The organism is Saprospiraceae bacterium (genome assembly GCA_026129545.1).
GTDB lineage: Bacteria > Bacteroidota > Bacteroidia > Chitinophagales > Saprospiraceae > M3007.
Genome location: JAHCHX010000001.1, coordinates 1,573,439 through 1,804,124, shown reverse-complemented (window position 1 = coordinate 1,804,124; position 230,686 = coordinate 1,573,439). Strand labels below are relative to the sequence as shown.

Annotated in this window: 195 protein-coding genes and 9 pseudogenes (2 of these 204 cut by a window edge); 89 read left to right on the top strand and 115 right to left on the bottom strand. The window is 51.7% G+C overall.

The genetic code is table 11. The features are described 5' to 3' along the window. Positions 1-5,172, bottom strand: partial view of a gliding motility-associated C-terminal domain-containing protein gene (locus KIS77_06890; GenBank protein ID MCW5922047.1) — the 5' portion only. Its footprint begins 2,367 nt before the window's first position; 5,172 of the gene's 7,539 nt are visible here — the first part of the coding sequence; its start codon is at positions 5,170-5,172; the stop codon falls past the left edge of the window. Positions 5,173-5,550: 378 nt separating this feature from the next. Between KIS77_06890 and KIS77_06885 the strand changes: the two genes are divergently transcribed. Next, a complete protein-coding gene (locus KIS77_06885) occupies positions 5,551-6,207 on the top strand; it encodes a YggS family pyridoxal phosphate-dependent enzyme (protein ID MCW5922046.1) in 657 nt (218 codons plus the stop codon). A gap of 82 nt (positions 6,208-6,289) precedes the next feature. Next, a complete protein-coding gene (locus tag KIS77_06880; protein MCW5922045.1) occupies positions 6,290-7,327 on the top strand; it encodes an SMP-30/gluconolactonase/LRE family protein in 1,038 nt (345 codons plus the stop codon). A 69-nt stretch (positions 7,328-7,396) separates the two neighbouring features. Here the strand turns inward: KIS77_06880 and KIS77_06875 are convergent, their stop codons facing one another. The 7 genes from KIS77_06875 to mtgA all read right to left on the bottom strand — a co-directional run bounded on the left by KIS77_06875 (position 7,397) and on the right by mtgA (position 15,811). Further along, a complete protein-coding gene (locus tag KIS77_06875; GenBank protein ID MCW5922044.1) occupies positions 7,397-7,600 on the bottom strand; it encodes a hypothetical protein in 204 nt (67 codons plus the stop codon). 105 nt (positions 7,601-7,705) lie between these two features. Next, on the bottom strand, positions 7,706-8,281 hold the full coding sequence (gene maf, locus KIS77_06870; protein MCW5922043.1) for a septum formation protein Maf: 576 nt from the start codon (positions 8,279-8,281) through the stop codon (positions 7,706-7,708). Between the two features lie 22 nt (positions 8,282-8,303). Beyond that, the gene (locus KIS77_06865) at positions 8,304-10,202 is read right to left on the bottom strand and encodes a TlpA family protein disulfide reductase (GenBank protein ID MCW5922042.1); all 1,899 of its coding nucleotides are present in this window, start codon (positions 10,200-10,202) and stop codon (positions 8,304-8,306) included. 13 nt (positions 10,203-10,215) lie between these two features. Further along, positions 10,216-11,271, bottom strand: coding sequence for a PorP/SprF family type IX secretion system membrane protein (locus KIS77_06860; GenBank protein ID MCW5922041.1), 1,056 nt, complete (start codon positions 11,269-11,271; stop codon positions 10,216-10,218). A 210-nt stretch (positions 11,272-11,481) separates the two neighbouring features. Continuing rightward, complete coding sequence (locus tag KIS77_06855; GenBank protein MCW5922040.1) at positions 11,482-12,717, bottom strand: amidohydrolase family protein; 1,236 nt, start codon at positions 12,715-12,717, stop codon at positions 11,482-11,484. A 268-nt stretch (positions 12,718-12,985) separates the two neighbouring features. Continuing rightward, the gene (locus tag KIS77_06850) at positions 12,986-14,995 is read right to left on the bottom strand and encodes a tetratricopeptide repeat protein (GenBank protein ID MCW5922039.1); all 2,010 of its coding nucleotides are present in this window, start codon (positions 14,993-14,995) and stop codon (positions 12,986-12,988) included. A gap of 21 nt (positions 14,996-15,016) precedes the next feature. Further along, positions 15,017-15,811: a monofunctional biosynthetic peptidoglycan transglycosylase gene (mtgA, locus tag KIS77_06845; GenBank protein ID MCW5922038.1), complete on the bottom strand. Its 795-nt coding sequence runs from the start codon at positions 15,809-15,811 to the stop codon at positions 15,017-15,019. A gap of 113 nt (positions 15,812-15,924) precedes the next feature. Between mtgA and KIS77_06840 the strand changes: the two genes are divergently transcribed. Then, positions 15,925-16,680 (top strand): pirin family protein, encoded by a 756-nt coding sequence (locus tag KIS77_06840; protein ID MCW5922037.1) that lies wholly within the window; start codon positions 15,925-15,927, stop codon positions 16,678-16,680. 94 nt (positions 16,681-16,774) lie between these two features. Here the strand turns inward: KIS77_06840 and KIS77_06835 are convergent, their stop codons facing one another. Further along, complete coding sequence (locus KIS77_06835) at positions 16,775-17,377, bottom strand: glutathione peroxidase (protein ID MCW5922036.1); 603 nt, start codon at positions 17,375-17,377, stop codon at positions 16,775-16,777. Between the two features lie 106 nt (positions 17,378-17,483). On the opposite strand from KIS77_06835, the gene KIS77_06830 reads away from it, so the two are divergent. After that, positions 17,484-19,058, top strand: coding sequence for a DUF4139 domain-containing protein (locus KIS77_06830; GenBank protein MCW5922035.1), 1,575 nt, complete (start codon positions 17,484-17,486; stop codon positions 19,056-19,058). A 145-nt stretch (positions 19,059-19,203) separates the two neighbouring features. Here KIS77_06830 and KIS77_06825 read toward each other — a convergent pair whose 3' ends face one another. From KIS77_06825 to KIS77_06815, 3 genes are read right to left on the bottom strand one after another with little or no spacing between them, the layout of a single operon-like run. Next, on the bottom strand, positions 19,204-19,635 hold the full coding sequence (locus KIS77_06825; protein ID MCW5922034.1) for a PIN domain-containing protein: 432 nt from the start codon (positions 19,633-19,635) through the stop codon (positions 19,204-19,206). Then, positions 19,632-19,913, bottom strand: a complete 282-nt coding sequence (locus KIS77_06820) for a hypothetical protein (GenBank protein MCW5922033.1) — start codon at positions 19,911-19,913, stop codon at positions 19,632-19,634. Before KIS77_06820 ends, KIS77_06825 begins: the two co-directional genes overlap by 4 nt. A gap of 54 nt (positions 19,914-19,967) precedes the next feature. Beyond that, positions 19,968-21,551, bottom strand: coding sequence for a peptide chain release factor 3 (locus tag KIS77_06815; GenBank protein ID MCW5922032.1), 1,584 nt, complete (start codon positions 21,549-21,551; stop codon positions 19,968-19,970). A gap of 195 nt (positions 21,552-21,746) precedes the next feature. Between KIS77_06815 and KIS77_06810 the strand changes: the two genes are divergently transcribed. The 6 genes from KIS77_06810 to KIS77_06785 all read left to right on the top strand — a co-directional run bounded on the left by KIS77_06810 (position 21,747) and on the right by KIS77_06785 (position 27,939). After that, on the top strand, positions 21,747-22,538 hold the full coding sequence (locus KIS77_06810; protein MCW5922031.1) for a hypothetical protein: 792 nt from the start codon (positions 21,747-21,749) through the stop codon (positions 22,536-22,538). Beyond that, complete coding sequence (locus tag KIS77_06805; GenBank protein MCW5922030.1) at positions 22,531-23,454, top strand: Dam family site-specific DNA-(adenine-N6)-methyltransferase; 924 nt, start codon at positions 22,531-22,533, stop codon at positions 23,452-23,454. Before KIS77_06810 ends, KIS77_06805 begins: the two co-directional genes overlap by 8 nt. 60 nt (positions 23,455-23,514) lie before the next feature. Further along, the gene (locus KIS77_06800) at positions 23,515-23,664 is read left to right on the top strand and encodes a hypothetical protein (GenBank protein ID MCW5922029.1); all 150 of its coding nucleotides are present in this window, start codon (positions 23,515-23,517) and stop codon (positions 23,662-23,664) included. 192 nt (positions 23,665-23,856) lie between these two features. Further along, positions 23,857-25,125: a hypothetical protein gene (locus tag KIS77_06795; GenBank protein ID MCW5922028.1), complete on the top strand. Its 1,269-nt coding sequence runs from the start codon at positions 23,857-23,859 to the stop codon at positions 25,123-25,125. Positions 25,126-25,233: 108 nt separating this feature from the next. Next, the gene (locus tag KIS77_06790; GenBank protein ID MCW5922027.1) at positions 25,234-26,703 is read left to right on the top strand and encodes an acetyl-CoA carboxylase biotin carboxylase subunit; all 1,470 of its coding nucleotides are present in this window, start codon (positions 25,234-25,236) and stop codon (positions 26,701-26,703) included. Positions 26,704-26,820: 117 nt separating this feature from the next. Next, positions 26,821-27,939 (top strand): DUF4407 domain-containing protein, encoded by a 1,119-nt coding sequence (locus KIS77_06785; protein ID MCW5922026.1) that lies wholly within the window; start codon positions 26,821-26,823, stop codon positions 27,937-27,939. Between the two features lie 50 nt (positions 27,940-27,989). On the opposite strand, the gene KIS77_06780 is transcribed toward KIS77_06785, so the two are convergent. Continuing rightward, on the bottom strand, positions 27,990-28,490 hold the full coding sequence (locus tag KIS77_06780) for a DUF1761 domain-containing protein (GenBank protein MCW5922025.1): 501 nt from the start codon (positions 28,488-28,490) through the stop codon (positions 27,990-27,992). A 66-nt stretch (positions 28,491-28,556) separates the two neighbouring features. On the opposite strand from KIS77_06780, the gene KIS77_06775 reads away from it, so the two are divergent. Both KIS77_06775 and KIS77_06770 read left to right on the top strand, forming a co-directional pair. Further along, positions 28,557-29,870 (top strand): AAA family ATPase, encoded by a 1,314-nt coding sequence (locus KIS77_06775; protein ID MCW5922024.1) that lies wholly within the window; start codon positions 28,557-28,559, stop codon positions 29,868-29,870. A 193-nt stretch (positions 29,871-30,063) separates the two neighbouring features. Further along, positions 30,064-31,422, top strand: coding sequence for a pyridoxal-phosphate dependent enzyme (locus KIS77_06770; GenBank protein MCW5922023.1), 1,359 nt, complete (start codon positions 30,064-30,066; stop codon positions 31,420-31,422). 248 nt (positions 31,423-31,670) lie between these two features. Here the strand turns inward: KIS77_06770 and KIS77_06765 are convergent, their stop codons facing one another. Continuing rightward, positions 31,671-35,486, bottom strand: coding sequence for a TraB/GumN family protein (locus KIS77_06765; protein MCW5922022.1), 3,816 nt, complete (start codon positions 35,484-35,486; stop codon positions 31,671-31,673). A 119-nt stretch (positions 35,487-35,605) separates the two neighbouring features. Further along, positions 35,606-37,624, bottom strand: a complete 2,019-nt coding sequence (locus KIS77_06760) for a S9 family peptidase (protein MCW5922021.1) — start codon at positions 37,622-37,624, stop codon at positions 35,606-35,608. Between the two features lie 72 nt (positions 37,625-37,696). Here KIS77_06760 and KIS77_06755 point away from each other — a divergent pair, with 72 nt between their 5' ends. The 4 genes from KIS77_06755 to KIS77_06740 all read left to right on the top strand — a co-directional run bounded on the left by KIS77_06755 (position 37,697) and on the right by KIS77_06740 (position 42,315). Beyond that, on the top strand, positions 37,697-38,320 hold the full coding sequence (locus tag KIS77_06755) for an aquaporin (GenBank protein MCW5922020.1): 624 nt from the start codon (positions 37,697-37,699) through the stop codon (positions 38,318-38,320). Positions 38,321-38,404: 84 nt separating this feature from the next. Next, on the top strand, positions 38,405-38,686 hold the full coding sequence (locus KIS77_06750) for a hypothetical protein (GenBank protein MCW5922019.1): 282 nt from the start codon (positions 38,405-38,407) through the stop codon (positions 38,684-38,686). 258 nt (positions 38,687-38,944) lie between these two features. Further along, entirely contained in the window at positions 38,945-40,558 is a 1,614-nt protein-coding gene (locus tag KIS77_06745; protein MCW5922018.1) for a CotH kinase family protein, read from the top strand. A 158-nt stretch (positions 40,559-40,716) separates the two neighbouring features. Beyond that, a complete protein-coding gene (locus tag KIS77_06740) occupies positions 40,717-42,315 on the top strand; it encodes a CotH kinase family protein (protein MCW5922017.1) in 1,599 nt (532 codons plus the stop codon). A gap of 14 nt (positions 42,316-42,329) precedes the next feature. Here KIS77_06740 and KIS77_06735 read toward each other — a convergent pair whose 3' ends face one another. Genes KIS77_06735 through KIS77_06720 form a run of 4 tightly spaced genes read right to left on the bottom strand, consistent with a single transcriptional unit; the run spans position 42,330 to position 45,391 of the window. Further along, a complete protein-coding gene (locus KIS77_06735; GenBank protein MCW5922016.1) occupies positions 42,330-43,184 on the bottom strand; it encodes an MBL fold metallo-hydrolase in 855 nt (284 codons plus the stop codon). A gap of 2 nt (positions 43,185-43,186) precedes the next feature. Then, on the bottom strand, positions 43,187-43,702 hold the full coding sequence (locus KIS77_06730) for a 6,7-dimethyl-8-ribityllumazine synthase (protein MCW5922015.1): 516 nt from the start codon (positions 43,700-43,702) through the stop codon (positions 43,187-43,189). 24 nt (positions 43,703-43,726) lie between these two features. Then, positions 43,727-44,545 carry a hypothetical protein gene (locus tag KIS77_06725; protein ID MCW5922014.1) on the bottom strand — a complete coding sequence of 273 codons (819 nt, stop codon included), beginning with the start codon at positions 44,543-44,545 and terminating at the stop codon, positions 43,727-43,729. Between the two features lie 39 nt (positions 44,546-44,584). Then, positions 44,585-45,391 (bottom strand): LysM peptidoglycan-binding domain-containing protein, encoded by an 807-nt coding sequence (locus tag KIS77_06720; GenBank protein ID MCW5922013.1) that lies wholly within the window; start codon positions 45,389-45,391, stop codon positions 44,585-44,587. 101 nt (positions 45,392-45,492) lie between these two features. Here KIS77_06720 and kdsB point away from each other — a divergent pair, with 101 nt between their 5' ends. Continuing rightward, positions 45,493-46,215 carry a 3-deoxy-manno-octulosonate cytidylyltransferase gene (gene kdsB / locus KIS77_06715; GenBank protein MCW5922012.1) on the top strand — a complete coding sequence of 241 codons (723 nt, stop codon included), beginning with the start codon at positions 45,493-45,495 and terminating at the stop codon, positions 46,213-46,215. 9 nt (positions 46,216-46,224) lie between these two features. On the opposite strand, the gene KIS77_06710 is transcribed toward kdsB, so the two are convergent. The 8 genes from KIS77_06710 to KIS77_06675 all read right to left on the bottom strand — a co-directional run bounded on the left by KIS77_06710 (position 46,225) and on the right by KIS77_06675 (position 54,574). After that, positions 46,225-47,160, bottom strand: a complete 936-nt coding sequence (locus KIS77_06710; protein ID MCW5922011.1) for a glycosyltransferase family 2 protein — start codon at positions 47,158-47,160, stop codon at positions 46,225-46,227. Positions 47,161-47,468: 308 nt separating this feature from the next. Beyond that, the gene (locus KIS77_06705; GenBank protein MCW5922010.1) at positions 47,469-48,203 is read right to left on the bottom strand and encodes an RNA methyltransferase; all 735 of its coding nucleotides are present in this window, start codon (positions 48,201-48,203) and stop codon (positions 47,469-47,471) included. 42 nt (positions 48,204-48,245) lie between these two features. After that, positions 48,246-49,559, bottom strand: a complete 1,314-nt coding sequence (locus tag KIS77_06700; GenBank protein ID MCW5922009.1) for an amino acid ABC transporter substrate-binding protein — start codon at positions 49,557-49,559, stop codon at positions 48,246-48,248. A gap of 139 nt (positions 49,560-49,698) precedes the next feature. Then, positions 49,699-50,040 (bottom strand): translation initiation factor, encoded by a 342-nt coding sequence (locus tag KIS77_06695; GenBank protein MCW5922008.1) that lies wholly within the window; start codon positions 50,038-50,040, stop codon positions 49,699-49,701. Between the two features lie 92 nt (positions 50,041-50,132). Beyond that, positions 50,133-51,077, bottom strand: a complete 945-nt coding sequence (locus tag KIS77_06690) for a diacylglycerol kinase family lipid kinase (GenBank protein MCW5922007.1) — start codon at positions 51,075-51,077, stop codon at positions 50,133-50,135. A gap of 12 nt (positions 51,078-51,089) precedes the next feature. After that, positions 51,090-52,226 (bottom strand): RluA family pseudouridine synthase, encoded by a 1,137-nt coding sequence (locus tag KIS77_06685; GenBank protein MCW5922006.1) that lies wholly within the window; start codon positions 52,224-52,226, stop codon positions 51,090-51,092. A 374-nt stretch (positions 52,227-52,600) separates the two neighbouring features. After that, complete coding sequence (locus KIS77_06680) at positions 52,601-53,476, bottom strand: carbon-nitrogen hydrolase (protein ID MCW5922005.1); 876 nt, start codon at positions 53,474-53,476, stop codon at positions 52,601-52,603. Positions 53,477-53,542: 66 nt separating this feature from the next. Continuing rightward, positions 53,543-54,574 (bottom strand): agmatine deiminase family protein, encoded by a 1,032-nt coding sequence (locus KIS77_06675; GenBank protein MCW5922004.1) that lies wholly within the window; start codon positions 54,572-54,574, stop codon positions 53,543-53,545. A 403-nt stretch (positions 54,575-54,977) separates the two neighbouring features. Between KIS77_06675 and KIS77_06670 the strand changes: the two genes are divergently transcribed. The 4 genes from KIS77_06670 (at position 54,978) to KIS77_06655 (ending at position 66,753) form a co-directional block, all read left to right on the top strand. Next, positions 54,978-57,974: a TonB-dependent receptor gene (locus KIS77_06670; GenBank protein MCW5922003.1), complete on the top strand. Its 2,997-nt coding sequence runs from the start codon at positions 54,978-54,980 to the stop codon at positions 57,972-57,974. A gap of 18 nt (positions 57,975-57,992) precedes the next feature. Next, the gene (locus KIS77_06665; GenBank protein MCW5922002.1) at positions 57,993-59,498 is read left to right on the top strand and encodes a RagB/SusD family nutrient uptake outer membrane protein; all 1,506 of its coding nucleotides are present in this window, start codon (positions 57,993-57,995) and stop codon (positions 59,496-59,498) included. 327 nt (positions 59,499-59,825) lie between these two features. Then, entirely contained in the window at positions 59,826-63,203 is a 3,378-nt protein-coding gene (locus KIS77_06660; GenBank protein MCW5922001.1) for a VCBS repeat-containing protein, read from the top strand. Positions 63,204-63,354: 151 nt separating this feature from the next. Then, positions 63,355-66,753: a VCBS repeat-containing protein gene (locus tag KIS77_06655; GenBank protein MCW5922000.1), complete on the top strand. Its 3,399-nt coding sequence runs from the start codon at positions 63,355-63,357 to the stop codon at positions 66,751-66,753. A gap of 4 nt (positions 66,754-66,757) precedes the next feature. Here the strand turns inward: KIS77_06655 and KIS77_06650 are convergent, their stop codons facing one another. Both KIS77_06650 and KIS77_06645 read right to left on the bottom strand, forming a co-directional pair. Further along, positions 66,758-67,147, bottom strand: a complete 390-nt coding sequence (locus KIS77_06650; GenBank protein ID MCW5921999.1) for a hypothetical protein — start codon at positions 67,145-67,147, stop codon at positions 66,758-66,760. A gap of 52 nt (positions 67,148-67,199) precedes the next feature. After that, positions 67,200-68,891, bottom strand: coding sequence for a hypothetical protein (locus tag KIS77_06645; GenBank protein MCW5921998.1), 1,692 nt, complete (start codon positions 68,889-68,891; stop codon positions 67,200-67,202). 108 nt (positions 68,892-68,999) lie between these two features. Between KIS77_06645 and KIS77_06640 the strand changes: the two genes are divergently transcribed. Then, positions 69,000-69,245, top strand: a complete 246-nt coding sequence (locus tag KIS77_06640) for a hypothetical protein (GenBank protein MCW5921997.1) — start codon at positions 69,000-69,002, stop codon at positions 69,243-69,245. 152 nt (positions 69,246-69,397) lie between these two features. On the opposite strand, the gene KIS77_06635 is transcribed toward KIS77_06640, so the two are convergent. Together KIS77_06635 and KIS77_06630 are read right to left on the bottom strand one after the other, a co-directional pair. Next, positions 69,398-69,895, bottom strand: a complete 498-nt coding sequence (locus tag KIS77_06635; GenBank protein ID MCW5921996.1) for a hypothetical protein — start codon at positions 69,893-69,895, stop codon at positions 69,398-69,400. Between the two features lie 21 nt (positions 69,896-69,916). Then, positions 69,917-70,360: a hypothetical protein gene (locus tag KIS77_06630; protein ID MCW5921995.1), complete on the bottom strand. Its 444-nt coding sequence runs from the start codon at positions 70,358-70,360 to the stop codon at positions 69,917-69,919. Positions 70,361-70,439: 79 nt separating this feature from the next. Here KIS77_06630 and KIS77_06625 point away from each other — a divergent pair, with 79 nt between their 5' ends. Together KIS77_06625 and KIS77_06620 are read left to right on the top strand one after the other, a co-directional pair. Beyond that, the gene (locus tag KIS77_06625; protein MCW5921994.1) at positions 70,440-70,898 is read left to right on the top strand and encodes a GNAT family N-acetyltransferase; all 459 of its coding nucleotides are present in this window, start codon (positions 70,440-70,442) and stop codon (positions 70,896-70,898) included. Positions 70,899-71,359: 461 nt separating this feature from the next. Then, complete coding sequence (locus KIS77_06620; protein MCW5921993.1) at positions 71,360-71,548, top strand: hypothetical protein; 189 nt, start codon at positions 71,360-71,362, stop codon at positions 71,546-71,548. A 12-nt stretch (positions 71,549-71,560) separates the two neighbouring features. On the opposite strand, the gene KIS77_06615 is transcribed toward KIS77_06620, so the two are convergent. Continuing rightward, positions 71,561-72,985: a DASH family cryptochrome gene (locus KIS77_06615; protein ID MCW5921992.1), complete on the bottom strand. Its 1,425-nt coding sequence runs from the start codon at positions 72,983-72,985 to the stop codon at positions 71,561-71,563. A gap of 161 nt (positions 72,986-73,146) precedes the next feature. On the opposite strand from KIS77_06615, the gene KIS77_06610 reads away from it, so the two are divergent. Both KIS77_06610 and KIS77_06605 read left to right on the top strand, forming a co-directional pair. Next, positions 73,147-73,731 (top strand): NAD(P)H-dependent oxidoreductase, encoded by a 585-nt coding sequence (locus KIS77_06610; GenBank protein MCW5921991.1) that lies wholly within the window; start codon positions 73,147-73,149, stop codon positions 73,729-73,731. Positions 73,732-73,736: 5 nt separating this feature from the next. Next, positions 73,737-75,614 carry a monovalent cation:proton antiporter-2 (CPA2) family protein gene (locus KIS77_06605; GenBank protein MCW5921990.1) on the top strand — a complete coding sequence of 626 codons (1,878 nt, stop codon included), beginning with the start codon at positions 73,737-73,739 and terminating at the stop codon, positions 75,612-75,614. A gap of 10 nt (positions 75,615-75,624) precedes the next feature. Here the strand turns inward: KIS77_06605 and KIS77_06600 are convergent, their stop codons facing one another. After that, positions 75,625-77,772, bottom strand: coding sequence for a gliding motility-associated C-terminal domain-containing protein (locus KIS77_06600; GenBank protein ID MCW5921989.1), 2,148 nt, complete (start codon positions 77,770-77,772; stop codon positions 75,625-75,627). A 100-nt stretch (positions 77,773-77,872) separates the two neighbouring features. After that, complete coding sequence (locus KIS77_06595; protein MCW5921988.1) at positions 77,873-78,799, bottom strand: alpha/beta fold hydrolase; 927 nt, start codon at positions 78,797-78,799, stop codon at positions 77,873-77,875. Between the two features lie 271 nt (positions 78,800-79,070). Here KIS77_06595 and KIS77_06590 point away from each other — a divergent pair, with 271 nt between their 5' ends. Then, positions 79,071-79,928: an SMP-30/gluconolactonase/LRE family protein gene (locus tag KIS77_06590; protein MCW5921987.1), complete on the top strand. Its 858-nt coding sequence runs from the start codon at positions 79,071-79,073 to the stop codon at positions 79,926-79,928. A gap of 55 nt (positions 79,929-79,983) precedes the next feature. Here KIS77_06590 and KIS77_06585 read toward each other — a convergent pair whose 3' ends face one another. After that, positions 79,984-80,541, bottom strand: coding sequence for an NUDIX hydrolase (locus KIS77_06585; protein MCW5921986.1), 558 nt, complete (start codon positions 80,539-80,541; stop codon positions 79,984-79,986). A gap of 185 nt (positions 80,542-80,726) precedes the next feature. Here KIS77_06585 and KIS77_06580 point away from each other — a divergent pair, with 185 nt between their 5' ends. Together KIS77_06580 and KIS77_06575 are read left to right on the top strand one after the other, a co-directional pair. Beyond that, complete coding sequence (locus KIS77_06580; protein ID MCW5921985.1) at positions 80,727-82,037, top strand: dicarboxylate/amino acid:cation symporter; 1,311 nt, start codon at positions 80,727-80,729, stop codon at positions 82,035-82,037. Positions 82,038-82,073: 36 nt separating this feature from the next. Beyond that, a complete protein-coding gene (locus KIS77_06575) occupies positions 82,074-83,324 on the top strand; it encodes an MFS transporter (protein MCW5921984.1) in 1,251 nt (416 codons plus the stop codon). 1 nt (position 83,325) lies between these two features. On the opposite strand, the gene KIS77_06570 is transcribed toward KIS77_06575, so the two are convergent. After that, positions 83,326-83,862 carry a GNAT family N-acetyltransferase gene (locus KIS77_06570; protein ID MCW5921983.1) on the bottom strand — a complete coding sequence of 179 codons (537 nt, stop codon included), beginning with the start codon at positions 83,860-83,862 and terminating at the stop codon, positions 83,326-83,328. 278 nt (positions 83,863-84,140) lie between these two features. Next, positions 84,141-85,205, bottom strand: coding sequence for an isoaspartyl peptidase/L-asparaginase (locus KIS77_06565; protein ID MCW5921982.1), 1,065 nt, complete (start codon positions 85,203-85,205; stop codon positions 84,141-84,143). A 91-nt stretch (positions 85,206-85,296) separates the two neighbouring features. Here KIS77_06565 and proC point away from each other — a divergent pair, with 91 nt between their 5' ends. The 3 genes from proC (at position 85,297) to KIS77_06550 (ending at position 87,373) form a co-directional block, all read left to right on the top strand. Continuing rightward, positions 85,297-86,097: a pyrroline-5-carboxylate reductase gene (gene proC, locus KIS77_06560; protein MCW5921981.1), complete on the top strand. Its 801-nt coding sequence runs from the start codon at positions 85,297-85,299 to the stop codon at positions 86,095-86,097. Between the two features lie 145 nt (positions 86,098-86,242). After that, positions 86,243-86,671, top strand: a complete 429-nt coding sequence (locus KIS77_06555) for a CBS domain-containing protein (protein ID MCW5921980.1) — start codon at positions 86,243-86,245, stop codon at positions 86,669-86,671. Between the two features lie 228 nt (positions 86,672-86,899). Beyond that, positions 86,900-87,373: an SRPBCC family protein gene (locus tag KIS77_06550; protein MCW5921979.1), complete on the top strand. Its 474-nt coding sequence runs from the start codon at positions 86,900-86,902 to the stop codon at positions 87,371-87,373. Between the two features lie 18 nt (positions 87,374-87,391). Here the strand turns inward: KIS77_06550 and KIS77_06545 are convergent, their stop codons facing one another. Both KIS77_06545 and KIS77_06540 read right to left on the bottom strand, forming a co-directional pair. Then, entirely contained in the window at positions 87,392-88,174 is a 783-nt protein-coding gene (locus tag KIS77_06545) for a superoxide dismutase (GenBank protein MCW5921978.1), read from the bottom strand. A gap of 588 nt (positions 88,175-88,762) precedes the next feature. After that, a complete protein-coding gene (locus tag KIS77_06540; protein ID MCW5921977.1) occupies positions 88,763-89,551 on the bottom strand; it encodes a DUF3667 domain-containing protein in 789 nt (262 codons plus the stop codon). 216 nt (positions 89,552-89,767) lie between these two features. Here KIS77_06540 and KIS77_06535 point away from each other — a divergent pair, with 216 nt between their 5' ends. From KIS77_06535 to KIS77_06525, 3 genes are all read left to right on the top strand, one after another. Beyond that, positions 89,768-91,411: an acyl-CoA carboxylase subunit beta gene (locus KIS77_06535; GenBank protein ID MCW5921976.1), complete on the top strand. Its 1,644-nt coding sequence runs from the start codon at positions 89,768-89,770 to the stop codon at positions 91,409-91,411. A gap of 72 nt (positions 91,412-91,483) precedes the next feature. Then, complete coding sequence (locus KIS77_06530; GenBank protein ID MCW5921975.1) at positions 91,484-91,717, top strand: DUF433 domain-containing protein; 234 nt, start codon at positions 91,484-91,486, stop codon at positions 91,715-91,717. Beyond that, positions 91,714-91,998, top strand: a complete 285-nt coding sequence (locus KIS77_06525; protein ID MCW5921974.1) for a DUF5615 family PIN-like protein — start codon at positions 91,714-91,716, stop codon at positions 91,996-91,998. The genes KIS77_06530 and KIS77_06525 overlap by 4 nt, the downstream gene beginning before the upstream one ends. A gap of 191 nt (positions 91,999-92,189) precedes the next feature. Here KIS77_06525 and KIS77_06520 read toward each other — a convergent pair whose 3' ends face one another. Then, entirely contained in the window at positions 92,190-92,705 is a 516-nt protein-coding gene (locus KIS77_06520) for a hypothetical protein (protein MCW5921973.1), read from the bottom strand. A gap of 105 nt (positions 92,706-92,810) precedes the next feature. On the opposite strand from KIS77_06520, the gene KIS77_06515 reads away from it, so the two are divergent. After that, on the top strand, positions 92,811-93,344 hold the full coding sequence (locus KIS77_06515; protein MCW5921972.1) for a GNAT family N-acetyltransferase: 534 nt from the start codon (positions 92,811-92,813) through the stop codon (positions 93,342-93,344). A 39-nt stretch (positions 93,345-93,383) separates the two neighbouring features. Next, the gene (locus KIS77_06510; GenBank protein MCW5921971.1) at positions 93,384-93,713 is read left to right on the top strand and encodes a hypothetical protein; all 330 of its coding nucleotides are present in this window, start codon (positions 93,384-93,386) and stop codon (positions 93,711-93,713) included. A 27-nt stretch (positions 93,714-93,740) separates the two neighbouring features. On the opposite strand, the gene KIS77_06505 is transcribed toward KIS77_06510, so the two are convergent. After that, positions 93,741-94,220: a DUF4442 domain-containing protein gene (locus tag KIS77_06505; protein MCW5921970.1), complete on the bottom strand. Its 480-nt coding sequence runs from the start codon at positions 94,218-94,220 to the stop codon at positions 93,741-93,743. 181 nt (positions 94,221-94,401) lie between these two features. On the opposite strand from KIS77_06505, the gene KIS77_06500 reads away from it, so the two are divergent. From KIS77_06500 to KIS77_06475, 6 genes are all read left to right on the top strand, one after another. After that, positions 94,402-94,872, top strand: coding sequence for a hypothetical protein (locus KIS77_06500; GenBank protein MCW5921969.1), 471 nt, complete (start codon positions 94,402-94,404; stop codon positions 94,870-94,872). A gap of 292 nt (positions 94,873-95,164) precedes the next feature. After that, positions 95,165-95,611, top strand: a complete 447-nt coding sequence (locus tag KIS77_06495) for a Uma2 family endonuclease (protein ID MCW5921968.1) — start codon at positions 95,165-95,167, stop codon at positions 95,609-95,611. Positions 95,612-95,754: 143 nt separating this feature from the next. Further along, positions 95,755-97,074, top strand: coding sequence for an insulinase family protein (locus tag KIS77_06490; GenBank protein ID MCW5921967.1), 1,320 nt, complete (start codon positions 95,755-95,757; stop codon positions 97,072-97,074). 79 nt (positions 97,075-97,153) lie between these two features. Then, positions 97,154-99,289 (top strand): insulinase family protein, encoded by a 2,136-nt coding sequence (locus tag KIS77_06485; GenBank protein ID MCW5921966.1) that lies wholly within the window; start codon positions 97,154-97,156, stop codon positions 99,287-99,289. 98 nt (positions 99,290-99,387) lie between these two features. Next, positions 99,388-99,687 (top strand): preprotein translocase subunit YajC, encoded by a 300-nt coding sequence (gene yajC / locus KIS77_06480; protein MCW5921965.1) that lies wholly within the window; start codon positions 99,388-99,390, stop codon positions 99,685-99,687. A 135-nt stretch (positions 99,688-99,822) separates the two neighbouring features. Further along, positions 99,823-100,689, top strand: a complete 867-nt coding sequence (locus KIS77_06475; protein ID MCW5921964.1) for a hypothetical protein — start codon at positions 99,823-99,825, stop codon at positions 100,687-100,689. 138 nt (positions 100,690-100,827) lie between these two features. Here KIS77_06475 and hemL read toward each other — a convergent pair whose 3' ends face one another. Continuing rightward, positions 100,828-102,150, bottom strand: coding sequence for a glutamate-1-semialdehyde 2,1-aminomutase (gene hemL, locus KIS77_06470; protein MCW5921963.1), 1,323 nt, complete (start codon positions 102,148-102,150; stop codon positions 100,828-100,830). Positions 102,151-102,327: 177 nt separating this feature from the next. Here hemL and KIS77_06465 point away from each other — a divergent pair, with 177 nt between their 5' ends. Then, entirely contained in the window at positions 102,328-103,953 is a 1,626-nt protein-coding gene (locus KIS77_06465; GenBank protein MCW5921962.1) for a hypothetical protein, read from the top strand. 80 nt (positions 103,954-104,033) lie between these two features. Here the strand turns inward: KIS77_06465 and KIS77_06460 are convergent, their stop codons facing one another. The 29 genes from KIS77_06460 to KIS77_06320 form a co-directional block, all read right to left on the bottom strand. After that, positions 104,034-105,029, bottom strand: a complete 996-nt coding sequence (locus KIS77_06460) for a hypothetical protein (GenBank protein MCW5921961.1) — start codon at positions 105,027-105,029, stop codon at positions 104,034-104,036. After that, a complete protein-coding gene (locus KIS77_06455) occupies positions 105,022-105,747 on the bottom strand; it encodes a hypothetical protein (protein ID MCW5921960.1) in 726 nt (241 codons plus the stop codon). Before KIS77_06455 ends, KIS77_06460 begins: the two co-directional genes overlap by 8 nt. A gap of 4 nt (positions 105,748-105,751) precedes the next feature. After that, positions 105,752-106,864 carry a sugar transferase gene (locus KIS77_06450; protein MCW5921959.1) on the bottom strand — a complete coding sequence of 371 codons (1,113 nt, stop codon included), beginning with the start codon at positions 106,862-106,864 and terminating at the stop codon, positions 105,752-105,754. Between the two features lie 162 nt (positions 106,865-107,026). Then, positions 107,027-107,818 (bottom strand): hypothetical protein, encoded by a 792-nt coding sequence (locus KIS77_06445; protein MCW5921958.1) that lies wholly within the window; start codon positions 107,816-107,818, stop codon positions 107,027-107,029. Between the two features lie 162 nt (positions 107,819-107,980). Beyond that, positions 107,981-108,964, bottom strand: a complete 984-nt coding sequence (locus tag KIS77_06440) for an SDR family oxidoreductase (protein MCW5921957.1) — start codon at positions 108,962-108,964, stop codon at positions 107,981-107,983. Further along, entirely contained in the window at positions 108,954-109,709 is a 756-nt protein-coding gene (locus KIS77_06435) for a polysaccharide deacetylase family protein (GenBank protein ID MCW5921956.1), read from the bottom strand. Before KIS77_06435 ends, KIS77_06440 begins: the two co-directional genes overlap by 11 nt. Beyond that, the gene (locus tag KIS77_06430; GenBank protein ID MCW5921955.1) at positions 109,702-110,646 is read right to left on the bottom strand and encodes a hypothetical protein; all 945 of its coding nucleotides are present in this window, start codon (positions 110,644-110,646) and stop codon (positions 109,702-109,704) included. The genes KIS77_06435 and KIS77_06430 overlap by 8 nt, the downstream gene beginning before the upstream one ends. 1 nt (position 110,647) lies before the next feature. Continuing rightward, complete coding sequence (locus KIS77_06425) at positions 110,648-112,057, bottom strand: MBOAT family protein (protein ID MCW5921954.1); 1,410 nt, start codon at positions 112,055-112,057, stop codon at positions 110,648-110,650. A gap of 81 nt (positions 112,058-112,138) precedes the next feature. Then, complete coding sequence (locus tag KIS77_06420; GenBank protein MCW5921953.1) at positions 112,139-113,158, bottom strand: DUF354 domain-containing protein; 1,020 nt, start codon at positions 113,156-113,158, stop codon at positions 112,139-112,141. A 47-nt stretch (positions 113,159-113,205) separates the two neighbouring features. Further along, positions 113,206-114,237: a GNAT family N-acetyltransferase gene (locus tag KIS77_06415; protein MCW5921952.1), complete on the bottom strand. Its 1,032-nt coding sequence runs from the start codon at positions 114,235-114,237 to the stop codon at positions 113,206-113,208. A 3-nt stretch (positions 114,238-114,240) separates the two neighbouring features. Further along, positions 114,241-115,257, bottom strand: coding sequence for a glycosyltransferase family 4 protein (locus KIS77_06410; GenBank protein MCW5921951.1), 1,017 nt, complete (start codon positions 115,255-115,257; stop codon positions 114,241-114,243). A gap of 42 nt (positions 115,258-115,299) precedes the next feature. Continuing rightward, positions 115,300-116,190, bottom strand: a complete 891-nt coding sequence (locus tag KIS77_06405; protein MCW5921950.1) for a polysaccharide deacetylase family protein — start codon at positions 116,188-116,190, stop codon at positions 115,300-115,302. Between the two features lie 7 nt (positions 116,191-116,197). Beyond that, complete coding sequence (locus KIS77_06400) at positions 116,198-117,220, bottom strand: glycosyltransferase family 4 protein (GenBank protein ID MCW5921949.1); 1,023 nt, start codon at positions 117,218-117,220, stop codon at positions 116,198-116,200. Beyond that, positions 117,217-118,293 carry a hypothetical protein gene (locus KIS77_06395; protein MCW5921948.1) on the bottom strand — a complete coding sequence of 359 codons (1,077 nt, stop codon included), beginning with the start codon at positions 118,291-118,293 and terminating at the stop codon, positions 117,217-117,219. Before KIS77_06395 ends, KIS77_06400 begins: the two co-directional genes overlap by 4 nt. A 30-nt stretch (positions 118,294-118,323) precedes the next feature. After that, a complete protein-coding gene (locus tag KIS77_06390; protein ID MCW5921947.1) occupies positions 118,324-119,532 on the bottom strand; it encodes a GNAT family N-acetyltransferase in 1,209 nt (402 codons plus the stop codon). Further along, a complete protein-coding gene (locus tag KIS77_06385) occupies positions 119,529-121,325 on the bottom strand; it encodes a hypothetical protein (protein ID MCW5921946.1) in 1,797 nt (598 codons plus the stop codon). Before KIS77_06385 ends, KIS77_06390 begins: the two co-directional genes overlap by 4 nt. Before the next feature lie 19 nt (positions 121,326-121,344). After that, positions 121,345-122,499: a polysaccharide deacetylase family protein gene (locus KIS77_06380; GenBank protein MCW5921945.1), complete on the bottom strand. Its 1,155-nt coding sequence runs from the start codon at positions 122,497-122,499 to the stop codon at positions 121,345-121,347. Continuing rightward, entirely contained in the window at positions 122,486-123,550 is a 1,065-nt protein-coding gene (locus KIS77_06375) for a glycosyltransferase family 4 protein (GenBank protein ID MCW5921944.1), read from the bottom strand. The genes KIS77_06380 and KIS77_06375 overlap by 14 nt, the downstream gene beginning before the upstream one ends. A 3-nt stretch (positions 123,551-123,553) precedes the next feature. Continuing rightward, entirely contained in the window at positions 123,554-125,035 is a 1,482-nt protein-coding gene (locus tag KIS77_06370) for a hypothetical protein (protein ID MCW5921943.1), read from the bottom strand. Further along, positions 124,998-126,053, bottom strand: a complete 1,056-nt coding sequence (locus tag KIS77_06365) for a hypothetical protein (protein ID MCW5921942.1) — start codon at positions 126,051-126,053, stop codon at positions 124,998-125,000. The genes KIS77_06370 and KIS77_06365 overlap by 38 nt, the downstream gene beginning before the upstream one ends. A gap of 139 nt (positions 126,054-126,192) precedes the next feature. Beyond that, on the bottom strand, positions 126,193-127,377 hold the full coding sequence (locus KIS77_06360) for a DegT/DnrJ/EryC1/StrS aminotransferase family protein (protein ID MCW5921941.1): 1,185 nt from the start codon (positions 127,375-127,377) through the stop codon (positions 126,193-126,195). A gap of 194 nt (positions 127,378-127,571) precedes the next feature. Next, on the bottom strand, positions 127,572-128,486 hold the full coding sequence (locus KIS77_06355) for an NAD-dependent epimerase/dehydratase family protein (protein ID MCW5921940.1): 915 nt from the start codon (positions 128,484-128,486) through the stop codon (positions 127,572-127,574). A gap of 190 nt (positions 128,487-128,676) precedes the next feature. Further along, entirely contained in the window at positions 128,677-129,603 is a 927-nt protein-coding gene (locus KIS77_06350) for a glycosyltransferase family 2 protein (GenBank protein MCW5921939.1), read from the bottom strand. Between the two features lie 270 nt (positions 129,604-129,873). Next, complete coding sequence (locus KIS77_06345) at positions 129,874-131,325, bottom strand: lipopolysaccharide biosynthesis protein (GenBank protein ID MCW5921938.1); 1,452 nt, start codon at positions 131,323-131,325, stop codon at positions 129,874-129,876. 22 nt (positions 131,326-131,347) lie between these two features. Next, a complete protein-coding gene (locus KIS77_06340; protein MCW5921937.1) occupies positions 131,348-133,621 on the bottom strand; it encodes a polysaccharide biosynthesis tyrosine autokinase in 2,274 nt (757 codons plus the stop codon). Between the two features lie 91 nt (positions 133,622-133,712). Beyond that, on the bottom strand, positions 133,713-134,510 hold the full coding sequence (locus KIS77_06335) for a polysaccharide biosynthesis/export family protein (GenBank protein ID MCW5921936.1): 798 nt from the start codon (positions 134,508-134,510) through the stop codon (positions 133,713-133,715). 149 nt (positions 134,511-134,659) lie between these two features. Continuing rightward, positions 134,660-135,448, bottom strand: coding sequence for a hypothetical protein (locus KIS77_06330; GenBank protein ID MCW5921935.1), 789 nt, complete (start codon positions 135,446-135,448; stop codon positions 134,660-134,662). A 119-nt stretch (positions 135,449-135,567) separates the two neighbouring features. After that, positions 135,568-136,554: a Gfo/Idh/MocA family oxidoreductase gene (locus KIS77_06325; GenBank protein ID MCW5921934.1), complete on the bottom strand. Its 987-nt coding sequence runs from the start codon at positions 136,552-136,554 to the stop codon at positions 135,568-135,570. 199 nt (positions 136,555-136,753) lie between these two features. Further along, positions 136,754-137,311 (bottom strand): UpxY family transcription antiterminator, encoded by a 558-nt coding sequence (locus KIS77_06320; protein MCW5921933.1) that lies wholly within the window; start codon positions 137,309-137,311, stop codon positions 136,754-136,756. 438 nt (positions 137,312-137,749) lie between these two features. On the opposite strand from KIS77_06320, the gene KIS77_06315 reads away from it, so the two are divergent. The 7 genes from KIS77_06315 (at position 137,750) to KIS77_06285 (ending at position 144,364) form a co-directional block, all read left to right on the top strand. Continuing rightward, positions 137,750-138,520: a CBM9 family sugar-binding protein gene (locus KIS77_06315; GenBank protein ID MCW5921932.1), complete on the top strand. Its 771-nt coding sequence runs from the start codon at positions 137,750-137,752 to the stop codon at positions 138,518-138,520. A gap of 1 nt (position 138,521) precedes the next feature. Beyond that, positions 138,522-138,860 carry an MmcQ/YjbR family DNA-binding protein gene (locus KIS77_06310; protein ID MCW5921931.1) on the top strand — a complete coding sequence of 113 codons (339 nt, stop codon included), beginning with the start codon at positions 138,522-138,524 and terminating at the stop codon, positions 138,858-138,860. A 128-nt stretch (positions 138,861-138,988) separates the two neighbouring features. Beyond that, positions 138,989-139,888: a decarboxylating 6-phosphogluconate dehydrogenase gene (gene gnd, locus KIS77_06305; protein MCW5921930.1), complete on the top strand. Its 900-nt coding sequence runs from the start codon at positions 138,989-138,991 to the stop codon at positions 139,886-139,888. Between the two features lie 67 nt (positions 139,889-139,955). Continuing rightward, positions 139,956-141,353: a gluconokinase gene (locus tag KIS77_06300; protein ID MCW5921929.1), complete on the top strand. Its 1,398-nt coding sequence runs from the start codon at positions 139,956-139,958 to the stop codon at positions 141,351-141,353. A gap of 51 nt (positions 141,354-141,404) precedes the next feature. Further along, a complete protein-coding gene (locus KIS77_06295; protein ID MCW5921928.1) occupies positions 141,405-142,286 on the top strand; it encodes a bifunctional 5,10-methylene-tetrahydrofolate dehydrogenase/5,10-methylene-tetrahydrofolate cyclohydrolase in 882 nt (293 codons plus the stop codon). 342 nt (positions 142,287-142,628) lie between these two features. Beyond that, positions 142,629-143,054: an SUF system NifU family Fe-S cluster assembly protein gene (locus KIS77_06290; GenBank protein ID MCW5921927.1), complete on the top strand. Its 426-nt coding sequence runs from the start codon at positions 142,629-142,631 to the stop codon at positions 143,052-143,054. An 80-nt stretch (positions 143,055-143,134) separates the two neighbouring features. Continuing rightward, the gene (locus KIS77_06285) at positions 143,135-144,364 is read left to right on the top strand and encodes a SufS family cysteine desulfurase (protein MCW5921926.1); all 1,230 of its coding nucleotides are present in this window, start codon (positions 143,135-143,137) and stop codon (positions 144,362-144,364) included. Positions 144,365-144,371: 7 nt separating this feature from the next. Here KIS77_06285 and KIS77_06280 read toward each other — a convergent pair whose 3' ends face one another. The 3 genes from KIS77_06280 to KIS77_06270 all read right to left on the bottom strand — a co-directional run bounded on the left by KIS77_06280 (position 144,372) and on the right by KIS77_06270 (position 147,604). Further along, a complete protein-coding gene (locus tag KIS77_06280) occupies positions 144,372-145,694 on the bottom strand; it encodes a gluconate:H+ symporter (protein MCW5921925.1) in 1,323 nt (440 codons plus the stop codon). 221 nt (positions 145,695-145,915) lie between these two features. Next, entirely contained in the window at positions 145,916-146,974 is a 1,059-nt protein-coding gene (locus KIS77_06275; protein MCW5921924.1) for a class I fructose-bisphosphate aldolase, read from the bottom strand. A 45-nt stretch (positions 146,975-147,019) separates the two neighbouring features. After that, the gene (locus KIS77_06270) at positions 147,020-147,604 is read right to left on the bottom strand and encodes a hypothetical protein (GenBank protein MCW5921923.1); all 585 of its coding nucleotides are present in this window, start codon (positions 147,602-147,604) and stop codon (positions 147,020-147,022) included. A gap of 341 nt (positions 147,605-147,945) precedes the next feature. On the opposite strand from KIS77_06270, the pseudogene KIS77_06265 reads away from it, so the two are divergent. The 11 genes and pseudogenes from KIS77_06265 to KIS77_06215 all read left to right on the top strand — a co-directional run bounded on the left by KIS77_06265 (position 147,946) and on the right by KIS77_06215 (position 153,324). Beyond that, positions 147,946-149,139: pseudogene (locus tag KIS77_06265) on the top strand (hypothetical protein). Between the two features lie 99 nt (positions 149,140-149,238). Continuing rightward, positions 149,239-149,598, top strand: a pseudogene (locus KIS77_06260) (PKD domain-containing protein). Between the two features lie 240 nt (positions 149,599-149,838). Then, positions 149,839-150,069, top strand: a pseudogene (locus tag KIS77_06255) (PKD domain-containing protein). A gap of 177 nt (positions 150,070-150,246) precedes the next feature. After that, positions 150,247-150,537: pseudogene (locus tag KIS77_06250) on the top strand (PKD domain-containing protein). A gap of 186 nt (positions 150,538-150,723) precedes the next feature. After that, positions 150,724-151,014: pseudogene (locus KIS77_06245) on the top strand (PKD domain-containing protein). Positions 151,015-151,200: 186 nt separating this feature from the next. Further along, a pseudogene (locus KIS77_06240) lies at positions 151,201-151,473 on the top strand (PKD domain-containing protein). A gap of 75 nt (positions 151,474-151,548) precedes the next feature. Beyond that, a pseudogene (locus KIS77_06235) lies at positions 151,549-151,749 on the top strand (PKD domain-containing protein). Between the two features lie 105 nt (positions 151,750-151,854). Next, positions 151,855-152,220: pseudogene (locus KIS77_06230) on the top strand (PKD domain-containing protein). Between the two features lie 96 nt (positions 152,221-152,316). Next, positions 152,317-152,424, top strand: a pseudogene (locus tag KIS77_06225) (PKD domain-containing protein). Then, positions 152,404-152,757, top strand: a complete 354-nt coding sequence (locus tag KIS77_06220) for a T9SS type A sorting domain-containing protein (GenBank protein ID MCW5921922.1) — start codon at positions 152,404-152,406, stop codon at positions 152,755-152,757. The pseudogene KIS77_06225 and the gene KIS77_06220 overlap by 21 nt, the downstream one beginning before the upstream one ends. A 132-nt stretch (positions 152,758-152,889) precedes the next feature. Then, the gene (locus tag KIS77_06215; protein ID MCW5921921.1) at positions 152,890-153,324 is read left to right on the top strand and encodes a DUF1573 domain-containing protein; all 435 of its coding nucleotides are present in this window, start codon (positions 152,890-152,892) and stop codon (positions 153,322-153,324) included. Between the two features lie 519 nt (positions 153,325-153,843). Here the strand turns inward: KIS77_06215 and KIS77_06210 are convergent. The 3 genes from KIS77_06210 to KIS77_06200 all read right to left on the bottom strand — a co-directional run bounded on the left by KIS77_06210 (position 153,844) and on the right by KIS77_06200 (position 156,763). Further along, a complete protein-coding gene (locus tag KIS77_06210) occupies positions 153,844-154,929 on the bottom strand; it encodes an acyltransferase (GenBank protein MCW5921920.1) in 1,086 nt (361 codons plus the stop codon). 134 nt (positions 154,930-155,063) lie between these two features. Then, positions 155,064-155,600, bottom strand: coding sequence for a VOC family protein (locus KIS77_06205; protein MCW5921919.1), 537 nt, complete (start codon positions 155,598-155,600; stop codon positions 155,064-155,066). A 23-nt stretch (positions 155,601-155,623) separates the two neighbouring features. After that, positions 155,624-156,763, bottom strand: a complete 1,140-nt coding sequence (locus KIS77_06200; protein ID MCW5921918.1) for a hypothetical protein — start codon at positions 156,761-156,763, stop codon at positions 155,624-155,626. A 228-nt stretch (positions 156,764-156,991) separates the two neighbouring features. Between KIS77_06200 and KIS77_06195 the strand changes: the two genes are divergently transcribed. Continuing rightward, positions 156,992-158,362: a redoxin domain-containing protein gene (locus KIS77_06195; protein MCW5921917.1), complete on the top strand. Its 1,371-nt coding sequence runs from the start codon at positions 156,992-156,994 to the stop codon at positions 158,360-158,362. 26 nt (positions 158,363-158,388) lie between these two features. Here the strand turns inward: KIS77_06195 and ruvB are convergent, their stop codons facing one another. Beyond that, positions 158,389-159,408 (bottom strand): Holliday junction branch migration DNA helicase RuvB, encoded by a 1,020-nt coding sequence (gene ruvB / locus KIS77_06190; GenBank protein MCW5921916.1) that lies wholly within the window; start codon positions 159,406-159,408, stop codon positions 158,389-158,391. Between the two features lie 331 nt (positions 159,409-159,739). Here ruvB and KIS77_06185 point away from each other — a divergent pair, with 331 nt between their 5' ends. Beyond that, entirely contained in the window at positions 159,740-160,429 is a 690-nt protein-coding gene (locus tag KIS77_06185; GenBank protein ID MCW5921915.1) for a hypothetical protein, read from the top strand. A 3-nt stretch (positions 160,430-160,432) separates the two neighbouring features. Here KIS77_06185 and KIS77_06180 read toward each other — a convergent pair whose 3' ends face one another. Together KIS77_06180 and folK are read right to left on the bottom strand one after the other, a co-directional pair. Next, on the bottom strand, positions 160,433-161,113 hold the full coding sequence (locus KIS77_06180; protein ID MCW5921914.1) for a deoxynucleoside kinase: 681 nt from the start codon (positions 161,111-161,113) through the stop codon (positions 160,433-160,435). 78 nt (positions 161,114-161,191) lie between these two features. Continuing rightward, positions 161,192-161,713, bottom strand: a complete 522-nt coding sequence (folK, locus tag KIS77_06175) for a 2-amino-4-hydroxy-6-hydroxymethyldihydropteridine diphosphokinase (protein ID MCW5921913.1) — start codon at positions 161,711-161,713, stop codon at positions 161,192-161,194. Positions 161,714-161,882: 169 nt separating this feature from the next. Between folK and KIS77_06170 the strand changes: the two genes are divergently transcribed. The 3 genes from KIS77_06170 to KIS77_06160 all read left to right on the top strand — a co-directional run bounded on the left by KIS77_06170 (position 161,883) and on the right by KIS77_06160 (position 166,826). Then, positions 161,883-162,383, top strand: a complete 501-nt coding sequence (locus KIS77_06170) for a hypothetical protein (GenBank protein ID MCW5921912.1) — start codon at positions 161,883-161,885, stop codon at positions 162,381-162,383. Between the two features lie 126 nt (positions 162,384-162,509). Beyond that, positions 162,510-165,926: a gliding motility-associated C-terminal domain-containing protein gene (locus tag KIS77_06165; GenBank protein ID MCW5921911.1), complete on the top strand. Its 3,417-nt coding sequence runs from the start codon at positions 162,510-162,512 to the stop codon at positions 165,924-165,926. Between the two features lie 84 nt (positions 165,927-166,010). After that, on the top strand, positions 166,011-166,826 hold the full coding sequence (locus tag KIS77_06160) for a DUF4261 domain-containing protein (protein MCW5921910.1): 816 nt from the start codon (positions 166,011-166,013) through the stop codon (positions 166,824-166,826). A 56-nt stretch (positions 166,827-166,882) separates the two neighbouring features. Here KIS77_06160 and KIS77_06155 read toward each other — a convergent pair whose 3' ends face one another. Together KIS77_06155 and KIS77_06150 are read right to left on the bottom strand one after the other, a co-directional pair. After that, a complete protein-coding gene (locus tag KIS77_06155; protein MCW5921909.1) occupies positions 166,883-167,734 on the bottom strand; it encodes a gliding motility-associated C-terminal domain-containing protein in 852 nt (283 codons plus the stop codon). Positions 167,735-167,814: 80 nt separating this feature from the next. Beyond that, positions 167,815-168,897 carry a Rieske 2Fe-2S domain-containing protein gene (locus tag KIS77_06150; GenBank protein MCW5921908.1) on the bottom strand — a complete coding sequence of 361 codons (1,083 nt, stop codon included), beginning with the start codon at positions 168,895-168,897 and terminating at the stop codon, positions 167,815-167,817. A 395-nt stretch (positions 168,898-169,292) separates the two neighbouring features. On the opposite strand from KIS77_06150, the gene KIS77_06145 reads away from it, so the two are divergent. Continuing rightward, on the top strand, positions 169,293-170,486 hold the full coding sequence (locus tag KIS77_06145) for an anhydro-N-acetylmuramic acid kinase (GenBank protein ID MCW5921907.1): 1,194 nt from the start codon (positions 169,293-169,295) through the stop codon (positions 170,484-170,486). 102 nt (positions 170,487-170,588) lie between these two features. Continuing rightward, positions 170,589-171,734: a redoxin family protein gene (locus KIS77_06140; GenBank protein ID MCW5921906.1), complete on the top strand. Its 1,146-nt coding sequence runs from the start codon at positions 170,589-170,591 to the stop codon at positions 171,732-171,734. A 161-nt stretch (positions 171,735-171,895) separates the two neighbouring features. Here the strand turns inward: KIS77_06140 and KIS77_06135 are convergent, their stop codons facing one another. Beyond that, positions 171,896-175,390, bottom strand: a complete 3,495-nt coding sequence (locus KIS77_06135) for a T9SS type A sorting domain-containing protein (GenBank protein ID MCW5921905.1) — start codon at positions 175,388-175,390, stop codon at positions 171,896-171,898. Between the two features lie 278 nt (positions 175,391-175,668). Between KIS77_06135 and KIS77_06130 the strand changes: the two genes are divergently transcribed. The 4 genes from KIS77_06130 (at position 175,669) to KIS77_06115 (ending at position 178,790) form a co-directional block, all read left to right on the top strand. Then, positions 175,669-176,625, top strand: a complete 957-nt coding sequence (locus tag KIS77_06130) for a calcium/sodium antiporter (protein ID MCW5921904.1) — start codon at positions 175,669-175,671, stop codon at positions 176,623-176,625. A gap of 97 nt (positions 176,626-176,722) precedes the next feature. Then, positions 176,723-177,730 (top strand): zinc-binding dehydrogenase, encoded by a 1,008-nt coding sequence (locus KIS77_06125; GenBank protein ID MCW5921903.1) that lies wholly within the window; start codon positions 176,723-176,725, stop codon positions 177,728-177,730. A gap of 61 nt (positions 177,731-177,791) precedes the next feature. Then, positions 177,792-178,010: a hypothetical protein gene (locus KIS77_06120; GenBank protein ID MCW5921902.1), complete on the top strand. Its 219-nt coding sequence runs from the start codon at positions 177,792-177,794 to the stop codon at positions 178,008-178,010. Between the two features lie 27 nt (positions 178,011-178,037). Continuing rightward, positions 178,038-178,790: a 4'-phosphopantetheinyl transferase superfamily protein gene (locus KIS77_06115; GenBank protein MCW5921901.1), complete on the top strand. Its 753-nt coding sequence runs from the start codon at positions 178,038-178,040 to the stop codon at positions 178,788-178,790. On the opposite strand, the gene KIS77_06110 is transcribed toward KIS77_06115, so the two are convergent. Beyond that, positions 178,762-179,295 carry a hypothetical protein gene (locus KIS77_06110; protein MCW5921900.1) on the bottom strand — a complete coding sequence of 178 codons (534 nt, stop codon included), beginning with the start codon at positions 179,293-179,295 and terminating at the stop codon, positions 178,762-178,764. The genes KIS77_06115 and KIS77_06110 overlap by 29 nt on opposite strands. A 156-nt stretch (positions 179,296-179,451) precedes the next feature. Here KIS77_06110 and KIS77_06105 point away from each other — a divergent pair, with 156 nt between their 5' ends. Next, entirely contained in the window at positions 179,452-180,801 is a 1,350-nt protein-coding gene (locus tag KIS77_06105; protein ID MCW5921899.1) for an rRNA cytosine-C5-methyltransferase, read from the top strand. 73 nt (positions 180,802-180,874) lie between these two features. On the opposite strand, the gene KIS77_06100 is transcribed toward KIS77_06105, so the two are convergent. After that, complete coding sequence (locus KIS77_06100) at positions 180,875-183,460, bottom strand: ATP-dependent Clp protease ATP-binding subunit (GenBank protein ID MCW5921898.1); 2,586 nt, start codon at positions 183,458-183,460, stop codon at positions 180,875-180,877. Positions 183,461-183,866: 406 nt separating this feature from the next. Here KIS77_06100 and KIS77_06095 point away from each other — a divergent pair, with 406 nt between their 5' ends. The 3 genes from KIS77_06095 (at position 183,867) to KIS77_06085 (ending at position 185,546) form a co-directional block, all read left to right on the top strand. Next, the gene (locus tag KIS77_06095) at positions 183,867-184,241 is read left to right on the top strand and encodes an STAS domain-containing protein (GenBank protein MCW5921897.1); all 375 of its coding nucleotides are present in this window, start codon (positions 183,867-183,869) and stop codon (positions 184,239-184,241) included. Positions 184,242-184,487: 246 nt separating this feature from the next. Continuing rightward, the gene (locus tag KIS77_06090) at positions 184,488-184,949 is read left to right on the top strand and encodes a methylglyoxal synthase (GenBank protein MCW5921896.1); all 462 of its coding nucleotides are present in this window, start codon (positions 184,488-184,490) and stop codon (positions 184,947-184,949) included. 81 nt (positions 184,950-185,030) lie between these two features. After that, a complete protein-coding gene (locus KIS77_06085; protein MCW5921895.1) occupies positions 185,031-185,546 on the top strand; it encodes a GNAT family N-acetyltransferase in 516 nt (171 codons plus the stop codon). 34 nt (positions 185,547-185,580) lie between these two features. On the opposite strand, the gene KIS77_06080 is transcribed toward KIS77_06085, so the two are convergent. Both KIS77_06080 and KIS77_06075 read right to left on the bottom strand, forming a co-directional pair. Then, positions 185,581-187,098, bottom strand: coding sequence for a DoxX family membrane protein (locus KIS77_06080; GenBank protein ID MCW5921894.1), 1,518 nt, complete (start codon positions 187,096-187,098; stop codon positions 185,581-185,583). A gap of 42 nt (positions 187,099-187,140) precedes the next feature. After that, the gene (locus KIS77_06075; GenBank protein MCW5921893.1) at positions 187,141-187,689 is read right to left on the bottom strand and encodes a DUF1599 domain-containing protein; all 549 of its coding nucleotides are present in this window, start codon (positions 187,687-187,689) and stop codon (positions 187,141-187,143) included. 184 nt (positions 187,690-187,873) lie between these two features. On the opposite strand from KIS77_06075, the gene KIS77_06070 reads away from it, so the two are divergent. After that, on the top strand, positions 187,874-188,251 hold the full coding sequence (locus tag KIS77_06070) for a VOC family protein (protein ID MCW5921892.1): 378 nt from the start codon (positions 187,874-187,876) through the stop codon (positions 188,249-188,251). 118 nt (positions 188,252-188,369) lie between these two features. Next, the gene (locus KIS77_06065) at positions 188,370-189,188 is read left to right on the top strand and encodes an ion transporter (GenBank protein ID MCW5921891.1); all 819 of its coding nucleotides are present in this window, start codon (positions 188,370-188,372) and stop codon (positions 189,186-189,188) included. Here the strand turns inward: KIS77_06065 and KIS77_06060 are convergent, their stop codons facing one another. The 4 genes from KIS77_06060 to KIS77_06045 all read right to left on the bottom strand — a co-directional run bounded on the left by KIS77_06060 (position 189,189) and on the right by KIS77_06045 (position 192,989). Further along, positions 189,189-190,157 carry a zinc-binding dehydrogenase gene (locus KIS77_06060; protein ID MCW5921890.1) on the bottom strand — a complete coding sequence of 323 codons (969 nt, stop codon included), beginning with the start codon at positions 190,155-190,157 and terminating at the stop codon, positions 189,189-189,191. Positions 190,158-190,529: 372 nt separating this feature from the next. After that, on the bottom strand, positions 190,530-191,819 hold the full coding sequence (locus tag KIS77_06055; GenBank protein ID MCW5921889.1) for a peptidoglycan DD-metalloendopeptidase family protein: 1,290 nt from the start codon (positions 191,817-191,819) through the stop codon (positions 190,530-190,532). Beyond that, positions 191,803-192,654, bottom strand: coding sequence for a DUF4292 domain-containing protein (locus KIS77_06050; protein MCW5921888.1), 852 nt, complete (start codon positions 192,652-192,654; stop codon positions 191,803-191,805). The genes KIS77_06055 and KIS77_06050 overlap by 17 nt, the downstream gene beginning before the upstream one ends. Before the next feature lie 11 nt (positions 192,655-192,665). Further along, positions 192,666-192,989, bottom strand: coding sequence for a tetratricopeptide repeat protein (locus KIS77_06045; GenBank protein MCW5921887.1), 324 nt, complete (start codon positions 192,987-192,989; stop codon positions 192,666-192,668). Positions 192,990-193,150: 161 nt separating this feature from the next. Between KIS77_06045 and KIS77_06040 the strand changes: the two genes are divergently transcribed. From KIS77_06040 to sucD, 4 genes are all read left to right on the top strand, one after another. Next, positions 193,151-193,891: an electron transfer flavoprotein subunit beta/FixA family protein gene (locus KIS77_06040; protein MCW5921886.1), complete on the top strand. Its 741-nt coding sequence runs from the start codon at positions 193,151-193,153 to the stop codon at positions 193,889-193,891. Positions 193,892-193,960: 69 nt separating this feature from the next. After that, positions 193,961-194,926 (top strand): electron transfer flavoprotein subunit alpha/FixB family protein, encoded by a 966-nt coding sequence (locus KIS77_06035; protein MCW5921885.1) that lies wholly within the window; start codon positions 193,961-193,963, stop codon positions 194,924-194,926. A gap of 186 nt (positions 194,927-195,112) precedes the next feature. Further along, positions 195,113-195,709 (top strand): bifunctional nuclease family protein, encoded by a 597-nt coding sequence (locus KIS77_06030; GenBank protein ID MCW5921884.1) that lies wholly within the window; start codon positions 195,113-195,115, stop codon positions 195,707-195,709. Between the two features lie 153 nt (positions 195,710-195,862). Then, positions 195,863-196,738 carry a succinate--CoA ligase subunit alpha gene (sucD, locus tag KIS77_06025; protein MCW5921883.1) on the top strand — a complete coding sequence of 292 codons (876 nt, stop codon included), beginning with the start codon at positions 195,863-195,865 and terminating at the stop codon, positions 196,736-196,738. Positions 196,739-196,943: 205 nt separating this feature from the next. Here the strand turns inward: sucD and KIS77_06020 are convergent, their stop codons facing one another. Continuing rightward, complete coding sequence (locus KIS77_06020) at positions 196,944-197,138, bottom strand: helix-turn-helix transcriptional regulator (GenBank protein MCW5921882.1); 195 nt, start codon at positions 197,136-197,138, stop codon at positions 196,944-196,946. 13 nt (positions 197,139-197,151) lie between these two features. On the opposite strand from KIS77_06020, the gene KIS77_06015 reads away from it, so the two are divergent. Further along, on the top strand, positions 197,152-197,595 hold the full coding sequence (locus KIS77_06015; GenBank protein MCW5921881.1) for a hypothetical protein: 444 nt from the start codon (positions 197,152-197,154) through the stop codon (positions 197,593-197,595). A gap of 608 nt (positions 197,596-198,203) precedes the next feature. Here KIS77_06015 and prmA read toward each other — a convergent pair. The 7 genes from prmA to KIS77_05980 form a co-directional block, all read right to left on the bottom strand. After that, positions 198,204-199,052 (bottom strand): 50S ribosomal protein L11 methyltransferase, encoded by an 849-nt coding sequence (prmA, locus tag KIS77_06010; protein MCW5921880.1) that lies wholly within the window; start codon positions 199,050-199,052, stop codon positions 198,204-198,206. Positions 199,053-199,165: 113 nt separating this feature from the next. Next, positions 199,166-200,221 carry a histidine kinase gene (locus KIS77_06005; protein ID MCW5921879.1) on the bottom strand — a complete coding sequence of 352 codons (1,056 nt, stop codon included), beginning with the start codon at positions 200,219-200,221 and terminating at the stop codon, positions 199,166-199,168. A 108-nt stretch (positions 200,222-200,329) separates the two neighbouring features. Continuing rightward, positions 200,330-200,755: a hypothetical protein gene (locus tag KIS77_06000; protein MCW5921878.1), complete on the bottom strand. Its 426-nt coding sequence runs from the start codon at positions 200,753-200,755 to the stop codon at positions 200,330-200,332. 91 nt (positions 200,756-200,846) lie between these two features. Next, on the bottom strand, positions 200,847-201,617 hold the full coding sequence (locus tag KIS77_05995) for a 7-carboxy-7-deazaguanine synthase QueE (GenBank protein ID MCW5921877.1): 771 nt from the start codon (positions 201,615-201,617) through the stop codon (positions 200,847-200,849). Between the two features lie 56 nt (positions 201,618-201,673). Beyond that, positions 201,674-202,531 carry a C40 family peptidase gene (locus KIS77_05990; protein MCW5921876.1) on the bottom strand — a complete coding sequence of 286 codons (858 nt, stop codon included), beginning with the start codon at positions 202,529-202,531 and terminating at the stop codon, positions 201,674-201,676. A gap of 4 nt (positions 202,532-202,535) precedes the next feature. Next, the gene (locus KIS77_05985) at positions 202,536-203,627 is read right to left on the bottom strand and encodes a M42 family metallopeptidase (protein MCW5921875.1); all 1,092 of its coding nucleotides are present in this window, start codon (positions 203,625-203,627) and stop codon (positions 202,536-202,538) included. Positions 203,628-203,630: 3 nt separating this feature from the next. Continuing rightward, on the bottom strand, positions 203,631-204,260 hold the full coding sequence (locus KIS77_05980; protein ID MCW5921874.1) for an orotate phosphoribosyltransferase: 630 nt from the start codon (positions 204,258-204,260) through the stop codon (positions 203,631-203,633). 95 nt (positions 204,261-204,355) lie between these two features. On the opposite strand from KIS77_05980, the gene KIS77_05975 reads away from it, so the two are divergent. Genes KIS77_05975 through KIS77_05965 form a run of 3 tightly spaced genes read left to right on the top strand, consistent with a single transcriptional unit; the run spans position 204,356 to position 206,888 of the window. Beyond that, on the top strand, positions 204,356-204,985 hold the full coding sequence (locus KIS77_05975) for an NUDIX domain-containing protein (protein ID MCW5921873.1): 630 nt from the start codon (positions 204,356-204,358) through the stop codon (positions 204,983-204,985). Then, entirely contained in the window at positions 204,982-205,890 is a 909-nt protein-coding gene (locus KIS77_05970) for a sugar phosphate isomerase/epimerase (protein MCW5921872.1), read from the top strand. Before KIS77_05975 ends, KIS77_05970 begins: the two co-directional genes overlap by 4 nt. After that, positions 205,887-206,888 carry a hypothetical protein gene (locus KIS77_05965; GenBank protein MCW5921871.1) on the top strand — a complete coding sequence of 334 codons (1,002 nt, stop codon included), beginning with the start codon at positions 205,887-205,889 and terminating at the stop codon, positions 206,886-206,888. Before KIS77_05970 ends, KIS77_05965 begins: the two co-directional genes overlap by 4 nt. Before the next feature lie 200 nt (positions 206,889-207,088). Here the strand turns inward: KIS77_05965 and KIS77_05960 are convergent, their stop codons facing one another. From KIS77_05960 to KIS77_05915, 10 genes are all read right to left on the bottom strand, one after another. Next, entirely contained in the window at positions 207,089-207,691 is a 603-nt protein-coding gene (locus KIS77_05960; GenBank protein ID MCW5921870.1) for a carboxymuconolactone decarboxylase family protein, read from the bottom strand. 3 nt (positions 207,692-207,694) lie between these two features. Further along, entirely contained in the window at positions 207,695-208,525 is an 831-nt protein-coding gene (locus KIS77_05955; protein ID MCW5921869.1) for a hypothetical protein, read from the bottom strand. A 177-nt stretch (positions 208,526-208,702) separates the two neighbouring features. Further along, complete coding sequence (locus KIS77_05950) at positions 208,703-209,626, bottom strand: OmpA family protein (protein ID MCW5921868.1); 924 nt, start codon at positions 209,624-209,626, stop codon at positions 208,703-208,705. 86 nt (positions 209,627-209,712) lie between these two features. Continuing rightward, positions 209,713-210,363: an acetoacetate decarboxylase family protein gene (locus KIS77_05945; protein ID MCW5921867.1), complete on the bottom strand. Its 651-nt coding sequence runs from the start codon at positions 210,361-210,363 to the stop codon at positions 209,713-209,715. Positions 210,364-210,454: 91 nt separating this feature from the next. Further along, positions 210,455-210,706 carry a hypothetical protein gene (locus KIS77_05940; GenBank protein ID MCW5921866.1) on the bottom strand — a complete coding sequence of 84 codons (252 nt, stop codon included), beginning with the start codon at positions 210,704-210,706 and terminating at the stop codon, positions 210,455-210,457. A 206-nt stretch (positions 210,707-210,912) separates the two neighbouring features. Beyond that, entirely contained in the window at positions 210,913-211,338 is a 426-nt protein-coding gene (locus KIS77_05935) for a DUF1573 domain-containing protein (GenBank protein ID MCW5921865.1), read from the bottom strand. A 198-nt stretch (positions 211,339-211,536) separates the two neighbouring features. Then, positions 211,537-212,856 (bottom strand): HlyD family efflux transporter periplasmic adaptor subunit, encoded by a 1,320-nt coding sequence (locus KIS77_05930; protein MCW5921864.1) that lies wholly within the window; start codon positions 212,854-212,856, stop codon positions 211,537-211,539. Positions 212,857-213,083: 227 nt separating this feature from the next. Beyond that, positions 213,084-215,513, bottom strand: a complete 2,430-nt coding sequence (locus KIS77_05925; GenBank protein ID MCW5921863.1) for a DUF5060 domain-containing protein — start codon at positions 215,511-215,513, stop codon at positions 213,084-213,086. A 131-nt stretch (positions 215,514-215,644) separates the two neighbouring features. Continuing rightward, positions 215,645-215,899, bottom strand: a complete 255-nt coding sequence (locus KIS77_05920) for a hypothetical protein (GenBank protein ID MCW5921862.1) — start codon at positions 215,897-215,899, stop codon at positions 215,645-215,647. A 46-nt stretch (positions 215,900-215,945) separates the two neighbouring features. Beyond that, positions 215,946-217,379 carry an NADP-dependent isocitrate dehydrogenase gene (locus KIS77_05915; protein ID MCW5921861.1) on the bottom strand — a complete coding sequence of 478 codons (1,434 nt, stop codon included), beginning with the start codon at positions 217,377-217,379 and terminating at the stop codon, positions 215,946-215,948. Positions 217,380-217,557: 178 nt separating this feature from the next. Between KIS77_05915 and KIS77_05910 the strand changes: the two genes are divergently transcribed. After that, positions 217,558-218,451, top strand: coding sequence for a LysR family transcriptional regulator (locus KIS77_05910; protein MCW5921860.1), 894 nt, complete (start codon positions 217,558-217,560; stop codon positions 218,449-218,451). Positions 218,452-218,978: 527 nt separating this feature from the next. Here the strand turns inward: KIS77_05910 and KIS77_05905 are convergent. Next, the gene (locus KIS77_05905; GenBank protein ID MCW5921859.1) at positions 218,979-220,508 is read right to left on the bottom strand and encodes a hypothetical protein; all 1,530 of its coding nucleotides are present in this window, start codon (positions 220,506-220,508) and stop codon (positions 218,979-218,981) included. A gap of 59 nt (positions 220,509-220,567) precedes the next feature. Further along, a complete protein-coding gene (locus KIS77_05900) occupies positions 220,568-222,388 on the bottom strand; it encodes a right-handed parallel beta-helix repeat-containing protein (protein MCW5921858.1) in 1,821 nt (606 codons plus the stop codon). Between the two features lie 40 nt (positions 222,389-222,428). Here KIS77_05900 and KIS77_05895 point away from each other — a divergent pair, with 40 nt between their 5' ends. Beyond that, positions 222,429-222,629, top strand: a complete 201-nt coding sequence (locus KIS77_05895) for a hypothetical protein (GenBank protein ID MCW5921857.1) — start codon at positions 222,429-222,431, stop codon at positions 222,627-222,629. Between the two features lie 387 nt (positions 222,630-223,016). On the opposite strand, the gene KIS77_05890 is transcribed toward KIS77_05895, so the two are convergent. The 4 genes from KIS77_05890 to KIS77_05875 form a co-directional block, all read right to left on the bottom strand. Then, entirely contained in the window at positions 223,017-223,739 is a 723-nt protein-coding gene (locus tag KIS77_05890; protein ID MCW5921856.1) for a hypothetical protein, read from the bottom strand. Between the two features lie 60 nt (positions 223,740-223,799). Beyond that, a complete protein-coding gene (locus tag KIS77_05885; protein ID MCW5921855.1) occupies positions 223,800-226,016 on the bottom strand; it encodes a trypsin-like peptidase domain-containing protein in 2,217 nt (738 codons plus the stop codon). Between the two features lie 110 nt (positions 226,017-226,126). Continuing rightward, positions 226,127-227,635 carry a T9SS type A sorting domain-containing protein gene (locus KIS77_05880; GenBank protein ID MCW5921854.1) on the bottom strand — a complete coding sequence of 503 codons (1,509 nt, stop codon included), beginning with the start codon at positions 227,633-227,635 and terminating at the stop codon, positions 226,127-226,129. Positions 227,636-227,697: 62 nt separating this feature from the next. Continuing rightward, a protein-coding gene (locus KIS77_05875) for a zinc-dependent metalloprotease (protein MCW5921853.1) crosses the window boundary here: on the bottom strand, positions 227,698-230,686 show its 3' portion. The gene runs 29 nt beyond the window's last position; the window shows 2,989 of its 3,018 coding nt (coding positions 30-3,018); its start codon lies beyond the right edge, outside the window; its stop codon occupies positions 227,698-227,700.

Below are 230,686 nucleotides of genomic sequence, written 5' to 3'. Positions count from 1 at the left end.
TCGCCAAGTCACCGTTGGCCCCACAGCGACGGAGAGACATATATCGGTCAAATCAACACCGCTGCCTGTGCTATTCCCAGCCACCGCGACAATAAAGTAAGGTGTGTTTGGAGACATGATGGCCGCGTTAAAACTGAAGGTGGGTGTGTTGTTGGATGCCAAAATCGTCCAAGTGCTTGGATTCGTTGTGGTGACGAGCAGGTATATCAAGGCATCGTTGCCGTCCAGCACAGTGCCCGTAGCAGCAGGTAGCGCCGCCACGTCTTGCGAGCAAAGCGTGAGCGGTGTTTGTATCAAAGTGCCAGCCATAGTGGAGCAATCGCAAGAGTATGAACCGACAAGGAAGGTCACGCCACAGATATTTGCATCGCTCAGGTTAATCGAATACGGGTTGCCAGACGGAATCGGGGCGCTCTCAAATTGATTGCCTGTCACCGTGCCCATGACCCCTGTCACGCTGTACGGCGGCTCACCTCCTTGAATAGTGAAACTTACCGTGTAATTATTGCCAGTGGCATCGCAAATGGTCTGCACATTGGTTATCAACGGGATGCCCTCAATAGTGATATTTACCTCACCTTGCACGATACCCTCGGAGCAGAACTGGTCGCTGACGCTCACCAAGCGGATTTGTGTGTTTTGAGAATAGGTAGTAGTGAAGGAAAAAGTATTTACGTTGATACCCGTCACGGCAGGTTGGGGCACATTATTGACGGAATACACAAACGAAAACGGGGCTGTTCCCGTGAAATTGACAGTGATGGTCACCAATCTATTTTCACAAATGCCCGTGTCCAAAGCTACCAAATCGGCAGTCGGCTGCGCATAGAAAATGACAGGAGTGCCCTGCGCGATGGAAACACATGGGTCGTTCAAATCAATCTGGCCGGGTGCGCCAGGGTTGCCCGCAATCGCCGACACATAGTAGGTGGTGTTGGTCAACATACCCGGTTGAAAATTGAACTGTGGGATATTGTTCCAAGCGAGAATCGTCCCGGGCGGGCTTCCGGGTGTGGTGTGCAGGATGTAGAGCAATTCGTCGTCTGCTTCCAAGGTCTCGCCGGCGGTAGGAGGTACGTTTAAAGTGGCGTTTTCGCAAACACCGACTTGGGTTTGGCTCATGGTGCCGGCGTTTGTGGGGCAGTTGCAATTGGCAGTGCCACTCACCGTCGCTTGGCTGCACATATTGGCATCCGCTATGGTGAGCAAATAATTGGGGCTGCTCACCGGGATGGGGTTGCTAGTGAACACATTGCCCACAAAACTGCCACCGATGCCCCCGCTCACAGTGTAAGGTGGCGCACCTGCCACGTCGAGCGTCAAGGTGTAAGTCTGCGTCTGAAAATCGCAGGTTACGAGCAGATTGGACACCTGCGGCGGCGTGTTGACCACCACGATGGCGGTATCGGCAATAGAGGCGACACACCGAGCATCACCCACCGAAATCAAAGTAATCGTAACGTCGTCCACTGGTGTGATGGCAATTTGGTAGGTCGAATTGGTGATGTTGTTCACGGTGGGTTGGGGCACTCCGTTTATGGCCCAAGTGAGCGAAAATGGCGAGATGCCCGTCAGCGTTACAGGGATGATGGCCTGATTGCCAGCACATATTGTGTCGCCCTGCCCCATGTTGGCAGTAGGTGGTTGGAAGAATGTGACGGGTGTGCCTTGCGAAACGGAGCGACAAGGGTCATTCAAATCCACATTACCCGTACCGTCATTGTTTCCGGCAATAGCCGAAATATAATATGTGACACCTGCCGTCATGTTGGCTCCAAAAGTGAATGATGGCGTGGTGTTCCAGCCAAGAATGGTTCCGATGGGCAAAGCCGGATTGGTGTGCAGAATGAACCTCAAGATGTCATCCCCGTCGTTCACAAAATTGCCATTGTGCGTGGCAGTAGCCGTCTCGCCCACGCAAACTTCGATGGGGGTCAAGTTCATCGTGCCGGCGTTCGTCTGGCAATTGCAATTGGAAGGCCCACTAACAGTTACGTTGCCGCAGTCATTGGCATCTCGAAAAACAAAATTGTAGGGCTGACCAATGGGAATAGGGTTGCTGGTGAATTGTGTCCCCGTGAAAGTGCCGGAGCCGCTCAGTAGTGTCAGCGGAAGCGTAGCCCCCAACACATTGAAGGAAATAGTGTAAGTGCCCGCTACAAAATTGCAATTCGTGGTCAAGTTGGTGTAGGAAGGGGCGTAGTTCACGGTTATGGTGGCAGAGCCCATGGGTATGCCATCACATCCCGGCGACTTGATGCTATCCAACGTGATGGTAGTCGTCACCGTCGTCACGATTGGGATAAAATAAGGGTCGTCGAAGGTCGTGTCTGGAATTTGCGCTATGCCATTGATGGAATAATAGACAGAAAACGGCCCGGTGCCGGTAAAGTCTATCATGACATTTGTGTTGGCCGAATCGCAGAAGGTCTGGTCTCCGCTCAAAATGGCTGTAGGCGGAGTGAACACAAACACCACCGCTTGGCCCGAAACCGTCCCGTTGCAAAAACCATTGCTTACACTCAACAAGCGGTAAATCGTGCCGTTTGGTGGGTTTACGGGTATCGAATAAAAAGTCGTATCCGTCGTGATGGTATCAATCGGTACATTGTTGGCAGTCAGAATAAAAGTATACGGCCCTGGTCCCGTGAAATTGATGAAGACATTCGTGCCGCTGCCACCAGTGCAAATCTGTCCGCCCCCTGAAATGGTCGCGGAAATGGCTGGGGCCAAGCTCACCGTAGCCATGCCTGACACCGTGCCGGAACAGCCGTTGGAAGCAACGCTGTCCAGCATATATGCTGTAAGCGTTGAAGGCGCTACTTGAAGGATGTAAGGGTTGTTTGAGGTTGTAACAGCTGGTTGGTTGATGCCGTTCGCTTTGTAAACAAAAGTGAAGGGAGCCGTTCCGGTAAAATTGACAAGCAAATTAGCCGTGTCCCCTGGGCAAATAATCGTGTCGCCGCTAATGCTCGCTGTGGGCGGTGTCCCTACCGTCACGGTATAAGTTCCATTCACGGCACCGTTGCATCCGCCGCCCGTCACGCTGACCAATGTGTAAGTGCTGTTGATAGTCGGGTTTACCGTCAAGGTGTAGGTGCTTTGTGAGGTGTTGATAGCGGGCTGGTTGACGTTGTTGACCGAATAGACAAAATTGTAAGGACTTGGGCCAGTAAAGTTGAACGTCAGCACGACAGGCTCCCCGTTACATATAGCACTGTTCCCACTAACCAACGTGCCCGACGGACTGGGATTCACGTTCACGATGGCGATGCCTTGCACGGTGCCCGGACATCCATTGGCGGTCACGTCCGTAAGTTCATAAGTGGTTGAGGTGGCTGGCGCGACACTAAAAAGATATGTGTTGCTGGAAGTCGTGATGGGAGGTTGCGGGTCGCCATTCGCGGTGTAATTGACGGTGTAGGGCCCCCCGCCCGTAAACGTGATGGTCAGTGTGATGGGTTGCCCAGCACAGACGGTGCCGCCACCTATGAGCGTTGCGGTGGGCGATTGGGCTACGGTAAGCGAATAAGAGCCGCCTACTGTGCCTGTGCAGCCGTTGCTGGTCACGCTGGCCAAAGTGTAGTTGAACGTGCCGGGTGTATTGGGCGTTACCGTGAGTGTATAATTTGGCCCTGTCGTGGTGATGGGCGGTTGGTTGACACCATTTATTCTATACACAAACGTGTATGTTCCATTGCCCCCATCAAAGTTGATTTCCAAATTAGTGCCCTGCCCCGTACAGGCGGTGCTGTTTCCGCTAGTCAGGGTTGCGGTGGGGGTGGGGGTCACCGTGATGTTGGCGCTGCCAGTGCCATTTCCTTCACAGGTATTGCTGGCCGTCACGCTTACCAAACTCACATTGGCGCTGCTCGTGATGGGGAAATTCCAAGTGAACGGCGTATTGTTTGCGGTCACGGGAGGTTGGGGCGCCCCGTCAAGTGCATAAACAAAGGTGAATGGAGCACTGCCGTTGGTCATGCTGACCGAAAACACCGCGTTCTGCCCTTGACAGATATTGGCCGGGCCGGTCAAAGTCAAATTGCCGCTTGGGTTGGGAAAACCCGAAACCGTGAAGACTTGGGGCGGCCCGGTGCAACCGCCGAACGAAGCAGTCACGGTCACGGTAGCCGTTATCGGGAATGGAATGATGGGCACATTCGGAATAATAATGTTCCCTTGACCGCTGCCACCTGCGCCAGGTATAGGCAGGCTTGCCGTCCAGTTGTAGGTGGCACCCGGAGTATCGCCCGAAAAAAGGATATTCACAGCATCACCGGGGCAAACGGTAAGGTTGGCCACAGGGTCTACTGTTGGGCCGGGGTTCACGGTGATGTTGAATGTTTCGGGTGTGCCCGTGCAACCGGCCGAGGTGGGTGTCACGGTTATCGTGGCAGACTGCGGGCTACCCAAACCTGCCGGAGTCGTGAAATTGATGTTTCCGGTGCCGGCAGCACCCAAGCCAATGGCCGTGTTGCTGTTCGTCCAAGAGAAAGTCGGCGGCGGGGTGCCCATCCCGCTAAAAGTCACGCCAACCTGCTGCCCAGAACAAGCAGTGATGTCGTTTACCGGGTTGACCGTGGGGCGCGGAATGCCAGAAACAGTAACATTGTCGAACCAATAGGTCTCCGCAATGGCTTTATTGGCGGGCCTTATTCTGATTCGGATAGAATTGCAGGTGAGGTTATTGACAACTGCCGTGCCCGCTTGACCGCCACAGATGTAGGCGAACTGTACCCACGTTCCGTTGTTGTCGAGTTCATATTCAAACACCATCTGGTCGTGGCCGTTGTCCACAAATGGGTCGCCGGAGCAAGCGAAATAAGGGCCTCCCGGCGAGCACTCAAACGTCCCAATAAATCCATATTGAACCGAAATGCCGATGTTGCAAAAATTCTCCGTGTTGATGGCATTGGTGAGCCACTCGTTGTTGTTGGCGCCACCCGTGGTGGCACCAGTGGGGCAGCATGGAGAGCCTTCCATGTCAATTACTTCGAAGCGGCCATTCTGCACGCCCGCAGAGCCAGAGCCGTCGCAATCGGTAAAGTCTTGGGTCCAACCTTGGTTGGCACCACTAAAGTTTTCTTGCCAAATCGTGACTTGGGAAAATGACTTTTGGGAAGAAAAGCAGAGCGCAAAAAATGCAAATGGGAGTAAAAAGCGGGATGACATAATTGAAATTCGGACTTCAATAATTGGATGAAACACGGGATTTTTTGTCAAAAAACAGCTTTGGGTAATTAGGGCGGCTAAGGTATGGCAAAAAGCCGCAAAGCATCTCAACGATAACACGCGATGGGTAAGGCTTTGCAAAAAATTCACACGCGAACCTTTCCGTTTTTTCCAAAAGTTGACTTTCACCCTACTTTTACTGCCTGCTTTTCATTTCTAGTCAACGCAAGTCAGCCCCGTCCGCTTCCCTTGGCCGGGCAAGCCCCTGAGTACAGGGTCTGACAAGGTGGTTATGAACGAGCGGCGCTCGCAATCCTTTGAAAATCATACAAATCAATCAAGGAAATCTTCAAACCCTCTTCAATTTGGGTATCAAAAATGATGCTAAACGAACTACTCCGCGAACTTGCTGCCAAAAATGTTACCCTGGTTGCGGTTTCCAAAACTCATCCACCCGAACGAGTGATGGAAATCTATCGGCAAGGCCATCGCATCTTCGGCGAGAACCGCGTACAGGAGATGCTTGCAAAACAAGCCGCGCTGCCCGCCGACATCGAATGGCACTTGATTGGCCATTTGCAGACAAACAAAGTGAAATTCATCGCGCCTTTTGTGCGGATGATTCATTCGGTGGACAGCCTGAAACTGCTCCAAGAAATTGACAAACAAGCAAGCAAGGTGCATCGCGTCGTGGATTGTCTGCTACAGTTTCACATCGCTAAGGAAGAGACCAAGTTCGGTCTCGACGAAGCGGAAGCCAGCACATTGCTCGCCAGCGAGACATTCCAGCAAATGAAAAACGTACGGGTTTGCGGTGTGATGGGCATGGCTACCTTCACCGATGATGCGGGACAGGTGCGCCGCGAATTCCGACATTTGAAATCTATTTTTCAAAACCTCAAAACGAATTACTTCTCCTCAAGCCTACATTTCCGCGAAATCTCGATGGGAATGTCGGACGATTGGCGCATTGCCGTGGAAGAGGGGAGCACGATAGTGCGCATCGGGAGTTTGATTTTTGGCGAGCGACATTGACCCCCATTTTACAAATGTTACGACCAAGCGGGCCGTCCGAACGGCTCAACCATGCGGATAATCGAATCAATCGAACTCTATTATGACACCACATTTCTCCTTGCTACCTTTCTGCTTTGCTGCCCTGTTGTTGGTAGCCTGCAAACAAGAAGCTTCTCAAAAAACGTCCCCGACGCAATCTCGTTATGCCACTACTGGCAAAATCGAGCGCTTCCACCCTTTGCTTGACAGCATCATCGCCTTCGATGCCAACATCGAAATACTGGCTGAAGGATTTGAATGGGCAGAAGGCCCGATTTGGATAAAGGATGGTGCCTTTCTCCTGTTCACCGATATTCCGCCCAACCGAATCATGCGCTGGAAAGAAGGGGAGGGGACGAGCATCTATTTGACACCTTCCGGCTATACTGGCAAGCAAACTCGCACGGGCGAGCCGGGCGCCAACGGATTGCTGCTTGACGGCAATGGCCTGCTCGTGCTTTGCCAACATGGCGACCGCCGCGTCGCTCGCATGAACGCGCCGCTCCAACAACCCCAACCCGAATTCACGACCCTCGCCGACCGATGGGATGGCAAGCGGCTCAACAGCCCTAACGATGCTGTCTTTGACAGTAAAGGCCGATTGTATTTCACCGACCCGCCTTATGGTTTGGAAAAACAAATGGATGACCCGTTCAAAGAAATCCCTTTTCAAGGGGTTTACCTGCTTCAACCCGATGGCACGCTGAACCTCTTGGTTGATTCGCTCACTCGCCCCAACGGTATCGCTTTTTCGCCTGACGAAAGGACGCTGTACGTCGCCAATTCCGACCCGAACAAAGCCATCTGGGTGGCTTACGATGTGCAGCCCGACGGGATGCTGGGCCATGGCCGCTTGTTTCACGATGCCACCTCCAAAGTGTCGAAGGAGATGCCCGGTCTGCCAGATGGCCTCAAGGTCAATGCACAAGGAATCATATTCGCCACAGGGCCGGGAGGTGTGTGGGTTTTTCATCCAGACGGAACGATACTCGGCAGGATAGACACTGGGCAGGCAACTTCCAACTGCGCTTTTGGCAATGAGGGGAAGGCGCTTTACCTCACGGCGGACGACTACCTGATGCGGGTTTGGCTAAAATAAAAAAAGTCGCACCTGTGGGATAGGTGCGACTTCTGTTCTCTTGTTTTCCCCTTGGGTTGGTACAGGGGCTTATGGCAGATTGACAGCCTTTGCTTGCGGCTGTGGTCGTTCTTTTTCGAGCTTGACTGGTTCGGGGATGCGCGGTTGGTTCGAGGACTCCTCGCTCGTGTAGAGGTACAAAAGGGCTGCAAGAGCAAGGTGGAGGGCGATGGCCAGCACCAAAGCGTGGCGTCGGCTTTGGCGCTCGTTGCGTTCTGCGAGGTAGTGTGACATGATAGAAAAAAAGTTTAACTGGTTAATTGTTGGGAAAAACAAAGCGTGAACGATGGAACTCATAAAATTAGTTCATCGCCAGGTGGGTGACATCTGTTAAAAGTATCATAAAAAGTCACGCAAGGCCGCATACACCAAGTCAACGGGTAGTCCCATCACATTCTGAAATGTGCCTTCAATCCGGGTGATTTTACAGTGGCCAATCCAATCCTGCGCGCCATAAGAGCCTGCCTTGTCGAAAGGCTGCCAGATGCGGATGTAGTAGTCAATTTCCTCGTCGCTCAGTTCGGCGAACCAGACTTTTGTGATGCCTGCAAATACCTTTTCCCTTTCTTTTGCCAACAAGCAGACACCCGTGACGACGGTGTGTTGCTTGCCAGAAAGCTGCCGAATCATGCGAAAAGCATCGCCATAATCGCTGGGTTTGTTGAAAATGGCATTGTCCAAAATGACGACCGAATCGGCGGCCAACACAACTTCGCGTGCTTTTATCAGATGTGCCGCCGCGTGGGCTTTGCGTTGGGCCAGCCACGGGGCCACCTCCGTCGGAGGCATTTCCGGGGGGAAACTTTCATCCACATCAAACGCTTGCACCGAAAAATCAAAGCCCGCCTCCTGCAACAGTTGCTTGCGACGCGGGCTTTGAGAAGCGAGAATAAGGGGGCGGGAAAAATTGAGCATCAAAAAATTCAACCTTTATGGCTTATGGCGCTGCTTTGGCGGCTTCAATCATCAGGCTCAACTCCTCCACCAGTGCATCGGCGCTGCCGCTGTAGCCGATGCTTTTGAAGCGGATTTTACCCTTTCCGTCCACCACAAACTTGGTGGGGATGCCTGACACGCCAAACGAAGTGACCACTTTGTTGTCGTTGTCCATCAACACATTGAAAGTGTATCCGTTGTTCTTGATAAATTCATTGGCGTTTTTCTCTTTTTCCGCGACGTTTTCCCAAGTGTCCACAAAAACGAAGGCCACGTTGGGGTCGCTCTGATATTTGTCCACAGCCTGCTGCATACCGGGGAAAGACGCTTTGCATGGGCCGCACCATGTTGCCCAAAAGTCAACGACGACCACCTTGCCACGCAGTTTTTCGAGGCTGACCGTTTCGCCTTTCAAGTTTTTCAGCGTGAAGGATGGGGCAGGCTCGTCGAGCATTTTTTTCAATAACTCTTCCCTGCGATTGTTGTGCGCGATGCGCTCCAACGATGCCAGATAGACCGCATAGCCGGTGCTGGATTTGTCTTCGGCGAGATATGCTTTCTGGAACTGTGCTTTCATCTTCGCGCTGGCCGCGCCTTTTAGGATGAATCCTTCGAGTTGATGACGGAGGTCGGGCGAGCCTGCGCGTTCGAGGTAACCCGTGAAACGCTCATTGAAGTCCATGTTGCCGTACTCGTTGATGGCCACTGCCTCTGCTTGATATTCGGAGGCTTTGAGCGGGTCGCCAGTCTTGTCGAGTATGTAGGCGTAGGTGTCGGCGTACATGGCGTAAGTATTCTTGCGCCTGTCGTCCCATGCTTTTTTGGTCAAAACCGCGGGCTTGGCATCGGTAGGGGCTGTGATTTCTCGCTTTGCCCATGTGGCGGCTTCGGCGGCCAATTTTTGAGCCATTGCCAAATCCTCGCCCTTTTCAGCCAATTCCCATGCGATGTTGTTGTAAACGTTGGCACGCTGCGCGGCAGAAGTCTTGGCTGCTACGGCGCTGAATGCTTGCCAGCTTTTTTGTTCGCCCAACTGACCCAGTATTTGTGCGTACTGCTGTTCCAGCGCGTTTTTTTCCTCGTCGTTTTTTGGCGGAAAATCTTTCTTGAACGCATCCAGCAATGCTTCTCGCTTGCTCAGGTCGGACTCCGTGCTGGCCGCTCGGAATCGGTCTTGGCGGGCGGCAGCGTCTGGGAATTTTGACTTGAATTTTTCTCGCGCCGCGGTAGCTCTGCTCGTTTCTTTAAGACGGTTGTAGGTGTTGATGAGCGAGTTCAGGTCGTTTTCCGATAGGCCGGGGTTGTTTTCCATTTCTTCCAACACTGCCAGCGCCTCTTTCTTGCCGTCGTCGCCGCGTTTGGCTCGCAGTGTGGCGTTGACGTATGTATTGAAATACTTTTTCTTCAAGTCGGGGCGTGCGACGAAGGCTTGATTGAGCCAGTCGAGCGCCCATTCGGGTTGGTTTTCCAAGTCGAGCAAGCGTCCCCAATCGGAAAACAGAACGGCCTGTGCGGCAAGTGCCTCCGGCATCGGATGCTTCGAGGCATCGCACATTTGAATGAAATAGCCTTTGCGCTGGTTGTTGTCGCGCCGTTCGCCAGCCTGTATCACGATGCCCGCCACCAATGCTTGAGGGTGTGAGGTGTAGGTGCCAACGACGCGATTCCCCTCGCTGCGCAAGTCCAACTCTTTCAATTCGGGGGTCTTTTCCACATATTCCAACACCAGCATTTCAATCTTTTCCGCGTCTTTCAACGGGCCTCCGAGCCAGTTGTACTCAATGCGGATCGCTTCTCCGGGCTTGGGTTGCGCGGGCGTGATTTTTAAGTTTGCCCAGTTTGATTGAGCTGCGAGCGAGCAGGGTAGCAGGAACGCGAAAAGAAGGAGGGGGTTTCTCATAGCAAAGGAAATTTTAAAAATTCGGACAGACGATGCGTGCCCGGCGCTCGCCGGGATGGAAGTAGCTCAGCGAAATCTCAAACGCACCGCGAGAGTTGTTCGCTGCCGTGAGGCTGGAAGTGGTGATGTCGTAGCTGAGGCCAAGTGTCCATCGGTTGAGTTCGAGCATACCGACGATGGTGATGGCATCCATTTGCAGGCCGCTGTCCAATTTGTTGCCAAGCCTTGCCCACGCGCCCGCACGGAGTGCCAGCTCGTTCAAGTCATTGTTGGAATAGCGAAAGTTTACCCCAAAATCAGTTTCAAAGGCAGGGCCTTGTTTCATCACAAGCACTCCGGGCAGGGCGCTAAAATTGTCGGTGAGCGGAAATTGCCCCCCTGCGTGACCCGACCAGCGCGAATAGAGGGTTTCTTGGTCGTCGTCGTTGAGCGAGATGGCTGGGGAGTTGATGTGGTGCAAGGCGCCTCCGGCATAGAGGAAGCCGTCGGTGCCAAACAACACATACCACAGTAGCCCCGCATTGAAATCAAGGTATGCTTTAGAGTTGGCGTTGGCGTTAGGCTCGCCGTTGGAGAGGTCGGTGTTGGGGCGTTCGTTGGCGCTGTCAAATTGACGGCTGAACCACAAACGACTCCAGTCAATCGAGTTTTGCCCTAACCCCAGTTGGGCACCTGCCGATAGGTAGTTTTGCGCGCGATAACGCCCGCCCGTGAGCTGCTTGAGAAACGCGCCCCCGATTTGTGCCTTGTTTTGCACGAAGCGTGCCGTGCCGGCCTCGTCGTGCATGGCACCGATGCCAAAGGCTGCGTAGTCGTCGCGCCCTACTTCAAAACGCGCGTCAAAGGCTGCCGCGTAGGTACGGAACGGCACGGGGTTGAGAAAACTGCTCCATTGGTCGCGGTAGTTGGCTGTGACGCGCCAGCGGCCGTTGAAAAGCCCTGTCATGGCAGGGTTGAGGTTCCAAGGGGAAGCGTAGAACTGGGAGAAACGAGGGTCTTGGGCGGATGATTGGTCGAGGAGCAGAATTAGGAAGGCGAACAGCAGAATCGGTTTGGAAAATTGCCTCATGGTGGATGATGTGTAAGTGTGATTAGAATTTCGAGGCGAAAAAAACGGATTATTTTTTGATTCGCCTTCATCCAAATTGTTTTTGTCAAAAGGAGGCACTCTTTGGAGGAATGTGTGCTCGTCTCGCACAACTGTTTTTGACGGGATTGGCAGGTTTTTTCACGCCCGTTTTGAATCGGGGTGCCCTGTCAATCCCGTCAAAAGTCCTCTTTATTTCACCCACTGCCCGTTTTTCATTTTGAAAGCGGAGGCGCGCACCTTGAGGATATTGGTCAGCGGGTTGTCGTTGAGCACTAGAAAACTGGCTTCGTAGCCCTCCTCGATTTTGCCGATTTTTCGCTTGGGAAAAATGGCTCGCGGGGTGTTTTCGCAGAGGGTTTTCAAGACACTTGCCTCATCGAGGCCGCCAAGTAGGTGCCAGTAGTTGAGTTCGGCTCTGCCGCCGCGTTGCGGGTCGTCGGAGCCAAGCACCACGTTCACTTTGTTGCTGAAAAGGCGCTTGAGGGTGTTGGTGTGGAAATTCTGCACGGCTGGGCGCGGTGTGGCTGATTGCGCGTGAGAGAACAAAGTGGCTACGGCCGTTTTTTTCTTTGCCAAGAGTTGTAAGTCGGCATCAGTGAGCTCGTATTGCTTTACGTCGCCGGTGCCGTCCCAATTGTGGCCGGGAAGATTGGCGAAGCCATCCACACCGAGTTTGAGGCCGAGTCGAACGTCCTCGACGGTCTCCACATGGGCCCACACGGGCAGTTTGGCCTTGTGGGCTTTTTTGACGACGGCCTTGGCCACATCGGGGGTAAGCCCCCTGTTTTCTTTGCCGCCACTACGCTGGCTATCAAGCAGGTATATTGAAATGACACCGGGTTTTTGGGTCATTATTTTTTCCCAGTTCTTGTCGAGGGTTTGTTTGCTGTCAATGAACCAATACCCATCGCCGAGCATCTTGCTGGAGGCGCGGAGCGATTCGTAATTCTGAGCGATGGCCTCTGGGTTGCGGAAACCCTGCGCGGGAGCCTCGTATTTGACGAAAGGGAAACCCAGGGTGCAAGTGATGCCGCCGTTGGCAAAAACCGCATCGGGTGCGCCGGGTTTGTTGAGCAAGGTCTGTGTTTTGGCGCGTCCCTCTTGCGTGTTGGAAAGGATTTGAAGATAGAAAGAGCCTTCATCGGTGTAGATTTTTACCATGTTGGCTGCCGAAGGGTTGTCGGCCACGTTTGAGCAGAACACGTCGCCCATGGGTGGTATGACATAACGATTGAGCAAATCAACGACCGAATCAACTTTTGCGGGTGCTTTTTTGCTGAGCAAGCCATTTGTCACATACCAAGTGCCGGGCGTAAAATCTTTGCCGTTGTACCAGCTGCCGTTTGTCAACTCGTAGTTTTTTTGAGCGTAAACAGTGGGCAAAATCAGGGCAAAAAACAAGAAGGGAAGTAGCGCTTTCTTCATGAGAAAAAGTCAGGGCAGAGCCGATTTTTTTTGAAAATGAGCGGCAAAAATAGCAATGCACCCCACACCCATTGGTAGGTTAACAAACTATTCAATGCCGAAAGTACACCTTGATTTGTCGATACTAGTCAGATGTCCGTGATTGATGTCGTGGTTTTGAACAGATTGCGCTTTTCACCGTGCTCAAAACTTGGCGGTGCGAAGTGTGAAAGCCCAAATGCGTGAGGCGGTTGAGTGCCTATCGCTTTTTGTTTTCCAACCGACCCGCTCAACGTCCCGTCATTTGTTGCGCTACCTGCAAGTCTGCCTGTGCCTTGGCTGGTTGGCCGAGTTTGTTGTAAACAGCGCTTCGAGTCTGATAGGCCCTCGGGTATTGGGGATTGACGGCCAACGCCCTGTTCACGTCGTCGAGTGCTTCGTTGAGTTGGCCCGCTTGCAGATAGGCGTTGGCCCGGTTGTTCAGAATCATCGGTTGCACCTGTTGGGCAGCCGTTTTCAACGCCTCCGAATAATCGGTGATGGCCTCTTTGAGTTGGCCTGCGGTGTATCGCAGCAGGCCACGATTGACCAATGCTTCCACATAGTTGGGGTTCAGTTGAATGGCGCTGCCGTAATCGCGTATCGCGTTTTCCGGGTCGCCGGTTTTTTCGCGGGCAAACGCGCGGAAATAGTGCGCCTCCGCAGATTTTGGCTCCAGTTCGAGACTGCGTGTCAAATCGGGGATGGCCTCTTTCGGGCGATTGAGCATCACATGGCATTTGCCGCGATTGAGGAAGAGCTTCGGAGACGACAGCCCGGCCTTGATGGCATTGTTGAAGTCTTCGAATGCTTCGGGTATTTGCCGCATCTGAAAATACGCTTGCCCGCGGCCGTTGTAGGCCTCTATGGTGGTAGGGTCGTATTTCAGCGCCTCGGAGTAGTGCCGGATGGCCCCCTGAAAATCGAGACCGAGCAGTTGGTTGTAGGCCAAATTGCACTGGCAAAGCGCCGATTCGGGTGTTTTTTCCGTGCAATTATTGAATAGGGCCACGCCATTTTCCCAGACGGCTGTTTGTTTGAACGCAAGAAAGCCTAACACGGCGGCCAGCGCCACCATGATGCCATTGCGGATTTGCGCTTTTGTTTTTTCCAAAAAAACACCTGCTATGAAGAACAGGCCCACGCAGGAAAGGTAAACGTATCGGTCGGAGCGGAGTTCGAAGCTGCCCACCGTTCGGAAGGGCAGCATCACCGCAAGCGGCAACAGATAAAGCCCCACGCCAAGCAGCAGATTGGGTTGGTCGCGCCATTTTTTCCAAACAAAAAAAGCAAGCGCAATGAGCACAAGCGGCGCAGCATAGTACGTCCAATCCCATGCGCCGCCTATTTTGACAAAGGGGTATGAAATGGAAAACCCAAAAGGCAAAAGCATTTTCACGGGGTAGAACAAAAGGGTTTGGCACACCATGAAAAAACGGTCGAGCGCGGTGAAAGCTGCTGAGGTGGCCTCAATGTCGTGACCTTCTTGCTCCCGCGTCACAAAAGTGTAGAGGCCGAAAGCAAGTGCGATGGCAAAATACGGGACTTTACTTAGCCAAGATTTCCCCAATTGGTTTTTCCAGCTCAAATAATAATCTATCGCAACGAGTACGAGTGGCAACGTGACGGCGGCGGATTTCGACAAACAGGCAGCCGCAAACGCCAGGAGCGACAAGCCAATCCAGGTTGTGGCGGAGGAGCGTCGCCAGTGCAGATATGCCAGCACGCTACAGAGATAAAACGTGGAAAACAGGACGGTGCTCAGCGCGGCGGCCCAGCTCACGGCTTCCACTTGCACGGGATGCACGGCAAACAACAATGCCGCGAAAAACGCTGCCCAGTGTTTGTTGGTCAGTTGCTTGAGTAGGGTGAATACCAGCGTCGCGTTGAGTGCATGAAGGACGAGGCTGAGCAAGTGATAGCCCCACGCCTCTTGCCCCGAAATGAGGCTGCCGACCCAATAGGCCATCCACGAAAGCGGGGCGTACATGCCGAGATTTTGGCCAGAGAAGAACTTGGCGAGTGATGGATTTTGCAGGGTGTGGTTGTAAAGAATGGCCTTGTCGTCGTCGAAAAAAACCAGCCCATTGTCAAGCGAGGCGGCATAGACCGCCACGACTGCGGCTACCAATATCAATTGTGGCAACCACGGGCGCTCGAACAAGGAGGTTCCGACCGCGACGGTGGCTTTGGCCACAGCGGGTGTTTTTACCGACGGAGGAGCAGGCGCAGAGGCTGCTTTCTTATTTTTCTTTGCCATAATTTCTGGTAGGGAGCGCGTCTATTTGTTTCCCGGTTTTTTGGGCGTGTTGGGTTCTTCGTAGTCAATTTTGCCGCCCCACATACGCATTTGCCCAAGCACCCAAAGCTGACGCTCGCGCACTTCCGCGGAAGGTTTTTCCACCTTTCTGACAATAGGGTTGGGCAGCACGGCTGCGAGCAGGGCGGATTCTTGGCGGTTGAGTTGTGCGGCATTTTTACCAAAAAAATATTTGGCCGCAGCCTCCGCGCCGTAGATGCCATCGCCGAATTCAATACTGTTGAGATACACGGTCATGATGCGTTGTTTGCTCCACAAGGTCTCTATGAGGAAAGTGAAATACACTTCCAATCCCTTTCGCAGCCAAGAGCGTTTGGGCCAGAGGAACACGTTTTTGGCTGTTTGTTGGCTTATGGTGCTAGCGCCGCGCTTGCGTTTGTGGGTTTTATTGTGGGTGTACGCTTTTTCGATTGCTTGAAAGTCAAAACCCGTGTGTTCAAGAAAATACTGGTCTTCAGAGCAAACAACGGCGAGCTGGAGATGGGGCGATAGCGCATCGAGCGGAACCCATTGGTGGCGCAGGCGCACGCTGCGGTCGCCGTCCCAAGCTTGTTCCCAGCATCGAATAAGCATCAAGGGCGTGAGCGGCACCGGCACGACGGCGTAGAGCAGCGTGAATCCAATAGTGAGGCCGAAAAACCACAGCGTCAGCCGGAGCAACAAGCGTCGGAAGTATTTGCCCCACAGGAGTTTGCCGCTTTCATCTCGAGGGATGGAGCGGTACCAGCGTCGGAGCATTCGGGCAATGAAATTCACAGGCAAAGTGGTGATGTGGCGGGCAAAAGTAAGGATTCGTTCGGAACAGAATTTTTTGAAAAACCAAACATTGATTTAAGTGTTTTAATCCTAAATTTTTAAACAACAAAGTCATGCCTGTCCGAATCATTCCGAAAGAACAACAAGGCTACGGCGCTTTCAATGGCGGCGAGATTGTTGAGAACAAACCCATTGGCTTCCCGCAAGACCATTCGAGTGTGCGGCCTTATTCCAACCTTTTTTATTGGGCGCACGCAAAAGCCGTGACCGACAGCACCATCGGGCTGCACCCGCACCAGGGTTTCGAAATCTGTTCCTTTGTCCTGAAAGGCGAAATCCGCCACTACGACACCAAACTGAAAGAATGGCGACCTTTGAAAGCAGGCGATGTGCAAATCATCCGAGCCGGTAACGGCATCAGTCATTCTGAATTTCTTGCCAAAGACGGCGAGATTTTCCAAATCTGGTTCGACCCAGATTTGAGCAAAACCCTCGAAAAACCCGCCACCTACGATGACTACAAATCTGCTGATTTTCCAGTGAAAACGGTGAACGACGCGACGGTAAAAACGCTCGTCGGCGCTGGCAGCCCGTTTCGCATGGACACGCCGGGCGTAGAGGTTCTTCAAATTGAAATGGAAAACGGCTCCTATTCACTGCCTGCCGAAAAAGGGAAAATCTACTCGGCCTACGTCATTGAAGGCGAGGCTTTGTTCAACGGTGAGGATGCCAAAGAGTCGGATTTTGTGCAAATCACGGATGCTTCGAACATCGAACTTCAGACCCTCTCAGGTGCCAAAGTCTTCATCATCGCTTCGCCCGAAAACCCCGGCTACCGGACGTATGGGCAGTTGAGGAGAGTAGGGTAATCAGGGGTCATTAGGGGTCATTGAGGGTCATTAAGGGTCATTTTTGCTATTTTTCAATGACCCCTAATGACCCTTAATGACCCCTAACACCCCTTCACATCCCCATGGCTTTCAGAAATTCCTCGCTACTGGGCTTTATTTTGGAAGCGAAAAAATGGGTGAGATTGCCCTGCTCATCGAGGACGTATTTGCAAAAGTTCCACGACGGCTCCTGGCTGTTCCAGCCGTTTTGCGCGGGGTCGGTCAGCCACTGATAGACGGGCGATTTGTCCGCGCCTTTCACTGCTACTTTTTCAAACATCGGGAACGTCACCCCATAGTTTTTTTGACAGAAACTTTTGATGTCCTCCGCCGAGCCGGGTTCCTGACCGCCAAAGTCGTTGCATGGGAAACCCAGCACCACGACTTGGTCTTTGCTTTCGGCATAAAATTTCTCCCAATCGGCGTACTGAGGCGTGTAGCCGCACTCGGAGGCTGTGTTCAGCACAATAATTTTTTTTCCGCGAAATTGCTCGAAGGAGACGGGCTGACCGTCCAACGAGTTGACGGTGAAACTGTAGAAAGAAGTTTTGGTAGAATCTGCAACGGTTGTTTGCATGGGACGGGCGAGGGTTTTGCTGCGAATGGAGTTGTAGGTGAAGGCGGCTGCGCCAAGAAGCAACAGCGCGGCTGCGAGTATCCAAAGCATTTTGCGCATGGCTTGAATTTTTTTTGCAGGACAAACAAGCGGCGTGGCGAAGTGTTCGCTCGGAAACACGATTCCCCCTTTTTGAACGTTTTTTCCCTCAAACAACCTTCCTTTTATGAAAAAACATCTTTGCACCCTCCTCTTGTTCAGCCTTGCCGTTGGCCTGAATGCACAAAATCTCCCCATCAAACACGTCACCATTTTCAAAAACGGAAAATCCCTGCTCTTTAAGTCAGGCAAAGTTCAGGCGAAGAATGGTCGCCACTCCATGGCTGAACTACCCGACGCCCTGTTCGGCACTTATTGGGTGGCTGGCGACGAGTTGTCGTCGGTGTTCACCGTGCAGGACTCGGTAAATATTTCCGACCCAATCGTCAACACAGGCGATATTCTTCGCAAAAACCTCGGCAAAAAAGCGGTTTTTTATGTCGCAGGAAGTCACGAGCGGGGCGATATGACCATCATAGGCGTTGGGGAGCGGTTGATGAGAGGGCAAAACGGGGCGGAATACCTCGTGGTGAAAACAGAGTCTGGCGCTTGGGCGACGATTCAAACGAACCAAATTCGGCGCTTCGATTTTTCCGATGCCCCAGATTTCAATATTTCGGCCAAGAAAGCCCAAAAACGCCTCGATTTGAATTTTAAAACCCAAAAGGCCGAGCAAGAAATCGGCCTCTCGTATCTGGTGAACAATCTCGGCTGGATGCCGGTGTATCGCCTCGAACTGCTCGACAAGACGAAAGGCCGCCTGTCGCTTCGCGCCGAAATCGCCAACGACGCGGAGGACTTGGGCGATGCCGAGCTCAGGCTGGCCGTTGGTATTCCGAATTTTACGTTCGCCAACAAAAAATCGCTCTTGTTCGACTTCGGCCCTGAGACAACGAGAGAAGATTTTGACCCTTACAGGGGAAACGCGATGTCAAGAATTTCCAGCCAATATTCTAATGCTTACCAAATCGCTTTTGACGCCGAGACCTATGAAGAGCGCGTCGTTCCGATGGAGGGTAGGCTTGACGGCTCGCAGGCGGAGGATTTTTATTTTTACTCCATCCGCCCCGGCAATTTCCCCAAAAACAGCCGCTATCAGTTCCCGATTTTTGAAACGGACGTTCAGCCGACGCATTTCTACGAGTGTAACCTGCCATCTTCCAACACGCAGCGCCCTTATTATTATCAGGAAAAAAGAAGCGGCCCGGAGGAGAAAATCCCCGTAACGCACTACGTCGAGTTCAAAAACATGACCAACTACCCGTGGACGACCGGCGCGGCCAATTTGCTCTCACAAAGCAAAGCGGGGCTGCAACCTCTGAGTCAGGATATGCTGCCATACACCGTGCCCGGCGCCACCTGCAAAGTGAAAATCGCGCAAACCCCCGAAATAAAAATCACCCACGGCGAAGGCGACGTGGACCGCGTGGAGAACGCTAAAAAGTTTTTCAGCACGACCTATGACAAGGTGAAAATAGAGGCGCAAGTGCTTGTCGTGAACTACAAAACCGAGCCGGTGACGCTCAAAATCTGCCGCAGCATCGAAGGCACGCCATTGAAATCCGAGCAAAAATGGACGCTCAAACAAGAGCAGGCGACGCTTCGGGTGAATCCTTCGTACAACCTCGAATGGGTCGTCGAACTCAAACCCGGCGAGGAGCGCAAATGGACATATTCCTACGAGGTGTTCGTGAATATGTGATTGAGTTTTTGACAGGATTTACATGATTCACAGGAAAAACGACTTGTAAAAATCATGTAAATCCTGTCAAACAAACCTACCCCTCGCTCGTAAACGAAAACCTGATTTTGGGAAAATTTTCTTGCGTCGTTTGCCAAGACTCTGTTCACACTTTTCCAACATTCAGAAACACGCCGTTCAAATGGTCGAAATCAAAATCGGTAGTGAGTAATTGGGCGTCAAGTATGGAAGCGGTGGCAGCAATCCACAAGTCGTTTTTGCCCATGTTGCGAGCTGTGAGACTGAGTGGTTGGGTGGGCAATTTGTTCTGACTGAAAGCGTCTATTTCGGCATAGCGGTCGAGAATGTCTTCTGCGTCAATCGGGTTGAGAATATCCAACAGGGTCTCTAACTGTCGCAGTCTTTTTGCGCCCCACTTGGCTTGAATGGCCATAGACTTTAATTCGCCGAGCGAAACCACGCAAATCCAAATTTCATTGGCAGGATTGAAAGGGTCGAACATCTGCTCGACGCGGTACATCACTTCCGATTCGCGCAGATAGTGGACGACGATGTTGGTGTCGAATTGGTAAATCATTTGGTCAGCATGGCAAGCAGTTCTTCAACGGGTTCTTGGACATTCATTTCTCGTATGAGGTGCATGAAGGCTTCTTTGTCATGTCCTTTGAATCCACGTTGCCGTTTTATGGCTTCGGGGTCGGTCTTTTTCGGCATGGGTCTGCGATATTTTCGGATGCGTTCCTGTCGCGCCTTGATTTTGCGAAGCGTCTCTTCCAATTGAGCAAATTCCTGCTCGTCGCTGATTTGCGACACCTCTTGGATAAGTTCTTGTTTGCGTTCGGCCAAGTTGTGCATAAGCACCTCCTTTTTTAAATCTTTGTGCAAATATAGGGCATCTTGTCGAGCCTTTCACCCTTCACTCGTAAACGAAAACCTGATTTTCGGAAAGTTCTCCTGCGCCGTTTGCAGAATCCACGGGGTTTCGGCAAGGAAAACCAACTGCCCCTCGCTGTCTTTGGCGATGTCGCGTTTGCGGCGCTCGAGGAATTCTTCGAGCGCCTTCGGGTCGGTCGCGCTCACCCAGCAGGCTTTGTGCAGATTCACGGGTTCGTAGCGGCATTTCGCGCCGTACTCGCTTTCGAGGCGGTGCTGGATGACCTCGAATTGCAGTTGACCCACCGTGCCGATGATGCGCCGACCGTCGCTCTGGCGAGTGAACATTTGCGCCACGCCCTCGTCCATGAGTTGGTCGAGACCTTTGGCAAATTGCTTCTGTTTCATCGGGTCGGCGTTCTCGACATAGCGGAACTGTTCGGGCGAAAAAGAGGGAATCCCTTTGAAATGCAGCATTTCGCCCTCCGTCAGCGTGTCGCCGATTTTGAAATTGCCCGAATCGTAGAGACCCACCACGTCGCCGGGGTAGGCCTCTTCCAGCAAAGTCTTTTTCGAGGCCATGAACATCGTAGGGTTGGGAAATTTCATGTCGCGCCCCAGCCGGATGTGGCGGTAGTTTTTGTTTCGTTCAAACTTGCCGGAGCAGATGCGCAGGAAAGCGATGCGGTCGCGGTGGCGTGGGTCCATGTTGGCAAAAATCTTGAACACGAAGCCGCTCATTTTCGGCTCTTCCGGCTCCACGAGGCGTTCTTCGGCCTCGCGCGGGAGTGGGGTAGGGGCGATTTCGACGAAACAATCCAAAAGTTCTTTCACGCCAAAATTATTCACCGCCGAGCCGAAAAACACGGGGCAAATCGCGCCCGATTGGTAGTCCTTGATTTTGAAAGGCGGATAGACGGTTTCGATGACTTCCACGTCGTGGCGCAGTTCGCGGGCGGCGCTTTCGCCGATGTGTTTTTCCAAATCGGGGTTTGCGAGGTCTTCAAACACAATGATTTCCTCGTCCTCCTGCTTGCCGTGCGGGTTGAACAGCACGAGTTTCCGCTCGTACAAATTATACACGCCTTTGAACCTTTGCCCCATGCCAATCGGCCACGAAAGAGGACGCACTTTCACATCTAATTTTTGCTCGATTTCGTCCAGCAAGTCGAACGCATCTTTGCCCTCGCGGTCCATTTTATTGACAAAGAAGATGAGCGGCGTGTCGCGCATCCGGCAGACTTTGGTAAGTTTTTCGGTCTGCTTTTCCACGCCGTTCGCCACGTCCACCACCACGATGGCCGAGTCAACGGCAGTCAAAGTCCGGTAAGTGTCTTCAGCAAAATCCTCGTGGCCCGGCGTGTCCAAGATGTTGATTTGCAAGTCTCTGTACTCGAAACCCATGACCGAGGTACTCACGGAAATACCGCGTTGCCGCTCGATTTCCATAAAGTCCGACACGGTGCTTTTTTTGATTTTGTTGCTTTTCACCGCGCCGGCGGTCTGGATGGCGCCGCCAAACAGGAGCAGTTTTTCGGTCAAAGTCGTTTTGCCCGCGTCGGGGTGGGCGACGATGGCGAAGGTGCGGCGGCGATGGAGTTCTGAAAGGAAATTGGACATGAACGAAATGGTCAATAAGGGTCATTAAGGTCATTCGGAGTCATTATTTTGAAATCAATTTTTGAAAAAAGACTTCAATGACTTCTTCGAATGACTGATAATGACCTTTTCAAAAACGGGCGCAAAAGTAGGCAGAAGCCGGAAGTTTCATTTGATACCACGAACTATTCTGAGAGAACTTTACTTTTGCCTCCAATGAAAGATAAATTCAAGGAATCGTTGGAAACCTGCTTTACAGAGTTCTTCTCTCTTGTCTCGACAGATACTGGCGAGTGGACAGTCAAAGGTTTCATTGACCTTTACAAAAACATTTACACGATTTCGATTGACACGAAGGTTGTTTCCAAGATTATCGAGTTGATGATTTTCCCTGTGATTGTCAAGTTTGCTAAGGAAAATGACTACGAACTTGTTCTTTCTGCGCATCAAAATCATTACCCCGATTTGACCTTCATTCATGGAAAAAACCGAGAAAAAATCGCCGTTGACCTGAAAAGCACTTACCGGGTCAACAGCGAAAAAGTGAACGGAATGACTTTGGGGGCTTTCACAGGCTACTTTCGCAATCGGAATTCGAGCAAAAACATCTCGTTCCCGTACAATGATTATTCGAAGCATTACATTCTGGGGGTGCTATATTCTGCTTCGGAAAACGAAATTGATGAGCGCATACACTATTCGATTGATGACTTGCCAAACATTGCCTCCGTCGTGAGGGACTTTGACTTTTTCATTCAGGAAAAATGGAAAATTGCCATAGACCGCCCCGGTAGCGGCAATACCAAAAACATCGGCTCCACAACCAGCATCAAAGAGTTGAAAAACGGCACAGCGCTTTTCACAAAAATAAAAAACGGCCAGCAGGTCTTTGATGATTACTGGATGAACTACCTAACGACTGACATGGCAAAAGCCATTGGGCTGGAAAAACCGCATTACAACAACCTCAAATCGTACTTGACTTATAAAGGAATCAACCATGAGTAAACTGCCCCGTCATATCGAAAAAGTAGGAGTTCCGCCGGTGAAGTGCCAAGGCATCAAGACAAAATTGGTCAACTTCATCGCGGAAAATATTGAGTGGGACGGAATGGGCAAATGGATTGAGCCGTTTCTCGGTTCGGGCGTGGTGTTGTTCAACATTCAACCCGAACGCGCATTGGTTTCTGACACCAACAAACACATAATCAATCTGTACCAGCAGATTCAAAGCGGTCAAGTTGACGAAGTTTTGGTAAAAGAATATTTGAAAGAAGCAGATGAAAAATTGAAAAACGGCGGGCAAGACTACTACATGGAAGTTCGGAAAAGATTCAATCAAACAGGCTCACCGTTGGATTTTTTGTTCCTCAATCGCAGTTGCTTCAACGGCATGATGCGCTTCAATTCAAAGGGTGAATACAACGTCCCTTTCGGCCACAAACCCGAACGTTTCGCCCAAGCCTACATCACAAAAATAGTCCACCAAATCTCTTGGGTCAAAAAGATGATGAAAGGCCGGGATTGGACATTTGAAGTTGCTGATTGGCGAATGACCCTTTTAAAAGCCAGAGCAAATGACTTCGTTTATCTCGACCCTCCCTACATCGGGCGACATACCGACTATTTCAACCAATGGACAGAAAAAGATGCCGTCGAACTGGCAGAACTGGCGCAAAAACTGCCTTGCGGATTTGCCCTTTCCATGTGGCTCGAAAACAAATACCGCAGAAACGACCACATTGACAACTTTTGGAACGGCCTCGAAATCAGAACTTTCAACCATTTTTACCACCTCGGCTCATCCGAAGATTTGAGAAATGAAATGCAAGAGGCCTTAGTTTTGCCGGCCGCTCATTTGCGCAATAATGACCAGCTGCTAAAGCGGAAAACGACGATGGTTCAATTTCAACTGTTCGAGTAAACGGTTCTAAATGGGTATAAAGGGGTGACCGTTCTAAACTCCCTGTAACTTCGCCCCAACATGAACTTCCTCTCCATCGGCCACACTTGTCACGACCGCCTCGACGCTCGGAATATTTTGGGCGGCACGGCCTCCTATTCCAGTTTGGTAGCCCAAAAACAGTTAGGCTTGAAAACCAGCATCCTCACGAGCGTCGGCAATGCATTCTGATGTTTCAAATTGAGACCGAAAATTAGGTATTGGCTCATAGACGGGGTGACAATTGAGTTTGTCTTCAAATGGAATAAAAAATTATCTGTCTCGAACGAATGTCAATTCAAACCAACGCAATGACAGGCTGACTTTTGTCTCAGTTTTTAAACAAGACCCAGCAAACATTGCTGAACAAAATTGGTAAACACTATGAAAAGGACATTTTTGTTTTTCGTCATTGCATCCATCATACTGTCTTCCTGCGCCGACGACGGACGCCGATTGCTGCTGAAAGCTGTTTTCCCTGAGGTCGAAATCACCTGCGACACCACAGGCAAAATCTCCCCTGCGGGTTTTTCGGCACTTGAACCCGGCTGGATGCTGTCGTCTGTGCGCTTAACCAATGGTTCCTGCGCACTCTTCACCACCCCCGATGGGGTAGCGTGGTATGATGTGCAGACTGGCACCACGTTGGGACGGGCAAACTCCACCAATGCCCGGAGGGTTTTTTCCAGCGCCACCCGATTGTATTCAAACGGCGATTTGGCCTGTGCCGCCTCAAGCGCCGCTGTCGTTGCCATGAACACGAGCACAGGCCGCTTGGCTTGGGAACTCAATTTGCCCGATTGCACCCTCGACGGCAAATCTCTCACGGGAATAGGTTCAAGTTTTTTTGTGGCAGGCAAAATCATGGATGCCAACGGCAGACATTTTGAGACGCTTTATAAAGGCTCGCTTGCCTCGTCGGCGGATTTCGGCGAATACATCACCCCAAAATATAGCCGTCAAGTGTATACGCATTGGTGCGGTTATGGAAGAGTGGCCAAGTTGGCCACATGGGCGGATTCCGACAACAAAGAATACCTGATTGTGATTTTCATGGAGCCAACAGACGAATACAAGACGTTGACTTTCATGGGGCTTTACGACATCGCCCATCAGAAGTGGGTGTACGAACGCAAGCAACTCAATGCGCAGCCCTCCCATTATTCCGTCAATGATGTGGCGGTGGCGAATAGTGGCCTTTCCTACATCCTTTTGCTTGATGAAATTTTGGCGTTGGATATACTAACAGGGACGATTAAGGCATCCGCCAAACTGCCTGTTGGTGAGTATGGAGCCTTTGTGCATGGCGAAAAGGTCTGGGCAAATCAACAACTGATGCTGGTAAAAACGAGTGGGCAAGACATTGTTGCCTACGATATGGCCACGCTTTCTCGACGGTACAGATTGCGACAGGCCGCAAGTCCATACACTCACACGGATTTCCAACTTGGCCTGCTCGTTACTTCAAAATACAATGAATGCACCGTATTCGATATTCACACCGGGCAGTTGCGAATGTTGGTTTCGCCCCCTTGCGAAGGCAACCAGCCTGCTCGTTTGAACGATGCCGCTGTTTGCTGGAAGAACGCATCGGGGGACACTCAACTCGCCCTGACGAGTGATTCTAATATCTACAGGTACCAACTTCCTTAGCGGTACTTTGAACAAGTCGTTGCATCGGTGGCGGTGGGGATATGGCAATTCTTTTCCGAGAACTCCTACTTTTGCCGCGAGTTGGCCCAATTTCAACTGTTCGACTAAATGCAAAAAATTCTTGTCGCCAATCGGGGCGAAATCGCCCTTCGCATCATGCGCACCGCCCGCCGCATGGGCATCCGCACGGTCGCCGTGTATTCGGAAGCCGACCGCAATGCGCCACACGTCCGCTTCGCCGACGAGGCCGTGTTGCTCGGCCCCGCGCCCTCAGCCCAGAGTTATTTGCGAGCGGAAAAAATCATTGAAGCAGCCAAAAAACTCGGCGTGGACGGCATTCACCCCGGCTATGGTTTTTTGAGCGAAAATGCCGCCTTCGCCCAAATGGTGACGGATGCAAGCATCACTTTCATCGGGCCACGCCCCTCCAGCATAGAGATGATGGGCAGCAAACTTGCCGCCAAGGAAGCCGCCAAAAAATTCAACGTGCCGATGGTGCCGGGCATAGAGGAAGCCATCACCGATGTGGAAATGGCAAAGGAAATCGGACGGCGCGTCGGCTACCCGATTTTAATCAAGGCCTCCGCGGGTGGGGGCGGCAAAGGAATGCGAATCGTGGAACGCGAGCAGGATTTGAAAGAGCAGATGGAACGCGCCATTTCCGAAGCAGTCTCCGCCTTTGGCGACGGCTCGGTTTTCATCGAAAAATACGTCACTGGGCCGCGTCACGTCGAAGTGCAAGTCATGGGCGACACGCATGGCAACATCGTCTATCTCTTTGAACGCGAGTGCAGTATCCAACGTCGCCACCAAAAAGTCGTGGAAGAAGCGCCCTCTGCCATCCTGACCCCAGTGTTGCGCAAGGCAATGGGCGAGGCCGCTGTTCGGGTGGCTCAGGCCTGCGATTATGTGGGGGCTGGCACGGTTGAGTTTCTCGTGGATGCCGAGCGCAATTTCTATTTTTTGGAAATGAACACCCGTCTCCAAGTGGAGCATCCCGTGACGGAGATGATTACGGGTCTCGATTTGGTGGAATGGCAAATCCGTGTGGCGCGTGGCGAGAAACTACCTTTCTCGCAGGATGATTTGCGCATCAATGGTCACGCGCTCGAGCTGCGCGTCTATGCCGAAGACCCCCTCAACAATTTCCTTCCGTCAGTCGGCACACTTGTCAAATACCGCATCCCGACTGGCCCCGACATCCGGGTGGACGGGGGCTACGAGGAAGGCATGGAGGTGCCGATTTATTACGACCCGATGCTTGCCAAACTGGTGGCGCATGGGGCCACCCGCGACGAGGCAATTCAGAAAATGAAAGAAGCCATAGCCGCTTACGAGGTGGAAGGCGTGGCCACCACTTTGCCTTTCGGCCAGTTTGTGCTCGACCACCCCGCATTCGTTTCCGCCGACTTCGACACGCATTTCGTGCAGCAGTATTTTTCGCCGGAAAAGCTTATTGAAAGCCAACAAGGCGCAGCAGAGGCAGCAGCCCTTATAGCGTTGAGGCTGCATTTGGAACACAAGCGGCAATTGAAGGTAGTGGAGCCGACAGAGAGCAGGTGGCGGGAGCGGGTGTGACGTGTCGTTTTTGGCCAAAGCAGGTATTTTGTCTCGCCAAGTACCTTTTTTATCGAAAATACTTTTTCCCTCGCAGCGTTTACGAGTTGCTTTGAACAACTTGTCATCGCTCTTGCTATGAAAACACTACAAGACTTTTTCCTTTTTTGCTCCGGTGTGGAGGTCTCCGTTTTGGAAAAATGCCCCACCGACCGCAACAAGTATGCTGGCATCGGCGCCACCGTTTTTTTCACGGGGGTGCTCGCGTTTTTCTCCTCCGGCTATGCGCTTTTCACCGTTTTCGATTCATATCCATTGTCCATTGCGTTTGGGTTGGTGTGGGGGCTGATGATTTTCAACCTCGACCGCTACATCGTGATGAGCATGAAAAGCAATGGCCAATGGTGGCGCGACCTGTTTGTGGCTTTTCCGCGTCTCGTGTTGGCTATCCTGTTGGCCATCGTGATTTCAAAACCGCTTGAACTGAAAATTTTTGAAAAAGAAATCCGCGCGGAGATGGTGCAGATGGAGCAAGAGGTTTTTAAACAACAAGAAGACCGCGTGCAGGAACGCTACCGTGCTCAGATAGAAGATTTGCGCACCCAAATCGCCGCGCTCAAAGGAGAAATCGCGGCAAAGTCCGCCGCCCGCGATTCGCTTGCTCAAGCAGCCGTGCAGGAAGCCGATGGCACAGGTGGCTCGCGCCAGCGCAATCTTGGCCCCATCTACCGCGCCAAAAAGGCCGAGGCGGAGCAGGCACAGGCAGAACTTGCCTACACCCTCACCGAAAATCAGCCACTTATCCGCGAGAAAGAACTGGCAGTACAGGCGTTGGAAGCAGCTGCGCAGCGCGATGTCGCCACACTTGACCGCTCCAAATACGATGGTCTTGCGGCTCGAATTGATGCGCTGTCGAGGTTGTCGGCAAAAAGCCTCGCCATCTTTTACGCCAGCATCTTCATCACCCTCTTGTTCGTCGCCGTTGAGACCGCCCCCATCGTGGTCAAGCTCATCTCTTACCGCAGCCCCTACGATTTTGTGTTGCATCAACAGGAGCACGTCTTTCAAATGGCCAACCTCGAACAAACAACCTTGCTGAGCAATCAAGTGAAAAACAAACTCAAGTTCGATACCGAGACGGGGATACATCGCGTGCAAGCCAACATCGCTGCCGAGAAGGCAGCAATTGACCAAAAACTGAAGGAAACTTTGGAAGGACTAAAAAATCGAGGGCTTGAATGGGAAGGGCAACCCTAAACTCGACCCCCCGTCCGCTGCGCTTGGCCGGGCAAGCCCTCAAACAACCCTCACGCCCAAGCGCACACCATCCCGCCCATGATGGCAAAGCAGACCATCCAAAAGCCTACATTCACAGCGATGTAGGCAAAGCTCCTTCGTTCGTGGAGCGCGATGGTGCCGCTCACGGGCAAGGCTAAAAAAATGCCCGCAATTAGCCCATGAAACGCGCCGTGGCGGAAAGTGCGAAAGTTGTGGCCGTATTTGTCCATGAATCCACTCGCAAATTGGGCTATTTCCGACTGTGGGTCCCGAAACCCCGGCTCATCCGCCAAGATGGAATAAAAACCAAGTTGGTGGATGGTGAGAGGCATCAAGGCGCTGGCCGCGAGCAGCCCAAACAAGTAAGTCAGCCCAAGCAACTTCACCATGTTGGCGCCCCGGGCGGGAGCCTCAGTCATGCTAGCGGCAGCCATCCATGTTCTTCCAAAAACTTTTGGGTGAAACCACGCGAAGCCTACCACAAGGGGTACCAATGCAGCGATAAAAAGGACATGCCAATTGAATTGCATAGAGAATTAGATTTTTGAATAGGGCGCAATATAAGAACCCCATCGGCAATTCGCATCTTTGCCCCCATGCTTGACCAATCGCCATTGCTCCTCAACGACGATTTTCGCTACGCGCTCGACGTGTTGGAAAAAACGGACAACTCTTTGTTCGTCACAGGCAAGGCAGGCACGGGCAAAAGCACCTTGCTCCAACTTTTTCGCAACACCACTAAAAAAAACTGTGCCGTGCTCGCCCCGACGGGCGTGGCGGCGCTCAATGTGCAGGGGCAGACTATTCATTCGTTTTTTGGATTCCCGCCCCGTATCGTCACGCCCAAAGAAGCAGGGCAAAAAGTCACGCGCAAGGACAAATTGCGAATCTACAACAACCTCGAAGTGCTCATCGTGGACGAAATCTCGATGGTACGGGCCGATATGCTTGACGGAATGGACAAATTCCTGCGTGTCAACCGCGAAAATTTCCGCCCATTCGGCGGTGTGCAAGTAGTTTTTTTCGGCGACCTGTTCCAACTGCCTCCGGTGGTGACGCGCGACCCCATAGAGGCAGCCTATTTTCGGGACTACTACGACTCTCCTTATTTTTTTTCGGCAAAAATTTTCAATGAACCTGATTTCCAATTAGAAACACTCGAACTGCGCAAAGTCTATCGCCAAGAGTCACGGCATTTTCTGCGGTTGCTTGAAGCAGTGCGCGTCAACGAAATTGACCGCGACGACTTGGAAGACCTCAACGAGCGACATCTGCCGAATTTCAAGGACACGGACGGATACATCACGCTCTGCTCGCGCAACAACACGGCTGATGCCATCAACCGCCGCGAACTCAGCCTCCTTCAGACCCCCGAATTTGAATTTCTGGCGGATGTGAGAGGCCATTTCGACCCGATGCTTTATCCCACCGAAGCAGTTCTCCGGCTGAAAAAAGGCGCACAGGTCATGTTTGTGCGCAACGACGTGGAAGAACGACAGTTCGTCAATGGCACCATCGGCAAAATCACCGAGTTGGACAAAGAAACCATCGTGGTGCAGACAGAGGAGCAAGGTGGCAAAAAGCGAAAAATAGAAGTGCCAAAATCCGAATGGGAAATCATTCGATACAAAAGTGGGGCTGCGGGTGGCATCGAGACCGAGAGCATCGGCTCGTTCATCCAATACCCGATAAAATTGGCTTGGGCCATCACTATTCACAAAAGCCAAGGAAAGACCTTCGACCGGGTGCTGATTGACCTCGGCGGCGGCGCTTTCGAGCACGGACAGCTCTATGTGGCCCTCAGCCGTTGTCGCACCTTGGAAGGCATCGTGCTACGGCAACGCATTAGGCCACAAGATGTGATTACGGATGAACGAGTGGTGTCGTTTTATGGAGAGCGGTTCGGGTAGGCGTTTGGAAGGGTGCAATCTCTTCCCGCGAACGATGCCCACAACGCTGTTCAAAAAACAACGCTCTGATTCTCAATGAACAAACTCATAAATGGCACAATTTTTTGAGCCGCCTCAAACCCCGTCCGCCCCGCTTGGCCGGGCAATCCCTCAAACCCTCGAACCCTCAGACCATCCAAACTACTTTACAAACATGAACTACCGTAACAACATCCTCGAAACCATCGGCGACACGCCGCTTGTGAAACTCAACCGAATCGCTGCCGACATCCCGGCCCTCGTGTTGGCGAAGGTCGAAACCTTCAACCCCGGCCACAGCATCAAAGACCGAATGGCCGTCAAGATGATTGACGATGCCGAAAAACGCGGCGACCTCAAGCCCGGCGGCACCATCATCGAATGCACGTCGGGCAACACTGGCATGGGCCTCGCGCTCGTGGGCTGTGTGCGTGGCTATCGCTGCATTTTCACCACGACCGACAAGCAGAGCAAAGAAAAAGTGGATATGCTCAAAGCCCTCGGCGCGGAGGTCATCGTGTGCCCCACCAATGTAGAGCCGGAAGACCCGCGCTCCTACTACTCGGTGGCTCGGCGCTTGAGTCAGGAGATTCCCAACTCCTTCTGGTGCAATCAGTACGACAACCTCTCCAATCGCCAGGCACATTACGAAAGCACCGGGCCTGAGATTTGGGAACAAACCGACGGCAAAGTCACCCATTTGGTGGTGGGTGTCGGCACGGGCGGTACGGTGAGTGGTGTGGCGAAGTATTTGAAAGAGAAAAATCCGAACATTCAAATTTGGGGTGCCGACACTTATGGCTCAGTGTTCAAAAAATACCACGAGACGGGCGTGTTCGACCCGAAGGAAATTTACCCCTATATCACGGAAGGCATCGGCGAGGACATCCTGCCCGCCAACGTGGATTTCAGCCTGATTTCAACCTTTGAAAAAGTGAGCGACAAGGACGCGGCTTTGTGGGCGCGGCGGCTGGCGCGTGAAGAAGGTTTGCTGCTCGGCTATTCGGCGGGCAGCGCGATGGGGGCGTTGTGGCAACTGCGCAATCAGTTGAAAAAAGACGATGTCGTCGTCGTTATTTTTCACGACCACGGCAGCCGCTATGTGGGCAAAATCTACAACGACGACTGGATGCGCGAGCGTGGCTTTTTGGAAGATGAATTGAAAATCAGCGACTTGATTGCCCGCAAAAAAGACCGCCACTTCTTCGCCGTGCAGGTGAACGACACGGTGCGCAATGCTTTCAACTTGATGAAATCGCACGACATCAGCCAGATGCCGGTGCAGGATGGCGAGCAAATCGTCGGCTCCATCACCGAGACGCAGGTGTTGCATTTCCTCTTGGAAAACCCGATGCAAAATTCGGAAAAAACGGTGGGCGACATCATGGGCAAAGCGTTTCCCGTCGTGCGCGATGATTTGCCTATCAGCCAACTCAACCGATACATCAGCAAATCCATTCCGGCGGTCATCGCCACCGACCGCTCCGGTGGGCTGCATGTGCTCACACAGTATGACGTGATTCAGAGTTTGTGAATCCTCCTCGTGTTTTGAAGTTTGCCACAAAGTCACGAAGGCGCAAAGATGCTTCACTCAACTTCCATGCGTCTTTGCGACTTTGTGGCAAACCCAACAATTTATCTACATTTCGCGCAGCCAATTTTTGGGCATGGCCAAAAGTGCAATCTGTTCAAAACCAAGGGCATCAATCATGCTCGTCTGACCAATCCTAGCGAATTGCGGTATAAAAAGGCAAGCAGCACAAACCTCGACCGTCGCCGCCTTCAATACCCGCTATCATAGTAGTACCGCCCATCTGAGCTGGTGCTGATGTATCGCTCGCGGTTGGCAAACCGCATCTCGCCGATTTTCTTGCTTATATATTCCTCTTTTTCCTTGCCGTAGAGGTCGAGCATGAATTGTACGGAGGGGCCTCTATTATTGTAGTTGTAGCCATCGTAGTAGTAGGCAGGCTCGGTGTAATCCGAGTATTCACCTTCCTCATAAATGACTTCCTCCTCGCCGTCGCTCGTTTCCTGCTCTTTGAGCAAGTAGCCAAAATCTCTTGGGATGACCACGCTGGCCAACCCCCATTCTTTATCGCCTTCGCGTTTTACGTCGAAGAAATAAAGCGTGGCTGGCTTGTTGTTTTGAACTGTTCGGTGTCCGCTGATGAACTGCACGGAATCCACCCCCCGTTGTTGGCCTTTGCCCACGATGTAAGAGCGGGCCAATGCGGTCGTGTCTTTGAACCACGCGGCGTACCCACGCACTTTTTTCATTTTGACCAGTTTTTCAAAAAGCAAATAGCGGGTTTGGTCGTCCTCGCTGAATGGCTTGAGTTTTTCGGGCGCGACGGGCATGTTGTTTTGCAGATAAAAACCGTAGGCCAGCAGCTGGGTGGGCTTGTTGCCAAAGCGCACGGCGCGTTCCACAATGGCCTGTACCTCCTTGTCCTTTTGGTAGAAAGGGCCCAGAAGGTTGAAATTGCGCTCGATGGTGGCTTCCACGGTAGATGAGCCGTAGGCGTAGTACTCGTAGCGACTGTAGTCGTTGCTACCTTTTTTCGAGGAGCGTTTTTCTTCTTCCTGCACCTGCAATTGAGAAAGGTGCCAAGCCGTTTCGCGCAAAAGAGTGCCTTTGAGGTGGGCGTAAGTTTTAGGCTTCACCAATCCTTTTTTCACTGCGGCGTTCAACAAATCCAGCACTTGTTCGCGGTTGGTTTCTATGTCGGCAAATTTCAACAAATCAGGGAACAGCTGGGCTGTGAGCGCCAAGGTGTCGCGCAGGTTGTGAAACACCTGTGTCCGGCTGTTGCGCATATACACCGGATGTTCGAGCCACAGGTCGAGCAGCGTCCTGAACGCTTCTTTGGTTTTCAAGTTGGAGAGCGACTGCAACACGGTTGCCTGATACCGCACTGAGTCGGGGTTTTTGCGATAAAAATCGCGTAGCCATGTTATCGCGGCGGGCGATTTGGTGCGCCCGATGGCGTCCAGAAGTTTGTAACGGTCGCTGAATTTCAGGGAGTCAAAGGCCGGATGTTCCACTGTGGCTTTGAGAGTCGAGAAATCGGTGGCTTTGTAGCGAGAGGGCCAGAACTTGCGCATTTCCGATAAAGCGGCGTTGCGGGTGAGGGTGTCGGGGGAATAAATGTTGTTCAAAAACGCGGTGCTGTAGCCTTCCCCAAATCGCACAGGGCCTTCTATCGTATCGGTGGGGGTGAAAGAGGAAAACACCGATTGCACGAACTCGCTTTCGGGCGCTTGCAAGTTCACGGTGGCCAACAGGGTATATTGACGTTTGCCAGCCACCACTACTTTTGCGCGAATGCCGCGTGTGCTGTTGGTGTCTTCCAGCAGAAAATGACCTAAGAGCATGGAGTCTCGCGTTTCCCATCGGCTTTCTTTAATTGTCATCTTTTGTTCGCGGGAGAATCTTTTTTGGATTTCCATCTCAAAAGAGTCTCGCGTGGGTGGGGCCATGTTAGCCCTGAACTCGAAAGAGCGCACCGACACTTCTTCGCCCGTGAGGGGCGATTTGAAAATGCGTGTGCCATTCTTGGACCATTCATAGGGGTCGTCGGGTTCTTCGCCGTAGTAGCCACGGCTGCGTTTGCGGTAGCCTTCCTCGAAGATTTTTTTCAAATTGTCCAGATAGGCTTGGCGGTTGCGTTCTGGCACGGGTAGTGCTTTCACCTCGAAGCTGAGCGTGGTGTCTTTCGTCTCTTTCCAGCCTTCGGGATATTTTGTGGTTTCTATGGAAAACGACTCAAAAAATGCTGTGGGCGTGTTGCCGGTTTTGTTGCGGCTGCCGAGCAAGTAATAGTGAGGGCCGTCTATCACCAAGCGGGCAAAGTAAAAGCTGCTATCCCGGTCGGAGCGGAATGTCACATCCTGCGTGGGGTAGGGCGATTCGGAGACGAGCGTCATTCGCGGAGGTGTCTTCGTGAATTGCTCTGCTATTTTTTCTCCAATTATGTTGAGTTCGAAGGAGTCCTCTTCGATAAAACTCCAATCGTGATATTCGGTGCGGTACAGAAAATACCATGCGCTATCCGAAGGGGTCTGGGTGGCGGCGAAGTGTTGGGCTGCTTTCTTGTCTTCGGTCGTGTTGAGCAGCAGGGTAGCGGGAAACGTGACCCGATAGCCGCCATGTGTGGGGCGCAGCGTGGTGGGCTGGTTTTTCACCGACAAAAGTTTTTCGGAGAACCGGATGTTGTTCAAAAAACGGTCGGCTTCCGGGCCAAAGGCGTAGTCGCCATTGCCGCCTGTGGTGAACATAACTACCTCGAAGGGGGTCACGAAAATTTTGTATCGCTGCACGTCGCCCCGACGGGTGCGAGTGGTGATTTCATGTCCTGGGAAAGGAGTTTCGATGCGTTTGCGCTCTTGAATTTTCCCGGGTATTTTTTCGTAAATAAGGCTATCAAGACGCTCTGCAATGTAGGCTTGGCTTTGCCCTGTCCACCAACCGTTGGTGCTCATGCGATAGACGGCATAGAAAACCCCGTTGTTCATGTCGGCACTGAGGTGTTGGGTAAAGCCTTGATAGTTGGCTGTGGGGTAAAATTTGCCGGGCGCGTCTGTTGACCAGAGCGAATCGTGCGCCCATTGGGTGGAGAGTTGCGCGGGGAAGCGAATTTTGTCAATTTGTTCCTTGTCCTTTTTGTCGGGAGTGGCGGTGAAACGCACAGGACGCACGGTGTATCCTTTGTTTCGGAGCAGGATGATGACGCCCATTTCGCCCGGCAGGTGCGCTGCGCCTACGGCGGAAAAGAGCGAGGTGCCAGATTGCAAAATAGAATCTATCCGATTGGCCATCACGATGTTGCGCTCGTCGAGCATCCAGCGTTGAAAATTTTTCCCCGGGCTGCTTATTTTGTTCAGCGAATCGAGCAGGCTGAGGTCTTGGTTGCGGTAGGCTTCTTCCATTTTGGATGCGTCAAAGTAGGCTCGATAAGGGCGGTTGTTGCGTTTTTCCTCCTCGTCGTCTGGGATTTGGGCACGCATCGCCGCTTCGTAGCTGCCCTCGATGGTTTCAAGCCCAATGACCTTTTTGCCTAGTTTGCGGCCGGCCTGAAATATGAAAAGGTCGAGGTAGGTGTCTTCCTCGTATTCCTGCCGGTAAGAGTTGGAGCGATAGAGGAATTCATTGGTCATCATGGGTTTCGACGACAAGATGGCACCCAGCAAATCGGTCTCGGGCGCTGCAAATTTGAACGACTCGTTGTAGAGGTTTTGGTAGTTGCGGCGGCCACCGAAGATGCCTTGGAAAAAAACCGTTTCGTCGTCGCTGCTATTGATGTCCTCCGTGAATTGTTGCCATTCGTCGTGGTCGGTCTCCAAGGCGACCATGTCCACGTCGCGCAGGGCGATGAAAAAAGAGTCGCTGAGGTTGAACACCAGTTTCTCGGAGACGTGCATGGTGCCGTAGAGATAGCCCGGCTTGGCAGCGCCGTTGCCTGAAATTTGCCACAGCAGGCCCGTCATTTTTTCGGTGTTGTTTTGGGCGGAAAGCGCGGGCGCGACAGAGCACAGCGCAAACAAAAGGGCAGAGCGGAACATCATTTGAAACGAGGAAATCAAGTAGGTGAACATTTTTTGGTGGGTCTGGCTTGGGTGTAAAGATGCGGGGCTGGCGAGTTGTGACGCAATCGGCGTTAAGAAAATTTTAGGGCAGAAAACGGCAGATATTGCAATTTGTTATGCGGTTTTTTTCACTCTTTCAAATACTTGTCGAGCCAATCAAAAAAGGTGCGCTGCCACAAAATACTGTTTTGCGCTTTTTGCATCCAATGCCCTTCGTCGGGGAAATACAGCAAGCGAGAGGGGATGCCGCGCAGTTGCGCAGCGGTGAACGCTTGCATGCCCTGCGTCACTGGAATGCGAAAATCCAGTTCGTTGTGAATGACTAGAATAGGGGTGTCCCAATTTTGCACATAGAGGTGCGGGCTGAACTGTGTGTAGCTTTTAGGCTTGGGGGCTTTCCAATACGGGCCTTCGAGGTCGTTGTTGACAAACCAGATTTCCTCCGTCTCGCCGTAAAAACTCTCCAGGTTGAATATGCCGCAGTGCGCGATGAAGGTTTTGAATCGCTTTTGGTGGTTGCCGGCCAGCCAAAACACCGAATAGCCGCCAAAACTGGCTCCTGCCGCGCCTAAGCGGTTGCCGTCAATGTATGGCTCCTTGGCGGCATAGTCAGCCGCGGCGAGCAAATCCTGCATGGCCCCGCCGCCCCAGTCGCCCGAAATCGCGTCGTTCCAAGCCGAGCCGGAGCCGGGCATCCCGCGTCGGCAGGGTGCCACCACGACGTATCCGTTGGCGGCCATGAGCTGCATGTTCCAACGGTACGAAAAAAACTGGCTGAGCGGGGATTGGGGGCCGCCTTGGCAATAGAGCAACGCCGGATACCGTCTCGAAGGGTCGAAATCAGGAGGCAATATGAACCACACGTTCATGTCTTTGCCATCTGCGGTTTTCACGCTGCGGTGCTCCACCTTTCCTTTCGAGATGTTTTTCCAAGGGTCGTCGGTGACGGTGGTCAGCCGCCGCGCCGCGCCGGATTTTGCACTCACCGCAAAAATCTCCGCAGGGTCGGCCATGGAGACCCTTGTGCCGAGCAGCTCGCTGCCAGCCACTTTGAGCGATTGGTAGTCGTGTTGGCCATCGGTGATGCGGCGTATCTTCTTGTCGGACAGGTTTATCTGATAGTATTGGTAGGTGAAGTTTTCGGCGCTCATAAAATAGAGCGATTTGCTGTCGGCGGCCCATTGGGGGTGGTTGGCCTCAAAATCCCAGCCATCGGTCAGCTCTTGGCGCTGTTGGGTGCGGGTGTCGAGCACGAACAATCGGGTTCGGTCGGATTCGTTGCCAGCGCGAGCCATACTGGTCCACGCGAGGTAGCGCCCGTCGGGCGAAAACACAGGCTCAAGGTCGTAGCCGGGCAAATCGGCGGTGAAGTTGAGCGTTTGCCCAGTGGCCAATTCGTAGGCATACAGGTCGGAATTGGTGCTTTGGGCTTCTGCGGTGCCGTGAAGCTTGCGGCAGGTATAAACGATGAAGCGGCTGTCGGGACTCCAAGTGATTTGCTCCATGCCTCCCATCGGCTTGAGGGGGCTATCGAAGCGCTCGTTCATGATGTTGAGCGGCCGCGAGGTCAGTTTGCCATCGGCATAGTTGGCGTAGAAGATATTGCTGTACTTGTAGTCGTGCCAGCTTTTCCAATGGCGGAAAAACAGCCCATCAATGACGCGCCCGGAGGTATTGGGCAAGTCCGGGTTGTTTTCTGCGGCAGTGTTGTCCAGTTTTACCTCTTGGGCGAAAAGCACATATTGGCCGTTGGGCGAATAGTGAAAACCACTGATTTCCAAATCGCTAACTTGCTGAACGGCAGAGCCTTCCGGCGACACCTCGCACATCTTGCCATCGCGGAGGAAGCCTATGCGCTTGCCGTCGGGGCGAAATTCGGCACTGTTGGCCGTCTCGTCGGGGCTGGTGAGCGCCCGTGTGTCGCCAGTTTGAATGTTCAAAATGTAGAGGGTGCGCGTGCTTTTGTTCTTGGGCACGTCGTAACGTTGCACGCCGTAAACAGCGAATTTGCCATCGGGAGAAACACAGTCAAGCGTGACGCGGCCAATTTTCCAGAGTAGTTCGGGGGTGAGGCGCTGATTTTGAGCGATGGTTGCTGAAGCTATGAGCATAAGGGTGGAAACAAAAACAAGCGAAATGCGAATCATGGTTTTGAAATACTTTTGAGCGAAAAGTTTGCGGCAAATTCGCGTTTTTCAACAAATTCAAGCGAAAGACTTATGAAAAAGTACCTTGTGGAAGCCATCGGCACCCTTTTTCTCGTGCTGACGGTAGTGATGACCTCCAATAATGACACGTCTCAAATGGCACCGTTGGCGATTGGTTTGGTGCTTGTGGGGATGGTGTATGCTGGTTGGCATGTTTCCAGAGCTCACTTCAATCCTGCGGTCACGATAGCGGTGCTAGTGCGCGGGCACATTGACCGCACCGATGCGCTATATTATATTGTGGCGCAGATGACGGGGGCGGTGTTGGCTTCATTGTTTGCGGTGTTTCTACTTAATTGCAGCGAAGCAGCCACCGTCAGCGCGCACGTGAACAAGAACGGGTTGTGTTCTTTTGTGAGCGAGTTTTTGGGCGCCTTCGCATGGGCATACGTTGCGTTGAGCGTGTCGTACGCACGAACGAATCACTCGCACTATGGGGTCGCCATTGGCCTTGCCCTTGCCGGCATGATATGGGCGTTTGGTGGTATTTCGGGCGGTGTTTTTAGCCCAGCGACTGCCTTTGGTGCCTCCATCGCGGGCATGTTCGATTGGGGCGACTTTTGGCTTTATCTGCTCGCCACGCCGCTCGGTGCCGCGGCGGCGGCCTCTGCGTTTCAACTGACACAAGAGCATTGACCACATTGGCCTTTCGCGGTTTTTCTCATTTTTGCCGCTCAAACCCTCCTCCATCTTTCACCTTGTTTATTATTGGCTCGTCTCATGCGCATCATTGGTTACATTGAGCATCCTCACCTGAAAATCACCGTGTTCAGAATGGACGAGCGCGTGAGCGTCAAGTTTGAGAACGCTTTGTATGAATTGACTTTCAAACTGGGGCAGGACGAACGCCTCGCCACGCTGGAAAACGTGCGACAATGGGTGGATGCCGCATTTGTCGAACAGGTGCTCGACCATTTTCAGCAGATGCACAAAACCCGCATGGGCGCGATGGCGCGCGCTTTCCCGCTCGAAGAGCACGACGTTTTTGAGGAAATAATCTGACAATCCCGATGTCTCGGCGCGGGTTGTGCTAATTTTTGGAGAAGGTCATTGCGCTCAAAGCCCCACAGCCCGGCTATTTCATCGTAAGGATGAACCGTCTCTACTCCTCAATCTCTTAAAAATTTTCAAACCCCGTTCGCTGCGCTTGGCCGGGCAAGCCCTCAAACTCCTCAAACCTTTCAATTAACTTATATTTCCGTATCATTGCCCCCACATTTAAAGACATCAATTTCAAAACCCGTCAGCAGTCAGTTTAACATGAAAAAAACGCTTTTTGCCTTGCTCGCAATTTTGCCCTTAGCCGCGTCGGCGCAAAGTGGCAAGTCGGTCAGGCCGCTTTTCGACAAAAAATCAATTGGTGAAATTCGACTCACGTTGCCAGCTACCAATTGGGTGGACGCGCTCGACTCCATGCGTATCTACGGAATGGGTATGCTAGGTGGGTCGGCTACCGTGGATGGGGTGAAGTATGACGGCGTGGGTGTGCGCTTTCGCGGCGACAAGTCGTATCAAATGGGGCTTAAAAGAAACCCATACACCATCAGACTCAACCACGCCGACCCAGAGCAAAACCATCAGGGCTACACCTCGCTCAAACTTTCCTCCTCTTTGCGCGACCCTAGCATGGTGCGCGAGATTTTGTTTTATGAAATCGCGGCCAAGTATATGCCTGCCTCGCAGGCTTGCTACACCAAACTGTATGTGAACGACGAGTATGTCGGCATATTCGTCAACGTGGAGAATCCCGAGAAGCAGATGCTGCAAACCCACTTTGGCTCCAGCGGCAATGCTTTTTTCAAAGCCGGGGTTGACTACAAACCCGAGGTGCCAGCCACCTGCAAACAAAATATCTTCGGCTCGCTCGAATACGAGGAAGACCTCGAATGTTACAAAGGCAACTTTGAGATGAACTCCTCCAGCGGCTGGTCGGAACTGCAAGAACTCACGCGCATCCTGAACAAGGAACCGAGCAAAATCGAGCGAATCCTCGACGTGGACCGCACCCTTTGGATGCTCGCGCTCAACAACGTGATGGTCAATCTCAGCAGCTACTCTGGCAGCCAAAGCATCAACTACTATCTCTACCGCGACCAACACGGACGCTTTCAACCGCTTCACTGGGACCTGAACCTGTCTTTCGGCAGCTTCAAAAACACCGGGAAGGGCAGCGACCTCGACCTCAAAGGGCTGCAAAACCTCGACCCGCTGCTCCATGCCGACAACCCGTACAAACCGCTGATTCGCCAACTGCTTGCCGACCCGCTCTACAAGAAAATCTACTTGGCGCACATCCGTCAAATCGTGGACGAAAACTTCGCCAACGGCGCCTACGAGAAACGCGCTCAGGAATTGCAGGGCATGATAGTGGTGCCTTTCAACGACGACAAGAACAAACTGTACAGCCTTGATGATTTTCAGCGCAGCCTTCGTGAGACGATAGGCAAAAAAAGCCGGATACCGGGCATCTCGGAATTGATGGCGCGCCGCGCACGCTACCTCAAATCGCACCCCGAACTCACCCCTTTGCCTTCGGCTATCAGCCAAGTGAACGTGGTGGGGCGCGGCAAGTTTGAGAATCAGCGCGTCAATTCGTTCCACATCACTGCCCGTGCCGACCGTTTCCCGCAGCGGGTGTCGGTGTACTATCGCTTCTCGGACAACGACCCATACTCTATGGTGCCCATGAGCGAGGAGGCGGCGGGCAATTTGCCTTCCGGCACCAAAGCATATTTCGCCACCATCGAGGCCAAAGACCCAGACGCGAAATTGACCTACTACATTCTTTCCGAAAATGCCGGTACGGTCGCTTTTGCCCCGCTCGACTATGTGAACCACCCATACACCGTGAAACTCGCCGATTTGAACAAATAAAGTTGCCGAATCTTTCGGATGACCCATGTTCACAATAAAAACCACCGGGCGGATGTTTTGCCGCCCGGTGGTTTGTTGTTTTTTTGCGCAAACTTGTTACCCATCCGATATTGCCATTTGGCAAGGATTGAATCGTAAACTTAGCACACCGTTTTTTTATGAAAAACCTCCCACTTCTACTGCCTTTCGTATTATCCATCGCGCTCCAGACCCATGCACAACAAAGAGCAAAATCCACCGATTTCTACGGCCCGGGCATTCAGGAAGTGCGCGTCGAGTTGCCCTACCCAGACTGGGACTTCAAACTCGATTCCATCAAACGGAAAAACCCCGACGCTCGACTTACCGGTATGGCTTCGATAAACGGTATCCGATTCGATAGCACGGGCATCCGATTCAAGGGCAATAGCTCATATCACCGCACCCGCAACGAAACCTACAAGAAGTTGCCCTTCAACATCAAACTTGACTACAAAATAAAAACCCAGAAACTGCCGGGCGGCCACACCAGCGTCAAACTGTCCAATGCCTTTCTGGACCCTAGTTTCATCCGCGACCCGCTGGCTTACGAGATTATTCGCGACTATATGCCTGCGCCTCAGTGCAACTTTACCAAAATGTATGTCAACAACAAATTCTATGGCCTCTATGTCAACACCGAGTCCATTGATTCCAAATTTCTGGAAAAGCACTTTGGCACCACCGAGGGTTTTCTCATCAAATGTGACCCTGACAACTGGCAACGAGTGCGCAGCCAAAGTGGTTGCCCCAAAGGCGAAAACGCTTCCCTCGTCTATCTGAACGACAACATCGGTTGCTACGACGCATTCTACGAGGTGGACGACCCCGCCGCTTGGAAACCCCTGCTCAACCTCATTCGGGTGCTGAATAAAACCCCCGAGAAAATAGAGACCGTGCTCAACGTGGACCAGACCCTGTGGATGCTCGCGCTCAACAACTCCACCGTCAACCTTGACAGCTACAACGGCTCGCTTTCGCACAATTATTATCTGTGGGCAGACACGACGGGAGTGTGCCATCCGCTGATATGGGACCTCAACATGGCCTTTGGCGGCTGGCGCCGCAATTTTTCTTTTGAGGAAATGAAAGACGAGGAGCTGGTCAAATACCACCCGTTGGCGGAAATCAACAACACGCGCCGGCCGCTCATCTACAAACTTTTGCGCAACCCGCTCTACCAAAAAATCTATCTCGCTCACTTCCGCACCATTATGAAAGATTGGCTGACCAGCGGCAAATGGCTCACCCGCTCTCAGGAAATGATGAAAGAAATAGACCCATGGGTGAAGGCCGACTCGCTCAAACTTTACTCTTACGCAGACTTCCAAAATTCTTTGGACAAAACGATGAAGAGCGGTCCCGACAACGTCATCGGTCTGCGCCAACTGCTCGACAAACGCACTCAATGGCTCAACCAATTGCCGCTGCTCAATCGCACCCAACCCGTCATCGGTGAGGTGAAACACACCAAAGAAGGTGACAAAGTGAAAGTGACGGCGCAATTCACCGGTGCCGAAAAAGGCTGGCTCATGCACCGCTCACACAAGATGTTTGCCTTTACCCGTGTGGAAATGTACGACGATGGCACCCACGGCGATGCAAAGGCAGACGACGGCATTTTCACGGCGACCGTCTCGGCCGATTTGGCGAAACACTATTATGTGGTGGCGGAGGGCGACGACGCGGCTGCCGTGATGCCCGAACGGGCCTCTTTCGTGTTCTATGAAGTGAAGTAGGGGTGGGGTGGGGGCTATTGCAGAAAATCTGATAACCGCCCTGCTTTTTCGAGCACGATTCTGCCAGATTCATCGCGTTGGACGGTGCCACACTCCACAGTAGGGTCGTGCTCGAAAAACAGCAGGTGCCTGTGCTGCGCCGCATCGGCCAATATGCGGGCTTTTTCTTCCAACGTGACCAATGGGCGCACATCGTAGGCCATGACGTAGGGCATGCCGATGTGCCACCGAGACGGCATGGCATCGGCGCAGTAGAGCACGGTGCCATGCTCGGTGTGTAGCAGTGGCGCCATCATGGCTTCCGTGTGGCCATTGTAAAAGCGGACATGGAACCCCTTGGCGAACTCAACTTCTTCTTTCACTTCCAAAAACCGAAGTTTCCCTTGTTCGTGCAGCGGAAGAAAATTTTCCTTCAAAAAAGAAGCTTTCTCGCGGGCATTGGGCTGCATCGCCCAGTCGAAGTGGCGCTGATTGGACCAATAAGTGGCGTTGGGAAACGACACTTCAACTTCTCCGGTGGTTTCATTTTTCCACAATGCGCCACCGCAGTGGTCGAAATGCAAATGCGTGAGAAACACATCGGTAATGTCGTGGCGGCTTAGCCCTGCTGCCGCGACGGAGGCAAACATGGCCGCTTCGTCGCGTGGCTCGAAATGTGAGCGAAACTTGTCGTCCTGCTTGTTGCCTATGCCCGTGTCAATCAGAATGTTGCGGTCGGCTGTTTGCACCAGCAAAGCCCTCATTGCCCAAGTGCAGAGGTTGTGCTCGTCGGGTGGGTTTAGTTTTTCCCACAAACGCCGGGGCACGATGCCGAACATAGCCCCGCCGTCCAGTTTTAAAAAGCCGCAGTGTATGGAAGTGAGTTTCATGTCTAAAAACCGATTTTCCGCTTGCCTTCCTTATCGTCTCGCTTGAGCGCCGCCATGCGAATGGCGGTCACTGCGGCTTCCACTCCTTTGTTGCCATGCTGCCCTCCCGCACGGTCGAGGGCCTGCTGCTCATTGTCGGTGGTGAGCAATCCAAAAATGTGGGGACGTCCCGTAGCGATGCTAAGATTGACCAAGCCGTTTGCGACGGCATGGTTGATATACTCGTTGTGGCTTGTTTCGCCCTTGATGACACAACCCAAGCAAATCACCGCATCCACATTGTGTTTGGCGACCAACAATCGCGCTCCGGCGGGTAGTTCGAAGGAGCCCGGCACCTGCATGGTATGTATGTTTTCTGTTTTTGCGCCGTGTTTGAGCAGGGTGTCGTAGCATCCCTCATAAAGCGCGTGGGTGATGCGGGGGTTCCAGTCTGCCACTACGATGCCAAAGAGCATTTCGTCGGCTGCCGGAAGGGAGCTGTCGTCGTAAGCAGAGAGATTTTTTAGCGCGGATGCCATAGAGTGAAATAAGTGAACGGGTTTTTAACCTTCTTTTTTCTTCCTTGTCAGCGTGTAAGCCTTGGAGCCTACTTTGTGCGCATCTTTTTCTTCGGGATTGGCATTCACAAGGTTGAAGATGGAAAGCGTGTCGTTTTGGGCGCTGTAGCGGTAGCCAAAGAATTTGGCCGAATTTGCCACTTTTGAATTGGAAAGCGTCACCACGTCAATATCCTGACCTGCCACGAAGCAGTCTCCGCCGGCACAAATCTCATAGCGGTCATAATCTTTCAGGCCTTGAATGAACCCCCCGGGTGTGAATTGGATGTCGCCCGTAGCGCCTTTGCCTTGCAATATGAAAAGACCTCCGAAGACATTGTGGTTGAGTGCCACTTGGAATGAAGCGTAGCCATCCTTGGCTCCAGCCTTCGATTTGATGAATTTGTCGAGGTTGACTTGTCCGGTGGTGGCATCGAACATGGTGAGGTCTTTGTCGTGTTGGGAGTCATAGACAAGGAAGACTGATTTGCCTGGGCGTGCGCCGACGAGTTCGAGGGTGTCGGCGTTGTATTTCACTTGCAATTTCCAAGACTCGAATCCATTGTAGCAGGTCACGCTGTCTGGTTCGCCGGGGTTGAAGGTGATGGCATATGCATAAGGGATGTGCGCGTTGTTCATGGCTTCCAACACGGAGCCGTATTGGTGGGCGCGTGAACAAAAGTCAATGGCTATCCAGTCGCCACCCAACAGGTCGGAATTGGCGGTCAGGGGCGCATTGGGCGTATCGTTTGATTTTGAGTCGCGTTTGCAGGCAGCAACGCAAATAAGGCTGAGCAGCAGCGTCGTAAAGAGTAGTTTTTGCATTTTTAATGAAGTGACTCGGTTAAATCGCCGCAAAAGTAGTCATTTCAGAAACTTTACTTTTACGAAGAACTTGGGGTCGAGTGCGCCGATGTTGCGAGCGGCTTCGGGCGAAAGCACCACTTCGATGTTGCGCTCGTACCCATTGGGGATGCGGCCAATCACCTTGGCGTACACGGAGCGTTCGCCCATGGGGTTGATGACGCAAATAGGGGTGCCAATAGCGGCCTCGCGGTGCAGGGCGTAGAGGTCGCCTTTTTCTTTGCTGTCTTTTTGCCAGAAACAGACTCCTTGCGAGGCGACTTCCTTGCGTTTCGTTTTTTCCAAATCGTATTTTTCTTTGAGAGCGGAAGACTTGGTGTGCTGGCGGACCGGGCGCCATTCGGGCAACACGCCTTCGGTGCCGAGCCAAGCGACCAATAGGGTCTGGCCGGGTCGTATGCTGCTTCCTTTCAGGTTGTTGCGCTTCACGATGCTGTCCACCGGCATATTAAAATTGCGTTTGCAGATGCCGTACAGATTGTCGCCTTCCTGCACCACATAGTAAATGGGTGCGTTTTTGCTGGCCACGAACTTTGTGTTTTTGTATCGTTTGATGGCCATGTTGGGTATCGGGATTTTGAGCCTCGTCCCAGCCGATAGGGTAGGGTTGGTGCTTAGCGACGGATTGTTGGCGTACAGCTCCTCCATGCTCAGGCTGTAATACTTCGATATGGTGTAGAGCGTCTGCTTGGCCTTGACCGGATGCTGGATGAACTTTTTGCCGTTCTCGATGAGGAGGAAAAGCGAGTCTTGTGGGGTAAGCAGTGGAACGGGTTCTTTTGATTCGCCGTTCTGTGCAGGGGCCATGTTTGGCAACCAAAATAGGCAAAATAAAAAAAGGGGTAGTCGGCTCATAGTAAACAGGTTTTTTTGTTCCTTCTTTGCGCAAATATACATCAATCTGCCCAATGCTACTTGCTGTTATCCCGGCCCGTTGGGCCTCTACTCGTTTCCCCGGAAAACCGCTTGCCGACATTGGCGGCAAGACCATGATTCAGCGTGTGTGTGAGCAGGTCGCCCGCTGTGGGCGTGTGGACAAGGCCGTTGTCGCTACCGACGACGAGCGCATTTTCGAGCATGTTCGTTCGTTTGGCGGCGAGGTGATGATGACTCGCGCCGCTCATCCCAGTGGCACCGACCGCTGCGCGGAGGTGGCCGGGTATTTTCCGCAGGCTCGGTGGGTGCTCAATGTGCAGGGCGACGAGCCTTTCATCCAGCCGGAACAAATTGATTTGCTCGCTGAGATACTTGCGTCAAGCGCTCGTTTCCCGATCGCGACGTTGGCAAAAAAGATAGAGACGCAGGAGGCATTGCTCAATCCGAATGTGGTGAAGGTGGTTTTTTCCGAAAAAAATGGCGCGCTCTATTTCAGCCGTCATCCCATCCCATTTTTGCGCGGTGTGGAGGAGCGGGATTGGCTGGAGCATCATGTTTTTTACAAACACATCGGATTGTACGGGTTTCGTCGTGCCACATTGTTGCGTCTTGCTCGCCTTGCGCCCACGTCTCTCGAACGCGCTGAATCGCTGGAGCAGCTGCGTTGGCTTGAGCATGGGATTCGCATTGCCGTCGGTATTACGGAATTGGAGACGAGGGGGGTGGACACCCCCGCGGATTTGGTGGGCCTTTGAAAGAGCGGGTCAGATTTCCTTTTCGATTAGGTAGTTGTTTCGAGTGGCCGAATTGCGGTTTATCATCTCCCCCACGAAGCCGGTGAGAAAAAGTTGGCTGCCAATGATGAGCGCCAAAATGCCGAAATAGAACAATGGCCTGTCAGCGATGCCATATTCCTTGAAAATTGTTTTGGCGATGCTCAGGTAAACCAAAATGACGAAACCGATAAAAAATGAGAGCAAGCCCAGCGTGCCGAAAAAGTGCATGGGGCGTTTGCCAAATTTGCCCACGAAGGAAATGCTCATCAAATCGAGCGGGCCGTTGATGAAGCGTTCCCACCCGCCGAATTTGGTGTGACCAAATTTTCGGGCGCGGTGTTCGACCACTTTTTCGCCGATTTTCGTGAATCCTGCCCATTTGGCCAGCACCGGGATGTAGCGATGCATCTCGCCATAGACTTCGATGGCTTTCACCACGTCGCCGCGATATGCCTTGAGGCCGCAGTTGAAGTCGTGGAGGCGTATGCCGCTCATCCAGCGCGTCGCGGCGTTGAAAAGCTTGGTCGGGAGCGTCTTGCTGAGCGGGTCGTAACGCTTTTTTTTCCAGCCTGACACGAGGTCGTACCCTTCTTCTTTTATCATTCGGTATAGTTCGGGAATCTCGTCGGGGCTGTCCTGCAAGTCGGCATCCATCGTGATGACGACTTCCCCCCGCGTGGCTTGGAAGCCAGTGTGCAGTGCGGCGGACTTGCCGTAGTTGCGGCGGAATTTGATGCCGCGCACACGATGGTCGCTGGCCTGCAATGCTTCAATCACCTTCCACGAGCCGTCGGTGCTGCCGTCGTCCACCATGATGATTTCGTAGGAAAGATTGTTGGTGTCGCACACGCGGCGAATCCATGCTTCGAGTTCGGGCAGGCTCTCGACTTCGTTTTTGAGCGGGATGACGATGGAAATGTTCATTTCAAAAATCTCAACGGCGGGAGTGGTCTGAAAGAATTTTGGAGGCGAGTTGTTCTAGTTCTTCTAAGCTTAAATTTTTGTGTTCATCGAACACTTCTTTTGTCATTTGGGCAAAGTGGCTTTGAGTACCTATACTATCAAGATACTTGAAGTTATCAATTCTTCGGCGAAGAGAAGTTTTTTTTCTCAATTTGCATTGTCTTACGAATCTCTTCTGCCTTCGCAGAACTTGTTTTTATACCTGCTCGGTAGAGGTAAAATGTAATGATGTCTTGTTCTTTTGTCCAAGTCATATAAAAATCGTTATCTTATAGTTCAAATTTCGTCAATGGCATTATCTGAATCTTCGACCTCGGCACTTCGTCTTTCCGCCGAATGTAAACAGGCAGTAGCGGTTCGCTGTCCTTGCTGACTATCGAGGGTTTTTGGTGGTCTTTATTGCTTTTTAACATGGAGGCCCAACGCTCAAAAAGCTGCTCTTGCTGCACCAGTGAGAGGCGCGGGTTGTCGTCGTAAAAGCCTTTTTCAGCCCTTTGTCGCTTTGCCTCGAACAAGGTGACGGCGCAGGCCACCGAGATGTTCAGACTTTCGGCAAAGCCCGATTGCGGAATGGTGAAGCTGCCATCCGCCAGTGCCAGCGCTTCTGCGCTAACGCCCTCATCCTCGTTGCCAAAGAGCAGCGCGGTGGGCTGGGCGAGGTCGTGTGCGTACAACGATGGCACGCCTTCTCCGGGCGGCAAAGTTGCCAAAATTCGCCCGTATCGTTCTTTCACACGTTTGAAACATTCCTCCATGTCTTCAAAGAAATACACGTCGAGCCATTTGAACGTGCCGCCCGAGGTGCGCTTGCCCAACACAAGCCCGCGTTTGTCCAAGTATTTTTTGGTGTAAATCACGAACACCTCGCGCACCCCCACTGCGTCGCAGGAGCGCAGCACCGCCGATATGTTCAGCGGGTCGAAAATGTTCTCCAGCACCACCGTCAGGTCGGGTTGCGACTGTCGGATGACGGCGCGGAGCTTTTGTTCGCGGGTAGGGTTCATTTTTTGCGTGGGTTGTTGGTCGCAGGGGGCAAGCCGACAGATTTATTCCGCTGGTGCGAATCCGAATGTTCCGAACTTCAAGATGTGGACAAAGGTGTTTTCCAGATAGTCGGGTTGGTTGCGCCCGTCGTCCACATTGCCTGAAACGAATATTCTTGAAAACCGGAAATCGCTGCGCAATCCTCTGAAGGTCTCGTAGTGGAGTTTTTCGGGGAACGACAGGCCGTATCGGCGCAGCATTTTGCCTGTGAACAGCGTCACGTCGTAGCCATTGAACGCCTCCTCGTCGGGGAGGGTGCCGGTGGCCTCATAAAATTTTTGCTGAAATGTCTTGATTTGTGGCAGCGAGTAGTCGAGGTAAGAGGCCGAACTGATATGGACGTTCATGCTCGCCAGATATTCGGGGTCGATGCCATCGTAGTTTTTCCATTGCGGCATGCCGTACACTTCCACCTTGGCGCTGCCTTTCACGTCTTTCAATTTTCGCAAAAAGGCCATCACGAAATCTTGGCTCGCCCAAGTGGGCAGTATGAATACCGAAGTGCGGCCTGGCTTTAAGTGTTTTTTCAAATCAACTTTGTCGAAATTCAGGGCTGCATCTGGCACCATAAGTTCGGTGAACAGGGTGCCGCTCCTATTTGCGTGATGAAAATAGGGCAGGCGGTCGGCCTCTTTTTCTTTGCAGACGAGTGTGACGGCATCGGCGCGGTGGCTGTTGAGCACATACTGCGTGATGGCTTCGCAGTGCGCCCGCAAGGAAGGGTTGGTTTGGATGAAGTCGGGGTTCTGGGTGGTCAGTTCGGAGGTGGGTGTTTCTGGGGAGACGAGGATTTTTCGATTGCGCTTGGTCCAATTCGCAAAGGCCTCCACGTGCGAGTTGCGCACTGGCCCGATGAACACGTCGGCTTTTTGCAAGCGTGGGGTGTTCATCACTTGAAGGAAATCGGCATCGTTGCTCTGTGTGTCGTACACATCCACGACGAGGTTGATTTGCTCCGTCTCGGATATTTCCTGCAAGGCGATTTTGGCGCCTGCGTAGAACTGTAGCGCGAGGCGGCTTCTGTCTGGCACCGTGTTGCCGCTTGCTTGGCTAGTGAGGAAGGGCATCAGAAGGCCTATGGTGTAGGTGTCGCCAAGTCCGCTGGAGGGTGGGCGCGTCGGTTGGGTGGGTTGAGTGCCGATGGGTGGTTTGGGGTTGGTTGGGGCAGCCCATCGAATGGTGTCTATCGGTGTGTTTTGGGCGGGCCGTTGGGCAGGTGGTCTGGCGGTTTGGTTGGGGCGAATGGTGGGCGCTGCCTTGGGGGTGCAGGCGAGCATGAAGGGTGAGAGCAGGAGAGGGAGAAAGTATTTATTCACGATGTATTTCTTTGAAAAACGCTTCAAAATCAGGTCGATGCTGAGCAGAATTGGTAGGGCTTAGAGTTGAAAAGTTGGGTTGTTGGAGGTGTAAATACGAGCCATGAGCGGGAAGTCGTATATCGCGAGTGAAAAAATTTTACCCCCCTGCTTTCTTCACATTCTTGAACCCCTGCTCTGTCAGCAATTTTAGCACTTTGTCGCGGTGGTCGCCTTGTATGATGATAACGCCGTCTTTGGCATTGCCTCCGGCTGCGCATTTGTTTTTCAGCAGTTTCGCCAATTCTTCCAGCTGTCCGCTGGGGCCGATGTAGCCTTTGACGACGGTGGCTTCCTTGCCGCCTTTGCCGCGTTCGAGCCAGATACGGAGCACTTGCTTGTCGGGGGGCAACGAAGTGTCTGGTTCGTCGTCGTCCTGTTGAGGCTTGAAATGTGGGTCGGTGGAAAAAACAAGGCCACCGAGGGTGTTTTTTTTGCTCATTGCTCGATGTGAATGTGTGTTGATATCAGGTGTGTGGCAGGGGTCGGTGCCCCAGAATAGGTTTCGGGGCGCTGACCCTGCCTTAGGGCTGTTTATGAATCAATCTTTTGTTTCGGCACCAATATTTTGAGTGCCTTTGGTTTTATTTCAAATTCTAAGTCGCCTTCGAGCACCATTCCTTCGCCGTCGAGGTGAACGTAGTTTTTGCCCGGTGCGGAAATTTTGACCCGCTTTGTGGTAAAATGCTCGACAAACTCTGCGTCATAGATTTTTCCGTTCAAAGTGGAGGGAACGGCGGCGAAATACTGCCATTTGGGCGCTTCTTTGAGGATGACCACTTCAAAAAAACCATCATCGAGGCGAGCGTCGGGCGCGATTTGGAAGTGATAGCCCCACATGGGGCCGTTGGCAATGGAAATGATGAAACATTTTTCTGTCAGCACCCGGTCTTCCAGCTCGATGCGACATTCTCTGGGGGTGTATTTCAAGCCTGCTTCGACTGATTTTAAAAAGTACGGCAAGAAGCCTCGCCAATTGCTGCCTTTCATCATGTTGCTCACCAATCCGTCGAAACCGATGCCTGCGATGTTGATGAAAGGATGGCCGTTCATCAGGCCGATGTCAATGAGGCGTTCCTCTGCGGTGTTTATTTTTCTGACAGCCTCGTCAATGTCACGGCCATAGCCCAAGTGCATGGCAAGACCATTGCCAGAGCCTGCCGGCACGATGCCCAGCACTGCATCGGTACCCAAGAGCGCCGACGCCACTTCGTTGACGGAGCCATCGCCTCCTACCGCCACGATGATTTCGTAGCCTTCGGCGATGCCTTCTTTTGTTATTTCTTTTGCGTGTTCCGACCTTTCGGTGAAGCGAAAACCATATTCAAACTTCCGGTGATTGAGGTGTTTGTTCACACTTTCGCGGATGTGTTTGTGCAAATGGGTGCCCGCTTTGGGGTTGACGATGAAGAGGATGCGTTTGGGGCGGAGCAGGCCAGCCAAAAACTCGTTTTTTATGTAAGGATGGGATTCTTCCATTGTTCGTAGTTGTTACAAGGACTCCTTTCGGGCGTTCACATAGACCCGCCATCTGTCAATCACCGTTTGCATGTCCTCCGGCAGCTCGGATTCGAAGCGAATGTGCTCGCCTGTTCGTGGGTGCTTGAAGCCGAGCACTTTGGCATGAAGTGCCTGACGTGGCAGCAGGGCAAGCTGGTTTTCAACAAACTGCTTGTACTTTGAATAGAGGGTGCCTTTTAAAATTTGGTTGCCACCGTAGCGAGGGTCGCCGAAAAGCGTGTGTCCGATGGATTTCATGTGGACGCGAATTTGGTGGGTGCGGCCTGTTTCCAACTGACACTCGATGAGCGTGACGTAATAAAATCGCTCAAGTACGCGCCAGTGTGTTTTGGCCCATTTGCCGTCTTCGCCTTCTGGGAACACCATGAACAATCGGCGGTCGTTTGGGTTGCGCCCGATGTTTCCTTCAATGGTGCCACTATCTTTCTCCATGTCGCCCCACACTAAAGCCCAGTAGCGCCGCTCAATCGTGTGGTAGTAGAATTGGCTTGCAAGGTGGGTCATGGCCAAATCGTTTTTGGCCACTACCATTAGGCCGGTTGTGTCCTTGTCAATGCGATGCACGATGCCTGCACGGTCGGGCTCGTTGCCTTCTTTGACGGGCAATTCTTTCATTTGTGCTTGCAAATGCCAAGCGACGGCGTTCACCAGCGTGCCATTGGGTATGCCTACGCCGGGATGCACGGCCAAACCAAAAGGCTTGTTGATGACCAGCACATCCTCGTCTTCGTACACTATTTGCAGCGGGATGTTTTGTGGGTTGATGTCGTACACCTCTTCCAGCGCTTTGGGCAATACGATGGTGATGACATTGCCGGGCTTCACTTTGTAGTTGGGCTTTACCTCGCGGTCGTTCACTTTCACAGAGCCAGCCCGAATCGCGTTTTGCACTTTGTTGCGGGAGCGGTTGGAAAGCCGGTCGTTCAGAAACTTGTCGAGCCTGATGACACCTTGCTTAGGGTCGGCCACAATTTCGTGGCGCTCATACAAATCTTCGACAGCAGGTATGTCCTCGCCATTGTCCGTATCCGAGATTTCGGGCAAGGGAGTGCGTCCTTGCAAGTCTTCCAATGGGATGTCTTCCTCGATGTGGCGTTTCTGGTTCATTTCGGTGCCTATTTGAAATATCAGTAGATGGTTGCGCAAAAATAGGGCTTTCTACGGCATTTCCAGACCCAAACTGTCATTCCTCTCCTCCTATCGGTGGAGAGGAATGAAGGCCAGCAGGGTGGTGGGGGGTGAATCTTGCTATCAGAAAATTATTCTAAGGGCGAATCTTTATGACGCACGACACAAAAGTTTACGATTTGGCTATCCTCTGAGCTTCTATCGGGAGAAAAAGAAACGGGCAAGAAAGGGATGAGTTTTAACCCGGAATGTGGGCTTGGGGGAGGGTAAAACCCGACTTAGATAAGCCGCTGTCAGCTGCCCGGATAAAGCACTGGGGCCGTCAAAAGCATAAGTTGTTTGTTGGGCGAGACTTAGTCAATATACCGCTTCGTCAAGTTGCCATAAGCATCAATCCTGCGGTCGCGGAAAAAAGGCCAGATGCGGCGCACGTCCTCGGTGCGTTGTTTGTCAATTTCCACCACGACATTTTCCTCTTGGTCGGCGCTCGAAAGGTGGAGGATTTCGCCTTGTGGCCCGGCCACAAAACTTTGCCCCCAGAACTGTATGCCGCCTGTCACGCCCGTCCAGTCGAGTTCATGGCCGACCCTGTTGACGGTGACGACGGGCAGGCCGTTTGCTACGGCATGGCCGCGCTGGATGGTGAACCATGCGCCGTGTTGGCGGTCTTTTTCAGGCTGCGGGTCGCTGCTTTCCCAACCAATGGCGGTGGGGTAAATCAACATTTCCGCTCCAGCCAGCGCCATTAGGCGGGCGGCTTCGGGGTACCATTGGTCCCAGCAGACGAGCAGGCCGAGTTTGCCGGCGGAGGTTTGGATGGGGGCGAAGCCCAAGTCGCCGGGCGTGAAGTAGAATTTTTCGTAGTAGGCCGGGTCGTCGGGGATGTGCATTTTGCGGTATTTGCCCGCCAATGAGCCATCTTTTTCAAACACGACAGCAGTGTTGTGGTATATGCCCGGGGCGCGTTTTTCAAAAAGGGAGGTGACGAGCACCACGTTGTGCTTTTTTGCGGCAGCGGAAAAAATCTCCGTGTCGGTGCCGGGTATCGGTTCGGCGAGGTCGAACATCCGTGTGTCTTCGGCCTGACAGAAATAGATGCCGCAGTGGAGCTCTTGCAGCACGACGAGTTCGGCCCCTTTGGCGGCGCATTCGGCGATGCCGCGCAGGGATTTGGCGATGTTCGATTTTTTGTCTTCGGAGCAGGATTGTTGGACGAGGCCTATTTTCATGGGACAATGAATGATGAGTTAAGAATGCGAACGTTTGCGAAACCTGCGAGGGTGCACCAACGAGTGTCAAACCACTCCCGCAGGGTATTGCATGGTGACACAATGCAGCGAGCCGTGTTGCAAAATTAGCGGGCGGCAATCAATCCCGATGATTTGGTGAGCGGGGAAAACCGTTTTTAGGACTTCCAGTGCCTCTGCGTCTTGAGCGACGCGGTAGGTGGGCACAAGCACGGCACCGTTGATGAGCAGGAAATTGGCATAGGTGGCCGGCAAGCGTTGCCCCTGTTCGTCATAGCAGGCATCGGGCCAAGGGAGCGCGACGAGGCGGTAGGGGGAGCCGTCGGTTTTTCGGAAGGTTTGGAGTTCGGCCTCCATTTTTTGTAGTTCCTCAAAATGCTCGTCCTTAGGGTCGGGGCATTTGATGTAGGCAATCGTGTCGGGAGTGCAGAAGCGGGCAAGGGTGTCAACGTGCGAGTCCGTGTCGTCGCCGGCAAGGTAGCCGTGATGGAGCCAAAGCACGCGGGCGAGGCCAAACAGGTCTTTGAGTTGGGCTTCAATTTGGCTTTTCGAGAGGTGAGGGTTTCGGTTGGGCGAGAGCATGCATTCCGCTGTGGTGAGGAGGGTGCCCTGCCCGTCGCTTTCGATGCCGCCACCTTCGAGCACGATGCCGCCGTGTTGGATGTCGGCATTGAAAACACCACTGTTGTATAGGTGTCGGGTAATTAGGTTGTCCTTGTCTGCCGCAAATTTCAGTCCCCAGCCGTTGAAGACGAAATCCAGCACGATGGTTTTCCCATTTTCAAATACCGTGATGCCGCCGTGGTCGCGTGCCCAAGTGTCGTTGGAGTCGCATTCGACGAGGAGCAAATTTTCTTGAACGGCATTTTTCAAAAGCCTTTTCGTGGATGCCATGTTTTCACAGACTATGAGCACTTTTTGAAATTGGCTGATGGTCTCGGCGATGCTTACGAAACACGGCAGCACCTCGTCGAGCACATCGGCCCAGTCGGTGTTGGCATGAGGGAAGGTGAGCTGGACGGCGCTTTGCGGTTCCCATTCGGCAGGGAGGCGGCGGGTAGAGAAAGGCGAGATGGGCATTTTTTCGAGCGTTGGGGGGCAAAAGTAAAATTTGGGCAAAGAAAAATTTTATTTCAAAAGGAGAAATGAAAACAACGGCGTTGTAGGATGGCAGTGGGCTTTCTAAGGACAATCTAAGCCTTTTCTAAGGATAATCTAATTTGGATTTTTTGGAAAAATAAAAAATTAAAAAAAAGGCGTTGCGTGTATCACGAACGTATCACTACCTTAGCCCCGCTTTAAAGGTGCACCACACACCTGCTACCCTTCCCTTAACGAGCCTTCGCCTTTCCGAATAAAATCCTGTTTCGCAGCACGCTTAGCTGGCAGTTTTAATCCGCGTCTTGGCATATTCCCCAGACGTAGCGAAGGATTTTCACCTCAAGTGACACATACTTTTCACTAAACTAAACTCAATTTTCGTATGAATTTTTTGCACACCTTTACCAAGGGCGGATTGCTGGCAGCAGTTTTTCTGCTGTTGGGCAATGCCGCACTGGCACAGCGCACCGTGACTGGCAAAGTCACCGATGCCGAGAACGGCGAGCCGCTTATTGGCGCTACCGTTTCTGTGGTCGGCACGACGCGAGGCGCCGTCACTGACATTGACGGCAATTATTCCGTCGGTGTTCCTGATGGCAGCACGCAACTGCGATTCGCCTACACTGGCTACAAAGAGGAAGTGGTGGAAATCGGGGCTTCCAACACGGTTGATATCGCCATGAAACCTGGCAGCGTGTTGGACGAAATTGTGGTGATAGGGTATGGGGCTGTAAGGAAAGACGATGTAACAGGTGCCGTCTCTACCATTTCGAGCAAAGATTTCAATAGAGGTGTCATCGTTGCTCCTGAGCAGCTGATGCAGGGCCGTGTGGCCGGGGTTCAGGTCACTACTTCGAGCGGCGAACCGGGTGCTGGCATCAATGTCCGTATTCGCGGCACATCCTCTGTCCGAAGTGGCAACAACCCGCTTTTTGTGTTGGATGGCATTCCACTTAGTGGGGATGATACCCAAGCAGGTGGGCCGGACGCGGGTTTTGGTACCAGCTCTCCGCGAAACCCGCTCAATTTCATCAATCCTGATGACATTGCCAGCATTGACATTTTGAAAGATGCGTCTGCCACGGCTATTTACGGCGCACGGGGGGCCAATGGTGTTGTCATCATCACCACTAAAAGAGGTCAGCAAGGAAAAGGCGCACTCAACTATAACTACTCTCTGGGTATTGGAAAAATTGCCAATCGGTATGATTTGCTTGCTCGTGACGCATTCTTGAATGCTTATGAAGAGTTCAACGGTGCGGATGCTCGTGCGGCGCTTGATGGAGGAGCCAATACAGACTGGCAAGATGAAGTGTTTCGTACCGCACTCACCCACACACACAATGTCTCTTTTGGAGGCGCCACCCCCGGTTCAGACTACCGGTTCTCCTTTGGATTTCAAGATCAGGATGGTATCGTGAAGACCAGCGGCATGAAAAAGTACAATGCCCGATTCAACGGCTCAAAGAAATTCATCAATGACCGATTGAAACTTGGTGCGAACATCATGATTGCCAACATAGATGATGACAACGCACCTATTTCCAACAATTCTGGCTTCGAGGGCGACCTACTGGGCGCTATGTTGAAGGCTAATCCAAGCCAAGCGGTAAGGGGTCCAGATGGCAAATTCGTTCAACCCAGCAACACAGAGCCCAACCCTGCTGCCATGTTGGAGTATACAAGGGATTTCACCAAAACACTTCGTACTTTGGGTGGTGTTACGGCTGAAATTGACATTTTTGAGGGGCTTTCTTTCAAAACCATTTTAGGCTTTGACCGTTCCCTATCTAACCGCAAGTCAGCCTTTTCAAAGGATTTGAACGTCACTTCTATCTCTAACATTGGCCGGTTGTTCATCAATGACGTTGAAATTGACAACCGATTGTGGGAGAACTACTTCACCTACAACAAAGGTTTTGGCAGAACAGTGTTCACGGGTATTTTGGGCTACTCCTATCAAAGTTTCGACATTGCATCAAGAGGCGTTGAATATGCCAATTTTGCCACGAGCGATCTGGATTTGATGATAAACAACATTGCTTCTGCCAATCAAGGCCAATTGGGAAGCGCCGCAGGCCGCAACTCTACAAAGGCCTTCGACGAGATTCAATCTTATTTTGGCCGCCTCAATTTTGACATTGCTGACAAATATGTGTTTACGGGTACCCTCCGTGCAGACGGTTCTACTCGTTTTGGAGGTGACAACAAGTACGGTTATTTCCCATCCTTTGCGGCCAAGTGGCGGATAGGTACAGAATCCTTTATGCCGGAAGCCCTTTCTTCTATGGGGATTCGATTGGGATGGGGTATCACGGGCAACCAAGAGATACCGCACAACCTTCATCAGCCCCGTCAGCGGTATGGCGATTGGGATATTAACAATGGTGGCGACAATCTTAGTGGTGGAGGTTTGGGCGATGTAACTTTTGCCAACCCCGGCCTTAAGTGGGAGACCACAAAACAATGGAACTTCGGTGTTGACTATGCTTTCGGACAGGGTCGCGTGGCTGGTTCGTTGGATTTTTACAAGAAAAACACAGACGACCTGTTGATTCAAGTCACGAGCGCACAACCAGCGGTATCGCCTTTTGTGTGGAGAAACTTGGATGCCGACGTTGAAAACAAAGGGGTAGAACTCGGCCTTAACATTGTGGCCGTGAGCACCCCTTCGTTTGGTTGGAACATCAATTTCAATATCGCGTATAATAAGAACGAGGTGAAAGACTTCAATGGCTTGATTAACACGGGTGCCATCAACGGCCAAGGTTTGTCGGGTGCATTCGCTCAGCGCATTGCTCAGGGACAACCATTGTACGCATTTTTTGTCCGTGACTTCGCTGGCTACGACGACAATGGTATCTCTGTTTACAACGACGGCGACTTCCAACAATTCATCGGTAGCCCATTGCCTACGATATATTCGGGTTTGGGGAGCAGCTTCAACTTTGGCAACTTTGATGCAGGATTCAACCTGTACGGTCAGTTCGGCAACAAAATTTACAACAACACAGCCAACGCATTCTTTACTGCTGGCTCGTTAGCCAATGGGCGAAATGTTACCACTGATGTTCCTGGCAATGGCGAATCCAACCTGAACGCACCGGATGTTTCCACTCGCTTCCTCGAAGATGGCGGCTTTGTGCGTATTCAAGACATGACCATAGGCTATTCATTAAAGCCTCGCACTACCAGTGCAATTTCTTCGCTTCGCTTATATGTGACTGGCCAAAACCTTGCTGTGTTTACAAACTACAGCGGTCAGGATCCTGAAGTAAACATCAACAAAGCCATTGACGGTGTGCCATCTGCGGGCATTGATTACACCGCATACCCCCGTCCAAGAACCATCATCATTGGCGCAAGTGTTTCTTTCTAACTGCAAAACTTTATAAACATGAATAACACAAGAATTTCAACATCACTATTGCTTGGTGCGCTGAGCGTATTCTTGTTCTCGGCTTGCACTGACTTGGAGCCTAATGCAAAGGACTCCATTGTGCTCGTAGATGCAGGTGGCGGTTTTGTTCCAGGCGACCCGGGTGAGCTGCTCATTTCAGCATACAAAGATTTGAGCGCTTTTACTGACCAGAATAATATCTACGCGCTTTACAATCACACTTCCGATGAGATGATTCCACCAACGCGCGGAGTGGATTGGGGGGACAATGGAGTGTGGCGCACACTGCACCAACATACATGGGATGCTACTCACCCCGCAGTATTGGGCGCATGGAATCAGCTCAACCAGCGTGCGTTCAAATGCAACCAAATCTTGGCATCCAATCCAAATCCGCAACAAGCTGCTGAAGCTAAGTTCTTGCGTGCATTCTATCGCTATCACGTCATGGATCTTTTTGGCCAAGTGCCCAATCGTGAAGTTGATGAAGGCGTTGATGTGAATCCACGTGTGTTTACACGCTCTGAAGCGTATGACCTCATCGTGAAGGATTTGGAGGAGGCGCTGCCTCTCTTGCCCAATACTGGCCCAATCGCTACTAATTCCTCGGCCACACAGGCTGCTGCCAATACTTTGCTGGCTCGCCTGTATCTGAACAAAGCGGTTTACAAAGCAACTCGCCCAGAGGGGCCCTACCAGTTTGATGCAGCCGACATGAACAAGGTCATTCAATACTGCGAAGCCGTTGAAGCCGCAGGTTATAGCTTGGAAACAGAGTACTTTGCCAATTTTAGCACAAGTGCTTCTAAAGAGATTATCTTTACCAGCATAGAGGGCACTCCACAGAATCGTTGGTTCATGACTCTACACTATAATCAGAATCCGAGTGGTTGGAATGGATTCACGACTTTGGCAGATTTCTATGCCAAGTTTGAAGACAATGACCAGCGTAAAGGGAACTATCCTCCGCCAGACGGCTCTAATTTCTCCGGTATAGGTCGTGGATTCCTTTTTGGCCAACAATACAAAGACGACGGTTCTATTTTGATTGACACGCGCACACAAAAGCCGCTCTTTTTTACTCAAGATGTGCCACTTAGCGGTGCTGGCACCGATAAAGGTATTCGTGTCATCAAATATCACCCAGCAAACGCAGGACAGTATATTTTCTTCCGTTATGCCGATGTGTTGCTGATGAAAGCAGAAGCCATCCACCGTGGCGGAACCGCCTCTGGTGGCCAAACAGCACTATCTTTGGTCAATAGCTTGCGTCAAACACGTGGCGCGTCTCCTTTATCTTCCATAAGCGACGCAAGTTTGCTTGATGAACGTGGCCGTGAGCTCTATTGGGAAGGCATCCGAAGAGTTGACCAAGTACGGTTTGGCACATTCGACGACGAGTGGTCATTCAAAACCGTGGCCGACCCGACAAAAGTTTTGTTCCCGATTCCACAGCAGGCGCTGGATTCCAACCCGAATCTGCAACAGAATGCCGGGTACTAATTGCTTTGCTTGTTACTTCCTTGAAGTGGAAGAATAAAATGACAACAGGCCGCCCATAGAGGTGGCCTGTTGTTTTTCACCTAAAACTGACGAGTAGTTTCATTAGACATGTTGCGGTGGAGGGTTTTGAGTGAAAGGGATTGTCATTTTTTCGACTGACAAGGCAAATTTTGCAGTCGAAATCGGGCATATTCGGCGAAATATTTAACGATGCCAGTTGGAAAAGGATCTTCCCCTTCGCCAAAGGCCTCCAACGCAACAAGTCCATTTTTTACTGTAAGCCACATCTCGTACGTTTGACGCAATTCATTTTTTAAAAACACAGATTTGAGACCGATTCTACTTTCCGTTGGGTTTATTTTGGGCTTGATTGGCTGCACCTCCAAACAACCTGATTCAATCCTTTTTGAAAAAATAGACGCTACGCATTCCAATATCCACTTCATCAACAAAGTCGAAAACACCGAAGACTTCAACATCTTCAATTACCGCAATTTCTACAACGGCGGCGGCGTGGCCATCGGTGATGTCAACGGCGACGGGTGGGCGGATATATTCCTCACCTCGAACATGGGCGAAAACAAGTTGTACCTGAACAAGGGCAGCTTCCAGTTTGAGGACGTGACCGAACAAGCAGGCGTGGGCGGCTCCAAATTCTGGAGCACTGGCGTGGTCATGGTAGATATCAACGCCGATGGCTTGCTCGACATATACGTTTGCAATGCGGGCTACGACAAAGGGGAAAAACCTGAAAACGAACTCTTTATCAATCAAGGCAACAAAGACGCCATCCCAACATTCATCGAAAAAGCCGCCGAATACGGACTGAACGACGACGGCTACACCACCCACGCAGCCTTTTTCGATTACGACCTCGACGGCGATTTGGACTGTTACATCCTCAACAACAGCTTCATGCCCGTCAATACGCTCAACTACAGCAACAACCGCGAACTCTACGCCGAAGACTGGCCTGTGAGAGACTTCTTGAAAGGTGGCGGCGACAAACTGCTTCGCAACGACGCTATCCCCCCTCTTGGAGGCGCCAAGGGGGGCTTCATCAACGTCACCAAGGAAGCCGGCATTTTCGGCAGCCTCATCGGCTTCGGTCTCGGCATCACGGTCGGCGATGTCAATGGCGACCATTGGCCCGACCTGTTTGTGTCAAACGACTTTTACGAGCGCGACTATCTTTATATCAACCAAAAGGATGGAACCTTCAAGGAAGAAATCGAAAATTGGATGATGCACCTCAGCCATGCCTCTATGGGAGCAGACATGGCCGATATCAACAACGACGGCTTTCCCGATATTTTCACCACCGAAATGTTGCCAGGAGATGAAACCCGCCTCAAAACGACCACCCTGTTTGAGAACTATAACATTTATCAACTTAAACAAGAGCGCGGTTTCTATCACCAGTACATGCAAAACACGCTGCAACTCAATAACAAAGACAAAACATTCAGCGAGATAGCCTACTATGCTGGCGTTGCCGCCACCGATTGGAGCTGGGGCGCCCTTATGTTCGACATGGACAGCGACGGCTGGCGCGATATCTATGTCTGCAACGGCATCTACAAAGATGTGATTGACCAAGATTTCATTGATTTCTTTGCCGACGAGGTGGTGCAGCGCATGGCCTTGACCGGGAAAAAAGAGCAACTCAACGAAGTACTGAACAGGATGCCCTCCGTCCCCATTCTCAACAAAGCCTTTCGCAATCGCGGCGACCTTACATTTGAGGACATCGGCGAAAAATGGGGCTTCGTCACCCCCTCCTTTTCAAACGGTGCCGCTTATGGCGACCTCGACAACGACGGCGACCTTGACTTGATCATCAACAACGTCAACCAGCCCATCTTTCTCTATAAAAACCGCTCGAAAGAAATACTGAAGCCTCATCATCTGACCATCGAACTTAAAGGCAAAGAACAAAACACATACGCTATTGGCTCCACCGTTTCCGTCCACGTTGGCAAAGAAATTCAGCACTTCCAACTCATACCCTCTCGCGGCTTCCAATCATCTGTGGACTACAAGATGGTGTTTGGCCTTGGGCAAAAAACATCTGTGGACTCGGTCGTCGTCGTTTGGCCAGACAGAGCCCAATCAGTCCTCCTCAATCCTGCCATTGACACAACGCTCTCCATCTCTTGGGAAAAATCCTCCAACAACTTGGCGGGCAACACCTTCGACTTTTTTCCAGAAAATGCATTTTTCCAAGAAATTAACCACAGCTTCGAGAAGCACCGTGAAGACGATTTTATAGATTTTTATCAAGAAGGATTGAGCTACCGAATGCTTTCGCGGGAAGGGCCACGCGCTGCCGTCGCCGATGTGAATAGCGACGGGCGCGACGACATCTACATAGGAGGCGCCACAGGCCAGCCCGGACAACTTTACTTGCAAACTGGCAGTGGCGCCTTCATCCGGCATAGTCGCGCCACATTTGACCCCGACTCGCTTTTCGAGGATACCGCCGTGGTGTTTTTCGATGCCGACGGCGATGGCGACATGGATTTGTTCGTTGGTTCGGGCGGCAACGCCCAGCCGCTTAATTCGAGATTTATGCAGAGCCGCATTTACCTCAACGATGGCAAGGGGCATTTCACCCACCAACAACGCGCCCTGCCACTCAATGGCTTCAATGCCGCAGTGGCCGTGCCGCTTGATTTTGATGGCGATGGCGACCTTGACCTGTTTGTGGGCAGCAGAAGTATGCCAGCGCAGTATGGGGTGCCGCCACGACATTTTTTATATGAAAATGACGGGCATGGAAATTTCCGCGATGCCTCAAAAACCGCAGCGCCCGATTTCCCACGCCTCGGCATGGTGACTGACGCAAAACTGGTCAATCTGTTAGGTGATGCCACCCCAGAGCTGGTGATTGTGGGGGAGTGGCGCAACCCAAAAATCTTTGAAATCAAAAACAAACAACTCATCCCCGTCCAATCCAACTTAGACAACTATTCCGGCTGGTGGTATGCGCTTGAAGCCGACGACGTGGACGGCGACGGCGACATGGACTTGATACTCGGCAACCGAGGAGAAAATTTCTATTTTACGGGAAGTCAACAATCTCCCGCAAAAATCTGGGTCGGCGACTTCGACCAAAACGGGACCATTGACAAAATACTCACCCGGCAAATTGATGGCGAGGATATGCCAGTGGCGATGAAGAAGGAACTGACGGGACAAATACCCAGCCTCAAAAAGTCGAGCCTCAAACACGCCGACTATGCCAAAAAGTCCATTCAAGATTTATTTGAGCCGGAAATGTTGAAAAAAAGCATCGTCATGGAGGGGAACTATTTTCAATCAGTGGTGGCGCTCAACGACGGCCAGGGGCAATTTACGCTTGTGCCTCTGCCACGCGAAGTTCAGTTCTCCAGTGTCTGTGCTATATGGTGCGGCGATTTGGACGGAGACGGGAGAAACGACCTCGTGTTGGGCGGCAATGACATAGGCTTCATGCCCCAGTTTTCGAGGCTCGATGCCAGTTTTGGTCATGTACTTTTGAATAAAGGTGGCGGGCAGTACGCATGGGTGGAAAATCGCACTTCAGGCTTCTTCGTGAAAGGCGAAATAAAATCGCTTATTCCGTTGAATACCGAGGGGAAAAAATATCTGCTGGCGACGGTGAACAACGAGAAGCCTCGACTTTTTGAGATAAAGATGCAGGAGAAGGCAGAAGTTCAATGAATTGGGTGAAAAACATGGCGCAAAAAGGGACACATAGACCTTGGAAGTCACAAAAGAAGGCAAGAAGGCCACGCCTGGCGTGACCGCAATGGAACGCTCCGAAAAATCGTCGAACAAGGCGGCATTCCCTTGCTTCGATATAATCTGAATTATGACCATGCTCAAATATAGCCTCGCGCTAATTATCTGTTTTTCATTCGCTTGCAACCGCAGCGAGCAAGCCCCTCCCCTTTTTCAACTCCTCCGAAAAGACGCGACCGGACTCGAATTTGAAAACGTGCTGCGCCAAAGCAGCGAGTTCAACGTGTTCAACTACATGTATTTTTTCAACGGCGGTGGCGTGGGCGCGGGCGATTTCAACAACGACGGTCTCGTGGATTTGTATTTCACAAACAACATGGGGCCGAACAAGATGTTCCTCAACGAAGGCAACATGAAATTCAAAGATGTGACTGAGCAAGCAGGCGTGGCAGGTCAAGATGGTTGGACATCCGGCATTTGCGTAGTGGATATCAACAACGATGGCCTACTTGACCTTTATGTTGGTCAACTAGGTGAGTATCAGAGCATTAAAGGACGAAACCAACTCTTCATTTGTAAAGAAATCAAGGACGGAATACCGATTTATGAAGATGAAGCGATTTACTATGGACTTGATTTGACGGGCTTTTCCACGCAAGCTGTATTCTTTGATTACGACCTTGATGGCGACTTGGATATGTTTCAACTTAATCACACGCTTCATCAAAATGGCACTTTTGGGCCGCGCAAAAATTTTGTAGGAAAAATACATCAGATGGCGGGGGATAAACTCTTTCGAAACGACAACGGAAAATTTATTGACGTAACGCAACAGGCTGGCATTCACTCTACTGTCATCGGTTACGGCCTCGGCATCATCACCGGCGATGTTAACAACGACGGTTGGCCCGACATCTACATCGGCAATGATTTCCATGAAAACGACTACCTATACATCAATCAAGGCGATGGTACCTTTCGTGAGTCAATGGCCGATGCCATGATGCACACCAGCCAATTCTCAATGGGCGTGGATATGGCCGACGTGAACAATGACGGCTGGACGGATATCATCTCGCTTGATATGTTGCCGGAAGACCCCTATATACTTAAAACCTCACTTGGTGAGGATGATTACAATGTGTTCCAGTACAAAATTGGATTCGGCTATTATTACCAATACACACGCAATAACCTGCAACTTAACAACGGTATCGCCTCCCTCCCATTCGGGAAGAGGGGTGAAAGTGGGGGCACTTTCAGCGAAATCGGGTTGTACACAGGTATCGCCGCCACCGATTGGTCATGGTCGCCGCTGTTCATGGATTTTGACTGCGACGGCTACAAAGACCTCTTCGTGAGCAACGGCATACCCCGCCGCATGAACGACATAGACTACGTTAAGTTTCAGGAAAACAGAGAGTTGGGGTTGAAACAAGGAACTACCCGCGATGTGAAGGAAGAAGAACTCAGCGTCGTGGATAAAATGCCTAAAATCAAACTGCCTAACAAATTCTACCGAAATACTGGCCGTCTTACCTTCGACGACTTGGCTGTGCAGGTGAAAAACAACCTCCCCACTTTTTCCAACGGTGCCATTTACGCTGACCTCGACAACGACGGCGACCTCGACCTCGTGGTGAACAACCTCGAAGACGAGCCTTATATCTACAAAAACCTGCTTCAAGAAAATGCCACTGCTACTTCTTCCTCTGCCGTTGCTGCTATCCGCGCCAGCAACTCCTTCCTGTCCTTCATCTTCAAAGGCCAGCCCGGAAATATTCACGGTATCGGCACTAAAATATTGATTTACAGGAAAAACGGCGAGCGGCAAGTTGAAGAATTCTACCCCGTTCGAGGCTATCAATCCAGCGCGCACATTCCCTTGCACATCGGCATCGGTGACCAAAACGCGATAGATTCAGTCGTCGTGATTTGGCCTGACCGAAGCTGCAATAGGGTGTTAGATTTGAAATTCAACACCTTGCAAACGCTCGCTTGGCGTGCCGGTTTGCCAATCTTTGATTTCAATAGTTTACAAAAACCAGCGCCGCTTTATGCTTTCAGCAACGCGACAGCCACGACAAATTTGAATTTCCAACACGCCGAAAACCCTTTTGTTGAATTCAACCGCGAGCGACTCATCCCCCACATGGTCTCTTCCGAAGGCCCCGCGTTGGCTATCGGCGACATAAACGGCGACGGATTGGAAGACGTTTTTTTTGGTTCGTCCAAGCGAAAGAAAAGCGCTTTGTTCCTACAGCGCCCTAATGGCACTTTCCACGAAAACACCCCTTTGACTATCCAGCAAGACAGTCTTTTTGAGGACGTGGATGCCTGTTTTGTGGACATAGACAACGATGGCGACCTCGACCTCGTCATCGCCGCAGGAGGCAACGAATACCGAGGCAAGGAAGAAGCCATGAAACAACGCGCCTACCTCAACGACGGCAAAGGGAACTTCACCCGCGCCGACCCCTTCCCCAGCCTCTTCATGACCGCCTCCTGCGTACTCCCTGCCGACTTCAATGGCGACGGGTTGATGGACTTCTTTTTCGGCGGGCGGGCTATTCCTTGGAACTATGGTTTCACCCCCAACTCATACTTGATGCTAAACAAAGGCAACGGTGTGTTCGAGGAAGTCACCCAACAAATCGCGCCGGGTTTGCAAGATGTTGGCTTGGTGAAAAACGGTGCCTGGGCCGATTTGGATGGCGACGGCGATTTGGATTTGTTGCTGGCTATGGAGTGGGAACCGCTCACGGTATTTCTCAACAACCGTGGGCGTTTTGAGAAAAAAGTGCTTGAAACAGGTAAAGGTTGGTGGAATTTCGTGCTTGCGCACGACTTCGACGGCGACGGCGACGTGGATATTTTGGCTGGCAACCTAGGTGAAAACGCCAAGTTCAAACCCTCACCCAACGAGCCGGTGAGGATGTACGTCAATGACTTTGACGATAACGGGCAGGTGGAACAAATACTAACATACTACCTCAAAGGCCGGGAAATCCCCTTTGCCAACCACGCCGAAATCACCAAACAACTGCCCAACCTGAAGAAGAAATATCTATATGCCGCCAATTTCGCCAAGGCAACCGTGCCAGAGCTGTTGGGCAAAGAAAAATTAGCCAAATCTGTCGTGCGTGAAGCCGACCATTTCAAAAGCACTTATTTTGAAAACACTGGCAATTTCACGTTCAAGGCGCACCCCTTGCCCGACGTGCTCCAATTCAGCACTCTAAACGCCGCTGCGCTCCACGACTTCGACGGCGACGGCAAAGCGGAAGTGATGCTGGGAGGAAATTTTTACGATTGCAACATAGAAATGGGGCGCTACGATGCCAACTATGGCAACGTACTTACCATCGGCAAAAACGGCATGATGGAAGCATTCCCTATGGGCGATTTGATAGTGAAGGGTCAGGTGCGGCGCATCAGACCGATAACAATCAGAGGCGAGACGTTTTTTGTGTTGGCGCGAAACAACATGGCAACAATGGTCGTACAGCCCAAACGCCCAACGCAATAACCCTTTATCTGCTTTTTCTCAACAGCACCAAAAACGCCTCATATTCGGGCAAATAAGCCTTCAACTCCTCAGGCTTTTCTGGGTCGAAGATGAACAAGGAAAGTTTGTCAAAAATGACCTGCATGGAGGCGAGCCGTTCGCCGTCGGAAGCCTGTCTCGCCTCCTGCTCAACCGTGGCACGAACATCGCCCAGCAAGTCGGCATGGTGGCGCACCATGGAAGAAACATTGATGTCGTCTATGGCAGCGCGAAGGTTTCCCAGCCGCCCCTGAAAACGTTCGACAGCCACGGCAGCCCATTCTTCGGAAGTTTGAGGCGAGGTGCGGCGGCTCGATTCTTGGGCGAAGACAAGCTGCAACGAAAAACTTAGCAGGAAAAGAAAAAGATACTTCATCGGAAAATGAGTTGAGCAAGTTGAGTAAAACGAATGTGCAAAGATGCGCGATTCACCGCGATTTCAATGACAGCACCCAAAAATACACCGTCTCCTCCAACCGTATTCCCTGCTCCATCACCTCGTGGGTCAGGCGCATCTCTGGGTCGCTTTTGATTTTCTCCGCGTATGTTTTTTCAACAAACAATACTGGTTCGTTTTCTTTTAAATTTTTCAAAACCAGTGCGTCGTTCTGCCCCATTTCTCGCTCCACGACCCAATCAAGTGGGAGCCGAGGGCGAGTGCGTGTCAGAAAATTGGCCTGCGGAAATGCCGGGAGAGTTTTAAAACTTGGATAACGCACCGCCAAATTTTTCAAATCACGGTAAAGCAGCATTTTCTCTTGCGTGGTATAGATGCCGTGAAGCGCCGGAAAAACATCGCCCAAGTGAGCAGTCATTTCGCCGCGCCGTCCGTCGCGATAAACAAACTCATAAGCAAGGCGAAAACAACCCAGCAGCGCCAATACCACGACGACTCCCGGCCAATGCCTGTGCCAGCTACCATCACGCACAGGATGGCCCTTTGTCCAGAACAACCTCGAAATGTCCATAGCCGCGAAAACCCACGGCACCGCAAACAAAATGGGCAGATTGTAGCCCCAACTGACAGAAGCGCACCAAGAAACCGCGAGCAAAGCAAGCAAACGGGTGTTCAACGCCGCGAAGAACGCAACCGCGTTCATACGGATGGATACGGATGCCGCTCGCGCTTTTGCGAAGTTGGCAACAGGCCACAACACATATACCACCCCAACCCAAAACAACAACCTCGACTGCGCAAAAGGAGCCACAAAGCGCCGTTCGCTCAACAATTCGTAGGCATAAAAAGCACCGAGAAAAAACAGCCAGAGCACCCAAGCCCACTTGGCTATGCGCAGATTTTTTTCTTTCCAAAAATACCAAACAACGGCTGGCAAACACGCGAGACTTGCAAGTACCAAAATGGGCTTCACGCGAAAATAGTCGAGCAAGCCATGCTGGAACGCCTGCGAACCCGAAGCCGCGCCACCCGTCCATTGCAAATAGTTGAGCAGCAAATCGTTGTGTTTCAAATAAGCAAAAAAGCAAAGAAAAACTAAACAAAAAGCCGCCACGCCCCAGCTCAACCGGCCCCATCTTTTATCAAGCAGCAACATCCACAGAAAGACCACCGCCATAGGGTAAAACGACTGCTTGCACAGCAGCGAAGCAGCCATCGCGATGCCCGCCAAAGCCGCTCCCCAACCCGCCGAAATCTTGCTCCAAAGCCAAATCCCCCACACGGCGAACAATATCCCATCCACGGTGTGCCAAGCCATCGGGGGGTAACAATGCGCGGAAACCACAAAACCCAATGTGGCAAGCATCCAGCGCCGCTCCCCAACAGCCAACACCGAGGCGCCAAGCCACGAGTACGCCCCCACTTTCAGATAAAAAATCCATCGCTCCCACAGCACCGCGCCGTGTTCCGGCAACAGGCTCATCTCCAGCGCGCGCCACCAAACGGTCAGCGGAGGACGCACATAGATGACCTCATCGTACAGCGTCTTTCCGCTCAGCACTTGCCACGCCAACCCAGTGACGAAGCCCCCATCGGTTTCGTTGATGCCATAAGGCGAATAGGCAAGGCAGTAGGCAAGCACTGCCGCCCCAAACAAGAACTTCCAAATCCAGGCAGTGCCGGAAGTTCCGATACCCGCATTTTTTCCAAAAATGAAATTCAAGTAACTTTCTGTTTAAATTACCGCGAGGCGGGTATTGGCAGGCAAGGCTTTTAACCTACTTTTGTGCCACATAATCCGCCTTCTCTTTGAACAGCAAATTATAATCCTATGAATAGACTTGTTGCGGTGGGTGCCTTTGGCGAAGGGAAAGCCCTTTTTCCGACTGGCTTCGTTAAATTTTTCGGCGAATATGCCCGATTTCGACTGCAAAATTTGCCTTGCCAGTCGAAAAAATGGCAATCACCTTCACTCAAAGCCCTCCACCGCGACAAGTCTAATGCCGTTCAGCCATCCTGCCTCCCCCCGCCGCAGGCACTCTCGTGCGGCCTCTTCAGATTGCTGACTATGGGCTGACAAGTTTTGAAGTTTGATGCGATGCACGGACGCGCCCAATGTGGGGCGGGTCGGTCATTCTTTTCAATAAAGATGTAATCGGTTTTTGGGATGTCCTCTCCGGCAGCAATGTCGGGGGGGATTTTTTTTCGGTAAGCGATATGCGCCCACTCTCAAAAGCCTGTCCCCATCCTCGTGGCATTCAAGATGCTACCTGCCGCGATGATGCCTATGATATACAACACAATGGACACAATGGTGAAGATGCCATTGATTCTGAAATAATTGCGAAGGTTGCGCCATGCCGACTCAAAAGCTTGCTGACTATCGTACTGCATCGCCCGCTGTATGTTGCTGGCAAAACGAAGGTGAAAAAGGCTGATGAGAAAAATGACGGCAACTGCCAACAAGAACAACAGCATTATCCATACGCCTGCTGAGTCAATCAATCTTGCCATGGCATCCTGTCCGCTCATTGACATAATTGTTTGCAGCATCGGCATCAGGGCAAACGACACGATGAGCATCAAGGCAACATAGATGAAACCCAGAACGGAGAAAAAAATCGCCCATTTGGAGGTGGTGAGCCAATTGAGGCGCATGTTGCGCGTCACCTGCAAACCTTGTTCGCTATGAGGCGCTTGAGAGAATTGATTGTCAAAGACTTCCATGTCAGTTTGAGTTTTTGAAAGTTAGAAATTACGGAACAGATTGCCTGCCGTGAACAGGCCGAAAACAAGTATCAGCAGGTAAAAGCTGAGCAAAACGATAACGAGAATGCCGACAAAGTTGTAAAAGCGCCGCAGATAGGCAAAACCCTCGTCGAGTATCTGATTGTTCTCGAAATCAACCCCTTGGCGGGTAAGGCTGGCAAATTTGTAGTAGTACCACGCCGGAAAAAACAAAAGCACCCCATATAGCCCCAATAGCACAACGCCCACAAAAAAGCCGCTTGGCCCACTCAACATGGCGAAGAGAGCGCCAAAGGCAATAAAGCCCAGCACAATGAATAGCAGCACGGCAAAAAACATCGCCCATTTGGAGGTTTCGATGAGGTCGGCGCGTACCGATTCGGTGAATTGAAGCCGCTGTTCAGGCACATTCGATGCTATGCCCGAATCTAAAGGTTGGTTCATGTCTTCCATTTTGATGTGTTTTTTGTTAAAAAATTTGATTGTTCGGCAGCGAAGGTAGTCAGGCTTTTTTGCACAAAACGTGACATTTGCAGAAAATTTCTCTGACATGAACATCGCTCAAATCGAGTTTGCCACGCCTGAATACGACGAAGCCGTGCGCCTGCGCTACGAAGTGCTGCGCCGCCCATTGGGGCTGGAATTCACACCCGAACAACTCGCCGCTGAATACTCGGACATCCATCTTGCCGCCTACGACCCTTCCGGCCAATTGATTGGCTATCTGTGCCTGACCCCACTCGATGAATCAAAAGTGAAAATGCGGCAGGTGGCGGTTCATCCAGATTGGCAAGGCAAAGGAGTGGGGAGGAAATTGGTGGAGGCATCGGAAACATTGGCCAGGCACTCAGGCTTCAAGACAATGCTCCTTCACGCCCGCGACATCGCCGTGCCATTCTACCTGAGGCTCGATTATCGCACCGTTGGCGAACAATTCGAAGAGGTCACGATACCGCATTTCAAAATGGAAAAAACACTGTGAATGTTGGGCGCATTTCAAATTGCCACTTTTGTGTGTCGGAACGCCGTGCCCGCATATACCGGAACGGCGTTCCGATTTAGTTACGGCAATTTGAGAAGTTGAATATCAAACGCCAAGAAATTTCAACCCCTCATTCGCATTTTTTGTGTTAAAATATTTTGCAAACTCACGCCAAACACTACTTTTGCAGCAATCGCTTGCGAAATATCCCTGCGCCTACATACAAACTTGGGTCATATTTTAATCCGCCTATCACTTGAACAAGTGAATCCCGCTTTTCTTTAATCCTGTAGCCAATTCAGTGTTCCCAAATGCTGATGCCGATAGCCTCGACACAGCTTTACGACACATCATGCGGACGGATGCAAGATTCCGCCCGCATTTTTATTTGAGGTTCGTTGCGGGAGTTCGTCGCATCAAATTGAGCAAAAACTTTCTACCCTCATTCATGTTTCCCAGCCATGTTGTCCGATGAAGAAATCAAACAAACAGCAACACCAATGCCTTTGGTGGAGGGAGTGGACTACTACATAGAGAAGGGCTTGTTTGTGCTGACGGAGCATTTTCTTCTGAAACGCGGCCATTGTTGTGGCAGCGGCTGTCGGCACTGCCCATATCGCAAGAAAAAAGGGAAAAAAGTCGAGTCCTGAGGCGATAGGGGCTTAACTCACCCACTTTTCGATGCGCACCAAAGCTTTTGGATAGCCATTCACGCCGAACTCCTGACGGTCGGCAGGCGTGAGCAAATCGGGCCGGTGAATTTTGTCTATCGGCACCTGACAAAGCTCCGGGCACCACAAACGCACGAATTCACCGCGCGGGTCATAATTTTTAGCTTGGGTGAGAATATTGAAATATCGGTCTTCGCGGGGGTCGCTTCCCACGCCCGCCACATAGTTCCAGTTGCCCCAATTGCTGCATGGGTCGTAGTCGAGCAATTGGCTTTCAAAATACTCTGCGCCCATTTGCCAATTCACTTTGAGGTCTTTGACAAGGAAGGAAGCCACATTCTGGCGCCCGCGGTTGCTCATCCAGCCAGTGGCGTTGAGCTCGCGCATATTGGCATCCACAAACGGCACCCCCGTTTTGCCCTCGGCCCAAGGCTTGAAGGTTTCCCAACTATTTTTCCAACATTTTTGAGTTTTGTTCTGAATGCCACCTTTTAGGAAAATATGGTTGCCGTGTTTTTTTCCCATAAGCCGGAAGAAGTCGCGCCATAGCAACTCAAAAAACAGCCAGTAGGTGCTTTCATTGCTGACGCGCTCACGTTCGTATCGCTTGAGCTCATGGTAAACCAGTTTGGGCGACAAGCAGCCTTGCGAAAGCCACGGGGAGAATTTGGAAGAATAGTCGCCTCCGAGTAGCCCATTGCGCGTCTCCTTATAGGTCGAAACGAGGTCTTTTTCCCAAAAATAGTATCTCAGACGACGCAGGCCTTCGGTTTCCCCGCCCTTGAACGGCAACACGGCTCGCGGGTCCGTTTCAAAAGGCTCATGTCCAAAGTCGGTCAGTGAGGGAAGTTCGCCCGGTTCCAAGCTAGCGGGCAAAGGCGGCATGGCCGACGGGGTGGGCAGAGGCTCCCGAACCGGGGTGATATGCTCGTTGTCTTTGCGAAACTGGGTAAAAATATCGGGCGTGTGATGCACCGGCACGGGAAGGTCTTGTGTGTGATAGAGCATTTTGCCGCGCACATAGAGCAACTCGATGCCGCCAGCCCAGAGTTTTTGCTCCAGCGCATCCTGCACGAACACTTCCTCTTGCGTGCGCTCTCGATTGCACAGCACCCACGAGGCTTTGAGGTCGCGGGCGAAATCGGAGAGGATACATTCGGGTTTGCCGACACGAATCAAAAGGTCAGCGCCGAGCTTGCGCAAATTTTGCCGCAAGTCGGCCACGCTTTCGATGATGAACTGTGTGCGAAATTTTCCCGTCTTCGGAAAGCCAAAGCGCGTCTTGCCCATAAAAGTCCGTTCGTCAAACACATAGACGGGGATGACTTCTTCTGCCATTCTGAGCGCTGTACTGATTGCCTCGTTGTCGTGGAGGCGCAAATCCTGCCGGAACCAAACAATTGCACGACGTTTCATCTTTCTGCTGGCGTGGTTTCTTGTTAAAGAAAATTCCTTTGAAACACGAGTGGTAAAACTTTGAAGGCAGTCTTTTGTTTGCCCGAACTGTTCCTTTTTTCCTGTTGGGCAATTAAGCCTAATTTAGGTTTTGCCCTTTAAATATCCCTAATTTGCCCCCCATGTCGCGCATCCTTGTCCTTTTTGCACACCCAGCCTTGGAAAAATCGCGGGTCAACATTCGTCTGGCGCAAGCAGCCAAGTCCGTCAATAGCCTGACATTCTGCGATTTGTATGAATCGTACCCTGATTTTTTCATTGACGTGGCCGCTGAACAACAATTGCTCACCCAACACGACATCATCGTGTGGCATCACCCCATGTACTGGTACAGCTGCCCTCCTTTGCTTAAACAATGGATTGATTTGGTGCTCACGCATGGCTGGGCCTACGGCTCTGGTGGGCGGGCGTTGGAGGGCAAATATGTCCTGAATGCTATCACCACGGGTGGCGGGGAAATGGCTTATCATCCGAACGGATTCAATCGTTTTCCCTTGCGGCAGTTCCTCATCCCTTTCGAGCAAACGGTTCGGCTGTGCCGAATGAGCTACTTGCCGCCTTTTGTGGTGCAAGGCACGCACCGCATGAACGACGCGGAAATAGAGGCGCAGGCAGAGCGGTACGCGACGCTTCTAAGAGATTTGCGCGACGACAAGTTCGACCTTGATGCGGTCGGGCGCGTCGAATTCTTCAATCAATTGCTTTAAAACCTATGCAGTCTGGCTCTTTTTTCTATATTGCTTTCGTATATCTCGCCGCTGCCGTCGTGATGGTGCCGCTCGCCAAACGCTTCGGGCTTGGCTCCGTGCTCGGCTATTTGTTGGCAGGTCTTATCATAGGCCCCGAAGTGTTGGGCTTGGTCGGCGAGGAACGTCAGGAAATCATGCACTTTGCGGAGTTTGGCGTGGTGATGATGCTTTTCGTCATTGGCCTTGAGCTGGAGCCTTCCGTCTTGTGGCGGCTGCGCGTCAATATACTTGGCATGGGTGGGGTGCAGGTGGTGGCGACAAGTTTAGTGTTTTTCACAATCGGTCTTGCGTTTGGGCTGCCGTGGAAGGCGGCGATTGCGGTAGGCTTGCTGCTTTCCTTGTCCTCCACCGCCATCATATTGCAGACCTTGCAAGAGAAAGGACTGATTCGAACACCCGCAGGGCAAAGTTCTTTTGCGGTATTGTTGTTTCAGGACATTGCCGTCATCCCTATTCTGGCCCTGTTCCCCCTGCTCGCCGACGCATCTTTCGTGCAGCCAGTGGGAGAAGATGCGCCTTTTGAACAACAGGGCTGGATGAACACGCTACTTGGCATCGGTGCCATAGCCGCCATCATCGTGGGCGGCAAGTATCTGGTTCGCCCGATTTTCCACGCGGTGGCAAAGACCAAATTGCGGGAGTTGTTCACGGCCACGGCATTGTTGTTGGTCATCGCAATAGAATTAGTCACGAGTTCGGTGGGATTAAGCCCTGCTTTGGGTGCGTTTTTGGGCGGTGTGGTGTTGGCCAATAGTGAATATCGGCACGAATTGGAAAGTGATATCGAGCCATTCAAGGGGCTGCTATTGGGTACTTTTTTCATCTCCATCGGGGCATCCATCAACTTGGGATTCGTCGCCGAGCAGCCTGTTTTCATTTTTGGTGCGGTGTTGGGGGTCATGCTTATCAAAGGGGTGATTCTTTTTGCTATAGGGAGAGCGTTTCGCATGGGCATTGACCAAAACAGCACTTTTGCCTTTGCGCTCTGCCAAATGGGAGAGTTTGCATTCGTCCTGCTCACCTTTGCCTCGCGCTATGGCATTTTCCCTGAGGAGCTATCCGGCTTGCTGCTAGTCGTCACCGCGCTCAGCATGGCGCTCACCCCGTTGTTTTTTCTTGTCAATGAAAAGGTGGTGCAGCCGCGCATCACTGCTGCCTTAGCCAAGGATATAGCACCCGATGTCATAGAGGAAAAAAACCCTGTCATCATCGCGGGTTTTGGCCGTTTTGGGAGTGTGGTGGGCCGCCTATTGAAAGCTAAAGACGTGGGCACGACAGTGCTTGATAACGATGCCGACCGGGTGGAGTTGTTGCGCAAATTGGGTCTTAAAGTATATTACGGGGATGCCTCAAGGCTTGATTTGCTGCAAGCAGCAGGTGCCAAGGAGGCAAAATTGCTCATCATCGCACTTGATGACCCCGAACAAACCCTGCGCTTGGTGGAGGAGGCCCAAAAACATTTTCCGCATCTGGCGCTGTTGGTGCGAGCTACCGACCGCCCCGACGCCTACGACCTGCTTAGCATGGGGGTGAAACACGTCTATCGGGAAACGCTCGACACCTCGCTGCGCATGGGTGCCGACGCAATGCAAATGTTGGGCTTCCGCGCATACAACGCTCGCAACGTCGCTCAAAAATTCTACGAGCACGATGAAAAAGCCTTGCGCGACTTGGCCGACACTTGGGCCGACCGAAACCTCTACATCAGCGCAGCTCGGGAACGCATCGCCGAACTGGAACAACTTCTGCGAGCGGACGGCTTCGACAACGACCTCAATTTTGACAAGGAATGGGATTCCGACTCTTTGCGGGAGGATGTTTTGAAAGGAACTTTCAAGTAAAATCCACTTGCTATCGCAATAGGGTCACGTTCCCCTTTTTTTCCAGTACCTCCCCTCCGATGCAGCCGACGCGCAGGTAATAACCGTAGGTCTCGGCTGGCTGAGGTTTCCCGCGAAAAGAGCCGTCCCACGCGTCGTCAAGCGAGCTGGCCTCGAATAGTTTTTCTCCCCAGCGGTTGAAAATGACCCAATATACTTCTGTGGCTATGCTGCTTTCCAACTTGAGCGCGTCATTTTGATTGTCGCCGTTGGGAGAAAAGCCTGTCGGAAAAAACACATAAGGCTCGTCGCATACGATGGAGCGCACCACCACACGAACCGTGTCGCGCAACACACAGGAAGCCGATACCGGCACGGTGACGACATAGTCAGTCGTCACACTGGGCGTGGCAATCGGGTTCTGAATGTTTGGGTTGGAAAGCGAGCCAGAAGGCTGCCACAAATACTGAAACGCGCCAGAGGCTACTGCATTTAGTTGAGTGCTTTCCCCTTGAAAAATCGTATCTGGCGATGCCGAGGCTTGCAACACGCCCGGGTCGGTCACCATGACCAGCACATTCTTTTCCACCAAACAAGGGCCGTTGCCACTTATGGTCACTGTATAGTTGGTGGTGGTGTTGGGGAAAGCCAATGGGTTGGGAGCGGCAGCGTCGGAAAGTGCCGTTTCGGGCATCCACGAATAATTGTACGAAACATCGGCACCGGGAAACAACGGGACGCTATCGCCGGGGCAAATGAGCAGGTTGGGCGGGAGCATATCGGTCGGCGGAATTGGAGCGACAAACGGCAGCACGAGCGTGGATGTGCATCCATTCCCGGAAGTGGCTACCAGACTTAGCGCGTATGTCCCAGATTTTTCCACTGTGAAAAGCGGGTTTTGCTCCATGGATTGCACTGAAAGCCCGCCGGGGCCACTGAGCGTCCATCTCCAAGCCGTCACGCCATAAAGAGTATCGGTGCTGAGGTCAGTGACCTGTACATACAATCCTGTTTCATCACAATCAGGATAGCCGACATCAAGCCCCGCCTCGACATAGCCATTGGTCAGATGAATGGTTTTGACCGTCGTGTCGCGGCAGGTGGGTTTTGATTCCGCAATCAACATGACCGTGTAAAGCCCCGTGTCTGGATAAACCCAGGTAGGCGAATAGGCCGATGAGGTCAGATTGGGGTTGCCATCCAAGTCGAAAAACCATTGGTACCCGTGGGTTTGCAAACCTTGATTGAGAAATCGAACCCCCAAGGTATCGCACACCACTTCCGGCACAAAAAACGCGGCGATAGGCTGCCCACAGTCAGACACGTTGTATTGGAAGTCGCGTCGTGTCGTTGAAATCAACGAGCCATCGCGGTATTCGTCCACGCAGACACCCACCACAAAGTTGCCAATCAGATTGGGCACGCCCGTCAGAAAACCCGTCACGGGGTCAATGGTGAGCGGGTCGCCTCCCAACACGTTCGACAGATTGTAAGGCGGGTCGCGCCACTCTACTTCCAAATAGGGGCCGGGGAGGGGCGGCTGGGGAATGGGTGCCAGCGAATCGGCCCCTTGCAAGGGTGTGCAAAGCCGATAGACCAAAGAATCGCCATCCGGGTCAGTGGCCGAGTGGTCGAAATCAATCGGCTGATGGATACAGATAGCCACGGGAGGCCATTGATTGAAAGTGGCGCTGTTGTTGCAGCCCAGCAATGCCTGTTCGGAGATGTTGGTGATGATAGTGATGCCCGTGCGCAAGGGGCGAATGATGTTGCGAATCAATTGGTTGCGACAGCACCGCTGATAGACGAGCGAATAACCGCCCGCGGCAAAAGGCAACTCCACAATGCCTTTGTAGCGAGTGCCATGCGCACAGACATCGGGCGGAACCGATAAGCAAGGGTCGTTGAGAATGATGGGCAACGTGTCGTTGGAGGTAGCGTCGTAAGGTATCTTTAGCTCGCCTTTCAGTTTCCAGCCCGCGTCATAAATGCCTATCGAAGCGGGGCTGTCGAACCACGGGACACCCGTGTAACAGTCCCGAAATACTGTCAGGGTGATTTCATATCGGTTATTGCCGAGGCACTTGTAAGTGAGCTCGCCGCCCACAATATGGGTGGCAAAAAGTGATGTTTGTAATGAAAAAAAGAAGAAAATGAGATAATAAAGACGATTCATCATGCACTAAGGAAGGTACAGCAGCGAAAGTATGGAAACTTCCGAAAGCACATTGCCGCGTTTTGTCAAATGGGCAATAAAGAAAGAGAGAAGCGAATAATCGCTATTGCCACTTGCGCTGCTCCAAAAATGCCCCCACTTCCCGGCTCAACCGTTCCCCTTGCAAGCGCCAAAGATTGCTGTGCCCTCCGCCCTCCACCGTCACCCAATGTTTGTCAGCCGATGGGACGGCCTCAAAGTTGCGGCGATTGAACTCAAAGGGAATTTTGTCGTCCGCGTCGCCATGTATGAAAAGCATCGGGCGAGCGATGGTAGCGGCGGCCTCCACTGGCTTCACCGCGCGAGGGTCAAACTGGGCAATCTGCGCAGACTTGCTTATCACACGCTGCACAAGATATTTGCTGCGAAGCCCGAGCATATAATCAGCGCCATATTCCTCCGCTACTTTTTCAAATTCGTCAAAAGTGCTTTCAATGATGCCAAATCCTATGCGCTCATCCATTGCCATCGTTTGTAAGGCGATGGCGGCCCCCAGCGAAGCCCCCCAGATGCCCACGGGTTTCTCATTCGTCCACCTCAACACCGAGTCCACAGCTGCCGCAATGTCGTGCTTTTCATAAAAACCAAAAGTGCAATAGTCACCCCCGCTTTCCCCATGTGCCCGCAAGTCGAGAGCAAGGCTGTTGAACCCTCTTTCAGCCAATATCTTGGCTCGCCCGAACTGGGTTTCCTTGCAGCTGCTGATGCCATGCAGGATGATGACCGTGCCTCGCACGGTGTCGCGCTGGGTTTTCAAAAACCACCCTTTGAGCAAAATACTGTCGGGGGTAGTGATGAAAACTTCCTTGCCGCGCAAGTCGTAGTTTTGGGGCAAAAATCCGTTGGGGAAACGCCAAGTGTTATGTGCCGCTACCATCCGGTAAGGCTTGATGCCCGTATAAGGCAGCACTTTTTCCACCACCAAAAAGCCAGCGGTGGCAAGCAAGCCAAATACGACGGAGAAAATTTTCAAAAGTCTTTTTAATCGCATGGAGGGCACTGTATTTTGAATGTAGGACAAATTTTCGTTTTAAAAGGTTGTATTCTCTGCGCAAATGTCTTGCAAATGGCACCAGAAAGTAAGGCTCAAGGGAGCACTTCGAATTGTACCGAAACATATCGCGGAATGTTGTTTCGCGCGTTCCGGAATGGTATTCTGGGTTACAATTGAAATATATCCAGCCTCACTTATGTCGTTCAACGATGAAACTGCTCAATATATGCTTTGAATAGCCATGACACACCAACCGACAACATTGCTAGTGTTTTTGCTTCTTGCCAACTTTTGCTGCAAGACTGCTTTGCCTCTTTTCGCCCCCCAGGACTTCACCGCCGAAAACCTGTTTTCGGAAAACATCGAAGGCCCCGCTTTCGACAAAATAGGCCAACTCTACGTCGTGAATTTTCAACGCGACGGCACGATTGGCAAGGTGCATGCCGACGGCTCTTGCGAGCTGTTCGTGCAGCTGCCTCAGGGAAGCATCGCCAACAGCATCCAGTTCAATAGCCGAGGCGAAATGCTGCTGGCGGATTTCTCGCAACACAACATTTTGAAAGTAGATATGCAGACCAAACGGGTCAGCGTGTTTTGCCACGACGAACGGTTCAACCAGCCCAACGATTTGTGCATCAATGCCAAAGACCAGATTTTTGCATCCGACCCAAAATGGGCAGATGGCACCGGTCAACTTTGGCGCATCGGGCCGAACGGGCGGGCAACGTTGCTCGAATCGGGCATGGGCACGACCAATGGCATCGAACTCAGTCCCGACGAGAAATTCTTGTACGTGAACGAGAGCGTTCAGCGCAAGGTGTGGCGATACGAAGTGGATGCCGTTGGCAATGTGTCGAACAAAAGCCTGTTCATCGAATTTCCTGATTTTGGCCTTGATGGAATGAAATGCGACAAGGCTGGCAATCTCTACATCGCACGATGGGGGAAGGGGGCCGTTGCGATAGTATCGCCGGAAGGAGTGTTGCTGAGAGAAATTGGTTTGAAAGGCAAAAGATGCAGCAACCTCGTCTTTGGTGGCAAAGACGGGCGCACGGTGTACGTCACCTTGCAGGATAGAAAAGGCATGGAGATGTTTCGCAGCGACACACCGGGAAAGCAGTATTAGACCTTGATTTGCTAGGCTCTGTACGGCGCGAAGTATAGGCCGCGATGCCAAGAGCCTACTCTGGCAGGCCGAATTCCGCGAAAAAGCGCCACAGGGCTGCCGCGTGGAGCGCCTGCGACACCCCACCGCTTTTCAACATTTCAAGAGCATCATGAGGCGAAAGGAGCCGCACCGCTATGTCTTCCGTGTCGTCCAATTGTTGATTGTTCAGTCGCCGCACACCAGTCGCCAGAAAAATGTGGCAGTTGTTCGTGTGGGTCGCTGGATTAGGCGACAGCGTCACCCAATGCTGCCATTCTCCTCCCCCATAGCCTGTCTCCTCCAACAACTCGCGCTGAGCGCCAAGCAAATGCGGTTCGCCGGGGTCTGCCACGCCGCCGGGCAACTCGTAGTGAATGCCCTCGTTGCCATGACGGTATTGGCGCACCAACACAAATTGATGGTCGTCGGTCAGTGCCAACGCATTGACCCAATCTGGATATTCAAACACGAAATAATCATGGATAAGGGTGCCGTTGGGCAATTGTACCGTGTCTTCTCGCAGCGTCATGTAAGGTTGGCGGTCGAGCACATAACGGCGAGCGAGCACCTGCCAGGGTTGTGGGTCTTTCACGGAAGATGGATGTTTTTCTTTGCCTCCCTCGCACAAAAATCGCGTTCGGGAAGAATGTGGTGAATTGCTGTATTTTGGCCGCTCAAACAGCCGCATTTTCAAAACAATGTAAAAGACTTGTTGCGGTGAGGGCCTTCCCTTCGCCAAAGGCCTTCACCGCAACAAGTCTAAAAAAAAGAGCTTGTATGAGAAATCTCGCGTTGCATTGGAAAATCATTATCGGCATGGTGCTGGGGGTTGCATTTGGCACGATGGCCGCTTGGGCAGGTTGGAACGACTTCGTTCGGGACTGGGTAAAACCTTTCGGCAATGTCTTTCTCAATCTGCTGAAACTAATTGCGGTGCCGCTCATCATCGGTTCGCTCATCAAGGGCGTGACCGATTTGAAAGATATTTCCAAGCTTTCCTCCATGGGAGCGCGAACGTTGGGCATATACATCGTCACCACAGCCATTGCGGTATCCATCGGGCTAATCGCGGTCAATATCACGCAGCCGGGTCATTTTGTCAGCAAAGAAACGCAAGAACGTTTGAACAGCACCTATGCAAGTGCCGCTACCGCCAAAATTTCCGATGCCGAGAAGCAAAAAAGCAAATCGCCTTTGCAGCCCTTGGTGGATATGGTGCCGGAAAACGTGTTCGGAGCCGCGTCGTCGAACGGCAACATGTTGCAGGTGATATTCTTCGTCATCTTCTTCGGCATAGGGCTGATACTTATACCTGAAGAAAGTGCGCGACCGGTCGTCGCGTTTTTTAGCGGCCTGAACGACGTGGTGATGAAAATGGTGGACCTTATCATGCTGGCTGCTCCGTTTGGCGTATTTGCGTTGCTGGCCGCCTTAATAGTGGAATCTCCCACACCCGATATTTTCGTGGCTTTGTTGGGATACATGGGGACGGTGGTGGCAGGGTTGGTATTTATGGTATTGGTGTTTTACCCGACGCTGGTGCGCATTTTTGCCAAAAAGAGTCCGGGATTTTTCCTCAAAGGCTTTGCGCCGGCGCAGTTGTTGGCGTTCTCCACCAGTTCCAGCGCGGCCACCTTGCCTGTGAGCATGGAGCGCGTGAAAGAGCATCTCGGCGTGCATGAAGATGTGGCCAGTTTTGTGATGCCCATCGGGGCGACGGTCAATATGGATGGCACGGCGCTTTATCAGGCGGTGGCGGCGGTTTTCATCGCCCAAGCTTACGGCATGGATTTGTCGCTAGGTGCGCAGCTTGGCATCATCCTGACGGCTACCTTGGCCTCTATCGGTTCGGCGGCAGTGCCGGGTGCAGGCATGGTGATGTTGGTCATTGTGTTGTCTCAGGCTGGCATCCCGGAAGCGGGGTTGGCACTCATTCTCGCGGTGGATAGGCCATTGGATATGTGCCGCACGGTGGCAAACGTGACGAGTGATGCTACTGCCTCCATGATAGTGGCCAGCAGTTTGGGCAAGCTGGGAGAGCCGAAGCCGGAAAACTGGGATGATTCTTACAGGGGGGGTGAGGGTTAAGGCATTATTCTGAAAAGATTGGGTACAACCAGTAATATGCAAACCAAAAACTTCAGTCAGACTTCTTCTGATAAAATCCTTAACGCCGCCGTCATCGTCGCCGCGCTTGGTTACTTTGTGGACATCTACGACCTGCTGTTGTTTGGCTTTGTGCGCATCAAAAGTCTGACAGACTTGGGGTTCTCAGGCCAAGAACTGACCGACCACGGTCTTTCGCTTCAAAACTGGCAAATGGGCGGCATGCTTATTGGCGGTATCCTTTGGGGCGTGTTGGGCGACAAATTGGGGCGGGTGCGCGTGCTGTATTTTTCCATCGCGCTCTACTCTATCGCCAACCTGCTCAACGGCTTTGTCACGGGGTATGGCGACTATTCATTTTATCGCCTCATCGCGGGCATTGGCTTGGCTGGCGAATTGGGCGCGGGCATCACGTTGGTGGCAGAAGTGTTGCCCAAGGAAAAACGCGGCATTGGCACAATGGTGGTGGCAAGCATTGGTCTTTCAGGGGCGTTGTTGGCTTGGGTAATTGAGTATTTTTTCCCGTGGCGCGTGTGCTACTTTATCGGCGGTGGGTTGGGGGTTTTGTTGCTCATCGTGCGCATCAGCGTGTCCGAGTCGGGCATTTTCCGCAATGTGCAGGCACAATCGCACATTAGCAGAGGTAATTTTTTCGCTTTGTTCAACGATTGGGACCGCTTCACACGCTTTTTGCGCTGCATTTTCATTGGCACCACTACTTGGTTTGTGGTGGGCATTTTGGTCATGTTGGCACCGGAGTTTGGGAAAGCCAAAGGGCTGGAAGGCATTTCTGCCCCCAACGCCATTGCCATTTGCTATTCCGGCCTTATCTTGGGTGATTTGGTGTCGGGTGCCCTCAGTCAGCTGCTCCGAAGCCGGGTCAAGGTGATGGCCATTTTTCTTGCGTTAGATGCCATCGCTATCGCGGTTTACTTGATATTGCCGTTCAGCAGCCCTTTGATGTTTTATGCCAGCCATTTTTTGCTGGGGTTCTCGGTTGGTTTTTGGGTCATTTTTGTCACCATTGGCGCGGAGCAGTTTGGCACAAACCTTCGCTCTACGGTCGCCACCTCGGTCCCTAATTTTGCCAGAGGCATGCAAGTGCCCATCAACGAGTCTTTCAAGTACCTTAAAGGCGCTGCGGTGACGGGCAGTGTAATCACGGCGGGCTATATCGTGGGAGCGGCTTGTCTGGGCATTGCGTTCGTCGCGTTGTGGGGCATGAAGGAGACCTTTAGCAAGGACTTGGACTATGTGGAGGAAATCTGAATCAGTCTTTGATTTTGGCCAATAGAATCGCGTCCATGTACTGCTCGCCTTTCTTCGCGAATTTTCGGGCAAAGCCCTCGCGCTGAAACCCTGTTTTTTCCAGCAATCTCGCAGAAGCGGGATTGTGCGCAAACACCCATGCCTCTATGCGCACCAAGGGCCGAGTTTGGAACATATACGCGGTCATCTCGGCTACCACCGCTGTCATGATGCCTTGCCCCCGAAATGGCTCGGCCAACCAATAGCCGATTTCATCCCGATGCCCTTCTATGCCCGTGTGCACGAAAGTGCCGATGCCGCCTATCAGCCCTGCCTCTCGGTGGCGAATGGCCCAGTTGGTCAGCTGTCCATATTTTTCGAGATTGACCCGTGTTTTTTCGAGCCATTCGCCTGCGTCGAGCTCGGTGTAGGGGTTGGGAATGGTCAGCGTGTTTTGGAACACCAAAGGGTCATTCAGGTAGCGCACCAAATTGGGTTTGTCTTCTTCCCTGAACTCTGTGAGCGAGACCCAATCGCTGACAACGATTTTTTCTTTCATGTGCAAAATTTATACCTTGATTCACTATGATTTGTCGGATGGCCATGATTGTTCACCCTGATTTTGAGCAGATTGCGTTTTTAGCCATGCTCAACACATGGCGGTGCCAAGTATATTTGGGTTTTGGCGCTATCGAGTTCGGGTTTCCCAAACTCGTTCCCCTTTATCGTAGTGATTTGAAACTACTGCCTGAACGGAAATCAACGAGCATTTTTTCGCAAACCGCTTTCCCATGCGTATGGTTTCCACAACGGAGTCAAGGCATTCGGCTTAATTGCCTATTCGTTGTAAATAGCCACGCCACGCGCTCCCGGCTTGGCAAATCCTCGGTACATTCCCTCGGAATTGAACGGCATGGCAATGTTTCCGTCCTTGTCCACCGCGATGAGGCCGCCCTCGCCGCCTTTTTCCACCAGTTTTTTATTTACCACAAAATCGGCGGCTTCAGCCAGCGCAAGTCCTTTATAGGCCATGAGCGCCCACACGTCGTGCGCTACGGCATATCGAATGAAAAACTCGCCATGCCCCGTGCAAGAAACCGCGCAGGCATCGCCGGAGGCGTAAGTGCCAGCGCCAATCACGGGCGCATCGCCTATGCGGTTCCAGCGTTTGTTGGTCATGCCGCCCGTGCTGGTGCCTGCGGCGAGGTGACCGTTTTTGTCGAGCGCGACGCATCCGACGGTGCCGAATTTTTCATCGGTAGTTGGTTCGGACGGGCGATGCTGCGAAAGCTTGAGGTGTCCTTGTTTGCCGGTTTTCTCTTTTTCTTCTCTCAAAAGTTTTTGCAAGACATCCCACCGCTCTTCCGTGTAAAACCACGCTGGGTCAACGAGTTCGAGGCCGCGTTCGGCGGCAAATTGTTCCGCGCCGCGCCCGCTGAGAAAAACGTGGGGCGATTGTTCCATGACCGCACGCGCCAATCGAATGGGGTTTTTGACCGTCGTCACCCCTCCGATGGCCCCTGCTTTTTGTGTGGTGCCGTCCATGATGCTGGCATCCAACTCGTTTTTTCCATCGTGCGTGAAAACGGCGCCGCGACCCGCATTGAACAGTGGGTTGTTTTCCAAAAAAACGATGGTTTGCTCCACCGCGTCGAGTGCCGAGCCTCCATTCCGCAGTATGTTTTCCCCGATGGTAAGTGCCGAATCGAGTGCCGCACGATATTCCGCCTCTTTTTCGGGCGACATGGCTGCGCGTCTGAGCGCGCCTGCTCCGCCGTGTATGGCAAGTGCGTATTCGGGGCGATTGGCTGTCGGCTGTTGGCTTTCAACGTGTTGCATTTTGTTTTTACAACTGATGATGAACAGGGCCGTGATAGCTACCGAAAAGGCGATTTTTTTCATAAGCCAGAAAGATTGAATTTTGCCCAAAATCGAACACTCACAAAAGTCATCAAAATCATCGCATCTGCGGACAAACATTTCGACATAAAAAATGAAAATCCTCATTCTTGGCGGCGGCAATATGGGCATGACTTACGCCCAAAGTTTCTTGCGCAGCCGCATCGTGACTGCCGACAACTTGATGGTGCTTTGCCGCACCTACGAAAAGGCCAACCAACTGAGCGAAACGCACGAAGGCCGCTTTTTCAGCGACCCTCGCCTTTGTGTCCCTGATGCCGACTTGCTCATTTTGGCTGTAAAACCGCAAGATTCCCCCAAACTTTTTGAGGAAATCGGCGACCTCGCACAACCCGGGCAGGTTTACTTGAGCATTATGGCCGGTGTGCGCATCGCGACCATCGGAGAAGCACTCCGCGCCGACAAAATCATTCGCGCCATGCCCAACCTGCCTGCGCAAATCGGCGCAGGCGCGACGGCTTTTACCTCCACTGACGCGGTGACGCGCATAGAGTTGGTGATGGTGCAAAACCTGCTCAGCACCACCGGGAAGACCATCTATGTGGAACGGGAAGAAATGATTGATGCCTCCACGGCTATTTCGGGTTCTGGTCCGGCGTACATCTATTATTTCATGAACGCGCTGATGGAGGCGGCCAGACAGATGGGATTTTCGGATTCGGAGGCTGAGCTGTTGGTCAGTCAGACTTTTACTGGCGCGGTGGATTTGTACAACAAAACCGACTTGAGTTGTCAAGATTGGATAGCGAAGGTCGCCTCAAAAGGCGGCACGACGGAAGCAGCATTGCGCGTGTGGGGCAACACTGGTTTGCACGAAGGCATCATGGCTGGTGCAAGAGCAGCGTTTGAGCGGGCAAAGGAGTTGGGCAAGTGAGTGCGGCCTCAAGCCGAATGCGCAAGGCAATTAACACATTTTTGTACTTTTTTGAGTTTACTCAAATTTTCTTTTGGCAATTTCAGATTGCCCCCCTACTTTCGGGACGAACTTGAACCGTTTCACAAATAAATTTTCACGGCCTATGATGAACGAACCTATACGCCAACACATGACGACCAACGTCATCACCCTCAAACCAGACAGTACGCTCGGGGAGGCACGCGATATTTTGCTGAAAAAACGCATCCATCACATTCCCATCGTGGAAAACAAGATGCTGGTGGGCATGGTGACATCATGGGATTTGTTCAAACTCGGCAAAGCAGCCGACGACTACCAGTCCATGAAGGTCAGCGAAATCATGACGACCAAAATTGCCACGTTGGAACCCGACCAGCATCTCGGCGCGGTGGCTGACGTGCTCACTCGCCACCTTTTTCACGCGGTGCCGATTGTGAATGACAAACGCGAACTGCTTGGCATCGTGACCTCTACCGACATCATCCGCTACGAACACTCGAAGGAGTATCCAGAGAATCTGGATAAGTTCGTGCACGAGAACATGGTGTGACGAGCGATTGGTTGGCATCGGCCCTCGTCTCTATGAGGCTGCGCCACAAGCCCGGTTCGGGATGGCCTGAATTTCATGCCGCCTGGAACTGGGCTTTGTGCCGCAGCCTTTTTGTTTGAGTGACTTCCCCTGTTGTATCGCAGTGTTTGAACAATCTGACCATGTGCTGGTTATGAGGGCCAAAAACAAACACTCACCCCGACATCTCGGGAACAACACCTTGTTTTCATGGCCGTTTATTCGTTGAAGCGCGTTCAGCGCCTCCCCATCTCGTTGGACGAAGCATGGGATTTTTTCTCCTCTCCTCTGAATTTGAAGGAAATAACGCCCCCCTACATGGGTTTTCAAGTCACGTCCGACCCAGCCTTTTTGGAAAAGATGTATGCCGGGCAAATCATTTCTTATACGGTGAAACCCTTGTTGGGCATCCCGCTTTTTTGGATGACGGAAATCACGCACGTCGAAGACAAAAAGTTCTTCGTGGACGAGCAGCGCGTAGGCCCATACTCCATCTGGCACCATCAACATCATTTCAAATCCGTCCCGGGTGGGGTGGAAATGACGGACTTGGTGCATTACAAAATCCCCTTGGGCTTTTTGGGCGATTTTGCCAACTGGCTTTTCATTCGCCGCCAACTCAACGAGATTTTTGACTACCGATGGAGAAAGTTGGAGGAGATGTTCGGAGTCAACACCCCTTGATTCCACGCGGGCACATTCTTATCCGAACAATGCCTTTTCATATCGCAGCCCTACCTCTTTCCAATGGATGAGGTTCCAGAAGGCCGTCACATAGTCGGGGCGCTTGTTTTGATACTTGAGATAGTAGGCGTGTTCCCACACATCAAGGCCAAGAATGGGGGTGCCTGTTTGCTTCACGATGCTGAGCATCAACGGGTTGTCCTGATTGGGTGTCGTGCTGATGAATAGGCCTTTGTCTTTCCCCACACATAGCCAAGCCCAACCAGAGCCAAACACGCTTTTGGCTGCGTTGCCAAATTCTTCCTGAAATTTTTCAAACGAGCCGAATTGGCTATTGATGGCGGTGGCCAATTGCCCAAAAGGAAGGCCTCCGCCTCCGTTGGATGGAGGGGCCATGATTTGCCAGAAAAATGTGTGGTTCCAGTGGCCGCCCGCGTTGTTGCGGATTTTTTTGTCCTCGTCGCTGGAGGTAACGCGCGTCACGATGTCTTCCAACTCGTATTCAGCATACACGGTGTTCTTGACGGCCTCGTTGAGGTTGGAGACGTAGGCGTTGTGGTGGCGGCCATGATGGATTTCCATCGTCATTTTGTCAATGTGCGGCTCCAGTGCGGCGATGTCGTAGGGAAGTTTGGGCAATTCGAAGGGGGTGGTGCGCCGCATTTTTGGAGGCGGAATGACCGGGTAGCCTGTGGTGGCGCTTGGATTTTTTGACGAGCCTTTGCAAGCTTTTAGAATGGGGGCAGCCGCAGCGGCAATGCCAAGAACAAGGCTTGTTTTTAGAAAGGTTCTTTTTTCCATAGAAGTTGTGAATTAACGGATGGTGAGTAGTGAGTTGGGTTCGGAATCGTCAAGGATGGGGCAAACTTACACGATTGATGCTTGTTCAGTTCGACTGAGCCAAAAATAGGGCATTCCCTAAAATCAACGACACTTGTTGAGCGCCCGATTAGGACTCATCAAAATATCCGGCGTTTCATTTGACGATAGGTATTAGACTTGTTGCGGTAGATGCCTTTGGGTGAAGGGAAAGCCCTTTTTCCGACTGGCTTCGTTAAATTTTTCGCCGAATATGCCGGATTTCGACTGCAAAATTTGCCTTGCCAGTCGAAAAAATGACAATCCCCTTCTCTCAAAGCCCTCCACCGCAACAAGTCTATTCGAATAATGGGTTGAAGCGGGGTGTTGAAAATGTGTGGTGATTTCAAATCATCGCCTGAACAAGAGATTGATGTCAAACGCCAAAACAGTCAACTTCTATACCTCGAACTCTCAAGTTTTGGGTATGGCAATAAGCGCAACCTGCTCAAAATCAAGAAGAGCAACCATGGTGAACTGGCAAATCGTAACGAATCAATGTATGGTTTGCCTGAATGCCTAACGCGGTCATCAACTCGCCAGCCAAGCCTCCATTTGAGGCCTGAAAAAGATGATGACGATGACCACAAAAATCGTGATGACCATTATCAAAAAGATGTATCCCAGCAAAATAGACAAGCCTCCCTTCAGCCAGACCCCAATTTTGCGATGCTGCAACAATTGACTGTAAGCCCAGCCAAAATATACCACCCAAAGCATGAGCGAGAACAACGTCATCGGCCAAGCAGTAGTCGAAACGCTGCTCAAAAACTTTGAGATGGGCAAGGTGACGACGCTTGCCATCGTTAGTTCGCCCATCAAAAAGGTGTTGAGCACAAAATGTTCGGCGTAGTTGTAGCCTCTCCGTCGAAACAAAAGCCACGACCAAAAGGCAATGAAAGGAATCATGCAAAAAAGCATGAGGGCAGGGTGGTCGCTGAGCACCTGAAAAACTTTTTGCGACAATCGCTGGCCGATGGGGTGACTGCCTTGTTGTTGGTCCGACAACTTTTGCATCAACTCCTTGTCAAGGCCGATGTAATGGAAAATCAAGAAATTGATAGCCGCTGACCAAAACAAAAATTTGAGTGGCTTGAAATGTCGCACCCTTTTGCCCTCCAGATACTCTCTCACGCTATGGCCGGGGCGCACCAACATTTCCTTCATCGTGTAAAAGAAGCCTTGGTCGTAGTGGAAGAGCCGTTCCCGCGCCTCTTTGAATACCTGCTTGGTGGTGATGCGTTTCGTCTTTGCTTTCTGCCCGCATTGAGGGCAGAATTTTCCCTCGAACTCGTGTGCGCAGTTTTTACAAGTTGCCATGGTCTGATATGCGATTTACGATTTACGATTTACGATTTACGATTGATTGGTCGGATTTTGTCGGAAACATACAAGTTTCCCTATTCCCAAACCTGCCGTACATTTCGGTTTCATGAATTTTCCACAGACTTTTGCTCGCCCAAATCATCAATCGCAAAGTCTTGCTCGGCAATCGTACATCCAAAATCGTAAATCGTAAATCGAACCAGTCCGACCATGTCCACCACAAACACTCTCAGCCTTGAAGCCGAAAAAAACACCGATGCTTTCAAACTCGCTGTCTCCAACCTGAATCGCCGACTCGAAAAAATCCACGAAGGCGGCGGCCCAAAGCGCATCGAAAAACTTCACCAACAGGGCAAAATGACCGCCCGCGAACGCATCGAATATCTGCTGGATAAAGACAAACCCCGCATCGAAGTCGGCGCGTTCGCAGGCTACGAGATGTACCAGGAACACGGCGGCTGCCCGGCGGGTGGGGTAGTGGTCGTCATCGGTTACGTGCGCGGGCGGCAAGTCATCGTCGTCGCCAACGATGCGACCGTGAAGGCCGGGGCGTGGTTTCCCATCACGGGCAAAAAGAATTTGCGGGCGCAGGAAATCGCGATGGAAAACCGTCTGCCCATCATTTACCTCGTGGACTCAGCGGGCGTTTACCTACCCATGCAGGACGAAATTTTCCCTGATAAAGAACATTTCGGACGGATTTTCCGCAACAACGCGAAGATGTCGTCCGCCGGAATTCCTCAAATCGCCGCCATCATGGGCGCTTGCGTGGCGGGCGGCGCGTACCTCCCCATCATGTCCGACGAGGCTTTGATTGTGGAAAAAACCGGCTCCGTTTTTCTCGCCGGCCCCTACCTCGTGAAAGCCGCCATCGGCGAAAATGCCGACCAGGAAACCCTCGGCGGCGCGGCCACGCACTCCGAAATCTCTGGCGTGACCGACTACAAAATGCCTGACGACAAAACCTGCCTCGACACGGTGAAGGATTTGGTGGATAAATTTGGCCGATTTGAAAATGCCGGGTTCGACCGCATCGAGCCGCAACCTGCCTTTGGCAAACCCGACGATATTTTTGAAATTTACCCTGAAAACGGCGCAAAACCCTACGACACGGTCGAACTTCTGCGCCGCCTCGTGGACGAGGGCAAACTCACGCAGTATAAAGAACATTACGGCAAAACCATCATCACCGCTTACGCCCGCATAGATGGCTGGGCGGTGGGCATTGTGGCGAACAACCGTTTGGTCAGCAAAAATGCGAAAGGCGAAATCCAGTTTGGCGGCGTCATTTATTCGGATTCGGCGGACAAGGCCACGCGATTTATCCTGAATTGCAACCAGAAAAAAATCCCCCTCGTGTTCCTCCACGACGTGACGGGCTTCATGGTCGGCACGCGCTCCGAACACGGCGGCATCATCAAAGACGGCGCGAAAATGGTGAACGCCGTGTCCAACTCGACCGTGCCGAAATTCAGCATCGTCATCGGCAACTCCTATGGCGCGGGCAATTACGCCATGTGCGGCAAAGCCTACGACCCGCGCCTCATCGCCGCTTGGCCGACCGCCAAAATCGCCGTCATGGGCGGCGAACAGGCCGCCAAAGTCTTGACACAGATACAAGTAGAGACTCTAAAAGGCAAAGGCGAAGCCCCCGACCCGGCTGCGGAAAAAGAACTTTTTGAAAAAATAAAAGCCCGCTACATCGCCCAGACCTCACCCTACTACGCCGCCGCCCGCCTCTGGGTGGATGCCATCATTGACCCGCGCGACACTCGCCAATGGATTTCGATGGGCATCGAAGCGGCGAACAACGCGCCGGTGGAGAAGTTTAATGTGGGGGTGATTCAAGTGTAATTGAGGTCATTTAGGGTCGTTGTTTGCTGAGTGGATGGTTTTTTTGATAACTTTGTAAAAATTTTCAAAAATATGCGCTTGCAAGAACGAATCACGGTCAACCCGGAAATATGTCACGGCAAACCCACCATTCGCGGCTCGCGGATGCTGGTAGCGACCATTCTGGAATTGTTGTCGGCGGGTATGACCCATGAAGAGATTTTGGCCGACTATCCCGGCTTGGAGGAAAATGACATATTGGCCAGCCTCGAATTTGCCGCCCGGCTCGCCCAATTCAAAACTTTTGACCTTCAATCGGCGGCATGAAGTTTTTTGTGGATGAACAGTTGCCGGAATCGCTCTGTCGCTTCCTTTTGGCAAAAGGATTCGACGCTGTTCATGTCAACACTTTGCGGGCGGGGCAGCAAATGCCCGACCTTGATATCTGCAAGAAAAGCGTAAAAGAAAGCCGGGTGGTAATTTCCAAAGATTCTGATTTCCTGAAACGATTTTTGCTCTTGCGCGTGCCTCACAAACTTCTTTTCCTCACCACCGGAAATATCAGAACAGTGATTTACTTCTTCTCTTCGAGGCTAATTTTTCCCTGATTATGAGAGAATTGACACACAACGACGTGGTTGAAATGAACCAGCGGGCGATTGTGGTGACTGCGTAAATTTTTGCTACTTCCCTTTTTGTCATCCTTGTAAGGATCTGTCCGCTCTACGGGCGGTTTTCACGCGGTTTTCCCCTCGTAGAGCGGACAGATGTTTCCAACATGACAAAAAAGGGAGGCTCGTTATTTTTGAATGGCCTTTAGGACCAACGCGATTATGTACCCTACAAAAGATGTTGCCCCAGCAATAAGCAGGTAAATACCAGTCTCCCTAAACAGATAAATAATTTCTTGATTTTCAATAGAAGCGTCATTGTCATGGGTTTTGTAATACCACCAACCCAAAAGAAATACAACAGAGCCAGCCCCAAGCAAAGAGAAAGCAATTGTTTTTAGAGTAGAGGTGGCTGTGTTCTTTTTAACAGATGCACTCCCCGGCAGCACCCTCCCCGCACTATCAAAAGCCCCCAACGCAACAAGAATTTTATCGTGAATGACATTCAGCCGCCGGGTGGCTTCGCTGTTGTCAATTGTGCCTTTGAGTCGTTGCGAAGTCAGGTCGTTGAACTCGGCCAACACGATGTGGATGGCGTCATGGAGTTGCTTGTTCCTTTGCGTGAGTTCGAGCAGGCGGGAGAGCGCATCGCTCGTGCGGTTTTCGGCGACGGCCTGTTTGATTGCTTCGATGGGTGAATTCATGCGGCGGGCGATTTTTGCGCTGGCAAACGAAATTGTTTCTTCAAAATGACAAGACCGAATTGGGCGGTTTTTTCAACATTTGCCGGGTCAAACCGAGTGTCGAACATGACCATCAAAAAAGTCCAACCAGCCGATGCGGAAACCCTCCGCACCCTCGCCGAGCGCACCTTCCGCGACGCGTGGCAGACCCAAAATGACCCAGTCGCATTTGAAGCATATTGCAGTGAGAATTTTTCATTGGAAAATATGCGAGCCGAACTCGCCGCATCCAGCTCAGAGTTTTATTTTGCGATGAAAAACGGCGAGCCAATAGCCTATTTGAAATTGAATATTGACAAAAGCCCCCCAGCAGATGATGCCCCCCAGCCATCGGGCCAATTTTTTGGCAAGGCACTTCAACTCGAACGCATCTATGTACGCCAAGATGTTCAAAGCCAAGGGCTTGGAGCGGAATTGCTGCAATTTGTGGAACAACGCGCCCGCGAAACCAGCGCGACTTGGGTGTGGCTCAGCGTGTGGCAAAAATCGCCGCGCACCATACAATTCTACGAGCGACACGGATACACTATCTTTGGCATCGAAACCTTTTGGGTGGGCGACGACCCGCAGCCTGACTGGCTCATGCGAAAACCGCTTTAGGGAAAGTTCGGCAAAGCATTGAAAATGACTACTCAAACATTGAAATCCAACTTGTTCTTTTGGCTACACCTGCTCGTCACCCTGCTGGCGTGGGTAGCCCCGTTCTTATTTAGTTGGCAGTGGTCGCTGCCAGTGTATGCGGCTGTCATGATACAATTTGCCATTTTTGGCCGCTGCTTGGTGAACAAGGAGCACAACCTGAGCGAGGAAGAACACACGACTTTTTATTCTCACCTTTTTGAAAAAATGGGCTTCAGGCCCAACCGCCGTAGGCTCAAGTTCTATGTGCGCAATGTTTATTATCCTGTTTTGGCGACGGTAGCGGTGGTTTGGCAAGAAATTTTGGACATGAGGCCGTTGCTTTTCTGAACAGTCTCCATCCATCTTCTACCCAAGTTATGTCCCTTTTCTTTTGAACGACCAAGTAATCCATATCCTCGCTGCTTCCGTCCCGTCGGGTAGTGTGCCAATAGAAGTTGCCTTGAAAACCTGCGGTTCGCCCGTCTCCAAGGCCTGCTGAATCGAAGCCTCCAAAGCCTTCCCATCCTCACAGGTAAACAGCAATGTTGCAGATGCTTTTTTTAAAAACTCGGCCTCCACTTTGGTCACAAGCATCGAAACGGCAGCCTTGCCTTGCAGGTGCATGAGCGCCAACATCCCGGTTGACATTTCTCCCGCAGCACATTGTGCCGCAAAGTAGATGGAGCGAAAAGGATTCTGTGAGCGCCACCGATAAGGCAAGCGCACCACCGCTCGCTCCCCGTCGCAATGCCGGATGCTTATACCCATAAACCATGCTGCGGGAAGTTTCCACAACATAAAAAGGCGCATGCGCCACGGCGTGTTGACCAATTGTTGGAAAGATGCTGGTGTCATGCTGTCTGGGAAACTTGGCGGGCAAATGTATTGTTTAACGGAACATTAAATTTTGTCGAGGCGTAAAACTTTTTAGGGGAAAAGTGCCATTTTTGGCCGTGCAAATTTTGCGCAGCCCTTTTTGGCCAGCATATTCGAGATTTAAAGTGCCATCATTTTTCATAACCAATCAGTAAACACCATGGAGTGGAGAAGGCTCAACGGCCAACGCATCGAATTGCCGCTGCTCTCGGCAGTGGAAGAGACCATCCGGCGTGAAAAAGCGGCTGGTCACAAACTCAAAGTGTGCATCGGCACCGATTCTCAAGTCATCGGCGACGAGGTGCATTACGCGACCGTCATCGTGTTTTTGCGCGAGAAACGCGGTGGTTTTATGTTCATCTCAAACGACAAAACGACCCGCAAGACAACCCTGCGCGAGCGCATGATATTGGAAGTGGGGCGCTCGGTGGAGGTTGCCTACGCGCTCTGCCACCTGCTCGACGAGCACGATGTGGCGCTTGAGGTGCACGCCGACATCAACACCGACCCGTCGTTCGAGAGCAACACGGCACTAAAAGAGGCAATGGGCTACATCCTGAGCATGGGCTTCGTGTTCAAGGCCAAGCCCGATGCTTTTGCCTCGTCGTCGTGCGCCGACAAGGTGATTTGACGGTACACGGCACACTGTTTTTATTTTGGAAAACTCTTATGCACGATAAGGGGCGGCCACAAGTCGCCCCTGTTTTTTTGAAAAATCGAGAGTGTTCAGAAAAGTGTGTCAAACCATACCGGATGTTTTCTTTTTACGCAATACACACCGTGCTTAAAGGAATGTAAATTATTGAAAACCAAAACTCTGTGTCCTTCGTGCCTCTGTGTTATCTCATCGTCTCCCTTGGGATGACACAGTTTTCTGAACACTCTCGAAAAAACCTTATTTTTGCCCAAAACTTCTCAATCTTATGCTGGAGGCAGAAAGTGCGACGGCGACAAGACCATATACTGCCGAGGAATACTTCGAGTTGGAAAAACGCTTGGAAGAGTGCCATGAATTTGTTTGCGAGAAGATTGAACTGGTGGTCGTGCCAACGGCCTCCATCCGACACACAAATGAGGTGAAAGATGCTGAATTGATTATCGAAGTAGACTCGGAAGACTCGTACAATCGTGACCACAAAGCCAAGCCCAAGGAATACACCGAGCATTTCCCCACCCTGCGCTATTACTTGATTGTGAACCAATATGAACCCTTAGTGGCTGTTTACAGCCGTCAGAACGCTAATGAAAAGTGGAGTTATGAGACGTTCGGTCATTTGGAAGACGAGATTTCACTCGATTTTTTTTTAGGCAAAACTTCCCCTTCGCATCATTCACAAAAAATCACTTTTGGCGAAGCCAAAGCTAACTAAGAGAAACCTAAAGCCCGGCTGTTTTGACCGGGCTTGTTTGTTTTTTGCCGAACGGCGACAAACATTCATCTAAACCCCTGCGTTTTCGCCAGCAATTGGCCCACCTTCGCGGGCATTTTTTCACATTAACACAATAACAGGCTATGAAGAGTCTCTCTCTGTCCCTTTTTCTTTGTGCTTTCTTGCTCCAAGCCGCCGTTGCCCAGAACATCAAGTTCGTGGAATACGAGCTGCCCAACGGTCTGAAAGTCATCCTTCACGAAGACCATTCTACCCCCATCGTGGCGGTGTCCGTCATGTATCATGTAGGCTCCAAAAATGAAAAACCCAAGCGTTCGGGCTTCGCGCACTTCTTTGAGCACTTGCTTTTCGAGGGTTCTGAAAACATCAAGCGCGGCGAATTCGACGACTACATCAACAATGCCGGTGGCAGCAACAATGCCAACACTTGGTACGACCGCACCTACTACTTTGAGGTGTTGCCCAGCAACCAACTCGCGCTCGGCCTTTGGCTCGAAAGCGAGCGCATGCTCCACGCAAAAGTCGAGAACATCGGCATCGAAACCCAGCGCCAGGTGGTGAAAGAGGAGCGCCGCCAACGGGTGGACAATCAGCCCTATGGCCGCCTGCTCGAAGAGACCATGAAGCGGCTCTACAAGGTGCATCCCTACAAGAGCTCCGTCATCGGCTCCATGGAAGACCTCGATGCGGCGGAAGAAGCCGACTATCAACAATTCTATAAAGACTTCTATCGTCCTGACAACGCCATTCTATCCATCGCTGGCGATATAGACATAGAGCAGACGAAAAAGCTTATAGATGCTTTCTTCAAAGACATCCCGCGTGGCAAAGGGGAAATACAACGCAAATTTCCGCAGGAACCACCCATGACTCGTGAGTTGCGCGACACGGTGTACGACAACGTGCAGCTGCCAGCCGTGGTGCTAGGCTACCACATCCCTGCGCAAGGCACCAAAGACTTCTATGCCGTGAAGATGCTCGGCATGCTGCTCAGCCAAGGCGAAAGCAGCCGGATGCAAAAAATCATCGTGGACGAGCAGCAAAAGGCCGTGTTCGCAGGCTCATTCCCGCTCGAGCTCGAAGACCCCGGCGTGAACATCTGCTTTGCCATCGGCAACATGGGCGTGGACCCCTCCGATTTGGAAAAATCAATGGATGCCGTCATCTCTGACGTGCAGACCAATCTGATACCGGAGACGGAGTTTCAAAAACTTCAAAATCAGGTTGAAACAGATTTCGTGACGGCCAACAACACGGTGGCCGGCATCGCGGAAAGCCTCGCCAACTACAAAATGTACTACGGCGATGCCAACCTCATCAACACGGAACTCGAACGCTATCGCAAAGTGACCCGCGAAGACATTCGCAATGCGGCCAACAAGTATTTCAACAAGAATGCCCGCGTGGTGCTCTACTGGCTGCCCAAAACAAGACAACCCTGATGAACCCGATGAACCCGCTTTTTCTGCCATTCATCAGCAACAAACAATTTACAATCAATCATTTGCCATATAGCACACCATGAAGTATTTTTCAAAAATAACAGCCGTCACAGCTTTTTTGCTGGCGGCAGCATTTTGTTCCACCGTTGTAGCCCAACAAACGCCCAGCGGCGCACCTGCCATACCCATGCCAAGCGGCAATGTTCGTCAGGCTGCTCCCGCTCCCGGCTCTGCTCCCAAAATTCAAATCGGGAAAGCGGAGACGTTCAAACTCGACAACGGCCTCACGGTCATCGTGGTCGAAAACCATAAGTTGCCCAGAGCTTCATTTCAAATTTTTGTGGACAATGACCCCGTGCAAGAGAAAGACGCAGCGGGCTATGTCCAAATGATGGGCGAATTGCTTTCCAAAGGCACCAAGACCCGCACCAAATCGCAGATAGATGAAGCGGTGGATTTTATTGGCGCCACGCTTTCTTCCAGCCAAAATGGGGTGAATGGCTCATGCCTGTCCAAACATTCCGAAAAGCTGTTGGAAATCATGTCCGACGTGTTGCTCAACCCAAGCTTTCCGGCAGAAGAGTTGGAAAAAGCAAAGCGTCGCCAAGAGAGCGGTCTCGCGGCCAACAAAGATGATGCGAACGCGATTGCCAACAATGTAGGCTCGGTGTTGCGCTACGGCAAAAACCATCCTTATGGCGAAATCATGACCGAAGAGTCGTTGGCAAAAATCAACCTCGACCAGATTCGAGGCCACTACAACACTTATTTCAAGCCCAATATCGCCTATTTCGTGGTGGTGGGCGATGTGACCAAAGCGCAAGCGGAGAAATACGCGAAGCAGTATTTTGGCAAATGGCAAAAAGGCGATGTGCCCATGCACAAATACGCCGTGCCACAAGCACCCGCCAAGACTCAAGTGGATTTCGTGCACAAACCCGGGGCTGTGCAGTCGGTCATCAACATCACTTACCCGGTTGACCTCCTGCCCGGCACTCAGGAGGCCATTAAGGGGCGTGTGGCCAACGCATTGTTTGGAGGGTATTTCAACAGCCGCATCAACGCCAATTTGCGTGAAGGACACGGCTGGACCTACGGCGCGCGCAGCTCGCTCAATCCCGACCGTCTGGTAGGTTCTTTCAATGCCACCGCGAGCGTCCGCAATGCGGTGACCGATAGCTCTATCATCGAGCTGTTGAAAGAAATGCGGCGCATGGCCTCCGAGCCGGTACCCAACGATGAGCTGCAAGTGGTGAAAAACGTTTTGACTGGGCAGTTTTCGCAAAGCCTCGAGCAGCCCGGCACGGTGGCCAATTTCGCGCTCTCGACCGCCCGCTTCAAGTTGCCAGCCGACTATTATGAAAAATACCTCCAAGTGCTGCAAAACGTGACACCCCAAGATGTCGCTGCTATGGCCAAAAAGTACATCAACCCCGACCGCGCGCACATTCTCGTGGTAGGCAACAAAGATGATGTGGCCGACCGCCTGAAGCAATTCTCGCCCGAAGGAAAAGTCAATATGTACGACGTTTATGGCAATCCCATCATTCCCTCTGGCGCCAAGCTGCCCGCTGGCATGACGGCGGAAAAGGTCATCGAGGATTATGTGAACGCTATCGGCGGCACCGCGAAAATCGCGGCCATCAAAGACCTGAAAATGACAAGCGTGATACAAACGGGCGGGCCTGAACTGACTTTGTCCACATGGCAGAAAGACGGCAAAATCGCCACCGACATGACCATGAACGGTATGTCCATGTCGAAACAACAGTTCGACGGCACCAAAGCAAAGGAATCAGGCATGGGCGGCTCGCGCGACTTGGAAGGCGAAGACCTCAACGACTTGAAGGAGCAGGCACTCTTTTGCAAAGAAGCCACCTACCTGACAGGCGGCTATAAACTAGCCCTCAAAGGGCTGGAGCAAATCAACGGTAGCGATGCCTACATCGTAGAGGTGGAACGCCCCGATGGGAAAAAGCGCACGGAGTACTACGATATGAAGACCAGCCTCAAAGTGCGTGAAGTCAGCAGCGTGACCGGCCAAGACGGTCAGCCAGCCAGCATGACGACCGACCTTGCCGACTACAAGGAGATGAATGGCGTTTTGTTTCCCCATACCGTGACGCTCATCGGCATCATGCCAGTGCCGCTCAAAGGCGTGGTAAAAGAATTGAAAGTAAATGGTGGCATTGACGATAAGGTTTTCAAGCTGTAAACCGTAGGGCGCAGCCCTTTGCCTTCAAAAAATACTACATTTGCGCACCCTGTCGCTTCGGCTGCAGGGTGTTTTTCTTTCACAAATAATTGACAACCATGTTGCAATTTATCTTCTTGCAGGCACAGCAGCCCGGCGGCAGCGCATTTCTCAGCATGCTGTTCCCCTTACTCATTCTCGTTGTATTTTACTTCTTTCTCATTCGGCCTCAAATCAAGCGACAAAAGGAAACCCAAAAGTTTCAGGAAAGCCTGCGCGAGGGATTGGATGTCATCACCAACGCGGGCATCATCGGGAAAATCACCAAAATTGATGGCCCTGTCGTGCGACTCATGGTGGATGAAAAAACCTTCATCCGCGTGGTGAAATCTGCCATTCAAAGCGAATACAAACCCTAACGACACCATAATTTGAATTTCTTGAAATCGCCACAAAGTCGCAAAGTCCCCTAAGGAATTGATTTTAAAACCTTTGTGTCTTAGCGCCTTTGTGGCGGAATTAAGCTATATTGTACTAGCCGCACTCAATGTCTCATGCCTACATTCTTGCCTATTGTATTTTGTCTCTTGACAACGTTTTGGGCAATCGCACCAGCTCCCCTGAACGCGCAAAGCCCATGGACGCGCAACAAGGCAGGCTTTTATGCGCAGGGAGCATGGCAGCACATCCCGACGTACGATGCCATTTTTGACCGAAAGGCAACCGACGGAACGCGCTCCTTGGAGCGCGAAATCACGGAAAACGCCTTCCAGTTTTATGGCGAGTACGGCATTGCCCGAAAAACGACGGTGTGGGTGGCAGTGCCTTATCGCGTGTTGAAATCTGGGAAAATCGTAACCGCAGGTGGCAACCCGATTGTCCGGGAAGGCATACTGACTGGGCTGGGCAACATCACGGTGGCGGTTCGGCAAAACTTTGTGGCCGAAAAATGGACGCTGAGCGGCCAGCTGCGCGTGGATATGCCCAACAATCGCTATCAAGAGGGAACGGGCTTGCGAACAGGATACGACGCGCTCAGCCTACTGACCACCGTCAGCATCGGTCGCGGTTATGGCAAGCACTATTGGTTTGGCTACGGAGGCTGGGGAGGCAGGGGGGGGTGGGAAAACCATTTCGTCAATTTCGGCTTGGAGGGCGGTGTCAAAATAGGCAAATGCTGGGCCATCGCTTTTACCGATTTGTGGGAAAACACTGGCTCCAAGGTGTATTTTTCCCCGATTCCCAACCTCAACACCGGAATGTTTCTTCCCAACCAAAGCTACTGGTCGTTTGGCGCAAAAGGCATCTACGAGTTCAATCGCTTTTGGGGCGCTATCGTGACCGCGGCGGGCGCCTTTCAGGGAGATTTGGTGCCACAAAGACCGGCGCTCTCGCTCGGCACTTACTTCAAGTGGGACTAAGCCGTTTCTTTTGTTCAACTGACAGGCTCTATTGGAAATTTTTGTTGACAAGATTGACATGATTTAACAACACCACGACCAATCCTGTAAATCATGTCAAACCTGTCAACAAAATGAGCCACTCCCAAAGCATATTCCTTATCCGAACACCACATCCAAACTTGCGCAAATTTTTTCTGCGGCAAAATCCAGCGCGGCCTCCGTGTGCGCTGCCGACACGAAACCCACCTCATAGCCGGAAGGGCCGAAATAAACCCCGCGTTTTAGACACTCAAGGTGCATTTTTTTGAAATATTCCATGCGCGAGCCATCAATTTCGTCCGAACGGTGAATGTGTTTTCGAGTGAAGGTGGGCCAAAAAATAGAGCCGATGCTGGGGAAAGTTGCCTCATAGCCCCGCCTGTCGCAGAATTCCTGCAAGTGCCCTGTGAACTGGCGCGTCTTCGCCTCCAGATTTTCATAAAAACCGGGTTTAAGCAGTTCGGTCAAGGTGGCGAACCCTGCAGCCATGGCGACCGGGTTGGCGCTCAAGGTGCCAGCCTGATATACCGGGCCGACTGGCGCAACGTGTTCCATGATTTCCTTGCTGGCGGCGTAAGCACCGACCGGCATCCCGCCGCCGATAATTTTCCCAAAAGTGATGATGTCAGGCTGAATGTCAAACAAGCCCGCCGCGCCCTCAAACCCCACGCGAAAGCCGGAGATGACCTCGTCGAAAATGAGCAACACACCGTGTTCGCGTGTCTTTTCCCTCACAAATTGCAGAAAGCCAACATCTTGCAGCAAGAGGCCATTGTTTGCCGGAATCGGCTCCACAATTACACAAGCCACTTCCCCTTCGTGGGCGCTCAACGCTGCTTCGAGCGCTGCAGGGTCGGCCAATGGCACCACGAGAGTCTCTTGGGCAAAAGATGCCGGGATGCCCGCCGAGGTGCTGATGCCAAACGTGACCAGCCCCGAACCGGCTTTCACCAACAGCGCGTCCACATGACCATGATAACAGCCCTCGAACTTGATGACTTTGCTGCGCCCGGTCACGCCGCGGGCAAGGCGCAAGGCACTCATCACGGCTTCCGTGCCGCTGCTCACGAATCGAATCATCTCAATATAGCGGTGGTGGTCGAGTATCAATTTCCCGATTAAATTGTCATGTGGCGTAGGGGTGCCGAACGACATCCCATTGGCGACGGTTTCCTGCACGCGCTGCACCACCGCTGGATGGCAGTGACCAAGAATGAGTGGCCCCCACGAACAGCAAAAATCAACAAACCTCTGTCCATCAACATCGTGCAAATGGCAGCCCTCACCCTTTTGAAAAAATATCGGCGGACCTTGCACGCTATTGAATGCGCGTACGGGCGAATGTACCCCGCCGGGAAAATACGTCTTGGCACTCTCAAACAGTTCGCCGCTGCGGGTGCGGGTAAAGGAGTCGGGAGTGGGATAGTTGTGTTGAATCATGCCCGCAAAAGTACGGTGCGCTAAAATACGGTGAAGCCCCCCGGTGCCCAAAGCAGGGTTGTTTCGAGCGATTCTATCTTCATGTTCATCTTTTTGCATTTGTTGACAAATTGACGGCACAGACATTCTGCTTACTTCCGCTACCTTCGCCCAACAAAATCTTGTAATCCGCCAAATATGTCCTTCCCTCCTGTCCGTTTATACTTGTTTTTGCTGCCCTTGCTGGCTGTTGGCTGTTGGTTTGGTCTGCGCAATCGTCCCGACCCCTTGTGGGATGAAGCAGGTATGCTGTTGAGGCAGCGCCATTTGACCCTCGAAGAAGCACCTGACTCGTTGCAACTTCTTTACTGCCGAATACATAATCTTCCCTATAAAACGGGCGACTCTACTGCCCTCAAACTGGTTTCCAAACCCTATATCTCTGTCATTGAGTGGTCGCGTTTTCGAGCACTTGCCGAGGCGGTGTTGGATAGAAAGTTTGTGGTGGTCTCAGGGGTGACCGGAGTGGGAGGCACTAAATTGCCGAGGCATCTTTCTCGCCTGATTGCCAATCGCCCGGAAAACTTGCTTGAAATCAACTGCGCCCCGCAGTTCGATTTGGATTTCCACAAAAAATATATCGGAGAAGAGGAGGATGGCAAGTTTGAGCCCGGGCGGCTCGTTGAGTTTTGGGAAAATTGCAAGCGTTTCCCCGAACAGAAATTCGTGGCAGTGGCCGATAATTTTGATAAAATCAATCCCGAAACGTTTTTCGGCCCCGAGCTGTGGGAATCCTTGAGCAGCTCGCGCGACACCGCTTATTTAGGCGGGAAACCAGTGACCGTCCCACCCAATTTTTATTTCATTTCCGTCACGCATCTCGGGCCGGGCTCTCTTATCGAAATGAACGAGGAGCATTTCAAGCGCCTCGGACGGCAACATATCCTTCATCCCGATGCTCGAGAATTGCTTGGGCTGCTTCATCAACAAGCCCAGAAACTTTCCAAACAAACCGAGCTCGACAGTGCCGACGCAAGCCGCTTAGCCGCACTGCGCGACACTGCGCAGTTGCAGAGATTTTTATTTTATTTTCTAAAAACCAATCAATTGATAACCACGCGATACGGCCAAGGCTTTCAATTGGGACATGGTAGCAACATCCGCAACTATTACCGCGAAGAAGATTTGTCGCAGTTCAAGGAGACGTATCTCAACCACATCAATGCGCTGCGCCCCTCGCGTGCCTTGACGGAAGAAGACTTCGAGCCGCTCGACTTCACTGTTCGCACCAACGGATTGGAACAAGGCTCCAATTTCCTGTCGAGGCAGATACAGTATCTCGACGACACGGGCTATCTGGTGGAAATCACGATGGTGGCATCCACTGCCTTGCTCACCATGCTGTTTGGTTGGTGGTTGTTTCGTCGGCGGGAGCAAATCATTCGGCGCTACGGCGAACGTGCGCAACAGGTGTACAGCGGCTTTGAGACGCAGGTCATCAGTGCCGATGTGGCTGGGCGCCGACTGGAAGAAATCAAAAATGAGGTGGATAGCCTCGTGATGCGCCGTCGGCTCAACTACACCGAAGGGCTTTATTTTCTTGCTTTTATTGAAGACAAAGTGAAGCGCATCGAGTTTGCCCGAAATGTGAGCGAAAACTTTCTCGAGCTGTTCAACGCATTCATGGAGGACGATATCTTGACGGAAAGCGAGTACCTGAAGCTGCGTCAGTTTCTGCAATCCATCCGGCACAAGATACCCGTCGAGATTTATGAGCAGTTTCGCGAAAAGGTGGAAGCCGCATACGAGGCGCACCACGAGTAGCATAATCACCCCAAAACGACGAGGTGGCTTTCGCTTGTTTGCGAAAGCCACCTCGTCGTTTTGGGGCAAATCGTGTTTGTCTATTCGTCTTCTTCTATATCAAAGTATCCCAAGCTATTTCGTTCAAACTGTCTGACTTCCAGCCCGTTGTTGTGAAATCTCATCCCGGGTTTCAGAATGGCATCTGTTTCGCAGGCATTCACCAGCAGCAGGCCGCCATAGCATTTTACCAAAAATTTTCCGCTGTCAAAAACAGCCGCCACTGTTCCTGCTTTTAGGGCTTCGTAGCCAAAATCGCTCACATCGAACATTTGAGCGTCCAGAATGACCACTTTGTGGTTTCCGACAAAGGCGAATGCGCCATTGAAGGGGCGCGTGACCGCTCTGACAAAACGCTCGATGAACGAAATGTCTTGATTCCAGTCAATCAAACTGTCTGACGGATTGCGCTTGGGGTAATAGGTGGGCTTGGTGGAAATATCCTGCGGGAAGGTTTTGAAGGTGTTGTTGGCGAGGCGCTCAATGTTACGCTCGACGAGGAATTTCATGGCAAGCGTATTTTTAAAGTGCATGGTCTCTGCGGTGTCGCGGGGCGTGATTTGGAATTTGAAAGTATCCACTATGTCGCCAGAGTCCACGCCAGGGTCGTATCTGAAGAGGTTGGTATAGAAGGCTCGCCTGCCCTCGATGATAGACCAGTTCATGGGAGAGCGCCCTCTTCCCAGAGGCAGGTTCATGGCGCTGCCGTGCATTCCGAATGCGCCAATGCGGAGGCTGTTTAATATATCTGCGGGCACAAGTCGCTGCCATCCAATGACAAAGGCTATGTCAATGCCAAGGGAGCGGATGTAGTCTTGGTCGGTCTCGTTTTTTAATGAGTATTGTTTAGCCTGATAGAAAGTAATGCCGTGTTGGTGAGCGAGTTCCGACAAATCGTCATAATCAGCCACTTCGTGTCGCTCGCCCTGCGCCGGGCCAATGGAAATAAGATGTCGGATTTTGAATGGGATTTGTAGGTTTTCAAGCAGAAATCGCGTGGTGGATTTGCAGCCAAACAGGGCGATATTGTCAAACATGGGCGTAAATTTCCCGGAAAGGTAGGCAGTTGTCGAAGAATTCTTTTTTGAGCAATTGGGTGCGCTGGCCAAAATACTTTTGCAATTTGTCGAGATTGGACGCGCCGGCCACCATCCACCACACAGGGTGAATGAGTACATGGAGCGACTTGCCCTGCATAAACTCTACGGAATCGGTCGGTGCGCCAAAGCGCCATTGGCCAGTCGAGTCCGAAAAGTATTTGATGTCTTTGAAGTATTTGGACTGGTAAGTATGCTCTATGCCTTTGATTGGTGAATCGTATTCTCTGAAAAACTGGTTGGGACGGTGCAGGCTGATGATGTTGACTGGCACATTGAAATACCGCTGGAAAATGTCTGCCTCCAACAACAAGCCTTCGTGGAAGTCATCATAGATGACAGGGTCGAAATGAATGCTGACGGTGTGGCCGAGCTCTTTGATTTTGTGCACGTTGAGCGCATCGTCTGCCGAAAGGATGTTGTAGAAGTTGGAGCGCAGCAAAAAGAAATAGGTGGCTTTGATGCCCAATTCGGCCTCGATGCGTGCTGTGCGCAAGGCGAAATGAGTGTCAAAATCAATGTCGTGGCGCAGCGCCAGTTGGCCCATTGGCTGGGTCAACTCCCGAAAAAAAACGAACTGATAATTCCGCGAGAGGAATTTTTCGAGCAGGTCTTGGTAAGAGCCTAAATCGTTGGTCTCCAGACTGGGATGTTCCATTGGCCTATTTGCTTCTTACCCTTTTGATGACGATGTTGTAAAAAGCCCTGCAAAAGTAGCGAAAATCGGTGAGCAGTGGGTTGCGCTCATAAGCAGCCAGATAGCGCCCTTCGATGGCGACCACGTCTTCCAGCGTCTCCGGGATTTCGACATAGACCGGAGGAATCAAACCGGGCTTGAACCGCTGGCGATATTCCTGAAAATCTTTCGGGTAGAGGCTCATGTAGTGGCGGCTGAGCGGGCGCACCCCGATGAGTTTCATATCGCCTTTGAGGAAGTTCCAAAGCATGGGCAGCTCGTCGAGCCAGTATTTGCGCATGAAGCGCCCGGCGGAGTTGACACGAGGGTCTTCTTTTATTTTGCCACCCGGCTGCAGGCCGTTGTGCTGATAGACAAACTCTTGGATGTATTCTGAGTAGGGATACATCGTGCGGAATTTATATACGCCAAACACTCTGCCGTTTTTGCCCACGCGCCGAAGTTTGATGAGCGGCCCGTAGGAAGCCTCGTTGTTGTAGTCTGGTTCGCCCGTTTTTTCGGCCACAAAGTAGAGCAGACCGTCAGAGTTGAGGGTTTTTTTCAGGCGGAAGCCACAAGAGTAGAGCCGTCCGTAAGTTTCCATTTCGGAAATCACGCGATTGCGTCCTGTGGTGATGAAGAAATAAAGCTGTTTGAAGTATGGTAGTTTAGGCCACACCCGCTTCACCCAAAAGTCGAAGAAGTAGTACACTTTGTTGAGCGGGAATGGGAATTTCGCCATGAGGCGGTCTTTGCGTTGTTGCGCTGTTTCGACGCAACCTATGAGGGTTCCTCCGTAGCGGAGACATTCGTTTGCGGATTCCAAGAATTTGTTGACGAAGCGGATGTCGTTGATTTTCTTGAGGTTTGTGATGCAACCGAGACCTGATTCGCCATAACCGCGATTGGAAGCAAAATTGACAAGGTTGACGGGCGAGGAAGTCTGCAAAATGGCTGCATCCCAGGGGTTGTCCAAATCAACGGTTTCTTCGATAAGGTCAACTACCTGAGCAGGCACCTCGCTGTACAGCATCTTGCGGTACGCATTAGGCTGCGTAGTTTGGGTTTGGTCGGCAAAATGGTGTAGAGGTTGTTTCATCGTTTGAATTCGGTATTGAATGATTATCGCACGGTCGTCCGAATAAATTGGGTGGACACTTGCTTGTGCTTGAAAAGAGTGGAATCAATTCGCTCCGTAATGGAACAGGCGGGGGAGAGATTGAACCGGAAAATACAGACCGTTTTGCTTGGGCTGCCCTTTTCACGCCGGTGCGTTGTGATTTGGGGTTTTGTTTTGTCTGAACTTAATAAGCAAATACTTAGCCAGATTCTTCGCCCGCTGTATATTTTTTTCTTTCAGCCAAAGTAGGGGAGCGTCGGTCCAACGTTGCGGGTGGAAGTTAAACATCACCTTGTCAGGCAATTTCCCATGGCGAATACCCTCAATTACATCATAAGTCGAATGGAAAGATAGACCGAAATGGTTATCCACTTTGTCTCTCACGCTTACTTTGTGACCATCCCATTGGCGGCCAGTATCCGTGAGATAATACACTTTTGAAAAATCAATATCGAAGTATGGCTCCCCGATGATGCCGTATTTTTTGTAGTCGTAGTGTTTCCATACATCCTTGTTGTCGTATTTGGAGCGTGGGCTGCCATGCATGCAAATCGAGGTGATGGGGGCTACTTTGCGGAGTTTTTCCAGGTGTTTTTCAAACAGCTGCACCGCGAGGTGTGGGTCGCCGTTGGCAAAATCCATGTCTTCGTAATGGTAGCCGATTTCGTGTCCCATGTCGCGCATTTCGCGTATCACCCCTTCATCGAAGCTTTCCGGCACCATGCGAAAATAGTAAGTGCCCACGATGCCGCGTTCGTGTTGGATTTTGGCGAATGCAAGCGAGTGCAGCTTGCGGTCGTCCACGTCGTGGCGCAGCATCACGGTGCGTTCTGCCGGATTTTGCAGGAAAGCCGAAAATGTTTGAAACCGATATTGGGCTGCTTGCAATTGGTCGAGCAGCGCATGGTAGGCCGATAGGGTGAAGTCGCGCATTTTGTTCTTCGACAGGATTTATACCTTGATTCGCTTAGGTTTGTTAGAGGGCCATGATTGTTCTCCCTGATTTTGGGCAGATTGCGATTATTGTCATGTTCAAAACTTGGCGGCGCAAGGTGTAAGTTATCAATGGGTTTAATTGACGATGCTGGGACCATTTCAGGGCTGCACTTGCATGAGCCGCTCTTCGTACACTTTTTTGTTCCATTCATACACGTTTTTCATGCCCTCAAACATTTTGACTTTGGGTTCGTAGCCCAATTTTTCGCGTATCTTGGAAATGTCGGCGTTGGAGTGTTTCACGTCGCCCATTCGCTCTGGGCCGTAAATCGGACGAATATCCTTGCCCGATATTTGGCGGAGCATATCCACCATTTCGTTCAGGGTGACTTGAGCGCCACAGGCGACGTTGTACACTTGGTCGAGCGCGTCGGCATTGTCGGTGAAAAGTGCCAAGTCGTTGGCGTGTAGCACGTTTTCCACGTATGTGAAGTCGCGGCTGTGAGAGCCGTCGCCGTTGATGCGCGGTGAGTGGCCTCCTATGAAGGCTCGGCAGAAGAGTGGTATGACTGCGGCATAAGGGTTGTCGGGGTTTTGTTTGGGACCGAAAATGTTGAAATAGCGGAGGCCGATGAAGTGAAGTCCGTAAGTTTTGCAGAACACTTGTGCGTAGTGTTCGCACGCGAGTTTGCTCACGGCATAAGGCGAGAGCGGGTTGCCGATGCGCTCTTCTACTTTGGGCAGCTCGCGGCTGTCGCCATAGGTACTCGAAGAAAATGCCAGCACCACGCGGTCGGCACCTGCCTCTTTGGCGGCGTGTAGCACATTGACCGTGCCGCCCACATTGACCTCATTGGTGCGCATGGGGTTTTCGATGGAGCGTGGCACGGAGCCAAGCGCAGCCTGATGCGTGACTTTGTGAATGCCCTTCATGGCGTGCCGACAGGTTTCGTAGTCGCAGATGTCGCCTTCGATGAACTCAAATTTTGGATGGAACTCAAACGGGGCGATATTCTCGAAGAGACCATTGGAAAGGTCGTCGAGGACACGCACAAGGCCGATTCGGGGGTCGTCGAGAAAACGCTCCACAAGGTTGGAGCCGATGAAACCGGCACCGCCGGTGATGAGTAGATTAACTTTCATGTCGGGTGCTTTCTATCAGGTTCAAAGCTTCGTTGATGGTTGTTACCGTGATGCCACGTTGCGCACATTCTTGCACGACTGCCTCAAAATAGGCTGGCGAACAGCCCCATACCGAGTATTTGTCGGTGACATCGTGGGTGTAGAATATGAGCCAAGCATTGCTTTTTTGGGCTTCGCTGATTTTCTGGGAGATATAGTCCAATGTGTGCTTGCTTTCGTATAGCTTGACTGTTTTGAGATTGCAAGCATCGGTAGTGCCGACGTTGAGACCTTCTTCGATGCCGCGAGCGGTTCTGAAGTGTTCGCTGGCGAATTTTTTGATAAGGCGGGTTTGCGCACCGAAGGGATAGGAGAAGTTTTTGAATTCCAAGCCCGGCAATAGTTTATGCAGCGTCTCTTGATTTCGTTTTATGTCGGCGATGCCTTCTTGTGTTTTTGTTTGGGCCAAGTCAATGTGGCCGTATGTGTGGCATCCGAGTTCGTTGTTGCGAGCCAAAGCTTTCCTTAAATGCGTGGAGGTAAACCTCGTGTCTGCTTCGGGGCCGTTCATCAGCGACAAAGAAATGTAAAATGTGCCACCAAACCCATGTTTTGCTAAAATATCAGCCCCGTGTTCGAAAGCGGACACTGGCGCGTCGTCGAACGTGAACGACACGATGGGGTGGGGGGGCTGCACATTTAGTTTCTTCGAAAAGCTAAGGTTGGCCCATTCTCTTTTGGCAAGTTTTGCGAGTTTGTCAATCATGGCTGGAAAGCTGCTGGTTGTGGACGACGAGTGGTTTGATGTGACGCACCAAGTCGCTGGTAAACAGGCGGGCACCTTCCACATTCAAGTGATTGGGGTCTGTGAAATAATCGGGCTTGGTGATGAAAGCCGAGTCATTGGAATAGACAAATAGTGGGATGTTGCGCTCGCGCGATGTCTTGCGCAGGTATTCTATGGTGGTTGAGGAATCCACCGAACGCCCGAAATTGGGCGAGACTACCATAAACATCTTGCAGCCTTTGTCTTGGAATTGTTTCACGAGGGTATCGAACAAGGCGACTCCCTCCGGGTTGAGTGGCATCTTGGGCGGTTCTGGCTCCAAGTTAAATCCCCTCTCGACGCTCATGGTATCCATGCGGGGCTTCCAGCCTTTGTCGCTCGTCTTGCCATCCAATCCTTGCACAAAGTAGGGGCGAATCAAATAATAGTAGCTCGAATTGTAGGCATAAAGGCGCGATTGCATCAGCAACCACTCAAAAGTCGAGGTTTGGTCCAGTATGTGGTGAATCTCAGGATGATTGTGGTAGAATGGCCTGAGCACGCCGGCGTGCTCGTAGTTGGGCGGAAACTCCAAGTCATAATCATCCACGTTCAATATCACTATTTTGGGCGCGTATCTATTCAAGATGCCTTCCTGAATGGCGCGAAAATAGGGCATGCCTTGCCCGCCGCGGCTGGCGTTCCAGCAACTCATTCCCAGCGAATCTTCGATTACTTGCGACACATAGTTCATTTCGCCACGCGAGCTTCCCAGCACAATGACATCCTCTTGCGCGATTTCCAGCGAGTATTTTGTCTTAAAATATCGCCCATCGGGAGAATGGTCGCGCAGCCAATCCAATCCCCAGCCCGCCAGTCGGTCCACGACAGCAAGCAACGCGAGCACAATGGCAATATGGATGAGTAGTTTTTTCATTTTAGAATTGGAAATAGATAAATTGGCTCCCGTCAAAAACGCCTAATGTGATAATCCAGACCAGCATGGCCAGAATGGTCGCAAAGCGAACAGGTGCCCAACGATGGTGCAGCAGGCTCACATTGGGGAAGTATTCCATTGCGATTTCGATGCCAAGCAGGAGAAATACGCCCGCAAGGGAAAACGCCATGATGCCGATGTCGCCCACATGGATTCCATGCCCCGGATTGGTGAGAATGGCACCAACAATATGGAAGGCATCCTGCACGGTGGCGGCGCGAAAGAACACCCAAGCAAGGCAAGCTCCCACAAACACCAACGGTATGCTCAACCATTTGGGCAGTCGGGGGAAATTCAATTCTTGTGCCAGACGCTCCACTACTTGATAAGTGCCATGAATGGCGCCCCACATCACGAATGTCCAATTGGCTCCGTGCCACAGACCACTCACCAAAAAGGTGGTGAACAGGTTGGAATATGTTCGAGCCTTGCTGCCTCGGCTTCCGCCAAGCGGTATGTAGAGATAGTCCCTGAACCAAGTGGAAAGCGAGATGTGCCAGCGACCCCAAAATTCACGAAAAGAGGCAGAGAAGTAGGGCCGATTGAAATTTTGCATCAAATCGAACCCGAATAGCCTTGCCGTGCCAATAGCGATGAGAGAGTACCCCGCGAAATCGCCGTATATCTGAAAGGCAAAGAAAAAGGTGGCAAGCATATACGACCAGCCTGTGTGCAGCCCGACGTTGTTGTACACCGCATCCACATACAGTGCGACCCGGTCGGCCACGACCACTTTCATGAGAAAACCCAACAGCATGATTTTTAGCCCCCCCGACATCATCTGATAGCTGATGGTCTTTGGCTTGAAAAATTGAGGCAACAGGTGAGAGGCCCGTTCGATGGGGCCTGCCACCAACTGCGGGAAGAAACTGACAAACGCCAAGAAAGCAATCAGGTCGTTGGTGGGCGTGAGCTTGCGCCGATAGATGTCAATGGCGTAGCTCATGGACTGAAACGTGTAAAAACTGATACCGACAGGCAGAATGATGTTCAGCCGACGGGCGCTGAACTCTTGCCCAAAAAATGAAAACGCATGAACAAAACTGTCGGCAAAAAAATTGAAGTACTTGAAGAAGCCAAGCAACGCGAGGTTGACCCCCATGCTCGTGATAAAAAGCGCTTTTCGCTTGCGCTCATTCGTCTCTCTATGCAACACTCCCCCCACAAAATAGTCAACCACCGAGCTAAAAGCCAGCAGCGACAAGAAGCGCCAGTCCCACCACCCGTAGAAAATATAACTGGCGGTAAGCAGCAGCAGGTTCTGCCATTTGATGCTGCGCTGGGCAACGAACCAGAACAACAAAAAAACAATAGGCAGGAATATGGCAAAGTCAATCGAGTTGAAAAGCATGGTATCGGTTTTGTCAATTGCCGAGAGGGGGAAGGATTGGGATCGTAGTATTAGGCGGAGGCCAACGGATAGAAATCTCGTTTAGTTTTTCATGTACTTCTCTTGGATAAAGTCATAGAGGAACTGCGTGACGTTCACCTTTTCGGCCAGCATTTTTTTGCTTTTTTCCCGAAACGCTTGTCGGTCTTGTCCCAGGATTTCGTCCACGAGGGAAAATACTCTTTCGGGCTCGCTCGTGTTGAACACCAACCCATATTTCTCCTGCTCTTGGCAGTAGGCCATAGGCATAGGATTGATATAGATGGCGGGGGTGCCCAACACGCCTGCCTCCGATGCCACTGTGGAGCCCTCGCTCACGACGATGGAGGCATAGTTGAGCGCGTGGTGAAGTTTTTCGGGGCCGATTTTGAAGCGGTAAGGTTCCAGTTCGTCTGTGAGTTTCGCTTCGGAGGTGATAAACACGCGCATTTTCTCCGACAGTTTCTTTACTAATCTCACTTTGTCTTCGTTAGACAGCCCTTTGTGTCCGATGTCGTGCGTGGCCTTCCAGGCAACAAAGCGAACAATCGCGTATCGCTCGTCTTCATTTAGGCCAAGCCACTGATATATCTTCGGGTCGGGCGTGAAGTGGTCGGGATGCAGATAGGCGATTTCATGGAAGCCATTGTAGCGCACTTGCTTGGGGCCAAGCTCTCGATAGAATACGTCGGGGGTGAGAATGGTGTCGGTGAAAGGGCGATAGAGCGTTATTTGCTCCATGTTGCCCGTGTCTTCCATGGAGAGGTGTTTTTTCCCAAGCAAAAAAGAGACTGGGGCTGCATAGACGGAGCCGTGACTGATGAACAGGTCCGGCTTGAACTTGAGCGCGGTCGCCAACATCTGCGCGTTGAACTTGAGCAGTCCCCATAGTTTGCCAGTGATGCTCAGATAGTGCTTCCCGAAGCTTTTGTAAGCGAGATTTTCGGAGCGCAAGAGTTCTATCTCAAATTCTTTTTGACGAGTGGTGAAGAGAACTTTCCCACCGTTTTTGTTGAGCAAGTGCGCCAGGTTTTTGAAGAGATGAAAATCGCCTGGGTGCCCCACATCAATTATCACGCGCATGGTAGGTGATGTTTTTATCTGATTAGCAAGAGACTTCTTTTTCTTGTTTATCGGACGGTCTGATAAATTTTCAATCCGATTTTGCCTATTTGGAACAAAGGTTTGTTCACAACGATTTCATATCTGCCGTAGGCTACCTCGTCGCCTCCAAAGCGGGCTTTGAACTCGCGCACGCCATAGTCCTCATCGGGCTTTCCCGCCCCCATGAAGTCGAAATGCTCGAAGCCGTTTCTGCATCCGAACTCTATGGGTGCCCAGGTTGCCAGCACGCTGGGGTGCAAACCCTGTGCCAAGCCATCCATCCCGCAGACGTACCATTCGTATATCACTTTGTTTTCAAAAACCGGACACATAATGCCTCCCACGACTTTCTCCTCGTGCAGCACGACAAAGGTTTTTCCGATGCCTTTTTGCCAGAATTTTAAAAACAATTCGTGGCTCGGCAGCGGCTTTCTTACTTTTTCCTTGTATAGCTGGTGAAGGATTTTGTAGAATGCTACCACGTCTTCCTCCGAACGTGCTTCCATGATTTCCGCACCCATTTTCACGCTCGATTTTATCTGGCGGGTGCGGCTGCTGCTCATGCGTTTTTTTGCTGCGGCCTCGTCGTCGCATTTCACCAGATAGTTGAGGTGTGGCTTGAACACAAATCCTGATTGCTCAAAGGTTTTGCGCAGTGCGGCGGTGTCGAAAAAGTTGCGAAACTCGATGTAAATGGAGCGGCTGTTGGCGTGTTTTTTCATCTCGTCCAACAGGCCCCGTGTCACCGATTGGGTCTGGGCAGTGGACACAGGGACGACGATGGGGCCTCCCCACACGATGAGCCTGCGCGACAGCCACGATTTCACGCCCGTGCCATTGGTCTGGAACACGCCGAGCAACGACCCCGCTATGCTGCCTTTGTCGCTGATGGCGACCAGCAAAAAAGGTTGATAACCGGGCACGTCTTCGATGAATTCGAAGAATGTGGCGCTTTGGAAAAAATTGCCATGCGGATGCGCTCGCATAAAATCTCCGAACGCTTCGAGCAATCCGGCTTCTTTGAATTGGGCGTGGGTGGCGAAGAGTTGAATTTTCATGGGTTAGCTGACTTGTTCGCTTTGAAGGGTTGGTTGTGTTTGTTTGTTGGTTTTGAGCAGGCTTTTGTAGATGTCTATGATTTTGTGGGCAATGCTTTCCGCGTCGAGGCCGAGTTCGAGCAGTCGCTCTCGACCTTTCGTGCGGCCTTTTTCCGAGGCATATTGTAAGGAAAGAGCGATTTTCTGCGCAAAATCGGCAGGTTCGAAGGAGCCGACGTGGCAGCCTTCTGTCTCGCTGACCACCCATGCCGCGTCGCCCACATCGGTCACGACGGCGGGGCAGTTGCAGGCCATTGCTTCTTTCACCACGTTGGGCGAGCCTTCGGAAAAGGAGCAAAGCACAAACACGTCGGCTGCGTTGAGATACTCCACCACTTGGTCGTGGGTGATTCTGAATGGGTTGATTAGCTCCACGTCGGGGCGATTGAGTGTTGCCACCGCATCGGCTGCCAGCGCGTAGTTTTTGTTGGGGTCGGCTTTGTTGCCTAGAAAAAGCACGTACTTCTTGTCGGGGCTCATCCCCAGTTTTTCTCTAAGCGTTTTTCTGTCGAACAGGCTGAACTGCTCAAGCCGAACGCCGTTGGGGACGAGGTGCGATTTTTTCTTCAAATATACGAACGACTCGATGTTGGGCGATTTGGAGATGATGGCATCCATGAAGGGTTGGATGGCCCATGCAAGGAACATGAGCACGCGGCTCTTGAAAGTTATTTTGTTGACACCGGCAAAAGTCCCGGTCGCGTCATCGCCCATGAGCGACAGCACTATGGGGCGGCGTGTGCCTGTGAGCAGGGGGATCCAGCCACAGAAGGAATAGTGGGCGTGAATGACATCGTAGTGGTTTTCGCGCAGTAGTCGGCGGAGCCTGCCCACGTTGTTGAGGTATTTCAAGCCTTTTCCTTTTATGCCGAAATAATCCAACTCGACGCCCGCTGCTCGAAGCGACTCGCCTTGTGATTGGATGAATGGGGCGACCTCGTAATGCTTGTTGTTGCCGCTGACAACGAATAGTACTTTCATTGTTTCTCTTTGTGTTTGATGCTTGGATGTATGTGAAGGTGTTTAGTGTTCCACTCGGTTTGTCCAGCCATAGCCTTGTTTTTTTCCGTTGCGGGTTTTGAAGAACTGCCACACGCCGCTTGCTTTCACGGCCAGTTCGTCCAAGTCGGCGGTATCGTTCACGCTTAGCCGCTTGAGGCGGTACGGGTCGGTTTGGAGTGTGTTGTAGCCAAAGTCAACCGTGATGGCACATTCGTAGCCGGCCTCTTGGGCCAGCGAGATGTCGCGGTCGGAATAGTCGCCGTTGGGGTAGGCCAGCGCGTTGATGTGCAAGCCATAATCGTTTTCAAGCACTTTTTTTGATTCGATGATTTCCTCTTTTGCCTCCGCGTCGGTGCATCGGGGGAGGCAGGGGTGGGTCATGGTGTGTGCTTGTAGGTCGAAATGGTCTTTGGCTTCGAGTATTTGTTGGCGATTCATGGCTTGTGGGGTCTGGAATTCGCGTTCGGGTGTGAACCCTGCTTCGCGGAGCATTTTGAGCCGTTGTTTGTTAGAGGCGCGTTTTAGGGCGGCTTTCGATAGGTTGGGATGTTTATAGGTGAACCAGTAGTGCCGATTGGTATTGATGATGCCTGCGCAGAGGAAAATCGTGATGGGGAGTTGGAGTCGCTGTGCCACTGGCAGCAACTGATAGTTGCGCACGTGGCCATCGTCGAAGGTGATGACGAGGGCTTTTTTGGGCAATGAGTGTTTGTTTGGGTCTTGGTGGGCTTTTATGTAATCGGCAAGCGGGATGATGTTGTAGTGTTTTTTCAGATAGGGGAATGTCTTTTCCGCCGCCTCTCGGCTCAGGTCGTGATAGAGCAGAAAGGTTACTTTGTTCCGCTGAATGATTTCTCGGAAAATAAAGACCAAGCCGGAGTGTCGAAGTATTTTGTAAAGTAGTCTCTTCATAGAATGTTTACGCCTGCAATCGTTCGGTTTGGGATGGTCGTGCTCCTAATTTTTTGTTTGACACTTGCTCGTATATGCCGATGACCTTTCTTGCTGTGCTCTCTGCATCCAAACCCAATGCCAGTATTCGCTCTCGGCCTTTTGTGCGGCCATATTTTTCGGAATACTGGAGCGCGTGGCGCAATTTTTTTGCAAAATCGGCGGGCTTGTGGGAGGGCGAGAGGTAGCAGCCGGGGGTGTCGCCCAACACCCATGCCACATCGCCCACGTTTGTGGCAACGATGGGGCAGTTGCAGGCCATGGCCTCTTTCACCAGATTGGATGCTCCCTCAGAAAATGAACTGACGACGAACACATCGGCGATGTTGAGGTATTTTGACACCGCATGATGCGATATTTTGTATCGGATGAGCAGTTCCACATCCGGCTTGTTCAGAATCTCCAAGGCGGCTTCCACCAGCGCCACGTTTTTGTTGGGGTCGGAAGGGTCAGCGAGGAACAGGACGTATTGGGTGTTTTTGTCCAGCCCTAGTTCTTTTCTATGGATTTTCTCTTGTGCCTTGAATCTTTCGAGCCTGACGCCATCAGGAATGAGGTGACATCTTTTTCGGGTGATGGTGGCTGCTGCTATTTGTTGTGACTTGCATATTGTGGCCGACATGAAAGGCTGGACGATTTTCCCAAGCGCCGCCAACAACTTGCTCCTGAGGGTTCGTTTTCCCTGTCCGGTGAAGCTGCCGAGCACATCGGGGCCATCATAGGATAGCACGAGTGGCAGGCGACCGAACGCCGCCAATGCTGCCACCCACCCCGACAGGGCGTGGTGCGCGTGGACGATGTCCACAGGCTCAGATTTCAGATGTCTGCGCAAAGACCGGGCGCTGCGCCAATGGTGGGCAGCGCTCCCGCCTTTCACCGTGAAATAAGCCACGTCCACTCCTTCTGCCGCGAGGGAATCGCCCAGCGAGCGGGTAGATGGTGCGACATTCTGATACTGACTGCTGCCGCTGACCACGAAAAGTACTTTCATCGTTGGATTTCCAATTGATTGGAAGTCAGCACTTCCACAAAGTATTCGAGGCGGAGCAGGTAGGATTGATATTTGTTGAAATCGCCGGGTTCAAAGACCCATTGTTTGTCGTGGAGGCAATAACGACCCGGTACACCGTCCACAAGCATCTGATAGGGGTCGCTCTGGCCAAAGGTGCATTGCATTTCGTTGACTAGCCAACGACCATCGGCGGCTTCGAAGATATCCACCGATTGGGAGCGAAAACGACGCTTGTCGGTCACTTCTTTTACGAAGTCGAGCAGTTCGGGAGGAGGGTTTTCGTATCCCTTGATGAGGCTGCCGCTGGCTTTCTCGCCCTTCACCATTTTTTTGTGGGCAAAAAAGGAGTCGCCGATGCGCACGCAGCGCCACTCATATTGGTGGGGAATGTATTCTTGGAAAATGACGTAGTCTTTCTGGACTTCGGAGCCTTCCGCCCGATAGTGTCGGAGGCGCTCCATGAAGGCTTTCGGGTTGCTCAGTTTTTTGATGGCTCGCACCACCAAGCCGCTTTTTTGAAAATTAGGGCCTATGCTGCGGGCGGCGCCTTTGCCGGAGAAGGTGTCTTTTACATATTCGACAGCTTCGTCGTTCGATTTCAGGATGGACACCCCGCGCCCCGACGCGCCAATGTTTGTTTTGCCCACGATGGGCGTTGGGGTGTTTGAGACAAAATCGAGTGCCTCATGCTGTTCATAAAACACCCAGGTCTTGGGGTGCGGGATGTCGTTGGCGGCAAGCCAGTAGGAAAGATATTTTTTGTTCTCGTAGATCTCGATTTCTTCCAAAAAAGGAAAAACAGGCAGGCCAAGAATGGTGTGAAGGATGCGTACCCGCTCGTCGTACATGTTTTTGCTGACGTTCGTGATGTTGGGGGGCATGGCGAGCAGCCCGTCGAAACGACCGTTTTTCACGATTTCCAACCAATCGGAGTGCCCGATGTCCACCGTCTGTTGTTCCACAAAATCCCGCATCTCGTGACAGACGGTTTCCCACAGTTGGTAGTCTTTGTCAATTTCGATTTTCAAGATGGCGAGCCGAAGTTTTCTCATTGTGTTTTGATTATCGGATTTGGAAATGAATCAGTCTTGAGGTTCGTGTTGTTTTTTGGGGCGAAGCAGGGGTTTCATTTTTTCGACAAAAAATTGTTTGATTCCGGGGTGGGCGCTGACTTGTTCTCGGAGTATTTGCTTGATTTTCACTCTGAGGATGAAGGAGATATTGGAGAAGGGCGACAGCGAGATTTCGTTTAGTTCGCGCTCTTTGTTGGTGTAGGCGTATTTGTAAGGCTCTGCGCCTTCGCCAAAATCAAGGATATTGAGGTTGTGGTTTTTCATCCATTCGGCGATGACCAGTATCAATGCTTTGCCGGGGCTGTATTTGTAGTAGTCGTCATCGTAGGCGGTGGAATGGTGTATGAGCGAGTTTTGCTGGATGAGGCAGATAACGAAGGCGATACGCTCTCCATTCACTTTCACGGCGAAACGCACGAGGGTTTGGTCTTGAATCCACGCCATGAGGCAGTTTTTCAAAAAAAGTTGCTCCGACGCGTCCTCATAGCGCGAGGGGCTGCGGGTGCCTTCCCAACGCTTGATGTGCAACGTGCAAAACTTGCGCACCCACTCATCTAAATCGTGCGCGTCCGTGAGTATTTCGTACTCTCCTCCCAGCTGGCTTTTGATACGGTTGACTCGGTAGCGCAGCTCCCGGGAACTGTTCAATTTGTCGAACAATGCCTTGGGAGATTCTTCCTCCAGAATGGGACAGACCGAACGGCTCGACACATTCCAGAACAGACCGCTGTTGTTCGCCGCTCTTATAAACGCAGGGGAATATGATGCCCACAAGGGGAGAACGCGCATCTGAATTGTCCATCGCCGTTCCTTCACCGTCATAAGAAAGCAATCAAAAAATTCGTCAATCTCCTCATGGGTGCAGGACTTGTGCAGCACAAAAAAGTTGTGGTCGGCTTTCACATCCGTCAGCAGTCTCAGCATGCTGTTCTCTTTTCGGAAAAACACCATGCCCTTCGACTCGCCGTTTTTGCTGAATTTCAATATCGCCAAATTATCCTTGTATCTATCCGCCAGATACTGAATGTAGTGAGGCGATTTGAATACTGGCTTGTGTAAGCTGTTGTGCCAGAGCTCGCTGAATTCGAGCCAGAATTCTTGGCCGGGAAACGATTCGATGATAGATGCGGTCATAGGTTGCCGACTACCGTCGGCGGTTTGGTTGGTGGGGTTCGGAGTGGCAAACACGATGGTGTTGTTGGCTTGCACGTCTTTCAAGTTTGAATGGTTGGTACATCTTGAGCAATCGGTACCGACGCGACATCGGCTGCTTGCCAACCCGTCGCAATGGAGTACATCTTGATATGCTTGTCAATATCGTGCCCCAATGGAATCTCGGCGTTGGCTCTTTCAAGATACGGGCGGAAAAGCGATGAGGTTGCGTCTGTCAATTGTCGTGCGATGGTCAAATGGTATTTCTGGATGAAGGCTTCCACAGAGTTGTCGTCTATGTCATTTCGGTTCAGGTATTTGTGCCACACGACGCGGCTTGCCAACAGGGGCAATCGCCAAGGCTCCAACACGTCGGCGGGGCTATACCCTTTGTTGGTGTTCAGATGGTAGAGCTGAGGGGCGATTTGGCGGATAAAGGTGGCGTAAAACACTTGCCCTTTCATCCGCTTGCTTTTCATTTTTTCAAACAAACGGGCGTGCACGCCTGACCATATCGTTTTGTTCAGTTCTTGGAACAAATGTAGGTTGAGGTAGGGTGTCCGGTTGTTGAGATATGTGCTTTGCATCACCAATTCTGCGCCAAAGTATTTTCTAAAAATCTCGTTGAACACAAAATGGTAAAATTTGTGGTTGGCATCCCAACCTTGCATCTTGACAAGGTAATTTTCGATGTCCGCGATGAGGGATTCAATCTCCTCTTTGAAGAAATTTTTGTCCCAATACTGGGCAGCCTGCCGCAAATAATCCTTCCAAGAATCATCGGTTGACGAAAAAACGCGAATCAGGTACTCACTGAGCATCACGCCGGGTTCGTGTAGGGCGCGGAAGAGTTCGCTGCCAAAATTGCCGGTGAGAATGTAGTTTGTTCGTTCGGACAAGGAGCGGGCGGCGTAATGATAGTGGGGGCGCCCCCAATTGCCGTTGTACTCGGTCAGTTGCATGAATTTCCGACCTGAATCAAGGGAATGCTGTTCCACATACACGCGGTCGAGCAGAATAGGCCAATAAGGGATGCCGATTTTTGTGGCTTGCGCGGCAGGCATACTTACGTCGGTGGAGTCCGGTCGCCCAAAACTGTATGCCACGAACTCGCGGTTTGCTTTTTGCGCCGCTGCCACGAGTGTGCGCCCGTCGAATCCGCCTGTCAGCGAGACCGCGAAAGGCTCGTCGGGGAAGAACAATTCGGTTTCGCGCTGGAAAAGGGCTGCCAGCTCCGACAGGCAATCCCGGGTGGTGTGCGTGGGGGTGCCGAAGTAGTCGCTCACCTCAAAAGTGCCAGATACTTTTGTGCTATTTTCCCCGATATCAAGATAGCGGTGCGCGTCCAGCAGGTGTATGTTGGCCCACCATGTAGAGTTGAAAAAAGGGTAGTTGAACAGGAGGCGTTCGAGCAAGTTGCGCTTGTCTTTGACATCGGCGTTGGTTTGTCGGGCGAGCGTGAAGGCCGACGAACTGACGAGCGTGCCGTGTTTCTCAAAGTGGTAATATATAGGGTAAATCGCGCCGAACGAAGTGCCACATTTGAAGTGTCCCCTTGCCGACGATGACATGTAGAACCAGTAGTAGTGACCTTTGATTTTGTTGAAAAGGAGGTCTAGGTGCACGTTGTCGGCAGTGGACACGATGCGCTCAAACAGATTTTCCTCCGGCTGAAAGATGGGGTCTCCCAAAAGCAGGAACTTGCCTGTCGGCACTTCAAATTCCAACAACTTTTGCTTGCCGACTTGTATGTAGAGCGCATTGGCTTCGGGAATAGACGGCAGTGCCGCCCCTTCCTGCAAGCGCATGATGTCCGTCTGGATATTTTCCGACGGTCTTATGTCGAGGTAAAAAAACATGGTTCGGTCTTTTTGCCAATCATTTGCCCATAGCCCGGTTTTTCCACTCGTTCAATTGGGTGATGGCATGATAAGGCTGTCTGTGATAGTGCGCAGCCAGTTTGAAACTAAATTTTTGACGGCTCATCCATGGCCCATTGTCAAAGTCGCCGCCTATGCGCGGGATGCGGTCGGTATTATTCTGCTCGCGCGTCATCTTGCCGGAGGTGGTGGCGGCGTAGCCTGCTTCTCTGGCAAGCGTATGTGCGGCGGTGCTGTTGTCGCCGTGTGGCCAGCAAAGAAATTGAACAGGTTTGCCGAGTTTTTCCTCGATGATTCTTTTGGAGTCAACAATCTCGTAGTGAAGGCGAGCGCGGAAATCCTCATCCTTCTCCATGCTCTCTAGTATCTTTCCTGCTCTGGCGTATTCGTCGGTTAGTTGCCGGACTGCTTTTTCATATTCAGGGCGTTCCGTTTCGTTTTGCGGTTGATGCTTGGTGGCGAGTTCGCTGACTTCTTTTGAAAAATCGGCACTGATAAAATGCTTTCGGGCCACTACCGCCGATGTTTCCTCAAACAGCGGGGTACCCCATGGCAGCCTTTTTTCAAAATCAGGGTCGCGCACATAGGTGGCCCTCAGCTCTGGGTGGGCATTCAATATGGGATGGTAGCCCGAAAAGCCACCGTAGTAGAACCCTCTCAAATTGGTGGAGCAGGTGTATTTGGCGTGGGTCATCGTGTGTGACTGCACATCCACGATGCCCGATTCCTGCATGATTTTGAGCTCATCCCAAGAAAGATAACCCAACGCCTCCAGCTCATCCTCCTTGCACTGGCCGTTCCAGACATCTTCCAAAGTGGGGCGCACGATGGAACGCGGCTCTATACATTCAGGAGAGACGAAGATGGTGAACTTCATGCCGTATTTTTTGGCAACCGGCCAAGCATACACCCAATTGTCGAGCAGGCCGTCGTCGAAGCTGAGGCACACTTCTTTACCTTTGGCCGATTGGTGGCCGATGCGGATTCGGTACCAATCATCTAGAAAGATGGATTGATAATGATGTCGCTTCAGCCAAGCCAATTGCTGCTCAAAGCTCGCCAACTTGATGGTCAAGAACTTGAGTAGCCAACTCTCGAACATATTGGGCGCGACCGAGTGATAGTAAAATATCGGCGGACTAATGTTTTTCATAGACTTTTTCTATCTGCTTTAAATGGTTTTCTATGCTGCATTGCGCCTCAATGGAATCACTGATTTCCAAAGCGGCTTGTGCCAAGTGGGGGAAATTGTCTATTGCTTTCAGGAAATTCTTTTTAATTAAGTCGTATTGTTGAGGGCTGCCCAAAACAAAACCATTTCCTTGCCCAAAAATTTCCTCGAACACAGGCACGTCGCTGGTCAAAGTAGGGAGGCCAGTCAGAAGCGCTTCGGCAATAACGTTGCCAAACGATTCGTGTGCGCTCAAAAACAAGAAGATGTCCAAAGAGGCATAGAACGACGGAATATCCTTCAGATACCCATGAAAGAAAATGCGGTCTGCGAAGCGCGTCGCTTGGGCTTGTTGCTCCAATGCTTCTTTCAAAGGGCCTTCGCCCGCAAAGTGCAGTTCCAGTTCGGGATGTTGGTCTGCCACCTCTTCAAAAAGCCGAATGAGCAACTCCGTGTTTTTCCCTTCCCAAAGCCTTCCTGCATAACCGATGCGCTTTACGCTTGTGCGCAAGTGTTTTTTTGCCGCAAATTTCTGCACATCGAAGCCGTTGTAGATGACCTCGGTTGGCACGGGCAGCACCTTTTCCCTAAATATGGACGCGCTGTATTTTGAATTGGCGACGAAGGTGGCTTTCACCTTGGGCAGAAGCCTTTTTACCCATCGCCAGCCCGCCCCCAAATAGATTTTTTGGAGCGCGGATTTCCAATAAATCGTGCCGTGAATGTGGTAAATCACATTTTTCCCGCCCGCCAGCAGATGAAGCAACAGAATGAGCGGCCCCACGCTTTGTAGGTGAAAAATGTCGTCGCGATACTTGCGGCAATACCGATAATACTGCCAGTAAGGGCGCAGCTTTCCACTGTTGCCTGCCGCCACCTCTACTTTCGACTCGTCGTATATTTGGTACCAGTTGGGGCGCAAACCATAAGCATAGAGCTTTCTATGCTGATAAAAGTATTCGCTATACTGTTTGACCACCAACTCTAAGCCACCTGGCCCGATTTGCCACATGACGTAATGCACTGGTTTCATAGTCTATTTGTGTTCTTCTGAAAGTTGGTACATCAAAGCCGCCATACTGAAAAAGACAGCTTGGATAATGCCTATGGTGACATATTGGTAATAAGAGAAAAACTGTTGCGAGGAGGAGTGCAACATAAACCAAGCAAGAAAGAACAGGGGGAAAAGTCGGAGGGAGTGCGTGTAAGGACTACCCCTTGTCTGATTGAGGCTGCGGAAAAACAGCGTCACCCCAAAATAGAGGAAAAACAAGTGCATCAGAGCATATCCGATGATGCCTGAGTGTAGCAGTATATTTTGATTGCCGACGTGGAAGTCATTGGCATCCATGAACTCATTGGAAAATCCCCATCCCGTTAGCGGTGATTCCGCCCATTTTTTCATCACCGCGGGGCCGCGCGTGTTGAGGCGTATCAGGGTGCCGCCCGCCGTGGTGTCGCCTTCTGCCAGTTTTTCCAATGTCAAGAGGCGTTTCACCGCGTTTTGTATCTGCACGCCTATGATCGGCAAGGATTGCGCGCCAAAGAGAAAAATGCCACCCAATATCGCGATAGTGACGAGTCGTCGTGGGCTAAGCTGCAGCACAAAAAGCATGGCCAATACCAACGACAAGCTAAAACTCAATACCCAACCTCTCGTGGCAGAGAGAAAGACAGAAGCGAAATTGGCCATGACGACGGCAAAGCACAGCCAGACCGGAAGATACTTGCCCGGCTTGAACGCCAAAAAGAAAAGCGCCCCAAAGTACGATATCAGCAAAATTGCCTCATTGTAGAGGCCGCGATAGGTCTTCTCCTTCGACACTTTTATCGCAAACCACGCCTTGTTTGCCACACCAGCATATTGTGGGGGGCTTTGCGAAGTGGCGATGGTGAATACCTGCGCCCCCAACGCGGCAAATGCCACCAGAAAAAGATAAAGGAATAAATCGCGGTATTGCCTTACGTTGGTAAATAGTCGGGGAATTGAATAGAGCAAAAAAAGCGGCGCAATCCATTTAATAAGCCTGAACTGCACATTTATCTCCATATCCACACCGATGACGTATCCTTGGACCAACAAGAAGATGGTGTATATCAGCAATATCGTCAAAAACCCGGAGTAAAATATTCGGTGATTGAGCGGCCTGCTGGCGGCTTTCACCAATGTCAGCCAAATGTATATTTGGCCGACCTCAGCCTCCGGCAGGCCCGGCAAAACGGAAATGTTCGTTTTGTATAAGCCAAAAAAGCCAAAAAAGCCATCGGACATTGTTAGGAAAAACGCAAGCCAGAAGGCTTCGTCCTTAGAGCGGAAGTAAGCAACTAAGGTGCCGAGAAAAAAAATGTCGCCGATGAAGTTCGGAACGTAATAGTTCGCCCCAATGGACAACATGACCAGCACGACGAACTCAGTCAGTTTCCGAATGTCTGAGCGGTCGGAGGTCGGCTCTGCGTGCGTCGCATCGGGAGCAGCTTGCTCAGCGGAGACGTAAGGTGTTGGATAAGAAATCTGCATTGTTTGGGATGGAGTATTTTTCTTCCATGACTTTTCGCATCCACCGTACCTTTTCGACGCGCTTGTCCTCATGTTGGAGGTAGTAGCGCACGATTTCGGGGGCTTCCTCGAAATTCTTCACCGCAGGCACATCGGCATCGCCGAATATCTCCACCACGTTTTGCTGCCATTCCAGGATGGGCAGCGCGCCGGAGCAAAGGGCTTCCACAAAGCGCCAGTGAATGGCATGGAGGAGGCCGGGATTAGCGTCAACTGGGGCAAATTTGGTGGCGTTGTACATATCGTTCAGTTTTTCCACCGTGATATGCCCACTGCCTTGACGCGGTTTGTAACGTTTTTTGAGTTCGGGAAAATAACCAAACCAGCGCACCCACGATTCGTCGCCGTGTATCTGCAAGTCGAATTCCGTGAAACAGCTCAAAAACTTCGCCTTCTTCATGCCCCAACTGGTCTTGTAGCACATACCCACATACAGCACCTCCGATTTCAATTCATCGTACTTTTCCGGCGAGAGTTTTTTCTCAAAATGCTGGTTGACTGGAAGGTTGGGGTAAAGGTAATGTATGTTCTTGATGCCCAATTTTTTCATTGCGTCCACCCAGAAAGAATCGTAGGTGTAAATCGCGTCGGCATGAAAGAGAATGGGCAGAAAATGTCGGTTGGTGGGGGTGTAGTAAGGGCAGTCGCCAAGGAAAAAGGCAATCTTGGAGCCTCTCTTTTTGAAATACTCAATCGTGTCGGGCACCAACAATTCGTTGTTGTATATGAACACCAAGTCGGGTTTCAGACGCTCATATTCTTGCCTGTAAAACTTGTTGATGCGCTCATAGTAGTATCCCTCCCATTTGAGGCGGTACTTGTCGGGCAAGCGGTACATCTGTGTGTTGACTTTTTCTTGCCAACCTTGCACAAGATGGTAATAGTCAATGGTTTGTATTTCGCCACCCATATAGGTGAATAGTTCCTTGAAGGTATGGTGAAAACCATATCGTTCGGGGACGAGCAGCAAGACTTTCATCGTGTATGTTTTGATAGGTTTTGTATGGTGTGATGAGGGTTGATGAGGTTTTTTTATTCAATCCGTAGGGCATTTTGATTGAAAGCGCGTGCACATCTCACCTCTCATCAACTTTTATCAACCCTCACCAACCACAATTTCAGAGATTGGAGAACACTTTCACAACTGCTTCCGCCACCTTCTCGCGTTCGTCCACCGTCAAGGAGGGATAGATGGGGATGCGGAGCAGGCGGTTGAAAAAGGTCATGGAGCCGGGGAAGTCGGCATCGGTGCCGAGGTCTTTGTAGTATTTGTTGCGGTGGAGCGGTGTGTAATGCACATTCGCCATCACGCCTTCAGCCCGGAGCGCATCCATTATCCAGTATTTCTTTTCGGCGGGCACCAGTAGGCCAAACAAGTGCCAGTTGTGTTCCGCGCCTTCGGTGATTTGCAGAAAATCGAGGCCGGGCAAACCTGTCAGCGCCTTCAAATAAAACGCTGCAATCTCGCGGCGCTGCCCGTTCATCTCGTTAAGGCGGGCCAGTTGGGTCACGCCCATGGCACCGTTGATGTTTGATTGCACATAGCTGTTTCCCTTGTTCACATACTCATAGTAGCCGCGTGTCACGTTGTCGGTCAAGAAGGAGTATTTGTCTGTGCCCTTTTCGCGCATGATTTTGATGAGGTCGGCAAATTCGTCATCGTTGGTCACGATGGCACCGCCTTCGCCAGTCGTCATGTTTTTGGTGCCATGGAAAGAAAAGGTGCTGACATGGGCTTGATTGCCTGTATAGAAGCCTTTGTACTTCGAGCCGATGGACTGCGCCGAGTCCTGTACGACATAGAGGCCATGCTTGCGGGCAATGGCGTTGATTTCATCCATTTCGGCAGGGTTGCCTGCGTAATCCACGGGCATGATGGCCACCGTTTTTGGGGTGATGTAGGATTCCAATTTCTCCACGTCGAGGTTCCCGTTGTCGGGGCGCACATCGGCAAGCACGATTTTCAGGTTGTTCAGAATCGGGCCTAACGCAGTGCTGGTGTAGGTGAAATTGGGCACAATCACTTCACTTCCCGGGGGGAAGTTTTTAATCATAAAGGCCAAATCGAGGGCAGTGGTGCAAGAGTTGAGAAACAAAACATGCTTCACGCCCAGATAGGCGGCGAGGCGTTTTTCAAACTCGCGGCAAGCAGGCCCATCGCCGCTCACGAACGTGGTGCGCATGGCTTCCGCCACCGCTTGGATGTCTTCTTCCGCGATGGTGGGTTTGTGAATCAGGATGGGCTCTTTCGAGATGGGTTGGCCACCATTGATGGCAAGTTCGGTAGATTGCAGAGCAGTCATCGGGTGTTGCTGACTTTTTTTTCCGTGAACAAATTTTTGTTTTTGAAGGGGATGAAAGATTAAAACAAGTAGGGTCTTATACCCTGATTCGCCAAGATTTGTCAGATGCTTGAGATTGCTCTTCCTGATTTTGAATGAAGCAGGAGTTCACATGTGCTGAAAACTTGACGGCGCGAAGTATATCCACGTCAATTTTAGTGGTTGTCCTCGTACCACTTGATTGCTTGGGCCACGCCTTCACGAAACGGAATTTCAGGTCGCCAGCCAAGCAGTTGCTCGCCGCGCGTGCCATCCACCGTTTTGTAGGCGGCACCGTCGGGCTTGGTGGGGTCGAGTTTTATTTCGCCTTGATAACCGACGAGTTCCTTGATGAGTTCGCACATTTCGATGACCGATATGCCTTGCCCAACGCCTATGTTTACAAAATCTTCTGTGGCAGGCATTTGGATGCTGCGTATCATTGTTTCTGCGCCATCGTCCACGTGCATCCACTCGCGCACGGGCTTGCCGCTGCCCCACACATTCACGAAAGGGGCGCCAGAGCGTTTGGCTTCCACGAATTTCATGATGAGTGCGCCCAGAGCGTGCGAGCGCTCTTCCTCAAAGTGGTCTTCGGGGCCATACATGTTGGAGAGCACTATGTTGATGATGTCCATGCCGTATTGCCGATGAGCGGCCCACGAACCCACCCAAAACGCCTTGCGGACAAAGCCATAGACCAAAACGGATTCGTGCATGGGGCCATCCCATATTTCTGGCTCCTTGAAGAGCGTGGCCTTGGCAGGATAGACGCAGTTGGAAATCGGATTGACGATGCGTTTCACGCCGGTCTGTCGCGCAGCTTTGAGGATGTTGACGTTCATCAGGAGGTTGTTCTCGAAGAGGTCAACGGGGTACTTGTAGCCAAATTGGATGCCGCCGACGAAGGAGGCGCAGTTCAATAGGATTTCGGGTTTTTCTTTTTCAAAAAATCCGATGGCTTGTTCCCAATCTCTCAAATCAACGCCGAGGCTCAATGAGGTGACAGTGGGTTGTTCGCCGCGTTCCTTCAATTTCTTGACAATTCGCCTTCCCAAAAATCCGGTGGCACCGGTTACTGCGATTTTCATTAGCAGGTTGCGATAGTGTTTTGATTTATGATGTAAAGTCCAAATTGCATACCAATATGGTCGAATGCTCCGATTTTTGAAGATTGATTCGATTGAACAGATTGAAAACCTTCGGGCTACCATTTTCAAAATCGCCTTGTTCGACCCTGTGCTTGGGGGGCTGATATGTGCCAGCCATCATGTAGGGCATTCAGTCATTGCTGACGACGGGGTGCTGCACCAAAGTCGGAAAATTGTATTCGCGCAGGGTTGCCAGCACTTTCAGGTGCACGCGCTTGAAGGGGCCGTTTATTCCTTTGGCGATTCTGAAGTATTGATAGGCGAGGTTGTATAGGCCTCGTTGGTCTCCTTTGGAGGCTTTTTTCAAAAATTCCAAGGTCTTGTCTTTTTGCCCAAGCATATAGTAATCGGTGGCTGCCGCAAATTCCCACCATGCGGTCTCCATGGGAGGAAAGATGTCTTTGCCGCGTTCGAGCAGCACTAAGCGGGCGCGCACTTTTTTTTCGGTGGCGGTGCTGGCCGAGTCTTCGGTGGGGTAGGTGACGGACACGATGTCGTCGTGCAGGGCGAAAGTCTCGTGAGCGGCCAAGCGGGCGCTCAGTTCGATGTCTTCCAACGGAGCGGCTGCTTGGTCAAAACCTCCCACCTTGTCGAGCAAGTCTTTGCGAATCATCCAGCGCGAGGGGAAGCCGGTGCAGGATGCTTTCAATTCCAGTTTTTGCACCTCGAGCACTGCTCCTGTCTCGCGGTCGCACGATTGAAAGCCTGAAACCAGAAATCCGTTGCCGGATTTTTTCATGGCCTTCAGTTGTGACTCAAATCGGTGCGGCAGGTTGATGTCGTCGTCGTCGAGAAAGGCGATGTATTGCCCTTGCGACATTTTGATGCCGTAGTTGCGGGCGGAGCTCACCCCTTTTTCGGGATTCAAAAAATACTTGACTCGAGGGTCTTTCGTCGCATAAGATTGGGCCACTTCGGCGGTGTTGTCGGTGGATTTGTCGTCCACGATGAGCATTTCCCAATGCGGGTAGGTCTGCGTCAAGGTGCTCTCTATCGCGTCTTTCAAAAGATGAGCGCGATTGTAGGATGGCACGACCAAGGAGATTAAGTCAGTCATTGTTGTTGTTGATTTGTTGATGGGGGGGCTGTTTGTTGTTTGTTGTTGGTTGTTCGTTGTTTGTTGTTCGTTGTTTGTTGTTTGTTGTTCGTTGATGGTTGTTTGTTGTTGGTTGTTTGTTGTTGGTTGTTTGTTGTTGGTTGTTTGTTGTTCGTTGTTTGTTGTTCGTTGGTGGTTGTTTGTTGCTGGTTGTTTGTTGCTGGTTGTTTGTTGTTCGTTGTTTGTTGTTCGTTGTTGGTTGTTTGTTGTTGGTTGTTTGTTGTCGGTGTTTCAGCCTATTGCGGGTTTTCTTATTTTTTGCAAAACAATCTCTTGTATTTCTAAAAAAGGCTTGATTTTGAATTGATTGGAGACAAACACGGTGAACAGCGCACCGAGCGAGACCTGAATCAGGAGCGTGAGCAACGGGTGCAATGTCAGCGCTTGACCGATTAGCCAAACAAAGGTACCCAACGCCAACGCAAATAGGAAGCATGATAGGATGTCGTGGATTTGCTCCTTGAGCGGGTAGTTTATTTCGCGCCCAGCGGTGGAGGAAGTTACCAGATAATCGAGCGCCCATGTGAAAATCATGCACACTATCATGGCCTTGATGCCGAAGAAATATCCTGTGACCAACGCTGGCACCGCAATGAGTTTGGTCAAGAATTCCAACTTAAAATGTGTGCCAGATTTTCCTTTGATGACTAATATGTTGAGGTTGATGTAGTGTAGAGGATAAAAGATGCCAGCTATGCTGAGCAATTGGAGGTACGGAATCGCGTCGGCCCATTTGGGGCCAATCAGCCCCAGAATAAAGTTGTCGGCGGTGGCGGCCAGCCCAAACATCAAGGTAGCAGTGAGGAAAGTGGTGATTTGCACCAGTTTTCGATAGGCGCTTTTTAGCCGCTCGTTGTCGTCTTTGATGGTGGCCAAAGCCGGGAAACTCACGGATTGGATGACGTTGTGCAGCGTCCGCGAAAACATATCCTTGTAGCCATTGGCCCGCGTGAAAAGACCCAATTCTCTGGCACTGAAAAATTTGCCGATGAGTATGTAGTAGAGGTTGTTGTAAAATTCGAGAAACAGACGCGATGCGAGCAGTTTGGAGCCAAACCCAAAAATCTCGCGGAAAGAGGCGCGGCTAAACTCCAGCCCGAATTTTGGCCTCGAAAAAACAAACACCAACAAGGTGGAGACAATGCTTTGCACGATGCTGCGCCACACCAAGCTCCAAACGCCCCAACCTTGAAAAGCCAACACGATGGCGACTCCACCAGAGATGATATTGCTCGTCACTGAGATAGTGGCCAGCGATTTGAAGTCCATGTTTTTGGTCAGCGGCACCCTTGCTACCATGCCCAAGGCGCTGATGACGATGGTGCTGCCCATGACCCAAATGATGGGGGTCAGCTGCGCCTCGTTGAAAAACCAACTGATGCTCGGCGCAGCGACGCACAGCAGCCCATAGAACAAAATACCGGTGGCGATATTGACCAAAAAAACGGTCGAGTAATCTTTTCTCGAAGGGTCGCTTTTTCTGATGAGGGCTTCGCTGTATCCAGCCACCACGAAGGTGTCGGCGATTTCAAAAAATATCGCCAACATCCCAATCAACCCGTATTCGGCAGGCGACAGCAATCTTGCCAGAATAATCCCAAAAATGAATTGAGATATTTGGTTGGCGAAGCGGTCAACAAATGCCCACGACAACCCCTTTATCGTCTTTTGTTTCAGCGACATGGAACGAGTTCAACCCTTTTGCTCAATCTTCTTTCCCGTAATAAGAGGTATAGTACCCTCCGTAAGTGTCCTTGTTGAGGTTTACCGCATTGAGTACCATGAAGGGCATGGGCAACTTGTCTTTTTCCACAAGGTCGCGGACGTATCGGAGCTGTGCTTTGGGCGTGTAACCCGAACGCAGCACATACATGGTGGCATCGGCGACATCCTTGATTTGCACCGCATCGGCCACGACCACTACTGGCGGGGTGTCGAGTATGATGAAATCGTACCGTTGGCGCAAGATGTTGATGAGTTCGCGCAGTCGCTCGGATAGCAGCAGCTCGCTTGGGTTTGGTGGTTTGATGCCACAGCGAATCACGTCGTAGTTGTGGTGCAGCCCGGTGTTTTCGATGATGTCATCCACTTTGAGGGAGGGGTCAATGAGGTAGTTGACCACGCCTTCTTCGGAGGTTTCCAAGTCGTCGAATTGCTGGCTGGGCTTGCGTAGGTCAAGTTCGAGTAGAATTACTTTTTTGCCAGCCAATGCTTGTGTCACGCCGAAATTGAGCGCGACAAATGATTTGCCTTCTCCGGGTATGCTGGAGGTGACAATCATGGTCTGGATTTTTTTGCCCGGCGCGATGAAGGCGAGGTTGGCACGCAACGCGCGGAACATCTCTGCGGCGGCGCTAGTGCTGTTTTCTTTGACCACCACGCGCGATTTTCTCCGGCTCAATGCCAGCACGCCAGCCATGGGGGCCGATACGGCGCGTTGCACGTCGTCTTCTGTCATTACCTTGTTGTTGAGGCTGTGGATGGCGAAGACGATGCCCGTCGGGATGGCCAGGCCCAAGAAGAGCGCGATGAGGTAAATCTGTGCTTTTTTAGGGCTGATGGGGTCGAACGCTTTGGCTGGCTCGATGACGCGGCCTGTGGCGGTGGTGACGGCCAGCGAGATGGCTGATTGCTCGCGTTTTTCCAAAAGGTAGAGGTAGAGGTTTTCCTTGAGCGTTTTGTTGCGCTCCAAGTCCACCAACACGCGCTCGCGGCGGGGGAGGCTCAACATTCGATTTTGCACGTTGGAGCTCAACTGCTCTTTGGCGTTTCGGTTCAGTTGGATGTCGGCCTTGATGCCGCGTATGTTCTCGATGATGGTTTGGCGGAGGTTGCGTATTTGCTTTTCCACCAAAATCAAGTCCGGGTGAGAAGGGCCGAGATTGGTCTTCATCCTGTCGCGGTCGGACAGCAGGGTGTTGAATTGAGCGAGTTGGTTGGTCAGCGTCAGGTTGTTGATGCTGATGTTGGTCGGGACAAACTCGAAGTTCTCTTTGTTAGCCGTAAGGAAATCCTGAATGGAGTTCAGGATTTGCAATTGCACGTCGGTCGCGGCGATTTCTCTGTTGTGGTTGGCCATTTCACTGAGCAAAAGGCTGCCTTCCGCGCTGATTTCGTAGATGCTGTTGCTTCGCTTGTAGCTTTCCACGTTGCTTTCCGCCGCGGAGAGCTCTTGGGCAATCAAGTTGATGCGTTCGTTGAGGAGGTTGAGGCTGTTTTCAAAAACTTTGTTTTTCTCGTCAATGGATTGCTGGTTGTATAGTTTGATGAGTTCGGTCAGCGTGGCTTCCGCGCGAGAGGCGACGTGGTCCTTGAGCGTGAGGCGCAATATACTTGCCTCTTCGCCAACTGCCTTCACATCCAGCCCTTCAATCAGTTCCAATGCCTTGATGGCCGGGGTCAGCACCCTGATGCCGATTGGCCCGTCCGATTCTTTTGAGCGATTGAAGGCCAGTGTTAGTTTGCCTTCTGGCATCCGCAGTTCTTTGCCAAACTCTCCTTGATACTCGGCTTTTTTCAGTTTTAAAAGATAACCGCCATTGCCGACAAAATGCACGTCGCCTTCCACGGTGGCGTTGTCGTAAGCGGGTTTCCAGTCCACCACTTTCACGGGGCTGTCCTTGCTGATGTCGCGGCGCTTCATCCACTCGATGCTGTAGTACTCGTATTGGGTCTCCAGATTGCGCACCACGTTTTCCATCAAGGGGGTGGATTTGAGGATGTGTACCTCGTTTTCCAAGCCTTTTTTCTTGATGTCTTTGATGCCCAGCCCGTCAAGGACTGCTTGTTCCACCACTGCCCCTGATTTTTCCTCGTCTTTGATGAGCAACATGGCGGTTGCCTCGTATTTGGGGTGGGTTTTGCGGAGGTAGAGGACCGAAAGCCCCACGCAGAGCGGGAGGATGAGGAGGTAGAGCCACCAGTATTTTATTGCTTTGCGGAGCAATTGGCCGTAATCAATTTTATCTTCTTTATTCACGATTGAAGTGCTTTTTTGATGGTTTTCGACTTGCTTGTCAGGTCGAACCGACGCGCATTGTCATCGAAAACTCGTTTTTGAAAATGGCTTTTTATCTAGTAATCGCAATGCCCAGCACGAAGGTCACCAATGAGACTATTGGGAACATGGCGTTGGCGTATCTCGACCAAAAGTCGCCTTGTGTGGCGAACTCTTTGGCTTTCAGCGGCTCCACATACACCACGTCGTTGGGGCGGAGATAAAAATAGGGAGAGTTGAAAAGGGATGTGTCCTGCGTGTTGATGCGTCCGAATTCGCGCACTTGATTGCGTTCGCGGATGACGAGGACGTTGTTGCGGCGAGCGTAAGGGGTGAAGTCGCCCGCCATACCGACGGCTTCGAGAATGTTGAGGTGTTCGTTGGGTATGGTGTAGGTGTTGGGTCGGGTGAATTCGCCAATCATCGTGACGCGGAAATTCTGAAAGCGTATTTGCACGGTAGCGTCGGCGAAAAACGAAACCAAGTCGCTCTGGATTTCTTGCCGCAGCTGGAAAACCGTCTTGCCAGTAGCTTTTATCTTGCCCAGATAAGGCATATAGATATAGCCACCCTCGTCCACTCGATAGCCTTCCAAAACACCCAGCGCGGTTTCGCCAGAGCCTGCAAAGGATTGAATCTGTTGAGATTGAAAAGCCCTAATCGCTTCTTCGGATTTGCTGGTGACGTGGATGTTCAGGATGTCGTCCGTTTGGATTTTAAGGGCTGGGAATGTGTCGATGGCGCTCAGCTGTGCTTGGATGTCTTGCAACATGAGCATTTCGCGGTGTTTGACGCTGCCACAGCTGCTCATCAGGGCAATAAAAGCGACGACCAAGGCCGCCGCGAGTGGGGTAGGTGTATGATTCGTCATTGTAACTATTGGGAAAATGTTTTGTGAACTATTTAGGACACCAAAGGCTGGAAAACAGCGGATTAAATTCAACGATTTTTGCATTAACAAAACCGTGCCAAGTGTGCGAAGGGCATTTGGGGACGTTGAGGCGATGAACGGGGTTGCACTTACGCCAATTGCAAGAATTGTTCGTTCCGAAATTTTTGGGAAAATCCCGCCTTGCTCAGATGCTTCAAATGGGCTACGGTGTGAATGTCGGTGCCGATGAATTCGTACCAACCATTGTCGAGGATTTTGCGCGCTCGTTTGGCCATTTCCTTGCCTTCCAAGCCAGAGACGGCCATCGCGTTGCCTTGGAAAAGAAGCCCGGTCTCCTTCAATCCTTCCATGGTGTTCCAGTTGTTGCAATAATAGGCGTAGCGTTCTGGGTGGGCAAGAATAGGGACGTAGCCTTTTTTCTGGATGTTGGACAGTATTTTTTGCAATGCCGGAAGTATTTGCACTTGTTGGGTGTTGAGTTCCACCAGCAGATATTTTCCATGCACCGTGAGCAAATCGCCGCTTTCCAGATGAGCATCGAAGCCAGCGTCGAGCATATATTCTGCGCCCAGCGCCAATTCCACCTCTATACCTGCTTTGTGCACCGTTTTTTTGAAGTGCTCGAAGACGCGCCGAAGGTTTCGAGGCTCGTTTGGAAAGGTTTCCTTGATGTGTGGTGTGGCGACAAGCTTCCGATAGCCCAGCTCGACCAACCCTCTTACCATGGCCAATCCTTCTTTTTCGGTTTGAGCGCCGTCGTCAACACCGGGAAGCCAGTGGGCATGGATGTCCACCGAAAGGTGTGTTCCTATTTTCGTCTGTCCTCCAAAATAAGGCGAGAACAGGTTCTTGAGAAATTGAGCGGGCCCGGTCGGCATAGCCGGAGGTGTTTGATGTGCGTAAATCGAGTTTTTCATAGTGGGATGTGGGATATACGATTGTTTTTTTGTGATGGATTGAAGGATTATGAAAGAAGGGCTTCGAGCCGCGCAATATATGGAGAAAATGTGGCTCGAAGCCCAACATTGATGAAGATTTATTGGAACTCAATCATTTCCTCCCTTTCGAAAGGGTGCGGCGACAGGGGCAAAGATACCAAGCGGTGGCTGTTGTCGGCAAATCCTTTCGGCTTCGCGTTACGAATGTCGTAGGTGATGCGCACCGCCTCTTCTGCGTCGTCGAGACCGAAGCCTTCTCCTTGTAAGACGGCCTCGTAACTTTTCGTGTGCAAATCACGGAAGCCATCGCTGAACTCGATTTCTTCCCCGTCCACCAGAAAAGAGCGGAAGGTGCGTCCGCCACTCACGCGCACGTCGGTGGGGATGGTGTCGTAATTGATGCTGAGGAACCAGCGCACCCGTGCCCGGTCAAATTCAAGGTAGCCCGCTGCTCTATCGTGTGTGTGCAGATGTACCTCGTTTTCTTTCACGTTGCCAAAAATCCAAGTCAGCGCATCGAAAAAATGGATGCCGATGTTGGTGGCGATGCCTCCTGATTTTTCGGTTTGGCTTTTCCAACTGGTGTAGTACCAGTTGCCACGAGAGGTGATGTAAGTCACCTCCACGTCGAACACTTTGTCGGGAGGGGCCGCTTCCACCCTGCGCTTCAGGTCGAGCATGTGCGGGTGTAGCCGCAGTTGGAGGATAGTGTACACGGATTTGCCAAAATACTCTTCTTCTGCGCGCAGCGCATCCAAGTTCCATGGGTTGAGCACGAGTGGTTTTTCGCAAATCACGTCGGCACCGATGCGCAAGCCGAATCGAATGTGCGCGTCGTGCAGGTAGTTGGGCGAGCAAATAGAGACATAGTCAATATCCATATCTTCTCGCTTCAGCTTGCTCACGAAGCGGTCGAAACGTTCAAATTCCGTGAAGAAGTAGGCCTCCGGGAAATAACTGTCAATGACGCCCACATTGTCGTGTTTGTCCAAAGCAGCCACGAGGGTGTTTCCCGTTTCTTTGATGGCCAACATGTGCCGCGGGGCGATGTAGCCAGCGGCTCCGAGAAGGGTGAAGTTTTTCATTCGCGTATTAAAGTTGTGGAAAGATGACATGGTCGGAGTTACTCATTATCAGGAAAATATGGCTTCGCCGACGATAAGTCGCAAAGGACTTAATCTGGCTTGGCATTGCAAAAATTTTTTTTTGCCTTTTCGTCATTGTTAACTTCGGCGGTTGTGTATTATATCGGTTTTTAAGGGAAAAGCACATTTATGAAGAGGCTCAATTGGGTAGGGCTGGGTTGCAGAGGGGCCTAAGCATGGTGGGGTCAATGTGGATGCGCAGGGAGCAGCCAATGGCCTGCAGCTCCACCACAAAGTTTTTCTTTCGCTCTTTTTCCAACAAAATGCCTCTGACACCAGCCAAATTTCCTGCCACTATTTCTACTTCTTCGCCTACAAGCATGGATGGGGCCGTCGCTTCCACGCTGATGCCATCGGCAGCGATGCGTTGGAGCAGTTGTATCTCTCGCTCGGGAATGGCTATCAGATTTTGGGAGAATTTGACGAACTGGAGCACATCGGTGGTGTCCAAAACGGGGACGTAGTTTTGCCGAGTAATTCTCGTGAACACATAACAACTAATGAGTGGCAACTCTACCGTTTTCACCTTTCGCTCGTAGCGTCGAGTCAGTCGCTGTGTGGGGAGGTAGGCGTGAATTCCTTTTTCTTGAAGGCGTTTCTGCACCAGTTTTTCCCGCTTGTATTTGGTGTAAACCGCAAACCAGCGAGGCTCTGATTCGTCGAGGTGATTTTCATATTGCTTTAGTCCGTCGTACATCGAAGTTTAGTTTTTGAAATTGCAAAAACCGTGATTAGGATTAGCCTGCGCACATCAACTGAACGGTCGCAGGCGTACCGTTCCTTATCAACAATTTATTCGCTCAAGGGAAAAGGATTATTGAGGGGAAACAGCCCGATTTTTAGCAGCTGTTTGGTAGAGGAAGACGAGGCAAATGTTATGCAAATTACGCGCTTCCCAAGTAGAGGTCAAAGACATGGCTGATAAATTCTTCATTAAAAGATTTTAGCGCCAATCTTGGTGTTTGCCTTGTCAATTTGCCCGAAAATCGTGCCAAGAGTTTTGCTCTTTCGAGAAACAAACACGGCTTTTCGGCGCATTTTTAGATGCGGAGTTATTTAAATTCGCAGCTCCTGATTTTGCCGAATTTTATTTCAAATTTTCAAAAAACAGGCACCTTTGTCCAAAAAAAATTATATGGAACGCAACACACTTATCGGCCTTTCCATCGCGCTGGCAGCGGTGCTTTTTGTGCTTTTTCAACAGTCACCCGGGAGGAAGGCCTCCGAAGCGGATGAACTCGCATCGAGACAGCGTTTTGAGGCAAACTACGGCACACCCACCATTGATGGAACAAGCGACGACCTTGCTTGGCAAAACGCGGTGTGGCTTCCGCTCGACCAAGTTTGGCTGGGCGACCCGCCTCCCACCGCAGCGGATTTTTCCGGGCGCTACAAGATTCTTTGGGACGAGAATAATTTGTATGTGTTGGCCGAAATCACGGATGACACCTTGCTCGATATTCATGCCGATGGGCTGTATCACTACTGGGACGATGACTGCCTCGAAATTTTTGTGGATGAGGATGCTTCGGGGGGCGACCACCAATATAACCACAACGCCTTTGCCTACCATATCGCGCTCGACGGCAGGGTGGTGGATATCGCTTCGGACAAAAAACCTCGCTACTATGACGACCACTGCACCATGCGGCGTGTCACCAACGGCAACGTGACCACATGGGAGGTGGCTATCAAAATCTTCGACGGAAACCGATATGTGGAGGGGGGCGACAATATCCCTCGCATGCTCAAAGCGGGCAAAAAGCTGGGGTTCGCATTGGCGTATTGCGACAACGACTACTCGCCCGAACGAGAACATTTTATCGGCTCGGTGCGCGTGGAAGGCGAAGACAAAAACAGAGGCTGGATTGATGCTGGCATTTTTGGTCTGCTCGAACTGAAATGATATGGATATCGAAATGCTTCGCACCCTTTGTCTTTCTCTTCCCGGTGCCACGGAGGACATCAAATGGGAGAACGACCTTTGTTTTTGCGTGGGCGGAAAAATGTTTTGTGCCACAGGGCTGGAGCCTGACAGTCCCATATCATTCAAAGTGCCTGACGATTCGTTTGATGAGGTTTCCACCCGCCCCGGCTTCAAACCCGCCCCGTATTTAGCGAGCGCCAAATGGGTGTCGGTGGCTGAATATGGCTTGCTGAACAAGGAGGAATGGGCGTTTTTTGTGCGTCGGTCTTACGAATTGGTCAAAGCCAAACTGCCCAAAAAAATCCGCGACCACCTTTGACTCACCACTAAAAGTGCTTCTTGCACATTGACCTGCAACAAGTAAAACCTCGTTGACGATTATCACAGCATCTCCCAAAACCTCGCAATTCCCACATTATCACGTTCTCAAATTCCCACATTTCACTCATGCACATTGGCTTAATCGGTCTCGGCAAAATGGGTTACAATCTTGCCCTCAATTTGCGCGAGCATGGTCATCAAGTCGTCGCGCACGACCATTCCGCAGCGTTGACTGCAAAAATTTCGACTGAAAAAGACATCTTCGCCGCCAACTCCCTCGCGGAGTTATGCGGTCAGCTCTCCCCTCGGCGTGTCATCTGGCTAATGGTGCCGGCTGGCAATGTAGTGGACGAAGTGATTGAAAACTTGCTCCCTCATCTGGTGGCGGGCGATATCCTGATTGATGGTGGCAACTCCAACTTCAACGATTCGATTCGACGCTACCACTTTCTGAAAAAAATGAGTGTCGAATTCCTCGACTGCGGCACCTCTGGCGGCACTTCGGGCGCCTTGCATGGGGCGTGCACGATGATTGGTGGCGAGCGAGCGGTGTATGATTTGTGTCGTCCTATTTTCGATGATATTTCCTTGCCTGGAGGCTCTCTCTACATTGGTGGGCCGGGGGCTGGCCATTTTACCAAAATGGTGCACAACGGCATAGAATACGGCATGATGCAAGCCATTGCCGAGGGCTTCGAGGTGTTGGAAAAATCGAGTTATGACATTGATTTTCAGCAAGTCGCCACGCTTTGGAATCATGGCTCGGTGGTTCGCTCATGGCTCATGGAACTCACCGCCAATGCCTTCTCCAAAGACCCCCATCTGGATGCTATTCGCGGCGTGATGCACTCATCAGGCGAGGGCAAATGGACCCTTGAGACCGCGCTTGACCTCGGCGTGCCGACCCCTGTTATCGCACTTTCGTTGCTGATGCGCTATCGCTCCCAACAGGAAGACACTTTTGCTGGCAAGGTGGTGGCCGCATTGCGCAATGAATTCGGCGGCCACGCGGTGGAAAAAAAATAGACTTGCGTGTTATTCAGGCGATAGCTTCAAATTATTGCCTGAACAAGAGCTCCCCTGTCCGTACCTTATGCTCATCAGTATAGACATTGGCACCACGAATGTGAAAGCCGTCGCATGGAACGACGAGGGCCATGTCGTTACGACCGCAGAAAGAGCCAACACCACACTGACCCCCGAATATGGATGGAGCGAACAAGAGCCTGACAGAGTTTTCCGACATACGCAAGAGGTGTTGGAGGCCGTGGCTCCCAAGAAGAATAAAATCCGAGCAGTCGTATTCTCTGCGGCCATGCATGGGCTGGTCGCGCTCGACAAGGCGGGGCGGCCCCTGACGAATTTTCTTCTTTGGTCGGATTTGCGTGCAGACTCCATTGCCAAACAGCTCCGGCAGGATGGCCAAGGCATGGAAATCTATCGTCGCACAGGTGTGCCCATCCACGCCATGTCGCCATTGTGCAAGTTGATTTGGCTAAGAAAAAACCAGCCAGCGGTGTTTCAAAATGCGCGCAAGTTTCTGGGTATCAAGGAGTTTTTGTGGCACAGGCTAACTGGCAGGTACGAGTCCGACCTTTCTTTGGCCTCCGCGACGGGTTTGTTGAATATCTGGACGAACAATTGGGACGAAGACGCTTTGAGGCTCGCGGGCATCTCCGCCGAGCAACTGCCCCAATTGGTCTCGCCTTCCACCACTTTCCCTGCCACGGATATGCTCCCTATGCTCATTATTGGCGCCAGCGACGGTGCCTTGGCCAACATCGGCTCCGGCGCGACGGCTCCCGGTCAAGTCGCCGTCACCATCGGCACCAGCGCCGCCATTCGGATGGTTGCAAATGAGCCATTGTTGGACGAAAAGATGCGCACATTTTGTTATCGTCTGGATGAGGGGCGCTGTATCGTAGGGGGCGCGAGCAACAACGGAACCAATGCCTTGGAGTGGCTGCGCCGGCACATCATGCAGTCCGAACTTGATGCCGATGCGTTTGCCAATCAGGCGCTGAGCATCCAGCCCGGTTCGGACGGACTGCTTTTTTTGCCCTATCTGCATGGCGAACGCGCACCCCTCTACGATGCCGCGGCACTCGGCAGCTTTCAGGGACTGAGTGCGCGACACACACATAATAATATGGTGCGTGCGGTCATGGAGGGCGTTTTGTTCAATCTGAAAATTATCGCCGAGCCGTTGGAAGCGCGACAACCGACGCTGACGCTTCATGCAGGCGGTGGCTTCTCCAAGAATCAAGCATGGGTACAAATGCTGGCCGATATTTTCCAAAAACCCGTCTGGGTGAACGATGAAGGGGCAGACGCATCGGCATCGGGAGCCATGCAGTTGGCTCGCGCGGTGTTGGGCATGGAGCAATCGCCCGCACAAAAGGGGGAGGGGATGATAGTGCCGAACCTTGACCATAAGGCTCTTTACGAACACTCATTGAGAAAATTCAGTGGCCTCCTTCGCGGCTACTAAAACTGACTGCCTTCCGGCGCTGGGCATTACCTTTGCCCAAAATATTCACACATGCAACTACTTGACGGAAAACTCCTTTCTGAAAATATCAAAGCCGAACTTGCCGCTGAAGCCGAGGCATTGCGTGGCAGGGGCGGCAAAACACCACACCTCGCCGCCGTTTTGGTGGGCGAAAATCCCGCGAGCCAAGTTTATGTAAGTTCCAAAATCAAATCATGCGAGCAGGTGGGCTTCAAGAGCAGCCTGATTCAGCGCCCTGCCGACACATCGGAGCAAGAATTGCTGGATGTCGTTCGACAACTCAATGAGGACCCCGACGTGGATGGGTTCATTGTGCAGTTGCCGTTGCCAAGCCATATCAACGAGGAAAAAATCACGCTTGCCATTGACCATCGAAAAGACGTGGATGGCTTTCACCCCATCAACTTTGGGCGCATGGCGCAAGGGATGCCAGCATTTCTGCCAGCCACTCCCTTTGGCATTGTGGAAATGTTGCGCCGATACAACATCGAAACGGCCGGCAAGCATTGCGTCGTGGTAGGGCGGAGCAACATCGTGGGCACACCTATAAGCATATTGCTTTCGAGAAAAGGTTATCCCGGCGATTGCACAGTGACACTGACGCACTCGCGCACCCAAAACTTGCCCGCAGAAGTGCGACGCGCAGACATTGTGGTGGCCGCCATCGGCATTCCACAATTTATTAAAGGCGATTGGGTAAAAGAAGGCGCGGTCGTGATTGATGTGGGCATCAACCGCTTCCCAGACGCGACCAAAAAATCAGGCTATCGGTTGGTAGGCGATGTTGATTTTGAGGCAGTCGCCCCCAAATGCAGCCACATCACCCCTGTGCCCGGCGGCGTGGGGCTGATGACCGTGACGGCGCTCCTGATGAATACCCTGAAAGCTTGCAAAAAGGAAATTTATCCGTAATGTTGACACCTTGCACAATTGCCGACTGACAGATTTTATTGGAAATGTTTTTTGGCAGTGGCATTCAAACCACAAAACCAATCTTGTAAATCATGTTAATACTAGACTTGTTGCGGTGGATGCCTTTGGCGAAGAGAAAGCCCTTTTTCCGACTGGCTTCGTTAAATTTTTCGCCGAATATGCCCGATTTCGACTGCAAAATTTGCCTTGCCAGTCGAAAAAATGACAATCCCCTTTACTCAAAGCCCTCCACCGCAACAAGTCTACTGCCAAAAAAGAAATTCGTCAGTTGGCAACAGGCGATGTTGGGCGAATAGGATTTAAAAAAAACAAACACCCACCATGGAAGACAACCTGTCGCTGCTCTATCAAGATGTAATACTTGAACATAACCGAGCGCCTTTGTTCTACGAAAAGCGCCCCGACGCGCAATGCGTGATAGAAGCGTACAATCCTCTTTGCGGCGACAAGTTCAAGTTGTATCTGGATATTGATGGCGAAAACATTGCCGCCGCCACGTTTCATGGCTATGGATGTGCGGTCTCAAAAGCCTCAACGTCGGTGTTGATGCGAAACATCCAAGGCCAGGCCTTGAAACAATTGCCGAGCCTGATGGACGGTTTTTTGAAAATGGTCGAAAATGGCACGGAAGCCCAGCTTTCCGACCCTGAAATGGCGACTTTTTTGATGGCACATCAATTCCCAAGCAGGAAGAAATGTGCCGTCCTGTCGTGGCAAGCTTTGAAAGACTGGATGACCGATAGGTAGGACGCAGACAAGGTGTCACAATCCTCCAAAAACACACTTCCCGCCACCATATTTTCAGTATGCTCCAACATCGGTCTCCCATGCACACGGCCTCCCTGCGACACGATTTTCCCTTATTCCGACATCGTCCCGAACTGGCCTACCTCGACAATGCCTCCACGACCCAAAAGCCAACCGCTGTCGTGGAAGCCGAGCGATTTTTTTATGAGCATCTCAACGCCAACGTGCATCGCGGTGCTTATGGGCTTGCGGAGAAGGCAACTGCTGCTTGCGAGGCCGTTCGGGAAAAAACACGCGCTTTCCTGAATGCGCCAAGCGCCCGCCAAATCATTTTCACAAGCGGCACCACGGCAAGCATCAACCTTGTGGCACAAAGTTTTGCAGCCGAGCGGGTGAAGGAGGGGGATGCCATTCTGGTCACGGCGATGGAGCACCATGCCAACCTAATTCCTTGGCAACAAGTTTGTTTGAAAAACAAAGCAAGATTGCTCGTCGCACCCATTTCCCATGAGGGGGTTCTGGACATGACGGCCTTTGAAAAGATATTGGAAATCGAATCGGGCAAGGTGAAAGCAGTTGCCATCTCCCACGTTTCCAATGCGTTGGGCACGTTGAACCCAATAGACGATATACTCGCGTTGGCGCGAAAATATAGTGCGGTGGTGCTGGTAGATGCCGCGCAAAGCATAGCGGCACACCCGCTTGATGTGCAGGCACTTGATGCTGACTTCCTTGTTTTTTCGGGACATAAAATGTTTGGGCCAACGGGGACAGGTATTCTCTACGGCAAAGAAAAATGGCTCGACTCCATGTCGCCAACAGTCTTTGGCGGTGGTATGATTCGGGACGTGGCGTTTGAAAAAACCACTTTTGCCTCAACGCCGCAAAAATTCGAGGCAGGCACACCCAACATGGCGGGCATCGTTGGGTTGGGGGCGGCGCTTGATTGGATAGAAAACATCGAGCGGAAAAACATCGAGCGGCACGTTCAAACGCTTTTAGCGTACGCGACGGCTCGACTTCAATCGGTGCCGGGGCTGCGTATCATCGGCCAAGCGCCGAAAAAATCGGGCATCATTTCGTTTTTGCTCGGCGACATTCATCCGCACGATTTGGCTACTTTTCTCGACCAAAGGAGCATCTGCGTTCGCGCAGGCCACCATTGCGCACAGCCGCTCATGGATTTTTTGGAAATACCCGGCACGGTGAGAGCATCTTTTTCGATTTACAATTCAAGGGAGGAAATTGACCATTTGGTGGCGGCGATAGAGGAAGCGCAGGTGTTTTTTGGAAGGCTTGCCATCAAATAACCTCTATTCATGCTGCGCGAAGAAGCGCATCCATTATCAACACACCTGCCAAACCTGCCACAGCCACGATGGTTTCCATCACCGTCCAAGAGCGCAGGGTGTCCTTGATAGAAAGATTGAAATACTCTTTGTACATCCAAAAACCAGAGTCGTTGACATGAGAAAGCACGAGGCTGCCCGCGCCCACCGACAATACCATCAGGTTGGGGTCAACGCCCGATTGCATCACTACTGGCACCATAATGCCGGCCGCTGTCAGTCCTGCCACCGTCGCAGAGCCAACGCAGACTCGTATGACGGCGGCGATTGTCCAGCCCAAAATCAAGGGATTGATGGACAATCCCTGCAACATCGCCCCGATTTCGTTGCTTACGCCGCTATCCACCAGCACTTGTTTCAACGCGCCGGCACCCGCTACCACAAGCAAGATGAGCGACACGTCTTTCACCGCGTCTCCATAAAACTCGGAGATGGTTTTCATGCTTTTCCCATTGGCCAGCCCAAGAGAAAACGTCGCCACCAACAAGGAGACCAACATGACGATGATGGAATCGCCAACAAAGGCGACGATATCGCGGGCAATAAAGTTTAGCGGGAAAAAAAGCGGAATAGCGGTGGTGACGAGCAATAAGATAACGGGCAATAGCGCAGACAAGAAGCTGTTCGCCGCGCCGGGCAGGTGTTCAGCCGGGATGGGTTTTGCCTGAAAAGTTTGCAGTGGCGTGGAGCGAATGTTTTTCAAAGTTTTGGCGAAAACAGGCCCGGCCAGAATGATGGTCGGCACGGCAATGACAATCCCGTAGAGCAGCGTCAGGCCGAGGTTCGCACCAAACTGATTGACCAGAGCGGCGGGAGAGGGGTGTGGTGGCAAAAAGCCATGCGTGACCGACAATGCCGCGAGCATCGGAATGCCGATGTACACGGCGGGCAATCCGGTGCGATAAACGACGGAAAAAAGCAGCGGCACGAGCAGCACGAATCCGACATTGTAAAACAACGGGATGCCGACCACAAAACCAGTCAGCATCATAGCCCACTGGATATTTTTTTGCCCAAAGGTTTTGAGTAGTACATCCGATATTCTTTGTGCCGCGCCACTTTCCGCCACCAATTTCCCCAACATCGCGCCAAGACAAATAATGATAATCAACTCGCCCAGCATATCGCCGATGCCTTTCTTCACCGCGCGGGCCAGTTCAGAGACCGGAATGCCAAGCGTCCAACCTGCCAGAAGCGACACAAGCAAAAATGCAATGAAAGCATTCAGCCTGCCCCAACTAATGAGCAAAATGAGCAGGGCTATGCAGCCGAAAATGATGAGGAGAGTCATGGCGGCGTTTCCAAAATTTCGCCGCAAAGTAGAGAAAAGAACCCAGCCGACACCGCACACGGTGTCGGCTGGGTTCTTTTTACAACAAATGAGCGGCTGTATCACAGGTCGAAATTTCGACAGGAACGACAGATTTACAGTTTTTTCCCGAAAAAGGCAGGGAGCCTTTAAGTCTCGTCAATCCTGTCAGCAACTACCACCTGTGAGACATCTTCGCACAACTAAGCCAACTTGATTGACCTGTCCAAGTAAACATCCTGAATCGCGTTAAGCAGCGCAACGCCTTCTTTCACTGGCTTTTGAAAAGCTTTTCGACCGCTGATAAGGCCCATGCCACCAGCGCGTTTGTTCACGACGGCAGTGATGACGGCCTCCTGCAAATCGCTGGCGCCTTTCGATTCGCCGCCCGAATTGATGAGGCCAACGCGACCCATGTAGCAGTTCGCCACCTGATAGCGCGTCAGGTCAATCGGATGGTCGCTCGTCAGCTCCGAATACACCTTTGGATGTGTTTTGCCGAATTGGAGGGCATTGTAGCCGCCGTTGTTGGTTGGCAGTTTTTGTTTGATGATGTCGGCTTGAATCGTGACGCCGAGATGGTTGGCTTGCCCCGTCAGGTCGGCGGAGGTATGATAGTCGGTACCATCTTTTTTGAAGGCGTTGTTGCGGGTGTAGCACCAAAGAATCGTTGCCATGCCGAGTTCGTGAGCCATTTCAAAAGCCTGACTGACTTCCACGATTTGGCGGCTGCTTTCGGCGGAGCCAAAATAAATAGTAGCGCCCACTGCCACGGCCCCCATGTTCCATGCGTCGCGGATGGTACCAAACATGATTTGGTCGAACTTGTTGGGGTAAGAGAGGAACTCATTGTGGTTGATTTTCACCACAAAAGGGATGTTGTGCGCGTATTTTCGGGCGACAATGCCCAACACGCCATAAGTGCTTGCGACGGCGTTGCAGCCGCCCTCTATGGCGAGTTTCACGATGTTTTCCGGGTCGAAAAAAGCCGGATTCGGTGCAAACGAGGCACCCGCCGAGTGCTCTATGCCTTGGTCAACGGGCAGGATGCTGACATAACCCGTGTTGGCGAGCCGACCCGTGCCGAGAATCTGCCGAATGCTTCGGAGCGTTTGGGCGTTGCGGTTGCTTGGCAGCCATATTTTGTCCACATGGTCGCGCGAGGGTGCGTGAAGGGATTTTTTGTCAATGGTTTTGCATTCGTGTTCGAGGTAGAATTTGGCCTTGTCGCCAAGCAGGTCGAGTATTTTTTGATTTGCCATGAAGAAAAAATTTGGTGGTTGGTTAAGCGCTTTATTGTTGCAAGTCTAAAAGTTCCAAGTGAATCCGAGGCGGTATTCCAACGGGTTTTCATAAGTGTCGAGGTCATTGGCGATGGCAAAGTTGTACATGATGGCGATTTCGGAGCCTGCGCCGCCTCTGCCGCCAGCGAAGTTGTAGCCCGCCCCGATGCGCTGGTTGAAACGGGTGCGTTTGAACTTGCTCGTCGTGTTGCGGTCAACCCCTTGATACCATTCGTTGGTCAGCTCGCCTTGCAGGAAGAAGCCTTGATACACACGGAAGCGGACAAAGCCGCCGATGTCGGTGTTGAAAAGGTTGGTCGCCTTGAAGCCGGGTTGCTTGTAAGAGCCAAAAACAAAGGAAGCTCGTGGGCCAATAGAAAGCGGCTCCACAATTTTGTAGCCCACTTGTGGGGCAAGGCCGAATTGAAACAAGTTGCCGAAGCTGCTGCCGGAGAACCCCAGCAACAACCCGCCGCCATACCACAGCCGCGACTTGAATTCCGAAGAAGAATCACTTTTTTTCTTGCTTTTGCTCTGTGCAAGACCATCTTGGGCAAAGAAGAGGAGACCAACGGCCACTAAGGCCATACAATACTTTTGAAAGCGCATATTGCAGGGTGTTTAACAGTGAGATTGAATTGTTTAGGCGCAGCAAAGGTATAAGTTTGAACAATTTTCACACGATTCGACAAGGATGCACGGGGCACGGTATTTCGTCTGGTTTTTGACTAAACAAGCATTTTTTTATTTTGAGTGAAAATGAAATTTGGGACAAACGCTACTTTCGCCGATGAAAATGAGCGCCCTCTTCACCTCATTCCGAACACCGATTCCCCCTTTCTCACTTCCAATGCTGACATGACTCGACGCAACCCCGCATTCCGCGAGGTCGTTGTTTTCTTTTTGTGCCAACTAATTTTTCAATCACTTAAGTCAAACTAAATCAGACCATGACTCTACGCTTACGTCTGTTTTACCTGTTGTGCGCGTGCTGTTTTTTTGCCGCCCAATTGCAGGCGCAGATTTTCAACGGAGCTCCTAACACTGTGTTTTCCAACGCCTTGAATGAGCGTTTCACCACCGTCGAAGTCTATCAACTTGATTTGATAGCCTTCAACAATTGGGTGAAAAACAACCCGAATGTCAGTCAAAATGAACTGCGCCTTGGCGGCCACCACTGGAAATTTAATTTGTTGCCGAGCGGTATCATCAAACCGGGCCAATACACGCTGCAAGTGCTCACCCCGACGGGCCTGCAAGTGACGAAGCCAACCGAGAACAAGGCATTCAAAGGAATGGAATCCAAGGGCGGCGAAGTTCGCTTCGTGGTGGATGCGGACTATCTGTCGGGCTTCATCACGGAAGGCGACAAAACATGGTACATCGAGCCGTATCGCAACTACGAACCCTCCGCCACTCCGGATATGATTGTGGTGTATGAGAGCGCGTCCGTTAGGCGGGATAACGTTGAGGGTACTTGTATGCTGCTGGAAATGGAAAACAAGATGAAGGAAATGACTCCCGATGATGGACACGACCACGATTCCGCTTCCAAGGTGTTGGCTTGCTATCAAGTGGAAGTCGCTTTGGCAGCCGACAATTCAATGGTCAACAAGTACGGTTCTGTGTCTGGGGTGGAGAATCATGTCACCACTGTTTTGAACAACGTGCAAAACAACTACAATGGCAGCTTCAATCACGACCTTGAACTGGAAATTGTGACGATATTTGTCTCGACGGGAAATGACCCTTGGTCAAACTCAAACAACGCCGGCACTTTGCTGGCAAGTTTTCGGACTTGGGGCCAAGCAGGCAATTTCGGGGTGACGTTTGACGTGGCTACCCTCTGGACGAACCGCGATTTTGATGGCAGCACCATTGGTATTGCCTATTTGAGCGGCGTGTGCAACAGTTTTAAATACAATTGCTGTCAGGACTTTAGTGCCAACCAGCAATTGTTGCGTGTGCTGCAAGCCCATGAATTGGGGCACAATTTCAGCGCCAACCACGACAATTCGGGCTGCCCCAACAACTGGATAATGTGCCCCTCCGTCAACACCTCCAACTCATGGAGCAGTCAATCCATCAACTCCATCAACAACTATATCGGCCCAATTATCAACAACGGGTGTTTGTCGCCCTGCGGCCCGCCGCCACAGCCGTTGGTGGCAGATTTTGATTGGAATCCTAACCCCGGTTGCCAAGGGCAACCCGTTCAATTTACGGACCAATCCTCTGGTAACATCGCAACCCGCGTATGGACTTTTCCCGGCGGCAGCCCACCCTCATCCACGCAGCAAAATCCGGTGGTGACATGGAACAATGGCGGCACCTTCAACGTGACCTTGACGCTCACAGGGATAGGCGGGCCAGTTTCCACCTCAAAACCAGTCACGATATTGGCTAACCCAACCTCCGATTTCAACTTTACGGTGACTGGATTGACGGTCAACTTTACGGCGACCGCCTCCAATGCGCTTACTTATTTCTGGGATTTTGGCGATGGCAACATCAGCAATGAGCAAAACCCCGTGCACACTTATGCGCTAGCAGGTGTTTACACGGTGGTGCTGACCGTGACTAACGAATGCGGTACTGCGACGAGAACCAGAATTGTCAATACTGCACCGACGGCGGATTTCACAGCCAATCCCACAAGTGGTTGTGCCACATTGACGGTGCAGTTCACCAACTTATCTTCCCCCAATGCTTCCTCCTACTCTTGGCTGTTCCCCGGTGGCATACCCTCGTCGTCGAATCAACAAAACCCCGTGGTGCAATATCCCACCTCCGGAAGTTTCAATGTCACGTTGGTAGCCATCAACTCGGTCGGCACCAACACGATGATTAAGAATAATTACATCAACGTGACGGCCATCCCATCCGCCAATTTCACTCAATCAGTCAACGGGCTGACGGTGACATTCACCAACAACTCCAACGGTGCCACTTCCTATATGTGGAGCTTTGGCGATGGCAATACCAGCAACTTGCAAAACCCCGTCCACACCTACGCAATTGGGGGCACTTACAATGTGACATTGACCTCCACAAACGACTGCGGCAGTAACACTATCGTAAAGACAGTAGTTGTCTCTTCCCCGCCTTCGGCCAATTTCAGCGCAAACCCCACCAGTGGTTGTGGGCCATTGGCTGTTCAATTCAGCGACCAGTCCAGCGGCGGCCCCACCTCGTGGAGCTGGCAGTTCCCCGGCGGCACGCCGTCGAGTTCGACGGCACAAAACCCGACGGTGACGTACAACACGCCGGGCACCTACTCCGTGACGCTGACGGTGAGCAACGCCGCAGGCTCCAACACCGCCACGCAAACCAACTACATCACGGTGAACACGGTGCCGACAGCAGGCTTCACAAGCAACACGAACGGCGCGACGGTGACGTTCAACAACACGTCGAACAACGCCACATCCTACCTGTGGAACTTCGGCGACGGCAACACCAGCAACGCCACCAACCCCACGCACACCTACGCCGCCGACGGCACCTACTCGGTGACGCTGACGGCAACCAACGCCTGCGGCACCACGACGGCCACGCAAACGGTGGTCATCGTGACCCCGCCGACGGCGGGCTTCACGGCCTCGCCGACAAGCGGCTGCGCCCCCCTGACCGTTCAGTTCACCAACCAATCGTCGGCCAACGCCACCACCTTCAACTGGCAGTTCCCCGGCGGCACGCCGTCGAGTTCGACGGCACAAAACCCGACGGTGACGTACAACACGCCGGGCGCATACTCCGTGACGCTGACAGTGAGCAACGCCGCAGGCTCCAACACCGCCACGCAAACCAACTATGTCACAGTGGGCGCGTTGCCCACAGCAGGTTTCAATAGCAGCGTTGACAGTTTGACCGCGACGTTCAACAACACGTCGAACAACGCCACGTCCTATCTGTGGAACTTCGGTGACGGTAACACCAGCACTGCCACAAACCCCACGCATACCTACGCGCAAGACGGCACCTACTCGGTGACGCTGACCGCCACAAATGCCTGTGGCACCACGACGTTCACCCAAAATGTTGTCATCATCACTGCACCCAGCGCAGGCTTCACCGCCAACACCACCACAGGCTGCGCAGCCTTGACCGTTCAGTTCCAAAATCTCTCTTCTGCCAACAGCACGTCTTGGGAATGGACATTCCCCGGCGGCACGCCGTCGAGTTCGACGGCACAGAACCCCCTCGTGGTGTATAACACACCGGGTGTGTATGATGTGACGTTGGTGGCTTCCTCACCGGGCGGCAGTAGCACTTATACGCAACAAGGGTTCATCACCGTGTTGGGGCCTCCGACCACGTCTTTTACCAGCAGCACGAATGGTACGACGGTCGTTTTCACCAATACTTCTCAAAATGCGACTTCCTACCTGTGGAACTTCGGCGATGGCAGCACGAGCATTGAGACCAACCCAACACATAAGTATGAAACCAGTGGGACTTACACCGTGACGCTCACAGCGACCAATCAATGCGGTACCACTACCTTTACGCAGCAGATTGTCACAGAGGCCGCTCCCAGCGCGGCATTTACTATGAGCAGTTCAGAGGGTTGTGCGCCATTTACGGTTCAGTTCACCAATCAATCGAGCCAAAACGCGACTTCGTTTGAATGGCTCTTCGAGAACGGACAGCCTGCTACTTCCAACGAGACAAACCCATCGGTGACGTGGAACCAAGCGGGTACCTACACGGTCACGCTCATTGCTTCCAACATAGTGGGCAGCGACACCACTTCCGCTACCGTGACGGTGAATGGATTGCCCAATGCAGGCTTCACGGCCCAAACCGCAGGGCTTTCCGTAGTGCTGAACAACACCACTACGGGGGCTGATTCTTATTTGTGGGATTTCGGCGATGGCAACACCAGCACGGAAGCGAACCCAACACACAACTACGGCACAACAGGAACATTCACCGTCGTACTCACAGCTACCAATGAATGTGGCACCAAGGAATTCTCCCTGCAAGTCGCTATTGAAGGCAGTGCGCCTATCGCTGCTTTCAGCGCGAGCGAAAACGCTGGTTGCATACCTTTTGACGTGGTGTTCACTGACCAATCTGCTGGCAGCCCCATTGCATGGTATTGGGAATTCCCCGGCGGTGTTCCGCAAACCTCCACAGACAAAAACCCGACGGTCGTTTACAATGCCACAGGCTCATTCCCCGTCACGCTTGTTGTCACTAATCAGTATGGCTCCGACACTTTGACGATTCCGAATGAGGTGTGGGCGCTGAATGTGCCCACTGCGGGTTTTGCATATAACATCAATCAAAACACGGTGTCGTTCAACAATCTTTCGATGGATGCGACGACCTACCAGTGGAATTTTGGCGACGGAAATACCAGCTCGCAAACCAACCCGACGCATACCTACTCGGCCAACGGAATGTACACCGTAGAACTTACTGCCATCAATGTGTGCGGAGCCAGCACCCTTCAGCAAACCATAAACATCACAATGGTCAGTGCCGAAGAGCCAACATGGTTGAGCGAGTTCAAATTGTATCCAAACCCGAACACGGGAGCCTTCATTGTGGAAATGACTGGTACACCAACCCAAGAAGTCGAGTTTGTGCTTTTCAATACTTACGGCCAGATGGTCAAGCGCGAAGTTGTTGACTTTGGCGCAGGTGTATTGAATCGCAATTTCGATTACGGGCATTTGCCAGCAGCCATGTACACTTTGCGCATTCAGGCAGGCAACGCAGCTAAGTATGTGAAAGTGGCCGTGCAGCGATAGGCTTGTACTTGTCAAGATGTTAAACTTTCCGCCGGTTGTCCCGCATTGGGGCAACCGGCGTTTTTGTACCTAATCTGACAATTCGCCTTTTTTTGGCTTGGTGTTTGAAATTGTTTGCCAAAACCTTTTCCTATGAAAAAGATAATATTCTCGCTCTCATGCACCATAGCCCTGATGACCGCCCTTGTTTCTACGGCTCAAACCCTTAAAGCAGTGGACGACACCCAGAACGTGGGTAAAGTGGAATGGCTCAATCGTTCGGCTGACGCGGGAAAGACTGCCTTCGGCACACCCGTCACCCGCGAGTTTGCGGTCAAAAACATCAGCAAGGAAAACCTCATTCTGCTTCAAGTGCGCAGCGCCTGTTTTTGCGTGACGGTAGATTGGTCGCAAGAGCCCATTCGCCCCGGCGAAACGGGCATCATCAGAGCCACCTACGATGCGCAGCGGGAAGGCGATTTTTACAAAATCATCACCGTCAACACCAATTTTGACCCAACCCATTCCGTGCCGTTCGCGTTTGTGGGCAAGGTGGAACGGCTCTTGGAAGCCAATGCGGGACAGTAGGTATACTTCGCGCCGTTAGGTTTTGGGCATGGCTGCAATCGCAATCTGCTAAAAATCAAGAACATCAATCATGTTCATCTAACAAATCCTAGCGAATCAAGGTATACATACGCCGCATTTGTCGGACGATTTTTCATTCGTCCGATAAGTTGAAGTTCGACGGCACGAACTAAAAACAACAGCCGATTCGGGACACTCCCGAATCGGCTGTTGTTTTTAGTTCACCCTTCATGTCTCGCAAAATTCCCTCCGCAACGCTCATCCCCTCTTTGTCAGCCCGACTTCCCAAGTTCACGAAACCTTGTAAAGGCTTGACTCCGGCCCCTTTTCACCTTAAAGCAAGGATGAGCGACCCGCGAATTGACCAATCATGCGAATGAGGGGTTGAAATTAATTGAGGCTTGATATTCAAACTCTTAATCGGGCGGTAATTTCAAACCACCGCCTCAATAGCGCACATTTTCAACACTATACGTCACCTCCCCATTCGCGTCAACCACCGCGAGTTAGCGCATTGCCTCAATTCGCCAACTGCTCCATCAGCGCTTTTCTTTGGGAAAATCTCTTGTAGCGCCTGCGGATATACTCCAACGCTGGCTTTTCCACCAAATAAGTAATCAAAGTCGCCAAGATAATGACCAAAGGCAGGCACACCCCGAACACAACAAACCAGAAATTGAGGTGCATTTCCTCTTCCAACAAAGGAATAATCAGACTCTTGCAAACAAACTTGTGCACCAAGTAAAGGCTGTAGGAAATGGTGCCGAGAAACACCGTTGCGCGATTGACGATGTGTAGCGTCACATCAAAGGCATAAAGAGAGAAAACAGCGAAGTACAGCGACAGCATCACGGCATACTCGGCTTGAGAAATATAGAGATACGAAGTGCCGCCATCGGGATAAAGGATAATCTGGGTGGCAAAGCAGGCCGCCAACAAAGGCACTTTAAAGCGAATGCGCCCTTGTCGAAACTTGATTTTGTAGAACAAAATACCCGCGAAAAAAAGTGGGAAATGATTAACCAAACTGAACAAACCACGCGAGTATTTGAAGATAAAAGGCGCGGACTGGCTGAAAACAAAGTGGTTGAGCAAAACGAACGACAAACCGCCAATTCCAATTAACGTGATGCGGTCGAGCCATTTAAGGTAAAAAAACAGCAACATCACCGCATAGAATTGCATCTCAATCAGCAGCGTCCAATACGGCTCGTCGAGATTGGGGATTTTGAAGTACCACTGGAACATGGTCATGTTGGCCAAATCCTGCACAAGCAACCCCGACATGGACTCATGGTGAATGAGGCGATAGACCACCGTCATGATAGCAGTGAAGGTCACCGCCGCCCAGTAAGTAGGATAGAGGCGAGAGAATCGGCTGACGACAAAATCCTTCCAGTTTTTGGTGTTGGAGAGCGTCAGAAAAATGACGAAACCACTGATGATGAAAAAGAAATCAACCCCGGTGACCCCGTACTTGAACCCCATATACATTTCCGGGCGGTCCATCGTAAAATGAAAAAGCACCACCATCAATGCGGCGATGCCTCTCAAAGCGTCTAATTCGAGCAGCCTGACTTTCCCTTGCTGTCTTGATTCTCCCATGGTTTGCGTCATTGAAATCGTTAGTTATTAGGAACGTCGCCCTAAGACAAATACTGTACCATTGCCTCACTTCCAAAAATGAACCCACCGCGAATTTCGCCACCCATACGACAGTAAGTTTGTTGAGCGAACGCTCACTTGCCCCCAACGATTTCCACAAATACCCCGTCGGGGTCTTGGCACATGAGCAACTCCGTCCCGTCGCCCATATCTACGGGCGTTTTGCCGAGCAACGGGATACCGCGTCTTTGAAGATTTTCCTTGATGATTTGTGTGGAGGCCACCTCGAAGGTAAGGTAGCGCACCCCCGGAAGCACGCTGGCATGCGCCGTGCGAGTGGTCGTCGAATCGCTGCAACAAGCTAGCTTCAGAATGGTGGCGCAGGGGCTGTCCACCAGTTTCAATCGCCTGACATTGAACGCTTTGCCATTTGAAAGGCCAATATCGGCGCTGAAATCACCCTCCACCTCAAAGCCGCCTATCTCTTTCATGCCAACAATGTTTTTGTAAAAATCCAGCGATTGTGGCAGGTCGGAACATATCAGGCCGATTTCGAGCACACCCGATTCAGTAGCTGCAGGTTTGTGTTTGCAACATGGGGCTGAAATAGTCAGCAGCAACAGGCACATTAGCGTTGTCTGGAACCGAAAAAGGGGAAGTATTATCTGCATTGTCACTTTATGGATTTGAGTGTTCACCATTTCTCCACCAAAAAATGATAAGGCCCCGGCAAATGGTGAATGAATAGCTGGGCTGGGTCATTGTCGGGATATAGAGCCAGATAAGCCGCGTCGGGAATCAGCACAATCATGCTCCCGGTGCGTACATAGTGGTTGCTATCGTAGTATTGGGGTGGTTTAAATTCGGGCAAGGTTTTCTTTACTTCTTTCGATAGCATTTTGCCCAAGTATTTTTGATAACGGCGCTGCGCCTTCAGCGAGGGCTTGGTCATTCGCTTGTAAACCCCCTTCAGCACCATGTTCTTCGGAAACCCCTGTTTTTTGATAACGGCTCTTGCGTTCACAAAAGGATTGATTCGGTTGTAATCGTTCACGGTTTGCACCGAGAACGGCACTTCCGGCACCCAATCCAATGCGTTCACCACATTGAACGCCCAGCCATCGCGCGTCAGGTTTTCGTAATCGTAGGCATAGTAGAGATTGCCCGGTTTGGGGCCAGCCCCGCAGTAGGTCTTGAAACGGATGTCTTTGGGCAGCTTCCCCTCTTTTTGCAGATAATATAGGTGTGAGGTAAGCAAATAGGTGATGGCTCCGCCTTGGCTATGCCCTGTCAGCACAACATCGCGCACCCCCTCGTCATAAACGCTTTTTATTTTTTCCACGATGTCGCCTTGCAGGCAGGCCAATGCCACGAGCCAACCCACATGGACGGCTGCGCGAGGGTTTTCGGCGAGTTTGTAGTGGAAAGTGTAGGTGTTGGAAATTTGGATGCTGCCTTTTGCCGGCACCATCGCCGCATAAAAATTGGCAAGCCAACTCACAAGCTCCGTCGTGGTGCCGCGCACACTGACCACAGCCCTTCCGTCGCGGCTGCGCCACAAGTCCCATTTGTTTTCCAGGCCAACCGTTGGGGAGCGATACACCAACTTGTAAAACCTCGGCTCAGGCAGTTTCACGCTTTCTGAAGTCCACGGTGTATCCGCCACCCGCGCCGCGATTCGCAGCATATCCAAGTACTCCAATTTGTCGAAGCCAGCCTCGAGTTTTTGGGCATGTAGGGTGGGGGAGGCGATGAGTGTTGCGAGGCAAATAAGCCAAGCATAACAGACTGTTGTGGCGCTCCAAAGGGAGGCGCTCGTTCCGATGTGCTGCATGAGGAATTTGTTCAGTTTTGTTTTGTAAAGAATCTTTTGCGGTGCAAAAATCAAATAAAACCGCAACCACGAGCCATTCAATGGGTTGTATTTTTGTTTTTTTGGGGGTTTATACTTCGCTCCGTTAGGTTTTGGACATGGCCAAAAGCGCAATCTGTTCAAAATCAGGGACATCAATTATGGTCATCTGACAAGTCCTTGCGAATCAAGGTATAATTTATAGAAAGCATGAAAAATCTACATTGCCTGCTACTGCTTTCCATCTTTGGTCTTAATGGAATGGCTGCTCAAATCTCCCTGCGCGGAAAAATCGCCAACGTGCCACCAAACGCTGTCAAAAAGGCCATCTTGGAATACTGGAACACCGAACGCTGGCAACAGTTGGAGACCATCACGCTCGACTCGGACGGCTCTTTCAGCGTCAGCGTGGACGCGCCTGTGCAAGCCCAAGCCCGGTTGCGCATGGTGAACCAACCCAGATATTGGGCGGATTTTTTATTGCCGGCACCCGCTCAGGAGGAGCGGGAATTGGTGTTCGACATGGATTTCAACCTAATGGATGGAGGACCGGCGCGTGTGGTAGGCTCGCCCGAAAACGACCTGTACCACACCCTCATGTCGGCGCAGCATGGGTTGGCCAAGCTGCGCGACAGCGAGCGCAAGGCCACCTTAGCCCAGATAGAGGCCGCCGAACGCGACCTCAATCGACTTTGTCGCGACATCGCAACGCAGCACAAGGGTACTTTTTCGGGCGACATCGTGGCACCATTGCTCATCCAGCCTCAAAAGCAAGACTACCCAAACAACCCGAAAGTGGCCAACATGACCGCCAACGAGTTTGCGGTCGCATATTCGCTCGACGAGGTGCCGTTCCGCTATGAGCGAGTGCTCTATCACACAGGTTTTGTGAAGGCGCTCAATCGGTATTACCACTATTTCGACCGCAAGTCGCCCGAAGGTGGCAAGCAATACATAGATGGCGTGATGTCGCGGCGCAACGGCAACGACGAGGTGGACAACTATGTGTTCCGTTATCTGCTCGACAAGATGATGGACTACAAGGACGAGGCGGGCCTAACCTATCTGCTCACATGGTATTTGCCAGATTGCCCCGACGAAAATCCTTTGCCCAATAGCACCCTCAATCTGTTGGAAGCGCTCAAAAACTGCGAGCCGGGCAAACTCGTCCCGGATTTGAGACTGCCCGACTTGAGTGGCCAAATCGTCTCGCTTGGGGAAGTGTGCGCCAAAAACAAAATGACGCTTCTGCTCTTCTGGCGCAGCAACTGCTCGCACTGCAAGGAGTTCGAGCCTCGATTGATGGAGATTTACGGGAAATATCGTCCGCTAGGGGTGGAGGTTTTTGCGCTTTCGAGCGACAAGATGGAGCAAGACTGGAGAACGCACCTCGAAAAAGAACCGACCCCGTGGCTCAATGTCTTCATCCCGGCGCACCAGCGTCGGGAAATCAATCGGCAGTTCCCTTCACCGAGCACCCCCACCTTGATTTCGATTGACCGCGAGCGGAAGGTGCTGTCCCGCCTCATCGTGCGGAGCCAATTGGAGGCTTATTTGGAAGAGGTGCTGCCGAGTTTGTGAGGTTTTTAGGGAGGGGGACTTGCTATTTAAAACAACCTCCCTTCCCGCCCCGGCATCACCGCCCCGATGTGTTTATACGCCTTTTCCGTCGCGGTGCGCCCTCTTGGAGTGCGCTGGATGTAGCCTTCCATGATGAGGAAAGGCTCGTGCACCTCCTCGATGGTGCCGGCCTCTTCGCCTACTGCCGTTGCGATGGTGGTGAGGCCGACGGGACCGCCTTTGAATTTGTGGATAATCGTCGTCAGGATGCGGATGTCCATTTCGTCGAGACCTGCCTCATCCACGTCGAGGGCGGCAAGGCCATAGCGGGCGATTTCCTGATTCACAGAGCCGTCGCCTTTTATTTGGGCAAAGTCACGGATGCGGCGAAGCAGCGCGTTGGCGATGCGCGGTGTGCCGCGACTGCGCCGGGCGATTTCATGCGCGCCCTCTGGCGCGATGGGGATGTCGAGGATGGCCGCCGAGCGGTGAAGGATGCGTTCGAGCGTCGGCACGTCGTAGTAGTCGAGGTGGCAATTGATGCCGAAGCGGGCGCGAAGCGGCGAGGTGAGCAGTCCCATGCGCGTGGTGGCACCGATGAGGGTGAATGGGTTGAGTGTGATTTGGATGCTGCGGGCGTTGGGGCCGGAGTCAATCATGATGTCTATGCGGTAGTCCTCCATGGCGGAGTAGAGGTATTCTTCGACGACGGTGTTGAGCCGGTGGATTTCATCAATGAACAGCACGTCGCCGGGTTCAAGGTTGGTGAGCAGGCCGGCAAGGTCGCCGGGTTTTTCGAGCACGGGGCCGCTGCTCATTTTCAATGAGGCACCGAGCTCGTTGGCGACGATGTGCGAGAGGGTCGTTTTGCCAAGCCCTGGGGGGCCGTGCAGCAGCAGATGGTCGAGTGCTTCGCCGCGCTGCTTGGCTGCTTGGATGAAGACTTGCAGGTTGTCCACAATCTTCTGTTGGCCGCTGAACTCATCCAGCAGTTTTGGGCGAAGTGCCTTTTCGACAAGCTTTTCTTCGCCGTTGTTGGGTTCGTTTGCGAGATTTTTTGACAAAATTTGTGGGTTTGTTGATGTGGTGGTTTGGTGGTTTGTGGATTCGTTGATTTGGGGATGCGATGAGGTATTGGCGTGGCAAAATTCAAAATTTTTTGTTTTGAAACAAAAATAAATTTCATTTTGCTTCAAACTCCGTCCGCTGCGCGTGGCTAGGTGAGTAGTCGTAAATCGTTCGAATCAAGGATTGGAATAGCCCCAGCGGGCGAAGTGTGGAATGCTCGTGCCAACATTCCGCCTCTCCGAGGCTTGGGTTTGTTGTGTGGGCTAAATTTCTACCAACATTCCGCCTCTCCGAGGCTTTTCAATAATTGATTCGCACAAATCGTAACTCGTGGAAATTTTGCCTACTGCCAATTTTCAGCCCGACATCTCTTTGTGGGGCTTTCGCATTGGCGAACCAGTGATTGCGCTGACCTCTCTGTTGGTGGCGCTTTTTTGTTTTTACGCATGGCAGCGGCTCGGAAAAGCAAAAAGTGCCGATGATGCCGCACGGTTGTTCAATGTCTTTTTTTTGCTCATGGGCTTTTCCAGTTTGCTGGGAGGCTTGGTGGGTCATGCGTTCATGCACCAGTTGCCTTTTGTGTTCAAGGTTCCCGGATGGGCGTTGGGCATGATAGCAGTTTCGGCCTTGGAACAAGTTTCCATCTTGCGGGCCGCGCCTTTTTTGGGAGGGCGATGGGGGCGGGTGCTGAGCTGGGCGAACATTGTGCAACTTACTGTGGCGCTGTGGTTTATGTTTGCTACTTTGTGGTTCCCTGCTGTAGAAATTCACTCTGCGGTTGGGTTGCTGCTTGTGGTAGCGCCTTTGGAAAGTATGCTGTTGCTAAGGTTTCGCTCGGAAGTCAGCCGCTTTGTGCTGTGGGGCATCGCGGTGCTTGTGGTCGCTGTGTCCATGCACATTTTCAAAATATCGGCGAGCGTGTGGCTCAGTTATTTCGACATTGCTCACTTATGGATGTGCGGAGCGATTTGGCTGTTCATGCAGGGGGCGTTGCGGCTGGGTAAGGCTGGGCAGGCTTGATTGTCACAGGGTTTTCACGGCAAAGCCTGTGGGGTGTCGTTCGGCGAGCAGGTGCGCAATCGCTTCAAAAACGGCATCATCGTGTTCGAAGCTCGCTTTGCCAAGTTCGAGCACGAGCACAGGGGTTTGTGTCTCGGATTTCAAGTATTCCAGATAGGCGTTCTGGATGTCTTCGAGGTAAGCTGCGCTGATGTTGCGCTCGATGTCGCGTCCGCGTTTGTGAATGTGGCGCAACAGCACGTCCACCGGGCGGTGAAGAAAAAGCAGCAGGTCTGGTTTGGGGAATGTGGAGTTTAGTACTCCGAAGAGCCGCTGAAACAAGCGGAATTCCTCTTCGCTAAGGTTGTTTTTTGCAAATAAGAGGGTTTTTACAAAAAAATAGTCCGCCACGGTGCAGGTGTGAAAAAGGTTGGGCTTGGAGAAGTGCTCGAGCAGTTGTTTGTGGCGCTCGGTCATAAAAAACAACTCTACTGGGAATGCATACCGCTCGGGTTGAAGGTAAAAAAAAGGGAGAAAGGGGTTGTCGGTGAATTGCTCAAGCACCAAGGCGCAGCCAAAACGGTCGGCCAGCCGATGGCACAAGGTAGTCTTGCCTGCTCCGATATTGCCCTCGATAGCGATGAAAGAATAGGAGGGAGATGATTGATTGCCCCGCGTGTCCGGGTGAGATAGTGGAGCTTCCACTGTGTGAGTTATGTCGTTTTTGCAAGTTGAGAATAACTGCCAAAGCAGCCATGAGACTATGTGTGTGGCAAGTGGGTCTCAGCTGATGTCCAACATGACCACCTCAGACTCGTCCGTGCACTCCATGAACAGTTCGTCCATTGGCTTTTTCAGCAAGGGATGTTCCAAGTCGGGCGCGATTTCAAGCATTGGAGCCAAGACGAAAGCGCGTTTGTGGAGCTCTGGGTGCGGGATTTCCAGCCCCTTGTCGCGTACCACCCGTTTGCCGTAAAAAAGGATGTCAATGTCAATGCTTCGAGGTCCCCATTTATCTTGGTCTCGGCGGCGTTCACGGCCCAATTCGCGCTCGATTTTCCCGATTTTTTCGAGCAGCTCACGCGGGGAGAGCATCGTGTTGACCATGATAATCTGGTTTAGAAAAGCCTCCTGCTCGGTGTTGCCCCAAGGTTGGGTTTCGTAGATGTGGCTTTTTCTGGCGACTTTTCCGATGTTTTTTGAAATCAATTGGGTGGCGGAGTGGAGCTGTGCGGCACGGTCGCCCACATTGCTTCCCAATCCGAGATAGACATTGATGTACTTCTTGGCAAATTCAGGCTGCATATTCAGGTCGTTAATCGGCGGCAAATATGCACAAAATGTGGAAGCCGAACAGAAAGCAAGCATGGGCAAACATAAGAAGATGATTTTTTTGCGCCTCTATGCGTCATGGACAGTCGTGCGTCGCCATACCTTTGCCTCTTGTTTCAACAATCAACTAAAACACAACGACATGAAAAATCTGTTTTTGCCCGCTATTTTTTCAATACTGTTTTTGGCAGCAGCCTGCAATAAAGTAGACCCGTCACTAGTCAGCACGATGCAAAGCGACATCGCTAATGCGGAGGAATTGGTGCCAACGTTGGGAAAAACCGTAGAAATGGCCAACATGACTATTGAACAAATCAACAAAGCCCCCGAAGCCCTCAGAAACAGCAACACGCCCGAAATGCAATCCATATTGGAGCGCAGTGTTGCGTTGGCTGGAAAAGTGCAAGCAACCGAAGCACAGTACAAAGATATGCTCAACAGATTCAAGCAGTTGTCGGCGGACTATGCAGCAGGAAAAATCAAGACCGAGGAGGCCAAAAAAGAATATGAGATGCTGAGTACTAGCCTAAAAGGCGCCGCAGGCACGTTGGAGCGTATTGACAAATTCTCCGACCTGTTGCAGGCTGATTTTGCAAAAGCGAGCGCTGGTTGGAATGCCGAGGCCGAAAAAGAATTGAAGTAAGCAAGTGCCTACAACCTGAGTGCTGACAGCAGGGACATAAGCAGCGAAATCATTCCTGCGCGTGTCCGGTATTTTGCTTTTTTTTGTCCTTTAATCCATCCCGTGCACATTAAACTCATACCTGTAATGACAAAACCGATAATCCTATTCTTGTTCACGGCACTTGCCGCCCCCGCCTTTTCTCAACCCTGCCCTCAGCCCATCATTTTGACGGCCGCGGCGACGAACGCAATTTGCAATGGAGACCCTAGCGGCTCCGCGACAGCTTCGGCTACGGGTGGCACCGGCACCATCACTTTTTCTTGGCAGCGATGTGGCGGAGGCCCCGTCACCAACGGCGCGACGGTGACAGACCTCTACGCGGGTTGTTATCGAGTGACGGCGACGGATGCCAATGGCTGCACGGCGGTGGATAGCGTGGTAGTGGGCGAGCCGCTGCCTTTCGCTTTCAATTCGTCACAGACTCCGGTGAGCTGCAAGGGCTATTCGGATGGCTCGGCCACGATTGAGGTATCGGGGGGCACCTCGCCCTATCAGTATATCTGGGACAACGGCGACACCACTCCCACTGCCGATAGCTTGAATGCGGGATTTCATTTTGTCACTATCACGGATGGTGCGGGCTGTTTGGTCGCCACGCTTGTCATCGTGCTGGAGCCTTTATTGTTCTCATTGGATAGCACGACCTCGACCAATACCTCTTGTGCCGGGGCTGCCAACGGTTCGGCCACTGTGTTCGCAAAAGGCGGCACCATGCCCTACTCTTACGAATGGAGCGACGCACAAGGTCAGATTACGCAAACAGCGGTGAACCTTACCGCAGGCACTTACACGGTCACGGTAACTGACCTAAAAGGTTGTTCGTTCACTGCCTCTGTGACGGTAGGCTCTTCTCCTACCTTAACACTTGGCTTCATAAATGTCGCGAATGAAACTTGTGCGGGCGCTTGCAATGGCTCGGCAACCGCCCAAGTGATGGGCGGCGCGCCGCCCTACGATTATTATTGGGACGACCCTTCCTTGCCCGATGGTTTTGCTACGGTGAACAATCTATGTCCCGGCACATATCTACTGGAAGTTCGGGACATACTTGGTTGCGCGGTGATTGACAAAGTGACGATTAGTGGGGCTACTCCGATTGAGGTTTTTATTGACAGCGTGCCTCCTTCATGCGCGGGCATTCAAGATGGCTCCATCTTCGCCAATGCGGTGGGAGGGCAGCTGCCCTATTTGATTCAGTGGAGCAACAATGTGACGGGCAGTAACATCGCAAATCTTGCTTGCGGTGAGTATCGCATGACTCTGACAGATGGCGTGGGTTGTGTTTTCAGCGATACGATACAGCTGCCATGCCCAGAGGCGATTGTGGTGGATAGCATTGTGCCGCAGTCCGTCAATTGTTTTGGCAACAACAACGGGCAAGTCAGGGTGTATGCGCGAGGCGGCACGGGGGCGCTTGGCTATCAATGGAACGACCCAAGCCAACAAGTAGGCCCTGTGGCAGTGAACCTGTCTCCCGGCAATTACACCGTCCTCATCACGGATGGTAACGGGTGTGTCGTCACGGCATCTGCTCAAGTTACGCAGCCCGCACCGTTGAGCGCCACCATCAACAAGACAGACGTGGCCTGTTTTGGGGGCAGCGACGGCATCGCTACGGCCATTCCAGCAGGCGGCACAGAGCCGTATCAGTACGCATGGAATTGGGGGCCGACCACTCAGACCATCAGCAGCCTGCCAATTGGCAACTACATCGTCACCGTCGTTGACGCAAATGGCTGCACCACTACGGCCAATACATCCGTGACGCAGCCAGCCACTCCTTTGGAGATTATCGCATCACAGACCCGGACAGCCTGTTTTGGGGAAAACAACGGAGAGGCGGTCGCTGCGGCTTTGGGTGGCAACGGGGCACCCTTCTCGTATTTGTGGAGCAATGGGCTAACGGGCGCTTTTGTCACTGGGCTTCATCCCGGGCTTATCAATGTGACAGCCACCGACAATCGGGGCTGTACCGCCATAGCCAGCGTGGCGATTCAGCAATTTTCAAAAATAGAAGTCGGCATCGCGTTCGTGCAACCGACCTGTCATGGGCGCTCCGACGGTCAGGCGGCTGTCAATTTGGTGGTGGGAGGGGCTGGCATGGGCGATACCGCAAAATACAACTATCAATGGAACATCCCCGGCACGCCCAACGCGCTGTTTGTGGATGGGCTGTTGGGTGGGCAGAACTATTCCGTCACGGCCACAGACTCTGCGGGTTGCTCGGGCAGTACCTCCTTCTTTATGCCTCAGCCACCTCCCATCGTGGCGCAAATTGCCCAAAAAAACATTACCTGTTTCGGCCTCTCCGACGGATTGGCCCAAGTGATGGGAGTGGAGGGAGCCACACAGCCTGTCGTATATACTTGGAGCAACAACACGACAGGCCCCATCATCCAGAATTTGTTGCCCGGCACTTACTTTCTCACCATTCTGGATGCCAAAGGGTGTACGGATGTTGACACCGTAATCATCACGCAACCCGACCTTTTGCGCGTTGATTTCGCGGTGCAAACGTTGGTGTGCCCAGATGATAGCAACGCCGTCATTGCCGCCAACGTGGCAGGTGGGACACCAGAATACACCCTGACTTGGAACAATGGAGCCAATACTTCCCAAATCGGCAACCTTGGCCCGGGGCTGTATGTGCTTGATGTGGTGGACAAAAATGGTTGCACGGTCGTTGATTCTGTCACCATCGAGCGGCCCGGCGCATTGGAAATTCGAACAGAAAAAACAGAGCCTAAATGTTTTGGGGGAAAAGACGGTCGCTTGCGGGTGGTTTTGACGGGAGGGCAAGGCCCATTCCGCTACAGCCTGAACAATGGGCCTTTTAGTGGAAGCAGCATCTTTTTGGGCTTGGCAGCGGGCGACTATATCGTGCGGGTGCAGGATGGGAATGGGTGCATTACCTCGCTCGCGGAAGTGCTCGGCCAGCCGATGCAGATAGAGGTGTCGGCAGGGACGGATACAACTGTCACGCTTGGCGACAGTCTCGTGCTAAGCGCGGATGTATTTAATGCCGTAGGGTTCGTGGACTACGAGTGGCGAAGTTTTTTGGTGGAAAATTTTGTGTGCGTTGACTCGCCGGATTGTAGCATGATTCTGGTGCGGCCCTATCAGCCAAACACCTATGTCGTGAAAGTCACGGATGAAAACGGATGCAAAGGCGAGGCCCAAGTCACGGTCAGCGTGGAAAAGCCGCGCGGCGTGTATGTGCCAACGGGTTTCACCCCCAATGGCGACCTTAACAACGACTTGCTCGTGGTGTATGGCAAAAGCTTGCAAATCCGCAGTGTGCTGACCTTCAATGTCTATAATCGTTGGGGCGAGTTGGTCTATCAAGACAAAGACTTCGCGGTCAACGATGATGCGCGCGGTTGGGACGGTTCATTTCGAGGCAAGCCCTGCGACCCCGGCATTTATGTCTGGTATGTAGAAGTGGAGTACCAAGATGGATATGTGGAAGCCAAGAAGGGGGACGTGGTGTTGATACGGTGAGGGGAGTTTTCACAGTGGTTTCAAGACCAAAAGAAAAATTCCATCGTTCTTGTGCCGCATTTTCAAAAACTACTCGAACCCACCATGCGATTGATCATACTCGTTGCGGCGCTGCTCGCCATTTTTTCTAAAAATATCATTGCCCAAAAATTGGAACAAAAAGTCGTCAGCGGCATCGTGCTGCTCAACGACAAAACAGCACCTGATGCCCAGAAGATATTGGCCACGCTGAGAAAAGATTGGAAGTTGAAAACCGATTCGGTCAACGTGGGCGAGAAAACCGTCGTGTTTGTGGGGCCGGGAGCGGCCACCGTGATGGTGGCCTTTCTCGATTATCCGGCACCTGCTGCCGATGTCGCCACCGCCGCCCGTCTTTCTTGGTTGTGGAAATCTGGCACCGAAGAGGCGCTTCGCCATCAGAGTCAAGTGCTTATTTCGGTCGTTGGCACCGAAAACAAGACATTGGATCTGTACAAGTTGTTTACTGCGGTCGTGGCGGGCGTGATGGAGCAGACCAATGCCTGTGGCGTGTACATGGCTGACCAATACCTGCTGCTGTCCAAAGGTTTTTATGTGGCTGCTGCGCAAAATATGCGCGACCACCAGACCCTCCCGGTGTATTGTTGGGCATATTTTGGCATGACGCAGGAAGGCGAGCAAAGTAGCGCCTTCACTTGGGGCTTGCAAGAACTCGGTTTCACGGACATGGAAATCGTCAACGTGCCACAATCGCTGTCGGAAGTACACGCTGTGCTTTACGATGCGGCACAGACCGTGATACAATACAATCTAAAACTACAGGACGGCCAAAAATTCACTACTGTGGAAGGCCAAGCGCTCACGGCCAAACGCTCCATAGGCACATATCAAAAAGGCGATACCTTCAAACTGGAATATTGATTGATGTTGTGGGCCGGAAGAGGGGAGGCCCCGAAAACTCGCAGGGCAAAAGTGCTTCAATTGACTACCGTGACGTTCCCGTGAAATTGCTTTTGCCGACCATCCTCGTATTCCACAATAGCTGTCCACGGATACACCCCCGATTGGACGTATTTGCCTTGCCAGCGCCCATTCCAGCCTTTTATGGGGTCGTTGGGCGCAAAGTCGCGCCGCTCGAACACCAATCCTCCTCCCCGACTGAACACCTGCATCAGCACCACTCTCGTCACCCCTTCCCCTGAGAATATGGTGAAATAAGCATCTTGGTTGCTGCCGGGTTTGATGACGTTCGGGAAAAAAAGGTTGGCTTTTTCCACCTGCACGGTTGCTTGGTCGCGGGCAAGGCAGCCGTAGGGTGTTCGGATTTCGACGGCAAAGGTGGTGGTTTCGTATATCCGGGTCATTTGCGTCAGCATGTTCTGCTCTTGAAACAGATTCGGCGGGCGCCACTCAATCGCCGAAATGGGCGTGCTTTCTGGGGTGACAATCGCATTTAGCCTGAACGGCTCCCCCTCTGTCACCGTGTCGGCATCCGTTATCAAATAAACACGCAACTCTTCAGGTTCCGGCACATTGACCAGCCATTCACGCACACAGTTGGAGGCATCGCGCACATAGAGCGTGTAAATGCCCGGCCATAGATGGTCGAATGTTGGGTTGGTGCTAAAAGTTTGACCATCAAGAGAGTAAAAAAATGGTTTCTCGCCACCGTAAACGGTGTCTATGCGGACGATGCCATTGCGCAAACCATAACACTGCACAGAACTGATTTTTAAGCCCACACTATCGGCGCAGGAGGCATAGCCAGTGTGTTGGCACAATAAAAACAACGATGCGGCAGGGAGCAGCCGGAATAAAAAATTGCTCATGGCAGTAGTCAGATTAGAAATGCTCGGGTTTCGCGGCGAAAGGTATCAAAAAAATATCTTCGATTTTGCCTTTGGCCCATTCACGAAATCATCCTTGTCACCAACTGGTGAAAATGATGCACCCCTCGCTCCTGTTTTGGCGAAAAACGCCCGTGCCGATAGAACCGCGAGCGGGTGCCGATTTGCACTTGCTCCACGACTGCCTCGTCTTCGCGCTCCACGAGGTCAACATCGGCCCCAGCACCCCGACCCAATTTTGAGGCATCCCAGACATAAGCGCGAAAACTGACTTTGGTCAAGTCCAACTGCAACGGGCGCACGATATTGAGCGACAGCCCCCAGGGGTAAAAATTGAACATGATGTTGGGAAAAAGCCAGAAGTAGTAGCCCGCTATGGCTTGTCCGTAGTCCTCATGCCCGGCGGGAAGGTCGAAAACATCCTCGCCTCCTTTGGAAACGCCAACCTGCACATTGCTCCAGTCGAACAATTCCGTGCGATAGGCTCCCCAATCCAGCGAAGTGGCCAAACCCTTGTGAACGAACGGAATATGGAACCCTTCAAGGTAGTTGTCGCAGTACAAAGCCCAGTTTGCCTTCACCAAATAGTCGCGCGAACGTGCCGCGTCGAATCGGAAATGCTCCAGTGGCATAAACCCGATTTTGCGTTCCATGTCGGCAATCCAGTCCTCGAAAGGAAATGCGGGCGCGAGCGAGGTGAACACAAACTGCCTCCATTGTCGCACAGGGATTTGAGTTAGATTGTCGTCGGCGCATGGAAAATTTTCCATCCCCTCGGTTTCGGGCATCGCGGCAAAATTTCCGTTCAAAAGAAAGCGCCGGCCATGATAACCACAGACGATGCCGCGCTCGAGTTTGCCCGGATGTTCCACCAAAATTTTCCCTCGGTGCGTGCAGACGTTTGACATACAGCGCAAGGTGTTGTCCGCGTCGCGCAACAACAGCAGCGGCTCCTCTATAAACTTGTCCATGAACTGAAATGGCATGGCATCGAAAGGCAACTTCACGAGCGCTTCCGCGTGTGTGACCATTTGCCACGACCGGGCAAAAATTTGCTCCCGATAGGAGGCAAAACCCTCTGGCGAATTGTAAAACGCGCCGGGTAGGGTGGTGGCGCGACGAATATCAGGCTCTATTTGATACATGACAAATGACGGTTGAATCAGCAAGGCAGCGTTCGTCCGCAATTCCCCTGAACCGCTTGACGAAAAATCTGGAAGCCAAAAGTAGTGTTAGAGTGTTCTTTTTTTGGGAAAAACAAGCCTCTTGTGTCTCGTGTCGTCAGGTTTTCAGTATAATTGAAGTTTCAATCCATTCAAAATCAAGGACATCAATCATGCTGTACTGAGAAAACTTGTCGAATGTGAGGTGCGTTTTTTCCCTACGTTTGCCGATGGCAAATCGCCCGAACAGCGGGCGGGCACACCCTCGATACCTCACGTCGCCAAGTTTGGGACATGGCTACAAGGGCAGTCCGCTTAAAGTCCATGGAGAGCAATCATGGTGAACTGATAAACCATGGCGAATCAAGGTAAAAATTATGAAGCAGCACATTCGTCAACTCGCCGCCATCGCCCGCAAGCGTCGCCGACGCATCATCGGTCTCATGTCCGGCACCTCGTTGGATGGCCTAGATGTCGCGCTGTGCGCATTTAGTGGTGCCGGGCAACGCACGCGCGTAAAGGTCGAGCGATTCAAGACCGTGCCTTACGACGGACATTTCAAGGCGGAAATACGGCGAGTTTTTGCCCAAAAAGAAATTGATTTTCAGCACCTCGTCTTGCTCAATGCGCTGGTGGCCGAGCGCCACGCGAGCATCGTCAACCAATGCCTTTTGGAATGGGGCGTTGCCGCCTCTGAGGTGGATTTGGTAGCAAGTCATGGGCAGACGGTGTTTCACGCGCCCCGTGTGTTGCATGGCCTGCCCGATTACCCCAACGCGACCTTGCAAATTGGCGACGGCGACCATATCGCTCGTCGCACGGGCATTGTCACAATATCCGATTTTCGGCAAAAACACTTGGCGGCAGGTGGCGAAGGCGCTCCGCTTGCCCTTTACGGCGACTATTATTTGTTTTCAAAAAATGGAGAAGAACGCTTTTTGCTCAATATCGGCGGCATCGCCAATTTCACTTATCTGCCTGCCGACGGCAATCCCACAAAGGCATTTGCAACGGACACAGGCCCGGGCAACACACTTTTGGATGCCTTTGCTCGCGCTTTGTTCGATGTTCCTTTCGACGAGGAGGCACTCCTCGCCAAAGCAGGGCGGGTGGATGAACGCTTGCTCGACATTTTTAAAGCGGAGCCTTTTTTCGCCAAGCCCCTCCCCAAAACCACTGGGCCCGAACTTTTTTCCACTCGCTGGGTCGAGGCCGCAGTGCGCCAACTACCCAAAGGAAACCCCAACCCTTATGACTTGTTCGCCACGCTCACTCGCCTTACCTCCGACACTATCGCGGATGCTTTGAACAGCGTCGCACACCAACACGAACCGTCGCTCTATCTCAGCGGCGGCGGTGCTCACAACCCGTTGATTGTGCAGTATTTGAAAAACAATTTTCGAGGTTGGAAGATTCGCCCGATGCGTGTGTTGGGCGTGGATGGCGACGCAAAGGAAGCGGTTCTTTTTGCGGTGTTGGCCAATGAATCCGTGGCAGGCGAGGCGATGGAAGGCGCGGTGCTGGGCGGAGTGCCGTTGGTGGGGATGGGCAAAATATCACTGCCGGGCTGATGAGGGTTTGGGTGGTGTTCCTATCTTCGCCATCCTGTCGTTACTGAAAAAAAATCTGTTGACATGAAAATTCAACCTTACCTCGTCCCCTTTTTTGCGCTCATGCTGGCTGCTTGCCAATCGTCGCCCAATCAGGCAAGTCAATCGGTGCAGCAACCCACCGCTCCCGGCCAGCCACAGCTTGTTGCGAAGCAAAATGTGAAAACCCTCGACATCGGGGCGGATGCGCCAGACTTTAACCTGCCCGACGTGGATGGCCGGTACTACACCTTGCAAGACTTCAAGGATGCAAAGGCATTGGTGGTCGTTTTCACTTGCAACCACTGCCCCACCGCACAGGCTTATGAAGACCGCATCATCGCCCTGACGAACGACTACAAGGGAAAGAGCGTGGCGGTGGTCGCCATTTCGCCCAACAGTCCATTGGGCCTGCTGCCGGAGGAACTGGGATATAGCGATTTGAACGACGACTATGAAGCGGGCAAACTTCGCGCGGAGTACAAAAAATTCAATTTCCCCTACCTCTATGACGGCGACACCCACGCCGCCTCTTTGCAGTATGGTCCCGTTGCCACACCCCATGTTTTTATTTTTGATGCAGCGAAAAAACTGCGCTACACAGGTCGCCTCGACAAGTCCGAGAAACCCGGCAGCGCCAATGCCGAAGATGCTCGTGCGGCGATTGATGCCATTCTATCAGGTGGCACCATCGCAGACCCCGTCACGAAAACCTTTGGCTGCTCCACCAAATGGGCTTGGAAAGCTGACCTCAAAGAAAAAGCCGAGCGCGATTGGGCCAAGCGCAAAGTGACGCTCAACAAGTTGGACGTGAAAGGCGTGCAGGCACTTTTAAAAAATGAGGATTCCAAAAAGTTGCGCCTCGTGAATGTGTGGGCCACTTGGTGTGGGCCTTGTGTGAGAGAATACCCGTCTTTCATCGAGATACAGCGGATGTATGGCGAGCGCGATTTTGAGTTTGTCTCCATCTCCGCCGACAAACCCGAACAGGAAGAAAAAGTGCTGGATTTTCTAAAAGGCAGACAGTCGGCGGTGACGAACTACCTTTTTTCCGAAAACGACAAGTATGCCCTTATCGAGGCAGTGGATAAAAATTGGAACGGTGCCTTGCCCTACACACTTCTTGTAGAACCCGGCGGCAAGGTGGTGTGGAGCTACCAAGGCGACGTGGATTTTCTCGAACTGAAACGAGCCATCGTTGAGCACCCGATGATGGGGCGGTATTATTGATTGTTTGAGGGCTTGCCCCGCTAGGCGGAGCGGACAGAGTTTGAATAGTTTGAGAGTTGTTGACAGGATTGACAACATTCACAGGATTGCCCCCCCCTTTTTGGGAAAAAATCCTGGAAATGTTGTCAATCCTGTCAGTATTCAAACTTATGAGGCGGCCTCTATTGCTTCACCACTCGAACTGGTGCCGACACGGCGGTGTCGTTTGCGACGGTGACGAGAAAAACGCCGGCTGGCAGATTGTGCACCGAAAGGTGGACGGTATTGATGCCTTTTCCTGAGAACAAGGGTTGTTCCAATACAACACGTCCCACGATGTCGGTCAACCGAACGACCGCGTCCTCCTCCTGTTGGGTGTTGAACTGAACGGTCAGCCCGTCGCTCATGGGGGACGGGAACGCGCTTGTGATGCCAAACACCTCCGAGCGCCGCGTCAGCAGGATGACTTGCGACATGGAGACAGTGCCATCAAAATCCACCGAGCGGAGGCGATAATATGCCTTGGCGGGAGGCAGGCGGTCTTCCAGAAAATAATAGAGCGGTTCGGTCGAGTTCGCTTGGCCGGGCTTCCTCCCCACCTCTACCCAAGTGCTTCCGTTGAGCGAACGCTCGACGATGTGCCACTGCACGTTTTGCTCTGTTAGGGTGGTCCATTCGAGCAAGTTGTATGTGCTTTCCACCTTTCCGCTGAATGATTTGAGTTGCAGCGGGAGCGCGAGGGCATCAAGCCTTGCGCCAAACTCGCCCAATGAATCTGTGCTAAATTCCAAGTAAAATGTTCCGACCATTGGCACGGGATTGACCCCGCTGATTAAATGGAACGCCCCTGCATTGTTCGTCATGAAACAGTCGGAAGTGTCTCCGTTGAAACGGGTGACTTCGAGCTCGCTCAGCGTGGCTGCGGGCGCGTTGGCGCTGTCTTTCAACGCGGCAAATTCAGCGTTGGTGAAAAACAGGCGCAGCGAGACGTTGCCCGTGAATGATTGAGAGGAGGAAAAATTGTAATAGAGCGGCAGATAGGGAAAGTTGGGCGATGAATATGGAATCTCGTCGTACTTCAAAGCGCGACAAAACACGGTGTCCAAGTTGAGTCCGTGGGGGTTGATGGCCGCCACCAAGGGGCCGATGTCAAGGTCGTTGACCGTAGCATAGATGTTGTACCACTTTTCCTCATTGACGTTGGCGACAAAGAAATCAATGTCGCAGTTGGCCTCTTCCACCCGTTCGACTGTTTCGAGCACCGAGATGCAAAATGCCCCGCTATTGACACCCCAGCCGTCCACCTGAATGTAGTAGTAATCACCGTCCACTAAACCCGAATAGGACACCACAGAGTTGAAACCCAGATAGGTGTTGCCGTTGTTCTCGTCACTGACCAACAGCTCATAAGTGGAATAGTCCGATGGGTCGCCGACGCGGTAGAGCGCCACCTGCGTGTCGTCGTTGGGCTGATGTGTGCCGAATGGGTCCGTGAAGATGGTGACAGTGCCGGAGGGCGGCGCTTGGAACTTGAACCACACCGTTTCGTCCGCAGCATCGAGCCAGCGACCGACCAAGCCATCCGAATCATCTACGTCGGGGTTAGGTTCGTCGGGGTCAACTGTAGCGCCGACGTTGGAGTACACATTGCTGAGGCAGGGCGAGCCAACGATAATCTCGATGGCATCTTCAGGTTGGTCATTTGGCACGCCACAATCCGTGATTCTGAAAGTTTGAGATACGTTGGTGGTCACTTGTGGGTCGGCAAGTATGTAGTAGAGCGTTCCAGCGGTCAATGTGGCATCGGGTATGGGGGGAAAAGACGAGCTGCCCGGCACATTAAAATCGCCTATACATTGCCAGTCGTCCCCGTTGCAGTCATCGCTTGCTATTTTGTAGAAATAATTGACAAAACCGCCGGAGGCGTTTGTTACCTCGAAAGAGTAGGAGCGAGTGTGCGGGGCTACAAATCGGAACACGCGCTCCTTGCCGGGAGAGTTGGAGCCGCACTCGTTGGAATTCCAGATGCCCGTTTTGGCGGCGCTAAACATTGCGGGCGAAAGACACTGTATCTCTATGCCATTGCAGTTGACAGGGATAATGAACACTAAGGTGTCCCAATCACTGCTAAAATTGTTGACACAATTGCTGCGAATGGCAAATTGGTAGGCCGTGCCAGCTTCCAAACTGTTGAAATTGACCGAACTGCCCACATATCCCGTGGCCGATTGTATCACGGACGATGAGCCGACATAGGGAAGCTCCACCAACTCCCAATCGTAGTCGGCGGCACCAAAAATCTCTTGCCACGACATATTGGCTCCCGTGAATGTGATATTGGTCGCTTCAAGCCCAAGCACGGGGTAACAGGTGTCAGGCTCTAAGGGGGCGCAGCTTAGAATAGCTATCCATCCGTTGCCCTCATCGGTCTCGTCAGAGGTGAAATAAAACGTCAGACAACCAGAGGCTGAGCTGGCTGTAAATGGCCCCGGAACCGGGTCGTCATATACTCCAGTTAATGCTGCCAATAGTGGCGACAAGGTGTCGTTGCCATTGTAAATCCGCAAAGTGTCTCCACTACCGATTGAGATGGGAGTAAAAAAAGAAATGGTCAACGCATTGTCTGGAATATCCGGGCAAAGTGTCTTTAGAACACTCGTGTCTGCGCTATATGGAAATGCAAATCCGCCAGGGTCTGCGAAAATATCGTTGCAGCTTGGGTCGGTTGTGAAGTTAAGCGGGCCAGTCCATCTGCTCACCCCGTCGCCACAGTCGGAGCGCACCCAAAGTGCGTATGTGGTGATGCCATTCAGTCCGGTGATGGTAGCGTTGGGCGTGGTAGTGGAGCCGCCGCCGAGCGCACTACCCACGCTGCCTGGGACGTAACCTTCCAGGCCGTAGGTGTAGTCGTATCCAGCCGGGTCGCCGCCCGCCGGAGCGGTCCAGTTCGCGGTGGCTGTCGTGGAGGTCACGTTATTCAATGTGAGCGCCGTGGGTGGGTAGCAGAAGGTGAGATGGAGGACGGGGCGGTTGGTCGGGGTGCCATCTTCATTGTTTGCCGTTGTTGAACAAATGTCGGTATTGTTGTTTTGCGCTCTCGTACGCGAGCCATTGAACGCCAATCCCGTAGTCCATTGCACGGATGCATTGTTGGATGCAAAAGGTCCTGGGTTAGGCGGATAGTGACAGATTTCCACGACCAGATTGGCGTTGGATGCTCCGTTCCAGTAAAAAGGAGCTGAAAGCGCAAACTCATTCAGCCCGAGTGTTGGTGTATAGTTGACTGGCCCATAAAGTATTTGCGCGCCATCTTGCCATGTGCCCGCAATGAGCGAGACGGAACTGGTCAGCAGCAATTTGATGGTGTAATTGTCATGCACGCCTGCGTCGTTGAGGCTTTCCACAAAAAAGCCCAATTTGATGATGTTACCCTCTGACACGCCTGCATTCACCAACTCTGAGGCGCGATAGAGGTACTGTGCTCGGGTACTCGAACGGTCGTCGCCAAAAGGCGTGGGGTAACTCATGTTCGTGTTGCTTCCGTTGTTTGCCCCGATGATAAACGACTGCGCTCGAAGGGCAGGGGGGCAAAGCGCGATAATCAAAGGGAGAAAAAAAAGACTTGCGTGGTTGCGAGGAGTCATCAGACGTGTAATCAGTTGTAAGGTCTGTTTCATGTTCACGGAGGAATTGGATGATAAAAGCAGTGGTTTTTGAGCCAGACGAAGGCACGGATGCGGAACACCCCTGTCGGTTCGGCATTGATTGTCAAATGATAAGAAGGAAGGATTGTCGTCAGGATTGAAAAAAGGCGGGTAAAAATAGGTGAATAGCGATATTCCTTTTTTTGGAAAATAAAATTTGTCGTCTTTCCACCAGAAGCCCGTAGTCATGTTTGCGTGGTTTTATCGCCATATTTGCCCCTCGATTTTATCTCATCTTTCCAGTCCACAAGATGTTGCATCACTTTTTCTTGCTTGCGTTGGGCATTGTGTTGGTCAATTATGGCGCGAAGTACTTGGTAAGCGGTGCGTCCTCTGTGGCCAAGCGGTTCAAGGTTTCCGACTTGGCTATTGGCCTCACCATTGTGGCCTTTGGCACTTCTGCGCCCGAGTTGGTGGTGTCTGTAGTTGCGGCGAAATCCGGCCAAGCGGATGTGGCCATTGGGAACGTGGTGGGTAGCAATTTGGTCAACATCTGCCTCATCTTGGGGTTTTCGGCTATTTTAGCGCCGCTACGCATTCATTCCAGCACGGTTTGGAAGGAAATCCCGTTCAGCCTCATGGGCATTATCGTCGCGTTTTTGGTGGCCAACGACATACTGATTGACAACGACGCACCCTCCGTTATTTCGCGCAGCGATGGTTTGGTCCTGCTCTGTTTTTTGTTCATTTACCTGTACTATATGTTCGAGATGGCTTTGGAAAACCCCGTGGTGGACAATTCCGATTCGCCTCAGGTGGCAGTGTGGTTGGCGGTGGCGATGGTGGTGGGTGGCGTGGTCGCTTTGGCTATAGGCGGGGATGTGTTTGTGGAATCGGCGGTCGAAATCGCGCGCTGGTTGGGGGTGAGTGAGGCGGTCATTGGCCTCACTTTGGTTTCCATCGGAACCTCTGTCCCCGAATTGGCTACCTCTATCGTGGCTGCCCGAAGGGGCAACGCGGACCTCGTGGTGGGCAACGTGGTAGGCTCCAATATCTTCAATGTGTTCATGATTTTGGGCGTGAGTGCAGCGATTGCCCCTTTGCCGCTCGCTGGCATCACCGCCACAGACTTCGGCACTTGTGTTTTTGCCACCGTCCTGCTTTTTGTTTTTTGTCTGAAAAAGCCTCGCGTGATTTTCCGGTGGAAAGGAATCGTGTTTCTGCTTATCTACGCTACCTATATTTCTTATTTGCTCGCCAATATGTAGCGCACCTTAGGGTAGGCAGGATGCTCATGCAACTTGCACCTGTGCGTTTTGGCAAAATAAGAGATATTTGGCGCTGCACAAACCATGCGAACTCATGATGCACCGCTACATACTCCGAGCCGGAAGTCTGGCCAATATGAAACTGCGCGAATTCACCCTGCCAGCTCCTGCTCCCGGCGAGGTACGCGTGGCTGTCCGTGCCGTTGGTTTGAATTTTGCCGACATTTACGCGATTTGGGGGCTATATGGCGCCACGCCTAAGGGCGAGTTCACGCCCGGCCTTGAATACGCGGGCATCGTGGAAGCAGTTGGTCCCGGCGTGCACCACCTAAGCCCCGGCGACCGAGTGATGGGCGTGACGCGCTTTGGCGGCTATACCTCACATCTCAATATTGACGCTCGCTACGTCATCCCCCTGCCTGTGGATTGGGATTTCAAAACAGGCGCCGCCTATCTTGTGCAGACGCTGACGGCTTATTACGGCCTGAAAACGCTCGGCGCATTGGAGCGTGGGCAAAACGTGCTGATTCACAGCGTGGCAGGCGGTGTGGGTTTGCAGGCGCTCAAAATCGCCAAGGCGCACGAGTGTTTTGTCGTCGGCACGGTAGGGAGCGGAGCCAAAGTGGATTTTGCCCAAAAAGAGGGCTGCGATATGGTTATCGTGCGTGCCGCGGATTTTGAAAAACAACTGAAGGACGCGCTCGGCAGCCGCCCGCTGAATCTCGTAATTGACACGGTAGGCGGGCGATATTTTTCCATCCCGTTCAAATTGCTCGCCCCGATGGGAAGGCTCATCGTGGTCGGTTCGTCGCGATACACCAGCGTGGGCAATCGTCCCAACCTCTTTCGGCTGCTCTACTACTTTCTCACGCGCCCCAAAATTGACCCGCAGCAATTGCCGGAAACGAACAAGGGCGTTATGGGTTTCAACTTGATTTGGCTCTACGAACGGGCGGAGCTGATGCACCAACTTTTGGGAGAAATCAAAGAGTTGAGACTGGCACCGCCGCACGTTGGCCATGTTTTGCCTTTTGAACAGATGCACGAGGCTATCAAGTTGTTTCAAAGTGGAAAAACAAGGGGCAAGGTGGTATTGGAGTTATGAATAATTTTTGAGAAAAACCGCCGAATCTCCCTTCCCTTTCCATCTTTGCGCCATGAAAAATATGAATACATCCGACCCTGACCTCAAGCATACCCAAGTCGTCGAAATTCTACAGCAAATCGAACGCCTCAACATTATGATTGCGGAACACAGCAAGGCGGATGCTGACGATGCGCTCATCGTGGAGCAGTATGAGGTGTTACGAGCCGATTTCCTGAACGATTTGGATGCCGTGTTGTCTGACTACGGGATTGAGGCCAATCTTAAAATCAAGGCTTAACCCACCCTTTCTCATTCGCGTCTCAATATGCCCCTGCTCCTCACCCGGCATCCCGCTCCCGACACCACGTTCGGCATTTGGCAAGCAGCCGAGGAAGAGGTTTTTTTTCGGGAGGAATTGCCGTTGTCGCCAGAAGAGGAGGCCGAAATAACCCGTCTCAAACACGACTTGCGTCGCCACGAATGGCTCGCCGGACGATGGCTCCTCCACAAACTCACTGGTTCCCCCCAGCGCCTTCCGCTTGCCAAAGACGCATTTTCAAAACCTTTTTTTCCTGAAAATCAGCAACTTGCCTGCTCCCTTAGCCACTCGCACGGCATCGTAGGCGCATTGATATTGGGCGAGCAGCAAACAACCCCGTCCGAACGGATGTTCATCCGGGCGGGCAACAACCAACAACGCATCACTTGTGGCTGCGATATCCAAGTACTGGTGAGCAAAATGCCGCGATTGGCCTCGAAGTTTTTGAGCGAGGAGGAAGAAAAATTTGTCCGGCAACACTCAGCAGCCGCTCAGTTTGACCTACTGCACGTTTTCTGGACGGCCAAGGAAAGCCTTTACAAAGCGTATGGCTTGAAAGCGCTCGACTTTCGCGCTCATTTGCGTGTAGAGCCGTTTGACTGGAAAGAGCAACGCGGACGCTCGATAGGGTGGGTTGAAAAAGAGAGGGTTCGGCAGGCATACCACCTTCAGTTTGAAAAAATAGCCCTGCCAAACGAGGGTGAGTTGGTCTGGACGGTATGTCTGCCCCTTAATGTCTCCTCATCGCCCGGGCTTTGATGGTGGAGGGCGAAACACCCATGTCCCGAGCGGTCTGCACATGAGGTAAATGACACAGCAACCCAATCTTGATAATAGCCAAATGGTGAATGGCATGGTCATAAACAAACATCAGTTCTCGACCCACAGTGCTCGAATAGGAAGGGCGCTCCTGCCCGCCAAATTCTGCGCGGACGCCGATGGGTTTGGCGGTGTCCAATTCGAGCAAAACGTCGGCAAAGGCTTCAAAGGCCGCCGCTGCGATGCCCGGATTGTCCTCGTAGAGCAAATTTCGCTCGCGGGCGGCGTAATCCACCATGCCCACTGAAACGCCTTTTTCGAGGCATTGAAAAAATTCAAGTATGTGGCGGAAGTGCTGTCCTAATGTATGGCCCTCAAATTCAGGCAGTTGGCGACGATATTCGTGAGGCTCCAACTGTTCAAGGACATGGTTGATTTGTTGGACGACGGCCAAGATGGCGCTGTTGACTTGCATGGAGGCGTTGCGCGGGATAGGTGTTGGCAAAATGTTTTCGGTGCTTAAACAAGGCTCTTGCAGCTGTAAAAATAGATACGATTTTTTGCTTTCAATGGATTCGTCCGATTTTTGTCCGTCTTGCGACTTCTGAATTGGATTCTTTGATTTCCACACACCATGTTACCCGCTCCATTCCTACAAACGATGCGAGAACTCCTTGACAAAGAGGGGTTCGACAGGTTTGTAGAGACCATGAGGCAACAGGCTCCCGTAAGCATTCGACTGAACCCCTCCAAGCAACCGAAAAGCGATATTGGAGATGGGTGGGGTAGGGGAACCGCTAAGGTGCCTTGGCATCCGTGGGGGCTTTATTTGCCCGAACGCCCTGTTTTCACGCTCGACCCGTCCTTCCACGCGGGGGCATATTATGTGCAGGAAGCATCGTCCATGTTTCTGCATGAGGCGCTGCGGCAAACCGTGGATTTTTCCGAGCCTTTGAGGCTCTTGGATTTATGCGCAGCCCCCGGTGGGAAAAGCACCCTTCTGGCCGATTTGATTTCGCCTGAGAGTTTGTTGGTCGCCAACGAAGCCATTCGCCCCCGCGTGGCTGCCCTGCGAGAAAATCTGGAAAAATGGGGCGCTTGGAATATCGCCGTCACCCATGCCGACGCGGGAGAATATGCGGCGTTGGAAGATTGGTTTGATGTAGTTGTGGCCGACGCGCCGTGTAGCGGTGAGGGCTTGTTTCGCAAGGACCCCGATTCGGTGCGCGAGTGGTCGCCTGCCCATGTTGAGATGTGCTCGGTGCGGCAGCGCCACATTCTGGCGGCGGCAGTGGCGACCCTTAGGCCGGGTGGGGTGTTGGCTTATAGCACCTGCACGTTCAATGCCACAGAAAACGAAGGCAATGTGGATTGGCTCTTGAAAACGTTCCCCCTCGAAAGGCTTACTTTGGAAATCCCAGCCGATTGGGGCATCACTGCCAGCGCACACGGTTATCGCTTTTTTCCACACAAGCTGAGAGGTGAAGGTTTTTTTATGTCCATATTGAGGAAAAAAGATGGGATAGGGCAAAAACATCGCACGGCAGCGGCTTTCAAAAACATCAATCCTTTGGCGAAAGGGTTTGTCCCTGAAATAAGCAGATGGCTACATCCAGACACGGAGGCAAAGTACTTTCAAACACCTTCCGGCGAGATGCTGGCTTTGCCCGCTCGATTGGAAAACGAATACCTCGTGCTGGACAAGTTTTTGAAAACCAAGTGGTTCGGCACTATGGTCGGCGAATTGAAGGGAAAAGACTTTGTGCCCTCTCACGCTTTGGCGTTGAGCCGGCGCATCGCCACCAATTTGCCTGCGCTCGATTTGGAGCGAGAACAGGCCCTGCGTTTTTTGAAAAAAGAGACGTTTGAGTTGCCGTCTGATACATTGCATGGTTGGGCGCTTGCTCGATATGAAGGGCTGAACCTCGGTTGGGTGAAGGTATTGCCCGGTCGGATGAACAACTATCTGCCGCCTGAGCGCAGGATTCGAATGAGCTTGGATGCCCAATGAAAAACCCCGTTTCCGCAGCTGTTTGCTACAAAAACGGGGTTGAACACTTTATCGAACAACATCTGTTGGGCCTCTACCCTTCCACTGTTTTGCCTCGCTCCTTCTTTTTGGGCGTGTCAGGGCCGCTTGGCGTTTCAGCTGCGGCAAAAGCAATCACCAAACCATCTTTCGCTTCGTTCAGTGAGGCTGTCAGCATGGAGCCTTCGCCCGGGTTTTCGTTTAGGATAAACTCTGCAAGGGGGTCTTCGATGTACTTTTGAATGGCGCGATGCAAGGGGCGGGCACCGAACTGTGGGTCGTAACCTTTTTCAGCCACAAAGTCTTTGGCCTCCTCCGTCAGAGTGAGGGTGAACTTCATGTTGTTCAGGCGCTTCATCAATCCTTCGAGTGCGTTGTCAATGATTTTAAAGATTTCATCGCGGCCGAGGGAGTTGAACACCATCACATCATCAATGCGATTGAGGAACTCGGGCGAAAAAGTCTTTTTCAATGCGTTCTGGATAATCGTCTTGCTGTTATCCTCGGCAGCTTCCATGCGTGCCTTGGTGGCAAATCCGACCCCTTGGCCAAAATCCTTCAATTGCCGCACCCCGATGTTTGAGGTCATGATGATGATGGTATTTTTGAAATCCACTTTGCGGCCCAATCCGTCGGTCAACTGACCATCGTCGAGCACTTGAAGCAAGATGTTGTAAACGTCCGGGTGTGCTTTCTCGATTTCATCGAGCAACACGACAGAATATGGTTTGCGACGTACTTTCTCGGTCAATTGCCCGCCCTCTTCGTAGCCCACATAGCCCGGAGGCGCGCCAATCAAACGGCTGACGGTGAACTTTTCCATGTACTCCGACATGTCAATGCGAACCAACGAATCGTCGCTATCAAACAGGTAGCGAGCAAGCGCACGAGCCAGTTCGGTCTTGCCCACCCCGGTAGGCCCTAAGAAGATAAATGAGCCGACTGGCTTTTTTGGGTCTTTAAGGCCGACGCGATTGCGTTGGATGGCCTTGGAAATTTTTAAAACCGCGTCGTCTTGACCAATGACCATTTTTTTCAGGTCGTCGGCCATGTTCACAAGTTTTTTGCTTTCGCTTTGCCCCACTTTGCGCACGGGAATGCCCGTCATCATCGCCACAACTTCGGCAATATCATCCTCTTCCACCGGATAGCGCCGTGTCTTTGTCTCGTCTTCCCATTCCATTTTGGAAAACTCGAGCTGGCGAACAAGTTTGCTCTCCTGGTCGCGCAGGTTGGCGGCATCTTCGTACTGCTGATTCTTGACCGCCAAGTTTTTCTGCTCTTTGAGTTCCTCGATGCGTTTTTCCAAATCCTCGATGTGTTTCGGGACGACGATGTTCTTCAAGTGAACGCGTGCCCCGACCTCGTCCAGCACATCTATGGCCTTGTCTGGCAAGAAGCGGTCGGTGATGTATCGGTCGCTTAGCCGGACGCAGGCTTTGATGGCTTCCTCCGAATAAGTGACGTTGTGGAAGTCCTCGTATTTTGGCTGGATGTTTCTGAGAATGTGGATAGTGTCTTCTTGGCTGGGCGGGTCCACCATCACCCGTTGGAAGCGGCGGTCGAGTGCCCCGTCCTTTTCAATGTATTGGCGGTATTCGTCGAGTGTGGAAGCGCCGATGCACTGCAGTTCTCCACGGGCGAGGGCGGGCTTGAATATGTTGGAGGCATCAAGCGAACCTGTGGCACCGCCAGCGCCTACCATGGTGTGAATTTCGTCAATGAACAAAATCACGTCGCGGCTTTTCTCCAGTTCGTTCATAATCGCTTTGATGCGCTCCTCAAATTGGCCTCTGTATTTGGTGCCAGCCACCAAAGCCGCCAAGTCGAGCATCACGATGCGCTTGTTGAACAAGGTTCGGCTGACTTTTTTCTGATTGATGCGAAGGGCGAGGCCCTCCACGATGGCGGTTTTGCCGACGCCCGGCTCGCCGATGAGGATTGGGTTGTTTTTCTTGCGGCGGCTGAGAATTTGGCTGACGCGCTCGATTTCGCGCTCGCGACCTATGATGGGGTCGAGTTTGCCCTCTTCAGCCAACTTAGTGATGTCGCGCCCAAAATTGTCGAGCACCGGTGTGCGGCTTTTTTGTTCGCGCTTGGGGGTGGATTGGTAGCCACGGCGCTCGTCGTCGTCATCAAAATCGCCTTCGCTGGGGGCTTGGGCAAAAATATTGGGCGACGCGAGGTCTTGTTCGGAGCGCACATACTCCAGTTCTTTTTTGAAGGTATCGTAGTCCACGTCGTATTCGTTTAAAAGTTTGGTAGCAAAAGTGTCCTGATGTTTCAGGAGCGAGAGCAAAAGATGCTCTGGGTAGATTTCCTCGTTCTTCATCATTTTGGCTTCGAGAAAAGTCACCTTCAAGACGCGCTGCACCTGAGTGGTCACTTGGTATTCGCCTACATAAAGATTTTCGGCCGGTGGGTAGGCGCTGTAGCGCGGGATGGACCGCTCCAAGCGCTTTTTTAGTTCGGGCACGTCCACCAAAAGTGCGTCGAGTACCCTTACTGGCAGGCAATCGCGTTCGGCGATGATGCCGAGCAGCAAATGTTCTGCGCCGATGTAATCATGTCCCAAACGTCTGGCTTCTTGGCCGCTTTGGTTGATGATTTGTTTGACAACAGGGGAAAATTTCTTATTCATTACGAGAATTAGTGTCGTTGATGCTGTCGCAGTTGTTTCCGAAAAAGTGGCGTTCTTTGCCGCGAAACTTGAAGTCTTTGCTCGCTTGACTTTTTCAAGCGCCTTTCTTTTGCCGGGACAAGTTTAGGATAATCGCAGGACTCTTTTTAATGGGTTTATAACAATTTTTTCTGTGTTCGGTTTTGGGGCGCGATTTCTCCATTTGCATGGCACGCGATTCCTTTTTTTTTAGTTTTTCGAAACGCTGAAAAAACAATGCCATTGTGAATAAGGGCTGACGCTATGGCAGGTGCGGGGAATCCCCGAAAATTTTCTTGCAATCAATTGGGTATTGGTTACTTTTGTCCTTCCTAAAGATTCGTTTCACAAACTTAATCAAATTGATTTTTCTGAAAATCAGGTTCTTATGAAATATCGGATTGACAAACAGGACCAATATGCCGTGCTCACGCTCGATGAGGAAAACCTGAATTCCACGATTGCGCCGAATTTGAAAAGTGACCTTATCTTCTTTAGCCAAGAGGGTGTGCGCAACCTGATACTCGACCTTTCCAATGTCAAATTTGTGGACAGTAGTGGCCTGAGCGCCATTTTGACAGGCCATCGCCTTTGGAAGGATGGAAGTTCTTTCGTCATCGCTGGCCAATTGCACCCGATGGTGGTCAAACTGATTGAAATTTCGCGGCTCGATACCATCCTCACCCTTGTGCCTACACTGAGCGAGGCAATTGACTATGTGAAGATGGAAGAGTTGGAGCGTGAGTTGCAGGAAGAAGAGTAATTGACGACGGATATTCTGCTATGTTCGACTGACGTTCGAGGGGGAGCCGTTTGCTTTTGGGGCAAACGGCTCCTGCTTTTTCCGTGTAAGTACCCGGACAGATTTATTTCACACAACGACACTGCGACACTACGATTTTATTTTTCTGATAATCAATTCTTCGTGCCGTTGTGTCGTCGTGTGAAATGCTTGAATAATTTTGTCTTAGTACTTATATCTATTTATCAAATCAACAACATAGCGTTTATGGCAAATTTGCACGCTCGCACTTTGCCTGCGAGAAAACGAATTGCCCTTGTGGCCCACGACAACAAAAAAAAGGACCTGATTGATTGGGCGTTTTACAATCGAACCGTGCTGTCTCGGCACGAATTGTACGCCACAGGTACCACTGGCAGGCTGCTGACGGAAGCGCTCGACAGACCTGTGAGTGCCTTGCATAGCGGACCATTGGGCGGCGACCTCCAGATTGGGGCGCTGATAGCGGAAGGAAAAATAGATGTGCTCATCTTTTTCTGGGACCCCATGGAGGCCCAACCCCACGACCCTGACATAAAGGCATTGCTGCGGATTGGCGTGGTGTGGAATATCCTAATTGCCTGTGACCGCGCCACTGCTGATTTTTTGCTGACTTCCCCGCTCATGCTTAATGAATATCAGGCAATTTTGCCCGATTACAGCGAATACACGGGACGGAAAATGAAGTGAGGCCAAGCATCGGGCGACTTTGATTTGTTCGCAGCCTGCCACCTTCTACCCTCCACCTGTTTTTCACCAAACTACATAAAAATGTCCGTTTTGAAGGCCCAACACGCCGACATCTCCGCATTGCTTGCGTTGGTAAACGGCGCTTTTCGCGGCGATTCGGCCCGCCGCGGCTGGACGCATGAGGCTGATTTGTTGGATGGAACGCGCCGTACCGACGAATCAACGCTACGCACACTTTTCGACACGCCCGGGGCGGTCATACTCAAATACTGCGATGAGCGCAACGAACTGCAAGGCTGTGTTTCTCTGCAAAAAAAGGAACGCGGTATGTACCTCGGTATGCTGACCGTGAGACCAGACTTGCAGGGCGGAGGCATCGGGAAAAAACTTTTGGCAGCCGCAGAAGGACATGCCAAGGAGCAGGGGTGCCACTCCATCTACATGACGGTTTTCTCCGTGAGGGAGGAGTTGGTGGCTTGGTACGAAAGGCATGGCTATCTGAAAACGGGTGAGCGACTTCCCTACCCGGCAGACCCCCGATTTGGCGTTCCGACGCAGCCGCTTGAGTTCGAGGTGTTGGAGAAATCGTTGTACTGAACGCTCCCAAACATCTCTCAAGTCTTGCCCATTCTCATTTCCACCTTTGGCTTATCTTCTCAAAAGTCGGAATGTGCCGGTGGTGGTACATATCGAGCACCTTGCCGTCTTTCCACACAACGATGCCTGGATTGGCGCGGATGATGGTTTTGAGCAATTTATCGTCGGCTTTGTAGAACGGATACCTCGCCTGCACTCGCGCGGCAAAATCTTCTGCCGCTTCCGCGTCGCCATAAGTGGTGATGGCATATACTTTCCAACCAGCTTTGGCTGCCGATTCGGCTAGCGGGTTCACTTCCTTTTGAAAGCGCTCGGCATAAGCAGGTGTGGGAATAAAGGCTTCGCGCTCAATTTTTCTTTGCTCCACGGAAACTATCCTTTGCTGCAAATGGAAAGAATCCTTGCTCAGGCGGACAGTATCGGTCGCCCATACAGTGTCGGGTTGCACGAGGGTTTCCGTTTGCTTTTGTCCTTTGAGTTTGTAAGCGACAATCATAAGGCTGTAGCCTTCCTCTGCAAGTATTTCCTCCGTTACCTCTCCGTTTTCGGTGCTTTCCACGGCAAAGTCGCTCACTTTGGTCTTGGTTATCGGCATTTTTTGACCGTCAATTTCCACATACCAATCGGTCTGGATTTGGTCTTTCACCTTCCAGCCATCGGTTTTGGGGTACTCTTTGTAATAGGTTATTTTGCCGGGTTCTGGCTCCATGAATTTCACTACTTTGCCCAGGCTGTCATTTTCCAAAACCCATCCGAGAATGTCAATTTTCGCGTTGGATTCCAACTCCAGGCGCTCGCGGACGTTGGAGCCGATTTTGAAGGGGCGAAAATCAACTATTGGGAGATTCCAATAGGTATTTTGAAAACAGAAAAACAGCGAAGCGGCTGTCGCTATGCCTACTGACAGATTCTGGACAGTGCCGTTCCACAGTTCGTGCATATTGCGCCAGCGGAAGAGGAACAACAGCGCGGGAACCATCAGGCCCACATCTTTGAAAAAGGAAATTTTTGGGTCCAACTTGATGAAATCGCCGAAACAGCCACAGTCCGTCACGCGCATTTGGGTTTTTATGTACGGCCCCCATTTTGCGAAATCAAAAAAGTTGGCTTCCGAGGGGACGAACCCTGTCAGATAGGTAAATCCCGTCAACACGGTGAAGAAGAAAACAACGAGAAAAAAAAGCCAAGCGGTCAGGCGCCGCTTGAAACCCACGATGAGCATCACGCCGAGCGCGATTTCGAGCACAATCATAAATATCGAAAAGCCCTCGCTGTATTTGCTCAACCACGGGAACAGGGGCGCAAGCCCTGCAAAAACATTGTTCAGCCCCGCGAAGGTTGGCTCGAAAGCAGCGAAATAATCTTCCATTTTGTAGGCCGTCCCGATGGGGTCAACGGCTTTCACCAACCCCGAAAAGATGAACCAAACGCCGCAAAAATGCTGTAGAAAAGTGATAAAAATTGATTTGTGTTCTTTTATCCGAACCGTCCATGCGGTCAAGCCTGCGCCGATGACGGCGAAAGAAATCAAAAGGGTAGGTAAGGAAGTCATGCTTTATCGTCGAATCTTTTGTTTGCGTGATGGTTTGTTCATTCATGCGGGGTGGTTTTCTTCCAGACGAATTAGCGCGAATACCGCGTAGTTGATAATGTCGCGATAGTTCGCTTCCAACCCTTCGGACACTAGCGTCTGGCCCGCGTTGTCTTCTATTTGTTTGATTCTGAGTAGTTTTTGCAAAATCAAATCGGTCATGCTGCTCACACGCATCAATCGCCACGCTTCCCCATAATCGTGGTTTTTGGCTTGAAGCAGCCGAATGTTTTCCGCGACGTGTTGGTCATAAAGTTGGGCGGCTTGTTGCACGTCGAGTTCCAAAGCGGCATCGGGTGGCAGTTCGAGTTGAATGAGCGCCAACACGCTGTAATTCACCAACCCGATGAACTCGGATTCCACGCTGTCGGCCACTTTTTGTGTTCCTTTTTCCTCGATGCTGCGAATGCGCAGCGCCTTGATGTAGAGCTGGTCGGTGATGCTGGCAGGCCGCAGAATGCGCCAAGCCGTGCCGTAATCGGCGGTTTTTTTCAAAAAGAGGTCACGGCATCGGCTTATTATTGCCTGAAATTGTTCGAGTGTGTTCGTCATGCGGTTAGGTTGGCGAGGGCAAAGATAGGAAAGCATATTTCCGGGCTGCCGCGACTTTTGAATTTGTTAACTTGCTACTGTGCGGTGCTTGAAAACAAATGTTTTTAAACACAAAAAGTTTTTCTTTTTCAAAAAGAAACTACTTTTGGCCGAACAAAAATTATTGAGCTAAGAAAGCAGTCACATGAAACGAGTTATTGGCATTGGCGGCGTTTTTTTCAAATGCCGCGATGTGGAGAGTACCCGTGCCTGGTATGCCAAGCATCTGGGCGTTTGCCTCGAAAGCTGGGGCGCACAGTTCAACCTTAAAGATGAGGTTCACCCGGAGGCATATTCCGTGCTGAGCTTTTTCAAACAGAGCACGGACTATTTCGACCCGTCCGAGTCCCCTTTCATGCTCAATCTGAGGGTGGCTGACTTGGACGCATTGGTGGCCGAGCTGCGCAACGAGGGGGTAGAGCTCATCGGGGAGCCATTGGAAGAAGAGTTTGGCAAATTCGCTTGGTTGCTCGACCCAGAAGGGAACAAAATCGAGTTGTGGGAGCAGCCCTCGAAGACATGATGTGCCTCCTACCGCCAAGTTTTGGGCATGACTGCAATCGCAATCCACTCAAAATCTGAGGCATTAATCATGGCCATCTGACAAATTCCAGCGAATCAAGGTATAAAATCGCAATCAAATGGAGGATAAAACCGAAGGATTCAGGGCTAAGCTCCATGAAGTTATATTCGAGGCCGACACCAAAGCGGGCAAGCGGTTCGACCTCGCATTGTTGGGACTCATTCTTTTGAGTGTGGCGGTGGTCATGCTGGAGACGATTCCCTCCCTTCACGAGCGGTACTTCCATTGGTTTTATGCCATCGAATGGTGTTTCACCGTCATTTTCACCATCGAGTATCTCCTTCGGCTCTACGTCGTGAACGCTCCCTTGCGATATGCCAAAAGCGCTTTCGGATTGATTGACCTTGTGTCTATCTTACCTACATATCTCAGTTTGTTCGTTGCTGGTTCGCAGACGCTTTTGGTTGTGCGCATCTTGCGCTTGCTGCGTGTGTTCAGGATACTTCGGATGGGGCGCTTCCTCTGGGCAGGGCATATCATCTCAAGGGCGCTTAAAGCCAGTCGGCATAAATTAGTGGTGTTTGTGTTTTTCGTGGCGCAACTGGTCATCATCATTGGCGCGGTGATGTATTTCGTGGAGGGGCCATCGAATGATGGTTTTTCGAGCATACCGCAGAGTATCTATTGGGCTGTGGTGACGCTGACCACGGTAGGATTCGGCGATGTCACTCCTGAGACCCCGTTCGGGAAGTTTTTGGCGACTTTGGTCATGGTGATTGGCTATGCCATCATAGCCGTGCCGACGGGTATCGTGTCGGCTGAATTGGTGGCCAATCAGAAGCAAAACAACACGCAAGTATGCCGCCATTGTTCTCAAGAAGGGCACGATGACGACGCGTCTCATTGCAAGTATTGCGGCTGGAAGCTGTTCGAGTAGTCAAGGTCGGATGCTCAGGACAATTTTCCCGAATTGCTGGCCTTTGTCCATTTTTTCGAATGCATCATTTCCCATAGAGAGGGGGAACACCGAGTCCACAATCGGCACGATGCCATGTTTTTCCACAAATTTGAGCATGTTGCCGAACTCATCCAAGGTACCCATGGTGGAGCCGAGTATGCTGATTTGCTTCCAAAAAACAGGTTGCATGCTCAAACCGTTTATTTTCCCCAACGAGCCACCATAGATGCCTATGCGTCCGCCCGGATTGCACAAGGCAGGGAAAGCGCTGAACCCGTCGCCTGCCGCGGCATCCACGATGACATCGAAGCCGCCTGCATCTTGTTTGAGTTTTTTATCCCATCCTGCCTCGCGGTAGTTTGCCCCTCCTTTGGCACCCATTTTTGACGCGCGTTCTATCTTTGAATCTGCCCCCGAAGTGACAAACACCTCTGCTTGGGCAGCGAGCGCAATTTGAAGGGCCATCAGCGCGACTCCACCTCCGACACCCGAAATGAGCACCTTTTCGCCTTTTTTTAATTGACATCGGGAAAAAAGCGTTCGCCAAGCCGTGAGGCCTGCAAGCGGAAGGGCGGCAGATTGCTCCCAGGTCAAGTGAGCTGGTGCCGGGAAAATGTGGCTGCTTGGCACCCGAATCATTTCGGCGAAAGTGCCATCTTCCGGCATCCCCAGCACCCGAAATTGCTTTCCCTGAAAACGAGGGTCGTCGCCCCAATCCAATGCTGGGTAGATGACCACCCTTTTGCCCTCCGACTCTCCAGCCCCGTCAGAGCCGAGCACGCATGGAAACTTGATATTGGCATACAGTCCCTTCGTGATGTACACGTCGCGGTGGTTGAGCGCGGCTGTACGCAGGCGAACGATGGTTTCGCCCTTGACGGGTGCAGGTTCTGGCATGTCGCCGAAAACGAGAGGTTGGTGCAATGCGTTGAGGATAAGTGCCTTCACGATGAAACGATTGAAGGGCGCAAGGTAGGGAGAATGGGGATTCCGAACGTTTGGGCGAAGGGTATGTTTTATACCATGATTCGCCGGAGCTGGCCGGATGTTCATGATTGCTCTCCTCAATTATGAGCAGATTGTGCTTTTATCCATGCCCAAAATTTGGCATGTTCGGTATAAAAGAGAAAAAGGCCCCCCGCTTTTTGCAGAGAGCCTTTTTATGCAGCTGATGATAAACGATTACAAAGAAAACTCCATGAGATTATAAAGGACGTTGAAATCCGCGCCAGAATCGTGCCACATTTAGTTAAAATGAAAATTTGTTGGCGCTCCCATGTGTTTTGAATACCGCGTTCGGGTTAAAAAGTGTTGGTCGGTTCATTTGCGAATCCAGCCTTCGGGGTTCATACGCTCTTTTTGGTTCCACACTTCAAAATGGAGCTCCGAAGCACCCGTGACTACGTTGGTGCTGACGCGCCCGATGATTTGCCGACCGCGCACCTCGTCGCCCTTGGCGACGCTCGTCTCGACCAAATTGGAATAGACCGTGTAATAATTGCCATGCTGTATAATCACGGTGTAGTCGTGGCCGGGAATGTATTGCACGCCCGCCACAAAACCATCATAGACAGATCTGACGGCAGCGTTTTCCTCGGTGCGTATGTCAATGCCATTGTTGGTGATTTCGATGTTTTTCAAAGTGGGGTGTTTTTGGCGTCCAAAGGTGCGGGCCACGAAACCGCCCTCGACTGGCCAGGGCAACTGACCGCGTTTTTGTTGAAAAGCGCGGGAGAGGTTGTCTTGCACTTCGGGGGCAGCCGTGGGCGCTGCCGCGTTTGGGCTGGGAGTGGTGGCGGTGTTCGACTTTGGCTGAGAGGGGGTGGCGGCGGGGCGATTGCGGGACTCTGCGGTTCTTCTGTTTATTTCGTCTTGAATAATGCGCTCTATGGCTTTGTTGAGGGCTTCATGCGCAGCTTGTTTTTTTTCCAAATCGGTTTTCAACCGTGACTCGTCTTGGGAGAGGGATTTTAACAGGTTGTCTTTGTCGCTCAGCTCGGTGGTAAGAATGGTCTTTTGGCTGCGCAACGAAAGCAAGAGGGTTTCTTTCTCACGCCTTGTGTCTTCCAGCGAAGAGACTTTTTTGGAAAGCATTTCTCGCGTGTCGACGATTGCGTCTGCCTGTTTTTTTCTGAAACTGTCGTATTTGCGCATAAAAAGCCAGCGCCGGAATGCTTGGTTGAGATTGTCTGCCGAAAGAATATACAGGAGCGGGTTGCTGAGCACCCGCTGGCGAAATGCGCTGCGTACCATTCTGCCATACTCGGCCTGCATCTTCTCGATGTCGCGGTTGAGCGACTCCAGCACGGCTGCGTTGCGCGTGATGCCGCGCTCGGCGAACACGATTTCGGCCTCGATGTTGGTGATGAGTTTTTCCCGGCGCTCTATCTGCTTTTGCAGCGCGATGTATCGGTCGTAAGTTGCCTCTTTGGTTTTGGTGGTCTTTTTCAGCAGATTGTTTGTCACCTCTATGTCGCGCATGAGCTTTTTGCGTTTGTCTTCCAATTCCTTTTTGCTTTGAGAAAAAGCATAGGCGGGGCAAAGGAAAATGGCGACAAGCAGGGTGAGTGCAAGCGGTGACAAGGTGTGAGTTTTATTCGATTCGCTCATAATGCTCGGGAATTTGAAAGCGATAATTTTTGGGAACATTGACTTCCACATCCGACAATTGTAGTTGCAGTCGAAGGGTGCCGGTCTCGGGGCTATATGCTTCAACACTGCGAAAATAAGGGAAAAAACCCGCTCCGGCCAGTTTTTTGTAGCGGTCAAAGCCGAACGTCACTACTCGTGTGTCGCGTGTCTGCACAAATGTCTCGCTCCTCAGAACATAGGAGCCTTCTTCCATTTTGTACTCCGTTCCGGTGCTGCCATTCGAGCCACTCAACCTGTGGAAGCCTTCTTTTATGTCGGATTGCAGACTTATATCTGGAAAAAACCATGCCGAAGCGAGCACGGCACTTTGCAACAAGTCGAATCCGGCAGGCAAACTGTATTGTCGTTGCAAGGATTCCAAGCCCTGTATCGTGTATGTCTTGTCTAGGCGATTGAGGAGATAGATCGAATCTTTTGTCACCAAAGCCCGGGCGGCTTCGATGCCCAGCTTTTTCACGTTTACCCACAACACGCTGTCTCGAATCCAGATGATGTTGGCGTTGGCAGAAACGGCTTGCCCGTCTCCTTCGGCATAAATATCGGCACGGGCCGAAAGGGTCTGGATACCAGACACATCTCGGTTCCGCAATTTGTCCTGCAAAAAATTGGCAGGCAACACTACCGTGGCAGGCTTGGCGGGACCACTTGGCACTTTGCGGCGACGACAACCTGAATCCTGCGCCGATATGCCAACGAGCAACAATAATAAGGCGAAATATCTGAACCCATTTGTGAGGCTTGTTGCGGCAGGTCGGGTGTGCCATTCCACTTTGCCGTTGTCAGTTTTATCCATACATGGTTTTTTCATTCTTCCGGGTCCTCCAGATTTAAGAGCGCTCCTTGCAGTTCGCCCATAGCATGAAAATCATTGGCTTTGCGTGCCGTTTCGATGCCTTGTTTGTAGGTAAGGATAGCGTTTTCGATATCCAATTGCTGCTCGAAGAGCTTGCCCAGATGATAATAAAGACCCACATAACTTGGGTCGGCATCGCGCAATCGCAAGTAGAACTCCATGGATTTAGCCCGGTCGCCAGTTATTTCATATTCTTTTGCGACGGCAAATAGCAGGAACGAATCCTCAGGCGAGGATTCCAGCAACTGTAATAAATGTGGGAGGCGTTTGCTCATTTTAGAGTGTTGATGAACGCTTGGGCTATTTGGTTGTTTTGGCAAGCGAAAGTTCGCGCGAAGTTTTTTTGAGCAAAACGCGCTTCCTACCTTTGCCCGCCCGCAAAAGTAGGGCTTGAATTTCAACCCGTTGACCCAAATCCATTCAACCTGTTCTCAGCATGAAATTATTAGTCTGCATCAGTCAAACACCGGACACCACCGCAAAGGTCTCCTTCAATGCCGACGGCACGGAGTTCAACGCTGCCGGTGTTCAGTTTATCATGAACCCCTACGACGAGTGGTACGCGCTCGTGCGAGCCTGCGAGTTGCGCGAGGCTTTGGGGGGGGCCGTCGTGGCGCTCAATGTCGGCCCCGCGAGCAACGAAACCACTATCCGCAAGGCGCTCGCCATTGGTGCCGACGAGGCTGTGCGCATCAATGCCGAGCCTAAAAGTGCGGCATATACCGCAAAACAAATCGCGGAATATGCCCGCAATGAAAAGTTCGACATCATTTTTTTGGGCAAGGAAACGATTGACTACAACGGCTCCGAAGTGGGTGCTATGGTCGCTGAATATCTCGATTTGCCCTATATATCTTATGCGTCCAAGCTCGACCTGAATGGTAATGTGGCTACGCTTGAGCGCGACATCGAGGGTGGGGTAGAGGTGTTGGAAGTGGATTTGCCCTTTGTGGTGAGTGCCGCCAAAGGCATGGCCGAACAGCGCATCCCGAATATGCGCGGCATCATGACTGCTCGCACCAAACCGCTCAAAGAGGTGCAGCCTGTATCGTTCGATGAGCCTGTGAAAGCCGTCCGTTTCACACTCCCTCCCGCCAAAGCGGGCGTGAAACTCGTGGAGCCAGACAACATGGACGAACTGGTGCGCCTGCTGCACGAGGAAGCCAAGGTAATTTGACGAGGATTCTAAAACTCCCCAAATCCCCAGCTCTCCAATCCATTCACTCGCCAATTCTCAAATTAAGATATGGTACTTGTATTTGCAGAAAGCCCTCGCGGCAACCTCAAAAAAGCGGCCTTAGAGGCTGTCACTTATGGAAAAAAAGTAGCCGAATTGCTTGGCACGGATTGCGTCGCACTCACATTAGGCACCGTGAAAGATGCCGCCGAGCTCGGACGCTACGGAGCCAGTCGCGTCTTGAACGCTGGCGATGCGTCGTTTGAAAAATTCGACAGTCAATCGCACGCGGCTGCTATCGCCGATGTGGCAAAAAACAACGGCGCTTCCGTCGTCATCACCAGCCATACCTCGACAGGCAAAGCAGTGGCAGGGCGTCTCGCCATTCGCCTGAACGCGGGGTTGGTCTCGGGGGTGAACAGTCTCCCAAGTGTGGAGGGCGGTGCTTTGCGGGTGAAAAAATCGGTTTTTTCAGGAAAAGCTATCGCCGAATACGAAATAAATAGTCCGGTGAAAATCATTTCGCTCATGAGCAATGCGGTCAAGCCGGAGGCTACGGGCAATCCCGTCTCTGTGGAAAACATATCCGTCAGCACTGGTGGTGCGGGCCGCATTCGTGTCAAGGACGTGAAAACTCAAGAAGGTCGCGTGCCGTTGCCAGAGGCGGAAATCGTCGTTTCGGCAGGCCGGGGCATGAAAGGGCCGGAGCATTGGGGCATCGTGGAAGAGTTGGCGGAGATACTAGGAGCCACCACGGCTTGCTCGCGTCCGGTGGCTGATAGTCATTGGCGCCCTCACCACGAACACGTTGGGCAAACGGGCATCGCCATTCGACCCAATCTTTACATCGCCATTGGCATCAGCGGCGCCATTCAGCACTTGGCCGGCGTGAACAACTCAAAAGTCATTGTGGTCGTGAATAAAGACCCGGAGGCTCCCTTTTTCAAGGCTGCCGACTATGGGGTGGTGGGAGACCTGTTCGAAGTGGTGCCTCGCCTCAACGAGGCCTTCAAGAAATTCAAGGCGGCTAATTGACGCTGAAAATCAGTTTTTTAAACGAAAAAGAAACGCCCTGCAACCAACGGGGCGTTTCTTTTTTGACAAACTTCTGTTGGTATATTTTGTTCCCTCAGCTACAAAACGAGCCGTATTTTTGCTGCTGAATTAGCGGCGGCTTTTCTACTTTTGCTCCCCCATAAAGCACCTTTTAAATCGTTTGCAATGAAACGCATTGAACTGGACATAGTGGCGCTATCACACAGCATGACCCAATCGCACAACTACGCCGTCGTACTAGGCGAGCGACGTGGGCAGCGCCGGCTCCCCATAGTCATCGGTAGTTTTGAGGCGCAGGCAATCGCCGTCGCCATGGAGCGCATGGTGCCCAACCGCCCGCTCACGCACGACCTTTTTAAAAGCACGCTCGACACGTTCGGCATCCAATTGAAAGAGGTGGTCATCAACAATCTGCTCGACGGCATTTTTTATGCTCGCTTGGTGTGCATGAAAAATGGCGAGCTCTACGAAATTGATTCCCGGACTTCCGATGCGATTGCCATGGCTGTGCGGTTCGAGTGCCCCATTTTCACCTATGATTTCATTTTGGAGGCTGCCGGTGTAGTGTTGGAGGATTCGGAAGAGGGCGGTGCTAGTGTGGTCGGCACACCTAAGATGCCTGCCAATTTGGACAGCGATGCGCTGGAAACATATTCCATCGATGTCTTGAAACGGCGCCTTTCGGAAGTGCTCGAGGCCGAAGATTATGAGTCGGCCGCAAAAATTCGAGATGAGTTGAAAAGGCGGGAGACGAAGGATTGAGGCCTCCCCCAATACTTTTCGCCGCAACAAGTCTAATGAGGAGGGTTGAGAAAAGTTGAGTCCTTCAAAATCTCAGCTGCTCAACCCTTTTCCACTTTTTTTAAAACACTTGATTCTCTCAACCATTTAATTCCATAACACACTCACATTCAGATGTCTGTTTTAGTCAATAAACATTCGCGCATTATCGTCCAAGGGTTCACGGGCAAAGAAGGCACGTTTCACGCCGAACAAATGATTGCTTATGGCACCAACGTGGTAGGGGGCGTAACGCCCGGCAAAGGCGGCCAAATGCACTTGGGTCGTCCGGTGTTCAACACCGTGGAAGACGCGGTGCAGAAAGCGGGTGCCGATACTTCCATCATATTTGTGCCGCCTGCATTTGCTGCCGACGCCGTCATAGAAGCTGCCGCGTCGGGCATAAGGGTCATTGTGGCCATCACGGAAGGCATACCCGTGCAAGACATGGTGCGTGCGAAGGCTTATGTGTCGGGAAAAGGCGTGACGCTTGTCGGCCCCAACTGCCCCGGTGTCATCACGCCCGATGAGGCTAAAGTGGGTATCATGCCGGGTTTTGTGTTCAAGCGCGGGCCAATCGGGTTGGTGTCCAAATCCGGCACCCTGACCTACGAAGCCGCTGACCAAATCGCCAAGGCAGGGCTGGGCATCACCACTGCCATCGGTATCGGAGGCGACCCCATCATCGGCACCACGACACGCGAAGCCATCGAACTCTTTATGAATGACCCTGAAACAGAAGGAATCGTGATGATAGGCGAAATCGGCGGCGGGCTTGAGGCAGAAGCGGCGCGTTGGATTCGGGCGAACGGCAATAAAAAACCCGTCGTCGGATTCATCGCGGGTCAGACCGCCCCGAAAGGCCGCAAGATGGGTCACGCGGGCGCTATCGTGGGGGGCGCTGACGACACGGCCGCCGCCAAAATGCGCATCATGGCCGAAAACGGTATCACCGTCGTGGAGTCTCCGGCGCAAATAGGCGCTATTATGAAGAAGACAATGGGCCGATGATATGCCTTGATTCGTCGGGGTTTGTCAGTTCACTATGATTGATGCCCTTGATTTTTAACAGATTGCGCTTTTAACCATGCTCAAACTTGGCAGCGCGATTTATAGCTGGCCGATGAGTTTTTTTTTGACAGCCTCCGCGCCGTTCTGCACAAGGTAGTTGCTGGCATATCCGCCTTGTTGATTTTCGCTGTTAAAAATGGGGCTGTCAAGACCGATAAGCATGGCAGGAGCCACTCCCAATGCCTTTGCAAAAGCCTCGATTTGCTCCTGCGAGGCACTCCTGTCTGTCCGACTCGATTTTGCTGTAGTTGCCTTGCGACATACCCACTTCGCGGGCGAGGTCTTCCTGCGACCAGCCCTTGGCGAAGCGATAGCGAATTAGATTTTTACCTATGCGCATAAATATTCGTTTTATGCGCAAGCTTATGACAAAATCGAATGATTTAGAAGTCAAAAATTTTGCGGACATGAAAAGGCTCGCTATATTTTTGTTTCGGTTTTTCACCCAAGTCGTTTCTTTCTTTTTTGTTGTCATGTCTAAACCGATTTGCTTGCTCGCTCCGCTTTTGCTTTCGGCGTTCTGCATTTTGCTGTTCGCCTGTGAGAAGGAAAAAACTTCCCCTACCGTAATCAATGGCAAGGTAACCGATAAAAAGACGGGGGAGCCGATAGAAGGGGCCGCAGCTATTATTGATTTTACAATCGAAAAAAATGTGAGTGGAAGTATTAAGACCGAGCATAAAACCGTGACATTAAGCACTGACGCACAAGGAGAGTTTCATTATACGCATGATGAAGATTTTGACGGCATATACTCTGAGGTGCGGAAAGGAGGTTATGTGCCTAGGCACATCTGAAAATTAAGCGGGGAGAGGTGAACAATTTGGAGATACGACTTGTACCGAGAGATGGCATACTTCGATTAGAAATATCCAACGAAAATGGGCAAAGAGATTCTATATATGTGATAATTGAGAATCCCTCTTTCGTTTTTGAAAGCGGTGGGTCTTTGGGCAATATTTATCTTTACGATTTCCCTCTTGTTCTAGCTGCTGGGGAAAAATATGTAGAATACCGCAGCTTGCCCGCAGAGGAGTTCACCAAGATACACTGGGGACATAAGTATTTCACTTCTTTGAGTGCTTCACCGTTTCGTGATTCAGTTTTTCTGATTTTACACGACACCACAACCTATAAACTTACCTACTAAAAACCTCCCTTTAAGAATGTCTCCACTATCAAAACCACTCTACTTGCCGCTCATGCGCCAAGGAAGGATACTAGTGCTACGCTTATTAGACTTGTTGCGATGAGAAATAGAGAGGTTCTTCGCGACTTTACATGGGTTGAATGTCAAAGTAACTTGCCCGTAACATTTGATGTCTGATAGATGTCGAACTTCAGTCGTGCGCATGTGCTTGCACCACGTCAATCCCTGCCAGCAGCCAAAACAACCTGCCAGTGCCTATTTGCGCCAAAACTCCATGCACAACCAATTTCCTCGCTCCGTTTTTTTCTTTTTTTCAAACCCCGCCTTTGTTGCGGCATCCGTCACAACGGCCTCATCTTGAAGCAGAATGCCAGAGACAAGCAGCCAAGCGTATGGCTTCAAAAGGCGACTTAGGGTGGGCAACGCATCCAGAATCACATTGCGGTTGATGTTAGCCAAAATGCCATCGAAGTCGCGGCTTTTCACAACTTCCAAAGCGCCACAACGGGCGATTACGTTGTTCACGTTGTTCACGGCGCTGTTTTCCAGCGTGTTCAGGTACGATTCTTCTTCTATGTCAATGGCCTCGACCTCGGTAGCGCCCAGCTTTGAAGCCAAAATGGCAAGCACGCCCGTGCCGCAGCCAAAATCCAGTATTTTCTTTTGAGCAAAGGGCAGATGTTCCATTGCAGCGATGCACTGCCATGTCGTTTCGTGATGACCTGTGCCAAAAGCCATTTTTGGATTGATGACCAACTCATGTTTCATGCCCGGAATCGGCTCGTGAAAGTCGGCGCGAACCGCACAAAAATTGCCTACGATGACAGGGTGAAAATTGTGTTCCCATATCTCGTTCCAATTTTGGGCAGGGATGAATGACTTTTCCCATGAGAACTGAAACTGTTGTTGCATTTCCCGCAACACGTCTTCCACCGCCCCGACATCCACGTTCGCTGGAAGATAGGCATTCAGCCCGTTGGTTGGTTCCTCGAACGTGTCGAATGGGAGCTCTGCCAGATAGGCGACGAGAATATCGGCTGCGTCGGCATTGTTTGCCGTTGTGACAAGATGAAAAGTATATTTCCAATAATTTAAGGCTGACATAGTCAACGTAAATCAACCCCGTCCGCTTCGCTTGGCCGGGCAAGTGCTTGAATACAGGGGCGGACAGGGTGGTTTTGAATGAACATCAAGATATGGTCTTTATGGGTTTTCACTCAAGTTTCGTCAAGATTGATTTTTAAATCCGCTTTGAAAAAATCGTTCTCACGCTCAAGGCGGAGTTCGTATTGTTCGGGATAGAGCAAATCAAGTTGGCGCTGCACGTTTTTCAAGCCAATACCGTTGCTATTGTCCCAAGACGTGGCCTCAAAATCTTTGTCCACCGTGTTTTTTACAGAAAAAACAAGCTCGTTGTCGCGCAGGACGAGTTTGATATAAATGGCTGCATCCCCGGTAGTGCCGCTTGCGCCATGTTTGAAACTATTTTCCACAAAAGGCAATAACAACAAAGGCGCTATGGGCGTGTGTGGCTTGTCCAATTCCTCGTCGTAATGTACTTTAAGCCGCTGGTTGTAGCGCAGTTTTTCCAATTCAATATAGTCCTGAATAACCCTGGCCTCATCTGCCACGGCGATGCGCGGCGCACGACATTCATAGAGGACAAACCGCATGATTTTGGATAGCATCATGATAGCGTCGGCGGTTTTGTCCGATTTTTTTCGTGCCAACACATATAGGTTGTTCAGGGTGTTGAACAGGAAATGCGGGTTGGTTTGGGCGCGAAGAAAATTCAGTTCGCTGGATAGTTTTTCCCGAATAAGCTCTTGTTCAAACTCGAGGCTTTTATAGTGCATTCGCAGCAATTTGATAGTCACCGCGGCAGCCAGCGTGATAAACAAGTCAAAAACGGTCAGCAATGTCCCTTTGAAAGAGAAGAGGCTGACAGATACGTTGGGATGGTTGAGCGGGAAATAGACCCATACAATCTCTATGCGATATAGCACGGTGGCAACCAAAAACGACAGGAGCAACAGGCCAACCAACTGCCAAATTTTGCTGCGTTCCAGATAGAGCGGTATCACATAGTAAAAGACGAAATAGACGAGCAAGAGCTTGACGGGAAGGGAGTAGGCTTCGCCGACAAGGGCGGGGAAGAATTCTTCTTCGAGCGTCCGACCACGCAAAATGCAGGAGAGCACGGCATTGATGGGCAAATAGGTGAGCCAAAAAATGACGTGCAGCGCGATTCGGGTACAGTTCGGGTTTGGCATAACAGGGGGCGAAGGTAGGGTAGGGGGCGCCTTTCGCAGCTGGTTTTAGAGAAAACAGGGTGGGGCTTGCCTCAACTGCAAGATTGGGTGGCCGTTGGGGAGCGAGCCTTATTGAAGCGGCTCCACTTTAAACACGATGTAGGGTGTCTTGCCTTGCCAAGGGAGTGCTGTCTCCGGCAATTCCTTGTAGTATAGCTTGACAGTTTTTCCCACATACTGTTGCAGTTCATTGTAGGTGTTTTCATCCTTGATTGAAAAGTTCCAAGTGCTTTGCGAGGTAATCATCGCGCTCCCGATGAGGTGCAATTGGCCTTCATAAGTCTTAAAGACATAGCCATCATAAGCGAGCTTGAACAGGGTGCCTGTCTGCTCGCTTTGGCTTTTAGGGTAGGTTCGATAGATGAAGTAGCCGATGCCGAAAAGGATGCCTGCAATGAGCAACGACCACATCGTGATACGGAAGATGCGTTTGGCTTTCACTTTTGCTTGGTCGAGCGAGGTGTTCATGTTGTCGCGGAAAGAGTTGGTGGACATAGATATTTTGTTTTGTTTTTTCCCTTGCAAACGTACTCAACTGTTCCAACAGATAAAAGGGGGTTGGGGGGATGCTTTTGAAAAACCTTTTTCAAACGCCTTTTTTGGCTCCCCAAATCTGGACGTGCAACCGGTCGGAATAGCGAAAGCCGTGTGTTTTGCAGATTTCCACGAGCCATTTGCGGCGTTTTGACAAGGCTTGCGCGGTGGTGCCTTCTGGCATGAGCCATACTTTGTCCGGTGGAATGTCGTACCTGAAAATCAAGGACAACACCTCGTCGAGGTCGTCTTTTTCGGCCAACACGAATTTGAAATTGGCTTTTGGCGAGGTGGCAAAAAAATGGCAGGCTTTTGGCTTTTCGCGCAAACGGCGTGGATTGCCGCTGTTCTCCAGCTTTGGCGACACGTTGTACTGGTCTATGGCCGCGTCAAATTCGGGGAGCGGCGCGAGGGTTCCGTTGGTCTCTATCTCGAACCGATAGTCTGGCGATTGTTGTCTAAGTGCCGACATTAGTGTTGTCAGGGCGGATTGCTGCAACATAGGCTCCCCGCCCGTCAATATCACATTTTTGCAAGGAATAGCGGCTACCGACGCCGCCACGGCATCTATCTCGCACTCGGCAATCCACTTTTTTTTGTCAAATTTTTGATAACCGGGTTTGGCATCGTTGAGGTGGCGAAAGGGGGTTCCCGTCCAGTTCCATGTGTAGTCCGTATCGCACCAGACACAATGCAGGTTGCAAAGCGAAGTGCGCACAAAGACGGATGGCGTGCCGATGCTTTTTCCTTCGCCCTGAATGGAAAAAAAGATTTCGGGACGGCCATGCAGCTTTGCAAGTTTGAGGAGGGTGGAAGTGGGCAAATCGAAGAATTTTGGGGCAAAGTTATGCCTTGATTTGCCAAGATTTATCAAGTGGCTTATCCGAACAACGCCCCCTGTCCTGCCAATTCATCGGCTCTGGCATCCTCCTCGTTTTCGGCAACGAGGGCATCCGGCTCGTCGGGCAGCAGGCGCTTCACGATGCGAAGCTGGTGTGTGTAGCGGTTCAGTTCGCGGTTGAAAATGCCGAAGTGGTCGAGTTTGTCCACACGCACCTTGCCGGAGGCGTGAATGACGTGGCAGTCGGGCAGGATGATGCCGACATGGTTGATGTGTCCTTTGCCGTTGTCGAAAAAAGCGAGGTCGCCTGATTGGCATTGCTCCATGAAATCAACGGGGCGGCCTTGCGTCACTTGCTGCGCGGCATCGCGCAGCAGGCGCACGCCCGCGATTTTGAAGACCATCTGTGTCAGGCCGGAGCCATCAATGCCGAAAGGCGAGCGCCCGCCCCACAAATAGGGAGCATGGAGGTAGCGCCGGGCCACCTTGACCACCCATTCGGTGCCGTGTTGTCGTTGGCCGGGTGTGACGACGGGGCCTGAAAACTGGAATGTTTGCTCGCCCAGGGCGCATCGAAGCCCGTCGTAGCGCGGCAACACGGCCCCCATCGTCAGCGGGATGAAATGGTCGGCAGCCATAAGGCCCTCCACGAGGGACAGGTTGATGGCCTGATTTGCGGCGTAGTCGTCGTATTCGCTGGGCGTGAGGCGTTTGAGTTGCTTGGCATCAACCCAGCCGGTGAAGCCGTCCCATGCGCAGGTGACGTGCCGCCAGTTGTCTTTGGATTCGTGCACCTCTACCGTCTCTCCAAACAGCAACTGCGACACCATCTCGCTCTTGTCGGAGGGCTGGGCGCGAAGCGGGGCGATGGCAACTTGACAGGCGGCGTATTCCATAGTTTTAAATGGTTGAGAAATAACGGAAATCCTGCCCCCTCTCGATTTTTTGCAGCGATTCAAAAATCAATCGAATCAGGTTGCCGACATCATCCTTGTGCGCCATTTCCACGGTGGTGTGCATATAACGCAAGGGCAAGGAGATGAGCGCCGAAGGCACGCCGCCATTGGAGTAGGCGAAGGCATCGGTATCGGTGCCGGTGACCCGGCTGGCGGCCTCGCGCTGAAATGGAATTTCCTTTGCCTCCGCCGTGTCTATGATGAGGTCAATGAGTTTTTGATGGACTGCCGGGGCATAGGTGACGCTGGGGCCGTTGCCACAGCGCACGTCGCCGTGTTTTTTCTTGTTTATCATCGGGGTTTGCGTGTCGTGCGTCACATCGGTGACGATGGCCACGTTGGGTTGAATGGATTCGGTCACCATCTCGGCCCCGCGTAATCCGACTTCTTCTTGCACGGAATTGACCACATAGAGCGTGTAGGGCAACTGAATCTGATGCTCTTTCAACAACCGCGCTACCTCCGCGATACAAAATCCCCCGATGCGATTGTCCAAGGCCCTGCCCACATAGTATCGGTCATTCAATATGGTGAATTCGTCTTGAAACGTGACCACACAACCCACATGGATGCCCATTTTCAATACTTCGTCTTTGTCTTTCGCGCCTACATCTATGGTGATGTTGTCAAGAGCGGGCGCGAGATTGGCATCCTTGTCGGTGCGGGTGTGGAGCGCGGGCCAGCCAAACACACCGCCAATCTTGCCTCCTTTGCGTAGGTGAATCCACACGCGCATGGAGGGCGCGATGAGAAAATCGCTGCCGCCATTTCGAATCACATGGATAAAGCCGTCGTCCGTGATGTAATTGACAAACCAAGAGATTTCATCTGCGTGACCCTCAATCACGACTTTGTACGGCTGTCCGGGGTTGATGATGCCGTAGGCAGTGCCATAATTGTCCAGTTTCCAATCGTCAATGTAAGGTTTAAGGTATTCTAGCCACAATTTTTGCCCCGACTGCTCGTGGCCGGTTGGACTGGCATTGTTAAGGTATTGCCGAAGGAATTTTTCAGAATTAGGTGTGATGACTTGCATTGTCTATGCGTAAAGGGCACCCCAACCATCAGGGTTTTCGCGCCATTGTTTTAAAATATCCAAATCCTTGGGAGAGACGTAGCCCATCTGGGCAGCTTCTTTCACGAGGGCATCGTAATTGGTAAGTGTCTGAAATTTGAGTTGCTTTTCGGCAAACGCGGTATGTGCCTTTTCAAAGCCGTATTGGAAAATAGCCAATACCCCCACCACTTCCGCGCCTGCTTCGCGCAAGGCATCCACCGCCAAAAGCGAGCTTCCGCCCGTGCTGATGAGGTCTTCTATGACCAGCACGGATTGGCCCGGATGCAATTCTCCCTCTATTTGATTGCGCCGACCGTGTTCCTTGGCGCTGCCGCGCACATAGATGAATGGTTTGTTGAGCACATCGGCCAAGAGCGCGCCATGAGGGATGCCAGCGGTCGCCACGCCTGCCACCACGTCGAAGTCGCCGAAGGAAGATGATTTTTCGGCTAAGCACTTTTTGAGGTAGGTGCGAACGCCGGGGTGCGAAAGCGCCACCCGATTGTCGCAATAAATAGGCGAAAGCAGCCCCGATGCCCATGTGAACGGGTCGCGCGGGTTGAGTTTCACCGCTTTGATTTCGAGTAAATTACGGGCGACTTCAGCTTGCATTTGTAAAGGTGTCGGGTTTTCGGTGGCTCAGGGCTGTGTGTGGTAGGCTCTGAAACCTTTTCAATTACATTTGTGGCAAAAAACTCTTGAAAGGGATGGCGCAAAACTATAAAATCTACCATAACGGAACGCCCATTTTTCTGGCAACTCCCGAAGGTGCCGCTGCTTTGGGCTTCAAACCCGACAAAACAACGTACATAGCGCCTTATTTGGGCAAAAAAAAGATGTTGAAGCAGTACCTCGATTTGCTGGATAAAAACCGGGAGGTGCGTGCGGTGGTCATTTGCCATGAAAATGTGGAGGCGTTGTGGGCGGATTTTCAGGCGTGTTTCGTGGTGCTCGAAGCAGCGGGCGGATACGTTCAAAACCCTCGCGGCGAGTTGTTGGTATTCTATCGGCGCGGCTCATGGGATTTGCCCAAAGGAAAAATTGACGATGGGGAGACTCCCGCGCAGGCGGCCATTCGGGAGGTGCAGGAAGAAACGGGGTTGGTGCGTCTCGAGCTCGGTGATTTCATCGCGCATACCTACCACACCTACACCTTGAAAGGCGTGCGTATTTTGAAAAAAACATGGTGGTTTCGCATGAAAACCTCCGACTCACATCTTGTCCCTCAAACAGAGGAGGATATTGAGCAAATAGGCTGGGTAGAACCCAAAAGTTGGTTGGCAAGCGGGCCTGTCGTGTATCCAAATATCCGCGAAATAATAGAGCATATACCATGAAACGTCGCCAATTCATCGAGCATACGACATGGGCTGGCAGCGGCCTTTGGCTCCTGCCGACTTGGGGAGTCGCCTCTTTTGCGCTCCCTCCTGATTTTTCCCTGCAAGTGATGGCCACTAACTGGGGTTTTTCGGGCACTTGGGAGGTCTTTGCTGCGAAAGTGAAGGAGGCTGGCTACGACGGGGTGGAGGTGTGGGTGCCTGGCGAAGAGAAAAGCCGCGCGGCGCTGCTGGAGGCGCTGCAAAAACATGGCCTGTCATTGGGCTTGTTGTGTGGCGGCTCGGATGCGAATGTCGAAAAGCACCTTTCGCAATTGGAGCATCAACTCCGCAACGCATTGGCCATGGGGCCTTTGTATGTCAATTGTCATTCGGGGCGCGACTATTTCACCTTCGAGCAGGCTAAGCTCTTTTTTGCGCTTACTGCGAAATTCCGTTACGAATCAAACATTCCCATTTACCACGAGACCCATCGCGGGCGCTTGTGCTTTGCGGCACACGTCACTCGGCGTTTTTTGGAAGAAATACCTGATTTGCGCCTCACACTCGACATCTCGCATTGGTGCAACGTGCATGAGTCGCTGCTGGGCGACCAAGCAGATGCGGTGGCGCTGGCATTGTCGCGCACCGACCACATCCATGCGCGTATCGGCCATGCGGAAGGCCCCCAAGTCAGCGACCCGCGTGCGCCCGAATGGGAAAATGCCTTGAACGCGCACCTCGCTTGGTGGGATAAAATCGTGGAAACGAAGGCTAACGCGGGGCTGCCGCTGACCATCCTGACCGAGTTTGGCCCTCCGACCTATATGCCTACGCTGCCTTACACAAGACAGCCTGTGGCCGACCAATGGGATATCAACGTCCATATCATGCGTCTTTTGCGCAAACGATACAGCCGCCGATGAACGAGCTGAGCCAAGTCATTGGTCGTTTCCACCCTTTGCTGGTGCATTTGCCGATTGGCATATTGCTGTTGGCCGTGTTGTTCGAGTGGATGGGTCGCCGGAGCCGACGCTGGCAGGCACTGCGACCCGCAGCGCCGGTCACGCTGCTGTTGGGGGCATTGGCTGCGGTGATTGCTTGCCTTACGGGTTGGTTGTTGTCGCTGCGTGGCGAATATGAAGAGGGTTTGCTCGTTCGCCATCAATGGGCGGGAATAGGGGTGGCAATCGTTTCTTTGTCAGCATATTGGCTTAGGTCAAGTGCGTGGCGTGCGGCATATCACTATGTCATGTTGTTGCTGCTTCCGGGCATTTTGATTGCCGGGCATTGGGGCATCGTGATGACGCATGGGGAAGGGTATTGGAGCACGGGAGGTGGTGGTATGGAGGCGGGAGAGGGGGGCGTTGCCGCATTTAGAGATATTCCCAACGCCACGGTGTCGCAACCCTCTTGGGAGGCTGTGAAACTGCTGCAAATGATGGATGCGGCGGTGTTGCCAACAGGTAAAGAACAGCCTTTTGTGTCAGTGAATTTTGTGAATGTGGAGCAGATTACGCCCGATTTGTTGCAAGCGCTTTATGCGCTGAGGGAGAACATCGCTTGGCTCAACTTGTCAGGCTTGACCTTGCACGATAGTTTGCTCGTGGTTGTTTCCGCTTGCGAAAATCTCACGAGGCTACATCTTGACCATACGAACATCGCGGACTCGTCGCTGGCCCATTTGCAAAATTTGAATCGGTTGGCTTACCTGAATTTGGTCGGCACTCCTGTCACCGCGGAGGGGGTAAGCGTCTTGAGCCGATTGCCGAACTTGCGGCAATTGTTTCTTTATCAAACAAAAGTGATACCGGGCGACACCGCGTTCCTGACAGCGAGATTCCCCCGTGTGCGGATAGAAATGGGAGGCTATCAAGTCCCGATACTGCCGACCGACACCACTTTTTTGTCTGATAAAAAATAAGGGTAAAAAACTTAGACAGGACAGCAGACATTGAATTTTTGACAGGATTTACAGGATTTTTGGCGGCGAAGCCACTTCATCTATCCTGTAAATCCCGTCAAAAACCTCTAAGCCTGTCAACCGAGTCTTATGCGCTTGGGGCTGCCTAAGTTTTTAGAAATAAGGTTCGTTTTCCGAACTGACCAACTGATTGACAGGCATCAATCATAACCTGTGTGTTTTCCGCCTGTCCAGCCTTCTTTTGCCAGGAACTTTTCCCCGCTCTCGTGCGCTGGCCACTCCAACGGTGTGCCCATGCTGTCGTTCCAGCGGTTCAGGTAGCCGAACAGGGCGACGACACCAAGTATTTCCACTATTTCGCCGTCGTCCCAATGGCGGCGCAAGTTTTCGACAACGGTATCGTCCACAGCGTTGGGTACGGTTGCGGCGGCTGCGGCAAAATCCAGCGCGGCACGTTCCGCTTCTGAAAAAGCTGGGTGCGTTTGATAGCGACAAATGTGCATCAATTTGTCCCCCTCCGCGCCATATCGTTCGGCTGCCCGGACGGTGTGTGCCTGACAGTATTGGCATCCCGCCGTCTGGCTGGCCACAAAGCCGACAAGTCGCTTGAGCGCGCTGCTGACGCGAGCGTGATTTTCCATCACTGCTTTGTTCAGATGGATAAATGCCTTGGCGATAGCTGGGCGCCGCTGCATGGTCAGCACGCTGTTGGGGCAAAAGCCCAGTGTTTCATTAAAAAACGCGGCCAATTCCGCCACTTCGGCATCGTGGTCAGGTGGCAAGGGAGCAACGAGTGGGGGCATCGTTTATCTTTTGACAAAAGCACTATCCAACAAATCGCCGTTGAATTCGCCAACTGGCTTGCCGGTGACGCGGTTGTACACGGCTGCGACAAACACCGTGCGAGCCGCCGTGACGATGGTGCTTACCAGCAAAATGGCCAACACCGCAACGACCAAGCCTAATAATACGTTGACCGAGCTCAGCAGGAAGAACAGCACCATCGCAACGAACACGCCCAACAGGTGGAACAGCCCGAAACTGACGTTGCCTGCCAAAGACTCGCCCCATTTCTGTTTCATCAGGCGGCCGGATTGCCTCACTGCGTCCATCACGCCCCTGTCCTCATAGATGAGGATAGGCACGACGAAAAAGGTCATGATTGACCATGCTATCCCGACAATGGCAGCGACAATTTCACCGACTTTCCCCGCATTTTGCAGCGCCTGCAACAAAGTGCCAACCGTCGCGGCGAATACGGACCACGAGAAAATTTTTCCGATTTTGGAAAACGCAAACGACAATCCCTCTTCCACGCTGGTCTCTTCGCCGTCGAGTACTTTGATGGCGCAGTGAATCAAGGCCGCGTTGAAGAATACGATGATGAAAAAGTTGATTAGATAGTAGAGGAAGATGAGGCCATAGCCCAGCAAGCCGCCATACTGCTCATCGTTGAGCAAACGCTCCACGTCTTCGCCCACGAAGAAGAAAGTGCCGCCAAAAAAGGTGGCCAACACAAGAATGAGCGAGACGGACGAAAAGACGGGGAAAAGGAGGAGCGACTTGTTCTTGTTGATGGTCGCAAAACTAACTTGGGCCAGTTGCCAGCCATTGCTAAGTCGTGTGAAGAAACTCATTGCTGTTGTTTTTTTAGTGAGGAACGCGAATGAGGGATTGAAATTTCTTGGCGTTTGATATTCAACTTCTTATTCAGGCGGTGATTTCAAATCACCGCCTGAAATGTGTCGAGGGCGGGGTTGGTGCGCCAAGTTTTTTCGACGAGAAAACATAGGCGACGCTTTTGCAGCCGCCGATTATTTCGGAACGTTGTTCGGGTTCAACAAGTCATAGAACTGGTCGAGCTTTGGCAGAATGATGATGCGAGTGCGGCGATTGGTGGCCCGGCCCTCGGCGGTGGCATTGCTGGCGAGGGCGTTGTATTCGCCTCTGCCCGCTGCAATCAACCTGTTGGGGTTTATTTTGAAATTGTTTTGCAGCACACGCACGACCGAGGTGGCTCTTTTCACGCTCAAGTCCCAGTTGTCGTCCATGCACGCATTTTTGATGGGCACGTTGTCGGTATATCCTTCCACCATGACTTCCACTTCGGGTCTAGACTCGACGATTTGGGCGATTTTGCCCAATACTTCTTGTGCTCTGGGTGTCAGGTTGGCGCTGCCGCTTTGGAAGAGCATTTTGTCAGAGAGGTTGACAAAAACAACGGTTTTATCCACTTTTACCTCGATGTCTTTGTCGTCGAGACCTTCGCTCAACACACTTTTCAGATTGACGGCCAGGGCGAGGTTGATTGAGTCGGCGCGTGTTTTGGCCATTTGGAGCATGTGGATGTACTTGTCTTTTTGTTCCAATTGTGCCAGTGTCTCTCTGATGTTGGCAGTAGCCGATTGAGAAAGGGTAGTCAATCCTTCTACTTGGGTGATTTGTTTGTCGCGTTGCGCTCTCAAGTCCGCGAGTTGCTCCCTCAGGTCTTTCATCTGCTCCTCGCGCAGCTGCACGGTGCCTTGGGCGTTGCGCAGTTCTGTCCGAAGCCTTTCCCTGTCTTGGTCGCAAGCAGATAGGCGGTTCAGGTAGTCGCTAAGGCTTTGTCCGCATTTGGCAAGGTCTTTATTAGCAGCATCCAGTTCGGATTGCAAGCTGGTGAATTTTTTCTTGCTCACGCAAGAGGTCATCAACAAGCCAGCGAAAAGAAGAAGGGAGAACTTGATTGTCACGTTCATTTTTGCTCTATTTAAGTGAAAAAGATGTTGTCGGGTTCCATTGAACGACGATGCAAACATACTTTCCCCTCACGCAAAAATCCAATTCAAATCGTGCTCGCGCTCGGAAACTTCATCTTAAAGTTGCTCACTTTTAGGGCTAACAATGGCTTGGCCGAGCTGACATCGGGGAAAAACGCAGGGTTTATATGCAAATCCAATAGTGTCGCCAATTGACCCTTGCCGCTTCCTTTGGGGGTGCTCAAAAAAACGCGGCCTTCCCAAATTTGATACAGGTGAATGGGGATAAATGCCGTCGTGACGGGAAAGTGTGGGCCTCCGGCGCGTAACGTGATGGCGAAACCGGGAGCGCCATGCTCATCGAGTACCTCAATGTGTTCGGTGGTGCCGTTTTTTTCGACACGGAAGGGATGGGTGTGCTTTGGGATGCCCCAATTGGCTCGGCCGCTAAGGGTGCTTGCTTCCGAGTCCACCACGATTCGGGTGATGCTTTGCCGCCGTCCCTGAGGCGTGCGAAATTTTCCCGGGATAAAAAGCAGTTCTCGGTAAGGCCCCACCGGCGACGAGGTGTAGTTGACCAGCATCAACGCGCCAAAAAAACCATCAAAAGAGGTGTTGAGCGCCGGCGGCACAAAGCCATGACGAGTCACCCATTCGGGACTGAACTTGTAAAACAGCATGTAGCCGTCGCCACGCAAATCCCAAGGGGCGGGCGCGATGGAAGGAGTCGGTATCACTCGAAAAATCGGTTTGGGTGTAAAAAAACGTGAGTCATCACCGAACCTTCGGGATGACTCACGTTGCTTATATGGTTGATTCGGCAATAGTTCAAATTGCAATCGGGATGAGTTTTTGTGCCAGTCCAAGCAGACGACCCAATACGGTAACGTTTGGCAGCTTTAATTCTTGGGAATCAGCATCGTCACATTCTTTTACCTGCTGCGGTTGTTCGGTTCTCGTCTGTTTGCACACCTCACCGGGTATGGTGAGGTTGGCGTGCACGTTGACAAAAACGAAGGCAGTAAGACTAAAAACCGCGGCTGCAAGTATAAGTGATTTTGGTAGAGAATTTTGCTTCATGGCCTTCCATTTTTAGATGGGACGAAAGTAACAGAATTTCTTTGAACGCAACTTATTATCCGACGAAAAACAGTTGTTGCATAGACAAACGTGGGGCTGAATTGGTTGCACGGCATTGTGAAAATATTTTTGGGAAATAAAAAAGCTTGGCCAGTATTGCACCGGCCAAGCTTCGTATCGTCAAACCAAAAATCAATCAGTCAAATTTATCCTTTGATGCCACCCGCGCTGGCTGGCACGCTTTCTTGCGTGGGAGCGCCTTTCACATCACCTTTGATGGTGAGGGTGTGGGTGTCTTTTGCTTCGTTGGTAGTGAGCGTCACCGTCTTTGTGAACGGGCCTACGCGCTGAGTGTCGTAGCGCACTTCGATGACGTTGCTTTCGCCGGGCATGATGGGTTCTTTCGGGTAGGTAGGAACGGTGCAACCGCATGAACCTTTGGCCGATTTGATAATGAGCGGCTCGTTGCCAGTGTTGGTGAACTTGAACTTGCGAATGGGCTCAGCGCCTTTGTCAATCGTCCCGTAGTCAACGGTGGTGCTCTCGAAAGTCATGACAGCGCCGGAAGATTGAGCAGTTGCGGCGAAAGCGCCAACCAGAACGAAAGCGAGAATGGATAGTACTTTTTTCATCGGAAAATACCGTTTTTGATGAAGAATAGAGTTAGTCGTCGGAATTGTTGGGACAAAAGTAGGCGCAGACATTTTGCCCAAAAACAGTTGCGCTGTTAACGTTGTCCAAAATAAATCAAACCCTTTTTGAAGTCGGTGAAACAGCCGATTTTTCGATGGCGGGAATGTGTGATTTCGGCTGAATTTGTGCAGGTTATATCATCTTACATTGAAAATCTGCTCAGTGATGCGGGCGATGAATCCTTTCTCGTCGGTGATAATCTCGACCTTGCCCTGCATCTGCTGTTCAAACGGAATATCCTTGCCGGTAGTGGTGACGAGGTTGTTTTCGGCGTTGGTGGGCACCGATATAATTATGGTGTAGTACCCGTCTTTCGGGACGAGCGACTTGTCCACGACGAAGCCCTTGAGCGCCCCATATTCTCGATGAGGGTAGTTGTCCAATTTCGTGATGACGCGCTGCTCTGGCCTCACCTTGCCGCTGGACTCCACTGGCAGGAGCACCCGTCCCACGATGGCTCGGCTTTGTGGCGGCACGATGGTCAGCACTTGTTCGCCTTCCTTCAAGTATTTTTTTTCGATGGAGGTATTGATGGAGACGCGGCCTGCGATGGGGGCGGTGAGCAGATAGGTTTGCTTCCACTTGTTGATGCTGCTGCGAAGGGTGTTGAGGCTGCCGAGCAAACGGGATGTAGTGCTGGATGTGTTTTCGGCTTGACTGAGCGATTCGTCGGTGATGCCTTTTTTGAGATTGATGATTTCGCTTCGTTTGCGCAGTATGTTGTCTTCATAAACGTCGCGTTGGCGCTCCAAATCGGCAAGTTTGATGCGTTCTTTCTCAAAGTCAACCCGCGAGGTGATGCCTTGCTCGTAGAGTTCCTTTTGTTTTTCGTACAAATCCTCGGCGATTCTGAGTTGGTCGCTGATTCGTTTAAGGCCTCGCTCTTCATAAGCGATGCTTTGTTCCAATTGTCTGATTTGTTGCTGAATGGAGCCGATGTTGGAGCTGACGGCGGAGGTCTTGCTGCTTTTGCCTAATTGGAAGTTCTCCAGTTGCTGCACAAAGTCGGCGTAGTCGGCCTGAACGTCGCCGAGCACGAGATTGCGTGGGGGCGACACCGATTTGAGCGAGTCTATGTTGGAGCGTTGCCAAGCATCTACTGCCATTTCGAGGTCAAGGACGTGTTTGTGGTTGGCGGTGCTTCTCAGCACTGCCAGCAAGTCGTTTTCCCGCACCGTCATTTTGTCTTGTACCAAGACTTCCAATACCTGCCCGTTGGTTTGGGCTGTCACATAGACTGGCGGCACTGCGGTCGTGATGACCACTTTTCCTTCTACCACGTCGGGGTAGCGGATGAACCACGCGGCGCAGACCATCAGGGTGAAGCCCACCAACACGATGGCGGTGCCCCAACGCACCAACCAATGGGGGGGCGTGCCGAGTATTTCTTGAACTTCCTCGGAGCGAAGCTCCACATAGTTCTGTTCTTCCAAATTGCTGGGCAACAATTCTTTCATGTCGCAAAGTTATGGCTTGATTCGCCGAGATTTATCCATCTATTCTCGGTTTGTAAGAGGTGTCATCTTTTTCTTTTGAGGAACGAAAAAGGTGACACCTCAACCTGTTTTTGAGATGTCACCCCCTCCATTCTTCCGGGATGACACCTCAGAGCCCGACAAGGCGAGAATCGCCGAGATTTGTCAGTTCGTCATGCGCGACAGAATATTTTTGCCTGTAGAACACTTCAAGTTCGTTGCACCACCAATGCCTTCACGCCCACTTTCCCGTTGCTTTCCATTTTGAGCCAATATACGCCCGACGACAAATTTGCGCCCAGATGAACCTGTGGCTGCCCTTCGGAAAGATGTTCTATGCTCCAGTTGCTCACTGTCCGGCCAGCCATGTCAAGTAAGCTGACGCTGACGCTTCCCATGTCTGCTGCGGGGAGCGAAAGCGTCACGGGGCCGGTGGTGGCGGGGTTGGGGTACACGCCGAAGTCCAAGTGTTGAGGCGATTCGGCCAAGCGGAGGGGTTGATTGTCCACCACGAAAACCCAATCCCAGAGCGTCTCAGGAAGGGTGAGTTCGAGCGAGCCGTTGAGCACTGTCACCTCTTCGAATGCGTGCAGGACACCGCTAAGGCAGTTGTAGTATTTGACGTGGTAGGTGCCATTTTGCACGTTTTGCACATTTAGCAGCGCCCCGGAGGCGGGAGGGGGCGTTCCGCTGGCTTTTAAATAAGCATGGTTGTAGCGGTTGTTTAGCACCCAGCCTGCCACCTTGTCATCATTGTCCGACTTGATGATGTATGCATCTACGGCTGAACCAAGACCGCTGAGTTCATATCCCTCTATCTGAATCCAATCCGTCCCTGTGTTGTCCACTTTGATGGTGTGGGCACCAGCAGACACATTTATAGTATATGTCTGCTGGATGGAAGCATTTTGCTCAAACACTTTCACGCCGTCAAGCCAAATAGCGATTTTGGGAGATTGGCCGCTTTGCCCGCCGGTTTTTACCCTAAATTGACCACTCGCGGGATAATTGACATAAAACACGGGCGGACGGCGATACTGTGTGTTCCACTGGCTGCCGTACAGAAAGGTTGCCAACGAAGCGGCGGGTTCGATTTGCCCATCTACGATGCTGAACGAGGTGTCGGCTAAAACGCCCCAACCGCTCAGCGTGGGCGTGAGCAAGAGGTCGGCAGGCACCCCTGATACTTTGGACGGGGCGGGGGCGAGCTTGGCATCGCGGAAAGGGATGTTAGGCACCACGACCGATATGGGCGCGAAGTGATAATAGAGATTTTGAGGCTCGATGTAACTGTCCCACCACCACGTCATGGCCGTGCCCATGCCGCCCCCAAACAGGGCTCCCCACAGCGCATTGTGCACATGGATGCCGTCCGGGTCGGCATCAGAGAGGTTGGCTCCGGTGGTGGTGAGGCCAAATTCGCCGGTCAAAGTGGGTTTGCCAAACGCTTGGAGATATTTGCGGACACTGCTGCTCAAGACCCGTTCAATGTTGGGCGTGTTCACATAGTGGTGGGTTTGAGTGAAATCAATGTCGGGTTGATTCCACACTTGCGGGTCGAAGTGTTCCTCGGCGAAGCTCGTGGAAATCAGATGCCGTGACACATCCTTGTTTTTCAAAAACGCAGCCATTTCCAAATGCCAGTCGGCCACATCGGCTTTTTTTTGGGCGAACTGGTCGGTCCAGTCCACCTCATTGAAGAGCTCCCATGCGAGGATGTTCCTCGAATATCCCCAACGAGCAAGCACATAACGGTAGCGGTTTTTAGCGTGGTTTTTTGCCAGTGTGTTGGTGAAGAAATCCCATGTCTGTTGGCATGGGCCGCCGTTGCTTGCGTTGTAGGGGTTTTCGTTCCAGTTGGGGTTCACCTGCGTGGACACCTGCCCGTGATGTTGCAAGCAGTATAGCAGGTAGATACCGCGTTGGGCGCAAAAATCGAGCAGCCAATCCGTGTAAAAAGCGTTGGCCTGATGATAACGGCGAAGCCCCTGATAACCTGCCATGCCGTTTTTCCACTCCAACCCCAGCCCCCAATGGCATTGCCAGAGGCGGAAAAAGTTGCCACCGTTGTCGGATAGTTTTTCGAGCCATTTTTGATAGTCAAGGACTGTGTTGTTTTGTTGCCAGGCGATGTTTTCCCCAATGGCGATATAGGGTGTCGCATCGTCGAAATGCAGGTAGTTGCTTTGGTCTGCTCGCAGAAAACCTTTGTTGTGCAATCCCGTGGGTGCCACGCATTGAAACGACTGCGTGGGGAAAGTACCTGTCCCCGAGGTATTGGTGCAGGAAAGCGCATATTGCCAAGTCCCGACTTTGTTGGGCGAGAAACGAACCCTGAAAGCCCCGCTCCCAACAGGTGTTAGCGTGCCATTGGACGCATTGAGTTGGTAATGCTGCATAAAAAAACCTTCCACGACATGGAGTTGGCCGTCGGGAGCGGAGAAGGTACAAACCACTCGGATTTCGTCGTAGTCGTAAGGGTTCGACCAGATGGCGCTCACCTCGAGTTGCACCTCGAATTTGTCCCATTGTTCCACCGTGTTGGATGATGGGTTGGCGGCAGCGATGACGGGAGCTTGAGCGGAAGCAGTTTGAGCAGCGAGTAAGGAAGTGAAAGCAGCAAGGCAAATGTTTTTCATGCGATACATTGTTTCGTTGGTTGCAAAGAAAGAAACAATGCGCAGTTGTGACGCAAGCTTGTCGGCCGAAAAAGAAGGCGTTCCCCCGAGCGGTAATACGACGAGGGAACGCCTATCGAAACACGTCACTCTTAACCTGCCGCGTCGGAGATGCTATGATGATAGGCGCGAGACGCGGTCTTGCGTCTGCCCAAAGCGGCCGTTGATGATTTTGGGCGATTGGAAATCACGGAGAGGAACAGAAAGATAAAACTGGCACTCAGTAATTCAGCCCTAATGGGGAAGTTCTGGTAAGCGCACAATACGATGGCCAAACACGCGATGGCAGGGCCGATAAACTGTTGTGCAAGGCCATCAGAACGCTCGGGAGAAAGCCTCGTTTTCATGATTAGATACTTTGTCTGTCTATGGATGGCTGTGTTTGCCCTGTGTTTATTGTCCCTGTCCGAGCGAGAAGCCTTTTACGCCGTCGAACTCGTACAAGTTTTCTGTTTTGATGACATCAAGCCCTTCGGCGATGGCTTCGCTCAACATGGCGGGTATGTTCCTTTTATCCGCAGGATGCCCGTTCTCCACCTCGAAGCGGCAGCGCCAGTGGTCGGTGCAGAAGGTCTCGGAAAAACCGTTGGGCCAAACCTTGACCCCCCTGTTGGTAATCATGGTCAATTTTATTTCGTTGTCCAGCTTCCGCATTTTCTCGGCCAATTCCTCTGGGTTTTGGCCCTTCCAGTCCACGAAGATGTCCACTCCTTTGAGTACTTTCTGTGCCGGTTGGCGGCGGTGGTAGGCACCCACGTTCAGTTTCACGCCGCGAGCGAACTCGGAAGATTGCAGTTGTTTCGGCTTTTGCCCCAGACGCTCGATGATGGCATCGGCAAATTCTTGGGTACCCACCTTGACGCGGCTGATGCCCTCGGTGTAGATGTCTGGGGTGTGGATGCCCTCTTCAATGGTGCACGACCAAGCGTTCAGCACACGCTCTGCCACATCGGGCTGGCCGATATGGTTGAGCATCATGCAGGCGGCGCGAAGCAGGCCGGATGGGTTGGCCACGTTTTGCCCCGCGATGGTCGGCGCCGAGCCATGAACGGCCTCGAACATGGCGCAGGATTCTCCGATATTGGCCGAGCCAGCCAAGCCCACCGAGCCGCTTATTTGGGCGGTGATGTCGGAAATCACGTCGCCATACAGGTTGGGAGTCACCACCACGTCGAAAATTTCGGGCGTGTCGGACAGTCGGGCCGCGCCGATGTCCACAATCCAGCTGTCGGACTCCACATCGGGATATTCGGCGGCGATTTCCTTAAAGACGCGGTGGAAAAGTCCGTCGGTCAGCTTCATGATGTTGTCTTTGACCAAGCAGCTCACTTTTTTGCGCTTGTATAGGCGGGCGTATTCAAAGGCGTATCGAACGATTTTTTCGCAGCCGGGTCGGGTGATGATTTTCAGGCACTGCACCACTTCGTCAGTCTGCTGGTGCTCGATGCCCGCGTAGAGGTCTTCTTCATTTTCGCGGATAATGACCACGTCCAGCTGCGGGTGCTTGGTGCGCACAAACGGGTAGAAGCTCTTGCAAGGACGGACGTTGGCATACAAACCGAGGGTTTTGCGCATGGTCACGTTCAAGCTCTTGTAGCCTGAGCCTTGTGGGGTGGTGATGGGGGCTTTCAAGAACACCCGGTTGCGGCGCAGGCTGTCCCAAGCGTCGGCACTGATTCCGCTGGTGTTGCCGGAGAGATACACTTTTTCCCCTACTTCAATCTCTTCCCACTCGATGCGGGCACCAGCGGCGTTCAGGATTTTCAAGGTGGCATCCATGATTTCAGGGCCGATGCCGTCGCCTTTTGCGAAAGTTATTTTTTGCATAGTTACTCAAATTTGAATGATGTTGAGGCAAAGGTATGGGCATCGTTGGATAAGTATTTATTTATGTTTTCAATTATTTTGATAAGTTATTTTTATTAAAATTTGAAAACTTCAATTGTATCGCCCTAATTTTGCCAACGAAATGCGTCGCACCACAGCGGCGTTTTCCCATTTTGTCATGAACTACACCCTCCGCCAACTCCAAGTTTTCGTAGAGGTCGTGAAACACGAAAGCGTGACCCGCGCCGCCGAGTCGCTGCACATGACGCAGCCTGCCGTTTCGATACAGTTGCGGAATTTCCAGCAGCAGTTCGACATACCGCTGACGGAGATAGTAGGCAAAAAGCTGTTTGTGACAGACTATGGGCGGGCTATCGCGGAGGTGGCCGACAACGTGCTACAGGAAGCCGAGGCCATAAACTACCGCACCAAATCGTATCAAGGGCTGCTGACTGGGAAACTCAAAATTTCGTCGGCGAGCACTGGCAAGTATGTCATGCCTTATTTCCTAAGCAATTTTTTGGCGCGGCACCCGGACATAGATTTGGTGCTGGACGTGACGAACAAACAGCGTGTCATCAACAGTTTGACAAAAAACGAGATAGATTTTGCACTTGTCTCCGTGCTGCCCTTGGGCATTGACATCAACGAGGAACAACTGCTGGAAAACAAACTATACTTGGTGGGGAACACTCCTCAGTACAACCCCGATGCGCCGCTCATATTTCGGGAGGCTGGTTCGGCCACGCGGGTTTCCATGGACCGCTACTTCAACGAGGTGACAGGTCGCAAACAAATCGAATTGACCTCCAATGAAGCGGTCAAGCAGGCCGTCGTCGCGGGCATTGGCTACTCCATCATCCCGCTCATTGGCATCAAAAACGAATTGCAGGCAGGTGTACTGCACGTCATTCCCTCGCAGGGGCTGCCCATCGTGACCAATTGGCGCTTGGTCTGGCTGAAAGAAAAAAAACTATCGCCTGTGGCCGCTGCTTTTCTTCAATACCTGCGAGCAGAAAAGAATGCGCTTATTGAGGAACACTTTCAGTGGTACTTGGATTACAAATTCTGATACGCATTTCTCATATCTCGACGGTTCTCTCCCCTGTAGCGAACGTATCAAAAATTTATCCAAAGAATGCGCTTTGTTTCCTTTCTTAGGGCGACTATTCCTCTTCCCAATCCCGAATCGGTTCGAATCGGTGGAAAGGAATGACATCGCAATAAAAGGGTGATATAAGGGTCCTTATAACGATTTTGATGCGTTTTCGGCAGCATAAACGCTGTTGTGACTTTTTAGGAGCAATAGTCGGTTATGCGTAGTTGGTGGCAGTCAAGTTTTGAAAAATGGGTCACACAAAGGCATTTTGTCAATCCTTGATTGTCGAAGTGGCTTTTGCCATTTTCAAGACGGTTTTTCAAAAAATGACTATGGCGACTTAATCAAAAATGCCCGGCCCCGCCACACAAACCCGCCTTCGGTGGCATGGACGCGGTAGCCGCGCTTAGCGGCTATCGGCGGCCATGCAAAGTTAGTGGCATTATTTATTAGTCTGCTTTGTGCACTTTTTGAAAAATAGAAGCCCGTAAACCCTGCAACTACCTGACTATGGATAATTTAGAGGCGCCAAGCACCCGTCCGTCGCGCCATACCTGGCAGACATATAGCCCTCCGGGCAGGCCTGCGAGCGGAACGAACACCGTTTTAGTGCCTTCTGCTACCGTACCGCCGCGCGCCAGCGCGCCAATCGTGTTGTAGAGCCGGTACTCCGCCGCTCCGTGGCGCGTCCACGTTTCGGGCAGTTCCAGCACCGCCCGCTCTTGCGCCGGACTGGGGTAGAGGCGCAAGCCCTCATGCGGCTTTGTCGCCTCATTGGCGCTGACCGTGAGGGTGTCGCAGGGCGAGCCGGCCAGCGCGCCGAGGCGGTAGTTGGGGTGGACGGGAGTGGCAAGGACAAATAGATTGGGCAGTTCAAAGCCATGCTGCACGAAATTGCAGCCGACACCTTTTACATCCGGGGATTCGATATAATTGATATGGTAAACGCTATTGTTTGGAATGACATAAATTTTCCCGTTCATGCCCAACTGGCATTCGCCAAAAGTAGTGTTTGCGCTTGGACAAGGTGAGCAAAACCCGTCCCACACGGCCACCGTATCCACCGATGCCGCCACGTCGGTCTCCCATAGGTCGTACTGCATGGCCCACACGCTGGCGGTGATGTACAGGAAGCGGGAGTTGGGCGATATGGCCGCCCCGCCAAAGGGCTGCTGCGCGGGCAACTGTATCCAGCGAAAGTTGCTCAACCGGCCCGTGCAGCGGTCGAAGTCGAAGATGCGGTGGCCGTTGCGGGAGTCGGAGTCCACATACACGCTGCCGTCGGGGGAGAAGACGTTGTTCCCACCGGCGTCCCGCTTGACGGCCGGGTCGGGCTTGTAGCCGGCGACTTGTGTAAAAGAATCTATTACGCCCATATCGTTAAACAGCAGAGTGTGGTGCAGGTCGGTAAGGTGGTCGGACATCATAATCCACCAATCTCTTCCGTTTGCGTGTTTGACAGCGATGGGCTTGTCCATGGCCCAAGTGTCGTAGAGTATTTTGTTTTTGAACACCACTTTCCCCGCGCCATTGTTTGCCGACATATCCACGAGCGTATGCAAAAGCGGGCGCTTACAGATACCCGGCAGCGCGGGTCCGCACCACACATGGGTGAGGTGGATGATGTGGTACCAGTCCTTGTTGTGCGTGCCGGGCAAAATTAGCAGCGTGCTTGTCAGTGGGTATGCAGCCTGCGTACCGTTTAGGCCGGGGTACTCACCCGGAGAAACGTTCAAACTGTCGCCATTTTCGATGAGTTGGTGATTCTTGTTGCGCACCTGCCCGCCGTTGGTGTAGAAGAGCAGGTTGCCCCCCGCGTCGCTCATGGCGCAGGTGGCGCCAACGGTTTCGATCGGGATGACAGTGGCCGTGACCGTCGGCGGGGAGGAGACAAAGTCAATAACGTTGGACAGGTAAGGCGGCAAGCCGTTCAATGAATATCCCGTAATCCAAAAGCGGTCGTGCTGTTGGGCGCGCGCATCTATGCCCCCTATCAGGGTCAGCGGGAGCAAAAGGAGCCATTTTTTCATATCAGATGGATAAAAAGCCCCGCGCGCTGTGCGGCGCGCGGGGCATGGACAGAAGTGGTTTAATTTTTCAAGATGGACAGTTTGGCCGTTCCGAGCACCTTCCCGTCGCGCAGCACCTGGCAGACGTACAGTCCGTCGGGCAGTCCTGCGAGCGGAACGAGCATCGTCTCGGCGCCTTTCGCTGCCGTGCCGCTGTGGGCCAGCGAGCCGAGGGCGTTGTAAAGCCGGTACTGCGCCGCGCCGTCGCGCGTCCATTCTGCGGGCAGTTCCAGCGCCACCTGCTCCTGGGCGGGGTTGGGGTAGAGCCGGAAGCCGGCGGCCTTCGCCTGTTTCGGGCCTTCGCGGTAGGCGCCTGCACAATCGGAAGGGGTGAGCGTTTCGTCGCTCAGCCTGTTCCAAAGCATCCGGGCCTTATATACCCCGAAACCACCGTCCCAGGGGCACATCTCCGCCGTTTCGCGGATGTAGGCAAGGTCTGCGCCCGTTAGCCACTGGCCGTTGCGGACTTTGCCGAGCCACAGGGCGTTGAGGGTCTTTTCCCGGCTCTCCCAGGTCTCGACGCTGTTGAGGCCGGCGTTCTCTGTGCCCGCGCCGTCAATTTCTGCGCTCAGGCCGCTGCGCCAGTTGGCGAGCAGGGCGTTGATTTGGGCGTTGGCCGCTGCGTAATCGCCGGCCGCTGTGGCAAACTCGCCCAGCAATATTTGCAGTTCGGCTGCCGTAGGGCTGCCGTTCCAGATGGCATCCTCCTTGACAGCCATGATTGCGGCGGCGTTGGCGGCGGCAGTCTGGTACGTCAACAATTGTTGCTCCGCGACGGCAGAAAGGGGTGCCGCCGTCATCAGCCGCTCGTCCACGTGGTCGTAAGCCCCGACGTTCGTGCCGGGCGCATTCTGGTAAAAATCCTGTATCACAGTACTGGAGGACGCCAAAGCGGGGTTTTCCCGCAACTTGCGGTAGAGCAGTCGGCGGCTGACCCAGTTGTAGCCGTCCTCAAAGTCGTTACCGGTGGCGATGCCCGTGCCTGCGGCCATTTCCTCGCCCTCGCTGATAATTTGTGGCGGGGTCGGCCCGCAAGGGGCGTCGGCACCCAGCGTAAACCAATCGCTCGGCAATATGCCCGGCTGTAGTTCGAAGGTGCGGGGGTATTGGGTGGACGTGCCCTGAAGGGTCTGGTACTGCGACAGTTGGACAAAGTCCTTGTCCGGGCTGTCGTGCCGCGCTCCGGTAAGCCCGCCGCCGGGGTTGTAGCCCGCGCTTTCCCAGCGGTTGCTGGTGTTTTCCTGGTTGCCCGTGCGGGCCATATCGGTGTAGTGTATCCCGTACAGGGAGTTGTGAAAATGGTTGCAGCGTATCTGGTTTTTCGCGCTGCAGTCGCCGTTGAAGAGCAGGGCCGCGCCGGTGTTGTGGATGTGGTTGTTGGTCACGGCGTTGGCGGGGCTGTTGTCGAGTTGTACGCCGCTGACCGACCAGGTGGGCTGCTGGTTGTAGGTCACCGTGTTGGCGTCGAGCGTGTTGTTCGCCGACGCTTCCAGCCAGACGCCCTTGGTGTGAAAGAAGTTCTTGACGGTGACGGCGTTGCCCTCTTTCACCTCGGCGCCCCGGAAATTGAGGAGGTGGATGCCGCTTCGGCCGCCGGTGTGGTGCAGGGAGACGCTGTTGTTCCTGACCTTGACGTTCCCCGCGCCCGGGTTCGGGCCTTCGAGCAGGATGCCGTCGCCGCCGGCGACCTTGATGCCGACGTTGTTGTCGAAGATGTCCACGTTGCTCGCCAGGGACGCGCCCGGGTCGCAGCGGAAGCCGATGCCCACCCTGCGACAGTCCACCGTGTAGTAAGCGCCGAAGGGGTCGGGGCCGGGCGCGGGGGCGTTGTTGTGCGACACGGTGGCGTTTAGGAAGCGGCCGCCGGCCCGTTGCTCCAGCATGAAGCCGAAGCGGACGTTGCCCGTGGTGTTCGAGGTGCCCGGGAACCCGCCGATTTCCTGCATGCACTCGCTTTCGGCCTCAAACGGGATTCTCGACGCCGGCGCCCCGTCGCGGAAAATCGTGAGCGCGCCGGCGCTGCGCGGGATGGAAAAAGACGTGCCGCCGCCGCTCTGGCCGCTGTCTGTGGCCCAGGAATAGGTGGAGCTGGCCTGCGGGGTTTTGACGTTGATGTCGAAACGGTTCGCCTGGACTTGGATGCCCACGTCGCACTGGGCATAAAGGCCCGAGGTGATGGCGCTGCAAAACAGCAGAATGATGATTAACTTTTTCATTCTTGAAAGTGTTTGATATGACCCCGTTATGCTTCCTGCCGGAGTGGGGATGCCCGACAGGATTAGCGAGGCAAAACGGCCAAACACTTTCGTCTCCGGTGTGATGAAGCAATGTCGTTTTTCTTTTTGGCCTACACGGCCTGCGTGTTCTTCTGCCGGATTACGATTGGTTTATGCTGTTTGCCGCTAGCGGTTGGCTGTGCGAATGTGCCGCCGCTTAGGCGGCATTTTCGCACAGCCGGTGTTATGTCCTCTATCTTATTTGGTAAGTTACAATAAGCCAAAATTTGTTATCATTTCTTATCTCATAATTTTTTTCAAGAAAAGGTGGATTTCGACTATTAAATAGAATTTGATTGAATATGACCGGGTCAATTTTTTGTATATTGAAGATTCTATACGCTAAATTGATTCCAATTTTTTTATATTGATAACCTAAGCCTATATTAAATTCGATAGCACTTGTTTCAAACTTCCATTTATTATGATGCCAAATTTCACGGCTTCCACTAACGACGTCTTTATTTATCGCAAACTTAATTAACGAGTTAACATTCATGTAGAAACTTTTATCTTTATGTTTTACGATTTCAATATTTGGGTTGATATTAAAGATCATGTTATGTTGTTGGTATCTTTTAATATAACGCAACTCTTTAGACATATACCCTGTAAAATACGTGTGATCAAATGGTCTGCTAAAATTTGTTTGAGATAAGGAGTAGCCAAGCCCGGATAACAAATTTATCTTTTTGTTATAAAAAAGTATTTTATTCAATAAAATTGAATATTCAAAATCGATACGACTATCTTCATTGTAAAGTATTGCAGTTTGCATAGGAAATTCAAAAAGCCTTCTGTCCTGACTTTTTAATGCGTAGCCCAATGATAGTTCAGTGTTATCAAAAATATTTTGAGAATATGAAATAGAAATTGTACAGAAAAAAATCACAAATACATGCATTCCGCATTTCATAACAATCGTGCTTTTATATAAATGAAAAAGGGTAGCCCATTTGCTGAGCTACCCTGAGAATTATTTTATTATCATTAATTTAGTGCTTGCTCGGGCTCCTTCTCGTTGAATTTCTAATATATATGTATCCGGGCTTAGCAAAGAGGTATCTATTTCCTGATCATTTGAAATTAAATTTCCTTTAATAGCAAGACGGCCAAATTTATTGTATATCTTATATTCGCCTTCAATAACTTGAACAGGTCTGCGACTGCTATTATCATCCGGCTCTTCTGTAACAGATATAGTTGTAGTTCCTCTTGACGGGTTCGGGAAGGTTTGAATTGATAGGCCTCTCCCAATGCCTCCACAGTCTGCAACTTCGTATGGAAAACTAAGTTGTGTTGTGCCACAGGAGTTGGTCAACGATGCGGTTATATATCCATACCCGGCAGTTCTTAATGATTTATATTTTGCAATTGCCGGGCCTCCATAAAGGTGACCAAGTGGGCCAACGAACGACCAAGAAACAGAGGCTCCCTGTAATAGTGGTGTAGTACCCAATCCAAAATCAAGAGACGCAACCCCCGGGGAATTAAAACAGAGATAATCATCTCCCTCAAGGGTGGCTTTAGGCGTACCGACCCATATCGGGATTGATACAACTATTGCACCATTACAATTAGAGAGCGGATCAATTGTAAACGAAAGTGTTGCGGAACCTGAACTATTACTTGAGGCTGCTCGAAGAGTTGCAGTAGTACCTGAACCGGATGTGGCTGCCCCTGATCCGGTTGCAAATAAATTGGTAGGCAGTACTGCCCATGTAACGGTTCTGCCTGTATCAAGGTTGGTAAGAGAGAATGTTTTATTAGAAGTACATACCGGACTTGTCCCATTAATGAATGGGGCTCTAATGGCATTTAGAGTCTGCGGATTCCCATTTGCTCCAAGCCAATCACTTAGGCGTGTTGTAGATGTTCCTCCTCCTGTCCAAGAATTATCAAAACGGCCGTAAAGGTCTTGTAATGTTGCTCCACCGCAAATAGAAGGCCCACCACTAAGTTGCCCAACAATTCTACTGTTTTGGTCAAACAATGGAGAGCCCGAAGAACCTGGTTCTGTAACACCTTCATTCCAAGTTACACGCCAATGAAGTGCGCCCGGGACTAAAGGGGTATTATCAACTCTTGTTGCAGGTGTGTTATATGTTGATATTTTCTTTACATCTCCATGTGGATGATGAATCGATGTTCCATTCGTTGATGCTGTTGTTTCCCTATTCCACCCTGCCAAGGCTGTTGTTGATTGTCCAATAATCGAGCCTGTTAATTCAAGAAGGGCAAAGTCCGATGTAGCCCATGAAGCACGCAAGTTTGCTCCTGAATAGGTAAGCCAGGTTGTAGGCTCTGCACCCCTACATGCTGGCGTTGTCGGGTTGGGGCTATTATAATTAAACCTAAAAGTCCAATTAAGAAAACCTGATGCTCCTTGGAGACAATGAAAAGCCGTTAAAAGGAATGCATCAAAATCTTGGCAGGAATTATTTATCAAGGCGCCTGAACAAAACCCTACATTGTTTTGAAGTAGCATTGCTACTGCATCACGTTGATTTCCCCAGCCTGCACCGGAAGGGCAGTTAACATCAACATTGCATGTCCCCGAATCATTATATGCTCTATCCTCTGCTGTATTATCTTGAAAGCCGCCAATATCTTGAAAACCGTAAATTACATTCGAAATATTGACTGCAAATGACGGATATGCTTCTTTCGGCACGACTGCCTCAACTATTACTTCATTGCCCCTTATTACATCGGTGGAATATTTTCCCTCATGCACATGTTTTCGCTCAATGGGGCCGGAATACATTGTTTCTATACTATTATAAACATAAATTTTAGCTCCCTCCGGTAGTTCTAAATCTGTAAACTCAAAATTTAAAGATTTTGCATCAGGAGCGGTAAACGATTTTTTCCAGATAATAAAACCTCCGTTGTTCTCTGCTTCGCCTTCATTTTTTGAAACTGAAGTAGGTATTTTTATGCCAAACCGTGGAATTTCAACTCCATTTGCCAAGTCTTCCGCCAGAACAGCGGCAATGTCTACCTCTGGCAAGAGTTTGGGTTCAACGTACTTCTCACTATGAAGTGGTATGAAATCGGTAATTGAGTTGCCATTCAAGACAACTGTTGGAACCTGGCTAAGGCCAGTATTGGGTAAAATAAGGTAGCATACAGTGAAAAAAATTAAACCGTTTGCCCTTCCCAAGAAACTGAAATCAGATGCTTTTTTCATGATTTACTCTTTTTGGTGAAAAAATTTGTTTTAAATTGGACATAACGGAAGCACTGCCGACGTAGCCGCGCTTAACGGGCTATGTTTGGCAGTGCATAGTTCTACACGTTCTATTTATTGATGTAAACCTTCTTGCGAATACTATTTCCGTCTTCATCTTGTATTTCCACGAAATAAACCCCAGTTGGTAAAGAAGTCGGCAAGTCAATCCTTGCAAACGTTCCAACGTTTTGACGCTTCAGAACCAATTTTCCCCAAGCATCTAAAACCGTAACTTGTCTTATTTCTACCGGAGACTGGATATTGAAATAAGAGGAAGCGGGAACAGGATAAATATCCACCTGAAAAGGTTTGTTGTCGGGTTGGACAACAGTCGAAACTGGCTGACAAAATAACGTATCAAGACACCCGTCATTGGTCACTTTCACCAACCAGCAGTATTGTGTGTTGCCCTCATTGGTAGAGCCGCCTGCAATGATGTTGCCGCTGCTAAGTACGCCTACCCCCGCAAAAAAGCCGCTGTTGGTAAAGTAAAGCGGCAGAAAAGGCGCATTGATTTTCCGCTCCCAGATGCTGTCGCCGTCCGTCGAGAATTTGTAAAGCCAGCCTACGCGGCGGGTCGGGTCATTGCCCTCTTTCACTAATGTTTCGCCCGCGCCAATGTAGTGGCCGTCGCTGGTAGGGGCGAAATCCCAAAGCATCACAGAGGCGTTTAAACTTCCAATGTGCCCGAAATGGCTGATCCATTTAGTCTGAAAGGATGAATCCAATTTAGACAAAGTAGGTTGTACCCGCTTGCTATTGTTTATTGTCTCGACCACCATTAATCCATAAATCAATATATCGTCATTGGGGAGTGGTATTATTTTACGCAAATACCCTATTTCAGGTTCGGGCGGTGTAATCCAAGACTTAAGAATATCCCCGTTAATATCTATTAAGTGAAGGGAAGAATTGGAACTTGAAGGAGTAACGCCATTTACCATTCCATAAATATAAAGACTATCGCTTAGTCTTTGTAATGAAACTACTCCATTGGAATAATCTGTATGATCTACATACTTAAACCAGATCGTCTCCCCCAGTTTATCCACATAGTGGATAAATCCATCACCGTAATAATCGGGACGCTGGATAGAACCGTAAAGCAGATAGCCTCCCGGCGTTTCGAGCAGTTTGTAAAAATAATTGCTCAGGTTCACCGTATCGGGGTATTCTTTGATGAATTCTACTTGAAGTTCATGGTCCAGTTTTATTAAAAATGCGCTTTTCCTGCCCACTGTCGCCGCAATTGCGGCATAGCCACCATCTGCTGTATGTATTATATTTCCCCAAGCCTTATCTGTGGCCAGCAGGTCACCCTGGGCGTCTAATATGAAATTGTGTTTTAGGATATTGCCCGACGAATCGAGTTTGGCAACAAAAACCCCTTGTTTCCACTCGGTGTCGTTGTTGAAGCATGTGCCATAGCCAATCAGCGTATCTTCGATTACAATGAATTGTTCAAAATTGCTCCTCGGGTAGGGCAATGAAATGGCCATATTGAAAGTGCCGCTCTGTCCATATACTACAGAGATTGTCAACAGTTGGAACACAACCAAAAATTTGTACTTTGCCATGTCAATAAAGATGTGCGGAGATGCTGCGGGCACCCCGGCATCTCCGCGTTAAAAAATGAGTCTCAATGGGAAATGATTACTTTTGTATAGCCCGTTTGCCCGTTGCATAGCCATTGCGCCACATAAAGACCGTTTGGCATGTCGCTGACCGAAATCTCCAACAAGCCGCCGGATGCTGGCAGTGGCAGTTCGCGTCGCAGCCTGCCTTGTATGTCGAACAAGCGCACATGCCCTCCCAAGTTGCCACCGGGATATTCGATGCGGAGCACGTCGCTGGCGGGGTTTGGGTAAATTTTCAGGTTGCTTTGCTTGCCCGGAGGAATACTTCCCTTTTGTTTTTCAGGCAGGGATCGGAGTTGCGACTCCGAGCAGTCCGGGCTCTGCTCTATGCCGTTGCGGCGCAATACCACCTCCGCCAAAAACCCGGCCTCATCGCATCGGGCGGTGTAGGCTGCAAGCGTGTCCAAAAGCGCATCCGACAAGGCGTTCAAGGAAACCCCTTGCTGCAAGTGGGGGCGCAGCGCGGTGTACACGCCGTCCAAACGGTCGAACTCGCTCTGGCGTCCCTCATTCAACGCGTATCCTACTGGTATTTGGCCCCAAAGCGTGTCGAAACGCCCAAACTCACCCGTGAAAAAATAGTGCCGCGCCAGACGCAAATCGGCTGGCCAGGTTTGTACCAAGCCCAGCCACCGAACGATGGAATCGGTCTCCACATTCGTGGTGTCGAGGCTGTATTGTGTCAGAATGCGGTTGGCATCGCGGTTCATGTCAATGCGGAGCCGTTTGATGGCCTCGGTTTCCGTCGCTTGTTGCGCGGGGTCGGTTATGGCAGGGAATGCGGCGGTCTTGGCCAACCATTGTTGGCGGTTTTGCAGAAAACGCGACTTCCATATCTCGGCCTCAGTTGTCGGGCAGGGAAAACAAAGCTCAGGGTCAGCGCAACTGTTGTTCGGTTGGAAGGTTGGTTTTCTTACAAACCCGGTTATATCACAAATGTTGTTCGGGTCGCCCGGTGTGCCCGGGTCTTGCGCAGGGTCGGCGTTGTAGAAGTAATAGTCAATCGGCGCGCCTTCGTTGACGATGGTGCACCAGAAATCCGTCGGCGGGCCGGAAAAGATGTTGCCTGCGGCGAGTATTGTTCCCAAATCTGCTTTTTCCCCCTGCGTTTTTCTGATACTCCCGCTAGTGATACGAAAGTCGCCATCAAAATTGCCATCATTGGAATTGCACAGGTAAAGCAGGCCGTCCTCGTCGTAACCGTTAAACCCGGAAGCCCGGTTGCCGATGATGAGGCTGGAATAACTGTTTTTGAAAATAGTATTATCCATGCCCTCCTCAAGTGCAATACAGTCTGTACCGATGAGTATTTCCGTGGGGAAATCCTGACCGTCGAAATAAAAATCGTTTCGGGAGAGCGTAAACCCGGTAGTTACGCCCCTGATTTCCACACCCTTTACTTCGGACATAAACGAAGGACATGCATCAGGTTTTTTCACCGAAAAATTACTGCCCGTGACGGCAAAACTGCCGGACGAGATGAACTCAATCTCTTTGTAGCAACCGATGAAGTTGGAGCCGGAAACATGAAGCGACCCGTTGGTCTCGGTCAGTTTGTCGGCGCGTATGCCGCGAAAGAGTTGCTCAAAACGACTGGACAGCGACACCCTGAAACCGGAGTTCCTCGAATCTATGCCAATTGCCCGTCTTGTTGGATTCTGGCATTGGGTGCGCAAATCCCAGAAACGACCCAAACGGATGCTTATCCCTTTGACAGCGTTAAGTTCGAGCAAAGTTGGCTGTTTGTCGCCACCTTTGTACTCGTTTGTTACGGAAAATATGGGGGCGATAAAACCGCTGTGATTTTGAAAATTGTACTGGCCGAAACGAATGCCGATGATGTTGTCCTTCATCTGGGCATTCAGCCAAAGCCGCACAATGCCGCCCCCTGTGCCTACCCCTCCGTTCGGCGCCGACACATCCTGTACATCAATGCCGCATACCGCATGTTCAATGATGCCACCATTCACGACATCTACCTGCCCTTGTTTGGCAGAGGACTGGCTTGGGTCAAAGGCATCACCCTCTACAATTACGCCCTGCCACATTTTGCCGCATGCGGCAGTAATGGTAGAGGCAACGCTTAGTTTCGCTCCTTTCTTCACCCGGATGGTCGAGCCCGGCAGCATTTGCAGGAGCGAACTGATGGCCAGTTCCCCCGATTCAACAACGATGTTCCCCGAAACGCCGGAAGGAGTTGATGCGGGATAAACAACGTCTTGCAGGCGGATGCTTTGAAGTGCCGGTGCGAGCGCAAGGTAGGCCCACATACGCCTTACCTGTCCGGGAGTAAACCTGTCCCGACAAGATCCCGGGTCGGCATAAGACATATAGTTCCTGAAAACTTCCGGCGGAAGTCCCGCCGGGGAGACAGATTGTGAACAATCCGTACTAACTGTTATGTTCTGTGGGGAAACAGGGGTATCGCAAACATAATCGCCACAGCAATAACAATCTGGTTCACTGTTCTGACACAGCCCTCCGGTCTCCATACACTCCCCTGGGTCTGACCCGGTAAACAAATGTGACAAGCCCAAACAGTGCCCCACCTCATGCACCACCACCTCCGACTGACTGGCTGGCAATGCTCCGTAAGCGCCCGAAACTTCGCAATAGGCACTCGGCACACTAAAAGCATAGCCCCCCGCACCGCCGCTGTCTCCACGGTCGAAAATATCCAGTGCATTCGTATGCAGGTTGGAAGCCGCATAATTGGATGCCGTAATCACCTGAAAGGGAGCGTTGCATGGTTCTGTGAAACCGATAAAATAGATATCGTGTTGGTTGTAGGCTGTATTCAGCCTATCAAGAATGCCCGCAGTTCTGGATGTCAAATCTACGTTCTGTGTCCAAAGATTGTTTGGGACTTGAACGTAATTGATGAAGACCCTGACGTAGTATGGCCCTTCGTATTCAGTATGAGGGCCTTGTATTTGGTAAATCGGCGCTTGTCCCGTTAGACTATTGCTAAAGGTGAGGGCCAAGACTGAA

What these genes read in the sequence shown, in the direction of transcription:
- KIS77_06885 (MCW5922046.1), top strand. Translation starts at nt 5,551, where the DNA reads ATGATGCTAAACGAACTACTCCGCGAACTTGCTGCCAAAAATGTTACC.
- KIS77_06880 (MCW5922045.1), top strand. Translation starts at nt 6,290, where the DNA reads ATGACACCACATTTCTCCTTGCTACCTTTCTGCTTTGCTGCCCTGTTG.
- KIS77_06875 (MCW5922044.1), bottom strand. Translation starts at nt 7,600, where the DNA reads ATGTCACACTACCTCGCAGAACGCAACGAGCGCCAAAGCCGACGCCAC.
- maf (MCW5922043.1), bottom strand. Translation starts at nt 8,281, where the DNA reads ATGCTCAATTTTTCCCGCCCCCTTATTCTCGCTTCTCAAAGCCCGCGT.
- KIS77_06865 (MCW5922042.1), bottom strand. Translation starts at nt 10,202, where the DNA reads ATGAGAAACCCCCTCCTTCTTTTCGCGTTCCTGCTACCCTGCTCGCTC.
- KIS77_06860 (MCW5922041.1), bottom strand. Translation starts at nt 11,271, where the DNA reads ATGAGGCAATTTTCCAAACCGATTCTGCTGTTCGCCTTCCTAATTCTG.
- KIS77_06855 (MCW5922040.1), bottom strand. Translation starts at nt 12,717, where the DNA reads ATGAAGAAAGCGCTACTTCCCTTCTTGTTTTTTGCCCTGATTTTGCCC.
- KIS77_06850 (MCW5922039.1), bottom strand. Translation starts at nt 14,995, where the DNA reads ATGGCAAAGAAAAATAAGAAAGCAGCCTCTGCGCCTGCTCCTCCGTCG.
- KIS77_06840 (MCW5922037.1), top strand. Translation starts at nt 15,925, where the DNA reads ATGCCTGTCCGAATCATTCCGAAAGAACAACAAGGCTACGGCGCTTTC.
- KIS77_06835 (MCW5922036.1), bottom strand. Translation starts at nt 17,377, where the DNA reads ATGCGCAAAATGCTTTGGATACTCGCAGCCGCGCTGTTGCTTCTTGGC.
- KIS77_06830 (MCW5922035.1), top strand. Translation starts at nt 17,484, where the DNA reads ATGAAAAAACATCTTTGCACCCTCCTCTTGTTCAGCCTTGCCGTTGGC.
- KIS77_06825 (MCW5922034.1), bottom strand. Translation starts at nt 19,635, where the DNA reads ATGATTTACCAATTCGACACCAACATCGTCGTCCACTATCTGCGCGAA.
- KIS77_06820 (MCW5922033.1), bottom strand. Translation starts at nt 19,913, where the DNA reads ATGCACAACTTGGCCGAACGCAAACAAGAACTTATCCAAGAGGTGTCG.
- KIS77_06815 (MCW5922032.1), bottom strand. Translation starts at nt 21,551, where the DNA reads ATGTCCAATTTCCTTTCAGAACTCCATCGCCGCCGCACCTTCGCCATC.
- KIS77_06810 (MCW5922031.1), top strand. Translation starts at nt 21,747, where the DNA reads ATGAAAGATAAATTCAAGGAATCGTTGGAAACCTGCTTTACAGAGTTC.
- KIS77_06805 (MCW5922030.1), top strand. Translation starts at nt 22,531, where the DNA reads ATGAGTAAACTGCCCCGTCATATCGAAAAAGTAGGAGTTCCGCCGGTG.
- KIS77_06800 (MCW5922029.1), top strand. Translation starts at nt 23,515, where the DNA reads ATGAACTTCCTCTCCATCGGCCACACTTGTCACGACCGCCTCGACGCT.
- KIS77_06795 (MCW5922028.1), top strand. Translation starts at nt 23,857, where the DNA reads ATGAAAAGGACATTTTTGTTTTTCGTCATTGCATCCATCATACTGTCT.
- KIS77_06790 (MCW5922027.1), top strand. Translation starts at nt 25,234, where the DNA reads ATGCAAAAAATTCTTGTCGCCAATCGGGGCGAAATCGCCCTTCGCATC.
- KIS77_06785 (MCW5922026.1), top strand. Translation starts at nt 26,821, where the DNA reads ATGAAAACACTACAAGACTTTTTCCTTTTTTGCTCCGGTGTGGAGGTC.
- KIS77_06780 (MCW5922025.1), bottom strand. Translation starts at nt 28,490, where the DNA reads ATGCAATTCAATTGGCATGTCCTTTTTATCGCTGCATTGGTACCCCTT.
- KIS77_06775 (MCW5922024.1), top strand. Translation starts at nt 28,557, where the DNA reads ATGCTTGACCAATCGCCATTGCTCCTCAACGACGATTTTCGCTACGCG.
- KIS77_06770 (MCW5922023.1), top strand. Translation starts at nt 30,064, where the DNA reads ATGAACTACCGTAACAACATCCTCGAAACCATCGGCGACACGCCGCTT.
- KIS77_06765 (MCW5922022.1), bottom strand. Translation starts at nt 35,486, where the DNA reads ATGTTCACCTACTTGATTTCCTCGTTTCAAATGATGTTCCGCTCTGCC.
- KIS77_06760 (MCW5922021.1), bottom strand. Translation starts at nt 37,624, where the DNA reads ATGATTCGCATTTCGCTTGTTTTTGTTTCCACCCTTATGCTCATAGCT.
- KIS77_06755 (MCW5922020.1), top strand. Translation starts at nt 37,697, where the DNA reads ATGAAAAAGTACCTTGTGGAAGCCATCGGCACCCTTTTTCTCGTGCTG.
- KIS77_06750 (MCW5922019.1), top strand. Translation starts at nt 38,405, where the DNA reads ATGCGCATCATTGGTTACATTGAGCATCCTCACCTGAAAATCACCGTG.
- KIS77_06745 (MCW5922018.1), top strand. Translation starts at nt 38,945, where the DNA reads ATGAAAAAAACGCTTTTTGCCTTGCTCGCAATTTTGCCCTTAGCCGCG.
- KIS77_06740 (MCW5922017.1), top strand. Translation starts at nt 40,717, where the DNA reads ATGAAAAACCTCCCACTTCTACTGCCTTTCGTATTATCCATCGCGCTC.
- KIS77_06735 (MCW5922016.1), bottom strand. Translation starts at nt 43,184, where the DNA reads ATGAAACTCACTTCCATACACTGCGGCTTTTTAAAACTGGACGGCGGG.
- KIS77_06730 (MCW5922015.1), bottom strand. Translation starts at nt 43,702, where the DNA reads ATGGCATCCGCGCTAAAAAATCTCTCTGCTTACGACGACAGCTCCCTT.
- KIS77_06725 (MCW5922014.1), bottom strand. Translation starts at nt 44,545, where the DNA reads ATGCAAAAACTACTCTTTACGACGCTGCTGCTCAGCCTTATTTGCGTT.
- KIS77_06720 (MCW5922013.1), bottom strand. Translation starts at nt 45,391, where the DNA reads ATGGCCCCTGCACAGAACGGCGAATCAAAAGAACCCGTTCCACTGCTT.
- kdsB (MCW5922012.1), top strand. Translation starts at nt 45,493, where the DNA reads ATGCTACTTGCTGTTATCCCGGCCCGTTGGGCCTCTACTCGTTTCCCC.
- KIS77_06710 (MCW5922011.1), bottom strand. Translation starts at nt 47,160, where the DNA reads ATGAACATTTCCATCGTCATCCCGCTCAAAAACGAAGTCGAGAGCCTG.
- KIS77_06705 (MCW5922010.1), bottom strand. Translation starts at nt 48,203, where the DNA reads ATGAACCCTACCCGCGAACAAAAGCTCCGCGCCGTCATCCGACAGTCG.
- KIS77_06695 (MCW5922008.1), bottom strand. Translation starts at nt 50,040, where the DNA reads ATGAGCAAAAAAAACACCCTCGGTGGCCTTGTTTTTTCCACCGACCCA.
- KIS77_06690 (MCW5922007.1), bottom strand. Translation starts at nt 51,077, where the DNA reads ATGGAAGAATCCCATCCTTACATAAAAAACGAGTTTTTGGCTGGCCTG.
- KIS77_06685 (MCW5922006.1), bottom strand. Translation starts at nt 52,226, where the DNA reads ATGAACCAGAAACGCCACATCGAGGAAGACATCCCATTGGAAGACTTG.
- KIS77_06680 (MCW5922005.1), bottom strand. Translation starts at nt 53,476, where the DNA reads ATGAAAATAGGCCTCGTCCAACAATCCTGCTCCGAAGACAAAAAATCG.
- KIS77_06675 (MCW5922004.1), bottom strand. Translation starts at nt 54,574, where the DNA reads ATGCCCATCTCGCCTTTCTCTACCCGCCGCCTCCCTGCCGAATGGGAA.
- KIS77_06670 (MCW5922003.1), top strand. Translation starts at nt 54,978, where the DNA reads ATGAATTTTTTGCACACCTTTACCAAGGGCGGATTGCTGGCAGCAGTT.
- KIS77_06665 (MCW5922002.1), top strand. Translation starts at nt 57,993, where the DNA reads ATGAATAACACAAGAATTTCAACATCACTATTGCTTGGTGCGCTGAGC.
- KIS77_06655 (MCW5922000.1), top strand. Translation starts at nt 63,355, where the DNA reads ATGACCATGCTCAAATATAGCCTCGCGCTAATTATCTGTTTTTCATTC.
- KIS77_06650 (MCW5921999.1), bottom strand. Translation starts at nt 67,147, where the DNA reads ATGAAGTATCTTTTTCTTTTCCTGCTAAGTTTTTCGTTGCAGCTTGTC.
- KIS77_06640 (MCW5921997.1), top strand. Translation starts at nt 69,000, where the DNA reads ATGAATAGACTTGTTGCGGTGGGTGCCTTTGGCGAAGGGAAAGCCCTT.
- KIS77_06635 (MCW5921996.1), bottom strand. Translation starts at nt 69,895, where the DNA reads ATGGAAGTCTTTGACAATCAATTCTCTCAAGCGCCTCATAGCGAACAA.
- KIS77_06630 (MCW5921995.1), bottom strand. Translation starts at nt 70,360, where the DNA reads ATGAACCAACCTTTAGATTCGGGCATAGCATCGAATGTGCCTGAACAG.
- KIS77_06620 (MCW5921993.1), top strand. Translation starts at nt 71,360, where the DNA reads ATGTTGTCCGATGAAGAAATCAAACAAACAGCAACACCAATGCCTTTG.
- KIS77_06615 (MCW5921992.1), bottom strand. Translation starts at nt 72,985, where the DNA reads ATGAAACGTCGTGCAATTGTTTGGTTCCGGCAGGATTTGCGCCTCCAC.
- KIS77_06610 (MCW5921991.1), top strand. Translation starts at nt 73,147, where the DNA reads ATGTCGCGCATCCTTGTCCTTTTTGCACACCCAGCCTTGGAAAAATCG.
- KIS77_06605 (MCW5921990.1), top strand. Translation starts at nt 73,737, where the DNA reads ATGCAGTCTGGCTCTTTTTTCTATATTGCTTTCGTATATCTCGCCGCT.
- KIS77_06600 (MCW5921989.1), bottom strand. Translation starts at nt 77,772, where the DNA reads ATGATGAATCGTCTTTATTATCTCATTTTCTTCTTTTTTTCATTACAA.
- KIS77_06595 (MCW5921988.1), bottom strand. Translation starts at nt 78,799, where the DNA reads ATGCGATTAAAAAGACTTTTGAAAATTTTCTCCGTCGTATTTGGCTTG.
- KIS77_06580 (MCW5921985.1), top strand. Translation starts at nt 80,727, where the DNA reads ATGAGAAATCTCGCGTTGCATTGGAAAATCATTATCGGCATGGTGCTG.
- KIS77_06575 (MCW5921984.1), top strand. Translation starts at nt 82,074, where the DNA reads ATGCAAACCAAAAACTTCAGTCAGACTTCTTCTGATAAAATCCTTAAC.
- KIS77_06570 (MCW5921983.1), bottom strand. Translation starts at nt 83,862, where the DNA reads ATGAAAGAAAAAATCGTTGTCAGCGATTGGGTCTCGCTCACAGAGTTC.
- KIS77_06565 (MCW5921982.1), bottom strand. Translation starts at nt 85,205, where the DNA reads ATGAAAAAAATCGCCTTTTCGGTAGCTATCACGGCCCTGTTCATCATC.
- proC (MCW5921981.1), top strand. Translation starts at nt 85,297, where the DNA reads ATGAAAATCCTCATTCTTGGCGGCGGCAATATGGGCATGACTTACGCC.
- KIS77_06555 (MCW5921980.1), top strand. Translation starts at nt 86,243, where the DNA reads ATGATGAACGAACCTATACGCCAACACATGACGACCAACGTCATCACC.
- KIS77_06550 (MCW5921979.1), top strand. Translation starts at nt 86,900, where the DNA reads ATGGCCGTTTATTCGTTGAAGCGCGTTCAGCGCCTCCCCATCTCGTTG.
- KIS77_06545 (MCW5921978.1), bottom strand. Translation starts at nt 88,174, where the DNA reads ATGGAAAAAAGAACCTTTCTAAAAACAAGCCTTGTTCTTGGCATTGCC.
- KIS77_06540 (MCW5921977.1), bottom strand. Translation starts at nt 89,551, where the DNA reads ATGGCAACTTGTAAAAACTGCGCACACGAGTTCGAGGGAAAATTCTGC.
- KIS77_06535 (MCW5921976.1), top strand. Translation starts at nt 89,768, where the DNA reads ATGTCCACCACAAACACTCTCAGCCTTGAAGCCGAAAAAAACACCGAT.
- KIS77_06530 (MCW5921975.1), top strand. Translation starts at nt 91,484, where the DNA reads ATGCGCTTGCAAGAACGAATCACGGTCAACCCGGAAATATGTCACGGC.
- KIS77_06525 (MCW5921974.1), top strand. Translation starts at nt 91,714, where the DNA reads ATGAAGTTTTTTGTGGATGAACAGTTGCCGGAATCGCTCTGTCGCTTC.
- KIS77_06520 (MCW5921973.1), bottom strand. Translation starts at nt 92,705, where the DNA reads ATGAATTCACCCATCGAAGCAATCAAACAGGCCGTCGCCGAAAACCGC.
- KIS77_06515 (MCW5921972.1), top strand. Translation starts at nt 92,811, where the DNA reads ATGACCATCAAAAAAGTCCAACCAGCCGATGCGGAAACCCTCCGCACC.
- KIS77_06505 (MCW5921970.1), bottom strand. Translation starts at nt 94,220, where the DNA reads ATGACACCAGCATCTTTCCAACAATTGGTCAACACGCCGTGGCGCATG.
- KIS77_06500 (MCW5921969.1), top strand. Translation starts at nt 94,402, where the DNA reads ATGGAGTGGAGAAGGCTCAACGGCCAACGCATCGAATTGCCGCTGCTC.
- KIS77_06495 (MCW5921968.1), top strand. Translation starts at nt 95,165, where the DNA reads ATGCTGGAGGCAGAAAGTGCGACGGCGACAAGACCATATACTGCCGAG.
- KIS77_06490 (MCW5921967.1), top strand. Translation starts at nt 95,755, where the DNA reads ATGAAGAGTCTCTCTCTGTCCCTTTTTCTTTGTGCTTTCTTGCTCCAA.
- KIS77_06485 (MCW5921966.1), top strand. Translation starts at nt 97,154, where the DNA reads ATGAAGTATTTTTCAAAAATAACAGCCGTCACAGCTTTTTTGCTGGCG.
- yajC (MCW5921965.1), top strand. Translation starts at nt 99,388, where the DNA reads ATGTTGCAATTTATCTTCTTGCAGGCACAGCAGCCCGGCGGCAGCGCA.
- KIS77_06475 (MCW5921964.1), top strand. Translation starts at nt 99,823, where the DNA reads ATGCCTACATTCTTGCCTATTGTATTTTGTCTCTTGACAACGTTTTGG.
- hemL (MCW5921963.1), bottom strand. Translation starts at nt 102,150, where the DNA reads ATGATTCAACACAACTATCCCACTCCCGACTCCTTTACCCGCACCCGC.
- KIS77_06465 (MCW5921962.1), top strand. Translation starts at nt 102,328, where the DNA reads ATGTCCTTCCCTCCTGTCCGTTTATACTTGTTTTTGCTGCCCTTGCTG.
- KIS77_06460 (MCW5921961.1), bottom strand. Translation starts at nt 105,029, where the DNA reads ATGTTTGACAATATCGCCCTGTTTGGCTGCAAATCCACCACGCGATTT.
- KIS77_06455 (MCW5921960.1), bottom strand. Translation starts at nt 105,747, where the DNA reads ATGGAACATCCCAGTCTGGAGACCAACGATTTAGGCTCTTACCAAGAC.
- KIS77_06450 (MCW5921959.1), bottom strand. Translation starts at nt 106,864, where the DNA reads ATGAAACAACCTCTACACCATTTTGCCGACCAAACCCAAACTACGCAG.
- KIS77_06445 (MCW5921958.1), bottom strand. Translation starts at nt 107,818, where the DNA reads ATGCGCGACTTCACCCTATCGGCCTACCATGCGCTGCTCGACCAATTG.
- KIS77_06440 (MCW5921957.1), bottom strand. Translation starts at nt 108,964, where the DNA reads ATGAAAGTTAATCTACTCATCACCGGCGGTGCCGGTTTCATCGGCTCC.
- KIS77_06435 (MCW5921956.1), bottom strand. Translation starts at nt 109,709, where the DNA reads ATGATTGACAAACTCGCAAAACTTGCCAAAAGAGAATGGGCCAACCTT.
- KIS77_06430 (MCW5921955.1), bottom strand. Translation starts at nt 110,646, where the DNA reads ATGAAAAAACTACTCATCCATATTGCCATTGTGCTCGCGTTGCTTGCT.
- KIS77_06425 (MCW5921954.1), bottom strand. Translation starts at nt 112,057, where the DNA reads ATGCTTTTCAACTCGATTGACTTTGCCATATTCCTGCCTATTGTTTTT.
- KIS77_06420 (MCW5921953.1), bottom strand. Translation starts at nt 113,158, where the DNA reads ATGCGCGTGATAATTGATGTGGGGCACCCAGGCGATTTTCATCTCTTC.
- KIS77_06415 (MCW5921952.1), bottom strand. Translation starts at nt 114,237, where the DNA reads ATGAAAATTCAACTCTTCGCCACCCACGCCCAATTCAAAGAAGCCGGA.
- KIS77_06410 (MCW5921951.1), bottom strand. Translation starts at nt 115,257, where the DNA reads ATGAAAGTACTATTCGTTGTCAGCGGCAACAACAAGCATTACGAGGTC.
- KIS77_06405 (MCW5921950.1), bottom strand. Translation starts at nt 116,190, where the DNA reads ATGAAGAGACTACTTTACAAAATACTTCGACACTCCGGCTTGGTCTTT.
- KIS77_06400 (MCW5921949.1), bottom strand. Translation starts at nt 117,220, where the DNA reads ATGAAAGTACTTTTCGTGGTCAGCGGCAGCAGTCAGTATCAGAATGTC.
- KIS77_06395 (MCW5921948.1), bottom strand. Translation starts at nt 118,293, where the DNA reads ATGAGAAAACTTCGGCTCGCCATCTTGAAAATCGAAATTGACAAAGAC.
- KIS77_06385 (MCW5921946.1), bottom strand. Translation starts at nt 121,325, where the DNA reads ATGTTTTTTTACCTCGACATAAGACCGTCGGAAAATATCCAGACGGAC.
- KIS77_06380 (MCW5921945.1), bottom strand. Translation starts at nt 122,499, where the DNA reads ATGAAAAACATTAGTCCGCCGATATTTTACTATCACTCGGTCGCGCCC.
- KIS77_06375 (MCW5921944.1), bottom strand. Translation starts at nt 123,550, where the DNA reads ATGAAACCAGTGCATTACGTCATGTGGCAAATCGGGCCAGGTGGCTTA.
- KIS77_06370 (MCW5921943.1), bottom strand. Translation starts at nt 125,035, where the DNA reads ATGCAGATTTCTTATCCAACACCTTACGTCTCCGCTGAGCAAGCTGCT.
- KIS77_06365 (MCW5921942.1), bottom strand. Translation starts at nt 126,053, where the DNA reads ATGAAAGTCTTGCTGCTCGTCCCCGAACGATATGGTTTTCACCATACC.
- KIS77_06360 (MCW5921941.1), bottom strand. Translation starts at nt 127,377, where the DNA reads ATGACTGCTCTGCAATCTACCGAACTTGCCATCAATGGTGGCCAACCC.
- KIS77_06355 (MCW5921940.1), bottom strand. Translation starts at nt 128,486, where the DNA reads ATGAAAATCGCAGTAACCGGTGCCACCGGATTTTTGGGAAGGCGAATT.
- KIS77_06350 (MCW5921939.1), bottom strand. Translation starts at nt 129,603, where the DNA reads ATGACTGACTTAATCTCCTTGGTCGTGCCATCCTACAATCGCGCTCAT.
- KIS77_06345 (MCW5921938.1), bottom strand. Translation starts at nt 131,325, where the DNA reads ATGTCGCTGAAACAAAAGACGATAAAGGGGTTGTCGTGGGCATTTGTT.
- KIS77_06335 (MCW5921936.1), bottom strand. Translation starts at nt 134,510, where the DNA reads ATGACGAATCATACACCTACCCCACTCGCGGCGGCCTTGGTCGTCGCT.
- KIS77_06330 (MCW5921935.1), bottom strand. Translation starts at nt 135,448, where the DNA reads ATGAAAAACTCGATTTACGCACATCAAACACCTCCGGCTATGCCGACC.
- KIS77_06325 (MCW5921934.1), bottom strand. Translation starts at nt 136,554, where the DNA reads ATGAAAAACTTCACCCTTCTCGGAGCCGCTGGCTACATCGCCCCGCGG.
- KIS77_06320 (MCW5921933.1), bottom strand. Translation starts at nt 137,311, where the DNA reads ATGTACGACGGACTAAAGCAATATGAAAATCACCTCGACGAATCAGAG.
- KIS77_06315 (MCW5921932.1), top strand. Translation starts at nt 137,750, where the DNA reads ATGGAACGCAACACACTTATCGGCCTTTCCATCGCGCTGGCAGCGGTG.
- KIS77_06310 (MCW5921931.1), top strand. Translation starts at nt 138,522, where the DNA reads ATGGATATCGAAATGCTTCGCACCCTTTGTCTTTCTCTTCCCGGTGCC.
- gnd (MCW5921930.1), top strand. Translation starts at nt 138,989, where the DNA reads ATGCACATTGGCTTAATCGGTCTCGGCAAAATGGGTTACAATCTTGCC.
- KIS77_06300 (MCW5921929.1), top strand. Translation starts at nt 139,956, where the DNA reads ATGCTCATCAGTATAGACATTGGCACCACGAATGTGAAAGCCGTCGCA.
- KIS77_06295 (MCW5921928.1), top strand. Translation starts at nt 141,405, where the DNA reads ATGCAACTACTTGACGGAAAACTCCTTTCTGAAAATATCAAAGCCGAA.
- KIS77_06290 (MCW5921927.1), top strand. Translation starts at nt 142,629, where the DNA reads ATGGAAGACAACCTGTCGCTGCTCTATCAAGATGTAATACTTGAACAT.
- KIS77_06285 (MCW5921926.1), top strand. Translation starts at nt 143,135, where the DNA reads ATGCACACGGCCTCCCTGCGACACGATTTTCCCTTATTCCGACATCGT.
- KIS77_06280 (MCW5921925.1), bottom strand. Translation starts at nt 145,694, where the DNA reads ATGACTCTCCTCATCATTTTCGGCTGCATAGCCCTGCTCATTTTGCTC.
- KIS77_06275 (MCW5921924.1), bottom strand. Translation starts at nt 146,974, where the DNA reads ATGGCAAATCAAAAAATACTCGACCTGCTTGGCGACAAGGCCAAATTC.
- KIS77_06270 (MCW5921923.1), bottom strand. Translation starts at nt 147,604, where the DNA reads ATGCGCTTTCAAAAGTATTGTATGGCCTTAGTGGCCGTTGGTCTCCTC.
- KIS77_06220 (MCW5921922.1), top strand. Translation starts at nt 152,404, where the DNA reads ATGTACACCGTAGAACTTACTGCCATCAATGTGTGCGGAGCCAGCACC.
- KIS77_06215 (MCW5921921.1), top strand. Translation starts at nt 152,890, where the DNA reads ATGAAAAAGATAATATTCTCGCTCTCATGCACCATAGCCCTGATGACC.
- KIS77_06210 (MCW5921920.1), bottom strand. Translation starts at nt 154,929, where the DNA reads ATGGGAGAATCAAGACAGCAAGGGAAAGTCAGGCTGCTCGAATTAGAC.
- KIS77_06205 (MCW5921919.1), bottom strand. Translation starts at nt 155,600, where the DNA reads ATGCAGATAATACTTCCCCTTTTTCGGTTCCAGACAACGCTAATGTGC.
- KIS77_06200 (MCW5921918.1), bottom strand. Translation starts at nt 156,763, where the DNA reads ATGCAGCACATCGGAACGAGCGCCTCCCTTTGGAGCGCCACAACAGTC.
- KIS77_06195 (MCW5921917.1), top strand. Translation starts at nt 156,992, where the DNA reads ATGAAAAATCTACATTGCCTGCTACTGCTTTCCATCTTTGGTCTTAAT.
- folK (MCW5921913.1), bottom strand. Translation starts at nt 161,713, where the DNA reads ATGCAGCCTGAATTTGCCAAGAAGTACATCAATGTCTATCTCGGATTG.
- KIS77_06170 (MCW5921912.1), top strand. Translation starts at nt 161,883, where the DNA reads ATGAAAAATCTGTTTTTGCCCGCTATTTTTTCAATACTGTTTTTGGCA.
- KIS77_06165 (MCW5921911.1), top strand. Translation starts at nt 162,510, where the DNA reads ATGACAAAACCGATAATCCTATTCTTGTTCACGGCACTTGCCGCCCCC.
- KIS77_06160 (MCW5921910.1), top strand. Translation starts at nt 166,011, where the DNA reads ATGCGATTGATCATACTCGTTGCGGCGCTGCTCGCCATTTTTTCTAAA.
- KIS77_06155 (MCW5921909.1), bottom strand. Translation starts at nt 167,734, where the DNA reads ATGAGCAATTTTTTATTCCGGCTGCTCCCTGCCGCATCGTTGTTTTTA.
- KIS77_06150 (MCW5921908.1), bottom strand. Translation starts at nt 168,897, where the DNA reads ATGTATCAAATAGAGCCTGATATTCGTCGCGCCACCACCCTACCCGGC.
- KIS77_06145 (MCW5921907.1), top strand. Translation starts at nt 169,293, where the DNA reads ATGAAGCAGCACATTCGTCAACTCGCCGCCATCGCCCGCAAGCGTCGC.
- KIS77_06140 (MCW5921906.1), top strand. Translation starts at nt 170,589, where the DNA reads ATGCTGGCTGCTTGCCAATCGTCGCCCAATCAGGCAAGTCAATCGGTG.
- KIS77_06135 (MCW5921905.1), bottom strand. Translation starts at nt 175,390, where the DNA reads ATGAAACAGACCTTACAACTGATTACACGTCTGATGACTCCTCGCAAC.
- KIS77_06130 (MCW5921904.1), top strand. Translation starts at nt 175,669, where the DNA reads ATGTTGCATCACTTTTTCTTGCTTGCGTTGGGCATTGTGTTGGTCAAT.
- KIS77_06125 (MCW5921903.1), top strand. Translation starts at nt 176,723, where the DNA reads ATGCACCGCTACATACTCCGAGCCGGAAGTCTGGCCAATATGAAACTG.
- KIS77_06120 (MCW5921902.1), top strand. Translation starts at nt 177,792, where the DNA reads ATGAATACATCCGACCCTGACCTCAAGCATACCCAAGTCGTCGAAATT.
- KIS77_06115 (MCW5921901.1), top strand. Translation starts at nt 178,038, where the DNA reads ATGCCCCTGCTCCTCACCCGGCATCCCGCTCCCGACACCACGTTCGGC.
- KIS77_06105 (MCW5921899.1), top strand. Translation starts at nt 179,452, where the DNA reads ATGCGAGAACTCCTTGACAAAGAGGGGTTCGACAGGTTTGTAGAGACC.
- KIS77_06100 (MCW5921898.1), bottom strand. Translation starts at nt 183,460, where the DNA reads ATGAATAAGAAATTTTCCCCTGTTGTCAAACAAATCATCAACCAAAGC.
- KIS77_06095 (MCW5921897.1), top strand. Translation starts at nt 183,867, where the DNA reads ATGAAATATCGGATTGACAAACAGGACCAATATGCCGTGCTCACGCTC.
- KIS77_06090 (MCW5921896.1), top strand. Translation starts at nt 184,488, where the DNA reads ATGGCAAATTTGCACGCTCGCACTTTGCCTGCGAGAAAACGAATTGCC.
- KIS77_06085 (MCW5921895.1), top strand. Translation starts at nt 185,031, where the DNA reads ATGTCCGTTTTGAAGGCCCAACACGCCGACATCTCCGCATTGCTTGCG.
- KIS77_06080 (MCW5921894.1), bottom strand. Translation starts at nt 187,098, where the DNA reads ATGACTTCCTTACCTACCCTTTTGATTTCTTTCGCCGTCATCGGCGCA.
- KIS77_06075 (MCW5921893.1), bottom strand. Translation starts at nt 187,689, where the DNA reads ATGACGAACACACTCGAACAATTTCAGGCAATAATAAGCCGATGCCGT.
- KIS77_06070 (MCW5921892.1), top strand. Translation starts at nt 187,874, where the DNA reads ATGAAACGAGTTATTGGCATTGGCGGCGTTTTTTTCAAATGCCGCGAT.
- KIS77_06065 (MCW5921891.1), top strand. Translation starts at nt 188,370, where the DNA reads ATGGAGGATAAAACCGAAGGATTCAGGGCTAAGCTCCATGAAGTTATA.
- KIS77_06055 (MCW5921889.1), bottom strand. Translation starts at nt 191,819, where the DNA reads ATGAGCGAATCGAATAAAACTCACACCTTGTCACCGCTTGCACTCACC.
- KIS77_06050 (MCW5921888.1), bottom strand. Translation starts at nt 192,654, where the DNA reads ATGGATAAAACTGACAACGGCAAAGTGGAATGGCACACCCGACCTGCC.
- KIS77_06045 (MCW5921887.1), bottom strand. Translation starts at nt 192,989, where the DNA reads ATGAGCAAACGCCTCCCACATTTATTACAGTTGCTGGAATCCTCGCCT.
- KIS77_06040 (MCW5921886.1), top strand. Translation starts at nt 193,151, where the DNA reads ATGAAATTATTAGTCTGCATCAGTCAAACACCGGACACCACCGCAAAG.
- KIS77_06035 (MCW5921885.1), top strand. Translation starts at nt 193,961, where the DNA reads ATGGTACTTGTATTTGCAGAAAGCCCTCGCGGCAACCTCAAAAAAGCG.
- KIS77_06030 (MCW5921884.1), top strand. Translation starts at nt 195,113, where the DNA reads ATGAAACGCATTGAACTGGACATAGTGGCGCTATCACACAGCATGACC.
- sucD (MCW5921883.1), top strand. Translation starts at nt 195,863, where the DNA reads ATGTCTGTTTTAGTCAATAAACATTCGCGCATTATCGTCCAAGGGTTC.
- KIS77_06020 (MCW5921882.1), bottom strand. Translation starts at nt 197,138, where the DNA reads ATGCGCATAGGTAAAAATCTAATTCGCTATCGCTTCGCCAAGGGCTGG.
- KIS77_06015 (MCW5921881.1), top strand. Translation starts at nt 197,152, where the DNA reads ATGCGCAAGCTTATGACAAAATCGAATGATTTAGAAGTCAAAAATTTT.
- prmA (MCW5921880.1), bottom strand. Translation starts at nt 199,052, where the DNA reads ATGTCAGCCTTAAATTATTGGAAATATACTTTTCATCTTGTCACAACG.
- KIS77_06005 (MCW5921879.1), bottom strand. Translation starts at nt 200,221, where the DNA reads ATGCCAAACCCGAACTGTACCCGAATCGCGCTGCACGTCATTTTTTGG.
- KIS77_06000 (MCW5921878.1), bottom strand. Translation starts at nt 200,755, where the DNA reads ATGTCCACCAACTCTTTCCGCGACAACATGAACACCTCGCTCGACCAA.
- KIS77_05990 (MCW5921876.1), bottom strand. Translation starts at nt 202,531, where the DNA reads ATGGAATACGCCGCCTGTCAAGTTGCCATCGCCCCGCTTCGCGCCCAG.
- KIS77_05985 (MCW5921875.1), bottom strand. Translation starts at nt 203,627, where the DNA reads ATGCAAGTCATCACACCTAATTCTGAAAAATTCCTTCGGCAATACCTT.
- KIS77_05980 (MCW5921874.1), bottom strand. Translation starts at nt 204,260, where the DNA reads ATGCAAGCTGAAGTCGCCCGTAATTTACTCGAAATCAAAGCGGTGAAA.
- KIS77_05975 (MCW5921873.1), top strand. Translation starts at nt 204,356, where the DNA reads ATGGCGCAAAACTATAAAATCTACCATAACGGAACGCCCATTTTTCTG.
- KIS77_05970 (MCW5921872.1), top strand. Translation starts at nt 204,982, where the DNA reads ATGAAACGTCGCCAATTCATCGAGCATACGACATGGGCTGGCAGCGGC.
- KIS77_05965 (MCW5921871.1), top strand. Translation starts at nt 205,887, where the DNA reads ATGAACGAGCTGAGCCAAGTCATTGGTCGTTTCCACCCTTTGCTGGTG.
- KIS77_05960 (MCW5921870.1), bottom strand. Translation starts at nt 207,691, where the DNA reads ATGCCCCCACTCGTTGCTCCCTTGCCACCTGACCACGATGCCGAAGTG.
- KIS77_05955 (MCW5921869.1), bottom strand. Translation starts at nt 208,525, where the DNA reads ATGAGTTTCTTCACACGACTTAGCAATGGCTGGCAACTGGCCCAAGTT.
- KIS77_05950 (MCW5921868.1), bottom strand. Translation starts at nt 209,626, where the DNA reads ATGAACGTGACAATCAAGTTCTCCCTTCTTCTTTTCGCTGGCTTGTTG.
- KIS77_05940 (MCW5921866.1), bottom strand. Translation starts at nt 210,706, where the DNA reads ATGAAGCAAAATTCTCTACCAAAATCACTTATACTTGCAGCCGCGGTT.
- KIS77_05935 (MCW5921865.1), bottom strand. Translation starts at nt 211,338, where the DNA reads ATGAAAAAAGTACTATCCATTCTCGCTTTCGTTCTGGTTGGCGCTTTC.
- KIS77_05930 (MCW5921864.1), bottom strand. Translation starts at nt 212,856, where the DNA reads ATGAAAGAATTGTTGCCCAGCAATTTGGAAGAACAGAACTATGTGGAG.
- KIS77_05925 (MCW5921863.1), bottom strand. Translation starts at nt 215,513, where the DNA reads ATGAAAAACATTTGCCTTGCTGCTTTCACTTCCTTACTCGCTGCTCAA.
- KIS77_05920 (MCW5921862.1), bottom strand. Translation starts at nt 215,899, where the DNA reads ATGAAAACGAGGCTTTCTCCCGAGCGTTCTGATGGCCTTGCACAACAG.
- KIS77_05915 (MCW5921861.1), bottom strand. Translation starts at nt 217,379, where the DNA reads ATGCAAAAAATAACTTTCGCAAAAGGCGACGGCATCGGCCCTGAAATC.
- KIS77_05910 (MCW5921860.1), top strand. Translation starts at nt 217,558, where the DNA reads ATGAACTACACCCTCCGCCAACTCCAAGTTTTCGTAGAGGTCGTGAAA.
- KIS77_05905 (MCW5921859.1), bottom strand. Translation starts at nt 220,508, where the DNA reads ATGAAAAAATGGCTCCTTTTGCTCCCGCTGACCCTGATAGGGGGCATA.
- KIS77_05895 (MCW5921857.1), top strand. Translation starts at nt 222,429, where the DNA reads ATGAAGCCGAAGCGGACGTTGCCCGTGGTGTTCGAGGTGCCCGGGAAC.
- KIS77_05890 (MCW5921856.1), bottom strand. Translation starts at nt 223,739, where the DNA reads ATGAAATGCGGAATGCATGTATTTGTGATTTTTTTCTGTACAATTTCT.
- KIS77_05885 (MCW5921855.1), bottom strand. Translation starts at nt 226,016, where the DNA reads ATGAAAAAAGCATCTGATTTCAGTTTCTTGGGAAGGGCAAACGGTTTA.
- KIS77_05880 (MCW5921854.1), bottom strand. Translation starts at nt 227,635, where the DNA reads ATGGCAAAGTACAAATTTTTGGTTGTGTTCCAACTGTTGACAATCTCT.